At 60.1% G+C, this 224680-nt stretch carries 215 protein-coding genes, 1 tRNA gene and 23 pseudogenes (1 of these 239 running past the window's edge); 105 read left to right on the forward strand and 134 right to left on the reverse strand.

All coding sequences use genetic code 11. The features are described 5' to 3' along the window. On the forward strand, positions 1–192 hold the 3' end of the coding sequence (locus IB265_RS18910; protein WP_057248346.1) for a glutamine amidotransferase. Its footprint begins 576 nt before the window's first position; 192 of the gene's 768 nt are visible here — the last part of the coding sequence; its start codon lies beyond the left edge, outside the window; the stop codon is at positions 190–192. Positions 193–220: 28 nt separating this feature from the next. Here IB265_RS18910 and IB265_RS18915 read toward each other — a convergent pair whose 3' ends face one another. Continuing rightward, entirely contained in the window at positions 221–1120 is a 900-nt protein-coding gene (locus IB265_RS18915; RefSeq protein ID WP_192495006.1) for a ribokinase, read from the reverse strand. Between the two features lie 25 nt (positions 1121–1145). Between IB265_RS18915 and IB265_RS18920 the strand changes: the two genes are divergently transcribed. The 3 genes from IB265_RS18920 to IB265_RS18930 are packed head-to-tail and all read left to right on the forward strand — an operon-like array spanning position 1146 to position 3915. Beyond that, the gene (locus tag IB265_RS18920) at positions 1146–1988 is read left to right on the forward strand and encodes a BtpA/SgcQ family protein (RefSeq protein ID WP_192495007.1); all 843 of its coding nucleotides are present in this window, start codon (positions 1146–1148) and stop codon (positions 1986–1988) included. Positions 1989–1990: 2 nt separating this feature from the next. After that, entirely contained in the window at positions 1991–2638 is a 648-nt protein-coding gene (locus tag IB265_RS18925; RefSeq protein ID WP_192495008.1) for a TenA family protein, read from the forward strand. A gap of 26 nt (positions 2639–2664) precedes the next feature. Continuing rightward, the gene (locus tag IB265_RS18930) at positions 2665–3915 is read left to right on the forward strand and encodes a Zn-dependent hydrolase (protein WP_192495009.1); all 1251 of its coding nucleotides are present in this window, start codon (positions 2665–2667) and stop codon (positions 3913–3915) included. A gap of 203 nt (positions 3916–4118) precedes the next feature. Here IB265_RS18930 and IB265_RS18935 read toward each other — a convergent pair whose 3' ends face one another. Beyond that, positions 4119–5420, reverse strand: a complete 1302-nt coding sequence (locus IB265_RS18935) for an alpha/beta hydrolase (protein ID WP_192495010.1) — start codon at positions 5418–5420, stop codon at positions 4119–4121. After that, positions 5421–5897 carry a carboxymuconolactone decarboxylase family protein gene (locus tag IB265_RS18940; RefSeq protein WP_112996337.1) on the reverse strand — a complete coding sequence of 159 codons (477 nt, stop codon included), beginning with the start codon at positions 5895–5897 and terminating at the stop codon, positions 5421–5423. A 252-nt stretch (positions 5898–6149) separates the two neighbouring features. Here IB265_RS18940 and IB265_RS18945 point away from each other — a divergent pair, with 252 nt between their 5' ends. After that, positions 6150–7670 carry a PAS domain-containing sensor histidine kinase gene (locus IB265_RS18945; protein WP_112996338.1) on the forward strand — a complete coding sequence of 507 codons (1521 nt, stop codon included), beginning with the start codon at positions 6150–6152 and terminating at the stop codon, positions 7668–7670. Between the two features lie 9 nt (positions 7671–7679). On the opposite strand, the gene IB265_RS18950 is transcribed toward IB265_RS18945, so the two are convergent. The 8 genes from IB265_RS18950 to IB265_RS18985 all read right to left on the reverse strand — a co-directional run bounded on the left by IB265_RS18950 (position 7680) and on the right by IB265_RS18985 (position 16774). After that, positions 7680–8873, reverse strand: coding sequence for an MFS transporter (locus IB265_RS18950; protein ID WP_192495011.1), 1194 nt, complete (start codon positions 8871–8873; stop codon positions 7680–7682). Positions 8874–9163: 290 nt separating this feature from the next. Further along, positions 9164–9922, reverse strand: a complete 759-nt coding sequence (locus IB265_RS18955; RefSeq protein ID WP_192495012.1) for an SDR family oxidoreductase — start codon at positions 9920–9922, stop codon at positions 9164–9166. A 58-nt stretch (positions 9923–9980) separates the two neighbouring features. After that, positions 9981–10391: a cupin domain-containing protein gene (locus tag IB265_RS18960; RefSeq protein ID WP_192495013.1), complete on the reverse strand. Its 411-nt coding sequence runs from the start codon at positions 10389–10391 to the stop codon at positions 9981–9983. Positions 10392–10536: 145 nt separating this feature from the next. After that, a complete protein-coding gene (locus IB265_RS18965) occupies positions 10537–12024 on the reverse strand; it encodes a cyclic nucleotide-binding domain-containing protein (RefSeq protein ID WP_192495014.1) in 1488 nt (495 codons plus the stop codon). Positions 12025–12170: 146 nt separating this feature from the next. Then, entirely contained in the window at positions 12171–13118 is a 948-nt protein-coding gene (locus IB265_RS18970; protein ID WP_057248354.1) for an MBL fold metallo-hydrolase, read from the reverse strand. A 114-nt stretch (positions 13119–13232) separates the two neighbouring features. Then, positions 13233–14828: an MFS transporter gene (locus IB265_RS18975; RefSeq protein ID WP_192495015.1), complete on the reverse strand. Its 1596-nt coding sequence runs from the start codon at positions 14826–14828 to the stop codon at positions 13233–13235. Next, positions 14825–15919, reverse strand: coding sequence for an HlyD family secretion protein (locus IB265_RS18980; protein WP_192495016.1), 1095 nt, complete (start codon positions 15917–15919; stop codon positions 14825–14827). The genes IB265_RS18975 and IB265_RS18980 overlap by 4 nt, the downstream gene beginning before the upstream one ends. A gap of 102 nt (positions 15920–16021) precedes the next feature. Beyond that, entirely contained in the window at positions 16022–16774 is a 753-nt protein-coding gene (locus tag IB265_RS18985; RefSeq protein ID WP_057248357.1) for an SDR family oxidoreductase, read from the reverse strand. A gap of 229 nt (positions 16775–17003) precedes the next feature. Here IB265_RS18985 and IB265_RS18990 point away from each other — a divergent pair, with 229 nt between their 5' ends. From IB265_RS18990 to IB265_RS19015, 6 genes are all read left to right on the forward strand, one after another. Beyond that, the gene (locus IB265_RS18990; RefSeq protein ID WP_057248358.1) at positions 17004–18599 is read left to right on the forward strand and encodes a winged helix-turn-helix domain-containing tetratricopeptide repeat protein; all 1596 of its coding nucleotides are present in this window, start codon (positions 17004–17006) and stop codon (positions 18597–18599) included. 617 nt (positions 18600–19216) lie between these two features. Next, entirely contained in the window at positions 19217–20146 is a 930-nt protein-coding gene (locus IB265_RS18995) for an MBL fold metallo-hydrolase (protein ID WP_113737309.1), read from the forward strand. Between the two features lie 221 nt (positions 20147–20367). Further along, positions 20368–20847, forward strand: a complete 480-nt coding sequence (locus tag IB265_RS19000; protein ID WP_309140391.1) for an adenylate/guanylate cyclase domain-containing protein — start codon at positions 20368–20370, stop codon at positions 20845–20847. 279 nt (positions 20848–21126) lie between these two features. Continuing rightward, positions 21127–21978, forward strand: coding sequence for an alpha/beta fold hydrolase (locus IB265_RS19005; RefSeq protein WP_192495017.1), 852 nt, complete (start codon positions 21127–21129; stop codon positions 21976–21978). A 114-nt stretch (positions 21979–22092) separates the two neighbouring features. Continuing rightward, positions 22093–22554 carry a Rid family hydrolase gene (locus tag IB265_RS19010; RefSeq protein ID WP_375293077.1) on the forward strand — a complete coding sequence of 154 codons (462 nt, stop codon included), beginning with the start codon at positions 22093–22095 and terminating at the stop codon, positions 22552–22554. 127 nt (positions 22555–22681) lie between these two features. After that, positions 22682–23317, forward strand: a complete 636-nt coding sequence (locus IB265_RS19015; RefSeq protein WP_112996347.1) for a response regulator transcription factor — start codon at positions 22682–22684, stop codon at positions 23315–23317. A gap of 340 nt (positions 23318–23657) precedes the next feature. On the opposite strand, the gene IB265_RS19020 is transcribed toward IB265_RS19015, so the two are convergent. From IB265_RS19020 to IB265_RS19030, 4 genes and pseudogenes are all read right to left on the reverse strand, one after another. Beyond that, entirely contained in the window at positions 23658–24296 is a 639-nt protein-coding gene (locus tag IB265_RS19020; protein ID WP_057248366.1) for a response regulator transcription factor, read from the reverse strand. A 103-nt stretch (positions 24297–24399) separates the two neighbouring features. Next, entirely contained in the window at positions 24400–24792 is a 393-nt protein-coding gene (locus tag IB265_RS36790) for a response regulator (RefSeq protein WP_176707579.1), read from the reverse strand. A gap of 9 nt (positions 24793–24801) precedes the next feature. Next, positions 24802–25434, reverse strand: a pseudogene (locus tag IB265_RS36795) (response regulator transcription factor); the annotation flags it as partial. Next, positions 25431–28436 (reverse strand): PAS domain-containing protein, encoded by a 3006-nt coding sequence (locus tag IB265_RS19030; protein WP_192495018.1) that lies wholly within the window; start codon positions 28434–28436, stop codon positions 25431–25433. The pseudogene IB265_RS36795 and the gene IB265_RS19030, both read right to left, overlap by 4 nt. A 602-nt stretch (positions 28437–29038) precedes the next feature. Here IB265_RS19030 and IB265_RS19035 point away from each other — a divergent pair. After that, on the forward strand, positions 29039–33187 hold the full coding sequence (locus tag IB265_RS19035) for a PAS domain-containing protein (protein ID WP_192495019.1): 4149 nt from the start codon (positions 29039–29041) through the stop codon (positions 33185–33187). 232 nt (positions 33188–33419) lie between these two features. Here the strand turns inward: IB265_RS19035 and IB265_RS19040 are convergent, their stop codons facing one another. After that, complete coding sequence (locus tag IB265_RS19040; protein WP_192495020.1) at positions 33420–33923, reverse strand: SRPBCC family protein; 504 nt, start codon at positions 33921–33923, stop codon at positions 33420–33422. Then, entirely contained in the window at positions 33907–34263 is a 357-nt protein-coding gene (locus IB265_RS19045; RefSeq protein WP_192495021.1) for a helix-turn-helix transcriptional regulator, read from the reverse strand. Before IB265_RS19045 ends, IB265_RS19040 begins: the two co-directional genes overlap by 17 nt. Positions 34264–35062: 799 nt before the next feature. Here IB265_RS19045 and IB265_RS19050 point away from each other — a divergent pair. The 3 genes and pseudogenes from IB265_RS19050 to IB265_RS36800 form a co-directional block, all read left to right on the forward strand. Next, positions 35063–36838, forward strand: coding sequence for an adenylate/guanylate cyclase domain-containing protein (locus tag IB265_RS19050; protein WP_057248370.1), 1776 nt, complete (start codon positions 35063–35065; stop codon positions 36836–36838). A gap of 72 nt (positions 36839–36910) precedes the next feature. Further along, positions 36911–37116: pseudogene (locus tag IB265_RS19055) on the forward strand (transposase); the annotation flags it as partial. 99 nt (positions 37117–37215) lie between these two features. Continuing rightward, positions 37216–37537, forward strand: a pseudogene (locus tag IB265_RS36800) (c-type cytochrome); the annotation flags it as partial. 225 nt (positions 37538–37762) lie between these two features. Here IB265_RS36800 and IB265_RS19060 read toward each other — a convergent pair. From IB265_RS19060 to IB265_RS19075, 4 genes are read right to left on the reverse strand one after another with little or no spacing between them, the layout of a single operon-like run. After that, the gene (locus IB265_RS19060) at positions 37763–38539 is read right to left on the reverse strand and encodes an ABC transporter permease (protein ID WP_057248371.1); all 777 of its coding nucleotides are present in this window, start codon (positions 38537–38539) and stop codon (positions 37763–37765) included. Further along, positions 38523–39353 carry an ABC transporter ATP-binding protein gene (locus IB265_RS19065; protein WP_112996349.1) on the reverse strand — a complete coding sequence of 277 codons (831 nt, stop codon included), beginning with the start codon at positions 39351–39353 and terminating at the stop codon, positions 38523–38525. The genes IB265_RS19060 and IB265_RS19065 overlap by 17 nt, the downstream gene beginning before the upstream one ends. 12 nt (positions 39354–39365) lie before the next feature. Further along, positions 39366–40367: an ABC transporter substrate-binding protein gene (locus IB265_RS19070; RefSeq protein WP_192495022.1), complete on the reverse strand. Its 1002-nt coding sequence runs from the start codon at positions 40365–40367 to the stop codon at positions 39366–39368. Positions 40368–40412: 45 nt separating this feature from the next. Further along, on the reverse strand, positions 40413–41495 hold the full coding sequence (locus IB265_RS19075; protein WP_192495023.1) for a 4-oxalomesaconate tautomerase: 1083 nt from the start codon (positions 41493–41495) through the stop codon (positions 40413–40415). 114 nt (positions 41496–41609) lie between these two features. Here IB265_RS19075 and IB265_RS19080 point away from each other — a divergent pair, with 114 nt between their 5' ends. The 3 genes from IB265_RS19080 to IB265_RS19090 all read left to right on the forward strand — a co-directional run bounded on the left by IB265_RS19080 (position 41610) and on the right by IB265_RS19090 (position 44946). Next, positions 41610–42509 (forward strand): LysR family transcriptional regulator, encoded by a 900-nt coding sequence (locus IB265_RS19080; RefSeq protein WP_112996352.1) that lies wholly within the window; start codon positions 41610–41612, stop codon positions 42507–42509. Between the two features lie 467 nt (positions 42510–42976). Next, complete coding sequence (locus IB265_RS19085; protein WP_192495024.1) at positions 42977–43969, forward strand: ornithine cyclodeaminase family protein; 993 nt, start codon at positions 42977–42979, stop codon at positions 43967–43969. Then, positions 43969–44946 carry a threonine/serine dehydratase gene (locus IB265_RS19090; protein ID WP_192495025.1) on the forward strand — a complete coding sequence of 326 codons (978 nt, stop codon included), beginning with the start codon at positions 43969–43971 and terminating at the stop codon, positions 44944–44946. Before IB265_RS19085 ends, IB265_RS19090 begins: the two co-directional genes overlap by 1 nt. Positions 44947–45374: 428 nt before the next feature. Here IB265_RS19090 and IB265_RS19095 read toward each other — a convergent pair whose 3' ends face one another. Then, entirely contained in the window at positions 45375–45884 is a 510-nt protein-coding gene (locus IB265_RS19095; RefSeq protein ID WP_192495026.1) for a nucleoside kinase, read from the reverse strand. Positions 45885–46135: 251 nt separating this feature from the next. Beyond that, entirely contained in the window at positions 46136–47032 is an 897-nt protein-coding gene (locus tag IB265_RS19100) for a LysR family transcriptional regulator (RefSeq protein WP_057248377.1), read from the reverse strand. A gap of 137 nt (positions 47033–47169) precedes the next feature. On the opposite strand from IB265_RS19100, the gene IB265_RS19105 reads away from it, so the two are divergent. From IB265_RS19105 to IB265_RS19115, 3 genes and pseudogenes are all read left to right on the forward strand, one after another. Beyond that, on the forward strand, positions 47170–48141 hold the full coding sequence (locus tag IB265_RS19105; RefSeq protein WP_192495027.1) for an MBL fold metallo-hydrolase: 972 nt from the start codon (positions 47170–47172) through the stop codon (positions 48139–48141). Between the two features lie 35 nt (positions 48142–48176). Then, entirely contained in the window at positions 48177–48746 is a 570-nt protein-coding gene (locus IB265_RS19110) for a pyridoxamine 5'-phosphate oxidase family protein (RefSeq protein WP_113133904.1), read from the forward strand. 265 nt (positions 48747–49011) lie between these two features. Continuing rightward, positions 49012–49335 (forward strand): annotated as a pseudogene (locus IB265_RS19115) (tyrosine-type recombinase/integrase); the annotation flags it as partial. Between the two features lie 56 nt (positions 49336–49391). Here the strand turns inward: IB265_RS19115 and IB265_RS19120 are convergent. After that, positions 49392–50051, reverse strand: a complete 660-nt coding sequence (locus tag IB265_RS19120; RefSeq protein WP_057248379.1) for a TetR/AcrR family transcriptional regulator — start codon at positions 50049–50051, stop codon at positions 49392–49394. A gap of 199 nt (positions 50052–50250) precedes the next feature. On the opposite strand from IB265_RS19120, the gene IB265_RS19125 reads away from it, so the two are divergent. Continuing rightward, complete coding sequence (locus IB265_RS19125) at positions 50251–51174, forward strand: NAD-dependent epimerase/dehydratase family protein (RefSeq protein ID WP_309140392.1); 924 nt, start codon at positions 50251–50253, stop codon at positions 51172–51174. Between the two features lie 53 nt (positions 51175–51227). Continuing rightward, a complete protein-coding gene (locus IB265_RS19130; protein WP_192495028.1) occupies positions 51228–51635 on the forward strand; it encodes a nuclear transport factor 2 family protein in 408 nt (135 codons plus the stop codon). Between the two features lie 408 nt (positions 51636–52043). Here IB265_RS19130 and IB265_RS19135 read toward each other — a convergent pair whose 3' ends face one another. Continuing rightward, positions 52044–52616, reverse strand: coding sequence for an Rrf2 family transcriptional regulator (locus tag IB265_RS19135; RefSeq protein WP_246805994.1), 573 nt, complete (start codon positions 52614–52616; stop codon positions 52044–52046). Here IB265_RS19135 and IB265_RS19140 point away from each other — a divergent pair. Further along, entirely contained in the window at positions 52585–53250 is a 666-nt protein-coding gene (locus tag IB265_RS19140; RefSeq protein ID WP_192495029.1) for a DUF1971 domain-containing protein, read from the forward strand. The two genes, IB265_RS19135 and IB265_RS19140, sit on opposite strands and share 32 nt — an antisense overlap. Before the next feature lie 24 nt (positions 53251–53274). After that, positions 53275–54489: an NO-inducible flavohemoprotein gene (gene hmpA / locus IB265_RS19145; RefSeq protein ID WP_192495030.1), complete on the forward strand. Its 1215-nt coding sequence runs from the start codon at positions 53275–53277 to the stop codon at positions 54487–54489. A 120-nt stretch (positions 54490–54609) separates the two neighbouring features. Here hmpA and IB265_RS19150 read toward each other — a convergent pair whose 3' ends face one another. Next, positions 54610–55500: a LysR family transcriptional regulator gene (locus tag IB265_RS19150; RefSeq protein ID WP_192495031.1), complete on the reverse strand. Its 891-nt coding sequence runs from the start codon at positions 55498–55500 to the stop codon at positions 54610–54612. A 239-nt stretch (positions 55501–55739) separates the two neighbouring features. On the opposite strand from IB265_RS19150, the gene IB265_RS19155 reads away from it, so the two are divergent. After that, positions 55740–55949, forward strand: coding sequence for a helix-turn-helix domain-containing protein (locus IB265_RS19155; protein WP_192495032.1), 210 nt, complete (start codon positions 55740–55742; stop codon positions 55947–55949). Positions 55950–56144: 195 nt separating this feature from the next. Here the strand turns inward: IB265_RS19155 and IB265_RS19160 are convergent, their stop codons facing one another. From IB265_RS19160 to IB265_RS19215, 12 genes are all read right to left on the reverse strand, one after another. Next, on the reverse strand, positions 56145–56492 hold the full coding sequence (locus tag IB265_RS19160) for a hypothetical protein (RefSeq protein ID WP_192495033.1): 348 nt from the start codon (positions 56490–56492) through the stop codon (positions 56145–56147). A 67-nt stretch (positions 56493–56559) separates the two neighbouring features. Then, positions 56560–57444 (reverse strand): formyltetrahydrofolate deformylase, encoded by an 885-nt coding sequence (gene purU / locus IB265_RS19165; protein ID WP_192495034.1) that lies wholly within the window; start codon positions 57442–57444, stop codon positions 56560–56562. A gap of 18 nt (positions 57445–57462) precedes the next feature. Continuing rightward, positions 57463–58347 (reverse strand): bifunctional methylenetetrahydrofolate dehydrogenase/methenyltetrahydrofolate cyclohydrolase FolD, encoded by an 885-nt coding sequence (gene folD, locus IB265_RS19170; protein ID WP_192495035.1) that lies wholly within the window; start codon positions 58345–58347, stop codon positions 57463–57465. Beyond that, positions 58344–59537 (reverse strand): NAD(P)/FAD-dependent oxidoreductase, encoded by a 1194-nt coding sequence (locus tag IB265_RS19175; protein ID WP_192495036.1) that lies wholly within the window; start codon positions 59535–59537, stop codon positions 58344–58346. Before IB265_RS19175 ends, folD begins: the two co-directional genes overlap by 4 nt. Positions 59538–59588: 51 nt before the next feature. Continuing rightward, positions 59589–60590 carry an inositol 2-dehydrogenase gene (gene iolG, locus IB265_RS19180; protein WP_192495037.1) on the reverse strand — a complete coding sequence of 334 codons (1002 nt, stop codon included), beginning with the start codon at positions 60588–60590 and terminating at the stop codon, positions 59589–59591. Between the two features lie 18 nt (positions 60591–60608). After that, a complete protein-coding gene (locus IB265_RS19185; protein ID WP_192495038.1) occupies positions 60609–61433 on the reverse strand; it encodes a 3-methyl-2-oxobutanoate hydroxymethyltransferase in 825 nt (274 codons plus the stop codon). A 5-nt stretch (positions 61434–61438) separates the two neighbouring features. Beyond that, entirely contained in the window at positions 61439–62218 is a 780-nt protein-coding gene (locus IB265_RS19190) for a TIM barrel protein (protein WP_057248388.1), read from the reverse strand. A gap of 4 nt (positions 62219–62222) precedes the next feature. After that, positions 62223–62534, reverse strand: coding sequence for a MocE family 2Fe-2S type ferredoxin (locus IB265_RS19195; protein ID WP_057248471.1), 312 nt, complete (start codon positions 62532–62534; stop codon positions 62223–62225). Positions 62535–62590: 56 nt separating this feature from the next. Continuing rightward, complete coding sequence (locus IB265_RS19200; RefSeq protein WP_057248389.1) at positions 62591–63418, reverse strand: ATP-binding cassette domain-containing protein; 828 nt, start codon at positions 63416–63418, stop codon at positions 62591–62593. Between the two features lie 8 nt (positions 63419–63426). Continuing rightward, on the reverse strand, positions 63427–64449 hold the full coding sequence (locus tag IB265_RS19205) for an ABC transporter permease (RefSeq protein ID WP_057248390.1): 1023 nt from the start codon (positions 64447–64449) through the stop codon (positions 63427–63429). A 118-nt stretch (positions 64450–64567) separates the two neighbouring features. Next, positions 64568–65539 (reverse strand): substrate-binding domain-containing protein, encoded by a 972-nt coding sequence (locus tag IB265_RS19210; RefSeq protein ID WP_057248472.1) that lies wholly within the window; start codon positions 65537–65539, stop codon positions 64568–64570. A 116-nt stretch (positions 65540–65655) separates the two neighbouring features. Beyond that, positions 65656–66678, reverse strand: a complete 1023-nt coding sequence (locus IB265_RS19215; RefSeq protein WP_057248391.1) for a sterol desaturase family protein — start codon at positions 66676–66678, stop codon at positions 65656–65658. Positions 66679–66972: 294 nt separating this feature from the next. Here IB265_RS19215 and IB265_RS19220 point away from each other — a divergent pair, with 294 nt between their 5' ends. Beyond that, positions 66973–68001, forward strand: a complete 1029-nt coding sequence (locus IB265_RS19220) for a LacI family DNA-binding transcriptional regulator (protein ID WP_057248392.1) — start codon at positions 66973–66975, stop codon at positions 67999–68001. A gap of 197 nt (positions 68002–68198) precedes the next feature. Here IB265_RS19220 and IB265_RS19225 read toward each other — a convergent pair whose 3' ends face one another. The 11 genes from IB265_RS19225 to IB265_RS19275 all read right to left on the reverse strand — a co-directional run bounded on the left by IB265_RS19225 (position 68199) and on the right by IB265_RS19275 (position 78875). Then, positions 68199–69110 carry a homocysteine S-methyltransferase family protein gene (locus IB265_RS19225; protein ID WP_057248393.1) on the reverse strand — a complete coding sequence of 304 codons (912 nt, stop codon included), beginning with the start codon at positions 69108–69110 and terminating at the stop codon, positions 68199–68201. A gap of 20 nt (positions 69111–69130) precedes the next feature. Beyond that, positions 69131–69574: an Lrp/AsnC family transcriptional regulator gene (locus IB265_RS19230; protein ID WP_057248394.1), complete on the reverse strand. Its 444-nt coding sequence runs from the start codon at positions 69572–69574 to the stop codon at positions 69131–69133. Then, positions 69571–70365, reverse strand: coding sequence for a phosphotransferase (locus tag IB265_RS19235; protein WP_192495039.1), 795 nt, complete (start codon positions 70363–70365; stop codon positions 69571–69573). The genes IB265_RS19230 and IB265_RS19235 overlap by 4 nt, the downstream gene beginning before the upstream one ends. An 11-nt stretch (positions 70366–70376) precedes the next feature. Continuing rightward, complete coding sequence (locus tag IB265_RS19240; protein ID WP_192495040.1) at positions 70377–71768, reverse strand: aspartate ammonia-lyase; 1392 nt, start codon at positions 71766–71768, stop codon at positions 70377–70379. A 13-nt stretch (positions 71769–71781) separates the two neighbouring features. Beyond that, a complete protein-coding gene (locus tag IB265_RS19245; RefSeq protein ID WP_112996363.1) occupies positions 71782–73047 on the reverse strand; it encodes a PLP-dependent aspartate aminotransferase family protein in 1266 nt (421 codons plus the stop codon). Between the two features lie 101 nt (positions 73048–73148). Then, positions 73149–73838 carry an ABC transporter permease gene (locus IB265_RS19250; protein WP_057248398.1) on the reverse strand — a complete coding sequence of 230 codons (690 nt, stop codon included), beginning with the start codon at positions 73836–73838 and terminating at the stop codon, positions 73149–73151. Between the two features lie 11 nt (positions 73839–73849). Next, positions 73850–74572 (reverse strand): ABC transporter permease, encoded by a 723-nt coding sequence (locus tag IB265_RS19255; protein ID WP_192495135.1) that lies wholly within the window; start codon positions 74570–74572, stop codon positions 73850–73852. A 112-nt stretch (positions 74573–74684) separates the two neighbouring features. Further along, entirely contained in the window at positions 74685–75455 is a 771-nt protein-coding gene (locus tag IB265_RS19260; protein ID WP_192495041.1) for a transporter substrate-binding domain-containing protein, read from the reverse strand. Between the two features lie 41 nt (positions 75456–75496). Beyond that, entirely contained in the window at positions 75497–76276 is a 780-nt protein-coding gene (locus IB265_RS19265; protein ID WP_112996366.1) for an ABC transporter ATP-binding protein, read from the reverse strand. Positions 76277–76404: 128 nt separating this feature from the next. Beyond that, positions 76405–77814, reverse strand: coding sequence for an aldehyde dehydrogenase family protein (locus IB265_RS19270; protein ID WP_192495042.1), 1410 nt, complete (start codon positions 77812–77814; stop codon positions 76405–76407). Further along, complete coding sequence (locus tag IB265_RS19275; RefSeq protein ID WP_112996368.1) at positions 77814–78875, reverse strand: homoserine dehydrogenase; 1062 nt, start codon at positions 78873–78875, stop codon at positions 77814–77816. Before IB265_RS19275 ends, IB265_RS19270 begins: the two co-directional genes overlap by 1 nt. A gap of 231 nt (positions 78876–79106) precedes the next feature. On the opposite strand from IB265_RS19275, the gene IB265_RS19280 reads away from it, so the two are divergent. The 4 genes from IB265_RS19280 (at position 79107) to IB265_RS19295 (ending at position 82276) form a co-directional block, all read left to right on the forward strand. Then, positions 79107–79574 carry an Lrp/AsnC family transcriptional regulator gene (locus IB265_RS19280; protein WP_057248404.1) on the forward strand — a complete coding sequence of 156 codons (468 nt, stop codon included), beginning with the start codon at positions 79107–79109 and terminating at the stop codon, positions 79572–79574. Positions 79575–79836: 262 nt separating this feature from the next. Beyond that, positions 79837–80091: a type II toxin-antitoxin system HicA family toxin gene (locus IB265_RS19285; RefSeq protein ID WP_057248405.1), complete on the forward strand. Its 255-nt coding sequence runs from the start codon at positions 79837–79839 to the stop codon at positions 80089–80091. Beyond that, a complete protein-coding gene (locus IB265_RS19290) occupies positions 80088–80444 on the forward strand; it encodes a type II toxin-antitoxin system HicB family antitoxin (RefSeq protein ID WP_057248406.1) in 357 nt (118 codons plus the stop codon). Before IB265_RS19285 ends, IB265_RS19290 begins: the two co-directional genes overlap by 4 nt. Before the next feature lie 497 nt (positions 80445–80941). Beyond that, positions 80942–82276 carry a TadE/TadG family type IV pilus assembly protein gene (locus tag IB265_RS19295; protein WP_057248407.1) on the forward strand — a complete coding sequence of 445 codons (1335 nt, stop codon included), beginning with the start codon at positions 80942–80944 and terminating at the stop codon, positions 82274–82276. A 311-nt stretch (positions 82277–82587) separates the two neighbouring features. On the opposite strand, the gene IB265_RS19300 is transcribed toward IB265_RS19295, so the two are convergent. Beyond that, positions 82588–84249: a caspase domain-containing protein gene (locus IB265_RS19300; protein WP_309140407.1), complete on the reverse strand. Its 1662-nt coding sequence runs from the start codon at positions 84247–84249 to the stop codon at positions 82588–82590. 210 nt (positions 84250–84459) lie between these two features. On the opposite strand from IB265_RS19300, the gene IB265_RS19305 reads away from it, so the two are divergent. Beyond that, positions 84460–84535: transfer RNA gene (locus IB265_RS19305), tRNA-Ile, on the forward strand. Positions 84536–84642: 107 nt separating this feature from the next. Here the strand turns inward: IB265_RS19305 and IB265_RS19310 are convergent. From IB265_RS19310 to IB265_RS19335, 7 genes and pseudogenes are all read right to left on the reverse strand, one after another. Next, entirely contained in the window at positions 84643–85011 is a 369-nt protein-coding gene (locus IB265_RS19310) for a thermonuclease family protein (RefSeq protein WP_375293074.1), read from the reverse strand. Positions 85012–85205: 194 nt separating this feature from the next. Beyond that, positions 85206–85397 (reverse strand): DUF6494 family protein, encoded by a 192-nt coding sequence (locus IB265_RS19315; RefSeq protein ID WP_057248410.1) that lies wholly within the window; start codon positions 85395–85397, stop codon positions 85206–85208. 227 nt (positions 85398–85624) lie between these two features. Then, the gene (locus tag IB265_RS37365) at positions 85625–85753 is read right to left on the reverse strand and encodes a hypothetical protein (RefSeq protein ID WP_255571387.1); all 129 of its coding nucleotides are present in this window, start codon (positions 85751–85753) and stop codon (positions 85625–85627) included. A gap of 53 nt (positions 85754–85806) precedes the next feature. After that, positions 85807–86352, reverse strand: a complete 546-nt coding sequence (locus IB265_RS19320) for a class I SAM-dependent methyltransferase (protein ID WP_162733700.1) — start codon at positions 86350–86352, stop codon at positions 85807–85809. Positions 86353–86872: 520 nt separating this feature from the next. Further along, positions 86873–87313: an ion channel gene (locus IB265_RS19325; RefSeq protein WP_246806013.1), complete on the reverse strand. Its 441-nt coding sequence runs from the start codon at positions 87311–87313 to the stop codon at positions 86873–86875. 446 nt (positions 87314–87759) lie between these two features. After that, positions 87760–88428, reverse strand: coding sequence for a hypothetical protein (locus tag IB265_RS19330; RefSeq protein ID WP_375293075.1), 669 nt, complete (start codon positions 88426–88428; stop codon positions 87760–87762). Positions 88429–88482: 54 nt separating this feature from the next. Further along, positions 88483–88653: pseudogene (locus IB265_RS19335) on the reverse strand (OmpA family protein); the annotation flags it as partial. Between the two features lie 380 nt (positions 88654–89033). Between IB265_RS19335 and IB265_RS19340 the strand changes: the two are divergent. Continuing rightward, complete coding sequence (locus tag IB265_RS19340) at positions 89034–90842, forward strand: hypothetical protein (RefSeq protein ID WP_057248414.1); 1809 nt, start codon at positions 89034–89036, stop codon at positions 90840–90842. Between the two features lie 505 nt (positions 90843–91347). Here IB265_RS19340 and IB265_RS19345 read toward each other — a convergent pair. Further along, positions 91348–91785 carry a nuclear transport factor 2 family protein gene (locus IB265_RS19345; RefSeq protein ID WP_234793078.1) on the reverse strand — a complete coding sequence of 146 codons (438 nt, stop codon included), beginning with the start codon at positions 91783–91785 and terminating at the stop codon, positions 91348–91350. A gap of 602 nt (positions 91786–92387) precedes the next feature. On the opposite strand from IB265_RS19345, the gene IB265_RS36810 reads away from it, so the two are divergent. The 5 genes and pseudogenes from IB265_RS36810 (at position 92388) to IB265_RS19370 (ending at position 96139) form a co-directional block, all read left to right on the forward strand. Further along, the gene (locus IB265_RS36810; RefSeq protein WP_246805995.1) at positions 92388–92609 is read left to right on the forward strand and encodes a hypothetical protein; all 222 of its coding nucleotides are present in this window, start codon (positions 92388–92390) and stop codon (positions 92607–92609) included. A gap of 463 nt (positions 92610–93072) precedes the next feature. Continuing rightward, positions 93073–93384: a co-chaperone GroES gene (locus tag IB265_RS19355; RefSeq protein WP_057248415.1), complete on the forward strand. Its 312-nt coding sequence runs from the start codon at positions 93073–93075 to the stop codon at positions 93382–93384. A gap of 48 nt (positions 93385–93432) precedes the next feature. Then, positions 93433–95067 carry a chaperonin GroEL gene (gene groL, locus IB265_RS19360; protein ID WP_057248416.1) on the forward strand — a complete coding sequence of 545 codons (1635 nt, stop codon included), beginning with the start codon at positions 93433–93435 and terminating at the stop codon, positions 95065–95067. Positions 95068–95076: 9 nt separating this feature from the next. Continuing rightward, a pseudogene (locus tag IB265_RS19365) lies at positions 95077–95309 on the forward strand (hypothetical protein); the annotation flags it as partial. 92 nt (positions 95310–95401) lie between these two features. Continuing rightward, a complete protein-coding gene (locus IB265_RS19370; RefSeq protein WP_057248418.1) occupies positions 95402–96139 on the forward strand; it encodes an NYN domain-containing protein in 738 nt (245 codons plus the stop codon). A 271-nt stretch (positions 96140–96410) separates the two neighbouring features. Here the strand turns inward: IB265_RS19370 and IB265_RS19375 are convergent, their stop codons facing one another. The 3 genes and pseudogenes from IB265_RS19375 to IB265_RS19380 all read right to left on the reverse strand — a co-directional run bounded on the left by IB265_RS19375 (position 96411) and on the right by IB265_RS19380 (position 97237). After that, entirely contained in the window at positions 96411–96671 is a 261-nt protein-coding gene (locus IB265_RS19375; protein ID WP_057248419.1) for a hypothetical protein, read from the reverse strand. 49 nt (positions 96672–96720) lie between these two features. After that, positions 96721–96917 (reverse strand): annotated as a pseudogene (locus IB265_RS36815) (hypothetical protein). Between the two features lie 38 nt (positions 96918–96955). Beyond that, the gene (locus IB265_RS19380; RefSeq protein ID WP_057248420.1) at positions 96956–97237 is read right to left on the reverse strand and encodes a hypothetical protein; all 282 of its coding nucleotides are present in this window, start codon (positions 97235–97237) and stop codon (positions 96956–96958) included. A 515-nt stretch (positions 97238–97752) separates the two neighbouring features. Here IB265_RS19380 and IB265_RS19385 point away from each other — a divergent pair. The 3 genes from IB265_RS19385 (at position 97753) to IB265_RS19390 (ending at position 100214) form a co-directional block, all read left to right on the forward strand. Next, the gene (locus IB265_RS19385) at positions 97753–98094 is read left to right on the forward strand and encodes a hypothetical protein (protein ID WP_057248474.1); all 342 of its coding nucleotides are present in this window, start codon (positions 97753–97755) and stop codon (positions 98092–98094) included. 58 nt (positions 98095–98152) lie between these two features. Then, entirely contained in the window at positions 98153–98275 is a 123-nt protein-coding gene (locus tag IB265_RS37370) for a hypothetical protein (RefSeq protein WP_113737019.1), read from the forward strand. Between the two features lie 160 nt (positions 98276–98435). Continuing rightward, the gene (locus IB265_RS19390) at positions 98436–100214 is read left to right on the forward strand and encodes an SLC13 family permease (protein ID WP_112997090.1); all 1779 of its coding nucleotides are present in this window, start codon (positions 98436–98438) and stop codon (positions 100212–100214) included. Positions 100215–100675: 461 nt separating this feature from the next. On the opposite strand, the gene IB265_RS19395 is transcribed toward IB265_RS19390, so the two are convergent. From IB265_RS19395 to IB265_RS19420, 6 genes are all read right to left on the reverse strand, one after another. Further along, positions 100676–101251, reverse strand: coding sequence for a DUF1003 domain-containing protein (locus IB265_RS19395; protein WP_057248422.1), 576 nt, complete (start codon positions 101249–101251; stop codon positions 100676–100678). Positions 101252–101748: 497 nt separating this feature from the next. Next, on the reverse strand, positions 101749–103062 hold the full coding sequence (gene nhaA, locus IB265_RS19400) for a Na+/H+ antiporter NhaA (RefSeq protein ID WP_112997092.1): 1314 nt from the start codon (positions 103060–103062) through the stop codon (positions 101749–101751). 51 nt (positions 103063–103113) lie between these two features. Next, positions 103114–103926: a transglutaminase family protein gene (locus IB265_RS19405; protein ID WP_192495043.1), complete on the reverse strand. Its 813-nt coding sequence runs from the start codon at positions 103924–103926 to the stop codon at positions 103114–103116. After that, a complete protein-coding gene (locus IB265_RS19410) occupies positions 103920–104210 on the reverse strand; it encodes a DUF1488 domain-containing protein (RefSeq protein ID WP_112997110.1) in 291 nt (96 codons plus the stop codon). Before IB265_RS19410 ends, IB265_RS19405 begins: the two co-directional genes overlap by 7 nt. Positions 104211–104557: 347 nt before the next feature. Continuing rightward, the gene (locus IB265_RS37595) at positions 104558–104713 is read right to left on the reverse strand and encodes a hypothetical protein (protein ID WP_309140394.1); all 156 of its coding nucleotides are present in this window, start codon (positions 104711–104713) and stop codon (positions 104558–104560) included. Positions 104714–104812: 99 nt separating this feature from the next. Then, on the reverse strand, positions 104813–105265 hold the full coding sequence (locus tag IB265_RS19420; RefSeq protein ID WP_246806017.1) for a hypothetical protein: 453 nt from the start codon (positions 105263–105265) through the stop codon (positions 104813–104815). Between the two features lie 140 nt (positions 105266–105405). Between IB265_RS19420 and IB265_RS19425 the strand changes: the two genes are divergently transcribed. Together IB265_RS19425 and IB265_RS19430 are read left to right on the forward strand one after the other, a co-directional pair. Continuing rightward, complete coding sequence (locus IB265_RS19425; RefSeq protein WP_234793083.1) at positions 105406–105774, forward strand: hypothetical protein; 369 nt, start codon at positions 105406–105408, stop codon at positions 105772–105774. A gap of 84 nt (positions 105775–105858) precedes the next feature. After that, a pseudogene (locus tag IB265_RS19430) lies at positions 105859–106098 on the forward strand (leucine zipper domain-containing protein); the annotation flags it as partial. A gap of 268 nt (positions 106099–106366) precedes the next feature. Here IB265_RS19430 and IB265_RS19435 read toward each other — a convergent pair. The 5 genes from IB265_RS19435 to IB265_RS19455 form a co-directional block, all read right to left on the reverse strand. Then, positions 106367–106528, reverse strand: coding sequence for a Thivi_2564 family membrane protein (locus tag IB265_RS19435; protein ID WP_176707576.1), 162 nt, complete (start codon positions 106526–106528; stop codon positions 106367–106369). Between the two features lie 163 nt (positions 106529–106691). After that, positions 106692–106961: a hypothetical protein gene (locus tag IB265_RS19440; protein ID WP_057248426.1), complete on the reverse strand. Its 270-nt coding sequence runs from the start codon at positions 106959–106961 to the stop codon at positions 106692–106694. A 73-nt stretch (positions 106962–107034) separates the two neighbouring features. Beyond that, on the reverse strand, positions 107035–107529 hold the full coding sequence (locus tag IB265_RS19445) for a DUF1097 domain-containing protein (RefSeq protein WP_057248427.1): 495 nt from the start codon (positions 107527–107529) through the stop codon (positions 107035–107037). A gap of 114 nt (positions 107530–107643) precedes the next feature. Continuing rightward, positions 107644–108543, reverse strand: coding sequence for an SDR family oxidoreductase (locus IB265_RS19450; RefSeq protein WP_057248428.1), 900 nt, complete (start codon positions 108541–108543; stop codon positions 107644–107646). A gap of 109 nt (positions 108544–108652) precedes the next feature. Further along, entirely contained in the window at positions 108653–109393 is a 741-nt protein-coding gene (locus IB265_RS19455) for an SDR family oxidoreductase (protein WP_057248429.1), read from the reverse strand. A 107-nt stretch (positions 109394–109500) separates the two neighbouring features. Between IB265_RS19455 and IB265_RS19460 the strand changes: the two genes are divergently transcribed. Both IB265_RS19460 and IB265_RS19465 read left to right on the forward strand, forming a co-directional pair. Then, on the forward strand, positions 109501–110400 hold the full coding sequence (locus tag IB265_RS19460) for a LysR family transcriptional regulator (protein ID WP_057248477.1): 900 nt from the start codon (positions 109501–109503) through the stop codon (positions 110398–110400). A gap of 312 nt (positions 110401–110712) precedes the next feature. Further along, positions 110713–111000 (forward strand): annotated as a pseudogene (locus tag IB265_RS19465) (transposase); the annotation flags it as partial. A 1043-nt stretch (positions 111001–112043) separates the two neighbouring features. Here IB265_RS19465 and IB265_RS19470 read toward each other — a convergent pair. From IB265_RS19470 to IB265_RS19480, 3 genes are all read right to left on the reverse strand, one after another. Next, complete coding sequence (locus IB265_RS19470; protein WP_057248431.1) at positions 112044–113774, reverse strand: adenylate/guanylate cyclase domain-containing protein; 1731 nt, start codon at positions 113772–113774, stop codon at positions 112044–112046. Positions 113775–114304: 530 nt separating this feature from the next. Beyond that, entirely contained in the window at positions 114305–115936 is a 1632-nt protein-coding gene (locus IB265_RS19475) for a GMC family oxidoreductase (protein WP_057248432.1), read from the reverse strand. A 193-nt stretch (positions 115937–116129) separates the two neighbouring features. Then, positions 116130–116927 (reverse strand): alpha/beta fold hydrolase, encoded by a 798-nt coding sequence (locus tag IB265_RS19480; protein ID WP_057248433.1) that lies wholly within the window; start codon positions 116925–116927, stop codon positions 116130–116132. 144 nt (positions 116928–117071) lie between these two features. Here IB265_RS19480 and IB265_RS19485 point away from each other — a divergent pair, with 144 nt between their 5' ends. Continuing rightward, a complete protein-coding gene (locus IB265_RS19485; RefSeq protein WP_057248434.1) occupies positions 117072–117539 on the forward strand; it encodes a MarR family winged helix-turn-helix transcriptional regulator in 468 nt (155 codons plus the stop codon). A 29-nt stretch (positions 117540–117568) separates the two neighbouring features. Here the strand turns inward: IB265_RS19485 and IB265_RS19490 are convergent, their stop codons facing one another. Both IB265_RS19490 and IB265_RS19495 read right to left on the reverse strand, forming a co-directional pair. Next, complete coding sequence (locus tag IB265_RS19490) at positions 117569–118348, reverse strand: SDR family oxidoreductase (protein ID WP_057248435.1); 780 nt, start codon at positions 118346–118348, stop codon at positions 117569–117571. Further along, positions 118345–118674: a nuclear transport factor 2 family protein gene (locus IB265_RS19495; RefSeq protein WP_112997101.1), complete on the reverse strand. Its 330-nt coding sequence runs from the start codon at positions 118672–118674 to the stop codon at positions 118345–118347. The genes IB265_RS19490 and IB265_RS19495 overlap by 4 nt, the downstream gene beginning before the upstream one ends. Positions 118675–118811: 137 nt before the next feature. Between IB265_RS19495 and IB265_RS19500 the strand changes: the two genes are divergently transcribed. Beyond that, positions 118812–119723, forward strand: a complete 912-nt coding sequence (locus IB265_RS19500; RefSeq protein ID WP_057248437.1) for a LysR family transcriptional regulator — start codon at positions 118812–118814, stop codon at positions 119721–119723. Between the two features lie 24 nt (positions 119724–119747). Here IB265_RS19500 and IB265_RS37375 read toward each other — a convergent pair. Beyond that, positions 119748–119918 (reverse strand): annotated as a pseudogene (locus IB265_RS37375) (Rrf2 family transcriptional regulator); the annotation flags it as partial. Between the two features lie 35 nt (positions 119919–119953). Between IB265_RS37375 and IB265_RS36825 the strand changes: the two are divergent. From IB265_RS36825 to IB265_RS19515, 3 genes and pseudogenes are all read left to right on the forward strand, one after another. Further along, a pseudogene (locus IB265_RS36825) lies at positions 119954–120442 on the forward strand (HIT family protein). Between the two features lie 304 nt (positions 120443–120746). Next, a complete protein-coding gene (locus IB265_RS19510; protein WP_057248438.1) occupies positions 120747–121037 on the forward strand; it encodes a hypothetical protein in 291 nt (96 codons plus the stop codon). Positions 121038–121190: 153 nt separating this feature from the next. Then, entirely contained in the window at positions 121191–122204 is a 1014-nt protein-coding gene (locus IB265_RS19515) for a methyltransferase (protein WP_192495044.1), read from the forward strand. Between the two features lie 57 nt (positions 122205–122261). Here IB265_RS19515 and IB265_RS37490 read toward each other — a convergent pair. Continuing rightward, positions 122262–122989: pseudogene (locus IB265_RS37490) on the reverse strand (LysR family transcriptional regulator); the annotation flags it as partial. Between the two features lie 145 nt (positions 122990–123134). Here IB265_RS37490 and IB265_RS19525 point away from each other — a divergent pair. The 5 genes from IB265_RS19525 to IB265_RS19545 all read left to right on the forward strand — a co-directional run bounded on the left by IB265_RS19525 (position 123135) and on the right by IB265_RS19545 (position 126755). Then, on the forward strand, positions 123135–123797 hold the full coding sequence (locus IB265_RS19525) for a TetR/AcrR family transcriptional regulator (RefSeq protein ID WP_162261273.1): 663 nt from the start codon (positions 123135–123137) through the stop codon (positions 123795–123797). Positions 123798–123838: 41 nt separating this feature from the next. Further along, entirely contained in the window at positions 123839–124342 is a 504-nt protein-coding gene (locus IB265_RS19530; protein WP_246805997.1) for a hypothetical protein, read from the forward strand. Then, a complete protein-coding gene (locus IB265_RS19535; protein WP_210334532.1) occupies positions 124339–124932 on the forward strand; it encodes an OmpA family protein in 594 nt (197 codons plus the stop codon). The genes IB265_RS19530 and IB265_RS19535 overlap by 4 nt, the downstream gene beginning before the upstream one ends. 627 nt (positions 124933–125559) lie before the next feature. Then, positions 125560–126531, forward strand: coding sequence for an MBL fold metallo-hydrolase (locus IB265_RS19540; RefSeq protein WP_192495045.1), 972 nt, complete (start codon positions 125560–125562; stop codon positions 126529–126531). Positions 126532–126566: 35 nt separating this feature from the next. Continuing rightward, positions 126567–126755, forward strand: a complete 189-nt coding sequence (locus IB265_RS19545; protein ID WP_246805998.1) for a hypothetical protein — start codon at positions 126567–126569, stop codon at positions 126753–126755. A gap of 57 nt (positions 126756–126812) precedes the next feature. Here the strand turns inward: IB265_RS19545 and IB265_RS19550 are convergent, their stop codons facing one another. From IB265_RS19550 to IB265_RS19560, 3 genes are all read right to left on the reverse strand, one after another. After that, positions 126813–129029: a xanthine dehydrogenase family protein molybdopterin-binding subunit gene (locus tag IB265_RS19550; protein WP_192495046.1), complete on the reverse strand. Its 2217-nt coding sequence runs from the start codon at positions 129027–129029 to the stop codon at positions 126813–126815. Between the two features lie 3 nt (positions 129030–129032). Continuing rightward, positions 129033–129491 (reverse strand): (2Fe-2S)-binding protein, encoded by a 459-nt coding sequence (locus IB265_RS19555; protein ID WP_113476934.1) that lies wholly within the window; start codon positions 129489–129491, stop codon positions 129033–129035. Between the two features lie 233 nt (positions 129492–129724). Continuing rightward, a complete protein-coding gene (locus tag IB265_RS19560) occupies positions 129725–130687 on the reverse strand; it encodes an AraC family transcriptional regulator (protein WP_192495047.1) in 963 nt (320 codons plus the stop codon). Positions 130688–130854: 167 nt separating this feature from the next. Between IB265_RS19560 and IB265_RS19565 the strand changes: the two are divergent. Then, a pseudogene (locus IB265_RS19565) lies at positions 130855–130953 on the forward strand (DUF2277 domain-containing protein); the annotation flags it as partial. Between the two features lie 301 nt (positions 130954–131254). On the opposite strand, the gene IB265_RS19570 reads toward IB265_RS19565, so the two are convergent. Continuing rightward, positions 131255–131668: an Lrp/AsnC family transcriptional regulator gene (locus IB265_RS19570; protein WP_192495048.1), complete on the reverse strand. Its 414-nt coding sequence runs from the start codon at positions 131666–131668 to the stop codon at positions 131255–131257. Positions 131669–131921: 253 nt separating this feature from the next. Between IB265_RS19570 and IB265_RS19575 the strand changes: the two genes are divergently transcribed. The 6 genes from IB265_RS19575 (at position 131922) to IB265_RS19600 (ending at position 137797) form a co-directional block, all read left to right on the forward strand. Next, positions 131922–132695, forward strand: a complete 774-nt coding sequence (locus tag IB265_RS19575; RefSeq protein ID WP_192495049.1) for a transporter substrate-binding domain-containing protein — start codon at positions 131922–131924, stop codon at positions 132693–132695. A 191-nt stretch (positions 132696–132886) separates the two neighbouring features. Further along, positions 132887–133549 (forward strand): amino acid ABC transporter permease, encoded by a 663-nt coding sequence (locus IB265_RS19580; RefSeq protein ID WP_192495050.1) that lies wholly within the window; start codon positions 132887–132889, stop codon positions 133547–133549. Continuing rightward, positions 133546–134202, forward strand: a complete 657-nt coding sequence (locus IB265_RS19585) for an amino acid ABC transporter permease (protein WP_192495051.1) — start codon at positions 133546–133548, stop codon at positions 134200–134202. The genes IB265_RS19580 and IB265_RS19585 overlap by 4 nt, the downstream gene beginning before the upstream one ends. Beyond that, complete coding sequence (locus IB265_RS19590; RefSeq protein ID WP_305853078.1) at positions 134199–134963, forward strand: amino acid ABC transporter ATP-binding protein; 765 nt, start codon at positions 134199–134201, stop codon at positions 134961–134963. Before IB265_RS19585 ends, IB265_RS19590 begins: the two co-directional genes overlap by 4 nt. A 17-nt stretch (positions 134964–134980) precedes the next feature. Beyond that, positions 134981–136675 (forward strand): M20/M25/M40 family metallo-hydrolase, encoded by a 1695-nt coding sequence (locus IB265_RS19595; protein ID WP_192495052.1) that lies wholly within the window; start codon positions 134981–134983, stop codon positions 136673–136675. A 60-nt stretch (positions 136676–136735) separates the two neighbouring features. Continuing rightward, complete coding sequence (locus IB265_RS19600; protein WP_192495053.1) at positions 136736–137797, forward strand: ornithine cyclodeaminase; 1062 nt, start codon at positions 136736–136738, stop codon at positions 137795–137797. Positions 137798–138241: 444 nt separating this feature from the next. Here IB265_RS19600 and IB265_RS19605 read toward each other — a convergent pair. From IB265_RS19605 to IB265_RS19635, 7 genes and pseudogenes are all read right to left on the reverse strand, one after another. After that, positions 138242–139263: pseudogene (locus IB265_RS19605) on the reverse strand (IS110 family transposase). A gap of 167 nt (positions 139264–139430) precedes the next feature. After that, positions 139431–140531 carry a glycoside hydrolase family 105 protein gene (locus IB265_RS19610; RefSeq protein WP_192495054.1) on the reverse strand — a complete coding sequence of 367 codons (1101 nt, stop codon included), beginning with the start codon at positions 140529–140531 and terminating at the stop codon, positions 139431–139433. An 8-nt stretch (positions 140532–140539) separates the two neighbouring features. Next, entirely contained in the window at positions 140540–142093 is a 1554-nt protein-coding gene (locus IB265_RS19615; protein ID WP_192495055.1) for a glycoside hydrolase family 28 protein, read from the reverse strand. 68 nt (positions 142094–142161) lie between these two features. Further along, complete coding sequence (locus IB265_RS19620) at positions 142162–143427, reverse strand: ABC transporter substrate-binding protein (protein WP_192495056.1); 1266 nt, start codon at positions 143425–143427, stop codon at positions 142162–142164. A 40-nt stretch (positions 143428–143467) separates the two neighbouring features. Then, a complete protein-coding gene (locus IB265_RS19625; RefSeq protein ID WP_192495057.1) occupies positions 143468–144562 on the reverse strand; it encodes an ABC transporter ATP-binding protein in 1095 nt (364 codons plus the stop codon). 2 nt (positions 144563–144564) lie between these two features. Continuing rightward, positions 144565–145449, reverse strand: a complete 885-nt coding sequence (locus tag IB265_RS19630; RefSeq protein WP_192495058.1) for a carbohydrate ABC transporter permease — start codon at positions 145447–145449, stop codon at positions 144565–144567. 3 nt (positions 145450–145452) lie between these two features. Beyond that, the gene (locus IB265_RS19635) at positions 145453–146334 is read right to left on the reverse strand and encodes a carbohydrate ABC transporter permease (protein WP_192495059.1); all 882 of its coding nucleotides are present in this window, start codon (positions 146332–146334) and stop codon (positions 145453–145455) included. Positions 146335–146546: 212 nt separating this feature from the next. On the opposite strand from IB265_RS19635, the gene IB265_RS19640 reads away from it, so the two are divergent. Continuing rightward, the gene (locus tag IB265_RS19640) at positions 146547–147470 is read left to right on the forward strand and encodes an AraC family transcriptional regulator (protein WP_192495060.1); all 924 of its coding nucleotides are present in this window, start codon (positions 146547–146549) and stop codon (positions 147468–147470) included. Positions 147471–147556: 86 nt separating this feature from the next. Here the strand turns inward: IB265_RS19640 and IB265_RS19645 are convergent, their stop codons facing one another. The 4 genes from IB265_RS19645 to kduI all read right to left on the reverse strand — a co-directional run bounded on the left by IB265_RS19645 (position 147557) and on the right by kduI (position 151298). Further along, on the reverse strand, positions 147557–148693 hold the full coding sequence (locus tag IB265_RS19645) for a mandelate racemase/muconate lactonizing enzyme family protein (protein ID WP_192495061.1): 1137 nt from the start codon (positions 148691–148693) through the stop codon (positions 147557–147559). An 18-nt stretch (positions 148694–148711) separates the two neighbouring features. Further along, positions 148712–149623 (reverse strand): 5-dehydro-4-deoxyglucarate dehydratase, encoded by a 912-nt coding sequence (kdgD, locus tag IB265_RS19650; protein ID WP_192495062.1) that lies wholly within the window; start codon positions 149621–149623, stop codon positions 148712–148714. 110 nt (positions 149624–149733) lie between these two features. Beyond that, positions 149734–150477, reverse strand: a complete 744-nt coding sequence (gene kduD, locus IB265_RS19655; RefSeq protein WP_058329609.1) for a 2-dehydro-3-deoxy-D-gluconate 5-dehydrogenase KduD — start codon at positions 150475–150477, stop codon at positions 149734–149736. Further along, on the reverse strand, positions 150474–151298 hold the full coding sequence (gene kduI / locus IB265_RS19660) for a 5-dehydro-4-deoxy-D-glucuronate isomerase (RefSeq protein WP_192495063.1): 825 nt from the start codon (positions 151296–151298) through the stop codon (positions 150474–150476). The genes kduD and kduI overlap by 4 nt, the downstream gene beginning before the upstream one ends. Before the next feature lie 133 nt (positions 151299–151431). On the opposite strand from kduI, the gene IB265_RS19665 reads away from it, so the two are divergent. The 9 genes from IB265_RS19665 to IB265_RS19705 all read left to right on the forward strand — a co-directional run bounded on the left by IB265_RS19665 (position 151432) and on the right by IB265_RS19705 (position 159399). Then, positions 151432–152226 (forward strand): NAD(P)-dependent oxidoreductase, encoded by a 795-nt coding sequence (locus IB265_RS19665; RefSeq protein WP_192495064.1) that lies wholly within the window; start codon positions 151432–151434, stop codon positions 152224–152226. Between the two features lie 3 nt (positions 152227–152229). After that, complete coding sequence (locus tag IB265_RS19670; RefSeq protein ID WP_192495065.1) at positions 152230–153747, forward strand: aldehyde dehydrogenase (NADP(+)); 1518 nt, start codon at positions 152230–152232, stop codon at positions 153745–153747. A 75-nt stretch (positions 153748–153822) separates the two neighbouring features. Next, the gene (locus tag IB265_RS19675; protein ID WP_192495066.1) at positions 153823–154560 is read left to right on the forward strand and encodes a FadR/GntR family transcriptional regulator; all 738 of its coding nucleotides are present in this window, start codon (positions 153823–153825) and stop codon (positions 154558–154560) included. 81 nt (positions 154561–154641) lie between these two features. Beyond that, entirely contained in the window at positions 154642–155382 is a 741-nt protein-coding gene (locus IB265_RS19680) for a FadR/GntR family transcriptional regulator (RefSeq protein ID WP_057251602.1), read from the forward strand. Between the two features lie 45 nt (positions 155383–155427). Continuing rightward, entirely contained in the window at positions 155428–155778 is a 351-nt protein-coding gene (locus IB265_RS19685; protein ID WP_375293076.1) for a cupin domain-containing protein, read from the forward strand. Between the two features lie 109 nt (positions 155779–155887). Continuing rightward, positions 155888–156910, forward strand: a complete 1023-nt coding sequence (locus tag IB265_RS19690; protein ID WP_057251601.1) for an ABC transporter permease — start codon at positions 155888–155890, stop codon at positions 156908–156910. After that, on the forward strand, positions 156910–157797 hold the full coding sequence (locus tag IB265_RS19695) for an ABC transporter permease (protein WP_192495067.1): 888 nt from the start codon (positions 156910–156912) through the stop codon (positions 157795–157797). Before IB265_RS19690 ends, IB265_RS19695 begins: the two co-directional genes overlap by 1 nt. Before the next feature lie 4 nt (positions 157798–157801). After that, a complete protein-coding gene (locus IB265_RS19700; protein WP_057251599.1) occupies positions 157802–158638 on the forward strand; it encodes an ABC transporter ATP-binding protein in 837 nt (278 codons plus the stop codon). After that, positions 158638–159399 carry an ABC transporter ATP-binding protein gene (locus IB265_RS19705; protein ID WP_057251598.1) on the forward strand — a complete coding sequence of 254 codons (762 nt, stop codon included), beginning with the start codon at positions 158638–158640 and terminating at the stop codon, positions 159397–159399. The genes IB265_RS19700 and IB265_RS19705 overlap by 1 nt, the downstream gene beginning before the upstream one ends. Positions 159400–159953: 554 nt before the next feature. On the opposite strand, the gene IB265_RS19710 is transcribed toward IB265_RS19705, so the two are convergent. The 3 genes from IB265_RS19710 to IB265_RS19720 form a co-directional block, all read right to left on the reverse strand. After that, complete coding sequence (locus tag IB265_RS19710; protein ID WP_058329605.1) at positions 159954–161552, reverse strand: ABC transporter substrate-binding protein; 1599 nt, start codon at positions 161550–161552, stop codon at positions 159954–159956. Positions 161553–161638: 86 nt separating this feature from the next. Then, the gene (locus tag IB265_RS19715) at positions 161639–162268 is read right to left on the reverse strand and encodes an SGNH/GDSL hydrolase family protein (RefSeq protein WP_057251596.1); all 630 of its coding nucleotides are present in this window, start codon (positions 162266–162268) and stop codon (positions 161639–161641) included. A gap of 18 nt (positions 162269–162286) precedes the next feature. Continuing rightward, a complete protein-coding gene (locus IB265_RS19720) occupies positions 162287–163435 on the reverse strand; it encodes a mandelate racemase family protein (protein WP_192495068.1) in 1149 nt (382 codons plus the stop codon). 450 nt (positions 163436–163885) lie between these two features. Here IB265_RS19720 and IB265_RS19725 point away from each other — a divergent pair. After that, positions 163886–164497, forward strand: a pseudogene (locus IB265_RS19725) (TIM barrel protein); the annotation flags it as partial. Between the two features lie 324 nt (positions 164498–164821). On the opposite strand, the gene IB265_RS19730 reads toward IB265_RS19725, so the two are convergent. From IB265_RS19730 to IB265_RS37600, 5 genes and pseudogenes are all read right to left on the reverse strand, one after another. Then, on the reverse strand, positions 164822–165619 hold the full coding sequence (locus tag IB265_RS19730; protein WP_057251594.1) for an inositol monophosphatase family protein: 798 nt from the start codon (positions 165617–165619) through the stop codon (positions 164822–164824). A 336-nt stretch (positions 165620–165955) separates the two neighbouring features. Then, positions 165956–167473 carry a sulfatase-like hydrolase/transferase gene (locus IB265_RS19735; protein ID WP_112997348.1) on the reverse strand — a complete coding sequence of 506 codons (1518 nt, stop codon included), beginning with the start codon at positions 167471–167473 and terminating at the stop codon, positions 165956–165958. Positions 167474–167726: 253 nt separating this feature from the next. Beyond that, entirely contained in the window at positions 167727–168551 is an 825-nt protein-coding gene (locus tag IB265_RS19740; RefSeq protein WP_057251592.1) for a glycerophosphodiester phosphodiesterase family protein, read from the reverse strand. 35 nt (positions 168552–168586) lie between these two features. Next, the gene (locus IB265_RS19745) at positions 168587–169384 is read right to left on the reverse strand and encodes a substrate-binding domain-containing protein (RefSeq protein WP_309140408.1); all 798 of its coding nucleotides are present in this window, start codon (positions 169382–169384) and stop codon (positions 168587–168589) included. A 108-nt stretch (positions 169385–169492) separates the two neighbouring features. Continuing rightward, positions 169493–169645 (reverse strand): annotated as a pseudogene (locus IB265_RS37600) (hypothetical protein); the annotation flags it as partial. A 78-nt stretch (positions 169646–169723) separates the two neighbouring features. Here IB265_RS37600 and IB265_RS19750 point away from each other — a divergent pair. The 9 genes from IB265_RS19750 to IB265_RS19790 all read left to right on the forward strand — a co-directional run bounded on the left by IB265_RS19750 (position 169724) and on the right by IB265_RS19790 (position 178900). Further along, on the forward strand, positions 169724–171097 hold the full coding sequence (locus tag IB265_RS19750; RefSeq protein ID WP_057251590.1) for an ABC transporter substrate-binding protein: 1374 nt from the start codon (positions 169724–169726) through the stop codon (positions 171095–171097). A 74-nt stretch (positions 171098–171171) separates the two neighbouring features. Beyond that, complete coding sequence (locus tag IB265_RS19755; protein WP_113736858.1) at positions 171172–172125, forward strand: carbohydrate ABC transporter permease; 954 nt, start codon at positions 171172–171174, stop codon at positions 172123–172125. A gap of 1 nt (position 172126) precedes the next feature. Beyond that, on the forward strand, positions 172127–173227 hold the full coding sequence (locus IB265_RS19760; RefSeq protein WP_192495070.1) for a carbohydrate ABC transporter permease: 1101 nt from the start codon (positions 172127–172129) through the stop codon (positions 173225–173227). A 4-nt stretch (positions 173228–173231) separates the two neighbouring features. After that, positions 173232–174296, forward strand: coding sequence for an ABC transporter ATP-binding protein (locus IB265_RS19765; RefSeq protein WP_192495071.1), 1065 nt, complete (start codon positions 173232–173234; stop codon positions 174294–174296). Between the two features lie 56 nt (positions 174297–174352). Beyond that, positions 174353–175222 (forward strand): glycerophosphodiester phosphodiesterase family protein, encoded by an 870-nt coding sequence (locus IB265_RS19770; RefSeq protein ID WP_057251586.1) that lies wholly within the window; start codon positions 174353–174355, stop codon positions 175220–175222. A 265-nt stretch (positions 175223–175487) separates the two neighbouring features. Next, on the forward strand, positions 175488–176774 hold the full coding sequence (locus IB265_RS19775; protein WP_192495072.1) for a GGDEF domain-containing protein: 1287 nt from the start codon (positions 175488–175490) through the stop codon (positions 176772–176774). A gap of 690 nt (positions 176775–177464) precedes the next feature. After that, complete coding sequence (locus IB265_RS19780) at positions 177465–177959, forward strand: Hsp20/alpha crystallin family protein (RefSeq protein ID WP_246805999.1); 495 nt, start codon at positions 177465–177467, stop codon at positions 177957–177959. Positions 177960–177969: 10 nt separating this feature from the next. Further along, the gene (locus tag IB265_RS19785; protein WP_192495073.1) at positions 177970–178374 is read left to right on the forward strand and encodes an Hsp20/alpha crystallin family protein; all 405 of its coding nucleotides are present in this window, start codon (positions 177970–177972) and stop codon (positions 178372–178374) included. Between the two features lie 25 nt (positions 178375–178399). Next, positions 178400–178900: an Hsp20/alpha crystallin family protein gene (locus tag IB265_RS19790; protein ID WP_112995998.1), complete on the forward strand. Its 501-nt coding sequence runs from the start codon at positions 178400–178402 to the stop codon at positions 178898–178900. A gap of 55 nt (positions 178901–178955) precedes the next feature. On the opposite strand, the gene IB265_RS19795 is transcribed toward IB265_RS19790, so the two are convergent. The 6 genes from IB265_RS19795 to IB265_RS19820 all read right to left on the reverse strand — a co-directional run bounded on the left by IB265_RS19795 (position 178956) and on the right by IB265_RS19820 (position 182360). After that, entirely contained in the window at positions 178956–179219 is a 264-nt protein-coding gene (locus IB265_RS19795) for a hypothetical protein (protein WP_057252154.1), read from the reverse strand. 197 nt (positions 179220–179416) lie between these two features. Next, positions 179417–179566: a hypothetical protein gene (locus IB265_RS19800; protein ID WP_037422139.1), complete on the reverse strand. Its 150-nt coding sequence runs from the start codon at positions 179564–179566 to the stop codon at positions 179417–179419. Between the two features lie 70 nt (positions 179567–179636). After that, the gene (locus tag IB265_RS19805; protein ID WP_192495074.1) at positions 179637–179993 is read right to left on the reverse strand and encodes a hypothetical protein; all 357 of its coding nucleotides are present in this window, start codon (positions 179991–179993) and stop codon (positions 179637–179639) included. 114 nt (positions 179994–180107) lie between these two features. Further along, entirely contained in the window at positions 180108–180503 is a 396-nt protein-coding gene (locus IB265_RS19810) for a PRC-barrel domain-containing protein (RefSeq protein WP_057252156.1), read from the reverse strand. A 215-nt stretch (positions 180504–180718) separates the two neighbouring features. Next, positions 180719–180925 (reverse strand): CsbD family protein, encoded by a 207-nt coding sequence (locus IB265_RS19815; protein ID WP_057252157.1) that lies wholly within the window; start codon positions 180923–180925, stop codon positions 180719–180721. Between the two features lie 1255 nt (positions 180926–182180). Beyond that, complete coding sequence (locus IB265_RS19820) at positions 182181–182360, reverse strand: hypothetical protein (RefSeq protein ID WP_192495075.1); 180 nt, start codon at positions 182358–182360, stop codon at positions 182181–182183. A 1021-nt stretch (positions 182361–183381) separates the two neighbouring features. Here IB265_RS19820 and IB265_RS19825 point away from each other — a divergent pair. The 3 genes and pseudogenes from IB265_RS19825 to IB265_RS36845 all read left to right on the forward strand — a co-directional run. Then, the gene (locus IB265_RS19825; protein WP_192495076.1) at positions 183382–183939 is read left to right on the forward strand and encodes a DNA-3-methyladenine glycosylase; all 558 of its coding nucleotides are present in this window, start codon (positions 183382–183384) and stop codon (positions 183937–183939) included. Between the two features lie 131 nt (positions 183940–184070). Then, the gene (locus IB265_RS19830; protein ID WP_192495077.1) at positions 184071–184958 is read left to right on the forward strand and encodes an NAD(P)-dependent oxidoreductase; all 888 of its coding nucleotides are present in this window, start codon (positions 184071–184073) and stop codon (positions 184956–184958) included. A 405-nt stretch (positions 184959–185363) separates the two neighbouring features. After that, positions 185364–185762, forward strand: a pseudogene (locus tag IB265_RS36845) (IS6 family transposase); the annotation flags it as partial. Between the two features lie 127 nt (positions 185763–185889). On the opposite strand, the gene IB265_RS19835 reads toward IB265_RS36845, so the two are convergent. From IB265_RS19835 to IB265_RS19860, 6 genes and pseudogenes are all read right to left on the reverse strand, one after another. Next, positions 185890–186165: a hypothetical protein gene (locus IB265_RS19835; protein WP_057252161.1), complete on the reverse strand. Its 276-nt coding sequence runs from the start codon at positions 186163–186165 to the stop codon at positions 185890–185892. Between the two features lie 66 nt (positions 186166–186231). Further along, positions 186232–186612, reverse strand: coding sequence for a DUF6481 family protein (locus IB265_RS19840; RefSeq protein ID WP_192495078.1), 381 nt, complete (start codon positions 186610–186612; stop codon positions 186232–186234). 29 nt (positions 186613–186641) lie between these two features. Beyond that, positions 186642–186866 carry a hypothetical protein gene (locus IB265_RS19845; protein WP_192495079.1) on the reverse strand — a complete coding sequence of 75 codons (225 nt, stop codon included), beginning with the start codon at positions 186864–186866 and terminating at the stop codon, positions 186642–186644. Between the two features lie 123 nt (positions 186867–186989). Beyond that, positions 186990–187199 (reverse strand): cold-shock protein, encoded by a 210-nt coding sequence (locus tag IB265_RS19850; RefSeq protein WP_034806062.1) that lies wholly within the window; start codon positions 187197–187199, stop codon positions 186990–186992. 219 nt (positions 187200–187418) lie between these two features. Then, positions 187419–188358: pseudogene (locus tag IB265_RS19855) on the reverse strand (alpha-hydroxy acid oxidase); the annotation flags it as partial. A gap of 160 nt (positions 188359–188518) precedes the next feature. Beyond that, positions 188519–188917 (reverse strand): MerR family transcriptional regulator, encoded by a 399-nt coding sequence (locus IB265_RS19860; protein WP_057252164.1) that lies wholly within the window; start codon positions 188915–188917, stop codon positions 188519–188521. Positions 188918–188996: 79 nt separating this feature from the next. On the opposite strand from IB265_RS19860, the gene IB265_RS19865 reads away from it, so the two are divergent. Further along, positions 188997–190040 carry an SDR family oxidoreductase gene (locus IB265_RS19865; protein ID WP_113133429.1) on the forward strand — a complete coding sequence of 348 codons (1044 nt, stop codon included), beginning with the start codon at positions 188997–188999 and terminating at the stop codon, positions 190038–190040. A 170-nt stretch (positions 190041–190210) separates the two neighbouring features. On the opposite strand, the gene IB265_RS19870 is transcribed toward IB265_RS19865, so the two are convergent. The 4 genes from IB265_RS19870 to IB265_RS19885 all read right to left on the reverse strand — a co-directional run bounded on the left by IB265_RS19870 (position 190211) and on the right by IB265_RS19885 (position 194906). Continuing rightward, positions 190211–191182, reverse strand: a complete 972-nt coding sequence (locus tag IB265_RS19870) for an ABC transporter permease (protein ID WP_112996534.1) — start codon at positions 191180–191182, stop codon at positions 190211–190213. Positions 191183–191193: 11 nt separating this feature from the next. Further along, positions 191194–192174, reverse strand: a complete 981-nt coding sequence (locus IB265_RS19875) for an ABC transporter permease (protein ID WP_192495080.1) — start codon at positions 192172–192174, stop codon at positions 191194–191196. Next, positions 192171–193712: a sugar ABC transporter ATP-binding protein gene (locus IB265_RS19880; protein WP_057251550.1), complete on the reverse strand. Its 1542-nt coding sequence runs from the start codon at positions 193710–193712 to the stop codon at positions 192171–192173. The genes IB265_RS19875 and IB265_RS19880 overlap by 4 nt, the downstream gene beginning before the upstream one ends. 69 nt (positions 193713–193781) lie before the next feature. Beyond that, entirely contained in the window at positions 193782–194906 is a 1125-nt protein-coding gene (locus IB265_RS19885; RefSeq protein WP_057251580.1) for a sugar ABC transporter substrate-binding protein, read from the reverse strand. Between the two features lie 350 nt (positions 194907–195256). Between IB265_RS19885 and IB265_RS19890 the strand changes: the two genes are divergently transcribed. Genes IB265_RS19890 through IB265_RS19900 form a run of 3 tightly spaced genes read left to right on the forward strand, consistent with a single transcriptional unit; the run spans position 195257 to position 197460 of the window. Continuing rightward, positions 195257–196168 (forward strand): SMP-30/gluconolactonase/LRE family protein, encoded by a 912-nt coding sequence (locus tag IB265_RS19890; protein WP_057251551.1) that lies wholly within the window; start codon positions 195257–195259, stop codon positions 196166–196168. 15 nt (positions 196169–196183) lie between these two features. Beyond that, positions 196184–196408 carry a tautomerase family protein gene (locus tag IB265_RS19895; RefSeq protein ID WP_113133881.1) on the forward strand — a complete coding sequence of 75 codons (225 nt, stop codon included), beginning with the start codon at positions 196184–196186 and terminating at the stop codon, positions 196406–196408. Next, on the forward strand, positions 196405–197460 hold the full coding sequence (locus IB265_RS19900; RefSeq protein ID WP_309140397.1) for a LacI family DNA-binding transcriptional regulator: 1056 nt from the start codon (positions 196405–196407) through the stop codon (positions 197458–197460). The genes IB265_RS19895 and IB265_RS19900 overlap by 4 nt, the downstream gene beginning before the upstream one ends. A 385-nt stretch (positions 197461–197845) precedes the next feature. Here IB265_RS19900 and IB265_RS19905 read toward each other — a convergent pair whose 3' ends face one another. The 3 genes and pseudogenes from IB265_RS19905 to IB265_RS37790 form a co-directional block, all read right to left on the reverse strand. Further along, entirely contained in the window at positions 197846–198148 is a 303-nt protein-coding gene (locus tag IB265_RS19905) for a DUF982 domain-containing protein (protein ID WP_082615891.1), read from the reverse strand. 404 nt (positions 198149–198552) lie between these two features. Continuing rightward, a pseudogene (locus IB265_RS19910) lies at positions 198553–198744 on the reverse strand (hypothetical protein); the annotation flags it as partial. Next, positions 198736–198933 (reverse strand): annotated as a pseudogene (locus tag IB265_RS37790) (hypothetical protein); the annotation flags it as partial. The pseudogenes IB265_RS19910 and IB265_RS37790, both read right to left, overlap by 9 nt. A 369-nt stretch (positions 198934–199302) precedes the next feature. On the opposite strand from IB265_RS37790, the gene IB265_RS19915 reads away from it, so the two are divergent. Genes IB265_RS19915 through ligD (IB265_RS19925) form a run of 3 tightly spaced genes read left to right on the forward strand, consistent with a single transcriptional unit; the run spans position 199303 to position 202175 of the window. Then, positions 199303–200196, forward strand: coding sequence for a Ku protein (locus tag IB265_RS19915; protein WP_192495081.1), 894 nt, complete (start codon positions 199303–199305; stop codon positions 200194–200196). 15 nt (positions 200197–200211) lie between these two features. Continuing rightward, positions 200212–201021, forward strand: coding sequence for a Ku protein (locus IB265_RS19920; protein WP_113133883.1), 810 nt, complete (start codon positions 200212–200214; stop codon positions 201019–201021). After that, positions 201018–202175 carry a non-homologous end-joining DNA ligase gene (gene ligD / locus IB265_RS19925; RefSeq protein ID WP_192495082.1) on the forward strand — a complete coding sequence of 386 codons (1158 nt, stop codon included), beginning with the start codon at positions 201018–201020 and terminating at the stop codon, positions 202173–202175. Before IB265_RS19920 ends, ligD (IB265_RS19925) begins: the two co-directional genes overlap by 4 nt. Here the strand turns inward: ligD (IB265_RS19925) and IB265_RS19930 are convergent. The 5 genes and pseudogenes from IB265_RS19930 to IB265_RS19945 form a co-directional block, all read right to left on the reverse strand. Continuing rightward, positions 202146–202766, reverse strand: a complete 621-nt coding sequence (locus IB265_RS19930; RefSeq protein ID WP_192495083.1) for a DUF4334 domain-containing protein — start codon at positions 202764–202766, stop codon at positions 202146–202148. The two genes, ligD (IB265_RS19925) and IB265_RS19930, sit on opposite strands and share 30 nt — an antisense overlap. Further along, positions 202678–203196, reverse strand: a pseudogene (locus IB265_RS19935) (hypothetical protein); the annotation flags it as partial. The gene IB265_RS19930 and the pseudogene IB265_RS19935, both read right to left, overlap by 89 nt. 21 nt (positions 203197–203217) lie before the next feature. Next, positions 203218–205851, reverse strand: coding sequence for a DNA ligase D (gene ligD, locus IB265_RS19940; RefSeq protein ID WP_192495084.1), 2634 nt, complete (start codon positions 205849–205851; stop codon positions 203218–203220). Positions 205852–205853: 2 nt separating this feature from the next. Then, a pseudogene (locus tag IB265_RS36855) lies at positions 205854–206158 on the reverse strand (hypothetical protein). A gap of 38 nt (positions 206159–206196) precedes the next feature. Continuing rightward, complete coding sequence (locus tag IB265_RS19945; protein WP_192495085.1) at positions 206197–206430, reverse strand: hypothetical protein; 234 nt, start codon at positions 206428–206430, stop codon at positions 206197–206199. A 536-nt stretch (positions 206431–206966) separates the two neighbouring features. Between IB265_RS19945 and IB265_RS19950 the strand changes: the two genes are divergently transcribed. Both IB265_RS19950 and IB265_RS19955 read left to right on the forward strand, forming a co-directional pair. Then, positions 206967–207161, forward strand: a complete 195-nt coding sequence (locus tag IB265_RS19950; protein ID WP_113737835.1) for a hypothetical protein — start codon at positions 206967–206969, stop codon at positions 207159–207161. A 1459-nt stretch (positions 207162–208620) separates the two neighbouring features. After that, positions 208621–208872 (forward strand): hypothetical protein, encoded by a 252-nt coding sequence (locus IB265_RS19955; RefSeq protein ID WP_192495150.1) that lies wholly within the window; start codon positions 208621–208623, stop codon positions 208870–208872. Positions 208873–209075: 203 nt separating this feature from the next. Here the strand turns inward: IB265_RS19955 and IB265_RS19960 are convergent, their stop codons facing one another. The 4 genes from IB265_RS19960 to IB265_RS19975 all read right to left on the reverse strand — a co-directional run bounded on the left by IB265_RS19960 (position 209076) and on the right by IB265_RS19975 (position 211948). Continuing rightward, positions 209076–209381 carry a DUF1236 domain-containing protein gene (locus IB265_RS19960; protein ID WP_057251561.1) on the reverse strand — a complete coding sequence of 102 codons (306 nt, stop codon included), beginning with the start codon at positions 209379–209381 and terminating at the stop codon, positions 209076–209078. Positions 209382–210170: 789 nt separating this feature from the next. After that, complete coding sequence (locus IB265_RS19965; RefSeq protein ID WP_057251563.1) at positions 210171–210518, reverse strand: hypothetical protein; 348 nt, start codon at positions 210516–210518, stop codon at positions 210171–210173. Positions 210519–210844: 326 nt separating this feature from the next. Beyond that, complete coding sequence (locus tag IB265_RS19970; RefSeq protein ID WP_192495086.1) at positions 210845–211525, reverse strand: hypothetical protein; 681 nt, start codon at positions 211523–211525, stop codon at positions 210845–210847. Positions 211526–211681: 156 nt separating this feature from the next. Further along, a complete protein-coding gene (locus IB265_RS19975) occupies positions 211682–211948 on the reverse strand; it encodes a hypothetical protein (protein ID WP_057251566.1) in 267 nt (88 codons plus the stop codon). Positions 211949–212295: 347 nt separating this feature from the next. On the opposite strand from IB265_RS19975, the pseudogene IB265_RS19980 reads away from it, so the two are divergent. Beyond that, a pseudogene (locus tag IB265_RS19980) lies at positions 212296–212984 on the forward strand (transporter). Positions 212985–213064: 80 nt separating this feature from the next. Here IB265_RS19980 and IB265_RS19985 read toward each other — a convergent pair. From IB265_RS19985 to IB265_RS20000, 4 genes are read right to left on the reverse strand one after another with little or no spacing between them, the layout of a single operon-like run. Then, the gene (locus IB265_RS19985; RefSeq protein ID WP_192495088.1) at positions 213065–213820 is read right to left on the reverse strand and encodes a transporter substrate-binding domain-containing protein; all 756 of its coding nucleotides are present in this window, start codon (positions 213818–213820) and stop codon (positions 213065–213067) included. 35 nt (positions 213821–213855) lie between these two features. Beyond that, positions 213856–214623, reverse strand: coding sequence for a 4-hydroxy-2-oxoheptanedioate aldolase (gene hpaI / locus IB265_RS19990; protein WP_112996593.1), 768 nt, complete (start codon positions 214621–214623; stop codon positions 213856–213858). 8 nt (positions 214624–214631) lie between these two features. Beyond that, the gene (gene hpaH, locus IB265_RS19995) at positions 214632–215414 is read right to left on the reverse strand and encodes a 2-oxo-hept-4-ene-1,7-dioate hydratase (RefSeq protein ID WP_112996594.1); all 783 of its coding nucleotides are present in this window, start codon (positions 215412–215414) and stop codon (positions 214632–214634) included. Between the two features lie 21 nt (positions 215415–215435). Then, positions 215436–216329, reverse strand: coding sequence for a dioxygenase (locus IB265_RS20000; protein WP_112996595.1), 894 nt, complete (start codon positions 216327–216329; stop codon positions 215436–215438). Positions 216330–216644: 315 nt separating this feature from the next. On the opposite strand from IB265_RS20000, the gene IB265_RS20005 reads away from it, so the two are divergent. The 10 genes from IB265_RS20005 (at position 216645) to IB265_RS20050 (ending at position 224092) form a co-directional block, all read left to right on the forward strand. Next, positions 216645–217352, forward strand: a complete 708-nt coding sequence (locus IB265_RS20005; RefSeq protein WP_246806000.1) for a GntR family transcriptional regulator — start codon at positions 216645–216647, stop codon at positions 217350–217352. After that, entirely contained in the window at positions 217353–218186 is an 834-nt protein-coding gene (locus IB265_RS20010; RefSeq protein ID WP_112996597.1) for a sugar phosphate isomerase/epimerase, read from the forward strand. Positions 218187–218261: 75 nt separating this feature from the next. Then, positions 218262–218930, forward strand: a complete 669-nt coding sequence (locus IB265_RS20015; RefSeq protein ID WP_112996598.1) for an amino acid ABC transporter permease — start codon at positions 218262–218264, stop codon at positions 218928–218930. An 11-nt stretch (positions 218931–218941) separates the two neighbouring features. After that, positions 218942–219592, forward strand: coding sequence for an amino acid ABC transporter permease (locus tag IB265_RS20020; protein ID WP_112996599.1), 651 nt, complete (start codon positions 218942–218944; stop codon positions 219590–219592). 52 nt (positions 219593–219644) lie between these two features. Then, the gene (locus tag IB265_RS20025) at positions 219645–220487 is read left to right on the forward strand and encodes a transporter substrate-binding domain-containing protein (RefSeq protein WP_112996600.1); all 843 of its coding nucleotides are present in this window, start codon (positions 219645–219647) and stop codon (positions 220485–220487) included. A 64-nt stretch (positions 220488–220551) separates the two neighbouring features. Beyond that, a complete protein-coding gene (locus IB265_RS20030) occupies positions 220552–221274 on the forward strand; it encodes an amino acid ABC transporter ATP-binding protein (RefSeq protein ID WP_192495142.1) in 723 nt (240 codons plus the stop codon). 12 nt (positions 221275–221286) lie between these two features. After that, on the forward strand, positions 221287–222162 hold the full coding sequence (locus tag IB265_RS20035) for a shikimate dehydrogenase (RefSeq protein WP_162728148.1): 876 nt from the start codon (positions 221287–221289) through the stop codon (positions 222160–222162). Between the two features lie 25 nt (positions 222163–222187). Further along, a complete protein-coding gene (locus tag IB265_RS20040; RefSeq protein WP_113736926.1) occupies positions 222188–222556 on the forward strand; it encodes a 5-carboxymethyl-2-hydroxymuconate Delta-isomerase in 369 nt (122 codons plus the stop codon). A gap of 27 nt (positions 222557–222583) precedes the next feature. Next, complete coding sequence (aroQ, locus tag IB265_RS20045) at positions 222584–223033, forward strand: type II 3-dehydroquinate dehydratase (RefSeq protein ID WP_112996602.1); 450 nt, start codon at positions 222584–222586, stop codon at positions 223031–223033. Between the two features lie 18 nt (positions 223034–223051). After that, complete coding sequence (locus IB265_RS20050; RefSeq protein WP_112996603.1) at positions 223052–224092, forward strand: Gfo/Idh/MocA family protein; 1041 nt, start codon at positions 223052–223054, stop codon at positions 224090–224092. Positions 224093–224680 lie beyond the last annotated feature (588 nt).

Here is a 224680-nt window from a genome sequence, read left to right on the forward strand (position 1 = left end):
GTCATCGCCCGTCTTCCGGCAGACCAGGGCGGCCACCCGCTGCTCGTCCTTGGCAGCTTCGGCAAGGGCCGCACCGCCGCCTGGACGTCCGATATCGGCCCGCACTGGCTGTCGCCGGCATTCTGCGAGTGGGAGGGCTACGGCCGCCTCTGGAAGAACATCCTCGGATGGATGACGGAGACGGCGCGCTAGGCACGGCAAAGCGCGCTGGGTTGAAAACTCAGCGCGCGGCGAGGATCGCCGTCAGTTGCTCGACCGAGGGGAACGCCGAGCGGGTGCCCGGGCGGCTGACGGTGATGGCGGCAGCCCGCGTCGCATGTTCGATGGCCGTCTTGTCGAGGCCGCTGCCACGCAGTGCCGCGGATGCCAGCGCCACCGCCATGAACGTGTCGCCGGCACCTGTCGTGTCGACGACGTCGCATTCGACGGCAGCAACACGGACGCTGCCCTCGGCTGTGACAAGCATGGCGCCGTTGCCGCCGAAGGTCAGGACGACTTCGCGAACGCCAGCCGCAAGCAACTTGCGGGCAGCCTCTTCGCCACGTGTGCCGGTCATTGCCTGCGCCTCGCCCTCATTGAGAAAGGCGATGTCGGTCAAAGGCCACAGGTTGCTGAAATAGGGACGCAAGGGAGACGGATTGAAGGCAGTAGTCATTCGGCGGGTGCGAGCGGCCTCAAGCACGCCTCGGGTCGTCTCGTCGGACAGATTGCCCTGGAGCACCGCGAGGTCTCCGGGAGCGGCATTGGCAAAGGGCGCGATGGCATCGGCAAGCGTTAGGTTTTGCGCGCAGTCGGTCGTGGTGATGTTGACGTTTTCGCCATCCGGTGTGGTCAGCACGATCGAGAAGTCGGTGGACTTCCCGGGGATGGGCACAAGGCTGCTGACGACCGGTTCGCTCGCCAGGTGCTGGCGGATCATGTCGGCGCGAAAGCCGTCGCCGAAAGCGGCAACAAGGCTCGTCGACAGGCCCGTCCGGGCCATCACGACCGCCTGGTTCGCGCCCTTGCCACCAAGATCCCGGGATCGCTGGCTGCCATGGATCGATGCGCCCGCGGCCGGCATTTCCGACACGGCGATGGTCTCGTCCACCGTCACATTACCGATTACGTAAGCGTGCATGAACATACCTTCGAAAGGGAGAGAAATGCAGGAAATATCTGACAAGTCCTCAAGCGCCATAAGGGAAATATTCGGGACTGACAAGGTTCTGATCGGCATGATCCATTGCCCGGCCTTCCCCGGTGCGCCGCGCTATCGGGGCGCCGATATGTCGACCATCTACGATGCCTGCATGCGTGATGCCGAGGCGCTGGTCGAGGGTGGCCTGCATGGCCTGATGATGGAAAATCATGGCGACGTGCCCTTCTCCAAACCGGAAGATATCGGCCACGAAACGGCAGCCTTCATGTCCGTCGTCACCGACCGGATCGCGCGGGCCACCGGTGTGCCGCTCGGCATCAACGTCCTTGCCAATGCGCCGATCCCGGCCTTTGCGATCGCCATGGCCGGCGGCGCCAGGTTCATCCGCGTCAACCAGTGGGCCAATGCCTATGTCGCCAATGAAGGCTTCATGGAGGGCCGTGCGGCAGAAGCAATGCGATATCGTTCGCTGCTGCGCGCCGAGCACATCAAGGTCTTTGCCGACAGCCACGTGAAGCATGGCGCTCACGCGATCGTCGCCGACCGGTCGATCCAGGAACTGACGCGTGACCTCGCCTTCTTCGATGCCGACGGCGTGATCGCCACCGGTCAGCGCACCGGCAACACGGCAACCATAGAGGAAATCGAAGAGATCGGCTCGGCCACGCATCTGCCGCTTCTGGTCGGCTCGGGCGTGACCAAGGACAACATCGTCGAAATACTCAAGCGCACCAACGGCGTGATCGTTGCCTCGTCGCTGAAGCAGGGCGGGGTCTGGTGGAACCCGGTCGACATCGAGCGGGTCAAAGCTTTCCGCGCCGCCGCAGAACCGGCGCTGGAGGCATGACGATGGCGGCTGAAACGCTTTCGGAACAGATCCTGCGGGAAAACGCTGCCGTCTTCGAAGCCATGGTGAACCATCGCTTCGTCGACGACATCGTGCTGGAGCGCCTGTCCGCGCAAGTTTTCGAACGCTATCTCGTCTATGAGGGTGCCTTCGTCGAAACCGCGATCTCGATCTTCGCCTTTGCGACGGCGAAGGCCGAGACGATCGTACAGAAGCGCTGGCTGATCGCCGTTCTGGATGCGCTCGCCAACCAGCAGATTGCCTATTTCGAACGGATTTTTGCCGAGCGCAGCATCGATCCCGGCGCCTACGATCTCAATGTTGCCGAGGTCGAGGCTTTCCGAACGGGCATGCTGGATATCGCCCGCAACGGAGGCTTCTTCGATACCGTCGCCGCCATGTTCGCCGCGGAATGGATGTACTGGACCTGGTCGAAAAGGGCTGCGCAAGCAAACATTGCCGATCCGCATCTGAAAGAATGGGTCGAAATGCATGCGGATGATGATTTCGCGGCGCAGGCGAAGTGGCTGAGGCAAGAGCTCGACGCCGCCGGCGACACGCTCGAGGTTTCCGAGCGCAAACGTCTGAGCGCTATCTTCGGGCGCGCACAGCAACTGGAAATCGCCTTTCATGATGCAGCCTACGGCTGATCGGGACGACCTGTCAGGAGCCGACCATGACCTCTCGCATCGAAATTGACGGCAAGCGACTGCTGCAGCGCCTCGATGACTTCGCAAGGATCGGGGCGACGCCTGCCGGCGGCGTCAACCGACAGGCCCTGTCGGCCGAAGATCGCACCTCAAGGCGCCTTCTGGCCGAGCGCGCGCTCGCGCGCGGTTTTCGCGTGTTTCAGGATCCGATGGCGAACCTGTTCATCCGGCGCGAAGGCCGCTTTCCCGAAAAGCCCCCCTTCGTCATTGGCAGCCACCTCGACAGCCAGCCGACCGGCGGACGCTTCGATGGCGCTCTGGGAACCCTTTCGGCCTTCGAGGTGATGGAAAGCCTTGAGGATGCCGGGATCGAAACGGATCTGCCGATCGAGGTTGTTGCCTGGACCAACGAAGAAGGAAGCCGGTTCCAACCGGGGACCATGGGTTCCATGGCCTTCGCCGCGGCCACGATCCCTGACGCCTGGTCCGATCTTCGCGGTCGCGACGGCGCCCGGTTCGTCGAGGAGTTGAAGGCAACGCTGCACGCCTTGCCGGAGGCCGAAATGCGTCCACTCGGTTTCCCGATCTCCGGCTATATCGAACTTCATATCGAGCAGGGTCCGTCGCTCGAACAGGAAAACACCCCGATCGGCATCGTCTACGGCATCCAGGGTACGCGGTGGCTGGAGGTGACGATCAGGGGCCAGGCAGCGCATGCCGGCACGACGGCACTCGAGTTCCGTCGCGATCCCATGGCGGCCGCCATAGCCGCGCTCGAACCGCTCTACAAGGGCACGATGCCGGGCGATCCGCGCGTCCGTTTCACCGTCGGCCGGTTTGCGGTCGAGCCGGGTTCGGTGAATGCCATTCCGGGCTTGGTGACGTTCACCATCGACCTCAGGCATCCGGAAACTACGGTCATCGACGCGTTGGAAAACCAGATCCGGCGCGCCTGCGACAACGCTGCCGCAGCCGCCGGCTGCCGGAGCGAGTTGAGGCAGATCTTCGACATGCCGCCGGCTGCCTTTTCGGAAGACCTGCTGGCCGGCCTCGATCGCGCCGCCGCGTCGCTCGGATTGAAGACCAAGCGCATGCTCTCCGGCGCCTTCCACGATGCCTTGTTCGTCAGTCGTGTTGCGCCGGCGGCCATGATCTTCGTGCCTTGCCGCGATGGGCTTAGCCACAACGAGGCCGAATATGTCGAGCAAGAGCACTCCGTAACAGGTGCGCGCATGCTGCTTGCAGCCGCCATGGAAGCGATTGTCCTAAGCGCATGACGGTCGGGGCAAGATCAGTGACCCGAGTGATGGTGAGGCAGCCGAGCCGCGCCTCCATTCACCGCGCAGCCCTTTCTGACTGACCAAAAGCGCGCGAACAGCGGCCTCGCACCGCCAGAACGCTCGGGTCCCAACATTTCAGCCGGGACGAACGAGGCAGCCTAGTCTTGGGGTAAACAGTAACTCCCGACGTGTTGCAACCATCATCGCGCCGCCTGTTGAGCATCCGACGTCCGCCAGAATGGGCGCTTGATTTCCACGAGCTGGCGTCGGGGGTCACCGGCCTTGGCTCTGTCGCGGATCAGCGCAACCAGGTCTGTCTTGATCGTAGCGTCGGACAAGAAATAGCTGTGGCCGATAAAGCCGCTGCCGCCGGAATACTCGACGAAATCGACCAGCCCTCCCATGTGCAATCCTGCCCATTTGGACGCCGCCTCGCCCCTGTCACTGGGAAGGTTGCCGACGGCGAGCTGACCAAGCCGCAACGCGCTGCCGGAGATCAGCGTCGAGGCTTTCAACGCCTCATCCCTTGGAGACGAATAGACCGTAAGGTGCATGGAGCCTTGCGAGGGCAATGCGCTTGGGGTCGATTTGCTTCCGAAGGCAAGGTCCGGGTCAGAGACCCAGGCAAACAACTTGGAAGACGCGACATCGAGATCGATATCGGGAGCGAAAAACACAGCATTCGCGATCTTGTACCGCTGCCAAAGCGAGGATCGGCTGACATACGCTTCGATGGCAAGCTGCTGGACGACACTCGCCAGCACGTCGGTTCCACGGCTATGGGCCAGGAGGTGAAGCCTCTCGACACCCTTCGTTCCGGCGATGACGCGAACGGCCTTCTTGAAGTCCGCAACCGCAAACTCGCTCGACTCGCGGTCAATGTTGTAGCCAAAGAACGAACCGCCGGCGCCTCCGGCGGGCCATGTCAGGACAATGCAGACAAACTGGTTTTGCAGCGATCGGCAAATCTCGTCGGTGGCGAGTGCCGCATCTTCGAAGCTGTTGTTGTATCCGTGAACGAAGACGACGACTTCCTTGCGTTCGGCCGCTGCGAGACGCCGGCCAATTTGAGCCTGCAGCGACGCGACGGCCTGTTCATGCGCCGCGACCGCCTGCGGAGTGCGGCGTAGTCCGTTCGCCGTCGCGACGACGCCGTAGGGCGTTGCCGGAAACCGGCCGGCCTCGGAAACGGCGTCGACCCGGAATTCTTTCCTCCCGGCAGAAGCGTAGCGTCTTGGGGCGATCGATACCGATCCGAAGCTCAAGTAGATCGCCCGCTTTGCACTGTAGGACAGCCGGTTGCCGGAATCGGCGGTCGGCTCTCTGTCGGTGATGTACAGGAGGTCTTGTGCCCCGGACCCTTGTTGCGTTCGAACAGGCTGGCCGCCTTGCAACGTCGGTGATGTGGCAACGGGCTGCGCTGTGACCTCGGCCCGCTGCGCGGCACAGCCGACAAAGCAGGCAAGCATAAAGAGGGCCGCCATTGCCCGACAGATATCCATCTAGAGACCGGCCTTGTCCAACCCGTAAGCCTTGTCGGCGGAACCAGGAACGGCGCGGGCCGCGACACTGATGCGGTTCCAGGCATTGATCGCCATGATCCGGAACGTGAGATCGGAAATCTCCTGCTCGGACAGTTCACCCCTCACTCTGTCGTAAACTTCATCGGGAACGCCACCGTCGGCGAGCTTCGTCAGCGCCTCCGTCCAGGCAAGCGCGGCCCGCTCTCGCTGCGAGAACAAGGTGGACTCACGCCAGGCCGAGATATGGAACAGGCGCAGCGGCCGCTCGCCATGGATGATCGCTTCTTTGGCATGCATATCGATGCAGAACGTACATCCGTTCATCTGGGACGCCCGCATGTCGACGAGGATGAGTATCGTCTCTTCGATCGAGCCATTCCTGATCTCGTTGCCGAGCGCCATCATGGCTTTGACCATGCCGGGCGAAAGCTTGGAATAATTGAACCGCTGGGTCATGTTGCTTCGTCCTCCGCCTGACATAACCGACCGTTATGGTCGCTTGTTATCGTGCCGGAAGCGCGCCGCGTGCGGCAGCTATACATCCGTTTATGCGCCGCACGATCGCGGGCCGCCCGCCTCCAGCAGGTCAGATTGAAAACGAGGGCCTTCGGGATATAATGCGGCCATCCATTCACCAAGGCTGCCGGTCCGCCGCCGAGCTTCGGCGTGAAGTCCTTTTCTTGACCGTCGTCTTCTGCGGAGCGACAGATGTCCAACGACGACGGACTAAGGAAAGACGCCGCCTTTCGCGAACATACTCGCAACAGCGCCGAGTTCGCGCTTGACCTTCTCGACAACGTCCCCGGCCACATGTGGTCGATGGATCCGGCCGGCCGGTTCATCTATCGCAACCGAAGCATGGACGCATATTTCGGCAATGGCCTGCAAGACCACGGTGCGTGGCTTGAACGCATCCACAAGGACGATCAGCGATTTGTGGCGACGACCTGGCGGCGGAGCATGGACGCCGGCGAGCCGTTTGACAGCGCGCACCGTCTGCGTGGCGCGGACGGCGCGTTTCGCTGGTTTCGCGCGTCGGGCAGACCGTCAAGGGACGCACACGGTCGCGTTACGGTCTGGCATGGGCAGACCATCGACATCGAGCACCAGAAGAAGGCCGAGGAGAGCCTGCGTGCTCGCTCGGTCGAGCTATCCTTGCTGGTCGACATGGTTCCGAGCAATCTTTGGCGCCTGACACCCGACGGCACCACTACGCTCGTCAACCGGCGCATGGCGGACTATCTGGGTCTTGATCTCTCAAACGTGAGTGACGTTGCATCCGTCATGGATACGATTTTCCATCCGGACGACGCGGACGCTGTTTATGCAGAGCTCACCCGCTGCCTTGCGACCGGGGAGCGATTTTCGATGCGGTACCGGTTGCTTCGGGCAGACGGCGTCTATCGCTGGATGTCCGGCCGTGCGGAGCCCATGCGGGATCAGGACGGCAACATCGTCCAGTGGTTCGGCCTTTGCCACGATATCGAGGATCAGGTGCAAACAACGGCTGCCTTGCGCCGTTCGGCCGAGAAGCTTGCGCGGGCGACCCAGGCGGCCAATCTGTCGCAGCTTTCCGCTTCAATCGCACACGAGGTCAACCAGCCGCTGGCGGCGATCGCCGCCGACGCTGACGCATGCCTGCGCTGGCTTTCGGCCGAGCCTGCGAACATCGAGCGCGGCAAGCGCGCAGCAGAGCGCATCACCCTGGACGTTGCGGCGGCCGTCGAGGTTGTCAGCCGCATCCGAGCGCTTTTCAAACACCAGCCGCAGTCACGGGCGGTCGAAGACGTGAACCGCCTCGTTTACGAGGTGCTTGATCTGATGTCAGATGAGATCGCTGCAACGACGACCCGCATCGACCTGGTTTTGGACCAGCATCTTCCCAAAGTGGCGCTCGATCGGGTTCAGGTTCAGCAGGTCCTGGTAAACCTCATCCGCAACGGCATCCAGGCCATGGACACGACGAACCCCCTGCGTTCACTGAAGATCGTGTCCAGCCACGATCACCTCGACACCATCAGGATCTCGGTCGAGGACACCGGAAGCGGATTCAAGGATCCGGAGCGCGTGTTCGAACCGTTCTTTACGACGAAGGGCAACGGCATGGGCATGGGACTGCCGATTTGCCGATCGATCGTGGAAGCCCATGGCGGGAAGCTATGGGTGGCCAACAACGAGACATTGGGCGCCACGGTCACCTTCGCTCTGCCCGTCGCCTCGGCGACCTAGGATATCAACCTAAGCCGGCGAATTGGGGAGGCGGCCGACCAGGCGACGTCCGTTGAAGGCGCGGGCGACGACGGACACGGCAAGGGCCCAGGCAGCAATCGTCATGCTGACGCAGACCGCCGCGAGGCTTGCATACCCCGACGCTGCAATCACGGCCCCTGTAAAGACTGGCCCGGCGGCAAATCCGAGCAGATACGCCGATCCGGCTGCGGCCGCCCAGCGCCCGCTTTGGTCCAGCGCTGCGGCCAGGCCGAAAAGATACGGCAGTGAAAAGTAGTAAAGGACGGCGGAGACGATGACCGCAACACTGTAAGCAACCGCGTTCTCCCAGAGACAAAGGACGAGCGTCACCACCACGTAGCCAAGGCAGAATGCGGAGATCGGGATCGTTCGTCCCCAGCGAACGTTCAGTGCCGTCGCCGCGCCCGCCCCGGCAAGGCCAACTATGGTCGACAGGGTGAGGATGTATCCGACCGCGGCCGTGTCCAGACCGATGCGCTCGCCCATCGGTCCGCTGAAGGCAAAGAGACCGGCGGAGACCGCGACGTAAAGAACAATCGCAGCAAACAGCAGGCTTCCGAAAAGCGGCACAGACGGTGGCGTCCGGGTGACCGGATGCTTCAGGGTCTTGAGATCCGGCATGAGAAGAAGAAGCGGAGAAAAGGCCAGCGTCAAACCCGCCAACAGCGCAAAAATCCCTCGGTGGCCATAGGCTGCTGTCACCTCGCCACCGATGCCAAACAGCGCCACGCTGCCGATTGCCCAGACGAGTTGGAACAGACCGAAGATCCTTTCGGGATTGCGGCAATGCGACGCGACAAGGCTGAGTGACATGGCATAGAGCGCTCCCTCACCGATGCCCGCAATGCCGCGCAACAAGACCAGCGAAGTCCATCCGTCCGGTACGACAGAGGCGGCCTGGGCCGCCATGGTCACGACAAGCGCAGACATCCCGGCGCGCCGGCAGGATAGTCGCGGCAGCACTGGCGCGACGAGGATAGCGGTGACGGCCAGCGCCAGGAGTTCGACCGACGCGATAATACCGGCGTCGCGCTCGGACAGCGCAAGACCGTCAATCAGTCCCGCGACCACAAAAGGCGACATTTGCGGAACGAGGCCACCGATCACCTGGCAGGCTGTTGCACCGACCACAAGTGAAAGCGGGTCGCGAGACGCAGCGGGTTCGATTGAAAGTTTGGCCATGGCCCGGTCCCCCGACCGTTTCCTGTTCGTCGAAATAACCTTGGCATTTCATATCATGTGCGCCGGCGATTTGCCGGCACGGGCCGGGTTTCTGTCGAACATCAAGTCTGCGCGAACCAGCCTCTGCGAGCTTCGAGACGGTCGCCGGCTGCCATTTCCATCATGACCGATGAAGACGTGGATCGTAAACCTTGGATTCTCTCTTTGCTTCGAGCGCGTGGCCGCACCCGAGACAAAGGCGTCGGGGCCGGTGCGCGTCTCGTCGCCGCATCGACCCCGACGGAAAGATCTTAGGCTGACGCCTGAGGTTGTTGGGCATTCCATGTCCTGAAGTCGAGTTGACCCAGCTTGGCGGATCCGAGAGGAACCAGTGACTGATCGTCGACGCGCGTGCCGAAGTACTTGGCGTCCGGGTCGGCAACAACCTTTCGGCCATCGCCGACAGCTGCCAGATACTCGGAAATGAATTCGCTCATGGGCTTCTTTTCGGGCCCGGCGATTTCGATCGTCTGGTTTTCAGGCTTGCCGATCGTCGCTTCTGCGACGAAGGTCGCGACGTCGTCTGCGGCGATCGGCTGGAACGCGCCGGACGAGACCCTGGCGGTCCTGTCGACCGTTGCCTCATCGGCAATGCCGCCGAGGAACTCCAGGAACTGCGTCGACCTTACGATGGTGTACGGAACGCCACCTTTCTTGATCAGGGTCTCCTGTGCGACTTTGGCGCGGAAATAGCCATTGTCGGGCGACCGTTCGATACCGACGATGGAAAGTGCGACGTGGTGTCCGACACCGGCCGCCCGCTCCGCCGCAAGCAGGTTCGAGGTCGACCGTTCGAAGAACGAAAGCACGGCGCTCGGTTCGAAGGATGGCGAGTTGCTGACGTCGAGCACCACCTGAGCGCCGGCAAGCACCTCGGCCAATCCTTCACCAGTCAGTGTATCGACGCCCGTGGACGGCGCCGATTGCACGACGTCGTGGCCCTTGCTTCTGAGGCGCTCTGCGACTTTTGACCCGATGCGGCCGGTCCCGCCGATAATGACGATTTTCATGGTTCTGCTCCTTGCAAGCTCGTCTATGGATCACCGTGTTTGAATGGGAAGAAGGGCTTTACTTTGCAGGCAGCACCATCTTCGTTTCGGTCGTATCGAGAACGAAAACAGCCAGGATCTTCGCCGGCTCGCTATCGCTGGCGTTCGCGCTTACGCGGTGATGATCGCCTGGGACTTCGATCCAGTTCTCGCCGGTCTTGTAGACATTCACCGCACCGTCGTTGATCTGGCTCTTGATGCTGCCCTCGATCACCGTCGCATAGATAAAAGCGCTCTTGGGGTGGGTATGTGACGGGTTGTGGCCCCCCGGGCCGTACTCGACCAGAACGCCGCGCATGCTCTTGCCCGGCACATTCGGAAGGGCGTGGTCGAACACCACTGTGACCTTGGCATTATAGGGCTCGTCGGAGGCCGCTACCGGTCCGGTGATCAGCGTCGCAAACAGCAAGCCAATCGCTAGTTTTCGCATGGATTTCTCCTCCATTCACGTTGTTGGCAATGCGTGGGATCGTATGGCCGGCCTCCGGAGAGAAACAGATATACGTAGGTTTGCCGCAGCGGCGATTTTGTCTCAGCAGAAGTTGTGCCCGCGTGCGAACTGCCGCGTCTCCGCTTCAACCGTTCGCGCTTTCACGCTGGCTTCGAAAGATGGATCGGATCGCATGAAGCAGGTCCAGCTTGCGTCGCTCGCGCTGGTTCGCTGGCAATTCCGAACTTGCTCCGATCGCCTCCCGTTGCGCCAGGTGGATTGCCAGATCCTCCGCAATTTCCGGGCGCTTCGACAAAAGCGGCGCGAATGCTGCCTGATCTACTTCATAGACCGTAAGGCGGGTGACGGCATGGAGGTCGTGTTTCTCCTTCACTCCTGCCAACAGGCCGTCCTCGCCGAAGAAATCACCGGGGGCCAGGCGCGCGATTTCCACATCGCCGCTCTTCATCGCCACCACGCCGTTCTTGATCATCATCAGGCTTTCGAGCGACCGGCCTTCTCTGACAATTTCGGCCCCGGCGGCAAAGCTGCGCGGCGTCGCCGCGGCCGCAAGCGTATCGCGTTCTTCCTGGCTGAGATTGGAGAAGATCGGGATCGCGTCGATCAGGTCCTGTGCCGGCGCGACGGCGTGCTGCGGGTCGGACATGCGAAGGTCCTGCATCAGCGGGCTCTCGGCAGGCAGGGCCAGTTGCACACCATGCGCCCTGCAATGCCGATAGACCAGGTCGATGATTTCGTTGCGCGCTGGGCCGCGCTGCGCCGGGCTGGTGACCCGAAACTGGAGCTCCACCGTGATCGCGCTGGCATCGATCCCCACAAGCCCGACGGTTGGAGCCGGCTGCTTCACGATCGCGTTGCAACTGTCGAGGACAGCATGCATCACGTCGACGATCATGTGCGGCATGCGGGTTGGAGCCACGCGAACCGACACGACGATCTGGTGGTTCTCGTCGGGCTGGCTGATGTTGGTCAGCCCCACCTTTGCCAGGACACTGTTGGGCAGGACCACGAGATTGTGGGCCGCGGTCAGCAGATGCGTCGACCGCCAGTTGCTTGAGACCACCCGGCCTTCCGTTCCGTCACTGAGACAGATCCAATCACCAAGGACATAAGGGCGACCGAGGGTCAGCGCTATGCCCGAGAAGACGTCACCCAAAGTGCTCTGCAACGCGAGGCCGAGAATGATCGCAATGACGCCCGACGTCGCCAGCAGGCCCCCTATTGGCACACCGAAGACGAATGCCAGGGTAGAGAGCAGCACGCCGAGATAGACGACGGCGACCACCAGATCCTGGATCAGTCGCGCTTCCCGCGGCCGTCCGTCGAGGACAAGGTAAAGCCGGACGAACCCGATCACCGCCCAGGAGAGATGAACCCACCAGAGCGTCTTTGCCGTCACGAGCAGTGTCTGCGCGCCATCGAGACCGGTCCGGTCGTAGCGAAACGGATTGAGGCCGCTGCAGGCGAGCGCTGCCGTCATCGATGCGAAGAAGGCGATCTGCACGACCAGCCGCGCCGTTGGGCGCGCCCTGCCCTGCAGATGCCAGACGACAATTCCGGCGATGCCCAGAATACAGACGAGGACGGGAAACAATTGCGTTTGCTGGTCCATTTCCACTCCCGTGGCGAGGCAGCGTTTCTCCCTCCGCTACGGCCGGCTAGCGGCACCTTGCTCTGAAAAGGACAAGGGCGAACCCGCCCTTGTCGCCATGCACGCGAACCGATGGTTCTTGCGCGCCATTCGCTCAGTTGGAGACGTCAGTAGTCCCAGAATACCGGAACCCACCGGAAGCGATCGCCATCGATCGCCACATGTCCGACGGACGGGAAAGGCAGGTGCGTGGCCACCAGCGACGATCCTGTCTCGGCCAGTTCCTTCATGAGACGCACCCGAACGCGAGCAGCCTCCTCGGGGTCGTGCTCAAAGCCGTTGTACCAGTCGGGATGGTCGAAGGCGACGGCGAACAGGGCATCGCCGGCAAACATCAGCCGGTCGCCTCCCGAGGCCACGCGGACCACGCAGTGCCCGGGCGTATGGCCGCCCGTGCGCTGCGCAACCACGCCCGGCGCGACCTCGCACTCGTCCTCGAACGGTCGAAGATGGTTGCGATACTCGTTCGCGAAGCGCTTGGCAGTTGCCCGGAGCGCGTCCGGGAAACCCTGCGGCATGACCGCGTGCGAGAAATCCGGCGATTCCCAGAATTTGATCTCGGCGGCCGCCACGTGGATCCGCAAATCCGGGCGCAGTTGCTCCTTCACGCCATCGACGAGCAGTCCGCCAATGTGGTCCATGTGCATGTGGGTAAGAACCACGTCGGTCACTGCTGCGAGATCGATACCCGCAGCCTCCAGGCGCCTGATCAACTGACCCGCCCGAGGCAGGTTCAAGTCCGGATCCATGCCGAGCCCGGCGTCGATGAGAATGGTTTGGGCACCGCTTCGCACCACGACCACGTTCAGCGACCAGTCGAAAGCATCCTGCGGCAAGAACATGTCTCCAAGCCAGGCTGCCCGATCGGCCGGGTCGGCATTGTGTCCCAACATCGTGGTTGGCAAGGGCAGCACCCCATCGCTGACCACCAGCACCTCTATGTCACCGACCCGCACCGCGTAGCGCGATGGAACCAGCTCTTCTGGAGCCGACCGACCGGGCGGCGCGGGCTCCAAAGTCGTGTTCGTATGGGATCTTGCTTCTAGCGGCGACATGACGCCCTCCTGTTTGCCTGATCGAAGAGTACTGTTCACAGTTCACGGCTTGGACTCTAGGTTCGAGCGATGTTGACGGTCGAGCTATACCTGGGTTTAGGGCGGCCCGTTCGGTCAACGGTCGGGGTGCGTGTGGCGTGCTTTGGCTCGCCTGGCGAATCCGACCTTGATGGCCACGAGCACGGGCGCTGCGACGACGAACAGCAGCGCCACGGCAGTGAACGCCGTGTCGAAGGCGATCACGATTGACTGTCCGGTGACTGCGCGGCCGAGAAGCGCCATCGCGGCTCGGCTGGCGGGAACAGCATCCATGCCACGCGCCGCGAGCATGGCTGTCGTGCCGGCCAGACGTTCGATGACAGCCTGACCTCCCGCATTGACGCTTGATCCAAGAACCGCGACGTTTGCGGCGACGTTATGGTCGATAAGGGTCTGAAGCCCGGCAACGCCGACAAGACCGCCGAACTGGCGCCCGGTGTTGAACAGTCCAATGCCGGAGGCGAGGTTTCGCCTGTCGAGATTGGTAAAGGCAATCAGCGTGATCGACAGGAACAGGAAACCAAGGCCGAGGCCGCGCAAAAGGATCGCAGCCATCATGTCGGCGGCACCGCTTTCACTGGTCGAGCCGGACAGCATCCACATGGCCACCGTGATCATCAAGATACCGAAGGGCACGGTCGCGAACGGAGGAAGCCGACGGACCTGCATGAGAAAGGCGGCAAAAAGCAAGGCCCCGACGAAGAGGGTACCGCTCGGCAGGAGCAGCAGGCCCGCATCGGTCGGCGTGAAAGCAAGAACGGAGACGGCAAAAGACGGGATCAGGAACGCGCTGCCAAACAGCGCCGCTCCGGCGACAAAACTGACGATGAAGGCGAAGGCGAAATCGTCCGATCTGAACACGGTAAAATCGAGGAGGCCGGTGCCCTTGCGCAGCACCTGCTGCCCGAGAAACAAGAATAGCGAGGCCACGCCGACCACCGAGAGCCAAAGGATGCGCGGCTGTTCAAACCAGTCCCAGCGGCTTCCCTGGCTGAAGACATAGGTGAAGCAGAAAAGTGCCAGCGAGACGAGCGTAATCCCGACCCAATCAAATGGACGTTGCCTCGTCATGAAGGGTGTCGGATCGTCAACCATCAAGAGGAGCCCGGTAGCGCCGAGAGACAGGACGACGTTGCAGTAGAAGATCCAGATCCAGGACTGGCTGTCGAGCAGCCACCCCTGAAGTGTCGGAGCGAGCGTTGCGGGCGCGACCACCGCGCCCATTGCAAACAGCGCCTGAAGGATTGGTTGATGGGCGCTCCGAAAAGCAAAGAAGATGGTGGCCTGCCCTGCAACGAGCAGGACCCCGCCGGCAAGCCCCTGAACGATCCGGAGGGCAATCAAAAGATCCAGCGACGTCGTCGCGGACGCCATCCCGGACGCAAGCCCCATGATGAGCGTCGATCCGATCACGAGACTGAGCGGACGGATGCGGGTCAGCATCGAAGCGGCGACCATGAAGCCGATGAGCTTGAAGGCGGTATAACCGACGTCGAGCCAGGCGAACTCGTCCGGAGTGGCGTAGATATCACCGATGATATCGCCGCGTCCGAGCGAAAGAACGGTGCTTGCAATCGCCTCCGTCAGTGCCGCCAGCACGATACCTATGACGAGCAACACTCCGGACGCAGACGTGTCGCGGTTCCTGGTAATGGCTACGTGCCTGGTCATGACCCGCTCCTGAGATCAACGTCCACCCTTGCGGACAGACCTGGCACCAGCCGCCCAGTCAAAGGGTTGTTGGCAAACCGGATCTTGACCGGGACCCGCTGGACGACGCGCACGAAGTTGCCGGTTGCATTGTCTGACGGCAGCAGGCTGAAGGCTGAGCCGCTGCCCGGCGCGAAGCTGTCGACTGTGCCGTCAAGCGTCTGACCCGGATAGCTGTCTATAGTGATGCGAACGCTCTGCCCCGGCTGGATGTGTTCAAGCTGCGTTTCCTTGAAATTGGCAACAACCCACACATCGTCGACCGGAACGATATCGAGCAGGGTGGTGCCAGGCGCGACGAACCGGCCGACGCGAACCTGGCGGTTGCCGATAACCCCACCGACCGGGGCGCGGACGGTCGTGCTCTCCAGATCGATCTGAGAAAGGTCGCGCGCCGCTTCTGCCTGTGCCACGGCCGCGACGGCGGCTTCACGCTGCGCCGCGAGCACGGTGATGCGTTGCTTCTGCGCCTCGATCGTCGCAGAGGCCGCAGATACGCCTGCCTCCGTTTTCGATCGCGCCGCTTCGCTTTCGTCGACATGCGCCTGACTGATGGTGTTGCTGCGGATCAGTTCGCGCCGGCGTTCATATGCCTTGGCCGCAAGATTCATCTCTGCGATGGCCGATAGCTTCTGGGCTTCGGCCTGACGAATAAGGGCGTGCTGGAGCTCAGTCTCCGCATCGACGTTGACAAGCCGAGCCTTTGCAGCTTCGACATTGGCCGCCGCTTGCGCAAGGCGAGCGCGATAGTCCCTGTCATCGATCCGGAAAAGCACTTCGCCCGCCCGAACGCTCTGGTTGTCCTGGACCTCGACGGCCACGACGTAGCCGGCAACCTTTGGTGCAAGCGAGGTGACATCGCCACGAACATAGGCGTTATCCGTCGACGCCTCACTGCCCGGACGGGCCCAGGCCCAGCCGCCTGCGACGGCCACCACGGCGCCGAGGCAAAGCAACACGCCGAGTTTCTTCTTCTTGCTGGATCGCTTCGGAGCGCCGCCGACTGAGGCGGTGCCGGTGGCGGCGGCAATCTTGTCTTCGAGCGTATCCATTGTCCCAGTCCCTGTTGGGTTTCGTGGCGTCGTCACGGCAAATGGGATGTCGGACCCCCATGTCGAAGCACGAGCATTGCCCCATTCCCGATACTTGCGATTTCAGTGTCCGACCTGTTGGCCGACCCAATCGTCGAACCGAGTTGCACCGAGCCGCGGGTTTTTGCCGGGGGTCAGCGACTGGTCGTCCAGGAGTGCGCCGAAATAGCGTGCGTGAACGTCCGGGACGACCTTCCGATCATCCTTGATCGCCCGCAGGAAATGCCGGACCACCTCGTCGAGCGGTATGGCCTCCGGTCCGGCGACTTCGATCGTTCCGTTGACGGGCGGCGCGAGTGCAATATCGGCAAGCGCCGCCACGACATCGTCGGAGGCGATGGGCTGGAACAAAGCGGGTGAAAGGCGAACCTCTCCGTCGACTGTTGCCGATTGCGCGATGCCGCCGACGAACTCAAAAAACTGCGTGGCGCGCAGGATGGTGTAGGGGATACCGGCTGCCTTGATGAGGTTTTCCTGCGCGACCTTTGCCCGGAAGTAGCCGTTATCAGGCAACCGCTCGCTGCCGACGATCGACAGCGCGATGTGATGACGCACGCCGGCGGCAGCTTCGGCGGCCAACAGGTTGCGCCCCGACGTCTCGAAGAATTCGAGGACGGCCTTGTCGTCCCAAACCGGCGCGTTGGCGACGTCGACGACCACATCGGTCCGATCCATCGCTGCGGCCAAGCCTTCACGCGTGATCGTGTTGACGCCGGTATTTGGCGCGGCTGCAAGCACATCGTGTCCGTGCTCGCGCAGGCTCTTCACAAGTTTCGATCCGATAAGGCCGGTGCCTCCGATGACGACGATCTTCATGGGTTCACTCTGCTTCTTCTCGACTGCACCATTGCCGCCGATCTGCGCTGAGACTGCTCCTATGCACCAGGGAAGTCCTTGGACCTGTCTTGAATTTCCCTTGTGGATAGCTTGATTGTCCGTCCAAGCGGTTGTGTGATCGTGGGGGGATGCTCTAACGACGCGATGGCGTGGCAGTTGTCCGCGGATGGCAATCGCCAACCAGGGAAAGTCGACCAGGAGGGCTGAGGTGCAATTCAAGTTCGCAGGCTATCTGCTCGATCCGGAACGCCGGGAACTGACGCTCAGCGGGCAGGTTGTCGCCGTCGGTCCGCAGGTCTTCGACCTGTTGGTGCATCTCATCGAGAATCGCGACAGAGTCGTTGGAAAGGATGATCTGCTGCTCGCCATCTGGGGCGGCAGGATCGTCTCGGAATCGACGATCACCAGCCACATAAACGCCGTTCGCAAGGCCATCGGTGACAGCGGCGAAGAACAGCAACTGGTGCGCACCATCCCCCGCAAGGGCTTCCGCTTCGTCGGCGAGGTCCGTCTTGTCGATGTCGGAAACGATATCCTTTCGCAAGGTTCGGGCCGCGTCGATGGCAGCTCTGGAGATGCACCCGTGGTGGCGCCGGAACTCCCTCTGCCCGACAAACCCTCCATAACCGTCTTGCCCTTCCAGAACCTGAGCGGCGATCCGGAGCAGGAGTATTTTACGGACGGGGTAGTGGAGGACATCATCACCGCACTGTCACGGTTCCGCTGGCTCTTTGTCATCGCGCGCAATTCGAGCTTCACCTACAAGGACCGCGCCGTGGAAGCGACCGAAGCGGGGCGTGAGCTCGGCGTGCGCTATGTTCTGGAAGGGAGCGTGCGCAAATCGGGAAAGAAGGTCCGCATCACCGGCCAGCTCGTCGATGCCACGACCGGTGCGCATCTCTGGGCCGAGCGCTTCGAAGGCACGTTCGACAACATTTTCGAGCTGCAGGATGAGATAGCCGAAAGCGTCGTCGGCGCGATTTCGCCGCAACTCGAACGGATCGAGATGGAGCGCGCCAAACGCAAGCCGACCGAAAGTCTCGACGCCTACGACTACTATCTTCGTGGCATGGCAAAACTGCACAGCGGCACCCGCGAGGCGCTCGAGGCTGCGCTGCCGCTGTTCTACAAGGCGATCGAGCTCGACAATGAATTTGCCTCCGCCTATGCCGGCGCCGCCTGGTGCTTCTTCTGGCGAAAGCTCAACGGCTGGATGCTCGATCGCACGGCAGAGATCGCCGAAGGCGCGAGACTGGCGCGGCTTGCGGTTGAGCTTGGCCGGGACGATGCCGTGGCGCTGACGAGAGGCGGCCACGCGCTCGGTCATCTCGCCGACGACCTCGATGCCGGCATTGCGTTGGTCGACAGGGCCCGACTGCTCAATCCGAACTTCGCACTCGCTTGGTTTCTGGGTGGCGTACTGCGCGTCTTTCGGGGTGAAACGGAGAGCGCCATCAAGGATCTCGCCCATGCCGTTCGCCTGAGCCCGCTCGACCCGGAGATGTTCCGCATGCAGACAGGAACGGCAATCGCGCATTTCTTTTCCGGTAACTATGACGATGCGCTGGTCTGGGCCGAGAAGGCACTCGCCAACCTGCCGAGCTTGCTCGTGGCAGTCGCGCTTGCCTCGGCAAGCCATGCGCTTGCCAACCGTCCCGACGAGGCAAGTCGGTATATGCGGCGCCTGAGGCAGCTTGATCCGGCGTTGCGCGTTTCCAATCTGCACGATTGGTTGCCGATCCATCGACCGGACGATTTCAAGCGGTTTGCCGACGGATTGCGGCTCGCAGGATTGCCGGAGTGACCATGGCCGCTGCGGCGCGTAATGAACAGAGCGCGCGCTGTGCAATTGTCCGGCACCTCGACCACGACAGGTTTGCGAGCGTGCGTTCGATAAGGCGACCTTGACTGTTCGCTAACGTGCACGCATTCGGCGCTGTACGATGTTCATCTGGAGTTCGTGGCAGGACGCCTGTCGCCCAAGAAGCAACAGCAGTCTCCGTTCCTCGGCTTCGCTGATGCCCGCGCGCCGGCAGTACTCCGATACGTCCAGCAGCGGCTGCGCACCGGACAGGGCGATCAATTTAACCTCTGTGGGTGTCATGGAGTTCAGTCCGCCTGCGGTTGTGCCAATCATCACGTTCGTGATGTCACGGACCGAGCAACGCACCCAGGCTAGGCGATTGAATTGACCGCCGAAACTATACGCATGTTTGGTGACATTCGCTCGATCCACCGTTGACAAGCATGGAAGCAAAGCGTGCGCGTGGCGCGCCGATCGAAGCGCACGAACTCGCTTCACGGGGGCCGAGCACGAGCAGCCCCATACTCAGGTGTAGCTCGACCGCCAAAAGACCCGAACCTAGACTCCGCGATGTAACCCTGACCGGCACATCTCAACCGCGAAAACAGGAGCGCATCATGTCGAATGCACAAACAATTCCCCGAAAAGTCGTCACGCAAGAAAGACCCGCGCCGGATGAACTGGTTCCTTCACGCTACGCGGTACGGGTCGGTGACATCGACGTACTGGTCATCAGCGATGGCATCTTGACCCCACCGGCCGAGTCGATGGCCACCAACGCCGAACCCGAGGTGCGGGACGCGTGGCTCGATGACAGGTTTCTGTCAAAGGTTGCCTTCGATTGGGCGCTGAACGCCGTTGTCGTGCGCAGCGGCGACCAGACGATCCTCATCGACAGCGGTCTCGGCGAAGAGTATCCCGATTTCCCGCGGGCCGGACAGTTCGTCCATCGAATGGAAGCCGCCGGCGTCGATCTTGCCGCCGTGACCGACGTGGTGCTGACGCACATGCACTTCGACCATGTCGGTGGGCTCCTCGTAGAAGGCGTGAAGGAGCGCATGCGCCCGGATCTTCGCGTCCACGTGTGCGCCGCCGAGACCAAGTTCTGGCAGGCGCCCGATTTCTCGCTTACCGCCATGCCACCGGCGCTCGCAGATCTGGCGCGCAAGGCGTCCCTCGATTTTCTGAAAGCGTATCGCAGCAATCTGCGGACTTTTGACGAAGAGGCCCAAGTGGCACCGGGCGTGGTGGTCACTCGTACCGGCGGTCACACCCCCGGGCACAGCGTGGTCCGCATTTCGTCCGGTGGCGAGCGGCTGATGTTCGGCGGCGATGCCCTGTTCCCCGTCTCCTTCGACCACCCCGAGTGGCACAACGGCTTCGAACACGACCCTGAAGAGGCGACCCTAGTCCGGCTTCGGCTTATGCGTGAGCTTGCGGAGACTGGCTCCTGGCTGGTTTCAACACACATGCCGTTCCCATCGGTCGGCCGTGTCGCAACCGCCGGCGACCTTTACCGCTGGGTTCCGGCCTGGTGGGACTATTGACCGAGAGCTTCTGTCAGGAATGAACCAGGCGACTGCCTTGGCCTGAGTAACGGTCGATTGTTGCCCCGTACGGCGCTTTTTCACCGCGAGGCATCGATCGGCCGTTGACCCTGGTTAGCAGCGAGGAGGCTAAACTTGCCGCACCGTGTTCTAGACAACCCTGAGAGCCGCCGCTTCGAACTCCCTATCGAAGCGGACGCGATCGCAGCCGCATATTATCGGTGAACAGCTTCTTCGACGCCGTCGGAGAACCGATTGGAAAGCATGGCGGAGAAATCCTGAAATTTATCGGAGACGGTCTGCTTGCCATTTTTCCGATGGATCGTAAGGAAGCCTGCATGGACCTGATAGCGGCGGTCCGGGAGGGGTATCAGGCTGCGTCTCGCCTTTGGCTGCAAGACGACCACGTGCGCTTCGGCTTGGGCATCCACCTCGGCGCGGTCAATTACGGCAACATCGGTTCAAGACACCGTCTCGACTTCACTGTGATCGGTTCTGCCATCAACAGGGGCTTCAAGCTCGAGGCACTCACCAAACGCCTGCGCCGTCCCGCACTTCTCTCGCAAGAGTTCGTGGACACCGCAGGGTGCCATGCGCAAACCGAACGCCTCGGGTCTCATATGGTGGACGGCATCGCAACCTCGATCGAGGTGTATGCCTTGCGCCTTGAAAGTCCGGGCAGCGGCGTGACGTTTGGTTAGGCTGCCGCAACGCCACTTTTCGTGACCACGCCATCAGGGTCCAGGCGGCCTGCGAGAGATCGTCGAAACCAAGGTATACCTTTCCCGCCATGCGCCAGGTGCTAGCGTCTTCACGCCGCCTGCCAGCCGCTACTCCCGCCGAAATACGGTTCCTGCCAGGGGGTCAAAACGGTCTTGTGTTAGCGAAGGGGCCTACGTCAGGGCCGTGTTTCGCGAGCTGAGCATCGCGGCTTGAACGCATCATTTGATGCGGCAAAACCAGCACAGAAAGGATTGGCCATGATAGCCGAGCAACCCGGTCACGGATACGTAACGACAGAAGATTGGACCAGGATTTTCTTCAAGGATTGGGGGCCACGCGACGCGCAGCCGATCGTGTTCCATCACGGGTGGCCGTTGAGCGGAGATGACTGGGACAACCAGATGCTTTTCTTCCTCGCAAAAGGCTATCGCGTCATTGCCCATGACCGCCGTGGCCACGGGCGATCCGAGCAGGTGAGCGGTGGCCATGACATGGACCATTACGCTTCCGACGTAGCCTCCCTCGTGCGGCAATTGGATTTGCGCAACGCGATCCATATCGGGCATTCGACGGGTGGTGGCGAAGCGACCCGGTACGTCGCCCGTCACGGCGAGGGCCGCGTGGCCAAGCTCGTCCTGATCGGCGCGGTACCACCGCTTATGCTCAGGACGCCGACCAACCCCGAGGGGCTCCCGATCGAAGCGCTTGACGGCTACCGCGAGGCGCTCGCAACCAACAGGGCGCAGCTCTATCACGACATCGCAAACGGACCCTTCTACGGCTTCAACCGTCCTGGCGCCACACCATCTGCAGCCGTAAGCCACAATTGGTGGCGACAGGGGATGATGGGAGCCGCCAATGCCCACTATCTTGGCGTCAAGGCCTTCTCGGAAACCGACTTTACCGAAGACCTCAAGATGATCGACGTGCCGACCCTGGTACTGCATGGCGATGACGACCAGGTCGTTCCGCTGGCAATTTCCGCCCCCCGTTCAGCTCAACTTCTGAAGAACTCCACCCTCAAGATCTACGAGGGCTTCCCTCACGGCATGGCGACCACGCACGCGGCCGTCATCAACCAGGACATTCTCAGCTTTATCACCAAGTAGAGAGTGGAAGGGCGCCTCGGCGCCCTTCGTCGCCACACGCGACCTGAAACAGAACTGAGCTTCGAGCGGTTGCGAATTGCGGCCGCCGCCTACCCGGAAGGAATGGAGGATTTCATGTGTTCCCCGAAAAAACGGACCGCAAACTTCGGTGTGCCGTGGGAAAAAGCCTACGGCTACTCTCAGGCCGTGCAGGTTAAAGGCATCATCTATGTCTCCGGCCAGCTAAGCCACGACTGGGCCGGCAACCTCGTCGCCCCGGCAAAACTGGATCCATCCGGAAGACCGGTCGATTTTTCAACCATGGAAGAGCAGATGCGGCAGACCTACGCCAATGCCGTCGCCGTGCTTGCCGAATTCGGTGCTTCACTCGACGATGTGGTCGAAGAGACACTCTATGTGCTCGATGTCGATGCCGCATTTGCGGCTTCTGGCAAGGTCCGCAAGGAGATGTATGGAGCCGAGGTGCCTGAATGTGCGAGCAACCTCATTGGGGTTTCCCGCCTGGCATTTCCCGAACAACTGATCGAGGTCACCTTTCGGGCGATCGCACCGTGCGTTTCGCTTTGCGGCGCCTGACAGCAAGCCAGCGGCTGGTCAACCGGGCGGACAGTCGAGGTAGAGCAAACCTTCGTTTTATAGCCAGCAGAACCACGTCGGATAAAATGGGTGGATGTTGGTACCTGACGATCAAGGGAGCTAAACAATGCCCGAACGTTCAAACCCCATCGAAGCAGCCACCGACGTGAACATAGTCCACATCATCGACGACGATGAAAGGATTCGCTCGGCGCTGCTGGAACTCTTCTGTTCTTCAGGAATACAGGCCGAAGCCTTCGTCGACACCGCGGATTTCGACGAAAGGGGGGATCCGGAGGCCGCAGGGTGCCTGTTGCTCGATGTGAAACTGCCCGGCATGAGCGGTATCGAGTATCAAAGGAAACTGTCGGATGCGGGCTTCGACCTTCCGATCGTTTTCATGACCGGCGATGGAGACGTCCCGACGAGCGTCACTGCCATGAAGGCGGGAGCCGTCGATTTCCTGTTGAAACCCTTCGAGGTGGATGACCTGCTTTGTGCGGTGGCCGCAGCTATGGAGGAAGGAAAAAAGCAGCGGGAAGTGGCTGCAAGGAGAAAACATGCCCGCCAGTGCGCGGCCAGCCTCACCCCCCGCGAACGGCAGGTAATGAAGCTTGTCACCCAAGGTCTCATGAACAAGCAGGCCGCATTCGAACTGGGGATCAGCGAAATCATGGTCAAGCTTCATCGCGCAAGCGCGATGAAAAAGATGCAGGCACGTACATTCAGCGACCTCGTAAGGAAGTCGGAACTGCTTCAGTGAGGTCGCTGCCTGAGCTTGCGACCGCAAGAGTCGGTCGCGCCCCTTTTCCGGCCGTCCTGGCCCCATTGCGGTCCGCAGCGTGATGTGTCCAACAAACAACCGGCTTCGCGTCGCGATCGGCTTCGCTAAACGAACGTATAGTGATGCAGGTGCGTGAAAGACGGTAGGCTTCCAGCACCATCCTTGGCCGGCACCTTCGTCAGGAGGTGATTATCTGAGTGCCGCAGTCCCCTCCCCGCGGCACGGCCGCCCAAGGCCGGCACACCTAGGGGCCGTTTGACCAAGGGCAGGCGGCCTCCTTTTCTTGACTAGGGTCGAATCCTGCGGGTCCGCGCGTCGCTCAATTGCGTCGTAGCTGTTCGGTTTTCCGAACGAGATCTGCCAGCGAACGGCTCTGCATCTTGCGCATAAGGCTCATCCGATGGAGCTTTACGGTCATTTCGCTAATTCCGAGTTGGTAGGCCACCTGCTTGTTCATAAGGCCACTGACCACCGCAAACATCACTTCCTGCTCGCGAGGAGAAAGGGTATCCACCAGCGCCTGGATCCGGTCGCGTTCCGCCTCGACTTTGCGGCGCTCGGCGTCGAGCTTTATGGCACGATCTACGGCCTCGAGGAGATCCTGGTCGGAGAAAGGCTTTGTGAGGAAATCCATGGCGCCAGCCTTCATCGCCTTTACGCTTGTTGGAATGTCTGCGTGACCCGTCAGAAAGATGACAGGCAGCCGGCTCCCGGCAAGCAGGAGATGTTCCTGTAGGTCCAGGCCGGTGCCGCCCGGCATACGCAGATCCAGGACAAGGCAACCGGGCGCCTGAATGTCGGCAGTCTCCAAGAACTCTGGACCGTTCGAGAAGGCAGTCGCCCGCTTTTGGGTCACCGTGAACAAATCGAGCAACGCTTCCCGCATCGCCTCGTCGTCGTCAACGACGTAGACGATAGGTTCCGCAAGCTTTTCCGCCTTGGTTTGAGCGTGTTGCATCAGATTGGCCTCTGTTTCATCCCGCGCATCATCGACGATCACGACGAGCGGGCGTTCGCTTTGACGGTGCGCGTGCGAAACGACCGTCGGTTTGAGCAGTAGTTCAGGCTTCATCGCTCCCCTCCATATCTCGGTCGGACAATGCAGCGGCAAGCGTGGCAAGCAGAACCTGCGCATCGAAGGGTTTTCTGAAGCAGCAAGTCCGGTCGTGCACACTCAGCTGATCGGCGATCTCGTGCCGTCCAGTCATCAGGAAAACAGGCAGACTCGGCTCTTTCCTCTTTACCAAGTCTCTAAGTTCGAACCCGTCCATTCCCGGCATACCGATATCCGTGATGAGCGCATCCAAACCCGGTAGCCCAGCGGAAAGAAGCGATCGGCCCGACGAAAAGCTGCGAGCCGAGTAGCCGGCCGACTCCAAGAGGTCCTCCAGCGACTCCAGCAATCTCGGATCGTCGTCAACAATCGCGACGACCTGCCGATGCGGCAAAGCCATCGATTTCACGCCGGTCTTGCGGGCATGCGTGATGGGGATCTTCAAACGTTCCGCGATCCGGACCAAGTCGGCAAAAGAACCCGCCTTCATCTTTTGCATCACATTTCGCCGGTGGATCTGCAGGGTCACCTCGCTGATGCCGAGTTCCGCGGCCGCCTGCTTGTTGAGTAGCCCGCTTATGACCAGCGGCAGCACCTCGCGTTCGCGCGGTGTCAGGTCGAGATAGCGCCGCCTCAGCTTTGCGAACTCTGCGCGCTCGGCTCGTCTTTTCTCGTCTTGGGCAATGGCCGTGTGAATGGCGGCCATCAAATCCGCGTCGGTAAACGGTTTGGTCAAAAAGTCCACCGCGCCATCCTTTATGGCGCGCACCGACGAACGGATATCTCCGTGACCGGTTATGAATACGATCGGTGGATGTTCCCCTGTCGCTATTTCACTTTGAAGATCCAGACCGTTGATGTCCGGCAACTCGATATCCAACAGCAGGCAGGCTGGCGTGTCTGGTTTCTCTGAATTGACATAGTCTCCGGCCGAACCGAAGGCGATCGACTGGATACCGTGTGAGGCCAAAAGCTCGCACAGAGCCTCGCGGATCCGATTGTCGTCATCGACGATGAAAACTGTGTATTCGTCGTTCGTCATGCCGCCGCTTCCACTTCAATCGGCAACGTAAACGTGAAGATTGCGCCACTCGGTTCATTATTTTGCACCCACAGTCGCCCCCCGTGCGACTCAATGATCGAACGACAAATTGCCAGGCCCATCCCCATTCCATTCACTTTCGTCGTAAAGAAGGCTTCGAAAATTCGTTCAGGAAACGCGACACCCATGCCACGGTCACTGACCTCGGTCGCAACAAAATCACCAACGCGATGGACCCTGACGCTAACAACGCGGTCGCGAACAGCGGCGTCCATCGCGTCCATACCGTTACGAATGAGGTTCACCAGAACCTGCTGGATCTGCACCTGGTCGACGACAACATTCGGGAGGGCTCGCTCGATATCGAGCTCGACCCGGACGCGACGGCGCATGGCCTCCTCTGTGATGAGATGAACTGCTTCGGCAATCACGTTCACAAGATCGGTATTACTCTGCGGCTCGACGCGCTGTCTGAACAGGGCGCGGATGCGGCTGACGACCTCCGCCGCAGAGTTGGCGTCACGGATGATGCGTTCGGCTGTGATCTTTGCCCGATCGAGATTGGGTGGTTCGGCCAGCAGCCAACGGTGACAGGCGTTGGAGTTGGCCACGATCGCTGCCAATGGTTGGTTCACCTCATGGGCAATTGATGCGGAAAGCTCAGCCAGGCTCGCCGACTGGCTGGCTCTGGAAAGCCTCTCTTGCGCAAGACGCAATTCGTCCTGCGCCTGAACCTCGCCATCGATATCAAGGCAAATCACGTTCCACTGGATGATGGCGCCCTCCAGATTGCGCATGGCAGCCGCTCTGGTCTCGACCCACCGATACTCGCCGTCAAACCGCCGCAGACGGTGTTTGCGCGCATAAGGTTCACCCGTGGCCAGGGAATGCGCATACTTCTCCTTGACCCCTGCAACATCGTCGGGATGCACCCCTGCATCAAGCGTTGCGTCCAGCCGAGACTTCCCGGTTCCGTCCAGATCTTCAAGATTATACCCGAGAAATTCCCGCAACTGCTGGCTGCGATAGACCGGCTCGCCGTTTGGCGCGGCGCAGTCGATCATCGCCGGCAATGTCTCGACCAGTTGCCAAAGCGATCGCTCGCGTTCGCGCAGCGCTTCCTCGACCCGCAATTGATCGTCGATATCATGTGACAGCCCGTACCATTGCACGATCTTTCCACTGTCGTCGCGCAGGGGTTCTGCATTGCTTTCAACCCAGCGATAGACGTCATCCGAGCGGCGCAGCCGAAACCTTTTCGAGAAGTTTTCGCCGGTGGCGATAGATCGGTTCAGTGCGTCCTCAAGACCGGATGCATCGTCCGGGTGGACGGCTCCTCTGAAGATGGCCGCCAGCCGGCGCGGGTCCGGCTGATCGGAACTCGCTGCATCCAGACCCAGAAAGCACATCAGCCGCTTATTGAAAAATGTTGGCTCGCCCTGACGGTTCAGGCGCCAAAGCAGGCTGGGAACGATATCGACGAGCTGTAGGAGTTCTCTTTCGCGGTCGCGCAACGCGTTCTGTGCACGCATCTCATCATCGATGTCGATCGAGATCGCATACCAATTTGCAATCCCCCCCTCCGGGTCGATCAGCGGCGCCGCACGCCCGTCGACCCAACGGTAGACGCCGTCCGAGCGGCGCAAGCGGTACTTCATTCCGTAAGATTCGCCTGTCGCAACGGAATGGCGGACCGCTTCCAGGAGGCGCGCGGAGTCGTCCGGATGCACGAGCATTTCCATCGCCGTCGCCAGCCGGCTGCCAGCCGGTGTTTCCAACTGTGCGAGATCTTTCCACCCATAGAAATCAAGCAGGCGCTTGTTGAAAAAGGTCGGTTCGCCGTTGGGCCCCAGTCGGCGGATGTGAACCGGGACCATGTCGACAAGCTGCGAGAGTTCGAGCTCTCGGCCACGCAACGCCTCAACGGTCTTCTTGTAAACATCGATGTCGAGCGCGATGCCGAACCAGCCCACGATGCGGCCTCGGGCGTCGCGGGCGGCCCGGGCGGCAGTCCTGGCCCAGACATAACTTCCAGATACGCGGCGGAAGCGAAACTCGACGTTGAAGTCATCTCCCGTTTCGAGGCAACGATTCCATGCCGCTGCGGTCCGCTCGTAATCGTCCGGATGCAGCAATTGCTTCCAGGCCGTGTGACCTTCGTCAACGGAAACGTTCAGTTGTTCCGCAGTGACGCCGAGCGAGTTCTGCGCAAATGGATGCAGGTAAATCCAGCGTCCGCGCGCATCGAAAGCCCAGCCGTTGCCGAATATGCTCTCGACAGCTCTCGCAGACCGCAATGGTTCTGGCTCACCAGCGGTATCGGACGCCGTAACCATACGAGGCTCGCGATCCGTCACCAACTCGTCGATGTCGACGCTGACGCTGTACCCCGGCTCGGCACGGGTTTCCGTCCACCTATACTTGCCGTCGGGCTGTCGCTGTCTGTGCCTCGTGACCTGGGGAACACCCGTCCAGAACGCACGCGCGGCCGCATGCGCCGCTGCAGTTCGATCGTCGGGGTGAATTGCGCTCAATGAGCTTGGCAATTCCTGTACGGCCGCCTCCGCCGTATCGGCAAAACGAGTGGCCGCGTCAGACGTTTCGATGTCGATTATGGCGCCGTACCAGCCAAGGATACGATCATCACCATCGCGCAAGGGCTGAGCAGACGTGCGGCTCCAACCGTAAGCGCCGCTTTTGCGCAGAGTTCGATGCTCGATATTGAAGTGCTCGCCCGATTCAAGGCACCAGTGCCAGAGCGCCATTGACCGTCCGTAATCGTCCGGATGGATCATTCTCCTCCAGCCGAGAGGACCACCATCCGACTGTGAGCTGAACTCCTCAAGCGTCAGGGCCAGCCGCGACAGCACCGCAGGGCTGACGCAAACGATCTCACCGGCCGGGTTCGCAGCCCAAGCGTTGCCGACCACACTTTCGATGATCCGCACCGCCTGCATTGCTTCCAGCCCGATTTCGTCAGGTGTGTCGAACGCTTTCGTCATTGCCTTCTCCTGCAGGACGAGGAAGCCACTATCAGCGCTCTGCATAGCAGTCGTTCTCGATATCCGGACTGCGCGAACTAGCCGCCCATCCTATTCTCGCCGCGTCTCCCCTGCATCCTATGGAAATCTATGACAACTCGCCGTGTATTCTAAGCTGTACCTCCGCATAGGCGAAGAGTAACTCTCGGCCTCGTCTGGCAGCTCGACCTGGACGGCAAGACGGTTCCCTAATGCACTGCAGCCAGGCCGATAGATGGTTGCTTCGGCACAAACGGGACTATCGTCTCGTCGCGAGACCGGCAGATGAGCCAGCCTTCGTCAAGATAGCCTTGTCACCACCCGTAAGGCATGGTTCCGATCGACCGGCGCACCTGCCGATCGCCGCGACGTCTCGAAGCGCTCGGTCGAGGTTCTGCGTGAAACCGCAGGGCAGAGCGCTGACAATCCCCGCAGGCATCATGGACTTCCATAGGCTGCGGCATGGCTGTGATTGCGATAGAATCAAGGGAAACGGGTGAATGGTTCGTCCCATCCGAATGCGTTTATACTGCCTTGGTAGGGCCTACTGCGCCCAGGCTTTCTCTGTCCGATCGGAGCAGCCGATGGAATCAGCTTCTAGAGTTGGCGACAGCCATTCAGAGACAGTCAGCCAGCCTATTCAGGGGCGCGAGCGAACGTCGCCAGGGCCCGCGGCGAGCGCGTTGCCGCGCGCGCCCACCGACCGACCGTCCCTCGGGCCTGCTTCACAGTGGCGGCAGTTTCGATCAAGCCGCCCACAGCTGTTGCATCTGGTCGCGTTCTTCGCAGCCTACGTGCTGGGCTGCGGATTCGCGAATGTGCTCGCTATCGTCCCGGGCATCACCGTCTCGATCTGGCCTCCCGGCGGCGTATTTATGGCGACACTCATCCTCACCTCTCCCTACAGTTGGCCATGGTGGATCGTCAGCGGTTGCCTTGCCGAGATGTTTGCCCAGCTTGTCTGGTTTCACAGCCCAATTCCCGCAGGATTTTTGATCTTCGTCGGCAACGCGCTCTGCGCTTCCGTGGGTGCGATGCTCGTAAGCAGCGCCATAGGTCGCCCCGTCCGACTGGAAACCCTCCAGCAGGTCCTGGCTTTCGTCATATTGGGGGCGGGAGTAGCACCACTCGCAAGCGCGACCGTCGGGAGCGCAACCCTTGCCTGGTTCGGCGTGAAATCCCAGACATTCGCGTCCGTGTGGCCACTGTTCTGGATTGGAGATGCGACAGGCATCTTGCTGGTAGCACCATTGGTGCTAGTCCTCGTCCGCTCCTGGCGCGGAGGGTCAAATCCATCTGTCGAACGCTGGACGGAGGCTGCCGTTCTCTGCCTCATCTTCCTGGGCGTTGCCGCCCTTTCCTTGAGTGCTCGCTTCTTCCCCTCTCCATATATCATTTTGCCGTTTCTGCTTTGGGCCTCCGCACGTTTCGAATTCCGAGGTGCCGCCGTCGCCTTGACGCTCCTGACGCTGATTACGATGGCGCTCACGATATCCGGAGACAGCCAGTTTATCGGTGATGCCGGATCGCAAAGGCAACAGCAGGTCATGCTGCAGCTCTTCCTCGTCATTTCCGCATTCTCGGCGCTTGTCGTCGCAGCCATTTCCAGGCAGCACCAACTGGCACTCGCCACCGCTCGTCAAAGCGAACTCCGGCTGCAACGCTTGATCGACGCCGTTCCGGCTCTCATTTGGAGCGCCACGCCTGACGGAACGCCGAGCTACCTCAACAAGTGGGCCACCGACACGACCGGGCTGGCGCTGACGGATCTGGTTGCGGCCAACGGAAGACGATCCTTGACGGACATTCACCCGGATGACCGCACTGCCACCGATGAGGCGCTGAAACGCGCCTTCGAGGCGGGCACGACCTTTGCGGGCAGATATCGTCAGCGGCGCGCAAATGGTCCCCATCGATGGGTCGAGAGCCGGGCTGCGCCCATGCGTGACGAGGCCGGAACGATCTTGCAATGGTATGGCGTTTCCGTCGACATCGAAGACGCAGTAAGCGCGCAGGCAGCACTGCGCGAACGGGAGCAGGAGCTGCTGCACCTTGTGAACATGGTGCCAAGTCACGTTTGGCGCTTGACCCCCGATGGCGAGCCGACCTTCTTCAACAAACGCATGGTCGACTTTCTCGGCTTGGACATTTGTGACACGGACAAACCGGGAAAAACCCGACTGGCAGCCATGGTCGAAGCCTCCGTGCATCCCGCCGAGGCAGGTGCATTCGTCGACCTGCTTCGACATTGCCTCGAAACCGGTGAAGACTTTGCTATGCGGTATCGCCTGCGCCGGGCCGATGGCGTCTTTCGCTGGATGTCGAGCCGGGCAGAGCCAATGCGGGATCAATCAGGGCGGATCGTTCAGTGGTACGGCATTTGCCATGACATCGATGATCTGACCCACGCCGAGGACGCATTGCGCCGTAGTCAGAGGCAGCTTCAACTGATGATCGACGCAGTGCCGGTCCGCATCTGGAGCGCGACGCCATCGACCGGCTCAGTCTACTTCAACAAACAGTTCCGAGACCGTTTCCGCTCGGTTGTCGCAAGCTTCGAAGCGCACGGGGAGCAGAGTATCGAAAGTCTGCTTCAGAAGCTGATCCATCCGGACGACGCTTCGGCCGTCGGGGACACGCTGCAAAGATGTTTCGAGACCGGCAGTAGCGCGACGTTGCGCTTTCGTTGGCTTGAAATTGAAAGCGGATATCGCTGGGTGGAATGCCGGGTCGAACCTCGTCGCAATCATGAAGGAGAGATCGAGGAGTGGTATGGCGTTTCGCTTGATATCGACGATCAGATGCGGGCTCAAAACGCATTGCACGATCGCGAGCGCGAGCTGTCCCTGCTCGTAGACATGGTGCCGGCCTTCATCGCCCGCCAGACCGCCAGCGGAGAACTGAGCTTTCTGAACAAGCGGTTGGTGGACTTCCTCGGATTCGATGCCATCGACGTGAACAAGCCGGGCATGCCCCGCGCGGGCGCGATGATGCGTTCTGTCGTCCATCCAGACGATATTGCCTCCGTGCGTGAGAACGCCACGCACGGCTTCTCCACCGGTGAACCATTCTCCAACAGATATCGCATGCTGCGCGCCGACGGCGCATACCGCTGGGTGGATGGACGCTGCGAGCCATTGCGCGATCAAAGCGGGACGATCGTGCAGTGGTATGCCGTTGCCATCGATGTCGACGACGAAGTGCGCGTCCAACAACGGCTATTCGATCGGGAACGCGAACTCTCGCAGCTGGTCGATATGGTGCCCAGCCCACTCTGGCGGTTAAACACGGATGGGGAACCGGTCTTCTTCAGCAAGAGCCTGATTGAATTCCTGGGCCACGACGTGAAAGACTATCAGGGGACCGGCAGCGTTCTCGCCGCTGCCATAACGGCCGCGCTTCACCCGGATGACGCAGCGAAGATGGATGCCACGCTTAGAGAGGCTTTCGTCACTGGCGAGAGCTTCTCCTTAAACTACCGGCTACGCCGCGCCGATGGCGTCTATCGCTGGATGTCGGGCCGCGGCGCCCCCTTGCGGGACGCCACCGGTCAGATCCTGCAATGGTTCGGCATTTGTCACGACATCGACGATCAGCTCCGTGTAGAACAGGTCTTGCGCGAGCGTGAGCGCTCGCTTCGACAGCTCATTGAAACCTTGCCTGCGATGGTCGAATGCACCGACCCGAACGGTGATCCTGTCTACCGCAGCGAACAGCTTCGCGAGTATCTGGGGTACAAGTTGGAAGCGCCGGACGCCTCGGGCGAAGCAAGGCCGTCGGGCGCGCTTGGTGCTGCCGTCCATCCCGACGATATACCTCAGGTCCATGAGAGCTGCGGCCATGCCTTGTCGACCGGCACGCCCTATGCGCAGAAGCATCGACTTCGTCGGTCGGACGGAGAGTATCGCTGGGTGGAAACCCGAGCAGCGCCCATGAGGGACGCAGAGGGGCTGGTCGTCCGGTGGAACGTCATTTGCATCGACATAGACAGCGAAGTTCGGGCCCAGGAAGATTTGCGGGCTGCGCGCGACGGTCTCGCGCGTGCGTCTCAAGCCGCTAGCCTTGCCGAACTTTCCGCCTCGATCGCCCATGAGGTGAACCAGCCGTTGGCAGCGATCGTGACAAATTCGCATGCGTGCCAACGCTGGCTATCTGCTGATCCGCCAAACCTTGAGCGAGCGCAAAGGACGGTGGAACGCATTACTCGCGATGCAAACGCCGCCGCAGACGTCGTGAGCCGCATCCGTGCATTGTTCACTAGGTCGGTTGAACCTGGGATGAGCACAACGGTGGACAGAGTCATTGCCGAAGTGCGCAGCCTTATGGCCGAGGAAGCCATGCGGCGCCGCGTCCGCATACAGGTCGATGTCGAAGGTGACCTGTCTCCGGTCGCCATGGATCGCGTCCAGCTTCAACAGATACTGGTCAACCTAATCCGAAACGGCATAGAGGCGATGGCATCCACTGCGGATCTGCGGATGGTCAGCCTGCATGCGACGCGTATCGATGACATGATCCGCATCGCTGTCAGCGATTGGGGCGCTGGGGTCCAAAACCCCGACAGGATTTTCGAACCGTTCTTCACCACGAAGAACGACGGCATGGGCATGGGGTTGGCGATCTGCCGTTCGATCGTCGAGTCTCACGGCGGACGTCTGTGGGCAGAAAAAAACGAACCCCATGGATCGACGTTTGTTTTCACATTGCCGATCGAAACCAACCCAACGACATGACGATTGCCTCACAAGGCTGCGTGCAAAAAATCACGCTGTTAGTCTTCATCTCCGACTGCCGTTAGCGTCGCATGCCCTTCAGCCAGCGCAGGTCAACTTTCATCGCGTGCACTCCAAAGGCAGTCCGTCTCCTTTCGGCCCCCGCCGCTGACAGGCCTTCACTCCGGCCGGAAGGGCCGGCGGAGCCACTTGCCAAGAGCAGACGCCTCCCGAGATGAATTTCCGACCAACTTTATTCGCCTTTGCTGGAAAGCAATTCGTCGAGCTGCTCCAGCTGTTCCGGCAATGCGGCCGCCGAGCCCTGCAGTGCTTCCTCAAGCGCCTCCGCGGACGGATAGACTTCGTAAAACGTCAGCAGCGTCTTTCCGCCCTGGTCCTCGAAAGTCACGGTCGTGACCGCGCCCTCTTCGCCCTCGTCGTTGGTCCAGACGATGCGCTCGTTTTGCACCACCTCGAGATACTTGCCGTAGAAGGCCATGGTGTCCGAACCACCGACGCCGAATACCAGCCGGTATTTGCCGCCGGTACGGACGTCCATATCGCACGATACGAGCGAAACGCCGGATGCCGATTTTGGCACCCACCAGCGCTGGAACAGCTCGGGCTGGCTCCACGCCCTGTAAACCGTACTCGCCGGCGCATTGAATGTCCGCGTTACGACGAGTTCGCGATCCCCTCTGCGCTCGACTGACATGCGGTTCTGCTCACCACCTGGACTGTTAACTTGCTGATTCATCGCTTCCCTCCTTTTTCATTTCGCTGATGATTTCGTCCAATGCTTCGAAGCGGGCCTCGAAGAGCTTGCGATGCGCCTCGATCCACTCGGCCTCCGCCTTGAGGCCGCGTTTCCCAAGTTTGCAGGTTCTCACCCGTCCGACCTTCTGCGTGACGACGAGCCCCGCCCGCTCGAGAACCTGGATGTGCTTCTTCATGCCGGTCAGTGTCATCTGGAACTTATCCGCGAGACTGGTGATCGACGCGTCCCCTTGCCCAAGCTGATCGATGATCCCGCGGCGGGTCGCATCGGACAGCGCCGCGAAAGAGAGATCGAGGGGAGGACTTACATACTGAACCATATAGTTCAGTGATTAGCGTGCTCGCGCAGGAAGCGCAAGCGTCCCAAACTTTCCCTGCCGTAGACCGGTCATTCGAGGTCATGCATAGGCGCCGGAAGCAAAAATTGTCTGCAGCGGGCCAAGCGGACATTCGAGTCGCTGATGAACGAATGTCAGCTTTCAGCGCCTGCTCCCCGAAAGCAGTCCGCCAACTAACGGCTCCAATTGCGACGCTCGGATCACACTGGCCAAGTATCAGCTCCTTGACGCTCCCCGGGCGTTCAGATCAGGGATAGCAACGCGAACTCTCCACTCGACGACCGGAAGCCGGCAGACGGATGTCTCCTATCCCTCGCCTTGAACCAAGTCGAACGCTCGACCCTGCCTAGCGGGCTCCGGTAACGTTCATCGGGACCGGTGCCACGCTCAACCAAGTGGCGAGCCGTCACCACGATATCTCGGCAGCCGATCGCTGACATCGGGGTGCTTTACAACAAGGGCGCAATGCATAGCCTATCAACCCCTTTGTCTCGCGGCGCGGCCTTGTTTCTAACGCTATCCGACACCCCAAAGCCGGGGATTTCATCGATCTCGGCGGCCGATCATGACGTCTCAAACCCCAATATCGAGAGTACCGGTCGCCCGCAGCGTTGGATCGCTGGCGAGCGAATGGAGTTGCAACGACTCAGGTCACAAGTCGGGAGCGGCTTTCTACCGGATGGACATTAGTTCTAAAACCGACAACTAATTGGCGCGGTTCAGGAGCGCTTTCGCATTTGCTTGTCAGGCGATACTGTATTTTCTTGGCGGAGGGGCAAGCATGGAACGTCGCCTTACCACAGTAATGGCTGCCGATTTGGTCGGCTATTCTCGTCTCATGGCGGCGGACGAGGAAGGCACCATTTCGCGGCTGCGCGACGCGCGAACCTGCGTGATTGACCCGGCGATTATGGAAGGCGGTGGCCGCATCGTCAAAACCATGGGCGACGGGCTCCTAGTCGATTTCTCATCGCCAGTGTTGGCGGTAAGAGCGGCTCTTCTAATGCAGCGCAACTTGATCTCGCGCGAGTCTCCTCAAGGGGAAGACCGACGTCTGCGTTTCCGGATCGGTATTCATCTGGGAGACGTGGTGATCGATGGGGACGACATCCTCGGCGACTGCGTCAACATCACTGCGCGTTTGGAAACCATCGCACCCGCCGGAGGCATCTGCATATCTCGTGCAATCTACGATCATGTGCAAGGCAAGATAGAGGCTGGGATGACGCGGCTCGGGCCGCAGTCCGTTAAGAACATCCCCGAACCAATTGACGTGTGGCAGGTCGAGGTGGACGGCACGGCGCCGAGCCCGGTTCGGCTCTCTGGGCAGGAACGTGCTTCGATCGCGGTTCTCCCATTTCAAAATTTTTCTGCCACCCCCGATCAGGACTTCTTTGTCGACGGACTGGTCGAAGACGTCATCACGGAACTAGGTCGCTTTCGATGGTTGTTCGTGATCGCTCGCAACTCGACTTTCGCCTACAAGGGAACAGCTAAGGACGTACGCCAGATCGCCCGAGAACTTGGTGTGCGCTATGTCGTGGAAGGATCGGTTCGGCGGTCAGGTGATCGGTTGAGGATTACTGTACAGCTAATCGACGCGCTGTCCGGAGCACACATCTGGGCCGAGCGGTGGGATCGTCCGATCGCCGATTTTTTTGATGTGCAGGATGAGATAACGCGCCGAATTATCGCGGGCATCGAACCAGAACTGGGAGCGCACGAAAGGGGCCTCGCCCTCGCCAAATCGACCGACAACCTTACTGCTTGGGAACTTTGTCACCGCGGCCTTGCTGAATTGCTTTCCTTCGAAGCAGGTTCTCAAGCCACTGCCGAGAAATTCCTTCGACAAGCTCTCGAACACGATCCGAATTTCGCACTTCCCTACGCCTATTTAGCTCGTCACCGATACGCACTCGTCCTTTGGGGGCGTGCCGCAGACGTGCCTGTCGCTGTCAAGGAAGGATTATCGTTCGCCACGAAGGCATTAAAAATCGACAGGCGGAGCGATATCGCGTACGCGATGATGTCGCTCCTTCTTACGGTGGACGGGCGAGCGGCTGAGGCCATGCCTGTCGCTGAACAGGGCCTTGCATTAAATCCCAACTACGCGTTTCTTCACTTCGCACATGGAATGGCAGCTGTGCGGCTCAGGGACGCCGATACGACGATTAGGGCCGCACAAAATGCCATCGATCTCAGTCCTCACGATCCATCTACGTTTGCGTTCAAGACACTACTCGGTATTGGCTTAATGCTGAGGGGCGAGCCCGATGACCTCTCAACGGCCCGGATGCATCTACGGGAAGGCGCGTCCTTCGAACGCACAACCTATTATCCATTCATTGGGGCAGCGTTGCTCGCCCTCAGGGCGGGCAATACCGATGAAGTAAAGATCTGGATCTCTGACGCTTTGAAGAAGTTTCCAAACCTGAATGCGGAATACGTCCGAGAGGCGGCCCACCCATTCTATGAAGGCAGTCCTTACTGCGACTACCTCGACAGGTTGATCGAGCATGGGCTTCCCCCGGGAGAGAAGCGTCGTATCGAAGAATAATCGCGTCGTACTGCCAGCACAAAAGCACCGACGAAATCATCAGGCGGATGCCGGACGAGCATCGCTATCCCCGACCCCAGCGCGCCGTGGCAGAAGGGTGCGGTGGAAAACACCAACAAGCGCATCCGCCGGTTCATGCCAGGCGATACCGACCTTGCAGGCGTGTCGCAACGCAAGCTCATCCAGCTTGCTCGCCATCTCAACGACCAGCCGAGAAAGTGCCTCGACTCAGAACACCGGCCGAAGTGTTTCGGGCACATTTGCAAGAGGGAGGCTGAACCCCTACCCTAAAACCGGCGTGTTGCACTTCAGTTAGGATCTCCCAGGCCGCCCAAGCCGCGTCTCCCAACCGGATAATGCAGAGCACTGGCGAGGTTCTCGGCGGCTCGGATGTGGGTTTCGAGATTCCGGGTGAAGGTGTCTTTGTTCGGCGCAACATCCCGCCCGACAAGGAGACCGGCATCGGCACCTGGAACAGCAGGGCACATCGTCAAGGCGATTCAGACCGGCGAACCGCCGGATGGCCGCATCCTTGCGCCGATCATGCCCTGGCATGCTTTCGCGGAACTCACCGAGGATGACGCTAAGGCGATTGCGGCGTTCCTGCAAAACCTGGCTCCGGTCAGCAAGGGCCGTTCAAACCTGGGGACAAGGTCTCGACCGTCGCCGGGGGAGACCGCAGCAACCGCCCAGAAATAGCCGGATTCAAAGCAATGCTTGTCGCTCGACTGAAAGCCGCACAAACGGACAGTCGCCCCTGAACGTGGTTCGGTCGTTCGACCTGATCGGCCCTCAAGAATACGAATTTTCCGAGGTCGTTGGAGTGAAAGTTAGGCTCGCGGCAACAGCGCCCCGTTAGCCTCAGTTCCGTTGTCGCCTTGGTCGCCGGCCGACATCATTGCCGCCCGGCGCCGTCGCCGCCCGTCAGGTGGCCTGGCTCTCGGTCGAGTGAGGGCTCCACTTGATCAGCCGGGCCTCGGCGATGTCGAGGATGCGGTCGATGATCAACACGAACACAGCGAGGATGATGATGCCGGCGAAGACGCCGACCGCGTCGAAGTTGCCTTCGGCCTGAGCGATCAGATAACCAAGGCCGGCGGAGGAGCCGAGATACTCGCCGATAATCGCCCCGACGACGGCAAAGCCGACCGAAGTGCGCAACGAAGACAGAATCCAACTGGCCGCCGCCGGGAAATAGACGTGGGTCAGCAGGCTTGAGCGCTTGGCCCCGAGAATCCGGGCATTCGCCAGTACCACCGGGTTGACTTCCCTCACGCCCTGCATGGCGTTGAAGAAGGTGATGAAGAAAACCAACGTCACCGACAACGCCACTTTCGACCAGAGCCCCAAGCCGAGCCAAAGCACGAAGATCGGAGCGAGCACCACGCGGGGGATGGCGTTCAGCGCCTTTATGAAGGGGTCGAGGATGCGATAGGCACCGCGGCTAAGCCCCAGCCAGACGCCGGCCGCCACGCCGAGGGCGGTACCGATCACGTATCCGAGCACCGTCTCTGTGAGCGTGATCGAAACGTGCTTATAGAAGCCTGGATCGATGATCCAGGCCACGATCTGTTTCATGATGTCGAAAGGCGCAGGGAAGAAAAAGACGTCGATCACGCCTGCTTCGACACCCAGTTGCCAGCCGCCCACAACCGTCACCAGCAGCACGGCCTGGATTAAACGTTCAGTCATGGCGTTCATAGCTTTTCTCCACTTCACCGCGCAGCGACGACCAGATGTTGCGATAAAGATCCATAAAGCGCGGATCGAGCTTGATTTCGGCGACATCGCGCGGGCGTTCGAGATCGACCGGGAAGCTGTCGATCACGCGCGAGCGTGGTCCGGCGGCAAGCACCACGACCCGATCGCCGAGAGCAATGGCCTCCTCCAGGTCGTGTGTGATCATCACCACGGCACGCCGCTCCTCTTGCCAAAGCCGCAATAGCTCATTCTGCATCAGGTGGCGGGTATGGATGTCGAGCGCCGAGAAGGGCTCGTCCATCAGGATGACCTTGGGGCCAGTTATCAGCGCCTGCGCCATCTGCACGCGCTTGCGTTGACCGCCGGAAAGCTGATGCGGATAGCGATGTTCGAACCCTTTCAGTCCGACTTTCGCCAGCCATCTCATCGATTGCTCGCGACGTTCGGCAGCGCCGATACCCTTGAACATGGGACCGAGTTCCACGTTCTCGATCGCGGTCTTCCATGGAAGCAACGCATCCTGCTGGAACAGATAACCGATGTCGTTCTGGACCCCGCGCACCGGCTGACCATCAATTGATACAGTGCCACTCGCAGGTTTCAACAGGCCGGCAATCGCATTGAGTATGGTGCTCTTGCCGCATCCGGTAGGTCCGACGATGGCGAGAAACTCGCCATCGGAAACACTCAGGTTCACATCCTGCACGGCCACGTAGGCACCGAAGGACATGGTGACCGAGTCGATGGAAACCATCGGCTTTGCTTGATGGGGTCTGTCCGTCGGGGGTGCGGTATTCACTACGGCCAATGCCATGACCTCCTCCTGTCAGTTGGCGGCGACGTTCGGGACCTTGCCGACGAACTCGTTGGTGTAGGTTTTCGTAAGGTCGATTTCGGCAGCGGCGACTTTTTCGTTGAAGCTCTTCAGGACGGCGAGCGGAGTCTTGATATCCTCCTCGTTGATACGGCCGTCCTTTGAAAAGATCGCCTTCGCGTTCTCGACCGCCTTGACGTAGGTGTCACGATCGCCGGAGATGAATTCCTTCGGCAGCTTGTCGACGATCTCTTCCGCGGAGTGGTTATTCATCCACTCGAGCGCTTTGACCGTCGCATTCGTGACCTTCTGGATGGTCTCCGGATTTTCATCGATATAGCTCTGCGTGGCATAGAGGACGGAGGTTGGGTAAATCCCGCCATAGATCGCCTTGGCACCGTCGTCGCTGCGCCCGTCGATCAGGATCTTGCCGACGCCCTTGGCCTCGATGAAGGTCGCTGCCGGATCGTAGTTGACGAGGAGGTCGACCTTGCCCTGTTCAAGGCCCGCCACGGCGGCAGACCCGGAGCCGACGCCGATCAGCGAGACGTCGTCCGCGGACAAGCCGTTGCGCTGCAGGTAGTAGCGGACGAAGAAATCGGAAGACGAGCCCGGCGAAGTGATCCCGATTTTCGCGCCCTTGATCGTTTCCGGCTTTGCCGGGTCGAACGTGCTGTCCTTGCCACCAGCCAGCACCAGCCCGGAATTGCGGGCGAGCTGCACAAAGGCCACGACGGCCTTCTTCTGAGATTGCATCTGGATGGTGTGGTCGTAGAAGCCGACGGCGATATCCGTCGAGCCGGCAACGAGCGCCTGGAGCGTCTTCGAGCCGCCCGACGCAAAGTTCTCTACCGTCACCTCCAGGCCCTCCTTCTCATAAAGGCCGAGACCCTGTGCAACCGGAAAGGGAAGATTGTTGAGATTATAAGAACCGACGCTGATGCGGACGGGATCCGCGAACGCGGAACCGGCAAAGGCGACGGTTGCCGCGAGGGCGAGCATGAGCTTGCGCATGGTATTCTCCTCCTGTTGGTGGCGCCCTCCCGGCGGCCACGATCATTATGCCGCGCAACCCAGTTGCGAGACAGGTTTTGCGAAGACGTGTCCTTCGAACAGCCGGCGGGCGGTGCGAAGGATGCCGGCAACGACCTTGCCGTCCCTTTCATGAAGTTTGACGTCCAGGTGGCCGCTCGGGTGTTCAATCGACAACACCACCGGCGCTTTGCGCGTGCCGACGAGAAGGGAAGCAACGGTGCCTTCATTTATGGAGGCGGTGGCAATCCCCACGGCCCCAGTCGTCGCCAGCGAAGGATGACATTGGTGCGGCATGAAATACCGTACGCTGATGTCGCCTCCCGACGTTGGCCGGGAAATGAGCACCGGCTTCGGGGTCACCTGGTTCCGCACGTCGCCAAGGCCCATCCGTTCTCCGGCAGCGATGCGCAGCTTTTCCAGCCTTTCTAGCAATTCCTTATCAGCATTGAGTTCAGCCGCTGACTCGAAGCCTGTTGCGCCGACCGCGCCTGCCTCGATCAACATCATCGGCATGGCGCAATCGATGCATGTGACAGCCACACCGTCGATGCAATCGATCGGCTTACCGGTGGGGAAAAGCTGTCCGGTACGCGCGCCGGCTGCGTCCATGAAGGTCAGGGCGATCGGCGCTGCGCTGCCCGGTACACCGTCGATCGCCGCTTCGCCGAGATAGGAGACGTTGCCATTCGGCGTGGGAACGTCGGCTTCGATCATCTTGCCGGTATTGACGTTATGGATCCGGACGAGCGTCGTTTCGCCTCGGGCCGGAACGAGACCCGCCTCGATGGCGAAAGGGCCAACCGCAGCAAGCATGTTGCCGCAGTTCGGTGACGTGTCGACGAGCTGTTGGTCGACCCGCACCTGCGCAAAGAGGTAATCCACGTCCGCACCGGGGATGGTGGCAGGTCCGACGATGGCCACTTTGCTCGTCACCGGGTTGCCGCCGCCGATGCCATCGATCTGCAACGGGTGACCCGAACCCATGACGGACAGCAGGATCTTGTCCCGCTCGCTCGCCTCCGCGGGAAGATCGTTTGCCAGGAAGAACGGACCTTTTGAAGTGCCGCCTCTCATCAGGACGCAAGGGATCGCCAGTAGGTCGTTCATCGCTTGTGCTTCCATTGGAATTATGTCATCGCCGTATCAATCCGGCCTATTTGATCCAATTATCGGAAGTACGGTTGATTTGTGAAATGCTAAGAATCGGGAAATTGATGCAAGATGAACATTAATTGCGAGATCCTTGATCTTCGAGCCTTTCTGACCGTGGTAGAGCTGGAGAGCTTTCATCGCGCCGCCGATGCGCTGCACCTGTCGCAGCCGGCGTTGAGCCGACGGATCCAGAAGCTGGAGCAGGCGATCGGAGCACCGCTCCTGGAGCGAACGACGAGGCATGTGTCGGCGACGGCCCTCGGGGCAGAACTAATTCCTCTTGTCCGACGCATGTTGGAGGAATTCGACGGCTCCTTGTTCGCCGTACGCGACGTTGGTACCAATCGAGGCGGATTGGTGACGATCGCCTGCCTCCCAACCGCAGCATTTTACTTTCTGCCCACCGTCATTCGCCAGTTCAACGAGGAATATCCCAACATCCGCTTTCGCATCCTCGACCTGCCGGCGACCGACGGCCTCCAGGCCGTGGCACGCGGCGAGGTGGAGTTCGGCATCAATATCATAGGCACATCGGATCCGGACTTGATCTTTGACCGGCTCGTGGAAGATCCTTTCGTGCTGGCAGCGCGCAAGGATCACCCTCTTGCCGCCAAACCCTCGGTCGGCTGGGCAGACCTCGAGCCTTACCATCTGATTACCGTTCATCGATCTAGCGGCAACCGAACCTTGCTCGACGCAGCACTGGCAAAATCGAATATCAAGCTGCGTTGGTTTTACGAGGTGACCCATCTGTCCACCTCCCTCGGTCTGGTGGAGGCCGGTCTCGGAATTTCGGTCCTGCCGCGCATGGCGACCCCGCAGGGTGACCATCCATTCTTGATCACACGCCCCATTGGCGATCCCGCGATATCGCGTACCATCGGGGTGGTCCGCCGTCGGGGCGGCATCCTGTCTCCGGCCGCGGAAAGGTTTCTCAAGATGCTGATGGGCGTATGGGGCAGTAATTGAAGGCGAGCCCCTTGCGGCTTAGGTGAACACCGCAGTCGTGCACCGCAGTCGTGGAGTACCTTGATCGTTCCAGCACATAATGGGACTCGCCTGGATTCGGAGCGCGAAGAAGCGCTCTGACGCAATTCGACCCCAAGCGGCCAATTCTGTACGCGATGCGGAAAGGCTGCAATGCGTTGTGGAAAGCGGTTACGTTCGCCTATCCGTTTCTGGCGCCGTTCCCTGCAAGCGCCGTCTAGCCTTTGAACTTATCCTTGTCGTGCGTGGCGAAGCCTACGCGCTGACGCCCAAGCGCGGCCAGACGCCTGCCGCAACTCTCTGCCAAAGCCCCTATGCGATACAAAACAATCTGCTTCAGGTCACGGCGAATGCGGCCACTCGTCTCCCCGCTCTCCCACTATGGTGATTGCGGTACAGGGTGGGCTGTGCCGATGCATCCCATGAAGCCAAAAATAGAGAGGTCATGCATGAAAACGCTGCTGCTTAAGAAGGATGAAGTAAGGCGGCTAATCGGCATGACGGAAGTCATCGGCGCGGTGGAAGAGGCTTACAAGGCCTTCAGTAGCGATCAGGTGGAACAGCCTGACTATATCGGGATACATCTCCCCTCTCTCCGTGGGGAAATCGACTTCAAGCTTGGCTATCACAAAGTCAATGAAATCATCTCTATGAAAGCGCACTCTGGAGGGTTCACCAACAATCTGGCAGAACACGGCGTGCCGAATAGCATGGGCACTATTCTCCTGTTTGATGCCAGGAGCTGTGCGTTGATTTGCATCATGGATGGAAGCTTGATCACTGGCCTCAGAACGGGGGCGGCGGGAGCCGTCTCCGTCAAAGCACTGGCGAGAAAGAACGCCAGGACGATCGCGTCGATCGGCACAGGTAATCAAGCGAGGATGCAAATCCGGGCCATCAACGAGATCATGAAGATCGAAGAGATCCTCGCCTGGGACAGCACCCAGGATACGCTTTCCAAATACAAGACCGATATCGAAAGCGAGTTCAGCATTCCTGTAATTGTAGCAAATTCAAAAAAAGAAGCCGTTGAGCAGGCCGATGTCTTGATCACGACGACCCGGGGGAAAGGGTCGCTTGTGGAAGCGGATTGGGTAAAGCCCGGTACACACATCGTTGCAATCGGCACAGATCAACGCGGCAAACAGGAGCTGGATCCGGAGCTCTTCAGGAACGCGAAAATCATCGTCGACTCGATCTCGCAATGCACAGAAAAGGGCGAGACCTGGCACCCGTTGAATAAAAACATCATCACCAAAGACAACATCCATGGCGAAATCGGCGAGGTATTGTTGGGATGGAAGCCGGGACGAGAAAGTGATGACGAAATCACGGTTTTCGATTCCACGGGGATGGCCATGCAAGACAATGCGACAGCCAGCAAAATCTATCAGAATGCAATAGCCAGAAACGTCGGCAACTTCTTTCAGTTTTTTGAGTAATGACCATGCGCAGCTATCCCACCATTCAGGACATCCGTGAAGCTCAGGAACGGCTGAAACCGCACATCAGGCACACGCCGCTCTTGCGCGCGGACAAAATTGAGAAGGCCGCTGGTTGTGAGCTATATCTCAAACCGGAAACCCTGCAGATTACTGGCGCCTTCAAGATCCGCGGCGCCCTGAACAAGGCTCTCTCGCTCTCGAGAGAAGAGATCGCAAACGGCATTATCGCGACGTCGTCGGGCAATCATGCCCAAGGGCTTGCTTATGCCGCCAGGATGCTGGACGTAAAAGCGATATTGGTCCTTCCGGTCACCACGCCCAAAATCAAGATCGAAAACACAAAGGCCCTCGGGGCAGAAGTCATTCTTTTCGATGGCGACACCGCCGCCAGATGGAAAAGGGTGTATGAGATCGCTGCAGAAAACAAATACGCGGCTGTTCACGCTTTTGAGGACCCCATCGTGATGGCCGGTCAGGGAACGATCGGGTGTGAAATACTGCAGGACCTGGACGATGTAGATACGGTCATCGTTCCCATAGGCGGCGGCGGGCTAATCTCGGGTATCGCTACCGCCATCAAAGAAACGAAACCATCGGTGCGCGTTATCGGGGCAGAGCCTGCCTTGACACCGAAGTATTTTCACAGCCGGATAAACAAGGAGCGCACATCGCTTCCCTTGAAGAACACAATTGCGGATGGCTTGAGGATAAGCGTTCCGGGTCAAAACCCCTATCCGATTATCGAAAAGTATGTGGACGAGATTGTTCTTGTTGAAGACGAGCACATCATCGCCGGGATGCGTGCTCTTGCCAAGGATGCGAAATTGATCGCTGAACCAGCTGCCTCGATTGGCGTCGGAGCACTGTTGGCGGGCAGCATAGACGTCAAGCCCGATGAAAAAGTCTGCGCGGTGTTGTCTGGCGGGAATTGGGATTTACGCGACCTTGCCGAGATATACAATGTAGCGGGGTAATCAGTTCCACTTTCGGTCAGTTCACCACCCGGCCGCAGTTAACCTTTTGCGATCCTCATCGCCAGGAATCCGCCCGTCCGAAATGCGGCCCGAACACGTCATACGGGGATCCGCTTGGCGACGACCGCTCTCCACCCGCTACCGCCGTCGAGAGCAGCGAAGCTAAAGGTCGTCTTCGGGCCAAAAGTTAAGGCTCGCCCAAGACGCGGGAAGGTCGGCTCCCAGAACCCGCCAATCCGCAACCGGCCCCAAAGTGGAAATGGTTTCCGCTTTGCGTCCCCTTGTCGGTCGTTAAGACACCCGGTTTCTCGTTCTGAGAGCTGCCGGTCGACCACGAAAGCGATAATGCCGCCTGTGAGCCGTTCAGGCGGCTAGCGTTCCCGCAATAATCGAGTGCTTTCCGTCCCATTCTCAATACTTTCAGGGCATCAGGTGAGTTGAGCGAGGATATCGTCGACGACACTTGGGACGGTACCCGTCGTGTCGATATTGATGCCGATGGGAAGATATTCCCGGGTATGATGGTAACGGAGCACCAGCGTCCGCTCGGCCGGCTCGAAGCCCGGCTCATTTGGCCGCCCATCCAATCGTCGGTTCAAGGTCTCAACGTCTATATCGAGCACGAAAACCTTGTCGAAAAGGTCCAGGAATTTGTGGAAATTGCGCGAGCCGCCACAGAAGAAGGTGGCGGGATGGGTGGTGTCGGCAGCAATAGCGCGGACCTTGTCGACGCGCCAGATCCAGTGGGCGTATCCCCAAACAATGCGGTCCGCGCCTTCGGGTGGTCCTGCGAGTGCCTGGCCCGTCTCGGGGTCGCCGACATAGGCCAAGACCCGATCACCATGGACGACATGGTGGCCCCGCCGCTCCAGTTCGGTAGCGACAGACGTTTTCCCAGTGCCGGAACCGCCTTCGATCAGATAGTTCTTGATTCCCATAGTCGCCGCTTATCGTGGACTTCGATCTGGCGAAAAGACACCCTACCTGGGAACGCTTCGCCAAAGAAATGACGGCCCCTCTCACCGCTCACATACGTTTTCCAAGCGGCCTAACCTTGGCCGAAGGAGATATTGAGGATGCGCTGCGGAGCATAGACATGTTAGGCGCTTAGGGAAGGACAGCCGCATCTTGCAGCATTCGCACCGGTACGCCTCACTGCCATCAACGGTGGTGCGCCTGAAGCGGGACGCTAGTAAGCCAGCTGCGCGCGTAGGCTTGGGACGATCCAGTCGAGGAAGCACCGCACCTTCAGCGGCAGGGGATCGGCTGGTCCATGGATAACGTTCACAGGTAGCGGTTCCGGTGCAAAGTCCGTCAGCAATTCGTGCAGAGCGCCGGAGCGCAACTGATCGGAGATCTGGTAAGACAGCACGCGGATAATGCCGATACCGGCTATTGCAGCCTGAATGGCAGCCTCCGTCGTATTGACCGCGAATTTGGGGCGCGGCTCGATGGCAAAGGCCGCGCCGTCCCGGCGGTAGCGCCATTCCGGCGCGGTCGCAAAGCCCTGAAAGCTTATGCCGTCATGGTGGCTGAGGTCTTCCGGCTGAAGCGGAACGCCTCGGCGGGCAAGATAGTCGGGGCTCGCGCAGATCACCCGTCGGACGGCGCCGACGCGCGTTGCGATAAGCGCGCTGTCCGCCAAGTGTCCGATCCGCAGGGCCACATCGACGTGCTCGTCTGCCAGACTTAGCTGCCGATCGGCGAGGGTCAGACGCAGGTTGATATCGGGTTGCTCCTTCAGGAACTCCAGAGCTATTGGCAGCAGATGGCGCTCGCCGAAGGCAATCGGTGCGGTCACGTGCAGCCCTCCACGCAGCGCGCCATAGTCGCCGCTGGCCTGCCGCTCTGCCGCGTCCAGTTCCTCCAGAATACGACGTGACGCGGCGACGAAGCTGCGCCCCTCATCCGTCAAGGAGAGGCCGCGGCGGGTGCGCAGGACCAGGCGCACGCCAAGGTGTTTTTCAAGATCCGCGACCCTGCGGCTGACCGTGGCGAGCGGTGCATGCAATCGCCGCGATCCAGCCGAGAGGCTGCCGGCGTCCACCACCGCCAGCAGCACCGACATCGCTTCAAACCGATCCATCGTATCCTTCCGGAAACTGAGAGGAAAGTTCCTGAAATGGCAGGATACCCTATTGGTTTCGGATATCCTAGCTTTTGCGTCGATCCAGGGGACGCCGGCCGGCTCCCCGTATTGCCAATGATCAGGAGAAAGACGTCATGCCTCAACTTTCACGTCGTGCCTTTGCCAGCGCTCTTCCTCTCGGCCTCCTTGGGGGAGGACTGATCAGTGGCGCACCGGCCCCTGCCGCCGCGCAGAATACCGCCAAAACGCCGGTCAGCATTACGCCGCTGGCGCAGATCCGCATCGGTCGCTTCACGGTGACGGCGCTGACAGACGGGTACGCCGATATGCCCTTCGACTATTTTCCGGGACGCGCTCCGGCCGAGGTGGAGCAGGCGGCAGTCGCTCAGTTCACCGCCCGGCCGAGTGGGGTGCGGTTCCTCTTCAACCAGTATCTCATCGATGATGGCGAGCGCCGCATCCTGATCGATGCCGGTGCAGCGGGCTCGATCGGGCAGACCGGCAAACTGCCGCAGGCGCTCGGTGCGCTTGGCCTGCAGCTTGACCAGATCGACGCGGTGATCGTAACGCATATGCATCAGGACCACATGGGCGGTCTGATCGCCGGAGGCAAGAACAACTACCCAAAGGCGGAGCTCTACATCGATCGTCGCGACGTCACCCATTGGACCGACCCGGCCAAGCGCAGCGGCGCGCCCGACTATCTGCAAACCAGCTTTAAGATGGCGGAGGAGGTGGTGCGCCTCTACCCGAAACTCCAGGCGATTGACGGAGAACGCGAAATTGTGCGCGGCGTCTCAATTGTCGACCTGACCGGCCATACACCCGGCCATATCGGCGTGCGGGTCGAGGATGACGGGAAGAGCCTCATCATGGTCTCGGACATGATCTTTCCGGTCGTGCATCCGGGGGCGACCGACGTGTTCTTCCTGTTCGAGCAGGACCGTGTAGCGGCCAAGGCAATGCGCGACCGCTTTTTCCCTCGCGCCGCTTCGGAAGGCGCACTCATCGCCGCCACGCACATGCCCTTCCCAGGGCTCGGCCGTGTCGTCGCCGACCGTGGGCAGATGCGCTGGGAGGTGGCGGACTGGGCCTTGCAGGATTGAAGTTAGCTCCGGCGCTCTAGAAAGTTAGGAACGGAATGAGCAGCAGATATCTCAGTATCGCCACGACGCCCTCCGTAGCGGCCGCACAGGAGCACTATGGCAGCGCGGAGCAGTGGGCGCGGATCGCGCGCGCTCACGCAGACGAAACTGCGCAGAGCCAGCGCCTCGGTCCGGCAGAAACGGCCTTCATCGGCGCGCGCGACGGTTTTTATCTTGCCAGTGTCTCGGAGACCGGCTGGCCCTACGTCCAGTACCGTGGTGGGCCTGCGGGCTTTCTCACCACGGTTGACGCATCGATGCTGGGCTTTGCGGATTTTCGCGGTAACCGGCAATACATCACGACAGGCAATGTCAGCGCCAATGACCGCGTCTCACTGTTTCTGATGGACTACGCGCACCGGCGGCGCCTGAAAATCTATGGTCACATGCGCGTCATCGATGCAGAAGACGATCCGGTGCTGGCGAAAAAGCTGACCGTACCCGACTATCCCGCTCGGGTGGAGCGTCTCGTCCTCATCGCGGTGGAGGCGTTCGACTGGAACTGCCCGCAGCACATTACGCCGCGCTTCACTCTGGCTGAGCTGGAGCGTTGGCGATTGGAGTAACCAGATGTTGTTTTTCCTCAGTAAAGGCTTCCAGGCCATTGACCAGCCGGATGGTCATGCCCCCTCAAGGCAATAGATACATGCCGGATTGGCGGCTTAAAAGCGTTGCAGCACGAAAGCCGCTGGTCCGCTTGCGGCCCGAGGGCTGCCAGCCTCAATCGTTTCTCTTTCGGCCAATTAAGGCCAAGGAGAAATGAAATGGGAAACTCTCGATATGATGCTGCAGCCCGCGGCCGTGCCGCATGGAATGCGGGGAAGACGGTCGGCCAGCCTATTGGCGTGGCTTGAGAGACGCGGTGGCACCGTCGATGAATACGCTTTCCCAAGTCGGGTCGATCACTCGCGGCACATGAGCACGCGACAGTACGCCCGTCTGGTTGATGAATGGGTCACAGCGATTGGGCTTCGAGCATCGGACTATGGCACGCACTCGCTGCGAAGAACGAAAGCGGCCATGATCTACAAGGCAACCGGCAACCTGCGCGCCATCCAGATATTGCTCGGGCACACCAAGATCGAGAACACGGTCCGATATCTCGGTATGGACATCGAGGATGCGTTGCTTTTGGCTGAGCGAACCGAAATATGAACATGGAACGGTCATTCGCTCAAAACGGATGACCGCTTCGTCGGCTGGTTCTTCATTCACGAGATCCGATTTGGGGTGGGGAGCGGAACGGCGGCTACGGCCAGTCGAAGGAGGCGCATGAAGAGTTTCATGCCGTCTTGAAGGCTGGAACCGCCGCCTTGGGCGTGCTTGATCCCATCCATGGCAGCGACAATGAGATTGGCCAGCTGCGCAGGTGGCACTTGCAGAGGTTCAAGATCGATTTCGCCCTTCTGCGCAGCAGCCAATATGGTTTGCGTCAGCAGGTTCAAAAGCTTCTGGCGCGCGTCGAGCGTAATATCGGCCGCCAAGGCCACGTTGGCGGCAAATAGCTCATCTGCATCAGCGCTGCCGCCAAATGGCGCAATCAACTCCCGCTGAAAAACCGCCATGGCCTTGGCAATGCGATCAAAGGCACACCCGTCGCTCGCCAGCACCGCTGCCACTTCATCCAAGGCCTTGGCGTGGGCGCGAACTGAACCGGCCCGAAACAGCTCTTCCTTGCTGCTGAAGCTCAAATAGAGCGAGGCGCGCGAGATCGACGCCGCACGGGCAATGTCCGCCATTGACGTCTTGCGAAAGCCAAAGCGCACAAACACCGGCAAGGCTGCGTCCAGGATCAGGGTTATTTTTTGGTCGGGCTGCATGATGGGCAGATTGACACCTTCAGTCCAGACTGTCAAAAGACGATTGGACATTTAGGGTTCAAGTGTCTAATCGGTATGACCGACTGATGCGGTCAGAAGGACATTCGATGAAAACAGAGACGAACGCTGCAAATGCAGCGGTGCTGGTTACCGGCATTGGTGGGTTTCTCGCCGGGCACGTCGCCTTTCAGTTGCTTAAGCAAGGCTATCGTGTGCGCGGTAGTCTGCGCCACATCGAAAAAAGTGACGCGTGCGACGTCTGCTTGGCGCTCATATTGGCAAGGATGCTCTGGAGCGGCTCAGCTTCGTGCAGGCAGATCTTGATAGCGACGATGGCTGGCCTGCAGCTGTCGAAGGCTGTCGTTATGTCATTCATACCGCGTCTCCCTTTCCTCCTGGGTTTCCGGAAAATACGGACGCTTTGATCCAGACCGCCCGTGAGGGCGCTTTGCGGGTGCTCCTTGCGGCGCACAACGCGCGCGTCGAGCGGGTGGTCCTCACATCCTCGATAGGTGCCACCAACCATGGCGACGGGCAGGCCCCCTTCACCGAAGAAAATTGGACTGACCCGAACGGTCCGCGGGCAACGCCCTATTACCAGTCAAAAACTTTGACTGAGCGTGCTGCCTGGGCCTTTGCGCGCGACGTAGGGCTCGAACTGACTGTCATTAACCCGAGCATGATCCTGGGGCCGTTGCTCGGAGCGAATTTCGGGACATCCGTGGGACCGATCCATCATCTGATGACAGGACAATTCCAAGGTATTCCACGGTTTGGTTTCTCAGTGGTGGATGTGCGCGATGTGGCGCGGGCTCACCTGCTGGCGATGACGCAGCCCGAAGCCAAAGATCAAAGGTTTATCGTTGGCGGGCGCTTTTTCTGGCTCAAGGATTTGGTAGCTGTCCTGGCTGCGTCCTTCCCAGAGTACGTCTCACGGCTTCCTTCAGGTGAAGTTCCCGATGAGGTGGTTAGGGCGATGGCGGAATCCGACTCCCATGCACGAACCATCGTTCATGAACTCAATCGTGACCTGAGTGTCAGCGCAGCAAAGGCCCGGCATGTCCTGAACTGGCGGTCGCGCTCAGAGGAAGAGGCTATACGGGCTAGCGCCCAGAGCCTGATTGACTTGGGCTTAATCGCAGCCATGCCGCCGACCGCCGCAGCCTCCGTATAGTCGTCACTTATTTAGAGATCGAGCGATCTCGCCTTTTTCAATTGGAGAATACCATGACGACCCGATCCCCCAATACTGTCGAAACCTCCAGCACAATAGAGTTTTTGCGTGAAACGGAACGCGCCAGACTGCGCGCCCTCGTCGTCGCTGATCTCGACCGGGCGAGAAAGCTTCACGCACCAGACTTTCAATTGATCACGCCAATCGGCGTGGCCCTTTCCAAAGACGAGTATCTGGGGTCTATCGCATTGGGCAAAATTCGATACCTGACCTGGGAGCCTGCCGACATTGCGGTGCGCCTGTACGACACCGCTGCGGTCATCCGATATCGCGCCCGGTTGGAGATCTTGTTCAGTGGGCACAAAGTGCCTCTCAGTGATTACTGGCACACCGACGTCTACGAACAGCGTGATGGCCAATGGATGGTCGTCTGGTCTCAGGCGACCAGCATCAGCGGATAGTCGGTGCCGCAGCCACGACAGGGGCCTGAAGTTTAGTGCAGACCGTCAAGCCGTCTACGCAGACAAATCGGCCATTTAGGTAATTGCAAGCAGCTTTAGGGTCTACGTTTTTGGAGAGCGAATGGCCGAATTGCGGTCGCTTACTGAACGGCAGTTTTCTGCCGGACGCTGCTCCGAAGCAGACTGTCAGCAAGCGGCCCCAAAGCCGACTTTCAATCCCTTGATGGGATCAGAACTAATGACCCAGTTATTATTCCCTCTGTTAAAGGTTCATTCCGCAAGACATGAACTTGGCCTGTTTGGCGCTCTCCCCTCGCTATCCGGGAGTTTCAATCGCGACCCGCCCGCGATCACATGCGAGGGTAGGCAAGGAGAATGGCCGCGTCTTCGAAGGGCCACGACATAACCTCACCGCGACGAATGCTCCCCGAAGCCCAAAAGCTCGCCGAGCGCCGAAGGCTTGCCCACGAGATCGGCGAGCGTGTATTTGTCGAAAACCGCCACAAAGGCAGCTGTGGCTTCCGAAAGCACGCTCGGCAAGGCGCAGGCGGGCGCGATACGACAGCCGTGGCAATCTATCAGATCCGTCAGCCCTTCTGTATGCCGAAGCAGCGCGCCGAGATTGATCTCGTTCGTCGGCCTCGCGAGGCGTATACCGCCATTGCGACCGCGCACGGACTCCAGGAACTCAGCGTTCGCAAGGTCCTGAACAACCTTCATCATATGGTTTTGCGAGACAGAGAACGTGTCCGATATCTCCCGGATCGAGCTAAGCCCCGATGGCCGTGATCCCAAATAGATCATCAATCGCATTGCGTAGTCGGTATATTTGGTGAGCCTCATCGGGGTCTGCGTCAAATAGTCCAATCCAAAAACATGCATTTGATTAGCATCTTTGTTCTCGAATAAATAGATGCATCTGAGATACATGTTTAAGGGCGGATTTGCGATGAGCTCGCAAGCGATAACCGAAACAGACATCCGAACGATCGTTGAACGTTTCTACGCCGAAGTGCGATCCGACCAGGTCTTGAACGCTGGCTTCGCGGCCGTAACAGATTGGGACGACCATCTCGAGCGCATGACGGCATTCTGGGGGTCGATGATGATGTCCACCGGCCGTTACAAGGGCAATCCGGTGGCAATGCACTTGATCCACCTTGAACGCATCCACCCGGGCATGTTCGAGCGCTGGTTGACGCTTTGGAGGAAGGTCACTTCAGACGCCCTGTCGCCGGAGGTTGCTGCCGAGATCCAGTCAAGGGCCATCAGAATTGCTTCGCGTTTGTCGTCCGCCCTGTTTGGATCGGACCACGCAGTCCCGCCGGCCAGACCGCTTGAGCTTGCCTCACGGCCCTATAGGAGCACACCGGTTTTCGACGAAGACACGGTCCCCAAACCGCTCCTGCAGTTTCACAGGCTGCGGCCGCAGACCTGGGCGAAGCTCACCGTCCTTGAGGGAAGCCTCCACTACCACCTTCATTCTCAGCCGGTGATCGAAGCGGACACCCGCTCGCCGGTCATCATCCCCCCGGATGTGCCCCACCACCTCCAGATCGTAGGCCCGGTGAAACTTCAATTGCACTTCTACGATCACCAACCTGCCCCCCACTGATGCACCGCATCGAAAGGAAAGATCATGCCGAAACCACTCTCACCCGAGACCGTTCAGATCGTAAAGGCAAGCATCCCGGCTCTCGCGGCACACGGAGCGGACATCACGAAGAGCATGTATGCCCGCCTATTCCGTGACGATCATATCCGCGAGCTGTTCAACCATGCAAATCAGGGCGAAGGCGGCTCACAGGTTAACGCGCTTGCCGCCGCCATTGTGGCCTACGCGCAAAACATCGATAACCTTGCCGTGCTCGGCCCCGTGGTCGAGCGGATCGCGCACAAGCACATCGGGTATCATATTCTGCCCGAGCACTATCCCTTTGTGGCCACGGCCCTTCTCGCCGCCATCGAGGATGTGCTCGGAAATGCAGCGACACCTGAACTCTTGAATGCATGGGGCGAGGCTTACTGGTTCCTGGCCGATATTCTCAAGGAGCGCGAAGCCGAGATCCGCGGCGAACTGCTGAAGCGCTCGGGCGGCTGGGATGGCTGGAGAGACTTCGTCGTCGACGCGAAGGTTCGCGAAAGCGATGTCGTCACCTCGTTTGTCTTGAAGCCCAAGGATGGCGGTCGCGTTGCGCGCCACAAGCCCGGCCAATATCTGACGCTTCGCTTCCAACTGGAGAACGGCCAGGAGATCAAGCGCAACTACTCGATCTCCAGCGGTCCCAGCGATAGTTTCTACCGCATCTCGGTCAAGCGGGAAGCGCAGGGACAGGGTGGATCGCGATACCTCCACGATCGGGCGAGCGTAGGCATGGTGTTGAGTGCGACCCCGCCGGCCGGCGACTTCTTCCTTCCTGAAGCGCCGGAGAAACCGGTCGTGTTGCTTTCGGGCGGCGTTGGCCTGACGCCGATGGTCAGTATCCTGGAGACAATCGCCGAGGAGCATCCGAACCTCGAAGCGCATTTCATCCACGGCGCGCTGAATAGCGGGACGCATGCCATGGACCGGCATGTTCGCCAGCTCGCCGACGCGCATGGCAAGATCAAGATCAGCAGCTTCTACAGCGCGCCCACAGCTGAGGACGCGGTCGGACTGTCTCACGACTTCGACGGCTTCATCACCGCAGAGTGGCTTCGCAAGAATACGCCCATTGAAAATGCTGATTTCTATCTCTGTGGACCGAAGCCGTTCCTTCGCGCCCTCGTTCCGGCGCTGGCCAGAGAAGGCGTTTCAAGCGAGCGGGTTCACTTCGAGTTCTTTGGCCCGTCCGACGAACTCATTGCCGCCTGAAGGCGACGAACAACGAAACGTGGCATCGTCACTCCAATCCTGCGGCCAGCGCTTTCGGTGCCGGCCGCAGGACAGTGCCTGCACGTTTTTCAGACCAGCGCTCGAATATCAGGCGCCACCTCACCTTCCGGGCCGCGCCAGCGACCGGGCAATGTCGATGATGTCGTCGCGTGATGCCGTTGGGTCCTCCTTGTTCCAGGCAACCCCGAGCCCGATCTTGAGATCGACGCCGCGCACCGGCCTGAGCTCGAAGTTTCGGTTCGGCAGATCCTTCGTCCATTCCGGCGCAAAGCCGATGCCAAGACCGGCTGAGACAAGCGACACCAGCGAGAAGGTGTCGTCGCAGCTATAGGCGATGTTGCCGGTCAGACCATGGGTCTCGAACATTTCCGAGAAGTACCGCTCCGAGTAGGAGAGGTTCTGACGGGAGAAAGCGATGATCTTCTCGGAACGCAGATCCTCAATGTCGATCTCGCTTCGAAGCGCGAGCGGGCTCCTCTTTTCGACTGCCAAGAGATAGCGCTCATGCGCGATCGAGAAGAAGCGCAAGGAGCCGATGTTTTCAACCGGTCGGATGAAGCCGAGATTGATCTGGCCATCTTCTAGTCCACGAATGATGTCGCTGGTCGAACCACTCGTCACATGCAGCGCCACATCCGGAAACTTCCGGCCGATGCGGGCGAGAAACGCCGGCAGCACGCCGGTCGTTGCCGGATAGACAGTTCCGATCTTGATCGTGCGGGCAGCCTTGCCGGCAACCGAGCGCGCCATCTCGGCCGACACACCGACATCGCCAATGATCCGGACCGCCCGATCGTAGAACACCTCCCCTGCCCGCGTCAGCTCGACCCTGCGCGTCGACCGCTCCAGCAACCGGACACCAAGCTCCTTCTCCAGCGCCTGGATGTGCGCACTCAATGCCGGCTGGGCGATGCACATCCGCGCGGCCGCCCGATTGAAATGCAGCTCCTCGGCCACCGCAACGAAGAACGAGAGTTGGCGCAGTTCCATGTCGTGCTCCGCGCTTAATGCGAGCAACTCGATCGCCGTGTCTCCAGCGACGCCTTGCCTTGCTAAAAACGATAGGCGCGGCAGGTCGCACGCTCGCGCGCGCTCCTTTGGCTCGCTATAGTCCGAATAGAATCACCTCTAAGCGCAATGCGCTCCGAGGTTGTAAATACTCACCAAAATTCGCCACGTCAAGGCGAAATCGATATGGAGAGGCGATTTTGTTGCCGGTTCAATGCAGAATGGCTCGCACAGCTCTTCAGATGAGCGTCAAGGAGCTTGCTGAGGCAGCGACAGTCTCCACCAACACGATCGTGCGTTTCGAACGCGGCGAAGAGCTTAAACCTCGCACGGTTGCTGACATTCGTTCTGTCTTGGAAAACGCCGGCATAGCATTCATCGACGGCGACTACGCGGGAAGTGGTGGGCCTGGCGTGCGACTGAGCAAATAGTGCCGCTCTCCCGAACGACAGCATTCCAGTCGATACATTATGCGATCCCACACGCACAACTCGGAAACGTACACAGAACAGTGGGCAACGAGCAGTGGCTCGGGGTGAATGGAAATTCGACTCTACTCAACGCTCGCGATTCGAAGTGGCGGGCGATGCCTTTTGCACCATAGGAACGGATGGACACAAGAACGGTCACGTCGCAGAGAAAAATTCTTCGAAGTTCTTCCAGGCTCGGCTCCGTTGGAGGAGGTGGTTTCTAAATGCGGAGCGCATCCTCGCAAAGTCTTCGTATCCGCATTGCCGTGCCAAGCGATGCACAGACGACGTCGACACGGAGCACGACACTGCGACAGACTTCGCCGTCCCTAATGCGACAAGGTCGGGATCCTGGAGCAGGACCTGCATGGCCTGCTTCAGGGCGGCCGGAAGGATGATCTCGCGCGTGATAATTCTCACCTTGATGTCCTCGACGCTGAGGGTCGACGTTGGCATCTCGCGTTGAGTTCCTGTCAATTTGTCACCGGTTTGGATACTAGCCATCGCATCGCCCTCCCACGTGATCGGCACCCGATCAATTCGGTGTCCGCGCCGCAACGAGGAGGCCCACTCACCCCATGCGCTCTGATGCGTAGCTTCCAGGCGAAGGCGGAAACACCACGGTTTTGTTACCGTTGAGGAAAACACGACCGTGAATGTGAGCGTGGATCGCCCGAGCCAGGACCTGAGCTTCGACGTCGCGACCAAGGCTGACGTAGTCGTCGTTCGATTGACTATGGGTGACGCGGACGATGTCCTGCTCGATGATCGGGCCTTCGTCGAGATCTGCGGTCACGTAGTGGGACGTGGCGCCGATGAGTTTCACACCGCGTTCGAGGGCCTGTTTGTAGGGATTGGCTCCTTTGAAGGAGGGCAGGAACGAATGATGGATGTTGATTACGCGACCGGACATCTCCCGGCACATGCGATCTGAGAGCACTTGCATATAGCGCGCGAGCACGACGAGCTCCGCCGCGGTCTCCTCAACGATGCGCATCTGCTCCGCCTCGGCCTGAGCTTTGCTCTCCTTCGTCACCTTGATGTGGTGGAACGGAATGTCGTGGTTCACAACAACCTTCTGGTAATCCAAGTGATTGGAGATGACCGCGACGATGTCGATCGGAAGCGCGCCGATCTTCCAGCGGTAGAGCAGGTCGTTCAGGCAGTGGCCGAAGCGTGAGACCATGATGATCACCTTGCGCTTGACCTTCTCATCAAAGAACTCGAACTCCATTCCCAAACGGTCCGCAATCGGTTGAAATCCAGCCCGCAGCGACTCCAATTCCCGTCCGCCTTCGGAGCAGAAACTGACACGCATGAAGAACTGGCCCGTGTCAGCGTCATCGAACTGCGCGCTGTCGGTGATGTTGCATTGCTCTTCCGCCAGGAAGGAAGAGATGGCGGCAACAATGCCACGGGTGGATGCGCAGCGCACGCGCAGGGCAAAACTCGACATGGATGTCCTCTCGCTAGGTCAGGTTGCGGCCGGCGCCAGGCTTTGCCTGAACGCCTCCAGCGTATTGGATAGAAGGCAGGCTATGGTCATGGGCCCGACCCCTCCGGGAACGGGCGTAATGGCGGTAGCGTGTCCTGCCTCCGAAGTCGCCACGTCGCCGACGAGCCGCACGCCGCCCGCGTCGCTCAGCCGGTTGATGCCGACATCGATGACGACCGCACCCGGCTTGATCCAGTCGCCCTTGATCATTTCCGGCCTGCCGACGGCGGCGACCAGAATGTCCGCGCTCCGGCATATTTCCGGCAAATTGCGGCTGCGCGAATGAGCGACCGTCACGGTGCAATTTTCGGCAAGCAACAGCTGTGAAAGCGGCTTGCCGACGATGTTGCTACGACCGACCACCACGGCGTGAAGGCCCGACAAATCGCCAAGACGGTCCTTGAGAAGCATTATCGATCCGAGCGGCGTGCAGGGCACCAGCGATGCCTGCCCGGTCGCAAGACGCCCGGCATTGAGGACATGAAAGCCGTCCACGTCTTTCTCGACGGCGATTGCATTGATGACCGCGTCCGCTTCGATTTGCGCAGGCAGCGGCAGCTGAACGAGAATCCCATGAACCGAACGATCATCGTTCAAGCGTTGGACGAGCGCGACGAGCTCAGTTTGCGTCGTCTGCTCCGAAAGCCGGAATTCCAGGGACTTCATCCCCGCTTCAACGGTCTGGCGATGCTTGTTGGCGACGTAGACGCGGCTTGCCGGATCGTCGCCGACGAGAATGACCGCGAGCCCCGGAACCTGTCCGGACATTTCTTTTAGCTCGGATACCTCGGCTGCGATCTTGGCTCTGAGCTGCGCGGCGAAGTGTTTGCCGTCTATATGGTGGTCCGAAACGGTGTCCATCATGCCGCAACCTTCAAAAGCGATTTCAATCCTAAGCCCGGATCGGCGAGCGCCTCGGGAGCGCAGAAAGCGCCCCTCTCGATCAGCTTCTCGGCGAGACGGATGTCACGGGAGACGGAGGTTCCAGGCCCTATGCCTGCCGCCGCCTGAAGAACGTGGTTTTCGTCCAGCTCGAAACGCAGCCAACCGCCATCGGCCAAGTCGCGGCGCGCGGACCGCCGTAACGGGTCATGCAAGCCGACGGCCTGCAGGCCGAGATCGAAATGATCCGACCAGAACCATGGTAGTGTCTCGAAACTTGCGGCCTCCCCGAGCATCGCTTTGGCGGCGTGGGCGCCTTGGTCGCATGCGTTTCGCCAGGTTTCGAACCGTGTGCGGCCGTAGCGTGGATGGTCGATTACTGCGCAGTCCCCCGCCGCGAAGATCGAAGGATCCGACGTCACGAGCCGGGAATTGACCTCGATCCCATTGGCGCATGCAAGCCCGGCCGAAACAGCAAGACCAACCTCCGGTTCGATGCCGACGGCAGCGACCACGAGATCCGCTTCGATCCGCGCACCGTCAGCGAGCACCACGGACTTGTGTTCTACGCGCTCGATACGGACGTCGAAGTCAAACGTCACACCGGAGCGGCGATGACGGCTCACGATCACGTCGGCGATTTCGGCGGGCACGCCTCGACCAAGCGCCCGTGGTCCGGCCTCCAGAACACGAACCGTCATGCCGCGGCGGGTCAATTCCGCCGCCAGTTCGAGACCGATGAGGCCTGCGCCGACGAGGATGGCGCTACCCCCGGCGTCCGCCTTGCCGTAGATTGCCTCGGCGTCGCCAAGGGTGCGCAGCATCAAGGCATGACCTGCGGGATCGCAGGCCAACCGCCGCGGCCTCGCCCCCGTCGCAAGCAGCAGACGGTCGTAGGCCAGGCGTTCTCCTGTCGTCAGGATGACCGCTTTCGTTTCCCGGTCGATCCCCTTTGCGGTTCGCCCGAGCACGACCTCCAATCTGGCAAGGTCGACCGCGATCGGGCGATGAAAAAGGCCCGTTTCGCCGTCGGGCTTGGAGAGGGCCGGCCGGTCGTAGGACGGCATATGCTCGCCACCGACGAGGGTTACGTGCCTCTCGCCCGCGTCTCGCAAGGCTGCAGCAGCGCGCAAGCCGGCTTCGCCCGCGCCGATGATCACATGGTGCGTCATTGCGTTTTCCATCATGAGGAAGCGGCCCGAAGACCGCTTAAGGTCAGGGGCTCAGCCCAGAACGGATCGAAGCGAAACGGGGGCACCCATTTTTACAGACAACGTGGCTGCCTCCGCCATTGCCAAGGCGGCAACGCCATCTTCCAACGTCACAGGCAGCGGTTTGGAGCCGCCCACCGCTTCGACGAATGCTGCCCATTCCGCCGCATAGGCGGGCATATAGCGCTCGAGGAAGAAATAGGTCGGCTTTGCGCCGATCACGCCCTCGGTTGTCGACTTCACGACGGTGCTTTCGAGCATGTTCTGGGCCTGCAGTAGCCCCTTGGAGCCAAGCAACTCAAGGCGCTGGTCGTAACCGTAAACGGCGCGGCGGCTGTTCTTGATGACAGCAATGCGGCCATCGGCGTAGGTGAGCGTCACCACAGCCGTGTCGACGTCGCCTGCCGAACCGATATCTGAATCGACGATGGACGAACCGACCGCGGTAACAGTGACCGGTGGTGTACCCATGATGAAATTCGCCATGTCGAAATCGTGGATCATCATGTCCCGGAAGAGACCGCCGGAGACCTTGATATAGGCGACAGGCGGTGGCGCGGGGTCGAAGGAGGTGATCGACAGAAGTTCCGCCTTGCCGATTTCGCCTGCATCAGTTGCCCTTTTGAGCGCCGAAAAACTAGGATCGAACCGGCGATTGAAACCGACCATGACGGGCCGACCGGTGGACGAAACCGCCTTCTGGCAGGCCTGCGCCCGCGCGAGGCTGAGATCAACCGGCTTTTCGCAAAGGACGGCCTTTCCAGCGGCCGTTGCCTTTTCAATGAGATCGGAATGGGTGTCAGTCGACGTGGCGATCAGCACGGCATCGATCGACGGATCACCCAGAATAGCCGCCGTGTCGCGCGCCTCAGCGCCGTATTGGGTGGCGATCTTTTCGGCAGCGGCCATGTTGATGTCGGATACGGCAACAAGTCTGCTGCCGGAATGGCTGGAGATCGCCGTTGCGTGTACGCAGGCGATGCGACCCGCGCCGAGAAGGCCAACTTTAAGCATTTGATTTTCCTTTACTGATCAAAGACCGAGTTCGGTCTTGAATGCGGTCAATTCGGTGTCGGTGATTGCGACGTTGTGCTGAGGCTGGGGATAGACGCCCTTGTTGACGTCATCGATGAACTCGCGGAACGCAGCGACGCGCTCCTTCTGCAACCGCTCGAATTCGGCCGAGAAATTGCGATAGGTCTTGGCGTGGCGCGGCCTATGGCCATTGGTATGGCCAAGCACATCCTCGGCGAAGAGATATTGGGCATCGGCTCCCGGACCGGCGCCCATGCCGAGCATGATCATCGAGGTGTTTTTCGAGATCAGCTCACCGACCCTGTCCGGCACGACCTCCAGCTCCGCGCCGAAGCAACCGATGGCTTCGAGTTGCTTGACGTGACGGAAGACCTTGACCGCCTCGGCCGCCGACTTGCCGACCGCACGGAAGCCAGTCCACGTGATGTAGGATGGGATGAGCCCGACGTGGGCCACGACCGGCACATGGTTGTCGCAGAGCACCTTCTGAATTTCGAGCGAGGCGGCGCAGTAGAAGCAGTCGCCGCCCATGGCGGAAAAGTGAAAGGCGGCACGCAGATAGTCGTCAGCCGTTGCAAGCGGGCGGCCCTCGAACTTGCCCCAGCCGCCGTAGGGCAGACCAACCTGCACGAAGCAGCGGCCCGCCGCCTCGCGCATTTCGGGCGAAAAGAAGCGCCCTTCGATCGAGAGCATGTGGATACCGGCGGCATCGGCCGCCGCCGCTTCCTCGAGCGTCGTGACGTAAAGCATGGAGATCTTTTCGCCGCGCGCCTTCATGGCGCGGATGTCGGCTACAGTCGGACGGGTATTCTTGTGGACCATCGAAGTTACACCGTGAACGCGTTGCGGAAGGATTCAAGCGCGAGTTCCGGATCGCCGGAGGCAAAAGCCTCCATGCCGACCGGTCCGGCGTAACCCATGGCTTTTAGAGCCGTGGCGATGCCCTTCCAGTTGACCTCACCGGTTCCGGGCTCAAAGCGGCCAGGCACATCGGCCACCTGGATTTCGCCGATAAAGGGCAGGCACTTGCGGCAGAGTTCGATCAGGTTCCCCTCGCCGATCTGGGCATGGTAGAGGTCGAGATTGAGACGCAGACGCGGGTGATTGACGCTCGCGACCAATGCCAAAGTGTCCTCGGCCCGACCGAAGGGTACGCCCGGATGGTCGACGGGAAGGTTGAGGTTCTCGAGCGTGAAGGTGACGCTCTCTTCCTCTGCCATGTCGACGACACGGCAAAGCGTGTCGCGCGCCTTCAGCCACATCGCCCCTGTTACCACCTCGATGGGCTGGACTGGGAGCCCACCTTCGCCAAGGCCGGTCCCGTGCAGATTGAGACGCTGCACACCAAGCCTCTTTCCGATCCGGGCCGTCTGTCGTGCGGTTTCAAGGAGTTCGGCCGCTCCGTCGTCATCGGTGAGCCTCCCGCGGAGATAGCCGTTCATGATGGTGAACGTGGCGCCGGTGGCCTCCAGTTTCGCCAGATCGTGGTCCGGCCAGTTCCATAGGCCGACGCCAAAACCCATTTCCTTGAGACGCGAGGCCCTCCATTCGATGGAGCGATCCCGCCAGATCATTTCCGCGCAAGCGGCCAATGCAAACTGTGTCATATCGTCAGATCTCTACGAATACGTCGCCGTTCTCGACCTTTACCGGCCAAGACTTGAGGTTGATGCAGGCAGGCGCGCGCGTCGCCTCGCCGGTCTTGTAGTCAAAATGCGCGTTATGCTTCGGGCATTCGATGATGCCGTCCATGACGAGGCCATCGGCAAGGTGCACCCGTTCATGCGTGCAGATCCCGTCGATGCAGAAGAACTCGTCTTCCGGGCTGCGGATCACCAGAAATGAGCGTCCGCCGTGATCGAAACGGAGCAAATCCTCAAGCTCGACATCGTCGGTTGCGCAGGCGCGGGTCCAAGTCCCCATGTCTTCATCCTTTGGCATTTCATCTTGTGCGTTTCGGTTCTTCGGAGTGCGGCCGGCTAGACCGCCGCACCGGCAATCTGGGGCGCGTGCCCGTCATGGGCGGTCATGTAGCCGTCGATCTGGGCTTCGAGTTCTGCCATGGTCTCGCCTCCCGCCATCAGGTCGGTGATTTCCTCGCGCGTCTTCTCGCCCTTGCGGAAATCGGCGGCGATCGCGCCGCGGATCAGCACCGCGAAGTGGTCACCCACGGCCATCGCGTGCATGACCTGATGGGTGATGAAGACGACGGCGAGGCCCCGGCGTTTTGCCTCGTTGACGATCCTGAGCACATGGGTAGCCTGTTTCACCCCCAGGGCGGCGGTCGGCTCGTCGAGGATCAGGACCTTCGCGCCGAAATGGACGGCACGGGCAATGGCGAGCGATTGCCGCTCCCCGCCTGAAAGGCCACCGACCAGCCGGTCGCCGTCATCGATCCGGGTGATCCCGAAGTCCTGGATGGCATGGATCGCTATCTCGTTTGCCTTCTTCCGGTCGAATACCTTGAATGGCCCCCAGCCTCTGGTCGGCTCCACGCCGACGAAGAAGCTGCGACCGATGCTCATTAGCGGGAACGTGCCGCCGAACTGGTGAACCGTCGCGATGCCGCGGCTGCTGGCGTCGCGCGGGCCGTTGAACTCGACGGCCTTGCCGTCCATCTCCATCGTGCCGGATGTCGGGCGGTAGACGCCTGAAAGCGTCTTGATTAGCGTGGACTTGCCGGCGCCATTGTCGCCGAGCAGGCACAGCACTTCGCCAGGACAGATGTCGAGCGAGATGTCGTTGAGGACATCGATCGGACCGAAGGACTTGCAGATGTTTCTGAGCTTGAGGATGGGCGCGGACATGTCGGACCTCACTTCTTCTTCGGCGAGTAGGAGAGCGCCATGCTGCGGAAGGTGTTGTTCATCAGCACGGCCAGAAGCAGCATCACGCCGATGATGAGGCTCGACCAGTTGCGGTCGAAGGACGTGAAATAGATGCCTTGGTTGACGACGGCGAAGGTGATCGTGCCGAAGAAGATGCCGATGATGGAGCCGAAGCCACCGGTGAGCAGCACGCCGCCGACGACCACCGAAATGATCGAGTTGAAGATGAAGGACATGCCGGCCGAGACCTGAGCGGAATTGAAGAGTATCGCCTGGCACATGCCGACAAAGGCGGCGCTGGTGGACGACAACACGAAGAGTGCAATCGTCAGACGAGCCGTCGGGATGCCGGCATTGCGCGCGCTGATCTTGTCGCCGCCCATGGCGAAGATCCAGTTGCCCCAGGGCGAGTAGTGAACCACGTAGACATAGAGCGCCGTCAGTGCCAGCCACCAAAAGATGATCACCTGGAAGGTGTTGGCGACGAACTGGCCGAAGAGGTACTTCGCGAGCGCGGGCGCCTTGAGGGCGACACTGGTGGTTCCGGTGAGGAGAACGGACAGTCCAAGAACGAGGCCTGCAACCGCAAAGAGGGTTCCGAGCGTGACGATCAGCGACGGCACATTGGTGCGGACCACGAGGATCCCGTTCACCAGACCGACAAAGACGCCGAGAGCGAGCGAGGCAGCTATTCCGAGCCAGATCGGCAGCTCGTAGTAGCCTGAGATGATTGCGACCGTCATGGAGCCGGCTGGGATCATCGAGCCGATGGAAATGTCCAGTTCACCGGCGATCATCAGAAGACCGATCGGGAAGGCGACGATGCCAAGATTGGCCGCGACGTTCAGCCAGCTTGCCGCACCCGCCGGCTTCAGGAAATCGATGCTTCCAAAGACGAGGAAGAAGGCGAAGACGCCGAACAGGCCGAGAAAGGCGCCGGCTTCCGGTCTGCGGAAAAGTCCGCCGACGGAAAAGCCGGAGACGTTAGAAGATGTTGACGTTTGCCCCATGGCGAGTGGTTGGCTTGCGGTTTTCGAGCTCATGATGGTTCCCCTTCCCGGCTTTGCCGTGTTGTAACGGGCCCGCTCCCTGGAGGAGGTGCAGGGAGCGGCCAGCGAGCGCGCGGGTTTAGCGTGCGCCCTTGGAGACGCCGGAGAGCGTCGACTCGATGTTCGATGCATCGACGATGCCCGGACCGGTCAGCACCGGCTTGACCGGAAGATCCGTGCCGAAGTCGATGTGAGACGCGAGCAGCGAGACTGAAAGCAGTGACTGAAGATACGGCTGCTGGTCGACGGCAAAGAGCTGCGCGCTGTTTTTGATGCGGTCGAGGCCGGCCTCGTTGAAGTCGAATGAGCCAAGCTTGACGCTCTCGACCTTGCCGGCCTGCTGGATGCCGCTCGCCGCCGCGTCCGCGTCACCGGCACCAATGGTGATGACGCCGTCAATCGAACCGTCCTGCGTCAGCGTCGCCTTGACGGCTTCGGCAATGGCGGTGGGATCACCGAAACTCGTTGCTGGCAGCGGCAGCTGTTTGCCGGTCCCGCCCGCCTTGGTGATCCCATCGATCACGCCCTTGCAGCGGGCTTCCTGATTGGCGCTGCCCGGAAGCGTGTTGACGCAGAGCACGTTCTTCTGGCCGTTCTTGCCGAAGTATTCGCCACCCGCGATACCGGCGAGGTACTCGTCCGAACCAACATAGTTGATAGCGCCTAGCTCCTTCGCCTTGTCGAGCGAACCGGCATTCATGAGGATGATCTTGATGCCACTGTCGGCGGCGGCCTTGATCGCCTCGTCCTCTGCTTCCGGCACCCAGTTGGGAACGACGAGACCGGTGACGCCCTGGCTGATGGCTGTGCGCACCAGGCCTGCCGCATCCGGTCCGAGGTTGTCGTAAGTCTGGAGCTGCAGATAGGTGACCTTGCCGCCGTTGGTTTCGACCACGAAGCGGGCATCGTCGACCCCCTTCTTGATCTTGCTCCAGAAAGCATCGTCGGTCTTTCCGCCGACAACGGCGATGTCGGCGGCGAGCGCAACGCTTGCGGCGGTGAGACAGATCGCAACCGAGGTCGCGAAAGCTTTCGTCATGGTGGTCAGCATTGTCATCGGGTTTCCTCCCTTGCGCCGGATGGCGGGTTAAAATGCTAGAAGTCTGGGCCACGGCGACCGTTCGGCCTTGGGAACCGCCTCCTCGCGGAGCCCAAGCCTTGGTGAACTCACGAGTTCGCGCGCGCCGTCTTGGCGTTCATGCGCTCCTTCTTCTTGGCGAAGCGCGCCTGCATCTGGACGTCGCCATCCTTGGTGCCGTCGTGCCAGGTGCCGCACCACTTATCGAGCGGGATGAGACCGTCCCCGCCATAGTTCACCTCGAAGTACTTGTGGTGCAGGTAGTGAGCGTAGGCATGGGTATCGAGCGGGGTCTCTTCCGTAACCTCGAGCTTGTCGAAACCGATGTGCCCGTTGACCGCTCCGAAGCCGGCGATATGAAGCTGGAACATCGCCACGATCGGATTGGAGGGGATCACCAGGTGCCAGAAGGCCACGGCATGGTAGAGGAAGCCCTCGACCGGATGCATGGAGAGCGAGGACCACGGCGAAGGGTTCACCGAATTGTGGTGGACGGAGTGGATCCAGCGATAGAGCGGGCCCCAGTGGATCAGCCGGTGGATAATGAAGAAATGCACCTCGTGGATCATGGGGGCTGCCGCAACGAGAAACGCGAGGTAGTACGGATTTTCTGACCAGCTCAGCCACGGCACCCAGCCGTTGGCAAAGACCCAGAGGAACAACACCTCGACCAGCGTCCACAGCGGTATCGAAAAAAAGAACGAGCGCAGGAAGTTGTCGATGTTCTGGCTCTTGAACCAGAAGACGTCCGACGGCTGCTCGCTTGGAAATTTCACATTGTATTTGAAGCGGTTGCCCTGTTTGCGCTTCACGTAGAAAAAGAGCTCGACCGAACCGTAGAAGACGAAGATCGCCGCCGCGTTCACCGCGTAGAGCCACAGCGCCCATTGCCAGTCCAGCGCCTTCATCACCTCGACATCCGGAACGACGTAGAACCAGTAGAGGAGCGCCGTTGCCATGTGGAAGGCGTTCCACGGCCAGATATATTCAGGCAACCATCTGAGAACGGACGGAATCTTCGGGGGCCAGGCCCAGAACGGCGCAACCTCGATGCGCCCGTTGGGCGCCCAGTCGCCGCGCTTGTTACGGGTTCCGTAATTAAGATCATCCATCGTCATGCCTCCCGACAAGCGTCTTGCTGCTCGCAAGGAAGAAAAGGCATCGACGTTTACTCCGGGCACAGAGCTGCTCTCTTCGGGCGAAGGCCCAAAGCACAGAATCCCGCGATGTCGATTGCATTTCTCTCCCAGGCGTTTGGGCTTCTGTTTTCCCCACACGCCAATCTCTGAAACGAACAATGGCAACTTGACGGGTGTTAAATCAAGGCGCATTTGTCTCTCATTAGATGATCGTGTCATTCATCTCATTTCCTAGACGAAATGATACATTTTATATCACGGGGGCCAATGAAGAGACCGACGATCCGCGATCTCGCAGAAACGGCGGGCGTGTCGATTGCCACCGCGAACCGGGTTCTATCAGGCGCGGAAAATGTCCGGACGGCTACGCGGGAAAAGGTTCAGGCGGCCGCCGAGAGCATCGGCTTTTACGGCTTGGGTGCGATCCAGGCGCGCAATGCCGCCGCGCGCCCGAAGTACCGTTTTGGCGTGATCCTTCTTCAGCCGCATCGTCCCTTTTACCAACTCGTGGCACTCGCCTTGTCGCAAGCCGCAGCTGCAGTCGAGGCGGTCGAGGTCGAATTGAGGATCGAGCATCTCGAAGACCTGGCGCCGCAGAACACCGCGGAGCGTGCCTTGACACTCGCCAGCGAATGCGACGCGCTCTGCATCACCACCGCGGTGCATCCTGTCGTCACTCAAGCGCTTGAAGAAATCCAGGGCCGAGGGATACCGGTCTTTGCATTGATCTCGCAGCTCGCGGCAACTGGTCAGATCCATTACATCGGCCTCGACAACTGGAAAGTCGGCCGCACTGCGGCCTGGACCTTCGACCACATCTGCAAGAAGCCCGGCAAGATTGGCCTGCTGATGGGCAATCCGCGCTACCGGAATCAGGAGATGAACGAAACCGGCTTCCGCTCGTATTTTAGGGAACACGCTCCCCAATTCCTGCTGCTTGAGCCGCTGTCGACCTTCGAATCCTCCGCGGTTGCGCAGGAAATGACTGAACGATTGTTGGACCAGCATCCCGATCTTGCCGGCCTCTACGTGGCGGGCGGCGGCATCAGCGGAGTGCTTGCCGCCCTTCGTACGACCGGACGGGCCGGCACTCTGGTTGTCGTCGGCTACGAACTCATGGACAACGTCAAGAGCGCCCTACTCGATGGTGCTCTGACGCTGTCGATTGCCCACCCCCTGGAACGTCTCGCCAACGAGGCGATCAAAGGCATGATCGCTGCCGTCGCGTCGGAGGGCGCGAAAGCGAGCTACACGAAAATTGTCCCTTTCGAGATGTACACGCGCGAGAACCTCTGAAAACGCACCATGCAAGCAATTATCCTAGCGCGGTTCCTCACGACGCATTATCTGCCGTACTGAGATTAGAGCGTGCACTTCAGGACGCTGCCCAGATTTCGATGCGGACAAAGTGACCGAGAGCCTCGGAGGCCAACCACGAATCTGTCGCCTTGAGGGGAATCGAACCGGCGATCCATGCACTCCGAAAACGAAGGCTATCTTTCACCCACCTTGAACCGGGCAGAGACGCAACGGATGTGCGATGCCCCGACACCGCAGCAGCCACCGATGATCGTCGCGCCGCTCTCTGCCCATTCACAGGCGAAGCTGGAGTAGCCGTCGACAGACAAGTCGTTGCGAACCGCATGAAGTGTCTCGTTTGCTGCGCCTTGCTCCTCAGTGGCGAGCGCATTGGCATAAACACCGATCTCGATGGTGCACCGTTCCTGCGCAAAAACGGAGGCCGCCTCTTCGACGGCGCGCCGCATGACTTCAGGACGGCTGCAATTGAAGAGCAGTGCTGCCGCACCAGATCCGGCGATCCAGCGCGCGGCCTCCTCCACGCTTTCGCCGGAGCGTAGCGCTGCCGGCCTGCGCTCGGCACCCGGTTCGTCATCGAGCGTGAATGATATCCAGAGCGGTCTGCTGGTGCCGGCCACCGCGATCCGCACCGCTTCGGCTTCAGTCACCAAGCTGAGTGTTTCCCCGAGCCAGACATCCACCGACGGCGAGAGTTCCTCAACCAGCGCGCCGAGGTAGTCGTGCACGCGGTCCGGCATGAAGCGCTGCGGCTCGTAGGAGCCAAAAATCGGCGGCAACGATCCGGCAACGAGCACTCTTCGGTCCACACTCGCGTCGGCCGCCTCACGCGCCAGACGTCCGGCAAGGGACATCAGCCTGCGGCCCTCTAAGCGGAACCGCTCCTCGCCAATGTGGAACGGTACCAGCGCGTAACTGTTGGTGGTGATGATGTCGGCGCCTGCGGCAATAAACTCCTCATGCACGCGCCGAACGATCGCCGGGCTCTCAATCAGCGCGAGTGCAGACCACTCCGGTTGCCTGAGGTGCGCACCGAGGCGGACAAGCTCGCGGCTCATGCCGCCGTCGAGTATTCTTACGGATTTCATGGATTTCCTTCCCATCCCGGTCAGCGCTTGATCATCGAGGACAATGCGAATGCCGTCAGCGTGTCCCGAACACCGGGCAGGACGGACACTTCCTGCCAGATTTCACGGATGCGGTCCGTCGCACTCGCCTCGACCCGAACAACGAGGTCGAACTCGCCGCTGATGACGTCGCAGGAGACGACCTCCGGCAAGCGCTTGAGTGCCTGGATAACCTCACCACCGCGCATGCGGTCATGACGGTAGACAAACATCAGTGCGGTGACCCCCGCGGTGCGCGGCTTTCCCTCGCCTGCGACGATCGTGTACCCCAGGATGAGGCTATCTCGCTCCAGTCGCTCGATCCTTTGGCGCACGGCATTGCGCGAAAGGTTCACCTTCTCGGCCAACTCCGCATGGGGGATCCGGGCGTTGCGGGTCAACTCGGCGAGAATGCGCTCGTCCGCCCGATCGAGGATGCGCTTCATGACCGCATCTCCTCGACAACGACCTTCGCAGACCGGAAGGCGCATTGCGCGGCGTCTTCGAGTTCGGCAAACCTGCCACACTGCGCAAACGAGATCGCCGCGGCCGCCATGGTGAAGCCCGGCAAGGCCTGTTGCTCTAGCTCGCTGAGGCTACGAACTTCTGTATAGCCGGTCAGTAGCGCGCCGGCGAGCGTCCTGTCGAGCGCACCGTTTGCCTTCGCGGTCCAATGCAGCAGCACCTGGGCGAGTTCGGTGATCAGAACGTCGTCGCGCCGCAGTCGAAAATTGATGACACCACTCACCTCTCCGTCGAGAAAGAACACGTTGTCGCGATTGATAGCGCCGTGAACAGCTCCACTTGGCAACTCGTCCGACACTGCCTCCACTGCGCGCCTCAGCGTCTGGTGTATCCGCGCGACGCAGATACCCAGTGCGTGGCACTTGCCGGTGGTGATCTCACTTGGCCGCGCCCCGGGCACAAAACCAACAACCGCGACGAGCTTGCCCGACACGGTGATCGTTGCCGCACCCGCATCCGTGCGGAAGGTCGCGGGACAGGGAACGCCAGCGGCAGCAAGCGTCTCCATCGTACGGAACGCGCGCTCAAGATCAAACGGGTCGGCGAAGCTCTCGAACAGGGTAATGATGAACTCACCGCGCTCGGAACGGAAAAGGAAGGTGGTCTCCGCATCGCCATCGGCAATGCCGATCACCGAGGTCAGGCGCCCAAGGCGATAGGCCATCGCGATCTGATTGCATTCGGCCTCCGATAGATCTGTAAAAACAGCCATTGTCCGTCCCTTCAGCTTTTGACGACACCAGCGCCGAAAATCGCGTCGATCTGGGCAGCACTCAGCCCGCTGTCGCGTTCGACCGCCTCGCGCAGCGGGATGCCTTCTGCGAGCGCCCGGCCGGCAAAGGCAGTGGCCTTTGCGTATCCGACGAAGGGATTGAGAGCGGCAGCAAGGACGAGGGACCCGTCGTAAAGCGCCTGACAACGTTTGGCATCCGCCTCTATCCCGTCGATGCACCGGGTACGAAGCGCGTCAAGGCCTCTCACCAAAAGCCGCAGCGACTGCAGGATGTTGAGCACGATGACCGGTTCCATTGCGTTAAGCTGAAGCTGGCCGGCGCTGGCAGCAAGTGTGACCGTCAGGTCGTTGCCGATCACCTGAAAACCAATCTGGTTTACCATTTCGGGGATCACCGGATTGACCTTGCCCGGCATGATTGAGGAGCCGGCCTGGAGGGCCGGGAGCCGAATCTCACCGAAACCGGCGCGCGGACCGCTCGACAGCAGGCGAAGGTCATTGCAGATCTTGGAGAGCTTCACCGCTGTGCGCTTCAGCGCCCCCGAAAGCGTCACGAACGCGCCCGTGTCGGATGTCGCCTCGACCAGATTTCGCGCTGGCCTCACCGCAATCCCGGACATCATGGAAAGGTGCGCGCAGATCGCCGCCGAGAACCCAGGCGGCGCGTTGACGCCGGTGCCAATCGCCGTGCCACCGAGATTGACCTCGCGCATCAATTCAGCCGTGCCCAGAAAATGCGCGACGTCCTCCTCCAGCGTCTCGGCAAAAGCTTCGAACTCCTGGCCGAGGAGCATCGGGACAGCATCCTGAAGCTGCGTCCTGCCCACCTTGACGATGCCTGCGAAGGTGTCGCCCTTCGACCGCAAGGCAGTGACCAAGGCCTGCAACGCCGCGACCAGCACTTCGCCTTCCCGCAACACGGTCAGCCGGATGGCGGTCGGGTAGACGTCGTTGGTCGATTGGCTCAGGTTCACGTGATCGTTCGGATTGACCACCTCGTAGCTGCCGACCGGCCGCCCCAGCGCCTCAAGCGCCAGATTGGCGATGACCTCGTTGACATTCATGTTGGTCGAGGTCCCCGCCCCACCCTGCATCATGTCGATAGGAAAATGCGGCGCAAGGATTTCCCCGGTGATCAGCCTGTCGCACGCCCGATCGATGGCCTGCGCAATCGCAGGATCGATAAGGCCCAGCTCCCGATTGGTCGCCGCAGCGGCCTTCTTGACCATCGCCAGCGAGCGGATGAACTCGGGGAAATCCTGGAGCCGGATGCCGGAAACGTCGAAGTTCTCCGTTGCTCGGCGCGTATGGATGCCGATCATGGCATCAGCCGGCAGTTCCCGTCGGCCAAGATGATCGGTTTCGATGCGCATTTTTGTCATGGTCAGCCCTGCCTCACTCGGAAATGGCCTGATCAAGGTCATCGATTAGGTCGTCTGTCGCTTCGAGACCGACCGACAGGCGGAACACGCCGTCGCCAGCAAAGCGGCAATAGTCCTCGAGCTGTTCACCGGTAAGCTGGTAGGTGGACTTCATCATTTCATCCGTTTCGAGCAGCACGACGATCGAGCGCTGGTGGCCGAGTGAAAAGGCATAGTGGGCAATCTTGAGGCGCCCGGCGAGTTGCTGGGCCATCCTCCCCGGATCCTTCACTTGAAAGGTCACGATGCCGCCGAACACGTCCATCTGGCGCTTCGCCAGCTCATGTTGCGGATGGGAGGCAAGCCCCGGATAAGTCACGGCCACGACCGAAGGATGGTCTTGGAGGAAGGCCGCGATCTTTGAAGCGGACTCGGAGATCGTCCGAATGCGGGGAAACAGTGTGTCGATGCCGCGCAAAATGAGCCAGGCGTTCATCGCAGGCATCGATGCGCCAAGGTAAACGCCGGCGCGCGAGCGAATTTTCTCCACCAGTTCCTTACGGCCGCAGACAACCCCGCCCAGGGCATCGCCATGGCCGTTGATGAATTTCGTGAGAGAATGGATGACCAGGTCAACCCCCAGCAGTAGCGGCTGCGTGGCGACGGGGGTCGCAAGCGTTGAATCGACCGACATCAGTGCGCCATGCTTTCTGGCGAGTGCGGCAATAGCCCCGAGATCGGTCAGGCGCAGGATCGGATTGCACGGACTTTCGCAATGGACGAGCTTCGTGTTGGGGCGGAAGGCGGCCGCCACATCTTGAGGACGTGCCATGTTCACCGGCGTGACCTCGATGCCGTAATCCGGCAGGATGCGCCGTGCAAGTTCGTTGGCGCCTGCATAGCAGACGTCGCTGAGGATCAAGTGGTCACCCTTTTTCAGGAAACTGAGAAACGTGGCGCCGATGGCTGCCACGCCCGTTGCCGTCGCAACCGCGTCGTCGGCCCCTTCCAAGGCGGCGAGCCGCTTTTCAAGCTGGCGAACCGTCGGGTTGGTCCAGCGCGCGTAAAGAAATGGCAGAGCCGTCAGATCATCGACGCCATCTGCGGAAAAGGCTCCGTTGCCCGGTTCAAGCAGGTTGTTGACAGACATGGAGATATTTGGGGCGATCGCCTTGGTCGACGGATCGATGACAAGCCCGGCGCTCAGCGCCAGCGTGTCGCGGCTGAGATCTGCCCTTGCGCCAGGCGCCCTCATGCTGGGCCCGTGCGTTGGCAGGTCTGAAAGTTTCGAGATAGTCATCGCGTCCTCCTGCGATTTGGGTCCCGGAGGTTTCCAGGAAATGGCCTTACGGGCGGCGCCATCGATCCTTTGAACATCGGATTTGGAGTGCGCTCCGAGCTTCAACGCCGTATCGGCACCTGCATCTCGACGACCCGAAAGGCGCGCGTGATGAGGATGGTGAGGCAGACGTAGAAGAGCGTGACGACGACAAGCGGCTCGTAGACCAGGAGCGTGTCCTGCCTGATCTTGTAGGCGACGGCGTAGAGATCCATCACCGTGACGGTGAAGGCGAGCGGCGTCGCCTTGAGTTGCAGAACCACCTCACCAGTGATTGTTGGGAGCGCGATACGGATCGCCCTCGGCAGCCATATGCGTCGCAACAATGTCCATCGGCCCATGCCAAAGGCCTGTCCGGCTTCCAGCTCGCCCTTCGGGACTGCGAGCAGCGCACCACGCAGCACCTCAGCCTCGTAAGCTGCATAGTTCAGCGTGAAGCTCACCGCCGCGAAGAAGAACCCCTCGCGCACGATCGGCCAAAGGAAGCTCGAGCGCAGCCCCGGGATCATCGGGAGCAGCGACCCGATACCGTAGTAGAGCAGCCACAATTGAATGAGCAGTGGCGTGCCTCGTAAACACGTGCAGTAGCTTTTGGCTACCCAGCGCAGCCAGTGCGGACCGCTCACCTGCGCGAGCGCAAGGCCGATCGCCAAGACGAAGCCGAAGCCGACGGAGATCACGAGCAGCAACACGGTCTGTGTGGCGCCGGCTACGATCAGCGGCCAGTAGTTGGAAACCCATGAGAAATCCATAGTCCGTCCCTTCAGGCTGCTTTTGGCTGACCGCGCCGGAAATAGCTTTCCAGACTGCTGAACATGACGTTGGAGACGAGCGTGATTGCCAGGTAGATCAAGGCTGCGGCGAAGAAGAACAGGAAGTAATGTTTGGTGTTGCCTGCGGCCAGGCGCGTGGCAAGCGCCAGCTCCTGATAACCGACCACGGCGATCAGGGCGCTATCTTTGGTGACCGACATCCATAGATTGGCCAGTCCCGGTAGAGCGTTCGGCATCAACGCCGGCAGAACTATCCTGCGGAACCGCAGCCAAGGTCGCATGCCGAAGGCATTGGCAGCTTCGATCTGGCCGGTCGGAACAGCGAGGATCGCGCCGCGCAATACCTCGGTCATATACGCACCCTGAACGATCCCGAGCACGACAACGGCGGCGAAGAAGCCGTTGATCTCGATCGGCGGCAAAGCGAATGAGGATAGCAGTCTGTTGATGCCGTCGGTTCCGGCGTAGTAGAGGCCAATGATGAGGATCAGTTCCGGAATGGCACGAACGGCCGTCGTATAGAAATCAAGCACGGCGGACACCGGGCGGCTGCCCTTGAGTTTTCCCGCCGCACCCACAAACCCGATTATAATGCCGAGCAGGTACGCGCCAAGCGAAATCAGGATAGTCGAGGCCGCGCCTTGAAGCAGCACCCCGCCCCATCCTGGCGGATAGGGAGAAAGCAGTTCCAGAATGGATGGACTTGTCGGCATAGGAAATGGTTCCTCGGCGTCCGAGTCGCTGCGGCTCGCACACTGTTCTTTTTGAGGGAGTATTGTCCGGAGTGCGCTGAAGGGGCGCCACGTCAACGCCCCTCCGCTTCAATCATTCGCCGTAGGGATCGAAGTCGAAATACTTCTTGGAGATTGCGGCATATGTGCCGTTGGCTCGAACGGCGGCGATTGCAGCGTTCAGCTTCGCGAGCAGCTCGGCATCGTCCTTTCGCAAGCCACCACCAATACCCTGCCCAAGGACCTGCGGATCGTCCTTCACGTTGCCCTTGTCCTCGCAGCAATCCTTGCCGAAGTCCGACTGCAGGAAGGTCATCAGCGGAATGGAATCGCCGAAGACGTAGTCCACACGACCGACAGCGAGATCCTGGAACGCCTCGTCGAGCGTGGCATAGGTCTTCTCGGACGCCACGCTCGCATAGTGCTTCTTGTAGTATTCCGTCTGGATCGTGGACACCTGGATGCCGACGGTCTTGCCGGCGATGTCGTCGACGCTGGTGCCGCCCCTGCCGTCCTGCGCGCCGATCAATTTGCTCGGTGTATTATAATACTTGTTGGTGAAGGCGATCGTCTTGCTGCGTTCATCGGTAATCGACATGGACGACCAGATGACGTCGAACTTTCGCGACTGAAGACCGGGGATCAGTCCGTCCCACGACATGTCCACGACCGAGCACGTTTCCTTCATTTCGGCGCAGACGGCATCCATCATTTCGATTTCCCAGCCCACCCATTTGCCGGTCGCGTCCTTTGTAAAGAACGGCGGGTAAGCTTCGTTCATGATGCCAAATCGCACGTCGGCGGCTGCGCTGCCGGCAGAGGCGATAAGGATCGTGCCGGCGACAAGGAAGGATGCGGTCTTCATGTAGGTTCCCTTTCTCTCTTATGATTGGCGGTCGCGCACGTTCAGTGGCGGGACGAGCTTGTGAACTCGCGGCATCGGGCGCTGGCCGGAGCGCCGAAAATCTGTTCCGGTCGGCCCTCTTCCTCGACGCGGCCCTGGTGCAGAAACATCACGTGGCTGGAGACGTCTCGGGCAAACTTCATCTCGTGGGTTACGAGCAGCATCGTCCGGCCTTCTTCGGCGAGGTCGCGAATGACCTTCAGCACTTCGCCGACGAGTTCCGGATCGAGTGCGGATGTCGGCTCGTCAAACAGCATCACCGACGGATCGACACACAGCGCCCTTGCAATCGAGGCGCGTTGCTGCTGGCCACCCGACATGAAAGCCGGATAGACATTGCGCTTCTCGTAGAGGCCGACCTTCTGCAGGAGTGCTTCAGCCTTCTCGACTGCCTCCTTGCGCCCCATGCCGAGGACATGAACGGGCGCTTCGATGACATTTTCCAGCACTGTCATGTGCGCCCAGAGATTGAAGCTCTGGAAAACCATGCCGAGGCCGGTGCGTAGACGCTCCACCTGACGCCGGTTGGCGGGATGGGCGCGACCGTCCGATCCCGTCTTCATGAGAACCTCTTCGCCGTTGATAACGAAGCGGCCCCGATCGGGGATCTCAAGAAAGTTTATGCAGCGCAGGAAGGTGCTCTTGCCGGATCCAGACGAGCCGATCAGGGAGATAACATCGCCCTTCCTTGCAGCAAGCGAGATGCCCTTGAGCACCTCGTGCGTGCCATAGCTCTTGTATACGTCGTCGACGCGCAGCGCGCAGGAGATGTCCGTTTTCATGCGTTCCCCCACTTTTCGTGGCTTGTTGCGGTGCAGTTTAGCGATCGCGTGCGCGGCTTTGCCGCGCAGTTAGCTGTGTATGAAGCGCATTTCCGCATATTTTGGCGATGGCTAGCGTTTTCTCCGCATCAATTCCGATTGATGCAGATCACCTTCGGCTGAGTCATGTCTTCGTATGCGAAGCGCACGCCTTCGCGCCCCATGCTGCCATGCTTGAAGCCGCCAAACGGCATGGCGTCGAAGCGATAGTCCGAGGAATCGTTGATCATGACGCCGCCGGCCTCGATGCCGGCGGCGGCCTCTAGTGCATCTGCCAGGCAGCTGGTAAAGATGCCGGCGTGCAGGCTATAGTCTGGTTCATTCGCCATGCTGATTGCCTCCGCCAGCGTATCAAAGCGCTCGAGTATTACCACCGGTGCGAATGCCTCTTCCCGCCAAAGGGGGTTGTCGTGCGCCACGGCTTCAAGCACCGTCGGATGGTAAAGCGCACCCTCGCGCCGGTGGCCGCACAGGAGCGTCGCGCCAGCATCGAGCGCATGCTGGACCGCCGCTTCCGTCCGTTCGGCCGCAGCCGCCGAAATCATTGGGCCGACATCCGTCTCCTCACGGTCCGGGTCCCCGCAGCGAAGCCCGGCCACACCCACTACGAAGGCCTCGCGGAAACGATCATAACAGGCGGTCTGTACGAGGATGCGTTGCGTGCCGATACAGTTCTGGCCGGCCGCCCAGAAAGCGCCCGAGATGCAGCCCTCCACCGCCTTGTCGAGCGTGCTGTCTGCCATGACGATGACCGGAGCGTTGCCACCGAGATCCATTGCGAGCTTCTTCAGTCCGGCGGAGCGAGTGATCGCCTCGCCGGTCGCAAAACCGCCGGTAAAGGAAACCATCCGCACATCCCTTGCCGACACGATGGCGCGCCCGAGATCCGCACCGCCAATGGCAACAGTGACGATCCCGGCCGGCAAGCCTGCTTCAGCCAGCGCATCGACCAGCTTGAGCGCCGAAAACGGTGTCAGCTCCGAGGGCTTCAACACGACGGCATTGCCACCGGCGATAGCCGGACCAAGCTTGTGGGCGACCAAGTTCAGCGGATCATTGTAGGGCGTGATGGCTGCGATGACACCGAGCGGTTCGCGCGTGAACCATCCCTGGCGCGCCTCAGAACCGGCATAGGCGTCGAAAGGAACGATCTCGCCGGCGTTTCGCCTCGCCTCTTCTGCAGAGAGCTTCAACGTGTTCACGCAGCGCAACGTCTCCTTGCGCGCCTGGACGATGGTTTTGCCGGCTTCGCAAACGATAGTGCGTGCGAAATCCTCACGCCGCCCCTCAATGAGCCGTGCCGCCTTTTCCAGAATGGCGGCGCGGTGGTGCCGGGGCAGCGCCCGCGCTTGCGCGGCCCCGCGTCTCGCGCGGGCCAGGAGCGAACCGACATCGTCCGGGCTGCTGGCCACAACGGTTCCGACAATCGCGCCGTCAAAAGGATTGAGAACGGTGATCTCCTCCGCACTCGATGCGATCTGAAGCTTCGGGCTGACCATCAAGCGGCCTCCTTCGCCAGGCTGCCGCGTGACCCGCGGTGGATGGCAATGATGTCGGAGAGGAGGGCATAGGCGGTTTCGACGCGGCCAGCGCCCGGTCCGGTAACCGTCACGGCGCCGAGGAGGTCCGTAGTGAAGGAAACGGCGTTGGTGGCGCCGTTCACCGCGCAGAGCGGATGGTCGAGGTCCAGTCGGCGCGGTGCCACGGACGCCTCGATTTCCCCATCCTTTCGGCGAGCCGCCGAGCCGATCAGTTTCCAGCGGCATCCGTCCTTGGCTGCAGCCTGGATGTCGGCCGCGGTGAGCGATGAAATCCCCCGGCACGAGACGTCGGAAGGCTTGAGCGCGGCGCCCAGCAGTTCATTTGCCAAGATGACCACCTTTAGTCGGACGTCGTATCCTTCGACATCTGCGGTCGGGTCTGCCTCGGCGTATCCGAGCGCCTGCGCCTCTTGCACTGCCTGCGCGAAGCCGAGCCCGGCCTCCATGCGACCGAGGACGAAGTTCGACGTACCGTTCAGAACGCCTTGAAAAGCGCTCAGTCCGGCGCCGGAAAGCGTATTCTTGGCTAGGCGGATGACGGGCGTGCCGCTCATCACCGCCCCTTCGTATTCAAAGTGAACGTTGTTGCGGCGGGCAAGGGCCACAAGCTCGCGAGCGGCGAGCGCGACCGGGCCTTTATTAGTGGTCACGACATGTTTGCCGCTCTCGAGCGCCCAGCGGCAGTGGGAAACGGCCGGTTCGCCATTTTGAGGATTGGTGAAGGTGGCTTCAGCGACGATTCCGGCGGGGGCCTGCCGGATGACCTTCTCATTGTCAGCCTCGGCCGATCCGCCGGAAAGGCGGGCAAAGCCCCCCTTTTCGAATTTTGTTTCGACGAGCATGCGCGGATCGATGCCGTTTTGCGAAATGACCGAACCGAGGTTGAGGTCTGTAACCGCAACGATGTTCAGTCGAAAACCGAGCTCCGACTGCCAGAGGTCGTTTCGCTCGGCCACAAGCTGGGCAAGGGCGCGATTGACCCCGCCGAATCCAATAAGAGCTATGTTGTACTGTACCATGTCGGTTCCTCATCATGGGCGATGGGGGAGAGCATGACGACCGGGACCGGCAGAAGGAAGATTGCGAAACGGCCAAACAATAGGCCGCAATGCAACGCAGCAGTGACAAATGCGCAGAATCCACGCAAACCGAGCGACAAAGGAGAAGGCCTCAAAGCCGGCAGAAATCGGCACCTTCGTCGCACGCCCCCGTGCATAATGTCCGCCAGGCACTTGAGCAGAGATGACACCATGGATTTGATCGACGACTTTGACCGCAAGATCTTGAGCATCATTCAAGTCGATTGTCAGATGAAAGCCGAAGCAATCGGCGACATCGTCGGCCTTTCGGCCTCCGCCGTGCAGCGTCGCCTGAAGCGGATGCGCGACACCGGCATCATTACCGCAGAGATTGCGATCGTCGATCGCAAGGTGGTCGGGAACCCAATGACGTTCATTGCCGGAATGGAAATCGAACGCGAAAACTACGACGCCCTATCAAAATTTCGAGTGTGGTTGGCGAAGCAAGAGCACATTCAGCAGGTCTATTATGTGACCGGCGCAGTCGACCTTATCGCCATAATCACTGCGCGCGACGTAGGCCAGTACGACGAGATTACGGCCAACCTGATGTCCGAAAACCCTCAGATCAAGCGCATTCACACCAATGTCGTCTTGAAGGATATCAAGACCGGCATGTACGTCCCGATTGCGGATTAACTCGGGGCGCGAGCATGGCCTGAAGCGTTCTCACATTGGGCCGCTTTCAGCACGCTGGGTATTTGCCTGTCGCCTCTTTTCTACCAGGAAAGCGACGAACGCACGGACCTTAGCAGCGTAACGGGTGCGCAGGTAGAGGTCGAACCCATCGAACTGCGGACACGAAGGCCCCAACACGCGGACCAATGCGCCGCGGGGTCAGGTCGCATCAGCATCGGAAATAACGCTTGCAGAAATAGCAAGCACCACTATATTTGCTAGCATGAACAGCAAGCAGAAAAAGACCCTCGCGGCGGTATTCAGAGATCCGGTCTCGGGAACCATTGAGTGGGCCGCTATAGAAAACCTGCTTGTGGCTGCCGGCGCGAACGTCATCGAAGGAAACGGCTCTCGCGTTAAGTTCGAAAAGGACGGCATAATCGCGAGCTTCCATCGTCCTCATCCCGACAAGGAGGCAAAGCGTTATCAGGTTCGCGATGCTCGCGAGTTCCTGACGCAAATTGGAGTAGAACCATGAACACTATGACTTACAATGGTTATCACGCTCGCATAGAATTCGACGCGGAGGACGAACTGTTCTTCGGTAAGATTGCAGGCATTTCTGACGTAGTCGGGTTTCACGGGGACAGCGTTGGTGAACTGAAGAAGGCGTTCCATGAGGCTGTCGATGATTACCTCGAGGCCTGCAAGAGCATCGGCAAAGAGCCTCAGAGGCCCTATTCAGGCAAGATGATGTTTCGTGTTGCTCCTGAAGTGCACCGCCGAGCTGCCCTGGCTGCAGAACTTTCGGGAAAGAGTCTCAATCAGTGGGCCGAGGAGGCATTGGAAGAAGCCGCGGCGCACTTCGCTGAGGCTCGTCTTTCGGCGTAGCGCCCCATTGGACGCAGATGGCCACAGACTCATTTCCGGCCATTCGCTTCCTCGCAGGGCTGGCATTCCAGTCGATACATTATGCGATCCTGGACGCACAACCGGAAACAAACTCGGCACATGAACCCGATGACGTTGCGCAGCTTGTTTCTTGACAGCGTTGGCGCGGCAAGCGGCCGTTCAAGGTCACGTGGCTTCGTCAGTATTCCTTCCAGATTTGCTCGACTTTATGTTGTGGCGGCCGTCACCGTAACTCGGCATGGTTGCGCCTTCGTTCTGGTCTCTGACTATCTTTGTCCCCATAATTTTAGGGTTCCTCATTGACTGACGTTGAAAAGCAACCAGCGTCCATGGAATTCGCGGCCCATTTGCGTGGACAAGCGACCAATGCTTTTCGCGGAGTGATTGAACCTGCACTACATCTGTTCGCCTTTAACGACTTCTTAGCTCGGACAATATTATCTATCCCTAATGTAGAAATGAAGGGATCGGGGAAGATGCTGAGCAATCTGAAGACCGGGTTTGTTCGCTTCCTGAAGGACGAAAACGGCAATTTCGCCGTCATGACAGCTCTGGCGCTTATACCGCTGCTTACCGGCGCTTCCATCGCCATCAATCTCGCCCGGATCAATCTCGAGGCCGCCAAGATGCAGGACGGACTCGATGCGGCCGCCATTTCCGCGCTGAAGGTCCATGGCGACGACGGTGATGAAGCCACGGCGAAGGACCTGGCGAACAAGACCTTCTTCGCCAATTTCGGCACGCCTGAAATCGTCGACGAGCTCGGTTCGGAGAGTTCGGCGCCTGTGGCCTCCAACGCAGTCAACCTTGCGTTCGGCTCCCTCGGTGTAGAGACGACGGCGACAGCGACCTATCAGCACAAATACCCGCCGCTTTTCTTCGGTCTTCGACCCTATACGATTGATCGCGTCAGCGTCGCCGCCCGCATGCCGGGGCGCGAAGCCTGCATGCTGGCACTGAGTTCGACCGCAACCCGAGCTTTCGAGGTTAGCGGCAGCGCCACGGTCGATACGTCCGGCTGTACCATCACCTCGAATTCGACCGATCCGCAGTCGATTTATCTCAGCGGTTCGGCCACGCTCAAGACCGAGTGTCTTTATACGGCCGGCAAGGTCTCGGCGACGCTTGCCCATCTCACGCTTGCCTGTCCCAAGGCGGTGGAAGAGGTAGCCCCGATCCGAGACCCGTTCCTGTCGAAGAAAATGCCGACGACAGGGAGCTGGGTGAGCCTCGCGGGATGCGGCCAGAACTTCGTCGGCGGCGGTAGCGGCAATGGCGACTGCAACGGTACGAGCAAGACGCCGAACAACCCGCCCGCCGGCTATACCGTCGAACTGAAGCCCGGTACCTATGGTGGCCTGGAAATCAAGGGCAAGGTTCTTTTGCGGCCGGGTTCCTACATCATCGATGGCAACCCGCTCAAGTTCGCCAGCCAGTCGGTGATCACCGCTGAGGGCGTCACCTTCTTCTTGATGAATGGCGCCCAACTCGACATTCACGGCGGTTCGACCTTCAAGGTGACACCTTCGCTTACGGGCGACTGGGCGGGTTTCTCGATCGTGGCCGCCAGGAACAATACGGCGACGGCGACGATCAACGGCAACAGCGCCTCATCGCTTGCGGGCATCATCTACATGCCGGCATCGAAAGAGATCCAGTATGCCGGCAGCGGCTCTGCGAGCGGCGAATGCGTGCGCATCGTCGCGCAGGAGATCACCATGATCGGCAACAGCAGCTTCAAGCTGGATTGCAAGGCGACGCTTGCCGACAACACCATCAACAATCCGGGGGCAATCCGTCTGCTCAGATAACAAGAACCTGATAGATGGGCGATACGGGAGACACTCTCCGAAATTTATGTCGCGCCTGGTCCCGACTTTCGTGATGCCGGAAGTTCGAAAGATTGTGCTGTTTCCGGGCCGCACCTTCTTACTGGAATGCGCTCCTGCGTAACAGCACGCACGCTCGGGGGCGGGTTGGAAAGACGTGGCTGCCCCCGTCGCCCGGATATCTTGTAGTGCGGTGCCGGCGGCAACGTTGACGACAACAACGGTCGGCCATTGTCTTACCGGGTCGACGGATGCCCGTCATGGAAGCCCCAGGGTCAGTCAAAAGGTTCAGCTCACATCCTGCTCATGGTGATAGTTCCTGAGCAGCCGCTGCCCGCCCCGGTTCCCTTAAACCTGCCCTTCCCTTTGTCCCCCTTTATCATCCCGGTGAGAATGTTGCCGCCTTTCCTGCCCTTATGAACGAATGTGTGGCTAATACTGACAGATCCGTTGCTGGCGATTTTTCCCGAGAAACCAGAGGCGGACGAAACTGCACCGTTTCTTACGAGAACGGACGTCGAGAGTTCGCGCCAATCGCCGCAGTCCGTCGTTGCATGCCTTGTTATCTTCCACATGCCATCGAACACACTTAAGCCCGCTGCCACGCAACGGTTGTCGCGGACCTCCATTCCGCTGCCACAGACAAGCGGGCAGACACGACCACCCGCCGCTTTCAGACCGTTCAAAAGCTCCTCGGTCGGTGTGAGCGATGCAAGCTTGAGCCCGCTCCGTTCTGCATAGGCTTGCAGCGCCTTCCGACTGCCGTTACCCCATTTGCCGTCGACCTGCTCCAGGCATCCAACACGCACCAGTTCCCGTTGGGTGGCCAGCCTGAGTTCGCCGGCATCCATTTGGCCGGTCGCAGCACCTGCTTCCGGTGAGCCTGATGTGGTTTGCTCGATTGTCGCAAGTTCAGGTGGTATGCCCGTGACTTGAGGTAGGGCGGCACGGTTGCGGTCAGTCTGTCCCAATCCGGCTGTCTGCCCTTCCGTTTCGCGCGCTTCGATCGCCGCGATCTTCAACTTCGCAAGCGTGACGAAGGCGCCGCTTGGGTATTGCTGAAGGTACGCTTCGAAAAAGTTCTTTTGGGTCGCATCCTTGATGGAATTCCAATACGCGAGCTCCACGCTTCTGTCCGTGTCCGATGTGACCGCCGGGCTTGTTGCCACCTCGGGAACTTTCGACGGATTGAGAACAACCGGGCCTGTCAGCGAGGAGCTGTCCCAGGGAATCTGCTTGCCCTCGGTGACCTGCAACACGGCGCGACGCACCGCAATCAGGTCATCCGTGATGCTCTGCCCGGGAGTGCCGAGGTGTTCCAGTAAAGCCGTCGTGAACGGGGAGTTCCGCCCAACGCCGTCAAGGGCAACATTTCCAGGCTGTGTAGCGAACGCAATGAGGGATCCCACCCCAGTGTCGAGTTTCGCCAAACCTCTCCCGACCACCATAGATCGCGTTCCGAGAGACCGGGCCAACGTGGCGGCGAGCGGATTGTCGCGGCAAGCGTCGAGGAACACCAGATTGACCCTGGCATTGCGCTCCATCGCGGAAAGCACGAGCTCGATCGGCAGCGCCTCAAAATCCAGATCATTGTTTGATTTAAGCTGCGCGTCGATCGGGATGATGTAGTTGCCGCCGTTTACCTGAAGCCCGTGACCGGCATAGAAAAAAAGCGCTACGTCTGCGCCTTCGACCTTGCCCACGAAATCTCGGATCGCCCGCCGCATGCCCGTCAGCTCGAGGTCCCGGCCGGTCACCACCACGAAGCCCAGTCCTGTCAATTTCGACGCCATGTCGCTGGCATCATTCTGCGGGTTTGCGAGTTGTGGCGCGTGTTGATAGGCCGAGTTCCCAATGACCAGCGCGACACGCTTTTCGGCCCACGCGTGAGAGCTTAGAAAAAGGAGCAAGAGCACGACAGCGGCACGAATGTAATGCATGAAAGCCAGCCCCACCAACTATGCTTCCAGGCCGAACCGAGCGTTTGACAGGCACACAACGGAACTGTCGCTGTCACTTCATCGAAGCAGCCCCAAGGACCGTGACGAAAAGATCAAGAATGATCCTGCCCGTGCATGTAGTCAATCGGGGTCGAAGAGCATCTGAAGCATTGGGAACGACAGTATTGCTGGCGCTTAAGTGAGCCAATTCTTGTCGGACTGGTGGGGCCTGCAGCTCAATGGTTAGAGCCGTCTGCTTATAACCGACTGGTTGCAGGTTCGAGTCCTGCCGGGCCCACCACACCATACTGGTCGTTAAATGGCACGAGGCAAACCAGCAGGAGCGGTCGACGGCTTGGCCATGTGGCCGCGTGTGCCTGCCCTTTGTTGCCGCGCTTCGATTACACTTCATCCGCACCACGACTGCTTAAAGCCTACCCAACGGTGCGCCAGCCCTTCGTCGACCAGCTGGGCGCCAAGCGACTGCCCGCCGCGGTAGACTTCGCGCAGTTTTCGGCCGTACTTGTCCTCGTCGCGCAGACCCGCTTTCAGGCAGAAGGCACCGGCATTCAAAAGAGATTGCAGGCGGTTCTTCGCTTGCTCGCCGAGCTCCTTCTCCCCCGCGCAACGCGGCTCGCCGATCTCGGGCGTGTCGATGTCTGCGATGCGGTACTTGATGCCGTCAAGCCAGAATGTATCACCATCCACGACGCACGTTGTCCGAGCGCCCGATCCGCATATGGGGAAGGATGCGGAAATGATGTCTTCTGGCGGCACGGTTGCCCATCCGTAGGCGACACCTATCACGATGCCAGCGAGAGGCATGACCGGCGGCATGTCTTTTGGGAGGGAGCTCCTTGCTTAACCGCTGCGCTGAACGGCGGTTCAAGTCGCATCAAGAGCGAGTTAGTGTCGGCTGGCCTAAGGCCGCATTCGCGCGCGGATGGTGGTTTCTGAAGGCTTGATGTTTCTTATGGAAGTTCGATCTCGCCAGTCACCTCGTGGCTGAGGTCGGTACCTTCCGCCGTCAGCGTCATGCGGACCTTCAGCTTTTGGCCGCCGGCCTGCCCTTCGCGCACCGTCTCCTCGATCTTGCGCTGCGAGGTGATGCCGACTTCCTTCAGGAACTTGCGGATTGACATGTTGAAGGCGTCTTCGCTCATGGCAGAACTCCAATGTGTCCAGAAGGGATTGTAAGGGAAGGCGGGTGGTCAAGGAAGCAGGACGGTGAGGCGTAAGCGTTGGGGATGGCCGTTCATCGGCGCGGCGCCGCTTCCCGCTCCGCCCAGCAGAGTTGCGCCGGGAGGACCGTTGCGGCTGGGTGCCACTTTGACGAAATAGGCCCGGAATTGCTTCCTGCGGACGGCGATCAGATCAGAGCCGACCAATGTCAGCAAATGTTCGCGACGTCCGCGTCATTGTCGCCGAGCAGCAGGTTGCGCTGATCGATCCCGTCCGACGGCCGGTCGTCCGGCACGTTGCCGCCCGCGAGCTTCGCGAATGTCGGGAAGACGTCCATGATCGAGAACATCGCGTGGGAGAGTTGTGGCTTAATCCGTTGCGGCCGGCGGATCACGGCGGCCCATTGACGTAGAGAAAATACGTGTCTTTGGGCGCGCCCGGTGGACGCGGTAGCGAACGGGTCCCCGCAAGTTCGAGCGGCAAATCGGACAGGATGATGGCATGTGGCGAAAGGACCGCCGGGAGGCATCGGCTCAGCTTGGCGCTTGTCGCAATATTGTTCGCTTCGACATACGAACCCATATCCGCATGTGCCAGGATGACCTGTCCGCCAAAGCGGGTGGCTCCGGAAGCAAGCGTGTCCTCGATGTCGCCGAGCAGCAAATAATTCTGTGGCGGCGTGCAGTCGGCGAAACAGTCGATCTCGCGATCCAGCACATAGATCTCGCGCTCCGGGAGGTGGATGCGCAGGTGGTCGTAGGTGCGACCGTGACCCAGGCCCATCTCGAACACAATGCCCGGCCGGCCGGCTATTTCTCGGAAGGCCCATTCGAGGCAGATGCGCTGGGCCTCGAGGCGGAAGAGCAATTTTTCGAGCCGGGAGTCTTTACGTCTCCGTTCAGCACGCGGTTCGTTCAATCTGGTGTCCGTCGGCATAATTTTCGTCCTTGGCGCGGTTGCTATTATTCGTCAGGTGGCAGGTCGGTTGGCATCGGCTACGACAGATCAAACCCGGTACTCCGACGGCCAGTTCTTCCGCGCCAGCGACCGGGCCGCTAGATCTAGGCGGAGCGACATCAACCCGCATTATGGCAGGGAGCAGGGATCGAAATTCTACTTCGCGAACATTGGGAAAGACTGATACGACCCTTGGCATCGCAGGCACCTATTTCAATTCCGCAGCCTCTCCGGCCCTTGCTCTGATCAATTCCGCCCAACCATCTCGCCGCCGCGAGAAACAGGTCTGGATCGGGCTTGGCATATTTCACCATGTCCCGCGTGATGACAGGGAATGAGGAGGCATCTACTGGAGCGTCGCAATGCTCATCGACGCCGTCCATATTTTTCGCGGCGTGGTCGTCGCGCTGTTCCCCTTTCAGTTTGAACCGTGGACATTCCACGAGATGAATGCCATTTCCAACATGTGACCGCAGGCGGAATTTCGAGGGCGTCGGCCTCATGACTCCGCCTTGTCCTCGTCTGTACGCTCCTGCCTTGCCTGCAGTCGGTCGAACCTCCCGAAGTCGGTCATGATGCTGACCAGCACGCTCCCCGTCCAACCAAAGGTGAACAGGCCGGACATTGCTATAATCGGGCCGAGCAGCCGCCATCTGTCTGGAAGAGTGACGCTGCCCTCGCCGAGCGTGGTGTAGCTCTCCAGGACGTAGTAGTAGCTGTCCCGCATCGAAGGGATGATCTCCTTCACATAGAGGGGAACCGCCCATATCAGTGTCTCTGCAAAATGCAGGAGCGCTAGAGCGGCGATTGTCGCCGCCAGCATGATGTTGAGCCGCCAATGCGGCGTGGCGCTGGTTACGTGCACCCAAGATTCGTTGAACTGCCGACTGATAGACCGGATCCCGGCGCCGTGCACGAAGATGACGACGATCAAAAACAAGGTGCCGACGAATATTTCCAGAACGGGCTTTGGCGTAGAGATGACTTCCACTCGTTGCATCCTTGATGTTTGCCATCCGTAGGCGCGGCAGTCTGCAGGGGTGTCGCTGATCAGGGTAGTGGCGACCATCACAGAACTCGATCGTTCGAAGACAACTACGTCTGGACGAGCAACAGTCCCAACACCGCGTGTAATACGACCGCGCGCAGCAGCAGTTCGCCGACCAGGCCGCCTTTGACGAAGAGGATCGCCAGAAGGCTGGGCCAGCACATTGTACGTCACCATCGCAGTGAGCGCCGGGTGTGGAGCGAGGGCTAAACTGCTTCCCGAATGCTGTTACTCTGAACAGCAACGTCAACGGCATGGCTGGGTCTCCATCGGCTGTCAGGATCTGCGGCCAGCGCCCGCCGATGTTTGCCTAGTTTTGCGTCCCTCCCCCTGAGAGTTCAGTAGCAGGGCGGATAGGGGTAGTACCCGCATGTCGGCGGGCGATAGTACGGGTGATATTCGGACGCCACAGCAGCCGCTCCCAGCACGGCCCCCGCTGCGACGGCTCCCCCATAGGCCGGGTGCGCATAGTAGGCGCCACGCCAGACAGGAGCACGAAAACCAGCGCCTCCAACCGCAACGCCGCCATAAGGACCGCGTGCCGCAAACCAGTCGATGAATAGCGACGCGGGGCCATCTGCTCCGGCGAGATCGCCTTCGAGGACCGCGACCTCAAAGGTCAGGTTTGCGCCTTCGAGTTTCGGCGTCTTCAGGACGACCACCGCATCGGCAACGGAATCTCCCTTGGCACTCAAGACCGATATCGTCGCATTGGGCGGGTCCTTGGCGAAGCTGTCCCCTCCCTCGCCCCATTGATTGATGAATTCGGAGGTCAGGACATGACCTGCAGAGCGCACCGGGCGGTCGGCGAAGACGATTGAAACCGCGGAAATACCGCTCATCGTCAGCTTGCCGTTCTCAAGCTTTGCGCCTGCGGAATTGAGGACAGCCAGCGACGGCACCATTTTAGATTTCGTCGCCCCGATCGTCTTCTGGGCGGGAGCCGAGATGGCGTCCTGCCCGAGGGCCGGCGACGTGGAAACGAAGGCCGCCGCGAAAGCGGCCATGCAGATATGTGAGATCCTAGGCAATGTTCGTCCTCCGGTTGGGCCACGAGCCCGCTACTTCAAAAGTCCCAGGTTGATCAACTGGACGCGCCGGTTGTCGGCCGACCCCGGATGATCCGGATCGATCGGCCATTCCTCTCCGGCACCCACTGAAAAAAGGCGGTCGGGGGAAACCGCAAAAGTGGTCGAGAGCGCCTCATTGATAGCGTCGGCGCGTTTCTGGCTGAAGTAGGCGTGGCGTTCCTGGGCAGATGCCTCAACCACAGCAACTGCGAGGATGGTTGAGGAAAGCAACAATATGACCCGGTTGGACCTGCGCATGTCTCGCCCTCGATTAAGGTTTGACTTGGAGATGGAAGGTTTCCCATCAACCTGTGAACTGCGAAGTCGAAAGTGCAAGGTATCTAACAGTAACCTACAATCCGGCAGGACGTAGTTTCGGTAGATCGTGTGCCGGCCATTTCGACAGGAGCACGTTGCTTCGGATCAGGAGAACTGGACGCAGCCAGTATGTTCACGGGCCTCTCTGGACGAAGACCAGTTTCAGCAGTAGGTTGCATTCGAAAGTGAATATAATCTGTAGTAAAGTGGCTGAGGTGCAAGCCATGCAGAACGAATTGTCAGCCTGGGACGAGGCTGCGTCGCCCCCATCTCGCCCTGCTCCGAGCCCGGATGACATCCGCGCTCAACTCGACCGCATCATTACCAGCCCCGAATTCCCGCATGTTGGTCGTAGTGCCGCGTTCCTGACCTATGTCACGGAAGAAGCTCTCGCGGGTCGTGCGGGGCGGCTCAAGGGCTACTCCATTGCGGTCGAGGTGTTCAAGCGGAGCGAAGGGTTCACGCAGGACGATCCCGTTGTCCGGATCGAGGCGGGACGCCTCCGTCGCATGCTGGAGCGCTATTACTTGGTCGCGGGCCAGTGTGATCCGATAAGGATCGACATCCCCAAAGGTGGATACGCGCCGTCTTTCGAGTGGAACGGCGCATTCGAAGCTAGTTCTGCGGAGGAAGCCAAGACACTTGCAGTGCGCGGCTTTCGCGTCCAGTTGCGCCGTATGACGGCAGTAGGGATCGGGGCTGGCGCAATGCTCGGCATTAGCATTGCCGCTTTCGCCTTGTCCTCTCTCCTGTTGCCCGGCCGGTCGAACGCCCTCCTCTCCGAGGGAGGTCCGACGCTGCTCGTCGCCCCGTTCACCGATCTTGGCGATGGGCCACAAGCGGAGCTTTACTCGGCTGGCCTGACCGAGGAATTGCTGACAGTCCTCCCTCGCTTCAAGGAAATCCACGTGTTCGGGCGTGAGACGTCCAAATCGCTGTTGCCGGGAGTGGCCGCCTCTCAGGTGCGCGGCGAGCTTGGTGCGCGGTTCCTACTCGCCGGGGGCGTGCGTGTTGCAGGCCAGCGGGTGCGCGTGACAGCACGTCTGGTTGATACCGAGACAGACAAGATTCTCTGGTCCGAGACCTACGACGACGACATTCACAGCCGCGATCTGTTCAGTATTCAATCCGACGTTGCCAACAAGGTTGCGACCACGGTCGCTCAGCCATATGGAATCATGGCCCAAGCGGATGCCGTCAACCCTCCCCCTGACGATGTTGGCCTATACACCTGCACGCTTGGTTTCTACGCCTATCGCGCCGAGTTGACGGTGAAGCAGCATGCGAACGTGCGGAGTTGCCTCGAGAACGCCATCGAACGCTACCCAACCTTCGCTACGGGCTGGGCCATGCTCTCGATCATCTATCTCGACGAGGAACGTTTTCGGTTCAACACAAGGTCCGGCACGCCGACGCCGGTCGAGCGCAGCCTAGGCGCCGCTCGGCGCGCAGTTCAACTGGATGCGGGCAACACCCGTGCCCTGCAGGCTTTAATGACTGCGCTGTTTTTCAACCAGCAGGTTCCGGAGGCGTTCAAAGTCGGCGAACAAGCGTTGGAGACCAACCCTAACGATACCGAGCTTCTGGGCGAGTTCGGGACTCGCGTTGCCCAAAGTGGGCAATGGGAGCGTGGGGCAGCTTTACTGGATCGCGCAATCGAGCTCAACCCCAGCGGCGGTGGCTACTATCACGGGACACGTGCGCTCGCCGCCTATATGTTGCGTGACAACCGAACTGCAGTGATCGAAATCCGCCAGGCGGATCTGCAGACGTTTCCGCTCTATCACGCGGTTGCAGCAGTCATTTACGTGAACGCGAACATGATGGACGACGCCCGCCGGGAGGCCAAGCAATTGGACGAGATGCGCCCCGATTTCATTCCGAACATCGTGGCTGAACTGAAATCGCGCAACTTCCAGCCCGCTGATCGGGCGAGAATGGTCGCCGACATCAGGAAGGCCGGGCTGCCAGCGGTGGACGAAGTTCAGGCATCGATGCTGCTTCCGAAGGGGGCCCCGGTCTCTCGGCCCTAGGGGCTGATCCACACAAAGACGGCCGTCACGACACAGGAACATACCATAATTACGGGCGCTATACGCCTTTGAGAGATAGGTTTTTTCGCCGAAGTAAGCTTCGGATGTGTTGGGTTTCAATCGAGAGCGAACCGTGGGCAGCATTGGTGGTTTGGTGTCAGCTCCAGGGAGCTGGTTTCGCTGTGTCGACATGCTGATCGCGACGACCCGCGCTGGGACGTGATCGGTGAACCGAGAAGCTCGCGAGCTTTTGCTCACCGCCGCCGGCTGCAACCGAAACCCCATTCCAGTCAATACACTATGCGATCATTTTAGCCCAGAACGTGAACATCCTCGCAACAAAGCCGTGCACAGGGCTCGAGAAGAACGGCTTCTCTCGACCCAGAGCGGCCGCCCGATGCTGCGAGCCCGATGACGCGGGCGACCTTGGCAGAGAACGGAGAATAGCCGCGCTGCCGCAGCAAGGGGGTACGGATCGAACCGCATCCCCAAACCGCAACCGCGTCTATCGGCGGAGTACTGAATCGGCCGGCTGAGCCGTCGTTATCGGATCGGCATGACGATGAACAATCTTCCAGAGACCGTCCTCTGGGCGAAAGACGCTCGTCACTCGTAACGCCAGAGGCGTGACATCACTCCGACCGCCAACCTTGGACCTGAGCCGCTCTACTTCGACGAGGTATGCCAGCTCAGACGTCACACACTTCGCTATGTTCTCGAAGCCGATAGCGTCGCCGTCCCTGTAATGTGATGCCGCATGCTCCATCGTCTCAACGACCTGCTTCCATCCATGCACGAAAGGGCCAAAGGGATTGCCCAATGTTACATCGTCTCGTTGGGAAAAGAGCTTCGCCGCAGGCGCGGGGTTTCCTTTCATGAAAGCATCGAGAGCCAGGTGGTATTTTTCAACTGCTTGATCGAAGTCATTGGCGTCAAGGGACACGTCATCCTCCCTGTCGTTTTATCTCTGATGCGGACTGGCGACTCCCGCAGGTCAACATTCCGTGTGTCCGCAACAGGGAGGCAATTTCCCTAACTGCGGCGCAGTGCAAGTTGGCTTAGTCAGCATAGCATGGGCGCCAGACAAGGTTCGCGACAGCGTTTTGAGACGGCCCGGTAAATGGCCGCTCTCCTCCCGCTCGAGACGATCGTCGCTTGCCCGAGCGACATGGCGGCAAGCCGACAGCGAATCCCTCGCCTTGAAGGGAATCGTACAGCAGACCCGCGTATTCCTTGACTGCGAATGAGCGCGGAAGTCCGAACGGCTCAACGCACCCAAAACATCATCGTTTAGGAAGACCAGGTGCAACTACCGGTGCATTTTGACTCACGATGCAGGCCAGCCAGCTCTGCTCAGCTTCCAGGCCGACATTTTGAGCCACGAATGCCCCTTGCGACCCAGGGCCCTGCAACTGGCGGAGATACGGCGAAGGGGTACGCGAATTCCAGAAGTTAACTAATACAATCCTAGAATGTGGGGAGAATTGGTGCGTTCGGTTTTGCAAAAGCGTCGGGACTCTGACTGGGAGTTCGAGGGGGAACGACATGGCGTCAGCCAAGCAGTACTTTGAGCGCTTTATCGCCAGGCTTCACCAGCCGGAAAGGGAAATCCCGTCGAATGTACGGCGTCTTGCCAATCTAGCGCTCGCGAATTTCGACGCTTTGGCCCAGACCTCACGCCATCGCAGTCAGCGTTCCGCTTATCTGGCCAGGCTCGTTTGTCCGGCCCCGGACGAGGCGCCCAGTGCTCAGCTTCGCCGCGGCTAACGGGGCTTGGCCATGGAGACGCTTGCGGCATCCGGCGCTTCGGCCGTTCCGTGGTTTTCGCACACCGGAGCCCTTCGATCTCCAGAAGCGTATCATCCTTTTCTATGGCCCGAGTGGCACCGGCAAGACCAGTTTTTCTCGGCCGTGGGTGGAGCCTTTTCGTGCCTCGGCTTTCCCACCTCCACGAGTCGATTGGGGTCCACTCAAAGGCGTAGTCAAGGTTTTTTACGAAGAGATATTAAAAAAGTTTTAGTTAGACAAATAAAAATGTGTTGTGTGTAAAGTAATATCCGCATAACTCCCAGAATTACCCCGCGCCGTCTTGGCCAGGATTATCGTCTTATATTTTACAATATTATTCCTTGTGTAAAATAATATTTCTTGACACTCCTATCAATCGAGTGCCAATCGTGCTATGTAAGGATTGCAGTCGCCCTATGCGCCGACCGCAGAAAGAATCTCCATGAAATTCCGTCCACTCCATGACCGCGTCGTCATCCGGCGCTCGGAAGGCGATCTCAAATCCAAGGTCGGGATCATCATTACCGACATTGCCCAGGAAAAGCCGCAGAAAGGCGAGGTGATCGCCGTTGATCTAGGCACGCGTAATGAAGGCGGCAAGCTGATTCCGCTCCACGTTAAGGCCGGTGATACGATCCTGTTCGGCAAATGGTCCGGCACCGATGTCAAGATCGACGGCGAGGATTTGATCATGAACGAGGCCGACATCATGGGCATCGTCGAAAAGACCGTCGCGGCCAACAAAGCTGCCTGACGGTCGATTTCCGACCCCACAACCTCACGACCGAACTGGACGAACATAATGTCTGCCAAGGAAATCAAATTCTCCACGGATGCGCGCGATCGCATGCTGCGCGGTGTCGAGTTGCTCAACAACGCCGTCAAGGTGACGCTGGGTCCCAAGGGCCGCAATGTTGTCATCGAGAAGGCCTATGGCGCGCCGCGCATCACCAAGGACGGCGTCGCCGTTGCCAAGGAAATCGAGCTGGCCGACAAGTTCGAGAACATGGGCGCGCAGATGGTGCGCGAGGTGGCCTCTAAGACCAACGACCTCGCCGGTGACGGCACCACGACGGCGACTGTGCTCGCTGCCTCCATCCTGCGCGAAGGTGTCAAGCTCGTCGCCGCCGGCATGAACCCCATGGATCTCAAGCGTGGCATCGACCTTGGTGTCGCTGCTGTCGTCAAGGAAATCCAAGCGCGGGCCAGGAAGGTCAAGTCCTCGGGCGAGATTGCGCAAGTCGGCACCATCGCCGCCAATGGCGACGCGACAGTCGGCGAGATGATCGCCAAGGCGATGGACAAGGTCGGCAATGAAGGCGCCATCACCGTCGAGGAAGCCAAGACTGCCGAGACCGAACTCGACGTTGTCGAGGGCATGCAGTTCGACCGCGGTTATCTCTCGCCCTATTTCGTCACCAATGCCGAGAAGATGCGCGTGGAGTTGGAGGACCCCTACATCCTCATCCACGAAAAGAAGCTTGGCAATTTGCAAGCGGTGCTGCCGATACTCGAGGCGATCGTGCAGAGCGGCAAACCGTTGCTGATCCTCTCCGAGGATGTCGAGGGCGAGGTTCTGGCGACGCTGGTCGTAAACAAGCTGCGCGGTGGCCTGAAGGTCGCTGCCGTCAAGGCGCCGGGCTTCGGCGACCGCCGCAGGGCCATACTGGAAGACATTGCCGTCCTCACGGCCGGCCAGATGATCTCCGAGGATCTCGGCATCAAACTCGAGAACGTTACGCTCGACATGCTCGGCCGCGCCAAGCGCGTGCTGATCGAGAAGGACACCACCACGATCATCGACGGCTCCGGCGATAAAGCGACCATCCAGGCGCGCATCCAGCAGATCAAGGCACAGATCGAGGAGACGACCTCCGACTATGACAAAGAAAAACTGCAGGAACGCCTGGCGAAGATCGCCGGCGGCGTCGCGGTAATCCGCGTCGGCGGCGCGACCGAAATCGAGGTCAAGGAAAAGAAGGACCGCATCGACGATGCCCTAAACGCCACGCGCGCCGCGGCTGAGGAAGGCATTGTTCCTGGCGGTGGTGTTGCCCTGTTGCGCGCCAGGTCGGTCCTGGTCGGACTGACGGGAGCGAATGCGGACGTCACAGCGGGCATCTCGATCGTGCTCAGGGCGCTTGAAACCCCGATCCGGCAGATCGCCGAGAACGCCGGTGTCGAAGGCTCGATCGTCGTGGGAAAACTCACCGACAGCAGGGATCACGATCAGGGCTTTGACGCGCAGACGGAGACCTATGTCGATATGATCAAAGCGGGCATCGTCGACCCGGCGAAGGTCGTGCGGACCGCTTTGCAGGACGCCGGCTCAATCGCGGCACTTCTGATCACTGCCGAAGCGATGATCGCCGACATTCCCTCAAGAGAATCCGCCCGGCCGGCCGGTAACGGCGGCATGGGTGGGATGGGATACTGAGAACAGTGCCTGGATCGTTCGGTCAGCACGGCTGGGCGGCGGAGCCCAAACAGAACCGTCTCGATCGCCCAGCGTTTCGAGAGCTACCAGCAATCCAAGAGTTTCTTGTATGGGCCTGCGTCGCCACGGCGGTCGCCACAATGATCATCGGATTCAGCTGGGGCGGCTGGGTGACGGGCGGCACGTCACGCGCAGCGGCGCGGCGAGGGGAATTCTCGCTCGGCCCAATGCTGATGGCACTGATGCGGGCGAACAAGAGTGCTGGCTGGAAAGCCGGATAGTGCGATGGCGAAGCGGCTGCTAAGCTTAGACGATTGGACGAGAGGAGCAAAGCATGCCGTCTGAGCCTCGATCACCACGCCTTGCGGTCCTTATCGACGCCGACAACACCTCGGCAAAGATCGCCGACGGGTTGTTCGAAGAGGTGGCAAAGATCGGGGAGGCCAGCGTCCGCCGCATTTACGGCGATTTCTCGGGCACGCGTTCCAAGGCATGGGCGGATGTGCTTGCGAAACACGCGATCATTCCGCAGCAGCAATTCGCCTACACGACCGGCAAGAACGCTTCAGATATCACGCTCGTGATCGACGCCATGGATCTGCTGCATAGTGGTCGTTTTGATGGCTTCTGCCTCGTTTCGTCCGACAGCGATTTCACGCGTCTGGCCGCCCGTATTCGCGAGCAGGGCATCGACGTTTTTGGCTTTGGCGAACAAAAGACTCCGGAGAGCTTCCGGCAGGCCTGCCGCCGATTCATCTACACTGAGAACCTGCTCCCAGGCGCGGTGAAAGACGAACAGAATGCCGGATCAGCCGCAAAGTCTTTGCAACCGGTGAGCGCCGCCGTGCCGTTGATAAAAAAAATTCTTGCCCAAGAAGAAACCGAGGAAGGGTGGGTAAACCTCGGTACCGTTGGCAAGCAACTGCTCAACTTGGCACCAGACTTTGATCCGCGTACCTTCGGGTTTCGAAAGCTCAGCGACCTCATCCGAAAAACAAACAAGTTCGAGGTCCAGCAGGCGGAGGGTAGACCCGTCAGCATTCGCCTGAAGCAAGGAACCAAGGCCCAGTAGCGATTGCAGGCATACGCCCTCCAACCTAAATTCGCACCAGACGCCAAAATCAGCCGTTGCGGTCGCCGGGTTCAGAGATCAAGTATTCCTGAGAATGCACATATCGATTCTTCCGCTAACGCCTGGGAGTGCAAACGGCCGTATCAGCTCCGTAGCGGGCTCTGCAGCATGGAGTAGCGATCTCCGACATAATTGGGCTTCAGCCGACGGTATGTTAAGGACGCGCCGTACCGCGGGGCCTCCCGTCAAAAAAAGCGCTACGGGTGTTTGTTCACAGGTGGAGGCGATCGCCGGCCAGCTTGGGGGTATTGAGAATACGCAGCGCCCGCACCGCATTTTTAGGGCTGAGCCCCTCCATCTTCCAAGGGCCTATTTCTGCGGTCTCTCCCGTGAAGACGTGATAGATCGAATAGGTTCCGTCTCCGTCGAAACGGCGACCATACTGATCGAGCTGTCCGGATCTGTTCGGCGCGCCCCCTTCGGATTCCCATGCGCTGATGACGAGCGCGTGTTCTTCGTGTTTGCTTTTCATCTGCGGCCCTCCTTGCGGCGGTCGCCTGTGCCACGACTGGCGACGCTGCTCAGTTATCGGGCGTCATGCCCCGTTCAATCGGCCGCAGATTATCTTCGTTGCTCACCCGCTCTTGGCCGAGTTCATCATTGCGGATGCGATACCGAGGCGAGTTGTCCGTGAAGGGGAGTTTGGCGATGATGTGATCGTTTCCGCCGGACGGGGTGAAATATTTGCGCGATCTTTAAGGCGCGCCAACAGACCGATCGGGAATCAATGCTGACGCATTAACGTTGCGGTCACGGTTAGGGTGACGGCGAGATTGCGGCTTCGTGGCGATCGACGGCTATGAGGCGTTCAAGTTCCTCGGGATCAATCGCTACCAGACGCATTCGGTACTTGTTCGCGGCCGTGGCTGGTATCGTGATAAAGGTCGCCACACGGCGATAGGCGAGCCACGAGATGCCTTCGATCAACTCCTCGTCCTCATCGACTTGGTAGTCGCCAGGAGCCACTATCTCACCGAGCTTTGGCATCCAGAATGGTTGGTCGAAATGGACTGTTCGATGTTTCGTCCGGGCAAACATGCTGCCCTCCTTTTCTGTGGCATACGTCGGCGAGATTCAGCCAGGATCGGCCGTTTGCCGCCAATAGCAGCGCGAACAGCTACCGTCGCTACAGCCTCATCGGACGACGCTCGTAACGACGGCCCCGCACCTGAACATGCGGAATCGAGATTGGTGAGTTTGGCGGGCCTACTGCCTCTGATGAAGCAAAAAGCCAAGCTGGCCTCAAAACCATCATAAATCTGTATGCCTTGAAAACGGCTTTACTATGTTTATTGATTGAAAATCTGTTTTAGCGAAAAAAATGTTCGGAATTTATAAATATAGTAGCGCTGATAAAATCGAAATTTGTCGTTTTCGGCCCAAGATCATGCACGATCATTAGTTGAAATATATTCTTGAATGAGGATTTTAATTGGTTGTTTACATTAATTCTTTTAAAGCGCACTGTAAAAAATCTGGGTTACCATTGGCTCCTGGTCGGAGCGCGGGCCCGCAACGATCCCGATAATCACCTGATTAGAGGGAATGCAATCATGACACTCGATCAAATTCTTGAACGGACAACGCCCTACGCGATTGGTTTAGTTGTCGGGCTTATCGCCGCGCCGATCATCGGCTTCAATGCAGGATGGATTACCACCACGACTGCCAGCACTCAGGCGTCCGACGAGGCCAGAGTGGCTGCGCTTGCGGGCATCTGTTCAAGTGCGGCAGGGCGAATGGCAACTGCCAGCAGCACGGACCTCGCAGCACTTAAAGGCTACGACAATCGTGCGAAGCGCGACGAACTGGTAGCAACCATTATGACCGATATCCAAGTTCCAGCGGACATCCTCGGCAAGGTCAGCACGAGCTGCCGTCGCTCACTATCCTGAAGCGCAGCAGACGCCGCGTAATAGGTAGACCAACCAGAACGGAAAATAGGAGATCACAATGAAAAACTTCATCCCCGCCCGCTTCAGTACCTACGATTTCACGCGCCTGTCCGTATCGCTTGCGTTTACGCTGGCGATTGCTGTGATTGTCTATTCGGTCCTGTTCGGAAGCATCCTGTAGTCGTCTATACGTGCATCCGCTCTACGAAGCTGGAAAACATCCTGGACGGACTTTCGAGGTGCCGCGCTGTTGAATGAGGCTGGTAAGTTATCCCGACATTAGCTCTTCCAGGCGAGTAAAATGGACCTGGCATTGGGAAGAGTAGGTCGGGACTTTATCCATGACACAGGCTCAGGCGTTCGCATTCGCCATTCTGATCAGCCTGATGGTCGCTTTCATATGGGGACGGCTCCGCTACGACCTCATTGCAGTTCTCGCGCTGCTTGCCGCAGTTTTCACCGGTATCGTGCCGCACAAGGCAGCGTTCTCCGGCTTCGGGGACGATATTGTCATCATTGTAGCCAGCGCGCTTGTCGTCAGCGCCGCGATTGAGCGCAGTGGCGTCTTAGAGGCATTGCTCCATCGGGTGGCGCCCAGCGTGACCTCTGTGCAGGGTCAGGTTGTCATTCTCGTGACGACTGTCTCGGTTCTCTCCATCTTCATTAAGAACATCGGCGCACTGGCGATGATGATCCCAGTCGCATTCCAGATGGCGCGCCGGTCGAAAGCTTCCCCCTCGTCTTTTCTCATGCCGATGGCGTTTGGTTCCTTGCTTGGCGGGCTCATGACCCTCGTCGGCACATCGCCGAACATCGTCGTCTCCCGAATGCGCGAGGAACTGACGGGCCGCCCATTCAACATGTTCGATTTCACCCCCGTCGGCATAGGGCTTGCCGCAGCGGGAGCAGTCTTTCTGGCGTTTGGCTACCGGCTGCTTCCCAAGGAACGCAAGGCGGTCGCGACAATGGAGAAGGCGCTGAACATCAAGGACTACATGACAGAGGCGCGTGTTACTGCCACTTCGTCCGTCATCGGCAAGTCGATCAGCCACCTGTCGATCTTGTTGGACGAGGAGGTCCTTGTCACTGGCCTCATTCGCAATCGGGTCGAGCGCGTGACTCCACTGCCGGACGTCGAACTCCGCCAAGGGGATATCGTTCTGCTGGAGGGAGACCCCCAGGCGCTTGAGCGAGGCATCAGTCGTGCACGTCTGGAACTGGAGGGGCACGACCGCCCCACGGAAGCGAAGGGAACCGACGAGGAAATTGCAGGAATTGAGGCGGTGATCGGCCCGAAATCAGTCTTGATCGGGCAAACCGCCAAGCGTTTGGCGCTGCATGATCGCTTCAACATCAATCTGCTCGCAGTAAGCCGAAGCAGCGAGCGCTTCACTGATCGATTGCGCGACATCGTGTTAAGATCAGGCGACGTTCTCGTTTTGAAGGGCGATCTCGTGCTTCTCCCGAACAGGTTGATGGAACTCGGTCTTCTTCCGTTGGCCGGGCGCGAAATCCGCTTGGGGAATCCCCGAAAAGGTCTGATTCCGGTGGTGGTCCTGGCTGGTGCCATGGTGCTAACGGCATTCGGCCTGTTGCCCGTCGCCACGGCCTTCTTTACGGCTGCTGTGCTGACGGTACTGCTCGGCTCACTTTCGCTTCGGGAAGCTTACGAGGCTGTCGATTGGCCCATCCTGATAATGCTGGGCGCTCTCATTCCTGTCAGCGAGTCGATCCGTGCGACCGGTGGTGCCGACCTTATCGCCGGAGGCCTTGCTCAACTTGCTACCACCTTGCCCCCCTATGGGGCCCTTGCAATGATCATGGTGGTCGCAATGGCAGCAACCCCGTTTCTGAACAATGCAGCCACCGTTCTCGTAGTCGCCCCGATCGCGGTCACCCTTGCTCAGCGCCTTGGCTACAATCCGGATGCATTTCTGATGGCAGTCGCGGTGGGGGCGGCTTGTGACTTTCTCACGCCTGTTGGACACCAGTGCAACACCCTGGTGCTGGGCCCCGGCGGCTATCGCTTCGGCGACTATTGGAAGTTGGGGCTGCCGCTCTCGCTCATTGTGGTCTTAATCGGCGTGCCACTGATCCTGTGGTTTTGGCCGCCCGTTTAGTGCAAGCGTCGTTTCAATTCCGATTTCAGGTTCACCGTGGCGTCAGCCTAAAGTCTGCCCGTCGGGACCAGAATGAGCAGATCGATCGCCACGACGCCGAGGCGCCAATGCCGCCGTGTCCGCCCAATAGAAATACGATAAGACCGAGAGCGCCGAATTTTCAGCTTTCCGACGCCGGGAAACAAGATTGAATTCATGCGGAGTACGGCACCGATGGATTGGTGGGAACCCGGTGCCCTTAATTGGGGCGCGGAGGAGAAGCCACCGGGATAGCTTCCCATTTTCTCGCCATGACCATGGACAAGTGACGGGCCGTGAAGCGCTTGTGAGTTCGTTCTTTGCAGGCTAGCGAATGTCTCAAACCATGGGCCTTGCTGATTGCGGTCCACCTGTTCGACCCAAGGTAGCCAAGGGAATTGTCATTCGTCCGAATGACTATCTGAGTGACATGCGCCAACGACCTATTTGCTGCGATTGATGAGAAGTCCTGCCAGCAGCTCGATTTGTTGCTGCTGCTTGTCAATCAGGGATTTCAGTTCAATGTCGCGCATCTGATCCACCTTGTCATGCAGCGCCATGATCTCAATTTCCGCCTTCAGGTTAACCTCATAGTCGTGTGTCGCATCGACCCTATCTTTGATTGAGTGCCTGTTCTGGCTCATCATGATCACGGGTGCTTGAACGGCTGCCAGCATCGATAGAATGAGATTGAGAAAGATGAAGGGATAAGGATCGAAGGCGCGGGTAGTTGCAAGTACATTCGCTCCGACCCACAGCGCGAGTACTAGCGCGAAAGTCATGATGAAGGTCCACGAGCCACCGAACTCGGCCACTTTGTCTGCCAAACGTTGCCCGGACGTCAGCTTCTCGTCAAAAGAGCGATTCGGGTCCCGCGTTATTGCGCGTCGGGCGAGATGGCGTCGAAAAACCGCGCGTTCCCGATCCGTAAGCAACGCGGCCGGCCTTCCCAAATAGCGGCTCGCACGGTCGGCAATCTCTTGCCGTTCGTCGATGTTCTCTTCTGTTTCCCTGGACATACCTTCCTCCACGATTCAGGCGCCCACCAGTTGCAGCCTTCACCAAATCGCTGGTTCCGCAACGGAGCAACAGTCGCATGCAAAACGGTCACTCCAAAGCTTGAACCATTACTCCACCCAGCTCTTGCGTCAGGTTGGCGACGATCCACGCAAGGAGGAAGGATCCCGAGCCTGGTTCGGAAGGTGGCGCGCAGACCAGCACGTCACAATCGGAATATTACTACGCTTTTCAATCAGGTAATCCGGACTCTGTGAGGTTTAGCCGAATGAACTGCGCTCATGCTCCCGCGATCGAGGGGCAGTGGCTGTTCGAACATCGCGAAGACGGGCTGCTACTAAGCCGCCGCGTCTATCGCGAGTTGAGGGCAGGCAATCGCCGATCCAGACAATAGAACGCGGATCGGCATCCTGCTGCGGCGTGGGGGTCCTGACCATAACGGCCGTGGGGCCGGCCGGAACGCAGATCGGCAAGGGGCCCGCCGACGGAGCGAACTGGACTACCGTCTGCCAGGAGACGTCAGCAAGGTCAATGCCAGGAGACCCAGGGCTGCCGAGATGACGGAAGCGCCGAGAACGCCGAGCTTGACGGAGTTCAGAAGCTCGGGCTCGAAAGCAAGGTCGGCAATGAACAGAGCCATGGTGAAGCCGATCCCGGCCAGCAGGCTTCCGGCTGCCAACAGACTCCACGATAGCTCGTCTGGACGAGTCCCAAAGCGCAGTTTCACGGCGAGGAAACTGAAGAGCACAATGCCAACGGGCTTGCCAACCACGAAGGCGGCGAAGATTGCGATCGTGAGGGGAATGTCGAAGTTTGCGTCTCCTATCGGAACGCCCGCGTTAGAGAGGGCAAAAAACGGCATGATCATGAATGCGACCCAGGGATGGAGAGCAATCTCGAGGCGCTCGATCGGCGACAGTGCCTCGCGGGTCGCGACGTCTGCCCGATGGAGGTCGCTGCGTGCCGCGGTGTCGCGGCTCCAATGGTCGCCGGGCGGATGAGCGATCACCCGGTCGAGTATCGCATGGAGGCGGGTGTCGCTTACCCACCTCCGCGCCGGCGTCATTAAGCCAAGAATCACTCCGGCGAGCGTCGCGTGGACGCCCGATGCGTCGAATGCCAGCCAGATGCCGCCACCTATCGCGAAATAGACCGGAATGCTGCGGATGCCCAGACGCGCGATTCCAGCTACGACGGCAAGGCCGAGACCGGCGGTTCCGAGTGCGACCCAATTCAAGGCTTCGCCATAGCCGATCGCCACGATCAGGATGGCGCCGACGTCATCGAAGATCGCAAGTGAGAGCAGGAACAGCCGCAAGCTCCCTGGCACGCGCGAACCGAGCACCGCAAGGCACCCGATGACGAAGGCCGTATCCGTGGACATCACAGTGCCCCAGCCGCTCGCACCCGGCCCGCCGCCGACAAGCAGCGAAAACAGTCCGGCCGGCACAGCCATTCCCCCGAGAGCGGCGGCGATGGGTAGAGCGGCTATTCGCGGATTGCGTAGCTCCCCCAGCACCAGCTCGCGCTTTAGCTCAAGGGCGATGACGAAGAAAAAGAGCGTCATCAGCCCGTCGTTGATCCAGTGCTTCAGAGAACGATAGGTCTCGATGTCGCCAACTCTGACGCCCGCGGACATCTCCCATAAGGCGAGGAACGACGACGACCAAGCTGTGTTTGCGAGGCCCAGCGCCAAGAGCGTGCTGAGCAGCAGAATAAGGCCCGCCGTAGCCTCAATGCGGAGGAATCGCATGAATGGCTTAGTAAGCCGATCTGCGGGTTCCCTGGGAAGCTGTGAGAGGCTGTCCTTCATGCCGTGAACCGCTCCTGCGTTTTGATCGCGACTGGCAATGTTCCCAGCGGGCTATTGCAAGGCCGGCACCTCATAAGTCCACACCCGGAACGACTTGAGGACGTGTGGCCCGAACGAGTTGATGAGGGGGACATCGGCCGCGTCACGGCCGCGCGCAACCACGATCCTGCCGACACGCGGCGTATTGTTGCGCGGATCGAACGTGTGCCATCCATCGTCCAGGAAGACCTCGAACCAGGCACTGAAATCCATCGGGTCGAAGACCGGGACGCCGATGTCGCCGAGATGACCGTTGATATAGCGCGCGGGAATGTTGAGACAGCGGCAAAGCGTGACCGCAAGATGTGCGAAGTCGCGGCAGACACCAACGCGCTCATGAAAGACTTCGAAGGCCGTCCGCGTCGACCGGGCTTGCATGTAGTCGAAGCGGATATGGTGGTGGACGAAATCGCAGATCGCTTGCACACGACCCCAACCGGGCGCGACCGTGCCGAACATGTCCCAAGCGCTCTGACTGAGACGGTCGGTTTCGCAATAGCGGCTGCCCATGAGGTAGGTGAGGCAATCGTCCGGCAACTCCGGCACTGGGAGCTCCTGGGCGGCTGGCAGCACTTTGTCCGGTTTGCCGTCGTCCTCGATTGTGGCATCGCCCCATATCGTCAGGTCGCCCGCCGGCGCGACAAGCCGCCGGCATCGGTTGCCGAAGAGATCGCGATAGGTCGATGTCGGCACATCGGGGGCGGTGAATATCGTTTCAGGAACCCGGATATCGGCCGCGCGATCCTCGTGGACCGACAGGAGGCATACCAACGCGGTCGGCTGTTGGAAGTTCAGCGTGATCTCATAGCCGTAGCGGATCAGCATCTGAATCCATCCTGGCGGAAATCGGCGGCGGTCAGTGTGTAGGAATCTCGGCCACTGGAATGGGCCTTGCGTGCGACTTTGTAGATGGAAAGGCGCAACGCGTCGAAAGCAGAAAGGAGCTTCGCTTCCGGGATTTCCGACCTGCCCAATTCGGCATCCGCCATCACGAGCGCCTCGGCCTCGACGAAGAACCGCACCTCGAACATACCGTCATGGCCGATGAAGCGGACGGCGTTTCGCTTTTCATCGACGCTGAGGCTCGGATTCGGAAGTAACAGCGTCATCATTAGCGAACCTCTGTTTCGCGCGACGCGGGCCGCGTTGGTGCCGATAGACTGATCCGCTTTATCCGCCGCTCTATATAGCGAAGGTTGTCGTCGACAGGCGCCGGTGCGCCTATGGAGACGTGATAGATCCTCCAGGGGCGATCCGTTTCAATGTGGCGGCCGTATTGATGATCCATTAGGGTGCTGACGTCCCACCTTCATTTTCCCAGATGCTGATCGCAAGTGCATGTCGCCCGGCTTCAATTTCATTGCGGCGGGCGTTCATGATGGTGGCCTTTCATCAAGATTTTCGATGGATTCGAGCCTGCTTGAATGGATCGTGCTTCCATCACCGTCGGCGATGGTCATGGCTGTGGCATGTCGAGCGTCCTCGAAAGCTCCAGCGCAAACTCTATCGCCTCGTCGAGATCGGCAGCTTCCACGCTCTCGCGGTCGAGGACCGCATCCGCGTCGTCCACATTTCGTATCCGGTAGAACTCAATCACGATCTTCAGCGCCATGCTCTCCGTTCTGCAGAAGCGTCGTATTGTCAGTGCTTGCCCTTGCCGAACGATGCTTTGGCAGTCGCGGCGGCCCTGACCTGGTTGCCGAACTGGCTTTCAAGATTGGGCGAAGCCTTTTTCTGCTTCGGCTTTCTGATTTCGCGATTGCTGCGTTTCTGTCCGTTGGCCATGACCGAACATCCTTTCGGTGAGAGTTGCGCCGTCATCGGCCGACGCCATGCACACCGGTTCGAGCCTGCCCTTCGTCGTCGCCCGATCATGACGTTCGTCGTCGTTTCGAATGCGGTATTGCGTCGAACCGTCGCTCGGCGGGCGCATGAAGGTGAAGTGGTAGAGGTCCGCTGGCAGAGCCGATCCACGATGCTCGCCCTTCAGCCGAACGGCTTGACCGACAGTAAAGAGATGTGTTGCTGCGTCGCGGCGGGTCGGGTTGCCATTGCGCTGCAGAATGTCTGTAGCGTTCATCATTGGCCTCAAATGGGCTTTAAACAAGGTCCTCGGCGTCTTTGTTTTCGGCCGACAGTAAGGAGAGGTCTCAACTGGATACAATTCACTCCCTTAATCCGCACGGTTTGCTGCTTGAAGGCCTCCCATCCGTCTGCGCCGGCGGTAGCAGTTCGCCAGGAACCAGGAACTATGAGACGCAGGCGGCGTTTAGATTCAGAGGCCTCATGCACTGGGAGGTGATGATGAGAAAGCACTCCCGAACGATATCGCCTGAGGTGCGCGCGGCGATCGGCGCCTTTCTGAGCGCGTGTCAGAAAGAAGCCCGGCCTTTTGCGACGTCTGAAGCCCTAGGTGCAGTGCGGCGCGTATTCCCTGATCTGGATATTTCAGACACGGATCTCATGGATGCAATCACCAGCGAAGCATCCGTGGCGGGTTTTGACGTCGACACTCCGGATCCTGCTTCCGCGGCGCGGAGGAGGGTTTCGCTTGAAGAATGGGATAATGAAGGCGGCGCGCCGCGCAGCGAAACTCAAGGCAGGAGTGGTGATGACACGCAGGGCAGAAGGCGGCGGGCAAGAGCGACCAAGGACCGGAATGAGTTGCTCTAGCTGTGAGCTTTCAGGAGGCTGTCCGTTCGGAGCGGACCGTGGAGACTGGAGTTACCAGGCTTCAGCACGCACCGGAGCGTCGGAATGAACATCCACAAGAACGCCCGTTCGGCGCCATTGCGTCGAGAGGAGATGGCACGATCGGTCAGCGAAGGCCGTCTTTCCAAGGCCGAGGCGGCGCAGGTCTACGGCGTGTCGGCGAAGATTGTGGCGCGGTGGATCGAGCGCTACCAGTGCGATGGACGCGCCGGCATGGCGGACCGCTCGTCGCGGCCGGGCCGCATGCCGCGCCAGACCGGAAGGATTGTCGTCGAGCGCACCGTTGTCTCAGCGGCGTCCACTCGCTCCTTCCGTAGGTGCTATGGCTCCTGCTACAGATCGAAAGCCTTCGCCAGGGCTTGCCGTCACCTCGGTCTCAAGCACCGGCTCAGCAGTTCGACAATTGAGCCTTTTGCGATTTGCAACCCCGGCTGGCGCGCAGGTTTGTTGACGCCTTCGCCAATCCGCACCGCAAAGGCGGGAAAGCGGGCTGAGAGCAACTCCCGGCCGGTGGCGTCGGCTGAGTCGAGTAGTGGCAAGCCCCGTGCACTGATCAGAATACGTCCAGCGAGCTGAGCAACAAGACTATGCCGACGACTACAACGACGATCTGAGCCATCTGCTTCATCGTCGAGTCAATCGGAAGTTTTTGCACGAGGTACAGCACCAAGGCGATGACAAGGGCCGTGATCAGGATGCTGATTATGATGGACATGCCCCAGGTCCCTTTGAAGGAACTGCCTTCCGGCAGTGAAGGTGTAAATATGGCTGAGTTCTATAAAGGGAAGAGCGGCATGGACGCGGCGGCATCGAGGCCACGTCGACAAAGGTTCGTTCAGCTCCAGGTTGGTGCCGTACCCTTCGCCGTCCCCGGAGGTCTAATTATCTATCAGAAACCAGGCGGCAAACAGACTTGCGATGGCGGGAACGGAAAACGCGAGAGCGAAGATCGGAAGTTCCTCTGCGATCGAATAGCCGGCACGGTAGACACCGATCCAAAGATTGACGACAGAAATGATCAACCAGATGGCCAGGAAGACGCTTAATGCTGCACCCGTCAAAGGTTTTGTTGTCGTCCACAGTTTGGAAAGCAGCATTATGCCGGCGCAAACAAAGAGCCCCGCCGCAATGACTTTGATGGTATGCATTTCACGACATCCTCTATTTTGATGAGAGACCTCGCCTCCAATCAGCCGGCGACCGGACGCGAGGAATGTTCCTTTACGCCACCTGCCGCTGAAGGCGGGATGCCCACCAGGCCGCAACGGAACCGAGACCACTGACGGATAGGAGTTCGGCGACTGCGAGGAGACCTGGTTCGAGATGCGCTGCAAAGAAGGTGATCAAGCCGAGGAAGTAGGCTGGAATGTTGTTGAGTGGAGCGGCCACTCGCAGCGATACAACAATCATCGCAACGACGAACACGACAATCCCGAAAGCCAATGGCCCAGTCGCGGGGACTAACATTCCTACTGCCAGCACGGCTGCCACTCCCATGGCTATTCCGGCCGCCAGGCAAAGATAGCTGCAGAAGGCGTCCTTTGCAGAGTGCCCACGCGTGTAGAACGCGACCCATCCCATAAACATTGCCCAAACCGGCCACCCAAGGCTTGCTGAAGACGTGGCCACGAACGCGGCAACTACGGCGGCGATTAGCGTAATGGCATGGAATCTCAGGGTCGTCAGGATGGGTTTGTTTTTCGATTTGTCAGTCATCTCGTTTTCCAGTTTTCATCGGTGGTGGGAAACCCGCAATCGGGAGGTGATAGTGCGCGATCTGGAGGAGCAGCCCCACCGTAACGATTGGGACTGCTTCAATGTTTGCGATGTTTACAGATTGGCCGGCTTCAACAGGTCCTGCAGGCCGATGTTGCGGAACATTTCCGCCCGCACGCGATCGGCAACGCCATTGACGATCTCAGCACCATCCTGTGAGGGATCGACGTGAACACGGAAGGGCCGCTTGCCGAATGGCATGTCGATCACGTCGACGATTGCGACAGCCACCGATCCGGCATCCGCATCGGCGGGCTCAAGCGCTGCAAGACCTTGCAAAGCCTGTTCCGGAACGCCTTTGTAAGGGCCTTCGTTGTATTCAGCTGCACGCACTGTGTCGGCCGGCGAGCCGGAATGAGCAAAGTGATTGGTGCCCTTGGTAAACGCACCCGGAACGATGATGGATGTCTCAATCCCCCAACGGGTCAACTCGGCTGCGTAAGATACAGCAAGCGAATCCATAGCCGCCTTCGCTGCAAAATAGGGAGACAAATACGGTGGAGTGCCGCCGCGAGTGCTCGAAGAGGAGACCCAAACGACCAGACCCTTGCCTTGGCGGCGCATGTGAGGAAGTGCGGCGCGGTTCACGCGCTGTGTGGACAGAACGTTGATGTCGAAGAGTTCGGCGAACTGCTCCGGCGTGAACGCTTCTGCCGGCCCGAAGGACATATGACCGGCGTTATGCATAACGACATCGAGGCGACCGGCATCTGCGATGATCGTGGCAATTCCTGCTTCTACCGATGCGTCGGAGCCGACGTCCAGTTCCACGGAGCGAAGGTCGACGCCGTTGTCTTTGGCGAAGGCCGCCGCGTCGGCAACGGCCTTGGCGTTTCGTCCGGTGGTAGCGCGCATCCCGGCGTAGACAGTGTGGCCGGCCTTGGCGAGCGCGCGGGCCGTGAGGGCACCGAAACCGCTGGAGGCACCGGTGATGACGATAACTTGCTTAGTCATGGGAACTATCCTTCGTATCTGTCAGATTGGGGGAATGTTGGGCGGTAAGGAGGGGCGAGTGTTCAAACCCGCCCGGCTCACTGATTGAAATCTGGGGAACCGACCGAGGTCACGCTACGCCGCCATTGGCGCGAACGATCTGGCCGTTAACCCAGCCAGCGTCAGGGCCGGCGAGGAAAGATACGACGTTGGCAATGTCGTCCGGTTGGCCGAGGCGTTCGAGCGGCGGCATTTTCGCGAACTGGGCGACCAGCTCATCGGACTTGCCGTTCAGGAACAGCTCGGTCGCGATGGGGCCGGGAGCCACAGCATTGACCGTGATGTTGCGGCCACGCAGTTCTTTGGCGAAGACGTGGGTGAAGGCCTCAACGGCGGCCTTGGTGCCGTTGTAAACCGCGTAGCCCGGCATGTTCAGAGCCAGCGTCGTCGAAGAGAAGTTGACAATGCGGCCGCCGCTCTGGAGGCGCTTTGCAGCCTCCCGCATCGTGTTGAAGGTGCCCTTGGCGTTGATGGCGAAGTGGCGGTCGAAATCTTCGTCGCTGGTTTCAGCAAGGGGCAGTGTCTTCAGGATCCCGGCGTTGTTGACGAGTACATCGATGTGGCCGAACGCGGCTTCCGCCGAGTCGAACATGCGAGCCACTGCAATCGCGTCGGACACATCAGCCTGGGCGCTGATTGCCTTGCCGCCCTTAGCTTCAATCTTGCGGACGAGATCCTCAGCAGGCGCTGCACTGCCCGAATAGTTGATGACAACCGTGAATCCGTCGGCTGCAAGGCGCTCAGCAATTGCTGCGCCGATTCCGCGGGATGCGCCGGTAACGATGGCGACCTGGTTCGTGGTGATGGACATTTTGTTCTCCTTTGCGCTCAGCGCTTGTTGACAAGGAGGAAGATGTCACTATCCGTTCTGCGGATAATCATGCATTATCCGCCAATACTATGCGGGGACAGCGAACAATGGACAGGCTGGATGCGATGCGAATTTTCAGCCGTGTGGTGGAGCGCAAAAGCTTTACTGCGGCCTCAGAGGATCTTGGGCTTCCACGCTCCACCGTCACGGATGCCGTCAAACAATTGGAGGCGCGCCTTGGGGTGCGCCTTCTGCAACGAACAACCCGGCATGTCAGCTCAACGCTCGACGGTGAAGCCTATTACCAGCGCTGCATCTTAATCCTTGATGACATCGAGGATGCGGAAGGAGCATTTGCAGGAGCGGTCCCGAAAGGACTTCTCCGCGTTGATGTACATGGGACGCTTGCGCGGCACTTCGTCATGCCGAACCTTCCCTCTTTCTTTAAGTCATATCCGGATATCGAACTTTACATGACTGAAGGCGATCGGTTTGTGGATCTCGTTCGCGAAGGCATCGACTGTGTTCTGCGTGTTGGTGAGCCACAGGGCGGAGATATGATCGGACGACGTGTCGCCGTGCTGGAAGAGGTAACATGCGCCTCGCCCGACTATCTGAAGCGATATGGTACGCCGCAAAGCGCCGATGCGCTTGATGGGCATGTCATGGTTGGGTTTCGGTCATCAGCGACCGGCACACTGATCCCTTTGGAGTTTTCAGTGAACGGCAAAGTCATCTATCGTCAGCTTCCGACGATCGTTTCGGTCAATGCCGCGGAGAGCTTCATTGCCGCAGCCAGACAGGGTCTCGGACTGATACAAATTCCGCGCTATCACGCCCAGATGGAACTCGACGCTGGCTCGTTGGTCCACGTCCTACCGAACATTCCACCCACACCTACGCCAGTGTCACTTTACTACCCCCGCAACAGGCAATTGTCTCCGCGGGTCCGAGTGTTTATTGACTGGTTAGCCGGCGTCTTCCGTGAAGCACGGCTCCAGGAATAGTCGGCCCCGCACGCCCTGTCAGGTTGAAGGATCGAGTGTAATCGGACCACTCCAACGTTGCGGGACCGGTGTCTCTCACAAAACCCGGCTCACCGCCCTTGAATGAACAACTGACGGCATCATCGGTCGCGGTCGCGAGGGAGAAGAATGGAGCCGCCTGGATCTCGGCAATTTTATCCTCCGAAAACTCATGATGAACCCGGACCTTCTAAAGCCTGTCCACTAACTACCATCAGAAAGGCGCCATGGCGCCGTGCGATCATCGAAGGCAGGACGGCACGCGTGACATGCAGCGTCGCGGACAGGTTGTATGAGTTCATCCGCCGCTTCCTGCTCGATGTCCTGCCGCGCGGCTTCCACCGCATCCGGCATTACGGTCTGCTCGCCGGCAGTTCCCGAAAAATCAGCATCGCGCTCGCTCGCGAACTCCTGCACGTCGCCGCACCAGCCGACAACGGCACACCAGGCGAACCGGATGACTTCCGCCCGCCATGCCCCTGCTGCGGCGGACGCATGATCGTCATCGAGGTATTCAAACGCTGGCGGCAACCACGTGGACCGCCAGACAAGGCAACAACGAACCGGGAGAGTGCGTCATGACCCGGCATGGCAGATCCATTCATATGGTCTACTCAACGCAGAGCTGGCCAACGGGAAGGCCTGCGCAACTGCCTATGGCGATGGAGTTCAGCCGGGCAAATGCGCTCCAAGTCACCACGAAAATCTCGGCAACAACCCTGGCAAATACCACTCTGGACCCGCCGGGACTGACAACTGTCGCTGCGATCTCCCGTCCGCTGGAAGCGCCGATCCACAAAAAGCCCATAGCTCAGAGAATGCCGACCGCGGGTTCCTGCATGAGAGGCTTTCGTACGCCTGACGGCACCCGAAACCCTTCACCATTTGAGCCGTTGAACTAATCATGGCGGCCGCCCGAAAGCGGACACCCTGCAATTGGACCACGTGGCACACTGCGCCCAAAAGCGGAACAAAGGGCTTTGCCTGGGAAGGCGCTTCCGAAGCTAGACTTTCTGCGCAAGGGCACGCGCCTTACGGCCCGCCTGGCTTCAGACCCTGCGCGCGTGAGAAGCGGCGACCGGATCGCCGACGAGACAGACCTTCGGGATTGGCTCGGTGGCTTCACCAAGGTGGCTGTGTCGGAGGAGTCGGTGGGTCTTGGTGGGTATCGAAAGGTACTCATAATTCTCGTGTCTTCTACGGGCAAGATGACGAACCTAACGAAGATGGCGACGAAGACGAGCTGATTGAAAGCTGGACTCCTCGCTTTCGTCGGTAATGGCGAATTACGGCACATACATCCCCGCTTCCGTAAGGTGGTGCCTCCAGAGTTCGCCCAGGCGAATAGGAAGAGCGCTGATGGCCCGTGGGCCGTAGCCGCGCAGGTCACTCTTCTCGTGTACCTACTGCCACTTATCGCACGGACGTGTTCGCGCTGAAAGGTGGAACCGCTATGAAGCTGTTCCACTGGGACAGGCCGCGCTGTCGGCTGACATCGACCTCACCCATCTCCCGATTCGCGGCGGCAGTGCCCGGTCTTTTAAGGGAGTGGCGCACCCGACAGGATGAAACTGGGCACCGCTATGTAATCGCTGCCCCTATCGATTTTTGAGCTCACCTCTCGTTCAATCTGGCAGACCTGCTTTGCGATATCCGTCGACGAAATGGTCACACGTGACCTGATCTCGAAAGGGCTGTGAAGCGACCCAATGGCTGATTGTGAAATGTGGATTGCTCGCCATGAACAGCTCGCCTTCCTGATGGGCCTCGTCCGTTCGTCCCAGTTGTGCAAGGCTCGCTGCAAGCACGCGCCGCGAAATTGTTTGGTAGGTAGCCTCATTGCGTAGCGTGACGACTGCCGCCTTATACTGGCAAGCGGCGTACTGCGCGAACCCCAGATTCCAATAGTACCATTTGGGGGGATGTGGGTTCAGGCGGAGCGCCTTTTGGACCTGTTCAACCGCGGTGGCCGGCTTACCGCTCAACACCGAAAAGTCCGACATGTCCGCCCAGGCATCGGCGTAATTCGGGTCAATCTCGAGCGCGGTCGCGAACTCGGCATCCGACTCGGGCCAGCGCCGTTCATATGCCAGCAAGTGGCCAAGGACGAAGCGGCAGCCGGCCTCGTTCGGGTCGAGCTTCACCGCTTTTTCAGCTATGGCAACGGCCACAAGCCGGTTGGGTACTTCTGGCTCGCCCCACTGCGCCCAAGCCTGCCAGAGATCAAATGCCAGGAGCCGATGCGCCTCCGCATAATCCGGGTCGAGAGTGATCGCCCGCTGCAACAGAACGCGCGATTCGCGCGCCGCCGCCGGCGAAATCCCAATCAGCCCACGCCCGCGCACGCAAAGATCATAGGCTTCCATGCTGTTTGGCCGGCTACGGGGCGGCTGTGTCACCAGGCGGCCGATCAGAGCCTCGACGATCCTGGCCGTCACCTCGTCCTGCACAGCGAAAATATCTTCAAGATCGCGGTCAAAGCGGTCCGCCCAAAGATGATTTCCGCTGATGGCATCGATCAACTGAACGTTGATGCGCACACGACCGGCAGCGCGGCGGGCGCTGCCTTCCAGCAAATAGCGGACGCCAAGATCACGGGCAATCAGCCGGATATCGATCGACTTTCCCTTGTAGGCAAAGGTCGAATGGCGGGCGATCACGAACAGGCTGGCGTTCCGCGACAGATCGGTGATGAGATCTTCAGTCAACCCGTCTGTGAACACATCCTGTTCGGCGTCGCCGCTCATGTTGGTGAAAGGTAGTACGGCGATCGATGGTTCTGACGGCAGAGGCAACGGCTCAGGTTCGCCTTTCCGGTCGGCAATTGCCGAATGCCGCACCCTGTAGACGCGCACTGGCTCAGCTATGTTCTTCAACGACTTCTGGCCTAGGTCGTCAAAATCGGTCTCCACCTTCCGCTTGACTTGATCGTAAACGCTGCCCGATACGCAGATGTCTCCAGGTTCGCCCAATGCCTCCAGCCGAGCGGCAACGTTGACGCCGTCGCCATAGAGATCGCTACCATCTACGATGATATCACCGAGATTGATGCCGATGCGCAGGATTACCCGCCGGGAGTCCGGCAAACTATCGTTGGCCTCGGCCGTGCCATACTGGAGATCGACTGCGCACTGGACGGCATCGACCGCACTGGCGAACTCGACTAAAACGCCGTCACCCATGACCTTGACCAAGCGACCTCTATATCGCGCGATCAGGGGAGCCAGAATATCGCGCCGTCGGGCCTTCAGGACCTTGAGGGTTCCTTGCTCGTCCGCTTCCATGAGACGGCTGTAGCCGACCACGTCCGCGGCCAGAATGGCGGCAAGACGGCGCTGCACGCGTTCTTCGACCATTGAGGTAGGTGCCTCAGGAAATTCACTCGTACATATGGTATTGGGATCATCCGGAGATGTCCATCGCAGTGTCCCGGATCCCAGGTTTTGTAGTGGACCGTTGGAGATTGGCGCACCGGACCAGATTCCAACCGCACGTGATAGGTCGAAACGTGTTCAGCATGTTCGTTTTCCCTGCGTCGCTATCCAGAACCAGACGGTCTGCTGTGTGCCCCAACCCGGACCCTGGCGGTAAGAACGCTGATGTCCGCTTTTCGTGGTGGTGGCCTGGCAGCGGACGGTCCGCTCACGGCTCCAATTGAGACGCTCGGATCATACTGGCCAGCATCCGCTCCTACAACGCGAAGCCGGCAACATGCCGCCCGGTCCGGATGTCTCTATCCTACGCCTTGAAAGGATATGAACCGTCGACCTGTTCACTGCGCGTGAATAAAGCGGGAATGGGGAGCGTTTGCGAGCCGAAACTATAGGCTGATACTGTGAAACTCGGCGATCCGCGTAGCGAAGCGCCGAGCTCCTCTTTATTGAAATCAGACGGACTGAGCGACGGGTTTGCTGTGAATGGTCAAACCATGTGCCGCCCGGATTAAATCCGCCGCGCGCTCTCCGATGACAACGCACGGCGCCATCGTGTTGCCGGTAGTGATCCGCGGCATGATCGATGAGTCCGCGATGCGCAGGCCATCGATACCATAGACCTTGAGCTCATTATCGACCACCGACATGGTGTCGCGTCCCATCTTGGCGGTGCAAGATTGATGCCAATAGGTAACGGCCGAGCGCCGGATAAAATCGATCATGCCTGATCTGTCGCGCGGACCTGGAGCGGTTTCGCGACTCACCAACGGTTGGAAGCCATCGCTATTTCCGAGTTCGCGGCATAATTCCACTGCGGCCAACGCGGCTACCATGTCTTCCGGCTCACTAAGTGAGTTCGGTTCGATCAGGACGGGATCGTTTACATCGGGACCAGAGAGCCGCAGCCGACCGCGGCTTTTAGGCTGTGCAAGACCGTTGAACATCGTCCAGCCGTGCTCTGGGGTTTCGAGGCCTGTGTCTGGCGGCGAAGGAACCGCAAACTCTAATTGGCACTGGAGGATGTCTGGCTGGGACAGACGCGCGTCGCTTTTCCAGTAGATGTTCGCCTCGCAGCCACTACCGCCGATTGCTTCCGGTTTCCGGTAGGCCCAGGTGCAGCCGAATGCCAGATGATCCTGATGATTGCGACCAACGCCTGGCAAGTGTTGCACGACGGGGATCCCATGAGATTGCAGCTCGTCTTCCGGGCCGATACCGGACTGCATAAGGACCTTTGGTGTGTTGATCGCCCCCAGTGACAGCACCGTTTCGCAATGCGCCATGAACTTACGCGGCCGACCATCGACCAGAGCTTCCACCCCTCTTACCCGCTGACCATCGAAGACAAGACGCGTAACAAGCGCTTCGGTTATCACCGTCAGGTTCGGGCGCGACAGCAGCGGACGAACATAGGATTCAAACACGGTTTCCCGCTTGCCATCCCGGATGCGGAGTTCAGCGATCGATGCGCCTCCGGGGGCTTCCATCATCTCGCCGTTCGTTGAATCGAAGACCGGAACGCCCATGGCTGACGCCGCGTTTAATAGGGCCTCCGCCACTGGCTGTGGAGACCGAGGCTGCGACACATATGCTGGCCCACCTGCTCCGCGACGCGTCGGGTCGGGAGTGCCTTGCCAGTTTTCTATCCGACGATAGTAGCGGAGGATCGACTCATACCCCCACGCATCATCACTTGCCTCTGCGGCGAAGTGATTCCAATCTTCCTTATGTCCCCTCGCCCACACCATGACGTTGATGCTCGAACCGCCGCCAAGTCCTTTGCCCATGCTGAGAGGAAGTCGTCGGCCATCGAGACCAGGTGCCGGTTGTCCGACAAAGCCCCAGTCCCGGCTTGATCCGAGGTTGAGCGGCCACTGCGCAGGGTTCGTAACGGTCTCGGGTACATCATTTCCGCCGGCCTCTAGCAGCAGAACGCTCGCGTTTCCATCCTCTGCCAGTCGCGCTGCGACAACCGAGCCGCTGGACCCAGCACCACAGACGATGAAGTCGAAGACGTCACCGGCCGGCTTCTGTGGAAAGGACGGATTTGCCGGTAAGGGCATGTCATGGGGGTGCAGTTTCACGTGGTTATCTCCGTGAATGGATTTAATTAGAATTTACGAAGTGCTGAGACGCCGGCCGAGGAGGGATGCTTTAAATCTCGGTCAAGATCTGGCGTCCTACTAGGTTTCTCGCTTTGTCGCTGGGACGCGTGTTCGGTAGGCCCTGCTTAGCGTCATCGGGACCGTACGGACTGTCCCGATGACGCAAAGGCGATCATTGCTTTTTTGCCGACGCGGTCTTGGCGGCCTGATCGATGGTATCGGCGATGACCGCCGGCTGCGTCATGAACAGCGCGTGGCTTGCCGACACCTTGGTGATTTTGGCATTGATGCGCTCAGCCATGTGGATCAGCATGGCCTGATCGAAGGCCTTGTCCTCGGTGGCAATAACAGCCCAGCTGGGCTTAGTGCGCCAAGCTGCATTCTCGAGCTTCGTGGCGAACGCCGACATGTTGATCGGGACCTGTGCGTCCCTCATGAACGCAACATCGGCATCGCTTACATCATGAGCGAACCCAGCCTTAAACTTTGCCGGGCTGACATAGCCGAAACCATCCTTTGTCGTCTCGATGACGAACTCCGCTGCTGGAGCGAATCCTTCGTATTGCTGAGCCGATGTCTCGCCGACATCTGGGGAGAGAGCGGAGACATAGACGAGGCCCGCAACCTTCGGATAGATGCCAGCTTCCGTGATGACGGTTCCGCCCCAGGAATGTCCGACGAGAATGACAGGACCATCTTGCCGCTCAAGCGCACGTCTGGTGGCGGCAACATCGTCTGCAAGCGACGTCAGAGGGTTTTGCACGATGGTGACGCGATAACCGCGTTTCGTCAGATTGTCGTAAACGCCCTTCCAGCCGGAACCGTCCGCAAACGCGCCGTGAACCAGAACGACGTTTCTTACGGATTGATCTTTGGGAATGGTGTCGGCGGCATTCGCCGCTGGTAGCGCAACCGACATTGAGGCTGCAGCTGCGATTGCGGAAACGGTGGTGATGGACTTGCGTGTCATTGATCTCTCCTTTGGCTGTATGCGATAATTGTTATCGCGATATCTCTCAGCTTTCATATCTTGAGATGCGCGTCAACATGATTCTTATCGCGATATTGGTTTTCGTGATATTTTCGATTATATGAATGAGTACAGGAGTTCAAAATGACCCAACGCTATAACGATCCCCCGCCTCTGCCCGACCAACTTTGCTATGCGATCTACACCGCCGGCATTGCTATTCAGCGCGCATACAAGCCCTTTCTCGACGAACTTGGGCTGACATATCCCCAATATCTCGTCCTGAACGTCCTCTGGGCTCAAGACGAGCAGACCGTAGTTTCAATTGCCGACCGACTTGCTCTGGAATCCAGCACGCTCACCCCGCTTTTAAAGCGTCTTGAAACAGCCGGACACTTAAGTCGGACACGCAACCTGAACAACGAACGGCAGGTACTGGTTGGGCTGACAGACCAGGGTCGTGCCTTGCAGCACAGGGCAGGCTGCCTCAGCGATACCCTGCTTGCAGCCTCGACCCAAACACCACCGCAACTCGCTGCCTTGAACCGCGACGTGCGGTATCTTCGTGACGCGATTTACTCCCAGATCGGCGGGTGGGACGCACCCGCCTGACCTGCAATGGCGGTAGAGGGCCTAGATGCTCAAGCGGTCGGAACAGTCCCACCGTCGATCACATGCTCTGTTCCCGTAATCGACGTTGCTCGATCCGAGGCAAGGAACGCGATCAGATCAGCGACCTCCTCCGGCGCGGCCGGTCGTCCCAGCGGTATGCCGCCGAGCGAGTTCATGATGACCTGCACCGCGTCATCGTAGCTGATACCGGCTTGCTCAGCTATGCGCAGGGCCAGACCATTGGACCCCGGGCTTGCGATCCAGCCGGGAGAAACCCGCACCACCCGTACTCCCTTCGGAGAGACCTCTTTGGAGATGCTCTTGCTGTAGGTGTTGAGGGCCGCCTTGGCTGAAGCGTAGCCGGTCGTCGCCTCCGGTAGCGGAAGATTTCTCTGGATCGAGGTGACGTGGATGACGACACCACTTCCCTGAGCGACCATGCCAGGGATCAGAGCACGATCGAGCCTGACCGCCGGAAAGAAGTTGAGGTTGAACTCCTTGTCCCATTCCTCGTCGATGAGCGCAGCAAAGCCGCCTGATGGAGCTGACGAGCCGCCCAGTACGTTCACAAGAATATCGAGGCCGCCGAGCTCCCGATGCACCGCGTCAACGACGGTTTGTACCCCCGTCGTGGTGGTCAGGTCGGCTTCAACGAATGCCGCACCGGAGAAATCTGCCGGCTTGGTGCGTGCGGTGGTCAGCACACGGGCGCCAAGCTCCTTGAAGAGGGCCACGGTTGCGGCTCCGGCGCCCGAAGTGCCGCCGGTGATCAGGGCGCGACGCCCCTGCAAGGTGAGGAACGGGGTCATACGGTGATCTCCAGTTCGGCGACCTTGTCGCCCACGAGGACGAAGAAGAAGCGCAGATCGATCGGGCTGCCTGGGAACGTGCCGACCGCATGGGCCGTCACCTGGGTTTTCCCGTTTTCAGTGGCGATGAAGAAGGGCGCTACCGTGTAGCTGTATTCCTGCGAAGCCTCTGCCATCCACTTGCGAATGGCATCACGGCCCCTGTGGGTCTTGCCCTTATCCTTCACGATGCCGTTTTCGGTGAAGGTGGCAGCAATAGCGTCGGGGCTGCCGTCCCGGTCGGCGTCGAAATAGGCCTCGATGCCCTTGGGTAGTTTGATTGTCATTTTGGTCCTCCATCAATTTCCAGCCTTGCCGGCTAGGGGCCTCGCCCCCTTTGGAGGTCGACAAGGACAACCTAGGGCAAGATGGTTGACACGATAACTAGGATAAAGAAGGATGAGGAATTACGAAAAGAGGGATAATGACGCGATCTGTACTCGCCGACCTGGACGCCGTTTTAAGCATTGCTCGCCTCGGGTCGTTTCGGGCAGCCGCGCTCGAGCTTGGCATGTCCACGACAGCACTTAGCAATGCCATCGCAAAGCTTGAGCAGCGCCTGGGCGTTCGCCTGTTCAACCGTACGACGCGAAGTGTTTCGCTCACCGATGCGGGGAGGACCTTTGTCGAGCGGGTTGGGCCGGCGATCACGGACATCCACGATGCTATGCTTACGGTCCAATCGCTTCAGGAAACTCCGACAGGCACATTGCGCATCAATGCCTTCGCGACAGCAGCCCGGGAGGTGATCGAACCGCTCATCTTGTCGTTCATGCAGCGCTATCCTCAGGTGCATATCGATCTGGTCACGGAGGGACGGATCGTCGACATCGTTGCGGCGGGCTTCGACCTAGGCCTGAGGCCAGCCGATCTGGTGCCGAGCGACATGATCGCCGTCTCGCTTGGTTTGAAGCGCAGTAATGCCGTTGTCGCATCACCAGACTTCCTGCGCACTCATGGCAGTCCAACCGTACCAACCGACCTATATCGGTTTCGCTGCATCCGTGCGCGTCTGCCCAACAACGCCTTGTTTCGGTGGAAATTTGAAAAGGACGGGAACGCTGTCCAGATCGATGTGCAGGGCTCAATAACCCTCGACGAGTCAAGCCTTGTCAGGATAGCGGCTCAAAATGGAGTTGGGCTCGGATACGTCATGGAGGCGGATGTGCGCGATGACATTGCGGCCGGTCGACTGGTGCGCGTTCTCGAGGATTGGACCCCTTCCTTGGCACCGCTCGCGCTGTATTACCCTGGCAGAAAGAACCCGCCGGCCGCCTTTAGTGCGTTCATTCAGGCTGCGCGCGAATTTGCGAATGGGCAATCGCCCGGTGCATAAATCAACGTCTCGTCGACGACCGCGCACGGACTCCAGGAACTCAGCGTTCGCAAGGTCCTGAACAACCTTCATCATATGGTTTTGCGAGACAGAGAACGTGTCCGATATCTCCCGGATCGAGCTAAGCCCCGATGGCCGTGATCCCAAATAGATCATCAATCGCATTGCGTAGTCGGTATATTTGGTGAGCCTCATCGGGGTGTCGTTCGCAAGACGGACAGGCTAAAGGCATGCCTGAAAATCGCGACGTCCCAGAGCAGTATCACATTGGCGAGACAACAGGTTGGTCTGTGAACCACCGTATCAATTCGTCGCTCCCCGGCTACCTTATGATAAGTTCGAAGACTTTCACCAACGACCTGAGCGACCTCCCCAGCGAAGCGTTATGCTCACTTGGCTTGCTGTTCGCAAAGGTCCAAGATGCATTGAAGCGTGTATTAACGGGTTTACATCGGCCGCTACGGGCATGCGCCGGAGTACCCCATCCATTTCCATGTCATCCCAATATACGGGTGGGTTGAGGAGCTATTCTGGAAGGATGACCGATACCGGCTACTAGAAACTTTCGCGGAAGGGCCGGGAGAGACCCCTACTGACGGCGCGGAACTGACGCTATTCGTCTGGCGCGAGTTCTGCGAACGAGCTGCTCCCCCGCCGATCAAGGGGCCTCTGTTGCCGAAGCTACTGAGCTCTTGCGTCGGACAATCCAATTTTCCTAGCAGTCATCCAACGCTCGACCAATTTCATTTCGCCCCCCTACCGAAACCGACCCCGTGGTGCCTCCGATCGGAGCCACATTGCCATGTGGTCGGATACAAAATCGGCACTGCCGCCAAATGTGGGTTTTACTTCGTCACTTCAAACGGCAAAATGTCATATGCTAGTAAGCTTTAGCCGATAGACGCGACCTAATTTTCCGCTAACGATTTCAGCGAAACGCCTACTTTGCCAAAGCGATTGCACAATCGAACCTCACCGGCTGCTCGAGCGATTTCGGATGAGCAATGGTCGACGGCGCGACGCATGGCGCGCGAGCTGGACAAGATCCTCGACCACTTCGGTCCACGACAGCCTGCCGTTGCTCGAGCGGCGGCCGAGCTGCGCCTGTCCACCCGCCAGGTTTACAATCTGCTCGGCCGGTATCGCGTCGAGCGGACGATCACGACGTTACTGCCCCGCACCACCGAAACCCGGCGCAAGCGGCTTGCGGGCGGGACCGAGGAAATCATCAGCACAACACTGCGCGAGCAATTCCGCCTACCACCTGAGATCACTCACCTCGCTTTTCGGGTGGGCTTAGCTAGTGATTCTTGATTAATTGCAGCCCATCGCGAAACGCTCTATTTTCCTGGCAGGGTGTCCTCGACGAGACGGAACGTCCTCGGCTTCGCAGCGCCGCCGGACCGCTTCGGTTTCCGCACCAATGCCAGGCGCAGTTCGACGACCCGATCCACGAGGAGACGAGCGATGGGCGCAACGACGCCGGACAACATCATGCAGCTCGGTATGGGGTTTTGGGCCTCCAAAGCCTTGCTCAGCGCCGTCGAGCTCGGCGTCTTCACCGAGCTCGCAGCCGGACCGGCCGACCTGCCGGACCTGCAGGCCAGGCTGAAACTGCATCCCCGCTCGGCCCGCGACTTCCTCGACACCCTGGTGGCCCTGAAGCTGCTCGAACGCGAGGATGGCCGCTATCGCAATGCCTCGGATACCGACCTCTTCCTCGACAAGGGGAAGCCGTCCTATATCGGCGGCATCCTCGAAATGGCCAATGCCCGGCTCTACGGTTTCTGGGGCTCGCTGACCGAAGCCCTGCACTCCGGAGAGCCGCAGAACGAAGCCAAGCACAGCGAGGACTTCTTCGCCGCGATCTATGCGGAGCCGGCACGGCTGCGCGGGTTCCTCGAAGCGATGAGCGGGATCAGCGCAGGTGCGGCGCAGGCGATCGCCGCCAGGTTCGACTGGTCGAAATATACGACCTTCGCCGATGTGGGCGCGGCGCAGGGCATGGTGCCGGTGGTGATTGCGCGAGCCCATCCGCATCTCCAGGCTATCGGCTTCGACCTGCCCGCCGTGCAGCCGATATTCGACGAGTTCATCGCCCGGCAGGGCCTCGCTGACCGCGTCCGCTTCCAAAGCGGCAACTTCTTCTGCGGCCCGATGCCGAATGCGGATGTGATCGTGATGGGGCATATCCTGCATGACTGGGATCTAGCCGAAAAGAGGATGCTGCTGGAAAAGGCCTTCGCCGCGCTGCCCAAAGGCGGGGCCGTCATCGTCTACGACGCTGTCATCGACGACGAGCGCCGCAGCAACGCCTTCGGCCTGCTGATGAGCCTGAACATGCTGATCGAGACCCGTGGAGGTTTCGACTACACTGGCGCCGACTGCCAGGCCTGGATGCGCGACGCCGGTTTCGTGTCCACACGCGTCGAGCCGTTGCTGGGGCCGGACTCGATGGTGATCGGCTTCAAGCCCGACTGAGCGGAGAACGAGACCCGGGGCGCAAGATCGGTTGCCTTGCGCTGACACCGCAATCGCCACAAGGTCATCGGGCATGTGCGCAAGACCGAGACCGCGTCTCACCGCATCGAGACGCATTGCGATGTTGTTGAACACCATCTTCCCCTCGACCCCATCCTTTTCGAATTCCCACGCCAGGATATTGCCGTAGGTCGGCATGCGGATCTGGATGCAGTTGTGGGCCGTGAGGTTCTCCGGGACTTCCGGCCAAGGGTGCTGGCGGAAAGAGGACGGAGCGTCGACGACAGCCATGCGCATCTCGCGTCCGATCTTGACCGCGATCATGTCCTTGGCGAGTTGCTCGCCGAGTCGGCCCCCGCATCGTAGCGCTCGGCAACGATGCCGGTCAGGCCGTAGTCGACGGTGATCTCGACGTTACATCGGGATTGTCGGGCAGAAACTTCTCGAGAGCAGGTGTAAGGACCGAGATCGCGGCGTGCTCGCCCGTCGTGATCCTGACCGTCCCCGCGGGCTTGTCACGCATCTCGCTGAGCGCCGCAAGCTCCGCCTGGATTTCCTCAAAGCGCGGACCCGCCGTCTGGAGAAGACGTTCGCCCGCAACCGTCGGCGCTACGCGGCGCGTCGTTCGCGTCAGCAGACGCAGGCCAAGCGCGTTCCTCAAGCCCCCGGACTGTCTGGCTGAGCGCGGACTGCGAAACTCCGAGCTTCACTGCCGCCCGCGTAAAGCTTTCCTCGCGCGCGACCGCTACGAAAGCGACCAGATCGTTGAAGTTCTCCTGCGGCACTCCGGAGGGCTGATGGCTGTGCCCGTTCGAAAACCTGCCTTGTTGCCTCCACGATCAAGCCGCCACCTTGTGGCGGCCGAAAATGGTTGCAACATAAAACATCATTGATATGATGTTTTATGTTGCATATGGAGAGGAGACGGACATGCAAGTGGCCCCAAAGCCGGTGCGCGCCCAAGGCAGAACACAGCAAGAGCGGCGCGAGAAAACCAGGGCGGATCTGCTCGAGGGGATGATGTCGGCGCTGATCGAGCTTGGCTATGCACGCACGACAACCGGCGAGATCACACGCAGAGCCGGTCTGACTTCTGGTGCACTACAACATCATTTTCCGTCTCGGGAAGACCTCATTCTTGCACTCGTCGATTATCAGTTCGAGGCAGTCCGCGCGCAGCTCGAGATATTCGCGAATGACAACAACGCCGAGTCTGATTGGAAGACTTTCATTGAGTTGCTGCGCGACATTTATGCCGGTCGTCGCTATATGGCGATATGGGAAATTGTGATGGGAACGCGCGCGGACGTGCATCTCCATGCATTACTCATGCAGCACAGGATCCAGTCGCAGGCGACCCTCGAGAGGCTTTGGAGCACGGTCTTCAAGGCTCTGATTCCAGATAAACGCAGGCGCTCCGACCTCATGCATTTCACGCTTTCCACCCTGCGCGGAAGTGTATTTTACAACGTAATCGCGCCAGATGCTCAGTTCCTAGAACGGCAAAAAGAAATGCTTTTTTCCGTTCTGGAAGCAGAGATGTGTGACCGGGAAGGAACCGTCTCCGTAAGCCCGATCATGATCCATCCATAGCCTCATTCACACCCATGATTTCTGAAAGGAGGGAATTGCGCATGCGTTTAAATAAATCCGGTTTGCGTATCGCCGTCACTTGCTTCGCTCTGGCGATCGGTGGGGTTGGCGCCGTCAACACAGCTCAATCGCAGGCATTGGCTACATCCAAACCGCCATTGGCAACCGGGATAACCGATAGCGGTGCTGCGGAAGCGCAAGTCACCGACGCTATTCGCGACGGTGATATCCTTACGATCAAGATTCGTTTTGCCCCGATCGTGCCGGATAAGATGGAATCTATCTACGCCCAAATTTCCGATCAAGACTATGAGAACAACTTCTATGTCCTTGCGGGTGACAAGAAATATCTCCTACTGAGAGATAGCCAGGATACACCGCTGGCAAGCCCGCAGCTTTCCATTCGAAACACAAAGGATTCCTCGGTGTCCGGGACCTGGTACGGGCGGTTTCCTGCGCCGCCGAAAGACATTACGGAAGTATCTTTGACTATTCGCGGTGTAGAGACGATCGATGCAATTCCTATTGCGGACAAACAGCAATGAGCAGGTTTGTGACAATAGTCGGCCTTGCGATCATTGTGTCGGTCGGACACGTGAACGCTCATGCGTCGAATTACCAGCGTGAAGTCAGAGGCCTCAAGGCGACCGTCCTGAGCTTGAAGGGCCTCGGGTCCGAAACAAAGGCCTCGGTTTCAGCACTGTTGGCCAGAGTCGATAGCCTCGTCTCCAACCGCAACGGCCTGACGGCACGACGGGAAGGCAAGGCCATCAGGGTTTCGATGTTGGGTGACGTGCTATTCGATTTTGACGCGACAGATATAAGACCCGCCGCCGAGCCGACATTGCAGGAGATCGCGCGCCTCATCGCTTCCACGCCGGGCGGCAGAACCTTAGTCGAGGGGCATACGGATTCCAAAGGGACAGTCGCCTACAACCAGGTTCTCTCCGAGCGTAGGGCCAAAGCGGTAGCAGCGTGGCTGGAGGCCCACGGTGTCGGCAAGACAAGGCTGGCGGTCGCCGGCGTGGGAGCCGACCATCCCGTTGCACCCAACGAGGATGGAGATGGGCTGGACAATCCGGAAGGACGCGCATTGAACCGACGCGTCGAGTTCGTGTTTCAGGACATCAAATGATGTCATGACGACCATCACTGGCCACGTCGCGGTGAAAACTTGTAGGATCCGCCGCGATCAACGCAACCTCATCCAGCTTGCTCGCCATCTCAACGACCAGCCGAGAAAGTGCCTCGACTACAGAACGCCGGCCGAAGTGTTCCGGACACATTTGCAAGATGGAAGCTGAACCCCTACCCTAAAAAACCGGCGTGATGCACTTCGGTTAGGATCTCCCGCTTTGCGTTTCGTGCGCTTAATCCCTCGCCGCGGGCTTGCTTCTGTTGGGGTCGTCTAATCGCACGGCATTTTGCAAGCGTTTTTTCAAAGATCAGTCCGGCCGGCACTGTGGTCAGTGCCGGAGAGCGAACGATGCGGGGTCCGAGCGTCTGATTTTCTCGCGCGCCAAGTGAGCGTTTGCCGGAAGCAGGGTCGTCTTCGCGGTCGACACACGGTCGCCACATGATGGGGCTTCGCAGGTCGAGTGTTCCAATGTGGACGACGCAATCCGCCGGTTACCTGCGATTGCACCCCAACACGCGGAATCACCGTGCCTACGTCCCGGCAGGGACGTTCTGACGCCGGTCCATCCGATCCAGGGGACGCCGGCCGGCTCCCCGTATTGCCAATGATCAGGAGAAAGACGTCATGCCTCAACTTTCACGTCGTGCCTTTGCCAGCGCTCTTCCTCTCGGCCTCCTTGGGGGAGGACTGATCAGTGGCGCACCGGCCCCTGCCGCCGCGCAGAATACCGCCAAAACGCCGGTCAGCATTACGCCGCTGGCGCAGATCCGCATCGGTCGCTTCACGGTGACGGCGCTGACAGACGGGTATGCCGACATGCCCTTCGACTATTTTCCGGGACGCGCGCCGGCCGAGGTGGAGCAGGCCGCAGCCGCTCAGTTCACCGCCCGGCCGAGTGGGGTGCGGTTCCTCTTCAACCAGTATCTCATCGATGATGGCGAGCGCCGCATCCTGATCGATGCCGGTGCAGCGGGCTCGATCGGGCAGACCGGCAAACTGCCGCAGGCGCTCGGTGCGCTTGGCCTGCAGCTCGACCAGATCGACGCGGTGATCGTAACGCATATGCATCAGGACCACATGGGCGGTCTGATCGCCGGAGGCAAGAACAACTACCCAAAGGCGGAGCTCTACATCGATCGTCGCGACGTCACCCATTGGACCGACCCGGCCAAGCGCAGCGGCGCGCCCGACTATCTGCAAACCAGCTTTAAGATGGCGGAGGAGGTGGTGCGCCTCTACCCGAAACTCCAGGCGATTGACGGAGAACGCGAAATTGTGCGCGGCGTCTCAATTGTCGACCTGACCGGCCATACACCCGGCCATATCGGCGTGCGGGTCGAGGATGACGGGAAGAGCCTCATCATGGTCTCGGACATGATCTTTCCGGTCGTGCATCCGGGGGCGACCGACGTGTTCTTCCTGTTCGAGCAGGACCGTGCAGCGGCCAAGGCAATGCGCGACCGCTTTTTCCCTCGCGCCGCTTCGGAAGGCGCACTCATCGCCGCCACGCACATGCCCTTCCCAGGGCTCGGCCGTGTCGTCGCCGACCGTGGGCAGATGCGCTGGGAGGTGGCGGACTGGGCCTTGCAGGATTGAAGTTAGCTCCGGCGCTCTAGAAAGTTAGGAACGGAATGAGCAGCAGATATCTCAGTATCGCCACGACGCCCTCCGTAGCGGCCGCACAGGAGCACTATGGCAGCGCGGAGCAGTGGGCGCGGATCGCGCGCGCTCACGCAGACGAAACTGCGCAGAGCCAGCGCCTCGGTCCGGCAGAAACGGCCTTCATCGGCGCGCGCGACGGTTTTCTGCCACGCGCGTGACCGCCGAAGGTCTCGCCCCATGCCCAACCGGCCACGCGGCCGGCCGGGCATGCGAGATCACGTGTTGAGCGATCTCGCGAATGGCATGACGCGGATCCGCTTGCCGAGCGCCCTGTAGGCGGCATTGGCGACTGCCGGGCCGATGGGCGGAACGCCGGGCTCGCCTATGCCGGAGGGCGGATTGGCGGAGGCGACGATGTGAACTTCGACCTTTGGCATCGCATCGATCCTCAGGGGCGTGTAAAGGTCGAAATTGCTCTGGTCGACCTTGCCGTCCGTCAGCGTGATCTCCTCGCCGAGTATCGCCCCCAGCCCAAAGCCGATTCCGCCCTCCACCTGGGCGCGGACCTGGTCCGGATTGATCGCCAGACCGCAATCGACAGCGACTACGACGCGCTCGACCTGGATCTGGCCATTTCCGTCAGTCGAAACCTCGGCGATCTCGGCCACAACGGAGCCGAAGCTCTCGGCGATGGCAACGCCTCGGAAGCGCCCCTCCGGCAAGGGCTTCTGCCAATCCGCCTTTTCCGCCGCCAGCTTGAGGACGGTCGCGTGACGCGACTGCGGCTCAAGCATCGAAAGACGGAATTCGATCGGATCTCGTCCCGCCGTCTCGGCGACCTCGTCCAGGAAGGTTTCAGCTGCGAAGGCCGTATGGGTCGAGCCGACGGAGCGCCACCATAGAACCGGAACGCCGGCCTCAGTGGTGGTCAAACCCACCGTCTGGTTTGGAATGGCATAGGGCAGATTGTTGGCCCCTTCGACCGAGGTCGGGTCGACCCCATTCTTGACCATTCCATCGAACGCAGTCTTCGCCATGATGGACTGGCCGACGATGTGGTTGCTCCATGCAACGAGCTTTCCGTTCTCGTCGATACCGGCCTTGAGGCTATGCACATACGCGGGTCGATAGCGACCCGCGCGCATGTCGTCCTCCCGAGTCCACTGCACCTTTACCGGCGCGCGGAAACCGAGGGCCTTGGCCACATGCACCGCCTCGACGACGACGTCACCGTCGAACACGGCCCGCCGGCCAAAACTGCCGCCGGTCTTCATCACAATGAGGCGTACCTTTTCGGGGGCAATCCCGGCCACCTGGCCGGCAAGCATCTGGTATACGTCCGGGAACTGATGCCCACCCCAAACCTCGAGCGTGCCGTCCTCGTTCATGCGCGCCACTGCATTCAGCGGTTCCATCGCGGCATGCGCGAGATAGGGGAACTCAAAATTTGCCTCGATGACCTTCGTTGCGCCGGCGAAGGCTGTCCCGGCATCGCCATCGTTGCGCGCGAGCGCGGCCGGCGTCTTCTTCGCAAGGTCCCGATAGGCGGACATGAGCTCGGCCGTGCCGCGCTTTTCCGCCGCCGTTTCGTCCCAACTGACGGTGACCGCCTCGCGGCCCTTGATCGCCGCCCACATGTTTTCGCCGACGACGGCAACGCCCCGAGGCGTTTCGACGACGTCCACCACCCCCTTGACGGTGCGCGCGGACGAGGCGTCGAAGGACTTTACCTTCGCTCCAAACAGCGGCGGATGGATCATCACGGCGGTCAGCATGCCGGGAAGCTTGATGTCGATCGTGTACTGCTCCGTCCCGTTTGCCTTACGGGCGCTGTCGAAGCGCTTCAGTCTGGCATTGCCAATCAGCTTCCAGTCGCTCGGTTGCTTAAGTACCACGTCCGTGGGCACCGGCATTGTCGCCGCCTTTGCGGCGAAGACACCGAAACCGGCGCTCTTGCCTGACGGATGGGCAAGAATGCCGTTCTCGACGGTGATCTCTGCCGCGGCAACACCCCATTCGGAGGCAGCGGCGGCGACCAACATGGAGCGGGCCGCGGCACCCGCCTTGCGATAGCGCTCCCAGGAGGACGCCATCGACGTGGACCCGCCGGTGCCCTGAAAGGCACCTCCAAAGGCGATGTTGCCATAGGCCTTCACATCGCCGGCGGCCCCCTTCACTTCGATCGTCGACCAGTCGGCATCGAGTTCTTCCGCCACCAGTGTGGCAATACCGTTATAGGAGCCCTGGCCCATCTCGAACTGCGACGAAAGTACGGTCACTTTTCCATCGCCGTCGATTGTCACGTAGGGGGAAAAGGCATGTGAAGCGCTGGTCGTCGCTGTCTCGCCCGCTACCGCCGGGGACGCGGACAGGAGGCGAAAGCCGACGGCGATACCAGTACCTGCAGCAAGGGCACCAATGAGGAACTGTCGCCGCGATGCCTGCGCTTCCGCGGCCGGAAGGAAAACCGATTGCATGAGTTTGGGCAGCATGGCTCAAGCCTCCAGACGCTTAGCGGCTTCGTGAATGCCGGCTCGGATTCGGTGATAGGTGGCGCAACGACAGAGATTGCCCGACATGGCCGTGTCGATGTCCTCATCGCTCGGCTTCGGATTGTTCGCCAGGAGGTCTGTCGCCGACATGATCTGCCCCGACTGGCAGTAGCCGCACTGCGGGACGTCGAGATCGGCCCACACTGCCTGAACCGTTTGCGCGACCTTTCCCTTGAGGCCCTCGATGGTCGTCACTTTTGCGCCTTCGATGTCACCGACCAAGGTCTGACAAGACCGAACCGGCGAACCGTCGACATAGACCGTGCAGGCACCGCACTGCGCCATGCCACAGCCGAACTTCGTCCCTGTTAGTCCAACCAGATCGCGGATCACCCAAAGAAGCGGCATATCCGCCTCGGCCTCGACCGTGTGTTCGACGCCGTTGATCGTTACAATTGCCATGATGCTCTCCTCGCGTTCGGGCGCGTGGTCTCGGGATGCTTATCCGGAAACCCCGCTTCACGCGCCGCGGCCATTCGCCAGACCGCGGCTGCAGCTTAGAAGACCATCCTGCACGCTGGTAGGTTCGATCCTGTCAGATTATTGCCTATTCCTCTCGGCCTGACGAAATTGTGATCATGACAAAAGATGCGCCAGCGCACCAACGGTGCGCTCCACTTGTGTTCGGCAGCCCGTCAACCGATGGAGTCGCGTCTTTTCGAGTCGCTGGAGTTGAGGATTGCCTTGATGTCTCTGAGCGGCGGATGACCGAAGGCGCGCCGATATTCCCTGTTGAACTGTGTCTGGCTTTCGTAGCCGACGCGCAGCGCGGCGGTTGCGGCGTCGAGCGATTCCGAAAGCATCAGTTCCCGCGCATGATGCAGCCGTAGGTGCTTCTGGAACTGCAGTGGGCTCATGGCTGTCATGGCGCGGAAATGGTGGTGCAACGTGGATATCCCCATGTTCGCAATCTCCGCGAGTTCTTCGACACGAAGCGGCCGGGCATAGTTTTCTTTCAGCCACGCGACGGCCTTTGCCACCCGGTTACTGTTCGTGCCGGCAAGCGCGAAACGCCGCAGCCGCGCGCCTTGCTCGCCGGTGAGCAGCCGATAGAGGATCTCGCCCTGGATTTGACTGGCCAGGAACGGGATGTCTGCCGGCGTGGTCGCGAGCGAAATTAATCGCAATAACGCGTCGAACAGTTCCGGTGTGGCGGCGCCGACCGCGACGCCGAGATCGCGTTCGGGGGCATCCGGCGGCTGTATGTCGTAATCGGCGATAATTCGCCGCAGCTTTTCGAGATCGAGGCGCAGCGTGGCTGCCACATAGGGCTCACTCTCGCTCGCCTCGCAGATCTGGCCGGTCATCGGCAGGCCGATGGCGGTCATGAAGAAGCAGGATTCATCGTAAACGAGCATTTCGTTTCCGACATGGATACGCTTGCTTCCCTTGATGATGAGCGCCACGCTGGGTTCGGAGACGCTGGAAAACGGGCCGGCTGGCTCGATGATGCGATAGAGCGAAAGCCCCGGAACAGGGTGGCCGTAGCGAACGCCGTCCCATGGCAGTTGCGAGAGCATGTCGAGAATTCGCGCCCGAAGGGGCGCGGTTTCCTCGCGCAGGTCGCGTTGCTGCATAATCGTCTCGCTCGTTGCCATGCCCTGACCCATCCTCCGACCCGCCCGTCAAATTGGCTTCTTATCATATTACTTTGATCGCGACAGGATTAGGCAACCACGCCGGAGCGCGCGGCGAAGCAGCCGCGCCAGAAGGGCATCAACCAGCAGATCAGCGATCGAGCGCGTGTCAGTTCGATCGCGGCATGCGCGAGCTGCTCGATTCGCTGGGGACCTCTCAACCTCCTCCCGATCGCGAGGAGGTAGTGGCAAAGGCGCGCGCGAGAACAGCATCCCGGTTCGCGTAAGAGAGTCCGTTACGCACAGGAGATCTCAGTCAGGTCTCAAGTTGGCGCATTTCAGCCCTGGGCCATCGTCTGCAGTCGGCCCGTTCGAGACGATCGGCCCTTGCCGCTGCGACGCAGCGGAAGCCGACTACGCATCCCTCGTCTTGAATGGAACCGAACCGCGAACCCTTTCTCGTTTCGGCAAGCGCTCGCACGAGCGGTTGGATTCGAGCCTGTACGTGGCAAGGGCGGGCTAACCGACATTGCTGGCTGTGGTGCCAAACGCCTTCCGCAGTGACCAACCACACGCGCGAGGCGAAGATCAGGCCGGGCCCAGCATAATAAAAGTCTCACTCTTCGCTACGCCGTCGGTGGCTCGCACAGTGGAGATGAGCTCATTCAATTCCGACATGGTCGAGACTTCGATTTCCGCGATCATGTCCCAAACGCCGTTGGTGTTGGAAAGAGAGGCGACGCCAGGTAAGCGTTTGACAGCAGAGACCGCATGTCTCGGAGACCCGGTCATCTCGATCAGGATAAACGCCCTGATCAAGTCCCTGCTGATGTCGTCTTTCAGGCGAACCGTGAAGCCTTTGATGTTTCCGTCTGCAACAAGCCGATCCAACCTTTTTTGCGCCGTTGCTCGAGCCACCCCAAGGATCTGCGCGAGCTGTGGAACGGATGCCCTACCGTTAATCCGCAGTTCCGCAAGCAAGCGCCTATCGAGATCATCCATCCACCGCTCCCTAAATCGTCAATCCAATTACCATTTCGTCACCTTTGGAAGATTTCAAGCACTTTGCATTCTTTTTTGTTCTCAGCGATCGTACTACGACTCCCCCGCATCGATGCGCAGCCCGGTCGGAACAAAGGCGGGACCGTTTCAAATGACCCCACCTGACTGCTCGTCGATCAATTCATGCCATTGGAAATGACCTCTTAGGCAACGCGCCGATCCGGCTTTTCGGATCGCATCGGGAGATGAATACATGAAACTGACAAAAGCTCTTTCCGCGGCACTTATCGCGGCCACTTTCCTCCTGCCCCTCTCATTCGCGCGGGCCGATGATCTGCAAGAGATCGAAAAGGCAGGAAAGCTTTCCGTCGCCCTCTCCGGCGTCTTCCCGCCGTTCAGTTTCGTGGATGAAAACAACAAGGTCGTCGGCTTCGACGTGGACATTGCCTCTGAAATCGCGCGCCGTCTCAAGGTCGAGCCGAACATTGTCACAACCGCATGGGACGGCATCATCGCCGGCCTGGTCACCGGTCGTTACGATACGATCATCGGCTCCATGAGTATCACCGACGAGCGAAAGAAGGCGGTCGACTTCGTCGGGCCATATTACCGCTCAGGCTTGGCTTTCTTCGTGCGTCAAGGGGCCGGTGTGAAGAGCGTCGACGAACTCAATGGCAAGACAGTTGGCGTCACGCTCGGTGAAACTGCCGAAAAGTGGGTGCGAGAGCAGAACACTTACGAAGTCCGCACCTATAAGGGACTGCCCGAAATGCTTCTGGATGTCGCTGCGGGTCGCGTGGACGCGATCGTGGCGGACGACGTTCCGGTCTTCGTGGCGATCGCCAAGAGCAATGCCCCCGTCGAGCAAGTCAAGAACGACAAGCTGCCGCGCTATGACGCCGGCATCGCCATTCGCAAGAGCAATCCGGAACTTGCTGCGGCAATGCAGAGCGCCCTCGACGACATGATGGCTGACGGTACCTATGAAACGATTGCCAAGAAGTGGATCGGCCAGGACATCCGCTAATTCAATCGGCCGGGATGTCAAACAACATCTCGGCCTTCCCCGACGGTAAGGCGCACGTTCGGCTTAGGGCCTCAACATCGCCATTGCTTTCGAATTTCGCAGCTCCGGGGCCTGCCACGGGAAGGCGCATGTTTCATGCGACCTAGCCGATGGCTAAGCATTGCCCGCGAGCCAGGTCCGGAGGGCCCGGAATGGATTTTCAATTGATTGGGCGAATTGTGCCCTTCATCGCAGAAGCATCGTTGGTGGCGATCGGCCTGACCGTCTGTTCGCTGGCGATTGGGCTCCTGGTCGCGGCTGTCGTTGCCACGGGACGTTTCTCCAAGATCGAACCAATCCGCTGGCTCGCGACATTTTACGTCAGCGTCATGCGGGGCACGCCCTTAATCGTGCAGCTGTTCATCGTCTATTTCGGGGGGCCGCAATTTGGGCTGGAATTGACACCGTTCGCCGCCGGTGTCGTGACGATGGGCTTCAACATTGGCGCCTACATGTCCGAAGGGATCAAGGGAGCCATCCTCGCTGTCGAAAAAGGACAGGCCGAGGCAGCACGATCACTCGGGTTCGGCCGTTTCGACACGTTACGGCTGTTCATTTTGCCTCAGGCCGCGCCACTGATGGTCCGTTCGCTGGGCATCAACACGATCATTCTGTCGAAAAGCACGGCGTTGGTATCCACGATCGGCGTCGTGGAACTGACGTATTCGGCGCAGCGTTTCGTGACCTCCGCCTACAAGCCATTCGAGGTCTTTGCTGTTGCCGGAGTGGCCTACCTTGCCATTATCGCGGTCATTTCCCTCATTGCCCGCGGGGTCGAGCGTGCCTTCGATGCAAGCGGGAGGGCAGTCGCATGACACTCGATTTTAGCGTCGTACCACCCTACTGGGGTCTCCTGCTGGTCGGCCTGGCCTGGACCATCATCATCACCGTTCTCGCAGGCACCGTCAGTGTCGTGCTCGGCGTGATCATTGCAATCGCAACGCTCTACTGTCCAAAGCTCGTAAGTCTGCCCGTTCGCACCGTCATGTTTCTCTTTATGGGCACGCCGCTGCTGCTGCAGCTCTACCTGCTCTACTATGGTCTGTCGCAGGTGGGCCTGATGTTGCCGGCCTTCTGGACCGGCCTGATCGGACTTGGCTTGCACTACGCCGCCTACAACGCGGATATTTTCCGGGCATCGTTGCAAGCGGTCGATCCGGGACAAACGGAGGCCGCTCGATCGCTTGGGTTCAGCCGGGGATCCACCTTGCGTCACTTTATCGTACCGCAAGCCATCCTGACCGCCCTCCCCCAGGTCGGCAACAACAGCATCATCCTGCTGAAGGACACGGCCGTTCTTTCCGTCCTCGGCATCGCTGAGCTGGTGCTAAACGCTCAACGCGCCATCAGCGAGACCTATCGTCCCTTCGAATTCTATTTCACCGCGGCTGTTCTCTACTACATCGTCAACCTGGCGATGGAGTTCGTGCTGAGCAAGGCCGCCCGCAGAGCGGAAGCCATTCGATGACAGAACACACTCCCATGATCGAGTTGCGGCAGATCCGCAAATCCTACGGCACCCATGAAGTGCTCAAGGGCATCGACCTGCATGTGGCCCGTGGCAAAATCGTCTCCATCATCGGGCCGAGCGGGTCTGGAAAGAGCACGCTGCTGCGATCCATCAACATGCTCGAGGAGACATCTTCGGGCGAGATCTGGCTCGATGGTCAACAGGTCAACCGCCCCCTCAAGGGCCGGGCATTTGAAATCCACATCAACCATATCCGTCAGGAAATGGGCATGGTGTTCCAGCAGTTCAATCTGTTTCCGCACCTGACTGTGCTCCAGAACATTATGATCGGACCAATGCGGCTCAAGGGTCTGACGAAGGAAGCAGCACTTGAGCGTGCAAATGCGCTTCTGGCCAAAGTCGGTCTCGCCGAAAAGGGGCACGCGTACCCGGCGCGGCTGTCTGGTGGACAGAAGCAGCGTGTTGCCATCGCCCGCGCGCTGGCGATGCAGCCCAAGGTCATGCTGTTCGATGAGGCCACCTCGGCCCTCGATCCCGAGCTCGTTGAAGAGGTCAACCAGGTCATGAAGCAGCTAGCGGCGGAACACATGACCATGCTGATCGTGACACACGAAATGCGGTTCGCCGCAGAGGTGTCCGATCACGTGATGTTCATGGACGGTGGCGTGGTAGTCGAGCAAGGAGCGCCGGAACGGGTGTTCTCCGATCCTACCGAGGCCCGAACCCGTGCGTTCCTGCGCAAGTACCTGTCGAATTGAGAATGGAAGAAACGAAGATGACAAGCGCACGAAAAGAGACTGTTGCCCTATCAAGCACGCGCATCGATCAGAACCGCGTGACGGATCTGGCATTGCGGCTTACGTCCTGGTCGAGCGAAACCGGTACGCCGGGCGAAGCGTCGTTCGCCGATCGTCTGCATGCCCTTTTGAGTGAACTTCCCTATTTCCGGGAGCATCCGGAAGACCTGCGGCTCTTAGACAGTCACGGCGATCCGTTGACCCGTAACATCGTAGCACTTGTGCGCGGCACGGGCACGCGGACACTGGTGATGGCCGGTCACTTCGACACCGTTTCCACCGACAACTACCATGAACTCAAACCACTGGCATGCGACAGCCTCCAACTGAAGGATGCACTGATCGAAAGCCTTTCGGCACGCAGCAACCGCTCCGAGCAGGAAGAACGAGCACTGCTGGACCTGCAGAGCGGAGACTTCCTTCCCGGCCGCGGCCTGCTCGACATGAAGAGCGGTATCGCTGTTGCCATCGCCTGCCTGGAGAGCTTTGCAGCTGACCCCGGGCGTCAGGGCAACTTGATGATGGTCGCCACGCCGGACGAAGAACGCGAAAGCCGAGGCATGCGGTCGTTTCGGGATGCCTTGCCGGCTCTCGTCCAGGATTTCGGCGTCGAGATCGCAGCGGCCATCAATCTCGACGTCACCTCCGACCAGGGTGACGGCCGCGAGGGTCGAGCGGTCTATGCCGGCACGATCGGCAAGCTATTGCCCTTTGCGCTCGTGATCGGCTGCAGCTCTCACGCCAGCTATCCGTTCGAGGGCGTCAGCGCGCAAGCCATGGCCGCAGGTATATTGGCACGTCTCGAGGGCAACGCATCACTGGCAGATCGCAACCACATCGACGTTTCACCGCCGCCGATCTGCCTCGAAGCCAAGGACCTAAGGGACGGTTACGAAGTCACGACACCCGAGCGCTTCTGGATTGCTTTCAATTGGCTATACCATGCCATGACAGCGGATGAATTGTTTGACCGGTTCAAAAGCGAGGTGCTGACCGGCGCGACCGAGGCAGTGGATCGCTTTGCAAGCCAATCTTCCGAATTCGGCAAGCTCGTCGGCCGAAGCGCCGGGGCGACACCGGCAAAACCGCGTCTCCTGACCTTCCAGGAGTTGAGAACGCTGGCAGCGCAGAATTGCGGAGAGGATTTCAGCTCTCTTTACACGGCTCAGGAGAAGGCCCTTTCGGGCGTGGACAATCCGCTGCTCCTTACACGACAGCTGACCGAATGGTTGGTCGGAATTGCCCGACTGTCCGGTCCAGCGATCGTCGTCGGTTTCTCGGGTCTACACTACCCTTCGAGCCATCTGCGCCTCAGCGAGGCAAACGACCATTCGCTGCACCAAGCCATCGAGAAAGCCCGGGCAGGCCTCGGCAACGATCCCGAGCGCAGCCTCGTCTGGAAACCCCATTTCCAGGGTATATCGGATATGAGCTTCCTTGGCCTTTCGGCGGACGGAAGTCAGGTCGTTTCGGACAACACGCCCATCTCGCGATTGATCGACCATCCGCATGAAGACGCGGTACGTTTCCCGGCAGTCAATCTCGGTCCCTGGGGGCGCGAGTTCCACCAGAAATTCGAGCGCGTGTACGAGCCCTACGCCTTTGGAGTCTTGCCAGACCTTGTATCCGAAATCGCCAGAACGTTTCTCGCCGACGGCAATCGCGCAAGCTAATCTTGCCGAATCCCGCCAGCCTTGACGGTCCGAAACATCCAATGACAGGAAACAAGTTCAATGAGCACTCATTCGAACCTGAACATCGTACCCTTCGTCAGCGTCGATCACATGATGCGCCTCGTCCTTAAGATTGGCATCGAGACGTTTCTCACGGAACTTGCCGCGGTGATAGAGGAAGATTTCCGGCGCTGGGAACAGTTCGACAAGACCCCACGCGTCGCATCGCACTCGGCAGAGGGCGTGATCGAGCTAATGCCAACGAGTGACGGAACGCTCTATGGTTTCAAGTACGTCAACGGTCATCCCAAGAACACGAAAGAAGGGCGCCAGACCGTTACGGCCTTCGGGGTGCTGTCGGACGTCGGCAATGGTTATCCGATGCTGCTCTCAGAAATGACTATCCTGACTGCCCTGCGCACGGCAGCGATGTCGGCTGTGGCTGCAAGGCACCTTGCTCGACCGAACTCGAAAACCCTGGCCATCATTGGCAATGGCGCGCAAAGCGAATTTCAGGCGCTCGCTTTCAAGGCGATCCTTGGCGTAACAGATTTGCGCCTCTACGACCTCGATCCAGCCGCCACCGAACGGTGCGCAAGGAACCTCAAGGGGAAAGGCTTCTCGATTGCGGCTTGCACGTCCTCCCAGGAGGCTGTGGAAGGTTCAGACATCATCACGACCGTCACCGCCGATAAGCAGTACGCAGCGATCCTGTCCGACAACATGGTTGGACCAGGCGTTCACATCAATGCCGTCGGCGGCGACTGCCCTGGCAAGACGGAGCTGCACAAGGACATCCTGCTGCGCTCAGACATCTTCGTCGAGTATCCGCCGCAGACCCGGATCGAGGGTGAAATCCAGCAACTCGACGCAGATTACCCCGTGAAGGAACTTTGGGAGGTCATCGCAAGCAAACGAAAAGGTCGGCAGTCGGACAGGACCATCACCCTGTTCGACAGCGTCGGGTTTGCAATCGAGGATTTCTCGGCGCTACGCTATGTACGTAGCAAGCTGGAGGAGACGGGGCTTTATACTGATCTCGACTTGCTCGCCGATCCGGACGAACCACGGGACCTCTATGGGATGCTCCTGCGATGTGAGGCGAAAATACGCGCCGCATGAAAGTTGCAAGCGCCCCCCTCGTCCGGGCAGACGAGGGGGGACGCTGCGTTAGGTATCGGGCATCCCGGAACCGTTTGACGTTCCGCCGGAGACGGCCCTGCAACGGGATACGCTCAAGACCGGTAGAAAGCCAAAGCAAGCCCACGGGCAACGGTTTCGCCTGCGTTCCGGTAGATACATTATGCGATGCTTCTGTAACGGGCTTTGCGTCAATCCCTTGTGAGCGTAATCCCTCGCCGAGTGCTTGCTTCTGTCCGCAGTCGGAGCTTTGCCGCTGCTCTATGGGGTCTGCTGAGGACCGGTTGGCCAATCTAGAACGGCGCGGTCACCGCGTGCTGCTGATCGCATAGCGGCCTAACCCATCCATCGTCCCGGCGAAGGGACCTTGCTGCGGAGGGCTGATGGCTGTGCCCTTCCGAAAGCCTGTCTTGTCGTCTCCTGCGATCAACCCGCCAGGGCGGACGCTCCCTTATGAGCGATGAAGTTGGTTCCGTCGCTGAGCATGCGATGCAACACCACCGCCAGCTTGCGGGCCAGCGCGACGCGCGCCTTTCTCGGACCGGCCCGTCTGGCGACCGCCAGTGCCCAGCCCTTCAGATCGGAACCTTTGACCGGTCGCGTCAGGACCTCGTAGAGCACGGTTCGCACGCTGCCATCGCCGATCTTCGAAATGCGACCGCTATGATCGGTCTCGCCCGATTGATATTTCTTCGGCGTCAATCCGAAGTGTGGCCCGACCGCCCGCGACGATCGGAATCGCTCCGGTGCATCGACGGCCGCGACAAACGTCAGCGCCACCAGGACGCCAACGCCTGGCGTCGTCATCAACCGAAGTGCGTTGTCGACCTGACGGGCGATGGCACGCAGCTTGCGCTCAAACCCTGCAAATTCGTGCACAAGCGCGTCGCGCACCTTCAAGAGTGCCGTGGCGATCGCTTCCAAGGTCAAATGGCCTGCAATCAGCGCGCGGGTGCGCCCCGCGAAAGTGCGCCGCGTCGTCGGCCCGACCTTGAGGCCGAAGCCGCGCAGGATGCCCCGGATGCTCATCTCGATGTCGTGAAGCTTACCCTGAACGAGCTTGCGGGCGGTCAGCAGCGCACGCACCTCCTGGGCGGCAAGAGATTTGCAGTGGACCTGCCTGAACCAGCCAAGTCGCATCAACTGCGCAATGCCGCGGGCGTCCTTCTTGTCGGTCTTCACCGGCATCGTCTTGAAGGCTGCACGTACGTGGCGCGTCTCGATCAGATCGACGGAAAGACCGGCTTTTACCATCCCGGCATGGAGCCACTGCGACAAGGGGCCGGCCTCCAGACCAATGCGCTCCATCGCCACGCCGTGCGCGCCGAGGCGATCAGCGCATCGGGCTCGCTGAGGATCTTTGCTTTCCGAATGATCCGACCATCCGCATCCACCGCACGCACACTCGAGTATTCCAATGATACGTCGATGCCGGCATACTGCTTCATGGTCGTTCCTCCGTGCTGCTATGGAGCAGGCCACTCCTGACTCCGCGACACCATCATTGTGAGGGACGACCACCAGCCCTTCAAACCGGGCAGGCCAGGTTCCGCCCGTTACACCATCTGGAAGGATAAGAATAAGAATACAGCCTTCGGCCGGTCGGGCGCGTGACTTAGGCAGTTCGCCACCCACAGCACCTCAGGCCTTCGGCGAACGCCATCATCAGTGGTCCGACGCCCTTGGCGTCATCGGCGACCACCTGCTCCGAGAGGTAGTAGCCGGGCGAGCCGTCGCGATAGTTGCCTTCGAAGCCGCCGAGACCAGCGACACCGACGATTGTCGTCAATCGAGTGATGCCCTCGCTATCGGCGACAAGGCGCCCCGAAATCAATGCGTTGAGGGCTCGCCGGCCGGCCACAGTGGCTCGATCAGCCTGAGAAAGGCCCAATCGCGCGTAGCGCAGCAATGCGTAGGCAAACATGGCAGAAGCAGAGCTTTCCTCATAATTGCCCGCAAGATCGGGCTCATCGAGGACTTGCATCCAGAGGCCGGACGGCGTCTGGCGTGCCATCAATTCGTCAAGCAGCAGGCTGGTCCTCAAACGTAGCGCTGCGGTCGCCCTGTCGTTGGGTAGAAGCGCCAGCGCATCAACCAGTGCCATTGCCAGCCAGCCGACGGCCCGGGCCCAGACCGCCGGCGACCTGCCTGTAATCGGGTCGGCCCAACTTTGCTTCCGGCTGTCATCATAGCCGTGCACGTAGAGGCCCTTGGCGGTCGCGGTGAGCGCAAGTGCTGTCGCGAACTGCTGAAGCGCATCGGCAATCAGAGCCGGATTGTCGGTCGCAAGTGCGTATTCGATCTGAAACGGGAGACCCATATAGAGCCCGTCGAGCCAAACCTGGTTAGGGTAGCGCTGCTTGTGCCAATAGTTGCCCGCAAGTATGCGCGGATGGGTTTCAAGTTGACCTGCGAGTTGGTCTGCCGCTGTCCTGTAGCGACGATCGCCTGTTTCTGCGGCCAATGGGAACAGGACGCGTCCAGCGAGAATGTGGTCGATATTGTACTCGGCAGGATCGTACCCGAGGAGTGTGCCGTCAGAACCGACCTGGCGATCGACGAGCCGGTGCAGGTGCTCGCTCCAGCGCCTCTCGCCTGTCGCCTCGAAAAGTAGTCGAAGACCGCGATAGATGCAGCCGTCCTCGTAGCACCAGCTTCCGCCCTTGTAGGGGGTGTAGCGTTGCGTGAACTGGTCGAAATAGGCGGTCGGGTCCATCGGGTATCTCATTCAAGGGAAACGGAAATCGGGGCTCTGCTCAAGAGCGCAGGTTCGTCGCAGTCGATCTCGGCGTACTCGGCGGCGATCGCCTCGTGCCGCATAGGTCGCACCCGGTCAGCCATGATCGGCGGTGAGGCGGTCGCGTCGGCGCGATAGGACGCAATCTTCAGTCGGCGAATTCTGACGTTTCGGATTGGCGCTTCCGGCAGGCCGAGAAACGCGCCCGCTGCGTGCGAGAGCTTGCGGATTTCGACGTCCTCGATGGTGACGCCATCGATGAAGGGTGTTCCCTGATCGATCAGGGCCGGTTGGCGTGACTGCACCCAGTCGTCGTGACCGTCGGCATCGCAATGGTAATGAGCGTTGGCCGATAGCGCTGTGTCCACACCATCCATGAGAACCCGCCGCATGACGATATTCGTGATGGATCCACCGCGCCCCCGTCGTGTCTTCAGGCGCAGGCCGCGATCCGTGCCGACCATTTCGCAATCCTCGACGGAGACATCGTGCACGCCGCCCGACATTTCCGAGCCGATCACGAGGCCGCCGTGGCCACGCTCCATCAGGCAATGGGTGATTCGGACGCCGCGGGTTTCAGCAAGATGATCGTGTTCGCCATTCGGCCTGCGCTTGCCCGCCTTGACCGCGATACAATCGTCGCCCACGGAAAATCGCACTCCGGTGATCGTGACGTCGCGGCAGCTTTCAGGATTGAATCCATCGGTGTTCGGGCTGTCGGGCGGGGCGACCACGGTGAGGCCCGCTGCAACCAACCTCCTGCAGCCCTGCGGATGGATCGTCCAGGATGGCGCGTTGCGGATGGTAAAACCCAGCAGCTTCACGTCGGCACAGGAGACGAGGTGCAGACCGCGCGGGCGGCGGGCTCCGTCACGGGTTTCCTTCGGCCAATGCCACCAATCTCCCCTGTCGCCCGAACCATCGAGAGAACCCTCTCCTTCGATCACGAGCCGTTCGGCGCCGATGGCATGGACCGGAGCGGCAAAACAGGCAGTCGGTAGGCCCTCCCAGCTTCCTAGCATCCTGCCCATTGCGTCGCGGGCTTCAAGGATGGGCCAGCCCGCGCGCACCGAGGGCGCATGAAGGACCGCTCCCTTGGAAATATGCAGGGTTATGCCGCTCTTGAGCCGAACCGGAAAGGCCGTCCAGTCTCCTTTGGGCAGGCGCAGAGTGCCGCCGTCGGGCACGGCGACTACGGCGTCCGCCAGAGCGGCGGCGTTGGCGCGGGCACCCTCGAGATCGTCGTGACGGATACCGGGGACAAGACCAAATGCGGTTGGATCGATCAGACCGGCGCAGGCTGGCGTTTCGAACTCAAGCGGCTGGAACCCTTCGACCTCGAGGCGGTAGCGACCACCCGGTTGAAGATCATGGAGAAGGCTGACGACCGTCGCAGTGATCCCTTCCCGCACCTCACCGTCGCCGGCCGCCGGCTCAAGCCGCCAGGAGGCCGGGTCAGGCAGGCGATAGAGCGCTCCGGCTTTAGGCAGGCAAAGCGCTGCCGTTCGCGCTGACAGCGCGATGATGGACGGTCGGATCATGGTCTCGTTCTCTTGGCTTTTCCGGTAGAGTGGACCCGCCGCGGAAACCGTGGCGGGACATCTGACGATCAATCGAACTCGGCAAGCACGTCGTTCACCGTATCGATGATCTGTGCGGCTGCCTCATCCGCCTTCAGCTGGCCATAGGCGTACTCCTCCAGCGTATCGATGAAGGCTGCGCGCACCTCCGGATGCTCGTTGAAAGGCGAGACGGCCGGACCGCTTGCGGCAACGACGATAGCGTTTGCTGCGCGCACTTCCGGCTCGCCCTTGTCACCGAGGCGGGCAGCGGCGGCCTTCGACGCCGGCAAGCCGCGCGATGTGCCAAGCGCATCGATGCCCTCGGGTTCGTTCAGAAGGCAATTGACGATCTGAGCTGCCGCCTCAGGGTCCTTGGAGTTCTTGGAGATGGAGAACACCATCGAGGGTTTGCGATAGACGCCTTCCGTCACGGCGTCCGGAAACCTCAGCATTGCCACGGGCTTCAACAGCTGACCGTCTTTCAACGGGTCTGCATATTTCGAATAGGTCGAATCCCATTCGTAGGAGCCGGCAACCTTGCCGTCTGCCCAGGCAGGCTTCTCGAACAGATTGACATTGCCATCGGCCGCTTCTTCCCTCTGCGATCTGATCGCTCCGGTCTCGACCAGCTTGCCCAGGAGCGATATGCCCTCGGCAAGTTCCTCCGGCGTCCAGGCAACGCGATTGGTCGCGGGATCGACCAGATCCTTCCCGGTCTTCTGCACCACGGCCAGCGTCGTCAGAAGCTGCGCCGTCTCCTTGACGGCGTTGAAGGTATAGTAGTCCTTGCCGAGCTTTTCCTTGATGGTCGCCGTGGCGGCGAAAAACTCGTCCCAGCTCTTCGGAATGGCGACACCCGCCTTCTCGAAGGTCGTGGCATTGAAGAAGAAGACGCGGCCTGTCGTCGAAACGGAAAGCCCCTGCAGCACGCCGTTCATTGATCCCGCCGACAGATCCGCCTCGCTCCAGTTGGAAAGATCGACGGCCTTGAGCTTGCGCAGATCGGCAAAACCGTCGCCATTCTTCGAGAACAACGGCAGCCAAGGCCAATTGACCTGGATGATATCGGCTTCGGTCTTGCCGGCCATCTGGGTCGTCAGCTTTTCGAGGTAGCCGTCAAAGCCGGTGAATTCCCCCTTGACGGTGTGGCCGTATTTTTCGCCGCAGGCCGCAATCGCCTTCTGGGTGGCGACGTGGCGGCTTTCACCGCCCCACCACGCCATGCGCAGTTCGGCGCCCTGAGCGGTCGCCCCGAGGGCCAGGGCGCCATAGGCAACGCCGGCCAATGCTGCGATCGTTCTTTTCGTTCTCATCGAGCTTCTCCTCCTTGGAATGGGGCCGAACGCTGCCTCCTCACAGCGAGACGTTGCGGCCGTCGGTCTTGTCGAAAACATGCAGGTGGTCAGGATCCGGGCGCAGGCGGATAACGTCCGACTGGCCGAGCGCCTCGAACTCGGCGGCGCCCACGACGCTCACCAGCTTGCGGCCTTCGAGGTCGGCATGCAGGTAGACTTCGTGCCCCATGAACTCGGCGTTGGTGAGCCTTGCGGCGAGGCCCGGCCCATCAGCGACGAGCGAAAGATGCTGCGGGCGCATGCCGAGCACGGCCGCTGCAGGTCTGGCCGAAAGTCTGCCCTCGAGATTTGCGCCGAGCGCCAGGCACTGGTTTCCGATCTGGAGATCGCCACCCTCAAGCGTCGCATCGACGAGGTTCATCTCGGGGCTTCCGATGAAACCGGCGACAAACAGGTTTGCCGGACGATTATAGAGTTCCTTGGGTGTTGCCACCTGCATGATGTGGCCAGCCTGCATGACGCAGATCCGGTCTCCCATGGTCATGGCTTCCGTCTGGTCGTGGGTCACGTAGATGACGGTCGAAGACAGGCCTTCGGCCTTCAATTGTCTGTGCAGATCGGTAATGCGCACCCGCATTGAGGCGCGCAGCTTGGCGTCGAGATTGGAAAGCGGCTCATCGAAGAGGAAGACGCCTGGTTTCTTGATGAGGGCGCGCCCGAGTGCCACGCGCTGCGCCTGTCCGCCGGAGAGCTGCTTCGGCAGGCGGTCGAGCAGCGGCTCGATTTCGAGGATCTTGGCCACATGATTGATGGCTGCTTCGATCTCGGCCCTTGGCTTTCCCGCAATCTTCAGTCCGAAAGCGAGGTTGCCCCGCACCTTCATATGCGGATAGAGCGCGTAGTTCTGGAACACCATGGCGATCGAACGCTTGCCCGGCGGCAGGTCGTTGACCTTTTGATCGCCGATCACGATCTCGCCGCCCGAAATTTCCTCCAGCCCCGCAACCATGCGCAACGTGGTCGACTTGGCGCAGCCCGAGGGGCCGACGAAGACCATGAACTCGCCATCCTCGATGTCGAGATTGATGCCGTGGACGGCCTTGAACGCGCCGCCATAGACCTTCTCGAGGTTTTTCAGTTGAACCTTTGCCATGGTCAGCCTTTGACTCCCCCGGAGGAGATCCCTTCAATGAAATACCGTTGCGCAGCGAAGAACACGACCAAAGCGGGCGTGATCGTCAGCACCGACATTGCGAGAATGCGGTTCCATTCGAAGGCTTCTGTCGTGTCGATGGAGAGTTTGAGCGCGAGGCTCACGGGATATTTGTCGACCGATGACAGGTAGATCAGCGGGCCGAGGAAATCGTTCATCGTCCACATGAACTGGAACAGGCAGACGGAGATCAGCGCCGGGGCCAGCATGGGAACGACGATGTAGACGAGCGTCTGGAGAGTGTTTGCACCGTCGACGCGCGCCGCCTCTTCCATGTCTGCCGGCAGCGAGCGCAAGAACTGCACCAGCATGAAGACGAAGAAGGCATCGCCCGCGAAGGCAGAGGGCACCCAGAGCGGCAGGAAACTGTCCAGCCAGCCGAGATCGCGGAACAGGATATATTGCGGGATACGCGTTACCACGTTCGGCAAGAGCAGGATCGCAATCACCGATGCGAAGAGCACCTTCTTGAGCGGGAACTCAAAGCGCGCGAAGGCATAGGCCGCCATGGTGCAGGAGATAGCCGTCCCAATCACTTTCGGCAGGATGATCAGGAGCGAATTCCAGAAGAACCGGCCGAATGTATAGGGTGTCGATGTCTGCCAGCCCTTGATGTAGCCGTCGGCGGTTGGATTGTCGGGCAGGAAGCCCGCGCCGGCAAAGATTTCCGAGTTGGTCTTGAAACTCGCGCCGACCAGCCAGATCAGCGGATAAAGCATGACGAAACCGACCGAAAAGAGCAGCACGTAGCGAACCGTCGTCGACAGCAGGCGAAGCCTTGCCCTACGTGCAGCCTGCTGGCCGTTGAGCTTTTGAAGATCGACCATGGCTCAGCTCCTCTTGTCGCCGGCGTAGTAGACCCACTTCTTCGAAGACCAGAAGGCGACGAGGGTCAGCGCGGTGATGATGGCAAAGAGCACCCAGGCAATGGACGAGGCATAACCCATGTTGAACTTCTTGAACGCCTCGTCATAGATGTAGAGCGGCAGCAGGTATGTGGCCTTCAGAGGACCGCCCTGAGTGATGATGTAGGGGCCGTTGAACTCCTGGAACGCCTGCACCATCTGCATGATGAGGTTGAAGAAAATCACGGGAGTCAGCAGCGGCAGGGTGATCCAGAAAAAGGTCCGCACCTTGCCCGCGCCATCGATCGCCGCTGCCTCGTAGAGCGACTTGTCGATCGATTGCAGTGCTGCCAGGAAGATCACCATGGCCGAGCCGAACTGCCAGCAGCGCAGAAGCGTGATGGTGAAGAGCGCGTTCGTGGGGTCGCCGAACCAGTCGACCGGCGCAAGCCCCACCGTGGTGAGCGCCATGTTCGCGAGCCCCTCCGAGGCAAAGACATAGCGCCACAGCACGGCAATCGCGATCGAACCTCCAAGGATCGACGGCACATAAAAGGCCGTGCGGAAGAGGCCGATGAATTTCAACCGGTGATTCAGGATCGCTGCGATGAAGAGTGCAAAGGCGAGCTTCAACGGCACGGTCAGGAACACGTAGAGCAGCGTGACGTTCAACGACTTAAGGAACGTGCGGTCACGGGTGAACAGCCGCTCGTAGTTGGCGAGCCCCGTCCAGCGTGGCTCGCTCATCAGGTCGTAGCTGGTGAAGCTCAGGTAGAACGAGCCGATGAACGGAATGGCCGTGAAAATCAGAAGGCCGATGACGTAGGGCGCCAGATAGCCGAGCCCGAGAAGCCGGTGTCCTTTCATGCCGCTCCTCCCGGAGGGCACCGAAATGCTGCCTTTATAGATACAGTTTCGTACAAATTACGCTCCCGGATCGGCACGGACGAAAGCAGGACTCTCCCTTTTTCGCCACGAACCGATCCCTCCTCCCAGACGATACGGTGCGCACAAGCGGCTTATGCGGTGACAATCACCCATCTCTCCTGCAGAATGAATTCACAAAGGCGAGGAAAAAGATGGACGAAATTGAAGGTGGCATTCTCTCTGCGATTCCACCGACGGCGCTGAGCCTCAATCTGACGCGAGCCGCTATCCGCATGGAGCACTCGCACACCTGGCGGATCGACAAGTCCAATGAGGTCGATGACCTTGTGATCTGCCTCGAAGGGCGCGGGCATTACCTGATAGACGGCGAACCTCGGATCATGGAGCCGGGTGACGCGATGCTGATTTTGCGTGGCCAGCGTTTCGTCGGATGGAATGAGGGGCGGGAGACCTACCTCGGCGTTGCGCAGCACTTTACGCTCGATATCTACGGGCGCCATAACCTTATCGCGCAGATGGTCCTACAACCGAAATTGCGCCTCACGCGCTGGGCGCTTCTCGAACCGCTGGTCCGGCACTATCGCCAGAGTGTGCCTCCCTCCTCCGTCACGCTCGGTCAGCATCATCTCTTCATGGTGCTGCTCATTGCCTTTATCGAGGACGCATTCATCGGATGGCGGGACCACGCCACTTATCAGCCCGAGGGCGCCGATGCGATCGACCTTGCTGTCATGAAAGCTGCCACGATGATCTCCGCCAACCCGCTCGATCCGGAGATTGCGACACGAGCGGTCGATGCATCCCCCTATAATCGCGACTACTTCTTGCGCGAATTCCAGAAGCGAGTGACCCGCACGCCGCGAAAGTACCAGGAACTGAAACGCATGGAGCGCGCCATGCATTTCCTTGAGGCTGGTCTTTCCGTGGCGGCTGCCGCAACCGAAGTCGGCTATTCCGATCCCTATTACTTCTCCCGCATGTTCAAGCGGACCTTGGGCCTCAGTCCGCGCGATCACCTGAACAAGGTGCGCCAGAGTCGAGATGGTGGCTTGATGCAGCTTGACGAACCCGAGCAAGCACTTGCGCTCGCGGACGGACTTGCGGCCAACCAGTAGGAGACGCGGTCGGCACCGTTGAGATCAACGCACGTCCCGCCTGCTGGGGGAGCGCGTGGTTGGCGCGTTGGCCTCCCGCGCTGTTCTCACCCTTGAGATACTTTGAATTCCGAGAGCGCATCGCGATCGATCTCGATGCCGAGACCGGGCGCGTCCGGGATGGCAACGACACCATTCACGGTTTCGATCGGCGTCTTCAGCACCGCCTGGCGGAAGGGATTCTCCGTCCGGTCGAACTCCATGATCGGCTCTATCGGGTTTACCCGCACCGGATCTGGCGTCATCGCCGCCATGAACTGTAGCGCAGCGGCAAGATGCACGCCGGTACCCCAGACATGCGGCACGATGCGCACGCCGTGCAACGTCGCAAGACTTGCGATCTTCGCCATCTCGGAGAACCCGCCGCAGCCGCAGAGATCCGGTTGCAGGATATCGACGGCACGGCTCTCGATCGCCGCCCAAATGCCATAGCGGGTGTGCCAGGTCTCGCCGCCGGCAACCGGGATGGGCTGCCCGGCTCTCACCTCGCGATAGGCCGAAAGCTGTTCCGGCACCACTGGCTCCTCGAACCAGTCGATATCGTAGTCCGCCGCCGCCTTGCCGAGGCGGATCGCCTCGGTGACGGTGTAGCCGTGATTGGCATCGATCATCAGCCGCATTTCATCGCCGATCGCTTCGCGCACGGCACGGATGACGCGCAGGTCTTCGTCGATGCTAAAGCCGATCTTGATCTTGCAGGCGTGAAACCCCTGCGCCCGGCGTTCCGCCATCTCCATGGCATTGTCGGAGACGCGATCGACGCCGTCGCGCTTGAAGCTGCCGGTCGCATAGGCGCGCACGCTCTCGCGCCAGCGGCCACCAAGCAGCATCGAGACGGATGCGCCGTAATGCTTGCCCTTGATATCCCAGAGCGCGATGTCGATGCCGGACAGCGCCGTGATCGCCAGACCGCGCTGCCCCTGATCACGCAGCGCATTGTAGAGAATCGCCCAGAGTTTTTCGGTCTGGCGCGGGTCCTGGCCGATCAGCCAGGGGGAATAGGCCGCGACCACGGCCGCATTGGGTCTCGCCGGCCCAAGGCATTCGCCCCAGCCGACGGTCCCGTCATCGCATTCGATCTCGACTAGCACATGCGCGCGCCGATCAAAGCGCATCGACGCGCTTTCGAAGGGCACCGCCAGCCGATGCTCGAGGAGATGCGTGCGGACGGCGGTGATCTTCATGCCACTCCTCCCTGCCCGTCACGCTTTGCGCTTGTGACTGCCGATGAGGGCGTCGAGCATCTCGACTTCGGCCCCCGTCAGGTCCTTGAGCGGGCTGCGCACCGGACCCGCATTGAACCCCTGCAGGCGCACGCCCGCCTTGACCGCCGAAACGGCATAGCCCTTGGCGCGGTTGCGGATGGCCATGAACGGATAGAAGAAATCGTTGAGGATGCGCTCGCAGGTGGCGCGGTCGCCGCTGCGCAGCGCCGCATAGAACTCGTTGGCAAGACCCGGAACGAAGTTGAAGACGGCGGACGAATAGGTGGTGAAGCCAGCACCGAGATAGGCTTCGGCGAACAGTTCCGCCGTCGGCATGCCGCCGAGATACATCAGCCGGTCGCCCATCTTGGCGGTGACCTGGCGCACGAGGCCGATATCACCGGTGCCATCCTTGAAGCCGATCAGGTTCGGGCATTCGTCACAGAGCCGCGCCAGCGTGTCGGGCTGCAGCACGGAGTTGTCACGGTTATAGACCATGACACCGATGCCGACCGACTGGCAGATCTTCTTCACATGGGCGTAAAGCCCTTCCTGCGGCGCATCGATCAGGTAGTGCGGCAGGAGCAGGATGCCATCGGCACCGACACGCTCGACCGAGCGGGCGATATCGACCGCCATCTCCGTGCCATAGCCGCAGCCGGAAACGATCGCCGTTTCGCCAGCAACCTCCTTGGCGGCGGCAACGATGCCGGGGATTTCATCGGGTTTCAGCGAGAAGAACTCGCCGGTTCCGCCGGCAGCAAACAGCACCGGCGCCTTGTAGCCGGCCAGCCACTCGACATGTGCCTTGTAGCCTTCCGGCGCAAAGCGACCGTCCTTGTCGAAGTGCGTGACCGGGAAGGAAAGGAGGCCCGATCCAAGCGCGGCCTTGATCTGTTCTGGGGTCATTTCTTTTAGTCCTCTACGTGTTTTCAGAATGGAAATTTCGAATGAGATGAGCCGGTTTGGCACGAACTCATCATATAACATGTATGATGAGTTTGTGGTCGGCATCACCATCAGCGGGCCAGCCAACCACCGTCCACATTGAGAATGGCGCCGTGAATGTAATCGGCCGCAGCCGACGACAGGAAGACGGCAGCGCCGGCGATGTCTTTGGGCCTGCCCCAGCGATTGGCTGGGATGCGATCAAGGATCGCTTTGTTGCGATCCGGGTCGTCGCGCAGCGCTTCGGTGTTGTTGGTTTCGATGTAGCCGGGCGCGATCGCGTTCACATTGATGCTCTTCGCGCCCCACTCGTTGGCAAGCAGCTTGGTGAGCCCCGAGACGCCGTGCTTGGACGCCGTATAGGAGGGCACGCGGATGCCGCCCTGGAAGGAAAGCAGCGATGCGATGTTGACGATCTTTCCGGGCCGGCCCTTTGCCAGCAGTTCCTTGGCGAATGCCTGGCAGGTGAAGAACAGCGCTTTGACGTTGACGTCCATGACGTCGTCCCAGTCGGCCTCGCTGAATTCCACCGCATCGGCGCGGCGAATGATGCCGGCATTGTTGACGAGGATATCGTAGCCCTTTCCGGCAAAAACGTCGCGTGCGGCCATGGGATCGGCGAAATCCAGAGCAAGCGAAGCGGCTTCCCCGCCGGCTCTTGCGATGATTTCAAGCGTTTCCTCAGGCGCGCGCCGCGCCGCGCAAGTCACCTCGGCGCCAGCCGCAGCAAGGCCTACGGCGATGGCCTGTCCAAGCCCGGTGTTCGCGCCGGTGACAAGGGCCTTATGACCTTGAAGGGAAAAGGGATTTGTCACTTCAGTTCCCCCGGCTGGATGAACTCCATGTCGGTATAGTCGACATTGTCGCCAGCCATGGCCCAGATGAACGTGTAGGAGCCGATGCCAGCGCCCGAATGAATGGACCAGGGGGGAGAAATCGCGCCTTCCTCGTTGGAAATGAAGAGATGGCGGGTTTCCTGCGGCTCGCCCATCAGGTGCAGCACTCGCGATTTTTCGTCCATGCCGAAGTAGAGATAGGCCTCCATGCGGCGATCATGGACATGCGCCGGCATCGTGTTCCAGACAGAGCCATCTTCAAGCGTCGTGTAGCCGAGGACAAGCTGGCAGCTCTCCATGACCAGCGGGTGGATGAACTGGTTGATCGTGCGCTTGTTGGAGGTTTCGGTCGTGCCGAGTTTAACCTCCTTGCTGCCCGCAATGGTCACGAGCTGCGCAGGCAGGCTGCGATGGGCAGGGCAGGAGGTGATGTAAAAGCGCCCTTCCCCGGAGAACGTTACAGGCCCCGTACCCATTCCAAGATACAGAACGTCGCCGCGGTTGAGGCTGTAGGTCCCCTGTTCGGTCGTGACCGTGCCGGTTTTGCCCACATTGACGATGCCCATCTCGCGCCGGTCGAGAAACGACGGCGTCTTGGTTTCCTCCACTTTGTCGAGCGTCAGCGGCTTGCCTGCAGGCACGGCCCCGCCCATCACGAAGCGATCGTAGTGGGTGTAGATCAACCGGATCTCGCCCGATCGAAACATGTCCTCAGCGAGAAAATGCCTGCGGAGGCCCTCGGTGTCGAGTGTCCTTGCGTAGTCCGGATTGACGGCCTGCCGCGTTTCGACGGTCAGCATGAATGTCCTCCTTCAGTGATTGCGACCAACATGTAATATGTGTTAGGCATAGTTGTATGATATGTCTGACAACGTCAAGAGGCAAATGCCAACCTCGATTTTCGATTGCAACTCCTCAAGGGGAAGACCTGGATTGAAACGCCTTCTCATCACTGGCGCGGCGGGTCAGCTTGGCCGCGTGATGCGCACACGGCTCTCTGGCCTGGCCGACACGATCCGCCTTGCTGATCGCACAGGTCTTGGAGCGCCAGCTGACCGCGAGGAGCTCATTCAATGCGATCTGGCCGACGCTCAAGCCGTGAACAACATAGTCGCCGGCTGCGACGGTATCGTCCATCTTGGCGGAGCTTCGGTCGAAGGCCCGTTTGAGGGGATCCTGCGCGGAAACATCGCCGGTCTCTACAATCTCTTTGAGGCTGCCCGCGCAAATGGCCGGCCGCGCATCGTCTTTGCGAGCTCCAATCATACGATCGGCTACTATCCGCAAGCCGAACGGCTCGATCCCCTTGCCCCATTTCGCCCGGATGGACTCTACGGGGTCTCCAAATGCTTCGGCGAGGTGCTTGCGCGCCTGTATTTCGAGAAGTTCGGGCAGGAGACGGCGCTGGTGCGGATCGGCTCCTCTACGCCAGAGCCAACGAATTACCGGACGTTGTCGACCTGGCTTTCTCATGGAGACTTCGCGTCGCTGATCGAGGCGATCTTCCGCGTCCCGGTTTTGGGCTGTCCCGTGATCTGGGGTGCATCGGCAAACGACGCCGGTTGGTGGGACAACGCACACCTCGGCTGGCTGGGCTGGAAACCCAGGGACAATGCCGAATCCTTCCGGACGCGCCTCGCGGAGGCCGCGCCGCAGCCCGGCCCCGACGAATCCACGGCTCGCTTTCAGGGCGGTGCCTATGTCGACAATCCGATCTTTAGGGAGTGATGAATGATCTTCAAGCCGCATGGAAAACATCTGGTCGCAGGCGAATGGATCGCAACCGGGCAGACATTCAAGAGCGAGCCGGCGTCTGGCCCGGCCTTTGATTTCTCCGTCGGAACGACCGAACTGGTGAACAAAGCGGCCGAGGCCGCGGAGGAAGCCTTCTGGTCCTTCGGCTACTCGACCCGCGACGAGCGCGCAGCATTCCTCGACGCCATCGCCGACGAGATAGAGGCGCGCGGGGCGGCGATCACCGAGATCGGAAGCGCGGAAACCGGATTGCCGGGCGCCCGCCTTGAAGGCGAGCGCGCACGCACGACCGGCCAGCTTCGGCTGTTTGCCTCCCATATTCGCAAGGGCGAGTACCTCGACAGGCGACATGATGAGGCCCTACCGGACCGCAAGCCCCTGCCCCGTCCCGACATCCGTCTGATCCAACGACCGATCGGTCCTGTTGCCGTCTTCGGCGCTTCCAATTTTCCGCTGGCCTTCTCGACCATGGGCGGCGATACGGCCTCGGCGCTCGCGGCAGGCTGCCCTGTTGTCGTCAAGGGTCATTCGGCCCACCCGGGGACCGGCGAGATCGTCGCCGAGGCTGCCCTGGCTGCCATCAGGGCGCACGGATTGCATCCAGGTGTGTTTTCACTGATCCAGGGTGGCCGCCGCGACGTCGGTACGGGCCTCGTGACGCACCCGCTGATCAAGGCGGTCGGCTTCACCGGTTCACTTGCCGGCGGGCGGGCGCTCTTCGATCTTTGCGCAGGGCGGCCGGAGCCCATCCCCTTCTTCGGCGAACTCGGCTCGGTGAACCCCATGTTTCTCCTGCCGGAGGCGATCAAGGCGCGCGGCGCGGAGATCGCCAAGGGATGGGCAGGTTCACTCACCATGGGGGCCGGGCAATTCTGCACCAATCCGGGCATCGCGGTGATCCTTGCCGAGCAGGCGCCCGCCTTCGCGGAAGCTGCCCGCGCAGCACTTTCAGGCGTCGAGCCGCAGGTCATGCTCACCGAAGGCATCGCCAGGGCCTATCGCGAAGGACGCGACCGCGTATCGAAGGGGGGCGGCGTTCGCGAGATTCTCAGCACAAGCTGTGGTCAGCGGGATGTCACGCCCAATCTCTTTCTCGTCCCGGCGCGTGAATGGCTCGGCAATCATGTCCTTGCAGAGGAAGTCTTCGGTCCACTTGGACTGATCGTCACGGTCGAGAGCTTCGAGGAGATGATCGTGGTGGCAAAGCGTTTCAAGGGACAGTTGACGGCAACCCTGCATCTCGACGACGACGATGTCGATTTCGCGCGCAAGCTCATGGTGATCCTTGAGCGCAAGGCGGGCCGTATCCTGACCAACGGTTATCCGACCGGAGTCGAGGTCTGCGATGCGATGGTTCACGGCGGTCCCTATCCCGCGTCCACCAATTTCGGCGCAAGCTCGGTCGGTACCATGGCCATCCGCCGGTTCCTAAGGCCCATCTCCTATCAGAACATTCCTGAGCGCCTGATGCCTCAGGATCTGAAGTCGGTGTAGCGACGGATTGCGCCATCACCCATCGATGGCGTATCCACAAACGGACCGACGAAGATCTTGGAAGCGGCCCCTTACATGATGACAGCGACGACATCCGATCCCTCCGCCTTCCAGGGCAAGACGCTTGTGGCGCAGGTTACGGATGCTCTTCGTTCCCAGATAGCCAAGGGGCGCTACCATCCCGGCGACCGCCTGCCGTCCGAAGCGCGGCTCACCCAGGAATTCGGCGTTAGCCGCACCGTCGTGCGCGAGGCGATTGCGGCCTTGCGCTCCGATGGCCTGGTCGAACCTCGGCAGGGAGCGGGCGTGTTCCTGCTGGAGCAGGCCGCGTCCGCGCGGCGGCCGTTTCAACAAGTCGACCTCACGCGGGTGTCGTCGCTGATCGAGATGCTGGAGCTTCGAACCGCAGTCGAGGGCGACGCATCCGCACTTGCAGCCCTTCGCCGCTCGCCCGGTCAGGAAGGCAAGCTCATCGAAGCCTTTGATGCCTTCAGGGCCTGTGCGGCTGCGGGCAAACCGACCGCCGAGGCTGATTTCGCCTTTCACGTCGCGATCGCCGAGGCAACCAACAATCCGCGCTTTAGCGAGTTTCTTAAGGCGCTCGGACCGGCCCTCATCCCCCGCCGCGCCATCGTGGACAGCGGCGAGGAGGCTGTTCTTCCCGCTGACGAGCTCAGCCGCCTTGTGGACGAACACGAAGCAATTCTCTTAGCGATACAGAACGGCGACGAGGATGCAGCACGCGCGGCGATGCGCAACCACCTCAAGAACAGCCAGATCCGCTACCGCTCCATGTTGCGCGCCGCACGCTGAGTATGCGCGTCTGCGGCCGCCCTTGCATTCGAACAGATAACGGCTAACATGCCAGACAGGTTCGACACAGGCGGAGTGAAAATGGAAGCCGAAAACAATCACGTTCGCGGCACCTCGCTGGCGGCGAAGATCAGCGCTGCACTGCGCCGCGAACTGACGGAGGGTGTATTTCGCCCCGGCGACAGGCTTCCGAGCGAAAGCGCCCTCACAAAGGAATATTCCGTCAGCCGGACTGTCGTTCGGGAGGCGATCGCGATCCTGCGCGCAGACGGTCTTGTCGAGGCACGCAAGGGCGCCGGCATCTTTGCCCTTGAAACCCAGCAGGACAAGAACCAGCCCTTCAAGGACCTTGCAACGCAACGGATTTCCTCGGTGATCGAACTCCTTGAATTGAGGACGGTTTTCGAGGTGGAATCAGCAGGGCTTGCTGCATCTCGTCGCTCGGCGGCACAGATAGAGGCAATCCTCGAGGCCCATCACCGTGTCGGCGAATGCCTGCAATCGGGCGCGCCCACGCGTGACGCTGATTTCGAGCTTCACCTGGCGATTGCGGAGGCCACTCAGAACCGACGCTTCCCGGAGTTTCTTCAGCTGATCCGCTCCGGCATCATCCCGCGCGGCGAATTGCAGGGGTCGGCGCCCGGATCGCGCCCGAAGGACTATAACCTCCACCTGCAGGAGGAGCACGGCCAGATCGTCGATGCCATCATCGAGGGAAATGCGGAAGCCGCGCGTGAACGGATGCGCGCCCACCTTCGTGGAAGCCTGGAGCGCTACAAGGTGCTTCTGCGTTCGCGCACCATGGCAATCGAAGAAAATTGATCGGGAAGCCGACAACATAGTTGTCATACAAGTACGAGAACATGTATGGTGATGATGTTATACAACATCACCGAGGTTCACATGACTCTTCCCACTTTCCCCGCAGTGTCGCCGGACGCTGGCGTCACCCGTCAGGTTCTTTCCGATTCCCCCGAACTCATGGTCGTGTCGTTTCGCTTCGAATCCGGCGCCAAAGGCAAGTTGCACAGACATTCGCACGTGCAATCCACCTATGTGGCGCGCGGCCGTTTCCGGTTCTTCCGCAACGGCGAGGCCTATGAATTGCAGGCAGGCGATAGTCTCGTTATCCCCGGAGACACCGAGCACGGGTGCCAATGCCTTGAGGCGGGCGAGCTTATCGACTGCTTCACGCCCCGGCGCGACGATTTCCTGTGACCGGTTTGGCTTGACAGCATGACAAACCTGTGACAGGTTTGCCAAAGTTGTCATACAGGATAGGAGCCTGTACCGCCTTACCTTCAGGCGACTGACACACGGAGGAACCATGTCACTACGCCGCATCCGCTTCTATGGCGCGGCCGGACAGATCGGGACCATCGCGGTCACGCTGCTCGGCCTGCTTCTCCTGACCTTTTTCATCGGCCGGCTGATGCCCGCCGACCCCGTTCGCGCCATCGTCGGAGAAGATGCGACCCGGGAGACGTACGAGCAGGTCTACCGTTCGCTGGGTCTCGACCGACCGCTCTGGGAACAGTTCTTCTATTACCTGGGAGACGTCTTCACCGGCAATTTCGGTACCTCCATTCGCACCGGCCAGCCTGTCATCCAGGATATCCTGCATGTGATGCCGGCGACGATCGAGCTTGCCACCTTCGCGATCCTCATCGGCGCGGGGCTTGGCGTTCCGCTCGGCGTCCTAGCCGCCGTCAACAAGGATCGCTGGCCGGATCATGTCGTGCGCGTCTTCAGCCTCTTCGGTCATTCTATGCCGATCTTCTGGACTGGCATGATCGCGCTGATCGTTTTCTACGCCCATCTCGGCCTCGTTGGTGGCAGCGGGCGGATGGACCAGTTCTATATCGGCCTTGTCGAGGAACGAACCGGCTTCCTCTTGATCGACAGCCTGGTGGCTGGCGAGATGGATGTCTTCTGGTCCGCCGTCAACCACATCATCCTGCCGGCTGCTCTCCTTGGCTATTCCTCATCCGCCTATATCACGCGCATGACGCGCAGCTTCATGCTCGACCAGCTCGGCCAGGAATATGTGACGACAGCGCGGGTGAAGGGTCTTTCGCGCAGCCAGACGATCTGGCAACACGCCTTTATCAACATCCGCGTCCAGCTGGTCACCATCATTGCGCTTGCCTACGGCTCGCTGCTCGAAGGGGCCGTGCTGATCGAGACGGTTTTTGCCTGGCCGGGCTTTGGCCAATATCTCACCAGCAATCTCATTACCGGCGACATGAATGCTGTCATGACCTGCGTGCTGATCGTCGGCATCATCTTCATCGGGCTCAACCTCCTGTCCGATGTTCTCTACCGCATCTTCGACCCGAGGACACGCTGATGGACGCACGCGTTCAACCCACCTTCCGTCTGCCGGCACCCGTTCAAGCGCTGAAGAACATCGTTCTTTTCCTGCTGAAGAGCCCGACTTCGACCTTCGGTCTTTTCGTGCTGGCGTTGCTTGTCCTTGTCGCCGCCTTCGCGCCGCTGATCGCCACCCATGACCCCTATGCGCAGGATCTCGCCAACACCTTGCAGGCGCCCGGCAACGGTCACCTGTTCGGCACCGACGAGCTTGGCCGAGACATCTTCAGCCGGCTGGTCTTTGGCGCGCGCATCACGCTCACGATCATCTTCCTCGTCTCGATCGTCGTCGGTCCGATCGGTCTCATCATCGGCACGACGGCCGGTTATCTCGGTGGCAAGGTCGATACGGTGATGATGCGGATCACCGACATTTTCCTGTCCTTCCCGAGCCTCATTCTCTCGCTCGCCTTCGTCGCAGCGCTCGGTCCAAGCCTGAACAACGCCATCATCGCGATCGCGCTCACCTCCTGGCCGCCCATCGCACGGCTGGCGCGCGCCGAGGCGATGACCTTCCGCAAGGCGGATTACATTTCGGCTGCGCGACTGCAAGGGGCCTCCTCGAGGCGCATCATCTTCAAGTCGATCATGCCGATGTGCCTGCCTTCGGTCCTCATCCGACTGACGTTGAACATGGCGACAGTCATCCTGACCGCCGCCGGCCTCGGCTTCCTCGGGCTCGGTGCGCAACCTCCGCTTCCGGAATGGGGCGCGATGATCGCGACCGGCCGCAAGTACATGCTGGACAGCTGGTGGCTCGTCACCTTCCCGGGCGTCTCCATCCTTTCCGTCAGTCTCGCATTCAACCTGCTTGGCGACGGCTTGCGTGACGCGCTCGATCCGAAGCAGATGAACCGGAGATAGCCCCATGGAAAAGACCATTCTCGAAGTCGAGAACCTGCGCATCCGCTATGGCGGCGCTCCGACGGACGCAGTGCGCGGCGTCTCCTTCACTCTGGGACGCGAGCGTCTCGGTATCGTCGGTGAAAGCGGCTCCGGCAAATCGACGGTCGGACGCGCGCTTTTGCGCCTTCTGCCCGGCGCAACCATCACCGCCGACCGGCTTCGCTTTGCCGAGCTCGATCTGCCGTCGCTCTCCGAAAAGGAAATGCTCAAGGTCCGCGGCCGGCGCATGTCGATGATCCTGCAGGATCCGAAGTTTTCGCTGAACCCCATTCGCCGCGTCGGCGACCAGGTGGCGGAAACCTATCTGCGGCACTTCAGGTGCTCGAAGGCCGAAGCGCGCGACAAGGCCCTTGCCATGCTTGAAGCGGTGAAGATCCGCGACTCGAAGCGCGTCTACGACCAATATCCGCACGAGATATCCGGTGGCATGGGCCAGCGTGTCATGATCGCCATGATGCTGCTTGCCGACCCGGACCTCGTCATCGCTGACGAGCCGACTTCGGCGCTCGATGTGACGGTGCGGCTGCAGGTGCTGAACATCCTTGATGGTCTTGTCCGGGATCGCGGCATCGGCCTCATCATGATCAGCCATGACTTGAACCTGGTGCGTAACTTCTGCGACCGCGTCCTGATCATGTATGCCGGTCGAATCGTTGAAACCTTGGCGGCTGCGGACCTCGACAAGGCCAAGCATCCCTATACGCGCGGCTTGCTCGCGGCGCAGCCGCGGATCGGCGGCGGGCGCGCACCGCTTGCCGTGCTTGATCGCCGTCCTGAATGGCTGGAGGAAATTGCCTGATGTCCGTTTCAGTCGAATGCCGCGATCTCGCTATCACCTTCGGCACGGGTCCAACGGCCGCCAAGGTTCTTCCAGGCGTCACCTTCTCGGTGCAACCCGGCGAGTGCTTCGGGCTCGTTGGCGAAAGCGGCTCGGGCAAATCCACAGTCCTGCGCTGCGTTTCGATGCTGACAGACATTTGGACCGGTGACATTCTCATCGGCGGAAAGCCGGTGCGCGACATGCCGCTCATCAAGCGTTGCCGCATGCTGCAGATGGTGTTCCAGGACCCTTACGGCTCGCTGCATCCGCGCCAGTCGGTGCGCACCGTCCTCAACGAGCCGCTCGTCATCCACAAACTTGGTGACCGCGAAGAGCGCATGCGCAAGGCCATCACCGATGTCGGCCTCCCGATCTCGTTCCTCGACCGGTTCCCTCACCAACTCTCCGGCGGCCAAAGGCAGCGGGTGGCGATCGCTCGCGCGTTGATCCTCGAGCCATCGCTGTTGCTGCTCGACGAGCCGACGTCGGCGCTCGATGTTTCGGTGCAGGCGGAGATCCTCAACCTGCTTCAGCGCCTGCGCGAAGAACGTGGCTTCACCTACATCATGGTGACGCACGATCTCGCCGTGGTCGACCATATGTGCGACCGCTTTGCCGTCATGCTCCATGGCGAAATCACCGAAGTTCTGCCGCGCGAGGCGATCCCCGGAAATCGCGCGACCCATCCCTATGCCCGCGAACTGATCGGCGCCTCGCTGGAATATGAGGGCGCGCACTGAAGCTCCCGCAAGCCAACTCCATTGCAAGGCTACCCTCCTCGGCCTGCGATGCGTGAACAAAATTCTCCCCCGACTTGCCCGGCCCAGTGCCGGGCTTTTTCTTTGCCGGGCCTTTCTTGCTGCGGGGGACGAGCACTGGAGTTTATCGGCAATTCACCGTGCCCGACGTCGGCAATGTCGGCCCAAACGCGGTTGCGGCCTGCAGCTGCCCCAAGAACCGCCGCGCGCCCTCGAGCATTTTCGTGCTCCCGCGCACGGCGCTCGTTCACCGACATGAGGCGCAGCGGGATTCACTGCGGACAACACCGCATCGATCGAGATGGGGGTCAGGTGAAGCACATGTCCGACCTCGCGCCGGTCGCCGCGTCAAGCCGTGGCCGGACTTACGGCGGTCGATCCTGACGTTGCCGCCGGCGCCGTTCCCGATCATTTCAAGAGAGTAAGGGGCGGCGTTCCTTAAAGCGACAGGCGGTTTCATTTGCGCTCGCAAAAAACGGAAAAAGGCGCGTCTCGCGACGCGCCTTTTTAGATTCGATACAGGCCAAGGGCCGGGATTACCGTTCCTTCTTCACCCCTTCGAAACGCGAAAGCCAGGGGCTGACGATCATGCCCTTCACGTCGCTTCGGAAGGCTGCTGTGTCGACGACTTCCGAGAACGGCTGGATCGACATGACGATCTCGTCCATGTAGGTCTGTACGCCTTCATAAAGTTTGATCTGCTTGGCGGTGTCGCGCTCGACCAGCGCCTCCTCGATCATCTTGTTCAGCTTTTCGTCAAAGAAGCTGGTACGCCAGCTCTGGTAGTTGGTGAGCTTCGCGTCATCAGAATTGTTCGGGTTATAGGCAACGGACCTGAGGTTGTTGTCCGGGTGCGGCTGCTGGCCGCCGCCACCACGGCCAAGCAGCAGTTCGAAATTGCGCTCACGCATCGCGCCGTAGATCTGGTCTCCCGAGCCGCTAATGAGTTCGGCCTGAATACCCGCCTGGCCAAGGGTGTTCTGGATGGCGGTCGCCGCCTTCATGAAGGGGTCTTCGGAAAGGACGCGCAAGGTGGTCTTGAAGCCGTCCGGATAGCCCGCCTCGGCAAGCAGGGCCTTGGCCTTCGCGACATCCAGCTTGTAGCCTTCATCCGGCAAAGCGCCGAGGACCCCCGTCGACAGCGGCCGCTGGTGCAGCTTGCCGTAGTAGGGCATCACCGCTTTGTCGAGACCTTCGTAGTCGATGAGATAACGAAGCGCCTCACGGACCTTCCTGTTGGCGAACCGTTCGTCCTTCATCGAAACGCTGAGGTAGTAAAAGCCCGAGCCCGGGGTCGATTCGATCGTGATCGCCTCGTCCGCTTCCAGCGACTTCAGATCCGGCGCCTGAAGCGAATAGGCAACGTCAATATCACCCTTTTCCAGTAGCAGGCGTTGCGACTGCGATTCCGGCAGGTGGCGCAGCAATACACGCTTCATTCCCGGCGCCTCGCCCCAGTACTCGCCATTGCGGGTGAGAATGATGAATTCGTTCGACTTCCACTGCGTCAGCGTGAACGGACCGGAGCCGGCCGAATTCAAGGTCAGCCATGCGGCCCCAAGATCGCCGTCCTTCTCGTTTTCGAGCGCCGCCTTGCTGTCGATGATCGAGCCGGGTCCGTTTTGCGCGAGGATCATCAGGATCAGGTTCGGGTCGTCAGCCTTCGCCAGATGCAAGACGAAGGTGCGATCGTCTTCGACGACGAACAGCTTGTCGGCCGCTTCCAGCGTAAAGCCGCGGGTCTTGAGGAAGGACGATTGCGCCAGATTGCGCGCAAGCAGACGCTTCAGGCTCCAGGCGACGTCCTCGGCGGTGACGGGATTGCCGGAAGCAAACTTGGCGTCGCTGCGCAGGTGGAACCGGATCGACATGCGGTCGTCGGCCACTTCCCAGCGTTCTGCCAGCCGCGGCTGAACGCTGCGGTCCTGCGGCGAGAGCACGACCAGCGTGTCATAGATGTTGTTCAGCACCTGGACCGTCTCGCGACCGGTGATGGCGGCCGGGTCGAGGGTCAAAATATTGCTCATGGTCGTGGCGACGACGAGTTGATCTTCCGGTGTTTCGGCCAGGACGACATGGGGCATCGTCGTGACGAGAAGCGCACTGAATGCGACCGTTGCTAGAAAGTGTTTCATGCTTCCTCCTTTGCGGCCGTCCACTCGGGAAGCGGCCTTCCGATTACAAGATCCGCCGGCCTGTTCCTCCACAGGCAAAGACCGGATCAGCCAAGAATTTCGCCGACAGGCACGGCGAGCGCCCGTCCGATTGCTGCCGTGTTCGCGGCCTCGAGATGCACCCCATCGATCTCCGACGCCCGCGTGACCGAGCCAGCATCAAAGAACGGGTGGCCGAGCTCTTCTGCGAGCTTGCGGTAGAGCGGAGACAGCCGCTCGGATTCGGCCACGCTGCGGCCCGCCGCCGGATGTCCGCCAGGCCCGGGTGAGCAGGGAGGCGGCGCAACGATCAAAAGCTTCGGTTTCGCCCCCTTCGGTTTGTAGGGAAAGGTTTCGACGATCTGCGCGAGCCGGCGCATGCCGGAAACGGCCCCCTCTGCCCGCCCCCCATGGACAGGCTTGATGTCATTGGTCCCGAGCATGACAATGACGAGGTCGAGCGGCATGTGGCTGGCGAGCGTCACTTCCAGCGCCTTGGCGCCGTTGCGGCATGCGGGGCCCGCATGGTCGTCGTAGCAGGTGGTGCGGCCGCCGAGGCCTTCAGGGATGATCCTTGCCAGGCCACCGAGTGTTTCGCCCAGAACCTCAGGCCATCGCCCTTCCGGCGGATGTCGCAGGCCCGTTGCCGGGTCGGCGCCCCAGGTCAGGCTGTCTCCGAAAGCGAGAACGGTTTTCATCGCAAGATCCCCCGCTCGTCACCGCACGCGGTTGTTTTCAATGAAGCTGAAGTCGATTTCCTCGCCGAGCCCCGGACGATCCGGCACGTGCACATAGCCATCGCGATCCATTGGATCGGACAGCGACTTCAGGTAGTCATGCCCGTCGTCATATTCGAGGAACGGATGCAGCAGGCCGCGCTCGTACCAGCGGCAGTTCTTGGTGGCGGCCACGACATGCAGGTTCATCGCGGTGTTGCCGTGCACCTCGCACTCCATGCCGAATGCTTCGGCAAGGTGCATCGTCTTCAGCGCCGGCGTAATGCCGCCGACGTCGTTGACGCCTGTGCGAAGGATGTCGCACGCACCCGCCTTGATCCACTCCGCACGGTGCCAATGCTTGCCGGCAGCACTTTCCGGGCCAACGACGGGAATGTCGAGATTGTCGGCGAGCCACTTGTAGGAAGAAAGCGACTGCTCATCCATTGGCTCCTCGATCCAGTCGAAGTCCAGCTTTTCGAGCCCCCGCCCGAGTTCAAGCGCATCGGTGCGGGAATACCAGTGGAAGGCATCGATCATCAGGCGAATATCCGGCCCCACGGCTTCGCGCACAGCGGCGCAGGCCTTGATGTCCATCTTCACGTCCGGAGCCCAGCTGACCGGCGGCATCCAGGTGTGCAGCTTGATGCCTTTGTAGCCGCGCTTGACGAGGGTCTCGGCGAAGCGCCCATAGTCCTCGGGGGTTGAAAGGCCGCCCTCAAGCTCATCACCACACATGATCGAACCATAGGCGAGCACCTTGTCGCGATAACCCCCGATCAACTTGTATACAGGTTGCTTCAAGGTACGCCCTGCCAGATCCCACAGCGCGCAATCCACTACCGCCAGGGTGCGGTCCGTGAGCTGTGCTGCAGAACCGCGTTGCCAATGGGCGAGATCCTGCCACAGCCGTTCGCGGTCGCGATGATCTTCCCCGATCAACACCTTCTTGACGAACTTGTCGATGACATGCGGCCGGACGATCTCCGGCGCCGTAAAGGAATGCCCCTCGTAACCGTCTTCCGTGCGAATTGTCAGCATTGCCTGCTCGACCTGATGCGGCGGGCCGGGATGCGCGTGACCAGCACTGTCCGAGTGGCGGCGTGTGGTCGTGCGGAAAACCCGCACCTCGACGTCGGTGATGATCATTGTTCCTCCGGTATGCGAATTGGGCCGGCTTACTGAGCCATCCTGTATAACACATACTTAGACAGATTATCGAACATATGTCAAACTTGTATTACAGGTTTGTTTATATGACTGACAAACACTCGCATTGCCGGGATGCCCGAGGCAGTTTGATGTCGGCATGTCCCGTTCGTCGCTCGATCGAAGCGCCACGATTGCCAGCACCTACGGCATGGTGGAATGCCGGCCACGGATATCCCGCCCACAGCATTCGGCGCGGAGCCGCCCGCTGAATAATTGGAAAGACGGAGGTTGGGTGGCCGTCGGGATCGCAGCCAGAGCACCTTTCAGCGGCCCGACAGGCGGTGGCTCATCAGGCAGGCTGACGCGGCGGCAGCATAATTTTGATAGATTTTGATTGTCATCTATCTTGCTTTTAGATGTCACTCATAATATGCCGATCATGCTGAACTCCTGCGGGCGGTGGGCTGCAAAGTCATGGTCTATGGCGAGGTTGCAATGATGACGCCAGGATCCCCACTGGACGCACCGATGTCGCAGAGGTTGATCATGCCTACGGCGGACGTGGCAGCTTATGCAGCGCGATTGACGGAGTTCTCCAGCCGTCTTGCGGGCGAGTACGGGCTTGCGCTTGCCTATCACCACCACCTGATGATGGTCGCAGAGACTTTCGATGAAATTTCCAACATCTTCGACAAGACCGGCACGGAAGTTGGCTTGCTGCTCGACACGGGCCACGCGGTCGCAGCTGGTTTCGACTATACGCAGCTCATCGAGCGTTTCTCCGATCGCATCGTGCACGTCCACCTAAAGGACGTCCGCAAATCGGTGATGCGGGAGGTTCGGACCGGCGACCTGAGCTTCAATGCCGGCGTGCGCAGCGGAATGTTCACGGTGCCAGGCGACGGTATCGTCGACTTCACTCCGATCGCTCGCTTCGTTCGGAACAGTGTCTATCGAGGATGGCTGGTCGTCGAAGCCGAACAGGATCCTGCACACGCACCACCACGTGCAACCGTCGCCCGCGCGTTCGATCACATCGGCAAAGTATTTGCCGACTAACCCATGAGGCTGATTTCAGCCAAGACAGCGCCATAAATTCTGTCGCCTTGAAGGGGTTCGAACCGCAGACCAGGAATATCAATAGGGCCAGTGTTGAGCCCCAGGGAACTTCGGTCTCTTTCGTTTATTTCGTTTATTGCGGCTGCTGCGAATAGCCTAAATTTAGACGACGCGGTCGTGTAATGGCGAGCGCTTGCCCCTTCGCGGCACGCTCCTTTTGAGCGCAAAGCGAACTGAAAAGACTTTACGGGCTAATGCTCCTCAAACTGACCGAAGCCCCTCTTCACCAACAACTTGAGTGTCAGGCAAATAATTGCGACAGGCTCAACGGCCATGGATTGCCAACAGATCGGCATAGGCCGTCGGATTGCTGGCCAGTACTGGGTGGCCCTTCAACAAGGCTTCGCCCTCGCCCGGGAAGGACAGGTAGTCGCCGCCGGCTTCCTTCACCAGGCAGTAACCTGCCATGCAGTCCCAGGCGTGCATATGTGGCTCGTAATAACCGACCAGACGACCCGCCGCGACATAGGCGAGCATCAGCGCGCCGGAGCCGTTGCGGATGAAGTTGCCGCCCATGCGGAGCAGCGCGGCGATGATCTGGCCAACCCGCTCCGGTTCTACATAGGTATTGCAGCCAATCCCGGTGATGGCGTTCTGGATGGTACGAGACGGATCGAGGTTCAATTTCTTTCCGTTGAGACTCGCGCCTTTGCCAGCGGCCGAAGCATAGAGTTCGCCGTCGCACGGCGCATGGATCATGCCGATCACCGGCACGCCGCCATGCAGAACCGCGATCGAGACACACCACGTCGACATACCGTTGACGAATGGCGCGGTACCGTCAATCGGGTCCACGACCCAGATATAGCCTGAAGCACCCTCCATGTGGCCGAATTCCTCGCCGAGGAACCCATCCTCCGGAAGCTCCGCGGCGACGCGCGCTCGGATCAGCATCTCGACGTTTCGGTCGGCAATCGAGACGACATCCTGCGGGTCGCGCTTGGTCTCGATCACCAGGGTATCGCGCTTGTTAAAGTAGTCGAGCGCGAGCGCCCCCGCCTCCTCGGCAATCGATTTCGCTAGTGCAAATCGCCGGTCGAGACCTGCTTCATGCATGCTCATAGTTCTTTCCTTTTCGTAATGAGAGAAGTGTACTTCGTGATCAATGCACTGCCCACGATTCTTCAAGCCCGGTATGACATCAGCGTTGGCCAAAAAACGTCGGTCGATAATGAAAGCGTACCGACTTCGGTCTCCACCCCATATTCGACATGGTCGCCGAGATCGGCCCTTCCGACGAGGCGACCTCCGCGCTCGACCTGCTTTATGGGCGGGGTGCTGGCCCTGATCCGGGCAGTTGGCCGAAACAGACCGTGACCATGAGTAGCAAAACGCGTTCCAAGTTGAATCGGATGACCAAGTCGGTGGGCGAACGGCAGCTCTGACAAGCGTCTTACGTTACTGAGCTTCGATCCCAATACGTGCGAAAGCTTCGCGCGGAGCATCACTGGTGCGCATGAGATCCCGCATGAGACGCGTCATTGCTTCTTCGATCTCCGGGGAACAAAGAGGCGTATTCTGCCCTGGATCATCAGCGAGGTCGTAGAGTCGGGTTTCATTCTCAAGGAGCGCGCCGGGACCGTAGTTGTCGAACATGGGCGATCTCTCGATCACCGGGATCTTGAGGACCGGCGCTCCCTTCGTGAAGGACATCGGCCGTGCCAGCGAGGCTCCCGCGAGTTCCTCCGGCGTGAACGGCTCCCAGATGTGAGTCGGCATCAGCGTGTATTGATAAAGCTCCTGAGAGCGAGGATCGGGCGGGAAGCGATGATAGGTATAGCGTCCATCCGTCACGTTGATCGCACCGCCGAAATAGCCGAACAGTGCGCCGCGCCGCAGCGAACGATCGGCGCCGAGCAGCGGCAGGAGGGAGTGCCCCTGCATCTCGGCAACGGTCTCCACGCCGAACAGATCGAGGAATGTCGGAGCGAGATCGATGGTCTGAGTCAGAGCGGACCGGCGGGTGCCGGCTCTTCCCGGCCGGCGCGGATCGTGCAGGAAGAGCGGGATGTGCACGATCTCCTCATACATATTCATCCGGTTCTTCGCCCAGAAATCGTGCTCGCCTAGAAGAAAGCCGTGATCGGTGGTGACAACGAGCGCGGTTTCGCGCCAAAGATCGTGCGCATCGAAATAGTCGAGAAGCTGTCCGATGAGGAAATCGCAAAGCGCGATGACAGCGTAGTAGTTGGCGCGGAGTTCTTCGCATTCCTCCGGCAGCTCGTCGACCCGGCCGTAGCGCGGCCAGTCGCGAACCGGACCGTTCCAGCCCGTCCTGAATGCCTCGCGAAACCGCTCGGGCGCGGTAAAGGGTTCATGCGGGTCGAACGTCTCGATCTGCAGGAGCCAGTGGTCGGCGGTTCGGTTCTGCTCGAGGAACTCCAACCCGGCGGCGAAGCAGCGCACCGATGGGAACTCGTTCTCGTCCTTGATGAACTCGCGGTTCACGATGTTGCGCCGAAACTTGTCGCGGGCCGACGGGCTGAATTGGCGCTCATGATACATCTGGCGCAAGCGCTCCCATGGTGGCTGCACCATTGCCTTCCACGGGTCGCCCTCCTGACCGCGGATGAAGTCGTAGCTGTCATATCGGGTGTGATAGGTGGCACCGCCGTCCTCGAAATAATGGAAGTGGTCGGTGACGAGGTGGCTGTAGGAGCCGGCCCGGTGCAGCAGTTCGGGAAAGGAATTGTCGAACGGCTCGAGCGGCCCCCAACTCCTGTGGAGAAAGCCGAGCCGTCCGGTCTGCAGGTCGCGGCGCGCCGGCATGCAGGGCAGGCTGCCGACATAATGGCGGTCGAACATCGCGGTGCGCTCGGCCAAGCGGGTGAAATTGGGCGTCGGGACCCGCTTTCCGCCGTACGGGGCGAGCACGTGTCGGTTGAGCGAGTCAAACAGAACGAAGACGGCCTTCATCGACTCTCGGCCCTCATTCAGAGCTACCCACGCAGCTTCTTGTGTGCGTTTCGAATGGTCCCCGCATTCATCGGCTGGCCGTTCAGAAGGGCACCGGCGCCTATTTTCGCCGAAAAGAGCGCGGCCGCAACTGGATTGTACCCAGTTCCGAACACCAGCCTGCCCGCCCCCACGAGACTTCTAATCTGTGGTCTGCCTCGCTCACTATATCCCATGCACGCCTTCGACCATCGCCGAGAGCTGCTGTGTCGTCTCACCTCGGGGAGGCTGAGCCGGCGCGACCGGCGCGGCTGACGAGCATGGCGATGAAGGGCACGTCATCACCCGAGATCGTGTCTATGAGCCCGTCGGCGATCCATTGCACGAGCTCCGGCAACCGATCGCGTCCGCCGCGCCAATACTCGGCGAGAACATCTGGGCGAGGCACGTGTACGCGGTTGCTGAAGCCTTCTGCATGCAGCGCCTTCGCACCGTCGGGGCGGAACATGTCGAGCTCGATCGAGACCGAACTCGCGCTGCACGCCTTCAACACCCCGACTAGGTCGGCGTGGCGAGCATGCGTAATGGCTTCGGTCCGCAGGCCCGGATGGCGCTCGACCCCGCGCTTCAGCACCACATGGTCGAAGCTGATGACAATGACCCGGTCGACAGTTCCCGTCGATCTCAGCAAGGCTGCCACGCAATCAACAGCGATGTCCGGCCGCTCTGCCTCCTTGATCTCGAGCACAAGCCCCATGTCGTCCGCCTTCGCCCAATCGAGCGCCTCCGCCAAGGTCGGTATCTTCGTTCCGGCGAAAGCGGGATGAAACCGAACCCCCGCATCCAATTTGCGGATCTGCTCGAGGCGGAGGTCTGCCGCAAAGCCGTGTCCATCTGTCGTCCTGTCGACGGTCAGGTCGTGCAGAATGATCGGCTCACCGTCTGCGGTCAGCACGACGTCGATCTCGACCGTGGTCGCCCCTGCAGCCTTTGCTGCTTCGAATGCTGGCAGTGTGTTCTCCGGATAATGAAGGCTGTAGCCGCGGTGGCCGCAGACATGAGTACGTCCCGCGTCGCGGGCAAGGAAGCTGAAGGCCATTCGATATGCTCCTCCATCGTAAGAGCGCGACTTCTCTACAAGCGCGCTCTGACTGTTTCGCGAACGACGAGTTCGACCGGGAAGTAGACGGAAATCGGCGGCAAATCGGGATCGGCTCGGCGCCGGTCGAGAATTGATACGACCTCCCGGGCAATCCGCCGGGGATCTTGCCGCAGGGTGGTCAGACGGTAGGAGGACCACGCGGCGACCGGCACATCGTCGAAGCCGATAACGGAAACGTCGTCGGGTACACGCAGGCCCGCGCCGCGAATGTGATCGAGTGTTCCGAACGCCATGAGATCATTAACGCAGAAAATCGCGTCGGGCGCCGGTCCGCTCGCCAGCAGCTGTCGCGCCGCCTCTTTTCCGCCACCATAGTCGGCGCGGCCGACGCGAACGATCTTCGTCTCGAATCTGGAAGCGGCGGCAAATTCAACAAAGGCGTGCTCGCGGGCGGAGAGGCTCGGGCTCGGATTCGCCCTGTTGATCACGGCGAAACGGGAGGCTCCAGCCATGCGCAGGGCCTCAAAGGCCTGCTGCGCGCCGTCCCTGTCATCGCAATGGACGCTGTCGAGGCCAGTCTCGGCCCTGTTCACCAATATCAGCGGCTGTCCGTTTCGTCGCGTGAGCTCGACAAGGCTTGCCGGCGGCGAGCCAGAGAGGAAGATGGTCGCCTCCGCCCGATAGCGCAGCAACTGGCGGCTGGCATTCGCAACATCCTCCGCTGTTGGCCCGATGTTGATGATCGCCGGCACGTTGGAGCGCTCGATCAAGGCGTACGAGAGGGCCGAAATCATCTGGGCCCGGAACGGAGTATCGGCGTCGGAGGTCACGAGTCCCACCAGCCGGCTCCGATTGGCGAGAAGCCCGCGGGCGAGATCGTTGACCTGGTATCCGAGCGCCGCAGCTGCCTCTCGCACCCGCGCCCGCGTTGCAGGTGCGATGCTTGCGCCAGGGGTGAATGCCCGCGAGACCGCCGATCGGGACACACCCGCAAGCTCGGCGACTGCCTGGGCGCTCACGAAGCGGCCCTGGTTGCTGTCTCTGGTATCCGACACTTGCTTTGACCCCGCTGGACATTCTCCGAAGCGCATTCATAATCGTGTTGCACAGCATTGCAACAACAATGACGACACGATGAAAAGCGTGCCGCGGAACGGGAGGAAACCAGGATGATTCACTGGAAAATCGGAACGGCTGCGCTTCTCTGCGCGGCATTAGCGGGGGGCAGTGCGGCGTTCCTTTCAGCGACGCCACTCTTAGCGCAAGAAACCGTGAAGCTCGAGCTCTGGTCGCGTCAGGATCCTTCGGGGCCGCTGCGCCCTGGCAATGTGGTCAAGGCTGCCGAGCGGCTGAACAAGGAACTCGCGGCCGAAGGCTCCCCCAAGCGCGTTGAGGTTGCTGTGCGCGAGAGCCCCGCCAAGGGCTTCGACGACGACGCACTGCAGCTTCTCAAGGTATTCGGCATCGGTGAAGGCCCCGATATATTCATCGCCGCACACGAATGGATCTGCGCTTTCCAGGAAGATGGCTTCGTTCTCAAGCTCGACGACTATATCTCCAAATACCCTCAACACTTCGGCACGATCTTTCCGTCGCTCTGGTCATCAGCGAAGTGTCCCGACGGCACCTACGCAATTCCGCAGGACGCCGAGGCGAGAATGTTCTTCTACAACAAGAAGCTCCTGCGCGAGGCCGGCTACGACTCTGCCTTTGTCGACGCCATGCCGGAGCGTGCGTTGTCGGGCGACCTGACGATGGACGAGGTACTGGAGATCGCCAAGCAGGTCGTCGACAAGACAAAAGCGCAATACGGTGTGCTTCACCGGCCGAACAAGGGTCCGGACTACATCATGGTCTTCCAGGCCTACGGCAGCGGCTTCGTCGATCCCGAAACCGGCAAACTGCTCCTGGAGCGCGACAAGCTCGCTGCCGCCTTCGGCTGGTTCGAACGCGGGGTGAAGGAAGGGGTCATCCCGGCCAATAACACGGCGATGGAATTCGATGCGCTGCGCAAGGAATTCTACACCGGCAACGCCGCATTCTGGATGTACGGCATCTGGGATCTCGGCAGCGTCGGGTTCCCGACCTACGGGCTGCCTCAGGACGAAAAAGCCTTCTTCGCGGATTGGGGCTGGATCGCTGGGCCTGCACCGCAGAAGGGCGGTTCACCGGTCAGTCTGACGCATCCGATCGTCTATGCGATCGCTGCCGACACGAAGGAGCCTGAACTCGCCGCCCGCCTGCTTGGCCACGCTTCGGCGGCCGACCTCAACACCGATCACGCGGTCACAACGACGCATCTCGGCATCAAACCCGAACAACTCGAAGACCCGCGTTATGCCAAGGCCTGGCCGCTCGCCAGGGCAACCGACCTGCTCAAGATCACCAAGTTCCTGCCGAACAACTCGCAGTTCGGCGAACTCAACGGCATCATCTATGCCGGAATTCAGGGCATAGAATCGGGGCGGTTGTCAGCTGAGAAAGCAGCCGATTTCGTCATCGAGGAGGCTTCGTCCACCCTCGAGGACGTGATCGTCAAATAAGTCCGATCGGTCTCGAGTCGTCGACCCGGCGCGCCCGGGTCGGCGGCTGCGAGGTCCGCCGTAAGAGCTAATCGATGACGACGATAGCAGATGAACTCACGATCGAGCGGCGCGGCCATGCGGGGTCGGCGGCGCGCAGGCGCACGAACTTCGTGATCTTTCTCGGCCCGGCGATCGTCCTGACGATCCTCTTCTTCGTCGTCCCCGTGATCATCGATATAGCTGTGTCGTTTACCGACCTCAGCCGCTCGCTCCGCATCAGCGAGTTCACTACCGAGCAGTACGAGAAGGTCCTTCGAACTGATCGCCGGTTGTCGCAGGTCATTGGGCTGACCTTCATCTACGTCTTCGGCACGCTCGCGATCTTCAACGTGACCTTTGGCCTGATCCTCGCCATCACCACCACGGCGATTAGGAATGTATCCGGCAGCTTCTTCCGGGGCGTGTGGCTGCTACCGCGGATGAGCCCGTCAGTCCTCTACATCCTGCTCTGGCTCTGGGCGGTGAGCCCCACCGAAGCTGGCCTCGTAAACCAGGTCCTGATGCAGGCGTTCGGGCTCGACGCGCCGCTTGACCTTTTGACCTCGGCGCCGGTCGCGCTCATCATCATCTCGAACGGGTTCATCGGCGCTTCGATGGGCATGATCATCTTCACCGCCGCGATCCGCGGGATCCCGGAGCACCTGTTCCACGCCGCGGCAGTGGACGGCGCCGGGACCTTCGCAAAGATCCGCTTCATCACCCTGCCGGCGCTGCGCTGGCCGATCAGCTTTGTGACGATCTACCAGACACTTTCGCTGCTGGTCAGCTTCGAATACATCCTGCTCCTCACCAAGGGCGGTCCGTTCTACGACACGACTGTCTATGCACTTTACGTCTACCGCCGCGCCTTCGAAAGCGGCCAATATGGCTACGGAGCCGCGCTGGCACTTTTTCTCATCGTCATCGGCGTAGTCGTCGCGCTCATCGGCTGGCGCTTCTTTGATATGGAGCGCCTGCTGCAGCGCCCGCGCATCGAGGTGCATTGAGATGGCCGCGCAAGCGATCCCCGAGCTGTCCACGGCGGCATCCGAACCGCCAGTCGATTGGGATGCAGTGGCAGCGCGGGCGCGTGGCGTTCGGCGCGCCAAGGCGGTCGTCCTCTACGCGTTCCTGATCGCCGTGTCGCTGCCGATCATCCTCCCCTATTTCTGGCTCGTCACGATCGCCTTCTCGGCCAGGACCGGCGTTGCCGAGACGGCGGTTCTGTGGCGCTCGATGGCCGTGGTCGTTCCGGCCGTCGTCGCTTTCTGGCTCATTGCCGCGCTCGCGCAAAGCCGGCGCCAGTTATGGATCGGCCTCACCGCAGTCGCCGCGATCGCTATCTTCGCCTTTGCCGTGCTGGTCGGCCCCGACCTGCACCTCGGCAATTTCATCTTCCTGTGGGAGCCGGACTTCGCCTCGGTGGTGAGGTCGCGGATCGGCGAAGTCAAAGGCGCGGTCCAGTTTCCCAACGTCTGGCATGCCTTCGGCAACTCGATCCTGATCGCCGGCACACAGACTGCCATCGTCGTCACCGTCGCCTCATTGGCAGCCTATTACCTGTCGCGCTTCCAGTTCCCCGGCCGCTCCTCGATGCTGCGCTCGCTTCTGGTGCTCCATGCTTTCCCGGTGCTGACGCTAATCGTGCCCATGTTCCTGATGCTCTACTGGATCGGGCTGCTCGACACGCTTTCCGGCGTGATACTTGTGCTTGTCGCCTTCGAACTGCCGTTTGCGATTTTCATCATGAAGGGCTTCTTCGACGCAGTCCCATGGGACATCGAGATGAGCGCGCTGACCGACGGCGCGTCGCGACGGCAGGCATTCGTGAGCGTGGTGCTGCCTCAGGTCAGGAACGGCATCCTCGCCATCGCAGTGTTCACCTTCATCCGCGGCTGGGAAGAATACATCTTCGTGTTCACGTTCCTGATCAGGAACAGCAATTGGACAATGAGCCTCTACATGTACTGGGTGCGCGATGATGTCATGGGAGTGGACTACGGCGTCGTCTCTGCGGTCGGAGTTTTCTACCTTGTCCCGAGTCTCATCCTCTACATGGCCGCGCAGCGGTATCTCATGCAGATGTCGATCGGCGGCGTGAAAGGCTGAGAAGATGGCGAAGATCGAGTTCCGTAACGTGGTGAAGCGCTTCGGCGCCGTCGAGGTGATCCCCGATATGAACCTCGTCATTGAGGACGGCGAGTTCGTCGCACTTCTCGGCCCCTCCGGCTGCGGCAAGTCGACGAGCCTGTTCATGCTCGCCGGTATCTATCTTCCGAGCGGCGGCGAGCTCCTCTTTGACGGCCATATCGTCAACGAAGTAGAGGCACGCGACCGGAATGTCGGCATCGTCTTTCAATCCTACGCGCTCTACCCGCACATGAGCGTGCGCGACAACATCCTGTTTCCATTGCGCTTCAAGAAAACGCCACGCGACGAAGCTCTCGCGAAGGTGAAGACCGCCGCGGACCTTGTCCGTGTTGCGGAACTGCTGGACCGTCGTCCCAGCGAGCTTTCCGGTGGCCAGCAGCAGCGCGTCGCCCTTGCACGCGCCCTCGTGAAGGAGCCGCAGTTGCTGCTCCTCGACGAGCCGCTCTCCAATCTAGACGCTTCGCTTCGCCTTTCGATGCGCACCGAGATCAAGTCGCTGCACGCGCAACTCGGCGTGACGACCGTCCTCGTCACGCATGATCAGATCGAGGCGACGACAATGGCCGACCGTATCATCTGCATGCGCGCCGGCCGGATCGAGCAGGTCGGGACGCCGGACGACCTCTATCTCAAGCCATCGAGCCTGTTCGTTGCCGGCTTCATCGGCTCGCCGCCCATCAACCTCATTGCCGGCGAAGCCGAGGCCGGAACGATCACCGTGAATGGCGCCAGATTTCCGGTCGAGGGCGCGTCCGGGGCGCTGACAGTCGGGCTGAGGGCGGAGCACCTCAGAATCGGCGATACCGGCTTCGCCGGCCGTATCGTGCAGATCGAGCCGATGGGCCGGGAGATCCTCTATGTCGTCGAAACCGGCATGGGCGCCGTGCGCGTGCTTGAACAGGGTTCGTCCGCCGTGCACTCGACTGGCGAGCAGGTAAAGATCGGTTTCCTGCCCGAGAACTCGCTTGTGTTCGAGACGGCGCGACAGAAGCTCATTGGGGGCGCGCATGTTCGTGCACCGACGTGACACGATCGAGCGACAGCCGCCCCATTTCTCGGTGGGGAGAGGAGAAGGGCGCGCCAGTGGCAGCGTTTGAGACGAGCAACCAGACGTCGAACGCGCCGGTGGCCGTCGAGGGCCCATATGGCCCTGTCCGGCTCAAGTGGCACAAACTGCGCACGCGCCTCGCCGAGGCGCCCTTCAAGCGGTCGAACCTCGCCCTCGGCTGGCAGCTCGGCGCGAGCCTCGAGGTAGACATACTCGGCACTGCCGATGGCCGCTTCGCCGTTCTCCACGATGCGACGCTCGGTCCATCGACGACCGGCCGCGGCCGCGTTCCGCGCACGCCGATCGCATCGATGGCGGGGCTTTTTCACCGGGACGCAGCAGGCGCCCCCGATCCCGATGCGCCGGTCCTGTCGCTCGCCAAACTCGTGGCCCCGCTTCAAAGACTACCGAGAGCGCCATCGGCCAACCTTCAGCTCGATCTCAAGCTGCTCGAAGGACACACGCTTCCGGATTCGGCGGTGGCCGATGCCGCAGCGGCCGTCACCGGGCTAGCGGACGCCATCGTCGTCGGTTCGCATCATCTGGATGAGGCACGCCGTCTCGCCGCGGCCATTCCCGGAGCCCGGCTCGGCTACGATCCGATGCTGGCGGTTTCCCGCCAGCGAGACCTGCGCGATCCAGAGCGGTTGCTGCGCCACATCGAGCGGCGCAGCACCGGCGTGAGTCTTGCCTACCTCCGGTTCGACGCCATTGTTGCCGCAGAAAACCAGGGCTTTCCCCTCGTTGCGCGCCTGCTCGACCTCGGCATTGAAACGGACGCCTGGACGGTCAATCCCGGCCGGGACATCAATGACTCCATCCTGCGTACGCTCGTGGGGGCGAAAGTGCGCCAGATCACGACCGATGTTCCGAGTGAGATCTTCCGCCTGATCCGTTCGCTTTGAGCACGGCTCATCCCGGGCGTTCCGTGCGAACCACCGGAGCGGGGTTGGGTGCTCCATAGGTTCTAGCAACCTGAAAAGAGCCGGCTCAGTCACCGCGTGCCAATGATCAGATGTCTTCCGCCGAGAGCGTCACCAGCGGCAAGTCAGACACCATGTATCGAACTGAAACGCTGCCGCCCGGCTCATTAAGTCAAGTCGGTAACGCCCATCACAGTCAGGCCGCACATTCTTGCCATTGTCTGATCCGCCCCTAGATGGCCAGAGCATGAATACACGACGAGCATCAGGCGTTTCACGCGCGAGCGAGGTTTCAGCGCCACCAGCCGCCCAACGATTGCCCCCGACGGTCGTCAGCGAAGTCGATCGTCTTCTTGCGGGACGCACACGCGATATTCGCCTTAATGCGGAACTTGCCCGGCTCTTCCACGCGCGGTCGTGGCCACAGGCGTCGAAGATTATCCGTGCCTGGATGGTGTGGGTGGTGGTCCTCGACGTCCTGACGCTAGCAGTCAACGCCGCCTTGCTTCCGTCTGAAGTCGTCATGAAGATGCTTCTGCCGGCGTCGATTCTGCCCCCGGCAGCAATCCTCACCGCGATCGTATTTCAGAAACCGCGCGGGACGTGGATCGAGGGCGTAGCGCTCCACGTTGGTGTGTTTTTGATCCTGCTTTCGGTCGCGCTGGTCGGCGTCAATACGGGAGGCGAATATCACGAGCGACACCTTACGATCATGCTTTTTGTCGCCGTGACCGCGATCATCATATTCCCCGTCCCGCTCGAACGGTCGATTGCAATCGCCGTCTTCGCGCTTGGTCAATATCTTGTCTTCCAGATGCAAAATCCGGAAATTACCGCCGAGAATGCTCTGGCCGGTGCGCTCTTCTTCGCAAGCGGGGTAGTCGCGACCGTTGTTGCGCGCAGGACTGCAGGCATCCTGGCGCACAAGACCTTTCTGCTCGAACTACGCGACCGATCTCGTCTTGGCGAACTGACGGACGCAAATTCTCGGCTCGAGCTGCTCGCCCGAACGGACCCACTCACCGGTATCGCAAATCGACGCTGGATAATGGAAACGCTCAGTCGCGTGTGGAGCGACGAGATCGCGCAAACCCAGGGCGCAGCAATTCTGATGTGCGATATCGACCACTTCAAGCAGCTTAACGACAGTCTCGGCCACGCCGAGGGTGATCGGTGTCTGGTAAAGGTCGCCGGCATTATTCAGAGCTGCTTGCGTGACGATCGCGACCAGGTCGCGCGTTATGGCGGCGAGGAATTTCTCATCCTTCTTCGTGATGCCAATCAGGAGGATGGCGTGTCGGTGGCGGAGAGAATTCGAGGCCGCGTGGAAGCTGCGTCATTGCCAAACCCAAGATCAACCGTTGGCGCTTATGTCACAGTCAGCATCGGACTGGCAGTGCTGAACCACCGCGATGCAACCGTATCTTCAGAGGGGTTGCAGCGGCAAGCGGACGAAGCACTGTACGAGGCAAAGAAGAATGGACGCAACCAGGTGATCATCTATCAGCCGGCCCTCCCAGCACTCTCAACATGAGCGCGCTTGAGTAGCCTCGCGCGTCGGCATGCCATCGGGCTTTCGGAATCGTCAGGGCCGAGTTTGACGGCGGCGAGACGCGTTCGGCTCGCCGGTAGGCGGCCATCACGCCACGCGCACGCCGCGCAATTGGCAACCAGCCAGATGATGCGCAGGCAAAAAAACGGACTAGATACCGGCCATCGCGCCGTCCCACTTGATACATTATGCGATCCCAGACGCACATAACATGAACAATCGCAGGAGCGTACCAAACGTCACCCCTCCCGGATGGCGGCTGGTGTTTAGACGGCTGACGCCGCCCGAGCACGCATCGCGTGTCCGCGAGCCCCAGAGGAGCTGATCGAGGCACCGGCTAGGAAACGATCAAAACCCAAAAGCCAGGCCGCGCGTTCGGTGAGATCAGAGCCCGCCCGAGCAAAGAATGAACTACTCTCAAGCAACGTCGGCCCTTGAAACGCGCGTTTTGCTCACCTACCTCAATTTTGCCGGATGCCCCTCTCGGGTCCTGGCACGGGAACGATGGTCCACTCATGTGTTGGACCGGGTTCGGTTCATATCGCTTCGCAAGGAGGATATGGTCCGGCGTCTGCCCGGCCCCCCACCTTCTTGCGTAACGCGGTGTGCGATCGACCGTCTCGGTCTTCTCATCGTCTGGTCCCGACCGCCTCCGATCCATTCGGCTCCGGCATGCACGTGCTTAGCACGTCGCAAGCAACATGGCTGATTAAGAAACGAAGGAGGATGCACATGCTGGTATCGGATTTTGGCCGCATCGGGTTCGACCCGTTTCTGGAAATGCGGCGCATGCAGCAGGAAATGAATCAGCGCTTGTCCGACATGACAGCCAAAGCCGCCCAGGAGTTTCCACCCGTCAACCTCTGGATGGGTGAGGACAGCGTGGCGGTGACTGCTGAATTGCCTGGGATCGCGCCTGACGATGTCGATCTCACGGTTCGCGAGAACACGCTGACATTGACGGGCGAACGCGGATCCCCGGCGCAGGACGAGAGGTCCGTCTGGCACCGGCGCGAGCGAGTGTACGGAAACTTCTCTCGAACGGTGCAATTGCCTTTCCGCGTCGATCCGGAACAGGTCGAGGCGCGCTTCGCCAACGGGCTACTCGAAGTCGAACTGCACCGGCCTGAGACGGATCGGCCGAAGAAGATCCAGATCAAAGGATAAGGAGGCAAACATGGCTCAGGAACTGAAAACGACCGAGCGCCGGGCCCCAAGCAAGCTTGACGGTGGCGAACCGACCCATTCGCGCCCGCTGTTTGTCCCGCGCACCGATATCTATGAGACAGAGGACAATGTCGTTGTTCTCGTCGACATGCCCGGCGTCGCCTCGGAGGGTGTCGACATCACGCTCGAGAAGCGGACGCTGGCGACTCGCGGCTACGCGACGGACCAGCAGCATGACAACTATCGCCAAATCTACGCCGAATATGGCGCGGGCAATTATGAGCGCGTCTTCACCCTGTCCGAGGATATCGATCGGGACAGTATCGAGGCATCGCAGAAGAACGGCGTCCTACGGCTGGTCCTTCCGAAGGCTGCGCCGGCCAAGGCGAGAAAGATCCAGCTGAAGATGGCGTAATTCGTCCGGAGAAAGGAGGTTGACCATGCAGATTAGAGATCTGATCCCCTGGGGCAATACCAAGGGAAGCGAAATTGCGAAGTCAGACGAGGGAAACCCCGTCTTTTCTTTGCAGCGCGATGTGAACCGTATCTTCGAGGATTTCTGGAAGCGGTTCGATCAACCGTTCGGCGCTTTCGGGCGCTGGGAGACCGGTGGGCCGCGAACGGACATCGCCGAAACCGAGAGTGCGCTTGAGGTTTCGGTGGAACTTCCTGGAATCGATCAGAAGGACGTCGATGTTTCCCTGACGGACAGCGCGCTCACGATCAAGGGAGAAAAGAAGAGTGAGCAAGAAGAGAGCAAGAAGGGGTATCACTTGTTGGAACGCTCATACGGGTCGTTCTACCGCTCGATTCCGCTACCGTCGGGCGTCGACACGGACAAGGCCGCCGCGCAATTCAAGAACGGTGTCCTGACTGTGACGCTCCCAAAAACGGAGGAAGCGCTGTCGGCTGTGAGAAAGATCGAGGTGAAGGCGACCTGACATCCGCTTCACGGTCGTGAGATGCGGCGGACGAAATCCGTCGCATCTCTTACGATTACTGCATGTGTCTCGTCCGAGGATACGCCATGAGCGAAGCGCGGGCGCGGGCGAGATCTTCGCGGGCGACGGTCAGCATCTCGTCTGCCGTCTCCAGAGCCGCGAAAGCAGCCGCAGTCGGATTGGGCCGTTCCGCAGTGATGCGAACCCAGGCGCGATCGATTTCAGCAAGAGCCGCGCGCACATTCGCGATCGCTCGTTCAATGGCATCGTAGAGAGCAAACTCCTCTTCGGAGACTATTCGCGAATTATCACCGATCATCGATCTTCTTCCGACCACACGTCCACGTGCATGCTCGAATGGCAAAACTATCACCAAGAGCGCGCATTTTAAACAGTCAGCGTGGCGACGTTGCGATCGTAATTGGGTGAGAACCCTCGGGACCGAACCGGTGGAAGTCGCGACCATGGAAACGGCTGATGAACGCTGGGTCGACTGCCTCCCCTCTGCCTTGGGCTTCAGTTTTCCTGAACGGACACGCCATTCCGGTCAAGCCGCAGTTCAACGCCGGCCGGCTTCGTTTCCTCGCGATAGAGGTAGACGCCGAGGACTATAACGGCGACAACCAGGCCGCCGATGATCAGGTAGAGAGTGTTGTTTTGCTGCATGAGAGCCAATCTTGCCTTTTACAAGTGGAGGGAAGAGCGATTATCCGACCCAAGTTTTGATGAGTTTGCATCAATACCAACGGCGACGCGGGTCCGAAAAAGTCAGCCCGACAGCCACCCCCAGGAGGAAACTGAGTATGCCGACCCCAAGGAGCAAAGTCGCTGTGGTGCCCGGGTTCTTTCGAGCGGCCTCTGATACCGCCCGGGCCTGCGTGCCCATTTGCTTCGCCGTCCCCGCCGCCGATTTCGACACATCCTCGTAAAGATCGGCTGCCCGCTCGCGCGCTTGATCCAACACGCCGTTCGTTCGATCCGCAAGCAGCTTGTTGACCTTTGCCACTTCATGGCGAAGCGTCGCGATCTGCTTTTCCAGGGCGTCCTGGGTATCGCCGACAGCCGGAGCGGCGGGCTTCGAGAGCTTGGCCATTCAAAGCGTCCTTAAAAAGGCCTTGTACAATCCACGTGTCGCGGAAAAATCCTTGGCCCCTTGCGAATGAAAAGGTCAGTTCCAGAACCTTTTCATATTTGGTCGTCGCCCGGATTAGCGTTCCCAGCGGCCTTCGTATTTGAACTCAGGGGCCGCCTTGAGCTGATCCTTGGTCGCGTCCATCACCGCCGTCCACTTCTTGTCGTTTTCGACATAGGTGATTTTGACGGACTTCGGGCTCACGATCACGTAGCGATCGCCCATCCCGAGAAACCCGCCGACCGATACGATGTAACCCGTCAGCTGATCTTCCGACAGGATCAGATCCTTGATTTCCCCGATCGTCTCGTTGGCATTGTTGGTGACATTGAGATTGACCAGGTTATAGCTCAACACATCGGTCGGCTTGGCGGTAACGAAGGTTTCCGTGGTGGCGGTTTCCGCCGTCTGCGCGGCAGCCGCTCCAACCATCATCGTTGTCGCTGCAAGAGCAATTAGAATGCGTCGCATGGTCCCACTCCTTTGATGATGTTCAGGAACCCGAAAACGCCGTGACGGTTGTTAAAGTTCCAACGTCCTCAGTGAATTACGGATGATTTGCGCACCCGGTAGTTCGACCAAGAACCACGGAGGGTGCGCAACTGCTTGTGCGTCGATCACGCACAACGGACCGGTGGAAATCCAACCCCGCCGACGGCGGGTTTCGATTATGCCAGAGAGGACCCTTACCAATCATCCTGTTTGCTGTACCAGTCGTCAATGTCGCGCTTGGCGCGGTCCTTCTCAAGACCATAGCGTTCCTGGATTTTGCCTTCGAGCTGATCGCGTTTCCCGGCGATCTCGTCGAGATCGTCGTCGGTGAGCTTGCCCCACTGCTCCTTGATCTTACCCTTGAACTGCTTCCAATTGCCTTCGACCCGATTCCAATCCATGTGCGTTCCTCCCTGAAATGGTGCCTGTACTAACAACTCACATCGGCGGAATTGGTTCGATCGATCGCCAGAGAATATGTCAGAGCGCGGTTTAGCGGGCTCGCACTTCGGCCGATAAGCGGATCTTACGGGCCCGCGTGCTAGGAAACCGCTGAAAGGGATTGGTGAGGGAGACGTACGAACCAAAAGAGCAAAGGTTTGTTGCCGGCCAAAGTTAGGCGAGATCGGCCGTTGGCGGGGGGTACATAAGAATTGCGGAGGATGACCCGCGTGATGTTGACGGTGGCTTCGCTGCGCTCGCGCCTATTCGTTCTAATAATCGATCCTTCGGAACGATCAGCCGAACGACGAGACCCTTAGGGTCCCGGATGCGAATGATCTCTCCGCGGAACTGTTTTTCGACAGTGAGCTTGCCAAGCTTTGTCCCGAAACCCTCTGTCTCGGTCTGCGCGACTGCAGGCCCTCCTCGCTCGGTCCAGACCAATTCCAGCGTTTCGCCACGGTCCATATTTGGCGGCGCTCGTTGCAAACCATGCACGACAAGAGCAAGACCGGTTATGGCCGTCCGTGACACCCAAAGGTCGCACCTCGTATCGTCACGCGATGCCCATGATCTGTTTCCCCAGCATAGGGTAACAACAATGTGGTGAGCAGCTCCTGCAGGGTTGCGCTGCCCTCCCCGATGTCTGCCCCACCCAATCGCGGGAGCGTGAGCGCGTGGGCCCGCGCCCGGGGACGCGAGCCGCTTTGGCAACGTCAAACGTAAATGTATAGCTTGCCGGCCCCCATCCGCCGTTTACGGCGTACACAGTCTTAAACCGCAAAATCGTTACGTAAAGGTTTGCTCGAAGTGAGTGTTTTTATTACCCATTATCGCCCCCGACCATCAAGGTAGAACAAAAGTAATACTGAAGAACCAACGCCGCGTTATTTATTTTTCACGAAAGAATCAATACAAATAAAAGCAATATACAGCACCGATAAAATCTGCGGAGAAATAACACCCTACGTCTATTGCTTTCTTTGTAATATTCGCGTGAACCGTCTGTCTTATACGTTGTTCCAGAATATTCATTGTCTATATTGAAATCCAAATTATTTCGAAAATAGAATAATGTATCACGATATGCCTTGCAGGAAACAATTATTGCCGTCATGGAAACAAATATAAACGGCAAGATCTTCATTGAAATATTCACGTCGAACCCTCCTCATCCATCGGAATATCTAATGCCGGTGTTGCACGCTGAGATGATCAGGGAACACGGTCGTTAAAGTGGTGCCGCTTAATGATATCACGCGCCGATTCTGTGTCGCGTTCTTCGAGAAGACGCACTCTGAAACCGCGCTCCTGATCAGGCACTGCTGCGGCGTCCAGCTTTTCCGTCGGTTCGACCACGTCGTTGCTCAACTCTCGATATTTGAGAATACCCATCGACTGGGCGCACCTCTACCGTACGTTCAGCGGAGCAGCACGGCCGGATCCGCTTCGCTCCATCCAGCCGGTCCTTTGGGTGGGCAATCCCCCCTCCGGTTTTCAACTTGCCCTCTCTCTCCCGGTCCTCGCCGGATAGGCAGGAGAAAATGCCTCTCAAAGATCGATTCTGGAGGAAATGATTGAACGGCATATAGCGGCCCAGCTAGTGACCGCGGATGAGTGAAGCGTCGTGATCCAGATTGCCGCGGGGACGAACGTGTACCTGGCCTGTCGGCCCCTTTGGTCGGCAACACCGATTTTGGCCGCGCCGAACGCTCCACCGGGAACGGGCGCAGCGGGAGCGACCGGTATTGTCACACGCCGATCGGAATGAATTCCAGGATGGGTTCCGGCAGAAGCAGAAGGGAAGCTGGCATGACCGAGTTGTCCAACCTCGGCTGCCCGCATCCAGCGAAAAAGCAGGTTGCTGTTGACCCCGCGCCGGCACGCCGTCTCCGCTACCGAATTGCCGGGAAGCCGCGTTTCTTTTTCGACAATTCGCCATTTTGTCTTCCAGCGACCGGTTCCGTCGACTGCGCTTCGCCGCTTTGCTTTATTGCCCGACATCGGATACCGCCATAGTGTCCACTTAGCACTCGGCGGACACTATCCCACTCCAGGGCGGCGCCGGTAGGCGGCCATCACGCCACGCTTACCGACCGGGAAGTCGGGTGACGGCCTCTTCACGTTGCATCCGCACCTAATGATGCATGAAGGGGAATGCGGCGGAGTCGTGGGCGCACCAAAAGATGCGGTGGCGTCGCTACGAATCCCACTGCCGCTGGCAAAGGGAAGAGGCTGAGGCCCACCCTCTGGCCGCGAGCAGCACCGGAAGCACGTGTTGCGTGCGGAGGAAATTCCTCCGGTCGACAGCGTGGTGACGTGGCACTGTGAATTGCCGCCTGATCCCTTAAATCGATTCCTATCCAAGGAATCATCCAGTAGACCATCATGCAAAGATGGAGGCTAGGACCCTGCGGTGCATCGATTGAGGTGGGATGCCAGGTTTTTCGCGCGCCCCGCCGTCGAGGTGGCGGCGGACCTGATCGGCGCCGAATTCGCGGTGTCCGGCGTCGGCGGAATTATTGTCGAGACCGAGGCATATCTGCCCGATGACGCCGCGTCGCACAGCTTCGCCGGCGCCACCGACCGAAATCGAGCGATGTTCGGTCCGCCGGCGCACACCTATGTTTATCTCTCCTATGGCCTCCATTGGTGTCTCAACTTCGTTTGCTTGCCCGGCAGCGCCGTCTTGATCCGCGCAATCGAGCCGAAGTGGGGCATCGAGGCGATGCAAGCGCGGAGGGGTGTTCGTAAGGACAGGCTCTTGTGCTCCGGGCCGGGACGCCTCGGCCAGGCGCTGGCGATCAATAGAGCGCAGGATGGCCTGCCGCTTTGGCAGGAGCCGTTTCACCTCCACCTACCGGCTCAGCGTCCGCCGATCTCCAGCGGTATCCGTGTGGGAGTTACGAAGGCGGTGGAACACCCGTGGCGTTTCGGGCTCGCCAACTCGCCCTTCGTCAGCCGTAAATTCTAGCGCGGAAACGCCTGCGCCGTTTTTAGCCTGATCCCGAGGCTCGACTTGTCGGAATCGATCGCGTTCAATGACTCTCGGGCCCCGACCCAGAATCATCGTGATCTCGATAGCCAATCAGTGGAGGCGACCAAATGACGAAATCAAATGTGGGCTTCATCGGGCTCGGGCTGATGGGTCAGGGCATGGCGGCGAATATCCTGAAGAAGGGCTCGCCGCTTTGCGTGATGGCGCATCACAATCGCGCGCCGGTCGACGCGCTGGTCGCCGAGGGCGCGACGGAGGCAGCAACACCGCGCGATATGGCCGAGCGTTGCGACATCATCATCCTTTGCGTAACCGGCTCGCCGGAAGTCCTCTCGGTGATTGAAGGCCCGGACGGCATCGCTTCCGCCGGCAAGCCGCTCACCATCGTCGATTGTTCGACCTCCGATCCCTCCGTCACCACAAAACTCGCTGCGAACCTCGCCGGCAAGGCTATTACCCTCATCGATGCGCCGCTCAGCCGTACCCCGGCGGACGCCGCCGCCGGTACGCTCGATGTGATGGTCGGCGGCGCGGACGAGGACGTGCGCCGTGTCTGGCCCGTGCTCGAATGCTTCGCCGGCAGAATCGTCCACACAGGCCCAACCGGCACCGGCCACACGATGAAGCTGCTCAACAACTTTCTCTCGATGGGCTATGCGGCGCTCTATTCCGAGGCGCTGATGCTCGGACGCAAAGCGGGGCTCACCCCGGAAGTCTTCGACAGCGTCATCCGAGGGGGCCGCATGGATTGCCCCTTCTATCAGACGTTCTTCCGCTGGGTGCTGGAGCGTGACCCGAACGCCCACAAGTTCGCAATCCGCAACGGCTTCAAGGACATGAGCTATCTCGCCGGCTTCGCCAATGCGAGCGGCGTCGCGAACCCGATCGGGGCCGCAGTCAGGAATTCCTTCGCCCAGGCGGTCGGAGCTGGTCGCGGCGAGGAATACGTGCCGATGCTGTCGGATTTCGTCGCCGAGGCGAACGGCATCAAGTGAGAGGCGGCTGTTAACGGCGCGGCTTTCTCCGGCGTCGAGCACGACATCGAAGCGTCTATGCGCGCTCTCGCCCGGATCGCGGACACGCAAGGTTTAGGCGGATCTGCGGATGCATAGGAATCGGCGCAGAGCTCTTCATGAGTTCCGCCGCCGTTATCTACATGTTGCCCCTCGCTTTTCGGCCGAGGCAGAAAGAAACGGCCGCATTCTTGGTAACCGGAGCAAATTGCGTGGCAGACTTATCGCCGGATTGGCTGACGGGAAGTGTGCATAAGTGAAGGCTGGCCGTGTTGGGTGGCGCCAGGGGGATTCCGCGCCGGGGGCAAATCATGCGTCCATTGCCAAGAAGCTACTTGCCTCGCCCGAACATGCCGACACGCCTTCCCTGAAGGCGTTGCGTGGGTGATGTCGCGTTGTCGGTGGCTTAAAGGTTGGCGGATATTTTGGCGGGGATGAGCGAACCGACCATCAGCTACAAGAACCACCGCTTTCCCCCGCAGATTATCGCGCGTGCGGTCTGGCTGTACTTCCGGTTCCCTTTGAGCCTGCGGTTGGTCGAGGAAATGCTGTTGGAGCGTGGCATTGTCGTGTCCTACGAAACGATACGGCGGTGGGCCGCAATTTCTGCGCGGCTTATGCGAAACAGTTGCGCAGAAAGAAGCCGTCGCGAAAGGATATCTGGCATCTGGACGAGGTCGTGATTTCCATCGGCGGCCGCAAGTTTGGCTTTGGCGTGCCGTTGACGAGGACGGTTACGTTCTCGACGAGGTCGAACGCTCAGCCCTCGCCACCCACATTCATCGGACCCGCGCGATGGCGCTGTGGAATGCCATGGCCGGCGCAACAGTCTGAGGTCACTGACCAAAGCCTTGTCCGGGCGTTGATGAAGCAACGTGACATCGCCGATCGCAACTAGCGTACGTGCACCCGGTCAGGCTCGGTCGTAGGTAAAGGACGTCAGCAAGGTGGTTACGAAATTGCTCGCCCGTTCCTTGACGAGCAACTCGGTCCACTCATTGGTTCCTCGAAGTCTTAGATCGGTATAGATGCTGTCGACGGCGGCCTCTTCGATGCGTTTGATGTGCGCCTTGAAATTTGCCTCGCCGCCGGCACGGTACATGTCACGTATGACCATGCGCAGGATTTCCTGGATTGCGATTTGCCACGACGTGTTGATCGCCTGGAGTTCATTCGTATCCGGTGCCATCGGGGCTCCCTTTCGTTTTGAGTGTCCCGAGAATGACATCGCCATGCTGTCGGGTGGCAGCAAAAGCTATCCTTGTCTTGCCTTGCGATTGGCATAGCGCCGGTCGCGGTTGGCCTTCCGCACCGCCTCATCTTCGATCACCTGCGCTATACGTGCGTTTTCGGCGATCGCCCGCGCTTCGGTTTCGGAGACTGCCGCCGCCTCAACGGCTGCCTGCCGCGCTGTCGCCTCGGTCTCGATACGCTTTTGCTCCTCAAGCTTCAGACGCTCGCGTTCAACACGCCGCTCTTCACGAGCGGTGGCAATGGCTGCGCGTTCGGCCTGCCTTGCCATCCTAGCTGGTTCCGCCGCAGTCCTTGCCGCTCGGTAGGCGTTCAGGAGAGCAGTTTTGGCGTCAGCGGATGCGGCTCGGCGGTCGGAGACTTCGTTTTTTCTGGCGTTCTTCATTCTTATCCCAATAGTGAGTGCAGCAGAGATCAGCGCGCCTTGGCGCGTTTGGCGATGAGGTAGGGTGGCGCCGACAAGCGGTCGGCCAACTCCTTTGCAAGACGTGCCTCTCGAAGCCGGAGAGTCTTGGCATCCCGGGCCTGAGCGACGGATTCCACCTCTTCTATCGCGTTGTTTTTGGGGAAGAACTGCGTCCGGACTTTCATGAAGGCGATCTCCGCCTGCTGACGGGATTTGCTGTGTGCTTCTATCATTGGAACCTCAACTAGTTCGGCTTAGCAACCGAAACAAAAAAGGCCAGGCAAAACGCCTGGCCTTGTTGAAACAGCTTCCGGCAGTGCCAGTACATCCGTGGCCAAGGGAAGCAAATCTCGATTTTAGGCGGACTGCAGATTGGTAGCAGACATCTTGCCCGACTTATTGTCGCGCTCGAGCTCGAAGCCGATCTTCTGCCCTTCGACAAGTTCGCGCATTCCGGCGCGCTCGACAGCGGAGATGTGCACGAACGCGTCTGCGCCACCGTTATCAGGCTGGATGAAGCCGAAGCCCTTGGTGGAGTTGAACCATTTTACTGTGCCTGTGGTCATGATGAACCCTTTCAAAGCATAGATTGAGGAACCGCGCAGCCTATGCTGCGCAGGTAGAAACCGACTGTTTTTGAAAGGGAAGTTCGCTTAAGGCGCGGTGCCAATCGCGCGGTAGACAAAGCTCGGCAAGCAAAAGATCGATGCCGCATCTATAAGGGACTTGGATTGCCGCGTCAACGATTAGTTTTCCAACATGCAGAATACATCCTAAGATTGTGCTCATTTCACACTTCCAGACGCCGACACAGCGCTGTCGCGATCACGGCAAACGACAAAACTGCCATCGATGTCGTCTAGCGCCACGGCTCCGAGGAGCGCCATATTCTGATGAATTTCGGTTTTTAGGATGTCGATAGCTTTGAGGATACCTGGACTGCCGGAGGCGACCGCCGCATAGAGGAATGGGCGCCCAACAAAGACGAAGCGCGCACCCAGGGCGATTGCCTTGATTACATGGGTGCCCGCCTGAAGCCACCGTCGATCATGACAGCGGTTTTGTTGCCGACCCGCGCAACAATCGCAGGAAGCGCACTTAAGGGCGACATGGTCCCGTCGAGTTGACGGCCGCCGTGATTGGACACTATCAGCCCATCCGCACCAACTCATGAACCCGCAACGCGTCATCCGGATGCATAACGCCTTTGACGACGAGCTTTCCCGGCCAACGCTCGCGGATACGCTCGAGATGGACCCAATTCAGGTGATCCCTCCGCCCGAAGTCGCGCATGAAGTTCGATGAGATGATCGGTGCGCCACGGTCCGCATAGGAGTTCTCAAAATGTGGAACGCCATGCACTGCCAGAGTGCGTAAAAAGGTTCCAATCGTCCATCGGGGATCAGTGATGCCTTGCCATGCCAAGCGTAAGCTCGGCCGCAAAGGAGTCGAGAAGCCGGCGCGAATATTGTTCTCGCGGTTTGCCAAAGTAGCCGTGTCGACCGTGAGTACCAACGTCTGAAAACCGGCGCGTAGTACCCGGTCGACCAGCGCGTCAATCCGATCTGGTTCTCCCGGGAGATATGCCTGGAACCAGGCGCCCGGGGCGGTGGCGGCGACTTCTTCGAGCCGTGTCAGCGACGATCCACTCATGATCATGGGAATTCGACGCTCATTGGCCACCTTGGCCAGCACGACGTCACCAAGATAGGCCCAGAGCACGGTGGTATCACAGAAGCGGACATGATACATGCCGCCGAGCTGCAGGTTTGCCCACTTCCAGACCTTACCTCGGAAGCTGCGATCGACGCGTTTCGACCCTGCGCTGCCATTCGCCGATAGCGCCCGACGGCTGGTCGATCGAAGATTCCGTGCGTTTCGCAGGTTAGCAAATCCTGTCATCGGTAAATCGCGGTTCATCGCCCGGCTTGCCGCACGCGACCCAGTCGCGCTTCGCCCGCAGGTAATTGGTCAGTTCGGCCAATTCAGTTGCCTTCTGCTCAAGCCTGACGAGCTGGACGTCCATGATCTCGATCTCACGCGCCGGCGATAAGCCCTCTCGTTGCAGTTCCGTGGCAATCTCCGCGATCTCTTTGAGTGGCAGACCCAGTGATTGTGCGAAACGGATCATCCGAACCGTCGAGGCGTCCTGGGCAGTGAAGATCTGATAGGGATTGCGACCACCTTTGGCGCCGAGTTGCGGCCTGAGCAGACCTTTGCGGACATAAAAGCGGACAGTGTCCTGGCTCAATCCTGTTCGCTGGGCGAATTCTCCGATCAGCATTTTTTCACACCTTAAGCTGTTGACCATGGACCTTAGTCCAGCCTTATATGATGCGTTCCCTCAATTGTGGAACACTTTCATGCTGAACTATCCTAATAACGATTCCCATGAGCCGACTGCCTTCGTGACTGGGGCAACCGGCCTTCTGGGCAATAATCTGGTCCGCGAACTAATCGCCGACGGCTGGGGCGTGCGCGCGCTGGTTCGCTCGCACGAGAAAGCAGCAATGCAGTTTGCCGGGCTGGATTTAGAGATCATCGCCGGCGATATGCTCGACGTGCCGGGTTTTGCGGACGCACTTAGGGGCGTCGACGTGGTTTTCCACACAGCGGCTTATTTCCGGGACTCTTACAAAGGCGGGAAGCATTGGGACGCGCTCTACGCGGCCAATGTCGCGGGTACGCGTGGCTTGCTCGATCACGCTTATCGTGCCGGCGTGCGGCGCTTCGTCCATACCAGCTCGGTCGCAGTGCTGCGCGGTGCAAAGGGACAAACCATAGACGAGTCCATGTTGCGGGACGAGCGGGACGCCGATGATTATTACCGCAGCAAGATCCTGTCGGACCGCGTGGTGCTTGATTTTCTCGACAAACATCCCGATTTCTGGGCGGCCATGGTGCTTCCGGGCTGGATGCACGGGCCGGGGGATATCGGGCCGACGTCGGCTGGCCAAACAGTGCTGGATGTGGCACTCGAGCGCTTGCCCGGCGTTCCACCCGGCTCCTTCTCGGTGGTCGATGCGCGCGATGTGGCGCGGGCGATGATCCTCGCTAGCCACAGGGGGCAACGCGGCGAACGTTACCTCGCCGCCGGACAGCATATGACCATGGCCGATTTGTTGCCGTTGATCGCACAAGCCACCAGGGCCAAGGCACCGACCCGCCGCATTCCGCTCTTCTTGCTTTACCTGATCGGCGCCGGCAATGAGCTCTACGCGCGGATGACTGGCAAGCCTGTACTCTTGAGTTGGGCCATGGCGCGAACAGTTGCCACGGAGAATGACCGATCTCGCTACGATTGTGCGAAGAGCACACGAGAATTGGGTCTGGAGTTCCGGCCCGTGAGCGAAACCCTGCGTGATGAAGTGGCCTGGTTCCGTACGCACGGTTTCTTGCCTAGCTGAAACCTCGCCATACGGCGTTAAAGGGCTACAGCCAAGACAGAGGTTTCAGCCAAAGACCCTTGAAGGCGGCGACATTCGTTGATTTCGGTCTTAGTGCCCTTTTCTCCTTAGAAATCGCGCACGGAGAAGCCAGATGGATGCGTGTGGCGCTTCCTCTGTTCTCCGCAAGTTTAACGGCTGGCTGGCGCACGACCATAGAGCAGGAGCATGAGTATGATCACCACGCCGTAGATGATCTGGCGACCGGCCTCGGGCATCTGCGTGACGGAAAGGATCGATTGCAGCAGCGTGATGAGGATGACGCCGGCGACCGTGCCGAGATAGGATCCCCGTCCGCCGAGGATCGAGGTGCCGCCGAGCACCACGGCCGCTATGGCAGGAAGAAGGTAGGCGTCGCCCATGGATTGCGCGGCCTTGGAGGCATAACCTGCAAGCAGAACCCCGCCAAAGGCCGAGAGCCCGCCCGAGGCGGCAAAGGCGGTCATGACGATGCGGCGGGTATTGATCCCGGAAAGATAGGCCGCACGCTCGCGATTGCCGATACCGTAGACCGCACGCCCGAAGCCCGTCCGGCGCAGAAGGAAGACCATCGCCGCGCCGATCAGCGCCCAGATGAAGACGACATTCGGGATGCCCGGGATCAAGGCGCCGGTGGCGAGATAGCGCATGGCTGCGGTCGCGGAATCCTGTGGCGAGAAGCCGCCTGTGTAGACCACCATGACCCCTTGCGCGACGGCATTCGTCGCGAGCGTCACGATCATCGAGGGTATGCGCAGGTATGCCACTCCAACGCCGTTGAAGAGCCCGATGCCGATGCCGCAAAGGATGCCGAATGGTATGGCAAGCGTGGTGCCAAGGGGGCCGTATGCTGCAGCGGCGCAGGCCATCATTGCGCCCGTTGCCACGGTCCACGGCACCGAAAGGTCGATCTGCCCGAGCAGGACGACAAGCATCATGCCGGTGGCAATGATGCCGAGGAAGGATGCCACCTTCAATTGCTGCAGCAGATACTCCGGTGACAGGAAGCTGCGCGAATAGAAGCTGCCAAGGACAAGCAGCAGTACGATGCAGCCAAATGCGGTGAGCACCGCCGGATCGAGACTGCGCATGAAACCCTGCTTCCGTTCCGTTGCCCGCGTCATTGCCGTCTCGCTCACAGAAACCACTCCAATCGATTGCGCACACGAAAGAGGGCGAGCGCGCCGAGGCTGATGGCCGCAAGCAGGATCAGCCCCTGAAACAGCGGTTGCCAGAGCGGATCGAGATCGAAAACGAACAGAAGGTCGCCGATCGTCCGGAACGCCAGCGCGCCGAAGACGGCGCCTATGGCGCTGCCCTTGCCGCCGAACAGCGACACGCCACCCAGCACCACGGCGGCGATCGAAAACAGCGTGTAGGCATTGCCGCTCGCAAAGGCCGCGTCGCCGGTATAGGTAAAAAAGGTGAGGAACAGCCCGCCGAGGGCGGCCACCAGGCCCGAAAGCGTATAGGCCAGCAGCTTGCCGCGGCGGATCGGCATGCCGGACATGTAGGCCGAAGTTTCGGAAGAGCCGGCGGCATAGGCCGCGCGGCCATAGACCGAGCGGCTGAAGGGCACCCATATCAGGACGACCACTGCCGCGAGCGCCACAAGGCTCGCAGGGACGACAGCGAAAATACGTCCCGTCAGGGCATCCGCGAGGTGCTCGTTGACCGACCCTCCCGGAAAGGGTCGCAGCAACAGCGCGATCCCAAAATAGACCGCCCCCGTTGCGATCGTCGCCACGATCGGCTGCAGACGCCCGTATATCACGATGGCGCCGTTGGTCGCCCCGCACAACGCCCCCACGGCCAGGACGACGAGGACGCCGAAGGCCGTCTCGAGCGGCGAGCCCACGACCAGCCACGAGGCCAGGCAGTTGGTGAGCAGGAAGATCATGCCGACGGAGAGGTCGATGCCTGCGGTGATCACGACCATGGTTTGCGCCATCGCGACGAAGGCGAGCAGCACCCCCTTGTTGGCCGCCGTCTGGATGACATTGGCCGTGAAACCAGCCGGATGGTTCGCGGTGTAGATGATGAACATGACCACGAAGATCGCCAGCGCCGTCAACGTGCCCCGGTGCTCCGCCAGTCGGTATTCCCAGTCCTTCATTGCGCCGGCTCCCGCTGGGTTGGTTCTGCAGACGGAATGTTGAGTGCGCTCGCTATCAGGGCGCGCTCCGTTATCTCTGCTCCTGCCAGTTCCCGTTTCACCGTTCCGTCATAAAGCACGAGCACCCGGTCGCAGCAGCCGATGAGCTCGGCATAGTCGGTCGAATAGAACAGGATGGCTGCGCCCTCGTCCGCAAGGCGCCGCAGTAAGAGGTAGATCTCCTGCTTGGTTCCCACGTCGATGCCGCGCGTGGGATCGTTCAGCAGAATGATGCGCGGCTGCCGCATCAGCCATTTCGCGATGACGACCTTCTGCTGGTTGCCGCCCGAAAGGGCACCGACGGGCGCGTCAATATTACCTGCCTTGATGGCGAGTAGCGTCATCATCTGATTGATGGCGCTCTCCTCTTTCGCCCTGTCGATGATCCCGCCACGCGTCAGCCGATCGAGCGACGCAAGCGAGAGATTGTCGCGCACCGTCATCGGCTGCATCAGCCCCTCGGTCTTGCGGTCCTCGGGGATGAGCGCCATGCCGATGCCGTGCCGGCGCGCCTGCGCAGGGCTGCCGATGCTGATCGGGCTGCCGTCGACGAGAACCGTGCCGCGCAACCCGCGCAGGACCCCGAATAACGCCAGAAGGAGATCGCGCTGCCCTTGCCCGTCCAGCCCACCGAGACCGACGATCTCACCCGAGCGAAGCGAAAACGAGATGTCGTGAAGGCGATCCGCCCAGGACAGATTTCGTGTTTCAAGCACAGGCGCAATCTGTGCAAGCCGGCCGGGCTTGGGAGGATAGACGCTGTGATACTCGCGGCCGATCATCATCTCGATGACCTCCGCATCGCTCCTTGTGCCCGCCGCGTAGCTCGCAACCTTGCTGCCGTTGCGAAACACTGTGCAGTCGTCCGCAAGTTCCGCAATCTCGTTCATGCGATGCGAGATGTAGACGAGCGCCAGCCCTTCCGCACGCAATCGCTTCAGTACGGCAAAAACCTTCGACACGTCGGCCGCCGTCAGCGCCGATGTCGCCTCGTCGAGGATGAGGATGCGCGGCTTGCGGGCCAGTGCCTTGGCGATCTCGACGATCTGCTTGCGCGACAGCGGCAGGTCCTTGACCAGCGCCAGAGGATGGATGTCGGCGGCACCGGCGCGCGCCAGCGCCTCCTCTGCGATGCGCCGTTGGGCCTTGCGGTCGATCATGCCGAACCGCGTCGGCGGATTGGAAATGACGATATTGTCGGCAACGCTGAGTTCCGGGATCAGCGACAACTCCTGAAAGACGCAGGCGATCCCGGCGGCGTTGGCGGCAGCCGGCGAAGCGAATTTCACCGGCTGTGCATCGAGCGTCATCTGCCCTTCGTCCGCAGCCACGACGCCGGCCATGATCTTGATGAGTGTCGACTTTCCGGCGCCGTTCTCACCGAGAACGGCGTGGATGGCCCCAGCCCTGACCGACAGTCCGGCATTTTCAAGCGCGCGAACCCCACCATAGCGCTTCGATATCCCCTCCATGCGAAAGAGCGGGCCGCCATTTTCCATTGCTCTCTCCGGGAAACCGTTACGGACGACGGGCACTGCACGGCTGTGCAACGCCCGTTCCTGATCGACCTACTGGTTTTCCTTGCTCTGCTTCATGATTTCCTGGGCGGAGAAATTGATCCCGCAGGTAGGGAAGGAATTACCGACGAAGAAATTGTCGGATTCGGACTGGAAGTAGTCCTGGCCCTCCTTGAAATTCGGATCCTCGACAATGGCCAACGGCAACTTGACCGACTGCGGCACCACCTGTCCCTCGAGCGCGGCGATCGCCGTCTTGATGGCAACGGCCACCTGTGCGGGTCCGGTTCCGGCCGACGAGCATTTCAGGCCGTCTGCGGCATGTGCTGCACAGAACTTGCGAAACCCGTTTTCGGTTTCGCCGCCAAACGGCACGAACGGATGTTTGGCGTCGATCATCGCCTGGACAATGCCGGTATCGCCGCCCTGGCCGGTAATGCCGTCGAAGGGACCGCTGGTGGCGATCGCATCCGCCGTCACCTTCTGGGCCACCCCGTCATCCCATTTGCCCACGACCTCGATGACCTCGAAGTTCTTGCCCGACGCCTGGAGTCTCTCATGGATGCCGTTGTGCCGATCGGTGTCGACCGAAGTGCCGGCCACACCGCGCACCTCGAGTACCTTGCCGCCGTTCGGCAGGTGTTTGACGAGCCATTCGCCCCACAATTGGCCGAGCCCCTTCTGGTCGACGTTGACGTTGATCGCGTCCTGGGTGTCGAGGATATTGTCGAAGGCAACCAGCACCACGCCGGCTTCCTTCGCCCGCTTGATGACGGGCGCGAATGCCGTCGGGTTCTGGGCGTTGACGACGATGGCGTCATAGCCGGAATCGATGAAGTTGTTGATCGCCGAGATTTGGGCGGGCACGTCCTCACCCGTCGAAACGACCTTGAACTCCTTCAGCTTCGCCGCGACGTCGGGCTGGGCGGCATAGGCCTTTGCCGTCTGCACCATCTGGATACGCCAGGTATTGGCGATGTAGCCGTTGGCAAGCGCGATGCGGTACGGGCCTTCCTTTTTCGGAAACTTGAAGAATTTTGTGTCCGCCGACCATGGCGCGAAACATTCCGGCTCCGCCGCGGGCCCTGAAACCACTTCCGGCTCCGCGTAGGCGGCCGATCCCAACATAAAAAAGGCAGTGGCAGCAACGATGCCGCCAGCGAGTGACTTCACCATCGACATTTCCTCCCATTGGCGCGCCACTGATTTTGTTCTCCGTTTCGAGAGGGAACTCCTTCCCCCGGAACGGCACGAACTTCTCTGGCACCGGCACGCTGGATGCCTGCTTTCACCATTGACGAGGCGCTCTGGTCTCCTCCCGAAAACACCGCTGTCTCTTAATTAGGTAGCGCTACCACAAAAAATTGTAAAGTAACATTTGCGGATTACCGAGAACCGAACTCCTCAATTTTCAAGTGAAATTCGGCGACGTCGACAGCGATGCAGGAAGGCTATTCCCTTCCGTGATGATAGCGCTATCATGCGATCAGCAGTCAGAGTGCGATCGTTGTCGCATGAGGGTACCCATGGCCGAGGATTTCGAGATCGTAGACCAGCGCTTTGCCAGCCTGGTCAACCACAGCGCCCGAGTGGAACAGCTCTATACGGGGTGTCGCTGGGCCGAAGGGCCGGCCTATTTCGCCGCCGGGCGCTATCTGGTCTGGTCGGATATTCCCAATGACCGGATGCTGCGTTATGACGAAACCGACGGGCATGTGAGCATCTTTCGCCAGCCGTCGAACTTCGCGAACGGCAATACCACCGACCGGCATGGCCGTCTGGTGACCTGTGAGCACGGTGGCCGCCGTGTCAGCCGCACCGAACATGACGGGAGCATCACCACCGTCGCCGATCGCTGGAACGGCAAGCGGCTCAACTCACCGAACGACGTCGTCGTGCGATCAGACGGGTCGATCTGGTTCACCGATCCCGCCTACGGCATCGAGTCCGATTACGAGGGCCACAAGGCCGAAAGCGAAATCGGCGCCTGCCACGTCTATCGTGTCGACCCGGCGACGGGCGCAGTTGCGGCCGTCATTACTGACATGGTTCGGCCGAATGGCCTCGCCTTTTCGCTTGATGAAAAAAAGCTCTACGTCGTCGACACCGGCCGGACGCATGGGCCCGACCTTCCTGCGCATATGCGCGTCTTCGATCTGAACGAGGCGGGCGCGATATCGGGCGGGCGGGTCTTTGCCGATTGCACCGTTGGCCTCTTTGACGGGTTCCGCCTGGACGACGAAGGGCGGATCTGGACAAGCGCCCGCGACGGCATCCATTGCTACCACCCGGACGGCACCTTGCTCGGCAAGGTGAGAGTGCCGGAAAACACCGCCAATTGCGTGTTCGGCGGGCCTAAGCGAAATATCCTCTACATCTGCGCGACCAGCTCGCTTTATGCCGTTCGGCTGATGGTCAACGGCGCAAAACTCGACTGAGACAGGAGGCCAGCCATGCCGTTGGTGCGGATCACCATCGTGCGCGAGACCCTCGCCGACGATCCTGCGGCCAAGAAGGCGGCAATCCGCAGCCAGGTCACTGCGGCGATTGCCGAGGCAACCGGATTGTCCGAGCGCGAAATCTCCGTCGTCTTCGATGAGGTGGACGCAAGGAACTGGTATGTCGGCCGCACCGATGTCGGGACCCTGCGCTCACGCAGCCAGAAGGAGTCGACGTGAAGGACGACATCACTCCCAAAGACCAGAGCCGGAGGGCAAGCCGACGCGGCAGTGGGAGACCGACCATAGCCGACGTCGCAAAACTGGCAGGGGTCGCCGCGATTACCGTGTCGCGCGCGCTACGCGATCCCTCGCTGGTTTCGGCCGAACTGCGCGCGGGGATCGATACGGCGGTGGTCCAGCTCGGCTATGCGCCCGACCCCAATGCGCGCGCGCTCGCCTCCTCCCGAGCCGATGTGATCGGTGTTCTCGTGCCGTCACTGACAAACATCGTCTTCGCCGACACGGTGAGAGGCATCTATGACGAGCTCGGCGACGGTCCGTTGCAGATACAGATGGGCAACACCCACTATTCGCCCCGGGAAGAGGAACGCCTGATCCGGATGTTTTTGAGCCAGCGGCCGTCGGCGCTGATCGTGTCCGGCATCGACCAGACCGAAACGACCCGCAAACTGCTCGAGAGCGCGGATTGCCCTATCGTGCAGATCATGGAGTATGGCGACGATCCGGTCGATATGCTGGTCGGGTTCTCACACTTCGATGGCGGCAAGGCGGCGACCAACCATCTGATCGAGGCTGGATATCGCCGTATAGGCTTCATCGGCGCGCGAATGGATCCTCGCTCGCAGCGTCGCCTCGCCGGTTACCGCTCGGCTCTGGAGACCGCTCAGCTCTTTGATCCCAAGCTGGTAACCACCACGCTGACGCATTCACGCGTATCGCTCGGCGGGCCGCTCCTGGCCGATGCGCTTGGCAAGGTCACCGATCTTGACGCGGTCTTCTGCAACAATGATGACCTTGCCATGGGCGTGCTGTTCGAATGCCAGCGGGCGGGCATCGCCGTGCCGCACAGCATGGCAATCTGTGGCTTCAACGACCTCGACATGATGCACGTCGCCTATCCGTCGCTCACCAGCGTACGCACGCCGCGCTATGAAATCGGCCGGCGCTCGGTGCAGATGGTGCTGGATCGACTTGCCGGCCGGCCAATTGAATCGCCGATCGTCAACTTGGGCTTCGAGCTTCAGATTCGCGAAAGTACGGCGCGATGAAACGGCACATTCTCAAGGATCGGCCGCAGCGCACAATCCAGATGATACATTGTCCGTGAAAGCATTGCGCCGGCACTTCGGTCGTCCGGCATTCTTTCCCAGTTCTCTGCAAGCCGCCGTCCCGCCACCATGGCGGCGGATGGGAGACGAGAAGGTCTAAGCTTTGCCAGCCTTCTGAGGTTTTGTGCCGTAAGTCGATGCCGACATTGCCGTCGTCGGGCGCGATGATTGCGGTGTTGACGCCGACCAGCATGCCGTCTGCTGTCACCAGTGCGCCTCCCGAGTTGCCGGGGTCATTTTTGGCCCGCGGTCGCGAATTGCTATGGTGCGCCGCGGAGCGAATGTTCGAAAGTCGGGCCCTAAGAAGCGCCCGACCCCAGCCATTCTAGATAGGCGAATGTTGACCGCCAGCGCCGGTCTTCGTCGCGAGCAGCCCATCCGCGCTCGTTGACATGCCCGCATCTCGGCAGGCGTCAATGAACGCTTCGCGTGCGATGGCGACTGGCGTCATTCGGTTTAGCGCACGGCGGCACGTTTGAACCGCCCGATTGTATTGTCTGCCGCGATAGATGGCCCAATCGCCTTCCAGGAAATCGAGTGCGTCGTTGACAGAAGCGAAGATATGGGACGCCCCGTCCTTCATGCGGACGGTGACGGGCGTCATCCAAACCAATTCCGGGTGCAGCATGATGTCCTCCTTTCGCATTCACGCCGGATGAAAAAGAAGTGAAAAAAATATTGGCTGCGCCAGAGCGAATTTCAAGACTTTCAAACACCTACCGCATGATCGACTACCGTCACGCCAGCTTTGGCCGCTTCCAAGGCCCCGGCATTGGAGCAGGGATCGCTCCCACTGCGGAATATGATCACTGATGGGTTCGCTACGCAGCAGTTGCGTTGCAACGGACGGATTTCGGGCGTGCGCATGCCAACATGCGATTGAGGGTGGACACAGACGATGGGTACTTCTGTCTGCTGAGATCGCCCGCGGGCGGCGGCCGATGACTGACGGTCTGTGAGTCCGACCGATCGGCGGCGTTAGAGCGCGCGGGAATGAAGTCAAGAAAACGTTCGTGCCCTTCCTCGCCTTGACTACTTTGAACGGTCCGGCTCGGTTTCATCGAACCCTACGTCCCAGTCTTTTGCGGGTTCCTTATGACCGGGCGCGCTACGGTCGTCGGACATGTCCTCGGACCCAGTCACCACGGTGGGCTTTGCGCTCGATACGCCGGTGCTCTTGCGATCCGCCTGAGATTTGGCGAACTGGCCTTTTGCATCTTGTTTCGTCTTAAGGGCATCAGACGCCCGGCTGCGCTCCGGATCCCGGTTATTTTCGCCCGCGGCGTCTCGATCACTATCCGGGTTATCCTTTGCCGGAAGATACCCACGCGGTCTGCTTTCCTCGGGGCCTTCCCAGCGCGGAGACTGGTCGGTAGTGCCCGGAGCGCCGTCTTTCGGTTTGTTCATTCCCATGTCCACCTCCTGTCTCGTCGAGCAAAACTGGTGACGGACGTGGAAGTTCCTCAATCGGCGCCGCACCTTGAGAGATCTCGTCGCCGCAAGTCACATAACAAAATCGCGCGCGGCCCTCCCACCTACTTCTGGAACACTGCGGCGCAGAACCAACGAGGTGTTTCGACGCTGTCCGCCGTTCTCCTTGAGGTTGGTAAACCCAGAAAATGCGAGTCGCCGCCAAAAGACGAATTGTATCAGGAACCTAGGCGGGGCTCGCAAAACGCGCAGCCGAACAGAGCTAAGTCATTGAAAAATGATTCGTTTCGAGTCGGAACGAATCGCCTCCGAATCACTTGAATCGCTTGATTGTGGTGGAGTGTCGGTGTCATGGCGGGCCCAAGAGCGAATTGGAAGGGTTACATCAAATTCGGAGAGGTTTCCTGTCCGGTGGCGCTCTACACGGCCGCCTCCTCATCCGAGCGCATCGCCTTCAACACGCTCAATCCCAAAACCGGAAACCGGGTTAAACGCGAGTTCATCGACAGCGAGACCGGCGATCCGGTGGAGCGAGAAGATCAGGTCAAGGGCTATGAAGTCGACAATGGCCAATATGTCGTGCTCGAGCCCGACGAGGTCGCCGCGGCAATCCCGGAGAGCGACAAGACTCTCAGGATCGAGGCCTTTATTCCCTGCTCCCAGATCGACACCACCTATTTCGACAAGCCCTACTATCTCGCGCCCGACAAGATGGGCACGGATGCCTTCCTGCTGTTACGGGACGGCATGAAAAAGCAAGGGGTCGCCGCAATCGCCCAGACCGTGCTCTTCCGCCGGATGCGCACCCTCCTCATCCGCGCGCATGGCAAAGGCCTGATCGCCTCGACGCTGAACTTCGACTACGAGGTCCGCTCGTCGGAAAAGGCATTCGAGGAGATCCCGAATCTCAAAATCGAGGGCGAAATGCTCGAGCTCGCCGAACACATCATCGGAACCAAGAAGGGCACCTTCGATGCCAGCACGTTCGAGGATCGCTACGAGGCCGCGGTCGCCGAACTGGTGAAGGCTAAGATCGAGGGCCGCACGTTGCCGAAGAAGAAGGCGCCGGTGGCCTCCAAGCCGAGCAATCTATTGCAAGCGCTTCGCGAAAGTGCTGGGCTGGGCGCCAAGGAGACGAAGCCGAAGCGCACGGCCGCCAACGCCAACCGCCGCGCCGGTCGCCAGAAGGCAGCAGAAACTGCCGCGAAGTCGAAGCAGGCCGCGCCGCCGCGTCGCGCCGGCTGATCGGAGGGTGTCGTTATGGCCATCCGCCCGCACTGGAAAGGCTATCTCAAACTTTCGCTCGTTACCTGCCCGGTGCAGATGATGCCGGCGACATCCGAAAGCGAGAAGGTCCGTTTTCATACCCTCAATCGCCAGACCCAGAACCGAGTCGTCAGCCATTATGTCGACGCCGTCACCGGCAAAGAGGTGAAAGAAGAAGACGAGGTCAAAGGCTATCAGCGCGGCGAGGACGAATACGTCATTCTTGAAGACGAGGAACTTGAGAACGTGGCGTTGGAGAGTACCAGGACGATCGACATTTCCACCTTCACGCCACGCGACAGCATCGAGTGGATCTGGCTCGACACGCCCTATTATCTTTCCCCCGACGACCCGGTCGGCGAGGAAGCATTTTCGGTCATCCGCGACGCGATGGACGCCCAGAACATGGTCGGCATTTCCCGGCTGGTGATCTCGCGGCGCGAGCGCGCCGTCATGCTGGAGCCACGCGGAAAGGGTATCGTGCTCTGGACCCTGCGCTATGGGGACGAGGTTCGCGATGAGGATAGCTATTTCGAGGCGATCGGCGATGGGAAAGCCGATTCCGAGATGATGCCGCTGGTCCAGCAACTGATAAAAAAACAGACGAAGGACTGGAGTGCGAAAATGGTAGCCGACCCTGTCCAGGAGCGGCTGCTTGATATCATCGCCGCCAAGAAGAAGACGCTGAAGAAGCCGGTCAAAGGCAAGGCCAAACCGCAGCCGTCGTCACCAGCCAGCAACGTCGTCAATATCATGGACGCCCTGAAGAAATCGGTCGCGGCCGAAAAGCGGGGCGGCAGATGAGACGCCGCACCAAGCCGTTGCTTCAGAACGAACAGCTTTTGAAGTTGAAACCGGCCCGGCCGCGCGATCCAGCGCAACCCCATCTTCCGTTCGATCCGATGCCCGAGCGCATCGAGCCATGCCTGGCCCTCCTGAAGACCGTGCCGCCCAAAGGTCAGGATTGGGCCTTCGAGGTAAAATGGGACGGCTATCGGCTGGCGATCCACATCAAGCCGAAGGGCGTGCGGATCATCACCCGCGGCGGTCACGACTGGACGCACCGTTTTCCGGCGATCGCCGCGGCAGCACGAAAGCTGGGCGCAGGAACGGCCATCCTCGATGGCGAGGCTGTGGTTTTGGACAAAGACGGGCGCTCCGATTTCGGGGCGCTGCAGCGTTCGCTTGGCGGACGCGGCGGCAAGCGCTCGTCGACGGAGTCGGTGTTCTTCGCTTTCGATCTTTTGTATTTCGACGGCCACGATCTCACACGAACCGAGCTTTCCGTCCGCCGGCATCTGCTCGATGGTTTCCTCGACGGCGCCACCGGGGCGATCCAGGTGTCGGAGGAAATCCATGGCGATGGCGCAGCACTTCTGGCAAATGCCTGCTCGCTTGGGCTCGAGGGCATCGTTGCCAAACATCGGGATCAGCCCTATCGCTCCGGCCGTTCCGGCGACTGGCTGAAGATCAAATGCGTCCAGAGCGAAAGCTTCATGGTCGTCGGCTACGAGCAGTCCGCCGTTGCACGCGGCGGCATCGGCAGCCTGCTTCTCGCCGGTCGCAAGGGGCATGACTGGGAATATGTCGGCTCAGTTGGCACCGGGTTCAACACCAAGGATGCCGAGGAACTGCGCGCCAAGCTCGACAAGCTGAAGACCAAGCGGCCGACCGTACCGCTCAAAGGTAAGGACCTGGTGTTCGCCCAGCCAACATTGATTGCCGAGATTGAGTTTCGCGGGTGGACCCACGACGGCAATTTGCGGCACGCATCCTACAAGGGCCTGCGCGAGATCCAGGATAATGCCGCTGTCTTCAACATGAACGAGAAGCCACCCCGGCTGACCGGGCGCTCGGCTCCCCTTGCGGGGAGCGCCCTGTCGGAGCCGGACGACCGTGCGCTTCAGTCAAGCTGCTCGGCAAAACAGTTATTGAAACGGGTGATGCCCGACAGATGATATCCCACCGTCCAGTCTGCAAGGTTCGTCGACGCGGTCGAGTTCGAAGAAATAGATCCGCTCGTCGCCGGTGATCGTCATCGCCCCCATTATCGTGTGCTCGTCGATACGACGGAAATGATCGACGATCGGCTGGTGGTCATAGACCATCGCCGAACTCTCGATTCCGCCAAACACCCTCATCTTCAGCGAAGCGACCGGCCCCCTCGCCCGAAGCCGGCGCTGAAGATAGGAAAACAGGTTTTTCGCCACACGCGTCCGGCCGAGCACGTGCAAACGCAGCGCCAAGGGAAGCGGTATCCATTTGGGATCGATGGCGACCAGACGCCGCTCCCCCAAGCGGAACAGCAAGGCGTCCGCCCGCATGTCCGGCGTGAACCGCTTGCCGAACCAGCCGAGATTTTCCAGCACACCGTCGAATGGATGTCCGGCCGGAATGCCGCGTCCCTTCCATAGGCCGACGAGATCGCGCGGCTCGATCGGGGCCAAGCTTCGGAATGCCTCAAGGGTGATCTGCTGTTCTCTCACCGGAGACTTTGTCCTTCTGTTCGGCTCGCCGCCTTGATCCAAGTCGCGCCACGCGCAACTCATCGAGCGTTGGCATCCACCAGCCGCGCTCCAGTTCGCGTTGCTCCGGTAGCGTCCACGCCGGCCAGGTTGTCACCAGTTCTTCCAACGTGCCTGTTCGCCAGGACGTCCAGCCATATTCCTCGCCATTCGCCGCGCGAAAGTATAAGCCATCGAGCAGGGCCCTGTCCGCCAACGCGCCGTCCGTAGCAGAAAATCGCCCCGACCAGCGGGCCGATAGCGCCGCTGGAGTGGGCCTCATTGGCAGGGACCGGATAGCGTTTCCGCCGGCACTCCCTCGTCCTTGCTCGGACGCCGCCTCTTCCGCCGTGCCCTTGATCGCCTCGCGCCGCACCCGCCGTGCCTCCGGCTCGCTACGCTCCACGGCAGCCTCGATTTCCTTCAAGCGCTTCCGCAACTCCTGGAACGAACGGTAGGGCACGGTCCAGAGGCGACCGTACACACGGTTCATAGATCACGCTGCCCGCCTTGATTTCCCGAGCCGCGTGATCGCCTGCTCAAGCGGACGCTCGCCGTCGCAATAGTCCTGCCAGGCCGAGGTTTTCGCAAGCAGCGCCGGCACGGTGCGCACGGTAAATCGCTTCGGGTTGAGATCGGATTTCACCTGAGTCCAGGTCAGCGGCATCGAAACCGTGGCGCCGGGCCGCGCGCGCGGCGACAGTGGCGCCACGGCCGTCGCCATACGATCGTTGCGGAGATAATCGAGGAAGATCCTGCCGCCCCTCAGGCTCTTGGTCATTTTGATGAGATAGAGGTCGGGATTATCGCGCGCCATCTGCTGACACACGTCGTGCGCGAAGCCTTTGGCCTCAGTCCATGACAGCGGTTTGCGCTTGTTGACGGCAAGAGGCGTGACGACATGCAGTCCCTTACCGCCGGTCGTCTTGCAGAAACTGACGAGGCCGAGTTGGTCGAGCCGGTCGCGCATTTCACGGGCGGCCGCGACCACGGTCGAGAACGGCACGTCGGGCCCGGGATCGAGGTCGAACACCAGCCGGCCGGGTACTTCCGGCTTGCCGGGCTCGCAATTCCACGGATGCAGCTCGACGCCGCCGATCTGGGCGATCGCCGCCAGCCCCTCGATCCGATCAATCTGCAGGTAAGGCTTCTTGTCGCCGAAGACTTGCACCAGCTCGAGGAGGTTGGAGGTGCCGGGCATCGCATGCCGCTGGAAGAACTGTTCTGCGCCGATCCCGTCGGGCGCCCGAATGATCGAACAGGGCCGGCCCTTGATGTGCTCGATCAGCCAGACGCCAACCGCCTCATGATAGCGCGCCAGATCTTCCTTAGTGACGGGCTCGCCATCACCCGCGTCCGGCCACAATGGCTTGTCCGGGTTGGAAATGAGGACGCCCATGACCTCTGCCTTGGCGCCTTTGCGCCGGACGGAGCTGTCCCTCGCAGTCGCCGCAGGCTCCGGCGTGTCGGTTTTGCCGGGCGATGCCGGCTTCTCGGCCTCGACCTCCTTCGCCGGCTTGTCCTCGCGCAGCCCCTTGAACGCTGCCTGACGGACGAGGCCGTCTGCCGTCCACCCTTCGAATTCGATCTCGGCGACCAGCTCGGGCTTCAACCAGACAACTTCGGCCTGCTTCTTCGGAGCGCCGATACCTGTGAACGGCGATCTCGCCGTCTCGATCGCCTTCAGTTTCGGTAGCAGCAACTCGACTTTCCTGGCGCCGTAGCCGGTTCCGACACGACCGACATAGACGAAGTGTTCACTACGATGCACGCCGACCAGAAGAGACCGGAACTTGCCGTTGGTTTTGGCGTAACCGCCGATAACCACTTCATGGCCGGCGCGGCATTTCGACTTCGCCCAGGTTTCGGTGCGGCCCGATTGATAGGGCGCATCCATCTGCTTGGAGATGACGCCCTCGAGATGCAGCTTGCAGGCGGACCGCAGCACCGCGTCGCCGCCGGATTCGAAATGTTCGACATAGCGGATGCGGGGATCGTCAGTCGTCTCATGGAGCAGGCTCTGAAGCCGCTCCTTTCGCTCGACCAATCGCATCGACCGCAAGTCCTTCTCGCCGTCGAACAGAAGGTCGAAGGCGAAGTAGACCAAATTGCCGGTCGTTCCCTCCGCCAGGGCCGCTTGCAGGGCCGCAAAATCGGGGGCGCCGTTCTCATCGAGCGCGCAGATCTCGCCATCAATGATGCAATCGGGCAATACGGAAGCAGCCTCCGCGATCTCGAGGTATTTCGCTGTCCAGTCCAGGCCTTTGCGGGTCTTCAGCGTCGCCTTGCCATCAGCGACCCGCACCTGGATCCGGTAGCCATCGAACTTAATCTCGTGCAGCCAGTCATCGCCGGTCGGTGGCCGATGAAGCTTATCGCAAAGCTGCGGGTCAATGAACTCCGGCAGGTCGGCGGTGACGGAAGTCGCAGCACCCTTGCGCAACCGCTGCTTACGCTGGCCGGCCGCCAGGCCGTGCTTGCTGTCCCAGACGGCGTCGGCCTCGGCACGTGCATTCGCCATCATGAACGGGCGCGGTTTTCGACCCTTGCCTTCGGCGATCTGCTCCATGCTGCGGCCGGAGGCCACCGAGGTGGCATTTTCCTCAAGGATCGCGGCGCCGTTCTCCTCGACGGAATGATCGTCGTGATGCTTAATCAGCAGCCAGTTGGTCCTTTTTTCGCCGTCGCGGTTGCGCATCCGGACCAGAACGAAGCTGCCGTGCAGACGCTTGCCCTCGAGCGTGAACTTGAAGTCTCCCTTCCTCAAGGCATCTTCCGGTGACTTCCTGCCTTCCGGCTCCCAATAGCCACGGTCCCACAACATCACCGTGCCGCCGCCGTACTGGCCCTTGGGGATCGTGCCTTCGAAGTCACCATAGTCGAGCGGGTGATCTTCGACCTCAACCGCCAGCCGCTTGTCGTGCGGGTCCAGCGACGGTCCCTTGGTCACGGCCCAGGACTTGAACACCCCGTCGAGTTCCAGCCGCAGGTCATAATGAAGACGGGTGGCATCGTGCTTCTGGATCACGAACCGCCGGCGACTGGAAGGCTTGACGTGTACTTCACCGCTCGGTTCGCGGGTCTTCTGGAAATCGCGCTTGGCACGATATTTCGAGAGATTGTCGGCCATGCTCAGCGGCTCGATATACGGAGTGCGCCGGCGTCACCGAGACTGCGCCGAACGGTCGCCACATCACTGGATGCGATATCCGCCAAGGCCTCGATCTCGCCTGCGACCGGCATGTCGCAACGAGCGCGTCCCCCAGGAGAAGCGTCCCCACCGGTAGCACGGAGCCCGCTGTTTTGCGGTCACTTGCCGACGCGATGAAGATGTCAGGCCTCGAGATGCAGTTTTGAACGAGGTGTTCGACGGCAAGATCGGCCGCTTCTAGGGTTTGGACCGTCGCCCTGATCTTAGTGTTGCTGACGTCGGCCATTGGGTGTCTCCTGATATGGTTTTATTCAGGGGCTCATTTCAGCGGTTGCGTTTTTTCCAGTCCTGATACGGCGCCAGCAATTGACCAGGAAAGCGCTTTCCGATTTCTTCCTCGATTAATCCAATCCGCGACAGCACCTCATCGCGTTCCGTGCCTTCAACGGATTCGCTTGCAGCTTCCAGATCGCTCATGACAGAAAAAACCTCGTCCTTTGTCATCGCTGTAAGCCGGGCGGCAAATTCTGCGACGGGGATGCTGTTGAAGTTCGTCATGAATAACCTCCAACCTTCCAAGCCATAAATCTTGATGTCGGCCCGAAGTTCCAACGAGACGGGAATCATAAGACTTGCGGCAGGTTTGCGCCTAGGCTCAAAGGCGATCGTAAACGGAGCACACTTGCGCGAAATCGGTGTGTGGGCCGGGATCCTCGCTCGAGGCTGCGGCTGATCTGTCCACCTGCATAGCGCCGGCGCGGGAGCGTTCGGTTCCGACAATCCCGGGAACGCCCGCCGCGACCGGTTCGTGAAAAGGACAGCAAAGCAAGGCGATGGTCCAACCCGATCATAGCCCGGCGTCGCGAAGTATTCCCGCTTCCTCTCATAGAAGCCTCTTGGCAATGCATCCTCACCTCGGCCCCGTGGTCACCCGGAACCAACTGCTAATGCATCTTTTATCCGTATCGACCCCGTGCATCTCGGCTCAAGAAATGACGACCTCAATATTTACGGTGCTGTCGGAACCTTATCGATCGGCCGGGCTTGGGTTCGTCTCGGTCAAATCGACTGGGCACAAACCAAGGAGAACGATAATGGCAAATCAAAGCGGCAGCAGCGAACAGCAGCGAAAAGCTGGTGAGCAAAGCCACAAGAATGATAATAAACGGCAATCCACGAGCCGGGACAGCGGAAGCAGCAAAAGCTCCGGCTCCGGCGGCAAGAGTGGCTCGGGCGGCTCGGGCGGCTCTGGTGGTTCCGGCGGTCGCAGCAGTGATCGAAAAAGCTGAGGGTATGACCGTGGTAAGTGGCCAAGGACGCGAGCGGCCCGATGAACCTCCAGAAGATGGACCGCTTGGCAAAGAGGATTTGCTTGAACCTCGGAACCCGGTTCCGGATGCGGAAGACCCGGACGAGGAGGACGACACCGAGGAGGTCGATGTGCCGCCCCTGGACCCAGACATGGACGACACCGATGATTTGCCCCCTCGGGAGTAGACGTACTGCGTGAACCAATACGATCGCCCGTCCCTGGCCGGGCGATTTCGTTTTACGGACGACTGCAGTTTGAAACTGTCGTGATCACGAGGCGGGGAGGAGCCGCCTCGTTTCACGAGCGCGGTAGTGCCCGGACGTCGACGCTATTCCTGAGTTACCTGCGCCATGTAGACGGCCACATTCCGGCTTCCGTCGCCGGAAAATGCGCCGCCAATGAGTAGGTATGCAGCAATCGCCAGCATCGAAAACAGCATTACGCCTATCGGCAATCCGATCGATGCTCTCCGCTCGCGTAACGTTCTCTGTGGTACATCGCGAGAGTCTTCCTGGTGTTAAAATCGAGTGGTGCCAGAACTGCCCGGAAGGGTCGATGCGGACAGCTCTGGAACCATTATGCGCCCTTGGCCGCAAAGGTGGATGCTTCGCCATGGGCCTGAGTGAAATATGTGTCGCCGGGACAACGCGACAACTGATCTCAGACCTTTGCCGGTGGCGTGTGAGACTGAAGTCCTATGGCGGAACTTTAGGGGGGGTCGCGGGTTCTGCTCCGCTACTTCGATCTTCCCCGATCGAAAACGCCTCTAGGCCCCACCCATCATCAAGTGTCCCCGCGCGGATGGGGCCTACCGCGCCCGTCCGAATTTCGTGGAAACTTGGGAGCCCCGGCAGCGGGGCAGTTCTCTTGGATCTCTATGCGGAGGCGATTTATGGCTGACGATCTGAGAAGAAGGCTCGGAGCAGAAGGGTTGCCCCAGCCAAGAGCCTGAGGTCGTCTTCATGCAGAGGATCGTTAACGACGCGATCGCCTGCAACGCGCAGCTGGCCCGCATCTGGCAGCTCACTTTCGAGGACTTTGCGACGGACATCAAAGACCCCGATAGCCTCGGGAATCTCAGAATCCAGTCACAAGCTGTGTGGGGTTAACAAGGTATCGGTGTAGCTTCGCGAACTGAGCGTGGACGCAGGACGGAAAGCTCCGGCATCCCTCGTTCAAGGGCGTGCGCGAGATGGAAGGGCTGACCGAAGTCTTCGAAATCGATCGCGACGCATAACGTCGTGTAAACGAGATAGGCTGCCCGGCTCACGTGCCGTTGAACTGGCGCGCCGCAACCCGGTTGAACTGGTGGGTCGCGCAGGCCTCATCCTTTCGAATAAGGGGCTACACTCAAAGATTTAGGAATCAAATCTAAGGTCTGGATGGTTCCTACACGGACAGGATGTATACTGTGTGTTTGCAAAGGAGCCAGGGCCATGGAGAAGAGAAACGACTCAGAAAAGGTCCCTGAGGGACTGGAAACTGAAGCGCAGGCTCGAAGAGATTTTCTCAAGAAGGCCGGGCGTTTTGCCGTTGTAACACCTCCGGCGATTACCCTCCTCCTTGGTACGAGCCTGAGTTCGCGCGCCATTGCCAAGTCCAGTGGCACACGTCCCGGCTGGGGTTTTGGGGACAAGAACCATACCCACAACGGACCTCCGGGTCTCTGGAAGCGGTTCGGCGGCTGATCGGTGGTCCTTCGCCTCACACTCAGTTTTTGATCATCTTCTTCCACGACTTGGTGTCCACTTATTTTGGTGGACACCTTATGCGTCAGCTTACTCAAGAGAAGACGGCGCGGGGAATTTCGCGCTTGGCGTTTCCTAGAGCAGAGGTGGCCCTGAACCTGAGCCCCTGACCAGTCAGCAGGGGCTCAGCGAGCCTGCGACGGTTAGTCGATAATCCGGACGATCTTGCGTGTTCCTGGGTCTACCAGCACCGTTCGGTTGTCAACGACGACATAACGATACTTGATGTCCGGCGCATCAATCGTTTGCAGTTCCACGGTTTCCGGAACCGTCGAGCCGACATTGAGCTCCACTCCAGGAAGTTTGATGGAAGCAAGCGGCTTTTTCTTCACGTATTCGCGAACGACCGTTTCCTGCTCTGGCGTGATAACGACCGTCTGAGCCAGGGCAACGCTAGAAGCACTGACCAGAAACAGCCCTGCGAGGGCGGAGCTGACAAGCTTTTTCATGTTCTCCTCCAAGTCTGGTTGTTGTAGTTCCCACTCTCAATGCGGGAACCGCTTACTAAACCTCGTGGCGGAGTTTCCGTTCCGGTGGTCAGACTTTGGACGCATGGGGGTTCGACCTTAGTCTGAGACCTCGAAAATTACGCAAGGCGGTGTGGAGGTTCCTCCCGCAATTGCGCGAACTGGTGATCGAGCGCGGACGCGCCTTCCTCAAGCCGGATGGTGACAGGACCGACGAGATCTCGGCGCGGGAGATTGGCTTGGTCGCTGGCGGCTCCACCACGGGCGTCTCGATCTTGGCCTTCACCTCGTCTAGCCATTGGCGATGCCCCTCACGCCCCGACTTCCTAGCCGTGAGAACCTCCAACGTACCCTCAATGGAGAAACTCCTTGTCGCTTTGTTGCGCTGGGCATCGGCTATGAGTTCAACGATCGAATATCGGCAATCGCCGGCTATCGTGCACTGGGCGTTGACTACGACGACGATGGTTTCCTGTTTGATACGGTCCAGCAGGGTCCAATCCTCGGGCTCGCCGTAAAATTCTAAGGCTTGTCGAGTTTAATTCGCCTCATATCCGGCCGCCTCTGCACCGACACGAGATCATGTTGCCATTGGCAACCCGCAGAGCATGTAGCGGCTCGGCCCTGCATGTTGTGCAACCATCAGGCCGATAGACCTGGAGCGCCGCCTCGTGATGTATGTTCCGGAGGAAATTGCGCGGAGATTGCTTTATGGAGTGAGAGAAGCGGGACGCGGTATGTCCCGCATCCCGCTTCAGCGGCTAGGGACGCTCAGCGAACGTAGATCGTCAGTCCGCCGTCAGTGGCCTGTTCGGCGCCGCCGATATTTTCTATCTCGACATTTTGCGCCTTCAACTGTTCCGCAAGCGGCTTGTTGGCTTCGATCGCCGTGACCAGGGCTTTACGCTGCTCCGGCGTCGCGTTTTCCACCCACAAGCGGGTCTGATTCTGTTCCGCCAGCGTGCTGATCTGAACGACGTTGACTTTATCGCCCTTGAATTCACTCACCGATTTTTCGATATTGGCCGGCCAGTTCATTTCAGCCTGAGCATAAGCTATTCCGCCAAAGCTAATGGCGGACAGGGCGGCAATTACGGAAAACACTGCAATGCGTTTCATGGTCATGCTCCTCTCTTGGGTTGCGCTCGTGGCCCAAGCGGCAACGAAACGCGTGGTTACCGGCCTATCCCGTCGCGACCGCACGGGCCGGAACGGCGCCGGATGGCTATTTTTTGTTGAGACGGTGCAAATACAGCCTTGCTGGTGGCGATTGAATGATGATCGCCCTTACATGTCGGAAGCTGCGTGATCGAGCTTCGCACCCTTTCTTCGTCGCAAGTTCCAATACCGGCGCGTTGTGAACGTATATAGCTTCACACAAGAATGGCCCTGCCAGGTTTGCAAGGGGACGGCTCTCGCGCGCTGGCACATGCCCAAACGCGCTCCTAGTAGCAGGGCGGATAGGGATAGTAGCCACAGGCCCCAGGAGCGTAGTAGCGACGCTCGGCAGCTGCCGCGCCGATCGCAGCCCCGGCGACTACGCCTGCACCGTAATAGGCTCCCGGGTGCGCATACCATCCCCCGCGCCAGACCGGGGCACGACCACCAACCGCTACCCCGCCGTATGGGCCTCGAGCAGCAAACCAGTCGATAAACAGCGATGCCGGGCCGTCCGCCCCAACCAGATCACCTTCCAGGACGGCAACTTCGAAAGTCAGATTACCACCCTCGAGCTTGGGCGCCTTCAAGACGACCACTGCATCGGCGACCGAGTCACCTCTGCCGCTCAGGACTGATATTGTTGCATTAGGAGGGTCCTTGGCGAAGCTGTCCGTTCCCTCACCCCATTGCTTGATGAACTCGGAGGTGAGGACGTGACCTGCAGATCGCACCGGCCGATCGGCGAAGACGATCGAACTGGCGGTGATGCCGGACATCGTGAGCTTGCCGTTTTCGAGTTTTGCTCCCGCAGAATTAAGAACGGCAAGAGACGGTACCATTTGCGATTTTGTCGCCCCGATCGTCTTTTGCGCCGGCGCTGACATGGCGTCCTGTGCGAACATTGGCGCGGTGGATAGCAGGCCCGCCGCCAGAGCGACCAGGCATATGCAGGATAATTTGTTCATCTGTATCACTCCCTCTTGTCCCGGTTGGCCCTATTGCGGGAGCCCCAGATTGATTAGCAGTGCGCACCTGTTGTCGGCTGACACGGAATGGCCGGGGGTGTCAGTCGGCCACTCTGCGCGTTCATGATCCGTGATCTGAAAGATAGTTTCCTCGGATTAGTATGGTTTTGCGAAAGGGCCCTTGCCGAACCTTTCCAGTTCCCGCTCGATGTCGATAAGGATGCTGTCTATGAGCTCCTGATACTCGGCGATCCGCTGTTGCCGTCCGGAAGATGTGGAGCGCCGCCATCGGTCCTTCTCCTCATTGGCTATGGCGAAATCCTCACAGAGTTCGCGAAAGGCCTCGCATTGGGCGGCGAGTTCCTCGATCGCCTGACCGCTCGTTTTGAAGTAGCTCGTTACGAATTCGACACCCTTTCCCATTTGATCTATCCGTTTGTGTGAGGCCTGAGTTCAAAGGAAGGACAATGCCAAATACCGGCGCTGCTTTTCGGCCATCGTGAGCGCTGGCAGGAGAGACGCAAGGTACGTAACTGTAACCTACAGTGAGCACGACACGTTTTACTCGCGTAAGATGTGGCTTTCTGGTTGCCGATGAGGCATTGAACCTTTGGCGTTGGAGACTTAGGCTCGATTTCAACAAATTACGAATTTGAAGCCAGATTGAGAGACAGTGGCAGCATCCCCCAAGGGGAGGACGCGACGCCGCATCCAGAGCCCAGCGCCGAAGATATCCCGTGCCAGCTGCAAAATGCTGTCTCCAGCCCCGAATCTCGCACGGGGACCTTGGCGCTGCCTTCCTGATGACGCAGGACGCCGATCTAGCGAAGAAACTGTCAAATCCGATTGCCTCGCTGGTGAGTGTACCCTTCCAGTTCAACTACGACAGCGGATATGGTCCAAGCGACGGGCACAAGGCGGTTCTGAACATTCAGCCGGTCATTCCATTTAAGCTGAACGACGATTGGAACGTCATCTCGAGGACTATTGTCCCGGTAACATCACAGGACGACATCGCGGGGGGCAGCGGAAGCCAGTTTGGACTTGGAAATACGCTCCAGAGCTTTTTCTTCTCGCCCAAGGAATCCGCGGCCGGCGGGCTGATCTGGGGCGCTGGTCCCGCCATCCTTATTTCAACTGCGACGGAGCCTCTGCTTGGCGGGGGGAAGCTGGGGCTCGGTCCCACAGGTGTTTCTTGAAGCAGGAGGGACCATGGACCTACGGCACGCTTGCCAATCATATCTGGTCAGTCGCGGGAGACGGCGGGCGTGCGGACATCAGTTCGACGTTCCTGCAGCCGTTCGCTTCCTACACGACGCATGATGCCTGGACCTTCACGTTGGACACCGAAAGCACGTACGACTGGAAAAGCGACCAATGGAGCGTGCCCATCAAAACTGGTTCGGTAGCCGAACAGCAGCTGATCGCAAATCCTAGCCGAAACCCACCAGGCTGGTAACGGCCCCAGAGCGGACTTTCAATCCCTCGCCTTGAAGAGATAAGTACCGCAGACCCGCCGCATTGGTTGGGTAACGCTTTTTATGAAACCAAGCCTTTGTTTTCATTTAAATTCCGCAAGGCAACGCGATTGCGCTGCGCATCGCGAACGACGCTTTCCGAGAAGCCTTGTTGAAGGACCTCCTCAACGAATTCGCGCACCAAGAGACCCGCGGCTGGATTGGAACAACTGACGGCGATTGTTTGCCTGATAACGAGGAATGGTTCCACCAGGACGCGAAAACCCTCACGCGCGCTCGCAAAATGCTCAAGCGCTTGCCGCACACCCGCCGCGGCGTGATGCTTGCCTTCGGCAAGCATTTCAAGGGCTTCCCCCGGCGTAGACGAATGAACGATTTTGGCATGCGCGAGACGCCGGGACAAATAGAGGTCATAGGCAGCGTTTCGGGTGACGCAAATTTCCACGCCCTCCGAATCGACGTCTTGAAACGTGCGATACCGTGCTGCCTCTCGAACCACAAGCGTGCCCTCGATCAGCGCATAGGCAGGCGAGAACAGCAGCCTGTCTTCGCGCGCCGGGTCGGCGGCCAGGAAGGCGATGTCCCACTCGTCCTGATCGACCCGGTCCAGGATACTGGCTGCCGATGGGTAGGCGACGAAATCGACGCGACAACCGAGCCGCTCTGCAAACTCTCTGGCAAGCTGTGGGCTGACACCTTCAAAGGCTCCCGTCTTCGGATCGAGTTGCACCAAAGCGATATTGGCAAGGTTTACCGCCACCCGCAGATAGCCTTTCGGGATCAGTGCGCTGAGCGAAGCTGCGATATCGTCGGTCATGTCTCGATCTCCTGCCGGACAGCACAGTCTTGCGGTCACTGTTGCCTGAATTTCGCTGCCAGCGCCTCCGTTCCGCGTGCGAGAAGGCCAGCGTCGATACCGACCGCGGTAAAGCTGGTGCCAAGTTCGATACAGCGTGCAGCGAACGTGGTGTCCGGCGTCAGAATGCCGGCCGGCTTGCCGAGAGCCGCAAGGCGACTGATCGCATCCTCGACGGCAGCCACGACCTCGGGATGGCCGGGCTCCCCCGGATGTCCAAGGCTGGCGGCAAGATCGGCCGGGCCGATGAAGATACCATCGACGCCATCGACTGCGGCAATGGCTTCAAGTTCCGCGAGTGCCGCACGGGTTTCCAGTTGCACAAGAAGACACAGTTCTTCTTCTGCTCGCCTGGCGTAGCCGGCGACACGCCCAAAGCGCGTCGCCCGCGTCAGCCCCGATACGCCGCGAATACCGGCAGGTGGGTATCGCATGGCGGAGACCGCAGCTTCGGCTTCCTCCCGATTCTGCACATAGGGAATGAGCAACGTCTGCGCGCCGATGTCGAGGTATCGCTTGATCAGCACCGCATCGTTGCTGGCAGGGCGCACGATAGGCGAAACGTCGTAGGCCGCAACTGCCTGCAATTGCGGCAAGACCGTCAGCACGTCGCCGGGTGAGTGCTCGGTATCGAACAGCAGCCAGTCGAATCCGGAGGGCGCGACGATTTCGGCGGCATAGCTGCCCGGGAGGCTGCACCAGAGACCGATTTGCTGCCTTTTCTCGGCAAGTGAACGCTTGAAGCGGTTTTCCGGAAGATTCATGACACCACCTAAAGGAATGAAACGCTGAGCGCGCCGATCGGACCGTAATCCGCCTGGATGACATCGCCGGCGGCGATATCGACGGGCCGCGTGAACGAGCCCGCCAGCACGATCTGCCCCTTCTCCAGTTTGCCGCCAACCGCATGGAGCTTGTTGACGAGCCAGGCGACACCCGCTGCGGGATGTCCCATGACGGCAGCCGAAACGCCGGATTCCTCGATGATCCCGTTCTTCGAAAGTGTCGCCCCGATCCATCGGATATCGACATCCATCGGCCGGATTACACGACCGCCGACGACAATGGCGCCGAAGGCTGCATTGTCGGCAATGGTATCGGTGATCGCACGGGGAACTTCGGTCCTGTAGTCGATGATTTCGAGCGCCGGCACAATGAATTCGGTGGCGCGCATGACGTCGTAGATGCGGGTGTTCGGGCCTTCGAGATCCTCGCCCATGATGAAGGCAAGTTCAACTTCAAGGCGCGGCTTGATGAAGAGGTCGGCCCTGATCTGGGCGCCGTCGTTGAACAGAGCATCATCGAGGATGCGCCCGTAATCCGGCTCGGTCATCTTCGATGCCATCTGCATGGCCCGCGATGTCAGGCCGATCTTGTGGCCCGCGACGCGCGCACCTTTGGCAATCCTGCCTTCCGCCCAGAGGTCCTGGATGCGATAGGCATCCTCGATCTCGATGTGCGGATAGGTCTTGCTGAGCTGCGGGATCGGCACGCAGTTTTCCTCGGCCGCCAGCAATGCCTGTGCCGCGCTGCGGCGTTCTTCATCCGTCAACATGGATGTGGTTCTCCCGTTTGTTTATTTGATTGGTGCGCGCGGCAGAACCGCTTCGCCGGGTTCCATCACGTATGTGTATTCCAGAGAAAACCAGGGAACGTTCACATTCGCATCATCCGGATGCGGTTCGTCATGCTCCACGAAATCGCCCGTGAGTGCCGACGTCACCCCGAATTGCACGTCCGTATCGATATGCGGATCGCTCGGGTCGAAAACCTGCGAGATGAGGGTCTTGTAGCCCTCCTTGAAGATAAGCGCGTGCAGATGCGCCGGGCGATAAGGGTGACGTCCTTGCGTCTCCAAAAGCCGACCGACGACACCGTCCACCGGGATCGGATATCCGATCATCTTCACCGTGCTGAACCAGAAGCGGCCCTCCGCATCTGTCGTGAATTTACCTCGCAGATTCATTTCGGCCTGATCGGGATCCTGGTTCTCGTAGAGGCCGACGGGCGAGGCATGCCAGACGTCCACTTCGGCGCCGGCGATCGGACTTCCGTGTCGGTCAACAACCCGGCCCCGCACAAACAGCGGAGACCCGGGCGTATCCGAACGGATAATGGTGCCGCCGTTGTCGACCCGCGGTGAGTTGAGGCGCCAGAAGGGGCCAAGCAGCGACTGGGAGGTTTCCGTCTGTCCCCGATCGCCGTTGTTGAGCAAGCAGACCAGCGTCGAAACGCCTAGCGAGCCCGACATCAGGACGAACTCGTTATGGCTGTCTGTTTGCAATTGTCCGATTTCGTTGAGGACCGCCGTGGCATCGCGAAACTCCGGCTCCGTCAAGCGGACTTCACGAACAAAGGCGTGCAGATGCTTCACCAGCGCCGTCAGAATCTCGCGAAGCCGGTGATCCGAGGTCTGCTCCATAGCCGTCAGAACAGCCGCCGTCACATCCTCTTGGGTCCGTATCACCATCTCACACCTCCCTGTGGGCGTGCCTGTTTTGATAAATCATCGATTATTTGTCAAGCCGCCAGAGCTTAAGGCGGGAGACATTTTCGTTCAGTTCTCTCGATAGAGCCCCGATGACCATCAATTAGTGATTGATTTAATTGTCTAAAATGTCATTCTGGCAATTGCTTCTGAAGATCTAGCTCCATATTTTACCAAAACTGTTTGACAATAATAATCGTTTATTATATCGATCGTCGATAATGAGATCCACCATCGGAAACGTGGCGGATCAATCTGGGAGGATGTCAATTGCGATCAGGGCCTGGAAGCCTCATTTTGGAAAGCGGCGCGGAGGCGGCAACGCCATCCTTTCCGGATGACGGCAAGAACACGATCGCCAGTCAGTTGGTGTCGCGATTGCGCGAGGCGATCATTTCCGGCGAACTCGAAGCAGGCAGCAAGATCAATCTCGATCGCGCAAAACAAAGCTTTAACGTCAGCCTCAGTCCTTTGCGGGAGGCGTTGGCGCGTCTGATTTCAGACGGGTTGGTCGAGTTCGAAGACAATCGCGGCTACCGCGTGTCGCCCGTTTCGCTGTCGAACCTCGAAGAGATCACCAGTTTGCGCTTGGAATTCGAAACCTATGCGCTGCGAGAATCGATGCGTGTCGGCGATGTCGAATGGGAAGGCAATGTCATGCGTGCGCTGCACCGCCTGAACCGGGCGGAACGGGATGCCTCGAAACCCGAAACGCTTGAGCAGTGGGAAGCCGTTCATCGGGAGTTTCATCTCACTTTGATTTCGGGCTGCCGTAGGCCGCTGCTTCTCAACTTCTGCAAGACCATGCTGAACCTGAACGACCGCTACCGGCGCACCTTTCTTACCCGCACATCCGGCGACCGAAATGTCAGTGTTGAGCACAGCGAAATCGCACAGGGAACGGTGGCGCGGGACATGGACTATGCCTGCGATCGGCTGCGCGAACACATCCATCGCACCGGCACAAATCTGCGACGGCATCTCGCTGAAAAGGGAATTGCCTGAATGGAGACCCGGGAGGAGGAAACAATACCAGCCAAGATTTCAGTGCCGTCGCTGGGGGTCGCGCATTTTTCCGCGATTGATGTCGAGCCGGCGAAATTTGTGTCGCTCGCAGCCGCAGCTGGTTTTTCCTCGATTGGTCTGCGCCTTCATCCGGCATTTCCCGGCGCTCCTTATTATGATCTGCCGGTGGGAAGCGATGCCGCTCGAGACGTCAAAGCCCGTCTGAATGGGGAAGGAATCTCGCTTTACGACATCGAATTCGTCGTCATCGGGCCGGACTTCGATCCCGTTGATCTGGCGTCAATGCTTGAAGCCGCAAGCGCGCTCGGCGCGCGACGTCTCAGCGTTTGCGGCGACGACCCGGATCGGGGGCGGCTTGTCGCCAAATTCGCGGCGCTTTGCGACTTCGCGGCCACGTTCGGCATGGGCGTCGACCTGGAGAACATGGGTTGGCGCACTGTCGCCAGCTTTGATGACAGCCTGACGATCGTGCAGGATTCGAACCGGGACAACGCCGGCGTGCTGATCGATGCGCTGCACTTCTTCCGCAATGGTGGGCAGGCGAACGACGTCTCTTCTGCCCCTCCAGGCATGATCAGGAGCATTCAGCTCTGCGACGCCCGCGGACCCGCGCCGAGAGCGGCGGATCAAATGGTCAGTGAGGCCAGAACGGGACGTTTTGCGCCGGGGCTGGGTGAGCTTCCCGTTGAGAGTCTGATGAGGGTGCTGCCCGCAGGCGCTGCGGTCTCGGTGGAGGTGCCTATCCATTCCAACCAGACGCCGGAGGAGCATTTGCGTCACCTTAACGATGCCGCCCGTGCGTTGACCGGCTAAGCACGAGCAACAGCGCAACAGCTGATACGACACGGAGACAGGCAGAGGAGCCTGTCGGCGGAGAGAGATATTGTCATGAATTACGTGCTGGATTTCAGCGTTGTCTTCGAAAAGATGCCCGACCTGCTGATGGCAGCGCTGGCAACGATCGGTCTTGCCTTAGCCGGCATGTCGCTGGCGCTGGTGATCGGCGTGATCGGCGTCGCGGCCCGGACATCGAATATTCGTCCCTTGCGCGCGGCCGTCATCGCCTTCGTCGAAGTGGTCCGCAATACCCCTTTCCTGGTGCAGATCTTCTTCATCTTCTTCGCCCTGCCTATGATGGGCATTCGCCTCAATCCCACCGTTACCGCGATCATCGCACTGGCCATCAATGGCGGCGCCTATGCTATCGAAATCATTCGCGGCGGTGTCGACAGCATCCACAAGGGGCAGGTCGAAGCCGGCCTGGCACTCGGCCTGCACATGGCGCAGGTCTTTCGCCTCATCGTCCTGAAGCCGGCGCTTCGGGCGATTTACCCCTCGCTGACCAGCCAGTTCATCATGCTGACGCTCACCACATCGGTCTGCACGTCCATCGCGGCTTACGAGCTGACCTCCGTCGCACAGATTATCGAGTCCGACACGTTCCGCAGCTTCGAGGTCTATTTCACCATCACGCTGATGTACCTCGCCATCTCCTGGATGATGATGGGACTGTTCGCGCTGATCTCCCGTCATTTCTTCAGCTATCCGGTACGGTGAGGAGCAGGACAATGGGTGTGATCGGCCAAAACGAGATGCTTTTCCTGCTGCAGGGTCTGAAGTGGACATTGCTTCTGTCTGCGATCGGCTTCATCGGCGGCGGCATTTTCGGACTCATCATCGCGCTTGCCCGAACGTCCGGACGATCCGCGCTCCGCAAGACGGCGGCGGGCTATATCTCCGTCTTCCAGGGAACGCCCCTGCTGATGCAGCTCTTCGTCGTCTATTACGGGATCGCGCTTCTCGGCATCAGCATCGAGGCATGGGCGGCTGTGGCCATCGCCTTTACGCTGCATGCCAGCGCCTTTCTCGGGGAGATCTGGCGCGGCGGCATCCAGGCAATCCCGAAAGGCCAGACGGAGGCAGCCAATGCGCTGGGCCTCCACTATGTGTCGCGGATGAAGGACGTGGTCCTGCCGCAGGCGTTCAAGGTCTCGCTGCCAGCAACCGTCGGTTTCCTCGTCCAGCTCATCAAGGGCACCTCGCTTGCCGCGATCGTCGGCTTCATCGAACTCGCCCGCGCCGGACAGATCGTCTCGAACCAGACCTACAGGCCGCTGCTGATCTTCGGCATCGTCGGCGCGATCTACTTCATCATTTGCTGGCCCCTTTCTCTCTACGGGGCCCGGCTCGAAAATCGGATGGCAAAGGCCGCCCGGTAAGTCGGCAATCCAACAAACACTCAAGCTCTAATCAACCAAGGAGGAGAAGGTAATGATCAGCAGCTTCAAGACCGGCCTGAAGCGCCGTGGAATTCTGTTCGCAGCCGCAGCGCTGATGATGGCCCCGTGGCTATCGCCGATGTCTGCCCAAGCCGCGACGGTGGATGAGGTCAAAGCCAAGGGCAAAGTCGTCGTCGGCATTCAGGGCGACAACGCTCCCTGGGGCTTCGTCAATTCCAGCGGCGTTCAGGACGGCTTCGACGCCGATATCGCCAAGCTTTTCGCCAAGGAGCTGGGCGTAGAGGTCGAGTTCGCACCGCTCGCGGTCGCCAATCGCATTCCGGCGCTTGTCACCGGCAAGGTCGATATCCTGTTTGCCACGATGGCGATGACGGAGGAACGAGCGAAGTCCATCCAATATAGCAAGCCGTATGCTGGCAACACAATTTCGCTTTACGGACCGAAGGACAAGAAGATGGCCGAAATCGGCGATCTCGCAGGCCTGGAGATCGGCGTTCCAAAGTCAAGCTCGCAGGATAAGGCCGTGACCACCGCTGTCGGCGATAAAGCGACCGTCCGGCGTTTCGACGATGATGCCGCTTCCATCCAGGCGCTGCTTTCCGGCCAGGTGCAGGCAGTCGGCGGCAACCAGTTCTACCTCGACCGTCTGGAAGCAGCCAGTGCCGGCACATATGAACGCAAGATCGATTTCCTCACGACATTCAATGGCGTCGGAACACGACTTGGCGAGAAGGACTGGAATGAAACCGTCAACGCCTTCCTCGACAAGATCCTGGCGAACGGCGAGCACGCCAAAGTCTATGCGAAGTGGATGAAGGTGGAGGTTCCGAAGTTCCCCGAGTCCCTCCCGAACATCCCCTTCACCATCAACTGATACATGTTCTGCGCAGGAGATCGCCGTGCTGCACGCCGCTGACACTCAAAGCCCGCTTCTTTCGATGGAAAGCGTGGATAAATGGTACGGCGCATTCCATGCGTTGAAGAACATCAACCTAACGGTCCGTAAAGGCGAGAAGATCGTGCTCTGCGGACCGTCCGGATCCGGTAAATCCACGCTGATCCGCTGCATCAATGCGCTCGAGAAAATCGAGAACGGCACGATCATGGTCGAGGGGACGAAGTTGGATGACAGCGGCAAGTCGATCGACGCCGTCCGGCGCGAAGTCGGCATGGTGTTTCAGAGCTTCAACCTCTTCCCGCATACGACCATCCTTGAAAACTGCTCGCTTGCGCCGATGCGCGTCCGTGGCACCAGCAAGGCGGATGCCGAGAAAATCGCCCGTAAATACCTCGAGCGCGTCCGCATTCTCGACCAGGCCGACAAGTACCCCGCCCAGCTTTCCGGCGGACAGCAGCAGCGCGTTGCCATTGCGCGTGCGCTGTGCATGGAGCCGAAAGGCATGCTGTTCGACGAGCCGACCAGCGCACTTGATCCTGAGATGGTCAAGGAAGTCCTCGACACGATGATCGGTCTGGCCAGAGACGGCATGACGATGATCTGCGTGACCCATGAAATGGGCTTTGCCCGGCAGGTGGCCGACCGCGTGATCTTCATGGCTTCCGGCGAGATCATCGAAGAGGCACCGCCGGAAACCTTTTTCCGCAATCCGACGCATCCGCGCACCCAGGCTTTCCTCGGCGAAATCCTGGCTCATCACTAAGGCGACCCGCATATGACTGTTTCAAACGAAACAATGAAGCGCGCCGTGTTGGTGGGACTGATCGGCGCGGACATCCAGATGTCGAAATCCCCCGCCCTGCACGAGCGCGAAGGCGCACTTCAGGGCCTCGACTATCGCTATGAACTCCTTGACCTTGCGGAGCGCGGCCTTCCGGCCACCGCCCTGCCTGACCTTCTGGCGGAAGAGGAAGCCCGCGGTTTCGCCGGCAGCAACATCACCCATCCCTGCAAGCAGACGGTAATTCCACATCTGACAGATATGTCCGAGGACGCGCTCATGCTCGGCGCGGTCAACACGGTCGTCTTCAAGGATGGAAAGCGGACCGGCCACAACACGGACTGGTATGGCTTTTATGAAAACTTTCGGCGCGGCTTTCCTGACGTCCCGCGGCATCGGGCTGTCCTTTTAGGCGCCGGCGGCGCCGGCGTCGCGGTCGCACATGCCGCGATGAAACTCGGCATCGAGCGCCTGTCGATTTTCGATCAGGATGTTTCCCGTGCGGGCCGACTGGCCGAAGATTTGAACAGCCGGGTTTCTGCCGAACGGGCTTTTGCGATCACCGATGTGGGCGAAGCTATGCGGAGCGCCGACGGGCTCATCCACGCGACGCCCATTGGAATGAAGAACCATCCCGGGCTGCCGATCGAGGAAAGTTGGCTGGCACCTCGTCATTGGGTCGCCGACATCGTCTACATGCCGTTGGTGACCGAGCTTCTGGCGCTTGCCACCCGCATTGGCTGCCGCACCTTGCCGGGAGGCGGGATGACGGTGTTTCAGGCGGCTGCGGCATTCAAGCTCTTCAGCGGTATCGAACCCGACGCCGAACGCATGAGCAGCCATTTCACCGACCTGTGCAAAGCTTCCTGATCCAGGCTGGCGAAGGAGGGACAGGATGCCGCACATCGTGATCGAATACAGCGAGGGAGCCGGGAGCCGCATCGACATGCCGGCGCTGGTGAAGGCCGTTCATCGCAGTGTGCGTGACAGCGGCGCAGTCAAGTCGAATGCCGTGCGCACCTTTGCGCGCGAGGCCACGCATTCTCTGGTCGCCGACGAGCATCCAGCCAATCAGTTCGTGCAGATCATCCTGCGCGTCGCGCCCGGACGCTCGGCGGCCGAAAAGCGAGCGATGTTGCAGATGGTCTATGACGCAGCCGAAAGCGTCGCACGTCCGGCACTCGATGAGGGGCGCTGCGCTCTGCGTGCCGATCTTATCCAGTCGGATCCCGATTTTGCGATCCATGAGACCACACTGCCGTGACCCTCCGGCAATTCGAAAGGAAGAAGAATGAGCCTGATCTACGTCCTCAACGGCCCGAACCTCAATCTGCTTGGCAAGCGCCAGCCAGATATCTACGGCCACGAGACGCTCGCTGATGTCGAAACCGATTGCCGCAGGCTCGCCTCTGAACTCGGTTACGACATCCGCTTTCACCAGAGCAATCGTGAATACGAAATCATCGACTGGATCCACGAAGCCCGCGAGGACGGGGCCGGCATCGTCATCAATCCAGCCGCCTTCACCCATACCTCCGTCGCCATTCTCGACGCGCTGAACACCTTCGAGCAGCCGGTGATCGAGGTGCATATTTCCAACGTCCACAAGCGCGAAGCCTTCCGCCATCATTCCTTCGTTTCGCACCGCGCCGATGGCGTGATCGCCGGTCTTGGCACAGAAGGCTATCAGCTTGCGATCCGCCGGGTGGCAAGCCTGATCACGTCTGCCGAGAAGAAGTGACGGCGAGGGGTTTTCGACATGGATCGGAAAGTAAGGCTTGCGGTGCTCGGCGCCGGCCTGATCGGCAAGCGACATATCCAGCATGTGCTTGCCGAGCCGCAGGCGGAACTTTTGGCTGTCGTCGATCCAATGCCGCCGCTCGGGCAGCAGATCGCGCATGAATCTGGCGCTAAATGGTTTCCGAGCTTTGCGGCAATGATCGAGACGGATCGTCCCGACGGCATCATCGTCGCGACGCCCAACCAGGTCCATGTTGCCAACGGTCTCGAAGCCGTTGCCGCCGGGGTGCCGGCGCTGATCGAAAAACCGATTGCCGATGATATTGCGGCCGGTGAAAAGCTGATCGGCGCGGCGGAAGCCGCCGGCGTTCCGCTTCTGGTCGGGCACCATCGCCGCCACAATCCGATGATCCAGAAGGCGAAAGAGATCATCGACAGCGGCGCGCTTGGCCGCATCCTCGTTGCCAACGCGATGTTTTGGCTGTTCAAGCCGGACGACTATTTCGACATGGACTGGCGGCGCCAGGCCGGAGCCGGCCCCATCTTCCTCAACCTGATCCACGACGTCGACAACCTGCGCTACCTTTTCGGCGACATCGTTGCCGTCCAGGCGAGCGAATCCAGCGCCGTCCGCGGCAATGTCGTCGAGGAGACCTCAGTGATCCTGATGGAATTCGCGAGCGGTCTTCTTGCGACGGCTTCCGTTTCGGACTCCGTCGTCGCACCCTGGAGCTGGGAGATGACGGCGGGTGAAAACCCAGCCTACCCGAAAACGGAAGAGGTATGCTATCTGATCGGCGGGACGCACGGATCCCTGACTATCCCGTCGCTCGACGTGTGGAAGAACGGCATAAAACGCAGCTGGTGGGAGCCCTTCGAAAAGCACCGCGTCGCCGTTCAGGACGAAGACCCGCTGGTGCTGCAGATCCGGCAATTCTGCAAGGTGATCCGTGGTGATGAAGCGCCGCTGGTCAGCGGGCGCGAGGGGCTGAACACATTGAAGGTCATTATGGCCGTCAAGCAATCCGCAGCAAGCGGCGAACGCATCGTCCTAGACTAAGCATGACGGCCAAATTCAGCGTGGGGATCACCCCAAAGATCTGGTAGGTGTCGTTTTGAAGGCTGACATCGGTGTTCAGGCGTTTGTCGCGCTTCTGACGGCTGCATTCGTGGTCTCGATGAGACAATTATCTAAAACACCCTGTTCTTGAGAGGAATCGAACGTGCGGCCCTGTCATTTCTAAGCCGGTCAGACTGCAACTCGCGCGTTACGCAATCCGTCCGGCCACAGAGCGGCGTCTTCGTCCAAGCTACATACGGTCAGCCATAAGACGAGCATAGAGAGCAGCTGCGAAGTCGGCAGGCAGTGCGCAGGCAGCCAGCTTGGCCTCGCTGCTCCTGCCCAGCAGCGCAAGGCATGCCGCCTCGTTCGGTAGCGCGTCCTTGATCGCACCCGCCAACAAGCATTTCCTTACACACGCGCTGGATACAGACAAGCAACGATCTTTCTCGACCGGTGAAAGCCCGATGCTCCTGAAACATTCCCAACGGGCTGCACGGAATCTGCAAATCCGGGCGGCATGCTGTTGTCATGACCCAGACCGAGATTTTCTTCCCCTTCCCCCGAGTTCCATATCGCCTCCGCAAA

The organism is Ensifer sp. ENS10 (assembly GCF_014852025.1).
In the GTDB taxonomy this organism is placed as follows: Bacteria; Pseudomonadota; Alphaproteobacteria; order Rhizobiales; family Rhizobiaceae; genus Ensifer.

What these genes read in the sequence shown, in the direction of transcription:
- IB265_RS19600 (WP_192495053.1), top strand. Translation starts at nt 136,736, where the DNA reads ATGAGCACTCATTCGAACCTGAACATCGTACCCTTCGTCAGCGTCGAT.
- IB265_RS19905 (WP_082615891.1), bottom strand. Translation starts at nt 198,148, where the DNA reads ATGCTGCACCCGGAATTGGTTTGGATGACGCCCGTCACCGTCCGCATG.
- IB265_RS19275 (WP_112996368.1), bottom strand. Translation starts at nt 78,875, where the DNA reads ATGGTACAGTACAACATAGCTCTTATTGGATTCGGCGGGGTCAATCGC.
- IB265_RS19035 (WP_192495019.1), top strand. Translation starts at nt 29,039, where the DNA reads ATGGAATCAGCTTCTAGAGTTGGCGACAGCCATTCAGAGACAGTCAGC.
- IB265_RS20020 (WP_112996599.1), top strand. Translation starts at nt 218,942, where the DNA reads ATGGGTGTGATCGGCCAAAACGAGATGCTTTTCCTGCTGCAGGGTCTG.
- IB265_RS19375 (WP_057248419.1), bottom strand. Translation starts at nt 96,671, where the DNA reads ATGAAAAGCAAACACGAAGAACACGCGCTCGTCATCAGCGCATGGGAA.
- IB265_RS19255 (WP_192495135.1), bottom strand. Translation starts at nt 74,572, where the DNA reads ATGCCGACAAGTCCATCCATTCTGGAACTGCTTTCTCCCTATCCGCCA.
- IB265_RS19060 (WP_057248371.1), bottom strand. Translation starts at nt 38,539, where the DNA reads ATGAACGCCATGACTGAACGTTTAATCCAGGCCGTGCTGCTGGTGACG.
- IB265_RS19270 (WP_192495042.1), bottom strand. Translation starts at nt 77,814, where the DNA reads ATGGTCAGCCCGAAGCTTCAGATCGCATCGAGTGCGGAGGAGATCACC.
- IB265_RS18970 (WP_057248354.1), bottom strand. Translation starts at nt 13,118, where the DNA reads ATGTCGCCGCTAGAAGCAAGATCCCATACGAACACGACTTTGGAGCCC.
- IB265_RS19775 (WP_192495072.1), top strand. Translation starts at nt 175,488, where the DNA reads ATGAATACACGACGAGCATCAGGCGTTTCACGCGCGAGCGAGGTTTCA.
- IB265_RS19715 (WP_057251596.1), bottom strand. Translation starts at nt 162,268, where the DNA reads ATGAAAACCGTTCTCGCTTTCGGAGACAGCCTGACCTGGGGCGCCGAC.
- IB265_RS19755 (WP_113736858.1), top strand. Translation starts at nt 171,172, where the DNA reads ATGACGACGATAGCAGATGAACTCACGATCGAGCGGCGCGGCCATGCG.
- IB265_RS18925 (WP_192495008.1), top strand. Translation starts at nt 1,991, where the DNA reads ATGGCGGCTGAAACGCTTTCGGAACAGATCCTGCGGGAAAACGCTGCC.
- IB265_RS18965 (WP_192495014.1), bottom strand. Translation starts at nt 12,024, where the DNA reads ATGGACCAGCAAACGCAATTGTTTCCCGTCCTCGTCTGTATTCTGGGC.
- IB265_RS19850 (WP_034806062.1), bottom strand. Translation starts at nt 187,199, where the DNA reads ATGACCACAGGCACAGTAAAATGGTTCAACTCCACCAAGGGCTTCGGC.
- kduI (WP_192495063.1), bottom strand. Translation starts at nt 151,298, where the DNA reads ATGCTGACCGTCGAAACGCGGCAGGCCGTCAATCCGGACTACGCAAGG.
- IB265_RS18930 (WP_192495009.1), top strand. Translation starts at nt 2,665, where the DNA reads ATGACCTCTCGCATCGAAATTGACGGCAAGCGACTGCTGCAGCGCCTC.
- IB265_RS19020 (WP_057248366.1), bottom strand. Translation starts at nt 24,296, where the DNA reads ATGCAACACGCTCAAACCAAGGCGGAAAAGCTTGCGGAACCTATCGTC.
- IB265_RS19285 (WP_057248405.1), top strand. Translation starts at nt 79,837, where the DNA reads ATGAACAGCAAGCAGAAAAAGACCCTCGCGGCGGTATTCAGAGATCCG.
- IB265_RS19875 (WP_192495080.1), bottom strand. Translation starts at nt 192,174, where the DNA reads ATGAAGGACTGGGAATACCGACTGGCGGAGCACCGGGGCACGTTGACG.
- IB265_RS19795 (WP_057252154.1), bottom strand. Translation starts at nt 179,219, where the DNA reads ATGATCGGTGATAATTCGCGAATAGTCTCCGAAGAGGAGTTTGCTCTC.
- IB265_RS19965 (WP_057251563.1), bottom strand. Translation starts at nt 210,518, where the DNA reads ATGAAACGCATTGCAGTGTTTTCCGTAATTGCCGCCCTGTCCGCCATT.
- IB265_RS19080 (WP_112996352.1), top strand. Translation starts at nt 41,610, where the DNA reads ATGAACATTAATTGCGAGATCCTTGATCTTCGAGCCTTTCTGACCGTG.
- IB265_RS19870 (WP_112996534.1), bottom strand. Translation starts at nt 191,182, where the DNA reads ATGACGCGGGCAACGGAACGGAAGCAGGGTTTCATGCGCAGTCTCGAT.
- IB265_RS19220 (WP_057248392.1), top strand. Translation starts at nt 66,973, where the DNA reads ATGAAGAGACCGACGATCCGCGATCTCGCAGAAACGGCGGGCGTGTCG.
- nhaA (WP_112997092.1), bottom strand. Translation starts at nt 103,062, where the DNA reads ATGAAGGACAGCCTCTCACAGCTTCCCAGGGAACCCGCAGATCGGCTT.
- IB265_RS19710 (WP_058329605.1), bottom strand. Translation starts at nt 161,552, where the DNA reads ATGAAACACTTTCTAGCAACGGTCGCATTCAGTGCGCTTCTCGTCACG.
- IB265_RS19690 (WP_057251601.1), top strand. Translation starts at nt 155,888, where the DNA reads ATGTCACTACGCCGCATCCGCTTCTATGGCGCGGCCGGACAGATCGGG.
- IB265_RS19810 (WP_057252156.1), bottom strand. Translation starts at nt 180,503, where the DNA reads ATGCGACGCATTCTAATTGCTCTTGCAGCGACAACGATGATGGTTGGA.
- IB265_RS19160 (WP_192495033.1), bottom strand. Translation starts at nt 56,492, where the DNA reads ATGGCTAGTATCCAAACCGGTGACAAATTGACAGGAACTCAACGCGAG.
- IB265_RS19130 (WP_192495028.1), top strand. Translation starts at nt 51,228, where the DNA reads ATGACGACCCGATCCCCCAATACTGTCGAAACCTCCAGCACAATAGAG.
- IB265_RS19190 (WP_057248388.1), bottom strand. Translation starts at nt 62,218, where the DNA reads ATGACACAGTTTGCATTGGCCGCTTGCGCGGAAATGATCTGGCGGGAT.
- IB265_RS19280 (WP_057248404.1), top strand. Translation starts at nt 79,107, where the DNA reads ATGGATTTGATCGACGACTTTGACCGCAAGATCTTGAGCATCATTCAA.
- IB265_RS19010 (WP_375293077.1), top strand. Translation starts at nt 22,093, where the DNA reads ATGTGTTCCCCGAAAAAACGGACCGCAAACTTCGGTGTGCCGTGGGAA.
- IB265_RS19950 (WP_113737835.1), top strand. Translation starts at nt 206,967, where the DNA reads ATGGCAAATCAAAGCGGCAGCAGCGAACAGCAGCGAAAAGCTGGTGAG.
- IB265_RS19470 (WP_057248431.1), bottom strand. Translation starts at nt 113,774, where the DNA reads ATGGTCGAAGAACGCGTGCAGCGCCGTCTTGCCGCCATTCTGGCCGCG.
- hmpA (WP_192495030.1), top strand. Translation starts at nt 53,275, where the DNA reads ATGCCGAAACCACTCTCACCCGAGACCGTTCAGATCGTAAAGGCAAGC.
- IB265_RS19575 (WP_192495049.1), top strand. Translation starts at nt 131,922, where the DNA reads ATGAAACTGACAAAAGCTCTTTCCGCGGCACTTATCGCGGCCACTTTC.
- IB265_RS19815 (WP_057252157.1), bottom strand. Translation starts at nt 180,925, where the DNA reads ATGGATTGGAATCGGGTCGAAGGCAATTGGAAGCAGTTCAAGGGTAAG.
- IB265_RS19515 (WP_192495044.1), top strand. Translation starts at nt 121,191, where the DNA reads ATGGGCGCAACGACGCCGGACAACATCATGCAGCTCGGTATGGGGTTT.
- IB265_RS19175 (WP_192495036.1), bottom strand. Translation starts at nt 59,537, where the DNA reads ATGACGCACCATGTGATCATCGGCGCGGGCGAAGCCGGCTTGCGCGCT.
- IB265_RS19975 (WP_057251566.1), bottom strand. Translation starts at nt 211,948, where the DNA reads ATGGGAAAGGGTGTCGAATTCGTAACGAGCTACTTCAAAACGAGCGGT.
- IB265_RS19260 (WP_192495041.1), bottom strand. Translation starts at nt 75,455, where the DNA reads ATGAAGACCGCATCCTTCCTTGTCGCCGGCACGATCCTTATCGCCTCT.
- IB265_RS19895 (WP_113133881.1), top strand. Translation starts at nt 196,184, where the DNA reads ATGCCGTTGGTGCGGATCACCATCGTGCGCGAGACCCTCGCCGACGAT.
- IB265_RS19330 (WP_375293075.1), bottom strand. Translation starts at nt 88,428, where the DNA reads ATGGCCGCTTTCGCGGCGGCCTTCGTTTCCACGTCGCCGGCCCTCGGG.
- IB265_RS19100 (WP_057248377.1), bottom strand. Translation starts at nt 47,032, where the DNA reads ATGGATCGGTTTGAAGCGATGTCGGTGCTGCTGGCGGTGGTGGACGCC.
- IB265_RS19920 (WP_113133883.1), top strand. Translation starts at nt 200,212, where the DNA reads ATGGCCATCCGCCCGCACTGGAAAGGCTATCTCAAACTTTCGCTCGTT.
- IB265_RS19105 (WP_192495027.1), top strand. Translation starts at nt 47,170, where the DNA reads ATGCCTCAACTTTCACGTCGTGCCTTTGCCAGCGCTCTTCCTCTCGGC.
- IB265_RS19695 (WP_192495067.1), top strand. Translation starts at nt 156,910, where the DNA reads ATGGACGCACGCGTTCAACCCACCTTCCGTCTGCCGGCACCCGTTCAA.
- IB265_RS19045 (WP_192495021.1), bottom strand. Translation starts at nt 34,263, where the DNA reads ATGGTTCAGTATGTAAGTCCTCCCCTCGATCTCTCTTTCGCGGCGCTG.
- IB265_RS19700 (WP_057251599.1), top strand. Translation starts at nt 157,802, where the DNA reads ATGGAAAAGACCATTCTCGAAGTCGAGAACCTGCGCATCCGCTATGGC.
- IB265_RS19730 (WP_057251594.1), bottom strand. Translation starts at nt 165,619, where the DNA reads ATGAGCATGCATGAAGCAGGTCTCGACCGGCGATTTGCACTAGCGAAA.
- IB265_RS19120 (WP_057248379.1), bottom strand. Translation starts at nt 50,051, where the DNA reads ATGTCCAATCGTCTTTTGACAGTCTGGACTGAAGGTGTCAATCTGCCC.
- IB265_RS36810 (WP_246805995.1), top strand. Translation starts at nt 92,388, where the DNA reads ATGGCGTCAGCCAAGCAGTACTTTGAGCGCTTTATCGCCAGGCTTCAC.
- IB265_RS19485 (WP_057248434.1), top strand. Translation starts at nt 117,072, where the DNA reads ATGACCCAACGCTATAACGATCCCCCGCCTCTGCCCGACCAACTTTGC.
- IB265_RS19535 (WP_210334532.1), top strand. Translation starts at nt 124,339, where the DNA reads ATGAGCAGGTTTGTGACAATAGTCGGCCTTGCGATCATTGTGTCGGTC.
- IB265_RS19435 (WP_176707576.1), bottom strand. Translation starts at nt 106,528, where the DNA reads ATGTCCATCATAATCAGCATCCTGATCACGGCCCTTGTCATCGCCTTG.
- kdgD (WP_192495062.1), bottom strand. Translation starts at nt 149,623, where the DNA reads ATGACCCCAGAACAGATCAAGGCCGCGCTTGGATCGGGCCTCCTTTCC.
- IB265_RS19075 (WP_192495023.1), bottom strand. Translation starts at nt 41,495, where the DNA reads ATGAACGACCTACTGGCGATCCCTTGCGTCCTGATGAGAGGCGGCACT.
- groL (WP_057248416.1), top strand. Translation starts at nt 93,433, where the DNA reads ATGTCTGCCAAGGAAATCAAATTCTCCACGGATGCGCGCGATCGCATG.
- IB265_RS19720 (WP_192495068.1), bottom strand. Translation starts at nt 163,435, where the DNA reads ATGATCATCACCGACGTCGAGGTGCGGGTTTTCCGCACGACCACACGC.
- IB265_RS19765 (WP_192495071.1), top strand. Translation starts at nt 173,232, where the DNA reads ATGGCGAAGATCGAGTTCCGTAACGTGGTGAAGCGCTTCGGCGCCGTC.
- IB265_RS19380 (WP_057248420.1), bottom strand. Translation starts at nt 97,237, where the DNA reads ATGTTTGCCCGGACGAAACATCGAACAGTCCATTTCGACCAACCATTC.
- IB265_RS19550 (WP_192495046.1), bottom strand. Translation starts at nt 129,029, where the DNA reads ATGCTGCCCAAACTCATGCAATCGGTTTTCCTTCCGGCCGCGGAAGCG.
- IB265_RS19250 (WP_057248398.1), bottom strand. Translation starts at nt 73,838, where the DNA reads ATGGATTTCTCATGGGTTTCCAACTACTGGCCGCTGATCGTAGCCGGC.
- IB265_RS19615 (WP_192495055.1), bottom strand. Translation starts at nt 142,093, where the DNA reads ATGATCCGACCGTCCATCATCGCGCTGTCAGCGCGAACGGCAGCGCTT.
- IB265_RS19545 (WP_246805998.1), top strand. Translation starts at nt 126,567, where the DNA reads ATGAGCAGCAGATATCTCAGTATCGCCACGACGCCCTCCGTAGCGGCC.
- IB265_RS19110 (WP_113133904.1), top strand. Translation starts at nt 48,177, where the DNA reads ATGAGCAGCAGATATCTCAGTATCGCCACGACGCCCTCCGTAGCGGCC.
- IB265_RS19510 (WP_057248438.1), top strand. Translation starts at nt 120,747, where the DNA reads ATGGCGCGCGAGCTGGACAAGATCCTCGACCACTTCGGTCCACGACAG.
- IB265_RS20035 (WP_162728148.1), top strand. Translation starts at nt 221,287, where the DNA reads ATGACTGTTTCAAACGAAACAATGAAGCGCGCCGTGTTGGTGGGACTG.
- IB265_RS19865 (WP_113133429.1), top strand. Translation starts at nt 188,997, where the DNA reads ATGCTGAACTATCCTAATAACGATTCCCATGAGCCGACTGCCTTCGTG.
- IB265_RS19945 (WP_192495085.1), bottom strand. Translation starts at nt 206,430, where the DNA reads ATGACGAACTTCAACAGCATCCCCGTCGCAGAATTTGCCGCCCGGCTT.
- IB265_RS18945 (WP_112996338.1), top strand. Translation starts at nt 6,150, where the DNA reads ATGTCCAACGACGACGGACTAAGGAAAGACGCCGCCTTTCGCGAACAT.
- IB265_RS19340 (WP_057248414.1), top strand. Translation starts at nt 89,034, where the DNA reads ATGCAGAACGAATTGTCAGCCTGGGACGAGGCTGCGTCGCCCCCATCT.
- IB265_RS19985 (WP_192495088.1), bottom strand. Translation starts at nt 213,820, where the DNA reads ATGACCGACGATATCGCAGCTTCGCTCAGCGCACTGATCCCGAAAGGC.
- IB265_RS19370 (WP_057248418.1), top strand. Translation starts at nt 95,402, where the DNA reads ATGCCGTCTGAGCCTCGATCACCACGCCTTGCGGTCCTTATCGACGCC.
- IB265_RS19595 (WP_192495052.1), top strand. Translation starts at nt 134,981, where the DNA reads ATGACAAGCGCACGAAAAGAGACTGTTGCCCTATCAAGCACGCGCATC.
- IB265_RS20015 (WP_112996598.1), top strand. Translation starts at nt 218,262, where the DNA reads ATGAATTACGTGCTGGATTTCAGCGTTGTCTTCGAAAAGATGCCCGAC.
- IB265_RS18915 (WP_192495006.1), bottom strand. Translation starts at nt 1,120, where the DNA reads ATGCACGCTTACGTAATCGGTAATGTGACGGTGGACGAGACCATCGCC.
- IB265_RS19290 (WP_057248406.1), top strand. Translation starts at nt 80,088, where the DNA reads ATGAACACTATGACTTACAATGGTTATCACGCTCGCATAGAATTCGAC.
- IB265_RS19630 (WP_192495058.1), bottom strand. Translation starts at nt 145,449, where the DNA reads ATGGTCGATCTTCAAAAGCTCAACGGCCAGCAGGCTGCACGTAGGGCA.
- IB265_RS37365 (WP_255571387.1), bottom strand. Translation starts at nt 85,753, where the DNA reads ATGGACGTCTTCCCGACATTCGCGAAGCTCGCGGGCGGCAACGTGCCG.
- IB265_RS19070 (WP_192495022.1), bottom strand. Translation starts at nt 40,367, where the DNA reads ATGCGCAAGCTCATGCTCGCCCTCGCGGCAACCGTCGCCTTTGCCGGT.
- IB265_RS19555 (WP_113476934.1), bottom strand. Translation starts at nt 129,491, where the DNA reads ATGGCAATTGTAACGATCAACGGCGTCGAACACACGGTCGAGGCCGAG.
- IB265_RS19050 (WP_057248370.1), top strand. Translation starts at nt 35,063, where the DNA reads ATGGAACGTCGCCTTACCACAGTAATGGCTGCCGATTTGGTCGGCTAT.
- IB265_RS19885 (WP_057251580.1), bottom strand. Translation starts at nt 194,906, where the DNA reads ATGGTGAAGTCACTCGCTGGCGGCATCGTTGCTGCCACTGCCTTTTTT.
- IB265_RS19955 (WP_192495150.1), top strand. Translation starts at nt 208,621, where the DNA reads ATGGAGAAGAGAAACGACTCAGAAAAGGTCCCTGAGGGACTGGAAACT.
- IB265_RS19245 (WP_112996363.1), bottom strand. Translation starts at nt 73,047, where the DNA reads ATGACTATCTCGAAACTTTCAGACCTGCCAACGCACGGGCCCAGCATG.
- IB265_RS19005 (WP_192495017.1), top strand. Translation starts at nt 21,127, where the DNA reads ATGATAGCCGAGCAACCCGGTCACGGATACGTAACGACAGAAGATTGG.
- IB265_RS19750 (WP_057251590.1), top strand. Translation starts at nt 169,724, where the DNA reads ATGATTCACTGGAAAATCGGAACGGCTGCGCTTCTCTGCGCGGCATTA.
- IB265_RS19820 (WP_192495075.1), bottom strand. Translation starts at nt 182,360, where the DNA reads ATGGGTATTCTCAAATATCGAGAGTTGAGCAACGACGTGGTCGAACCG.
- IB265_RS19800 (WP_037422139.1), bottom strand. Translation starts at nt 179,566, where the DNA reads ATGCAGCAAAACAACACTCTCTACCTGATCATCGGCGGCCTGGTTGTC.
- IB265_RS20030 (WP_192495142.1), top strand. Translation starts at nt 220,552, where the DNA reads ATGGAAAGCGTGGATAAATGGTACGGCGCATTCCATGCGTTGAAGAAC.
- IB265_RS19570 (WP_192495048.1), bottom strand. Translation starts at nt 131,668, where the DNA reads ATGGATGATCTCGATAGGCGCTTGCTTGCGGAACTGCGGATTAACGGT.
- IB265_RS19495 (WP_112997101.1), bottom strand. Translation starts at nt 118,674, where the DNA reads ATGACAATCAAACTACCCAAGGGCATCGAGGCCTATTTCGACGCCGAC.
- IB265_RS19785 (WP_192495073.1), top strand. Translation starts at nt 177,970, where the DNA reads ATGGCTCAGGAACTGAAAACGACCGAGCGCCGGGCCCCAAGCAAGCTT.
- IB265_RS19315 (WP_057248410.1), bottom strand. Translation starts at nt 85,397, where the DNA reads ATGAGCGAAGACGCCTTCAACATGTCAATCCGCAAGTTCCTGAAGGAA.
- IB265_RS19390 (WP_112997090.1), top strand. Translation starts at nt 98,436, where the DNA reads ATGACACAGGCTCAGGCGTTCGCATTCGCCATTCTGATCAGCCTGATG.
- IB265_RS18940 (WP_112996337.1), bottom strand. Translation starts at nt 5,897, where the DNA reads ATGACCCAGCGGTTCAATTATTCCAAGCTTTCGCCCGGCATGGTCAAA.
- IB265_RS19445 (WP_057248427.1), bottom strand. Translation starts at nt 107,529, where the DNA reads ATGACTGACAAATCGAAAAACAAACCCATCCTGACGACCCTGAGATTC.
- IB265_RS19200 (WP_057248389.1), bottom strand. Translation starts at nt 63,418, where the DNA reads ATGTCCGCGCCCATCCTCAAGCTCAGAAACATCTGCAAGTCCTTCGGT.
- IB265_RS19240 (WP_192495040.1), bottom strand. Translation starts at nt 71,768, where the DNA reads ATGACAAAAATGCGCATCGAAACCGATCATCTTGGCCGACGGGAACTG.
- hpaH (WP_112996594.1), bottom strand. Translation starts at nt 215,414, where the DNA reads ATGTTGACGGATGAAGAACGCCGCAGCGCGGCACAGGCATTGCTGGCG.
- IB265_RS19425 (WP_234793083.1), top strand. Translation starts at nt 105,406, where the DNA reads ATGAGAAAGCACTCCCGAACGATATCGCCTGAGGTGCGCGCGGCGATC.
- IB265_RS19970 (WP_192495086.1), bottom strand. Translation starts at nt 211,525, where the DNA reads ATGAACAAATTATCCTGCATATGCCTGGTCGCTCTGGCGGCGGGCCTG.
- IB265_RS19405 (WP_192495043.1), bottom strand. Translation starts at nt 103,926, where the DNA reads ATGCTGATCCGCTACGGCTATGAGATCACGCTGAACTTCCAACAGCCG.
- IB265_RS19675 (WP_192495066.1), top strand. Translation starts at nt 153,823, where the DNA reads ATGATGACAGCGACGACATCCGATCCCTCCGCCTTCCAGGGCAAGACG.
- IB265_RS18995 (WP_113737309.1), top strand. Translation starts at nt 19,217, where the DNA reads ATGTCGAATGCACAAACAATTCCCCGAAAAGTCGTCACGCAAGAAAGA.
- IB265_RS20010 (WP_112996597.1), top strand. Translation starts at nt 217,353, where the DNA reads ATGGAGACCCGGGAGGAGGAAACAATACCAGCCAAGATTTCAGTGCCG.
- IB265_RS18935 (WP_192495010.1), bottom strand. Translation starts at nt 5,420, where the DNA reads ATGGATATCTGTCGGGCAATGGCGGCCCTCTTTATGCTTGCCTGCTTT.
- IB265_RS19500 (WP_057248437.1), top strand. Translation starts at nt 118,812, where the DNA reads ATGACGCGATCTGTACTCGCCGACCTGGACGCCGTTTTAAGCATTGCT.
- IB265_RS19095 (WP_192495026.1), bottom strand. Translation starts at nt 45,884, where the DNA reads ATGGGAATCAAGAACTATCTGATCGAAGGCGGTTCCGGCACTGGGAAA.
- IB265_RS19845 (WP_192495079.1), bottom strand. Translation starts at nt 186,866, where the DNA reads ATGATAGAAGCACACAGCAAATCCCGTCAGCAGGCGGAGATCGCCTTC.
- IB265_RS19090 (WP_192495025.1), top strand. Translation starts at nt 43,969, where the DNA reads ATGACCATGCGCAGCTATCCCACCATTCAGGACATCCGTGAAGCTCAG.
- IB265_RS18975 (WP_192495015.1), bottom strand. Translation starts at nt 14,828, where the DNA reads ATGACCAGGCACGTAGCCATTACCAGGAACCGCGACACGTCTGCGTCC.
- IB265_RS19830 (WP_192495077.1), top strand. Translation starts at nt 184,071, where the DNA reads ATGACGAAATCAAATGTGGGCTTCATCGGGCTCGGGCTGATGGGTCAG.
- IB265_RS19135 (WP_246805994.1), bottom strand. Translation starts at nt 52,616, where the DNA reads ATGTCTGTTTCGGTTATCGCTTGCGAGCTCATCGCAAATCCGCCCTTA.
- IB265_RS19320 (WP_162733700.1), bottom strand. Translation starts at nt 86,352, where the DNA reads ATGCCGACGGACACCAGATTGAACGAACCGCGTGCTGAACGGAGACGT.
- IB265_RS19760 (WP_192495070.1), top strand. Translation starts at nt 172,127, where the DNA reads ATGGCCGCGCAAGCGATCCCCGAGCTGTCCACGGCGGCATCCGAACCG.
- iolG (WP_192495037.1), bottom strand. Translation starts at nt 60,590, where the DNA reads ATGCTTAAAGTTGGCCTTCTCGGCGCGGGTCGCATCGCCTGCGTACAC.
- IB265_RS19705 (WP_057251598.1), top strand. Translation starts at nt 158,638, where the DNA reads ATGTCCGTTTCAGTCGAATGCCGCGATCTCGCTATCACCTTCGGCACG.
- IB265_RS19085 (WP_192495024.1), top strand. Translation starts at nt 42,977, where the DNA reads ATGAAAACGCTGCTGCTTAAGAAGGATGAAGTAAGGCGGCTAATCGGC.
- IB265_RS19215 (WP_057248391.1), bottom strand. Translation starts at nt 66,678, where the DNA reads ATGGATGATCTTAATTACGGAACCCGTAACAAGCGCGGCGACTGGGCG.
- IB265_RS19540 (WP_192495045.1), top strand. Translation starts at nt 125,560, where the DNA reads ATGCCTCAACTTTCACGTCGTGCCTTTGCCAGCGCTCTTCCTCTCGGC.
- IB265_RS19525 (WP_162261273.1), top strand. Translation starts at nt 123,135, where the DNA reads ATGCAAGTGGCCCCAAAGCCGGTGCGCGCCCAAGGCAGAACACAGCAA.
- IB265_RS19790 (WP_112995998.1), top strand. Translation starts at nt 178,400, where the DNA reads ATGCAGATTAGAGATCTGATCCCCTGGGGCAATACCAAGGGAAGCGAA.
- IB265_RS19640 (WP_192495060.1), top strand. Translation starts at nt 146,547, where the DNA reads ATGGACGAAATTGAAGGTGGCATTCTCTCTGCGATTCCACCGACGGCG.
- IB265_RS18980 (WP_192495016.1), bottom strand. Translation starts at nt 15,919, where the DNA reads ATGGATACGCTCGAAGACAAGATTGCCGCCGCCACCGGCACCGCCTCA.
- IB265_RS19210 (WP_057248472.1), bottom strand. Translation starts at nt 65,539, where the DNA reads ATGCTGACCACCATGACGAAAGCTTTCGCGACCTCGGTTGCGATCTGT.
- IB265_RS19185 (WP_192495038.1), bottom strand. Translation starts at nt 61,433, where the DNA reads ATGGTCCACAAGAATACCCGTCCGACTGTAGCCGACATCCGCGCCATG.
- IB265_RS18955 (WP_192495012.1), bottom strand. Translation starts at nt 9,922, where the DNA reads ATGAAAATCGTCATTATCGGCGGGACCGGCCGCATCGGGTCAAAAGTC.
- IB265_RS19560 (WP_192495047.1), bottom strand. Translation starts at nt 130,687, where the DNA reads ATGGCAACGAGCGAGACGATTATGCAGCAACGCGACCTGCGCGAGGAA.
- IB265_RS19205 (WP_057248390.1), bottom strand. Translation starts at nt 64,449, where the DNA reads ATGGGGCAAACGTCAACATCTTCTAACGTCTCCGGCTTTTCCGTCGGC.
- IB265_RS19230 (WP_057248394.1), bottom strand. Translation starts at nt 69,574, where the DNA reads ATGAAGCGCATCCTCGATCGGGCGGACGAGCGCATTCTCGCCGAGTTG.
- ligD (WP_192495082.1), top strand. Translation starts at nt 201,018, where the DNA reads ATGAGACGCCGCACCAAGCCGTTGCTTCAGAACGAACAGCTTTTGAAG.
- IB265_RS19635 (WP_192495059.1), bottom strand. Translation starts at nt 146,334, where the DNA reads ATGAAAGGACACCGGCTTCTCGGGCTCGGCTATCTGGCGCCCTACGTC.
- IB265_RS20025 (WP_112996600.1), top strand. Translation starts at nt 219,645, where the DNA reads ATGATCAGCAGCTTCAAGACCGGCCTGAAGCGCCGTGGAATTCTGTTC.
- IB265_RS19960 (WP_057251561.1), bottom strand. Translation starts at nt 209,381, where the DNA reads ATGAAAAAGCTTGTCAGCTCCGCCCTCGCAGGGCTGTTTCTGGTCAGT.
- IB265_RS19740 (WP_057251592.1), bottom strand. Translation starts at nt 168,551, where the DNA reads ATGGCCTTCAGCTTCCTTGCCCGCGACGCGGGACGTACTCATGTCTGC.
- IB265_RS19860 (WP_057252164.1), bottom strand. Translation starts at nt 188,917, where the DNA reads ATGCTGATCGGAGAATTCGCCCAGCGAACAGGATTGAGCCAGGACACT.
- IB265_RS36790 (WP_176707579.1), bottom strand. Translation starts at nt 24,792, where the DNA reads ATGGCTTTGCCGCATCGGCAGGTCGTCGCGATTGTTGACGACGATCCG.
- aroQ (WP_112996602.1), top strand. Translation starts at nt 222,584, where the DNA reads ATGAGCCTGATCTACGTCCTCAACGGCCCGAACCTCAATCTGCTTGGC.
- IB265_RS19585 (WP_192495051.1), top strand. Translation starts at nt 133,546, where the DNA reads ATGACACTCGATTTTAGCGTCGTACCACCCTACTGGGGTCTCCTGCTG.
- IB265_RS19440 (WP_057248426.1), bottom strand. Translation starts at nt 106,961, where the DNA reads ATGCATACCATCAAAGTCATTGCGGCGGGGCTCTTTGTTTGCGCCGGC.
- IB265_RS19670 (WP_192495065.1), top strand. Translation starts at nt 152,230, where the DNA reads ATGATCTTCAAGCCGCATGGAAAACATCTGGTCGCAGGCGAATGGATC.
- IB265_RS19645 (WP_192495061.1), bottom strand. Translation starts at nt 148,693, where the DNA reads ATGAAGATCACCGCCGTCCGCACGCATCTCCTCGAGCATCGGCTGGCG.
- ligD (WP_192495084.1), bottom strand. Translation starts at nt 205,851, where the DNA reads ATGGCCGACAATCTCTCGAAATATCGTGCCAAGCGCGATTTCCAGAAG.
- IB265_RS20040 (WP_113736926.1), top strand. Translation starts at nt 222,188, where the DNA reads ATGCCGCACATCGTGATCGAATACAGCGAGGGAGCCGGGAGCCGCATC.
- IB265_RS19610 (WP_192495054.1), bottom strand. Translation starts at nt 140,531, where the DNA reads ATGGACCCGACCGCCTATTTCGACCAGTTCACGCAACGCTACACCCCC.
- IB265_RS19480 (WP_057248433.1), bottom strand. Translation starts at nt 116,927, where the DNA reads ATGACACGCAAGTCCATCACCACCGTTTCCGCAATCGCAGCTGCAGCC.
- IB265_RS19295 (WP_057248407.1), top strand. Translation starts at nt 80,942, where the DNA reads ATGCTGAGCAATCTGAAGACCGGGTTTGTTCGCTTCCTGAAGGACGAA.
- folD (WP_192495035.1), bottom strand. Translation starts at nt 58,347, where the DNA reads ATGATGGACACCGTTTCGGACCACCATATAGACGGCAAACACTTCGCC.
- IB265_RS20050 (WP_112996603.1), top strand. Translation starts at nt 223,052, where the DNA reads ATGGATCGGAAAGTAAGGCTTGCGGTGCTCGGCGCCGGCCTGATCGGC.
- IB265_RS19355 (WP_057248415.1), top strand. Translation starts at nt 93,073, where the DNA reads ATGAAATTCCGTCCACTCCATGACCGCGTCGTCATCCGGCGCTCGGAA.
- IB265_RS19150 (WP_192495031.1), bottom strand. Translation starts at nt 55,500, where the DNA reads ATGGAACTGCGCCAACTCTCGTTCTTCGTTGCGGTGGCCGAGGAGCTG.
- IB265_RS19195 (WP_057248471.1), bottom strand. Translation starts at nt 62,534, where the DNA reads ATGGGGACTTGGACCCGCGCCTGCGCAACCGACGATGTCGAGCTTGAG.
- IB265_RS19155 (WP_192495032.1), top strand. Translation starts at nt 55,740, where the DNA reads ATGGCTCGCACAGCTCTTCAGATGAGCGTCAAGGAGCTTGCTGAGGCA.
- IB265_RS19530 (WP_246805997.1), top strand. Translation starts at nt 123,839, where the DNA reads ATGCGTTTAAATAAATCCGGTTTGCGTATCGCCGTCACTTGCTTCGCT.
- IB265_RS19840 (WP_192495078.1), bottom strand. Translation starts at nt 186,612, where the DNA reads ATGAAGAACGCCAGAAAAAACGAAGTCTCCGACCGCCGAGCCGCATCC.
- IB265_RS20000 (WP_112996595.1), bottom strand. Translation starts at nt 216,329, where the DNA reads ATGGTGATACGGACCCAAGAGGATGTGACGGCGGCTGTTCTGACGGCT.
- IB265_RS19040 (WP_192495020.1), bottom strand. Translation starts at nt 33,923, where the DNA reads ATGAATCAGCAAGTTAACAGTCCAGGTGGTGAGCAGAACCGCATGTCA.
- IB265_RS19410 (WP_112997110.1), bottom strand. Translation starts at nt 104,210, where the DNA reads ATGACGCTGTTACTTCCGAATCCGAGCCTCAGCGTCGATGAAAAGCGA.
- IB265_RS37595 (WP_309140394.1), bottom strand. Translation starts at nt 104,713, where the DNA reads ATGGCGCTGAAGATCGTGATTGAGTTCTACCGGATACGAAATGTGGAC.
- IB265_RS19015 (WP_112996347.1), top strand. Translation starts at nt 22,682, where the DNA reads ATGCCCGAACGTTCAAACCCCATCGAAGCAGCCACCGACGTGAACATA.
- IB265_RS19265 (WP_112996366.1), bottom strand. Translation starts at nt 76,276, where the DNA reads ATGAAAACGGACATCTCCTGCGCGCTGCGCGTCGACGACGTATACAAG.
- IB265_RS19065 (WP_112996349.1), bottom strand. Translation starts at nt 39,353, where the DNA reads ATGGCATTGGCCGTAGTGAATACCGCACCCCCGACGGACAGACCCCAT.
- IB265_RS19455 (WP_057248429.1), bottom strand. Translation starts at nt 109,393, where the DNA reads ATGTCCATCACCACGAACCAGGTCGCCATCGTTACCGGCGCATCCCGC.
- IB265_RS19385 (WP_057248474.1), top strand. Translation starts at nt 97,753, where the DNA reads ATGACACTCGATCAAATTCTTGAACGGACAACGCCCTACGCGATTGGT.
- IB265_RS19930 (WP_192495083.1), bottom strand. Translation starts at nt 202,766, where the DNA reads ATGAGTTGCGCGTGGCGCGACTTGGATCAAGGCGGCGAGCCGAACAGA.
- purU (WP_192495034.1), bottom strand. Translation starts at nt 57,444, where the DNA reads ATGTCGAGTTTTGCCCTGCGCGTGCGCTGCGCATCCACCCGTGGCATT.
- IB265_RS18920 (WP_192495007.1), top strand. Translation starts at nt 1,146, where the DNA reads ATGCAGGAAATATCTGACAAGTCCTCAAGCGCCATAAGGGAAATATTC.
- IB265_RS19030 (WP_192495018.1), bottom strand. Translation starts at nt 28,436, where the DNA reads ATGACGAAAGCGTTCGACACACCTGACGAAATCGGGCTGGAAGCAATG.
- IB265_RS19460 (WP_057248477.1), top strand. Translation starts at nt 109,501, where the DNA reads ATGGACAGGCTGGATGCGATGCGAATTTTCAGCCGTGTGGTGGAGCGC.
- IB265_RS19890 (WP_057251551.1), top strand. Translation starts at nt 195,257, where the DNA reads ATGGCCGAGGATTTCGAGATCGTAGACCAGCGCTTTGCCAGCCTGGTC.
- IB265_RS37370 (WP_113737019.1), top strand. Translation starts at nt 98,153, where the DNA reads ATGAAAAACTTCATCCCCGCCCGCTTCAGTACCTACGATTTCACGCGC.
- IB265_RS19490 (WP_057248435.1), bottom strand. Translation starts at nt 118,348, where the DNA reads ATGACCCCGTTCCTCACCTTGCAGGGGCGTCGCGCCCTGATCACCGGC.
- hpaI (WP_112996593.1), bottom strand. Translation starts at nt 214,623, where the DNA reads ATGAATCTTCCGGAAAACCGCTTCAAGCGTTCACTTGCCGAGAAAAGG.
- IB265_RS19620 (WP_192495056.1), bottom strand. Translation starts at nt 143,427, where the DNA reads ATGAGAACGAAAAGAACGATCGCAGCATTGGCCGGCGTTGCCTATGGC.
- IB265_RS18960 (WP_192495013.1), bottom strand. Translation starts at nt 10,391, where the DNA reads ATGCGAAAACTAGCGATTGGCTTGCTGTTTGCGACGCTGATCACCGGA.
- IB265_RS19235 (WP_192495039.1), bottom strand. Translation starts at nt 70,365, where the DNA reads ATGGCTGTTTTTACAGATCTATCGGAGGCCGAATGCAATCAGATCGCG.
- IB265_RS19805 (WP_192495074.1), bottom strand. Translation starts at nt 179,993, where the DNA reads ATGGCCAAGCTCTCGAAGCCCGCCGCTCCGGCTGTCGGCGATACCCAG.
- IB265_RS19835 (WP_057252161.1), bottom strand. Translation starts at nt 186,165, where the DNA reads ATGGCACCGGATACGAATGAACTCCAGGCGATCAACACGTCGTGGCAA.
- IB265_RS19580 (WP_192495050.1), top strand. Translation starts at nt 132,887, where the DNA reads ATGGATTTTCAATTGATTGGGCGAATTGTGCCCTTCATCGCAGAAGCA.
- IB265_RS19915 (WP_192495081.1), top strand. Translation starts at nt 199,303, where the DNA reads ATGGCGGGCCCAAGAGCGAATTGGAAGGGTTACATCAAATTCGGAGAG.
- IB265_RS19225 (WP_057248393.1), bottom strand. Translation starts at nt 69,110, where the DNA reads ATGAAATCCGTAAGAATACTCGACGGCGGCATGAGCCGCGAGCTTGTC.
- IB265_RS19590 (WP_305853078.1), top strand. Translation starts at nt 134,199, where the DNA reads ATGACAGAACACACTCCCATGATCGAGTTGCGGCAGATCCGCAAATCC.
- IB265_RS19735 (WP_112997348.1), bottom strand. Translation starts at nt 167,473, where the DNA reads ATGAAGGCCGTCTTCGTTCTGTTTGACTCGCTCAACCGACACGTGCTC.
- IB265_RS19880 (WP_057251550.1), bottom strand. Translation starts at nt 193,712, where the DNA reads ATGGAAAATGGCGGCCCGCTCTTTCGCATGGAGGGGATATCGAAGCGC.
- IB265_RS19680 (WP_057251602.1), top strand. Translation starts at nt 154,642, where the DNA reads ATGGAAGCCGAAAACAATCACGTTCGCGGCACCTCGCTGGCGGCGAAG.
- IB265_RS18950 (WP_192495011.1), bottom strand. Translation starts at nt 8,873, where the DNA reads ATGGCCAAACTTTCAATCGAACCCGCTGCGTCTCGCGACCCGCTTTCA.
- IB265_RS19625 (WP_192495057.1), bottom strand. Translation starts at nt 144,562, where the DNA reads ATGGCAAAGGTTCAACTGAAAAACCTCGAGAAGGTCTATGGCGGCGCG.
- IB265_RS19140 (WP_192495029.1), top strand. Translation starts at nt 52,585, where the DNA reads ATGAGCTCGCAAGCGATAACCGAAACAGACATCCGAACGATCGTTGAA.
- IB265_RS19450 (WP_057248428.1), bottom strand. Translation starts at nt 108,543, where the DNA reads ATGACTAAGCAAGTTATCGTCATCACCGGTGCCTCCAGCGGTTTCGGT.
- IB265_RS19685 (WP_375293076.1), top strand. Translation starts at nt 155,428, where the DNA reads ATGGTGATGATGTTATACAACATCACCGAGGTTCACATGACTCTTCCC.
- IB265_RS19395 (WP_057248422.1), bottom strand. Translation starts at nt 101,251, where the DNA reads ATGTCCAGGGAAACAGAAGAGAACATCGACGAACGGCAAGAGATTGCC.
- IB265_RS18985 (WP_057248357.1), bottom strand. Translation starts at nt 16,774, where the DNA reads ATGAAGATCGTCGTCATCGGAGGCACCGGCCTTATCGGATCGAAACTT.
- IB265_RS19780 (WP_246805999.1), top strand. Translation starts at nt 177,465, where the DNA reads ATGCACGTGCTTAGCACGTCGCAAGCAACATGGCTGATTAAGAAACGA.